Origin of the sequence: Rhodanobacter sp. FW102-FHT14D06, from assembly GCF_043950705.1 — a bacterium.
In the GTDB taxonomy this organism is placed as follows: domain Bacteria; phylum Pseudomonadota; class Gammaproteobacteria; order Xanthomonadales; family Rhodanobacteraceae; genus Rhodanobacter.
In genome coordinates, this window is the sequence record NZ_CP170722.1 from 3124474 (window position 1) to 3346529 (window position 222056).

General features: G+C 65.3%; 227 protein-coding genes and 1 tRNA gene (2 of these 228 only partly in view). 142 read left to right on the forward strand and 86 right to left on the reverse strand.

Translation table 11 applies throughout. From position 1 onward, the window contains the following. The 3 genes in view from ACFCQI_RS13945 to ACFCQI_RS13955 are tightly spaced (at most 10 nt apart) and all read left to right on the forward strand, a layout consistent with a single transcriptional unit that may run on beyond the window. On the forward strand, positions 1–302 hold the 3' end of the coding sequence (locus ACFCQI_RS13945; protein ID WP_395117631.1) for a TolC family protein. Its footprint begins 946 nt before the window's first position; the window shows 302 of its 1248 coding nt (coding positions 947–1248); the start codon falls outside the window, past its left edge; the stop codon is at positions 300–302. Then, positions 299–1549: an efflux RND transporter periplasmic adaptor subunit gene (locus ACFCQI_RS13950; protein ID WP_395117633.1), complete on the forward strand. Its 1251-nt coding sequence runs from the start codon at positions 299–301 to the stop codon at positions 1547–1549. Before ACFCQI_RS13945 ends, ACFCQI_RS13950 begins: the two co-directional genes overlap by 4 nt. Positions 1550–1559: 10 nt before the next feature. Then, entirely contained in the window at positions 1560–4706 is a 3147-nt protein-coding gene (locus tag ACFCQI_RS13955) for an efflux RND transporter permease subunit (protein ID WP_395117635.1), read from the forward strand. A gap of 109 nt (positions 4707–4815) precedes the next feature. On the opposite strand, the gene ACFCQI_RS13960 is transcribed toward ACFCQI_RS13955, so the two are convergent. Both ACFCQI_RS13960 and ACFCQI_RS13965 read right to left on the reverse strand, forming a co-directional pair. Then, a complete protein-coding gene (locus tag ACFCQI_RS13960) occupies positions 4816–5886 on the reverse strand; it encodes an EamA family transporter (RefSeq protein ID WP_395117637.1) in 1071 nt (356 codons plus the stop codon). A gap of 59 nt (positions 5887–5945) precedes the next feature. After that, the gene (locus ACFCQI_RS13965) at positions 5946–6875 is read right to left on the reverse strand and encodes a DMT family transporter (protein ID WP_395117639.1); all 930 of its coding nucleotides are present in this window, start codon (positions 6873–6875) and stop codon (positions 5946–5948) included. A gap of 214 nt (positions 6876–7089) precedes the next feature. On the opposite strand from ACFCQI_RS13965, the gene ACFCQI_RS13970 reads away from it, so the two are divergent. After that, positions 7090–7875, forward strand: a complete 786-nt coding sequence (locus ACFCQI_RS13970) for a DUF4349 domain-containing protein (protein ID WP_395117642.1) — start codon at positions 7090–7092, stop codon at positions 7873–7875. 53 nt (positions 7876–7928) lie between these two features. Here ACFCQI_RS13970 and ACFCQI_RS13975 read toward each other — a convergent pair whose 3' ends face one another. The 3 genes from ACFCQI_RS13975 to ACFCQI_RS13985 form a co-directional block, all read right to left on the reverse strand. Further along, complete coding sequence (locus ACFCQI_RS13975) at positions 7929–10052, reverse strand: AsmA family protein (RefSeq protein WP_395117644.1); 2124 nt, start codon at positions 10050–10052, stop codon at positions 7929–7931. 120 nt (positions 10053–10172) lie between these two features. Next, positions 10173–12401, reverse strand: a complete 2229-nt coding sequence (locus tag ACFCQI_RS13980) for a penicillin acylase family protein (RefSeq protein ID WP_395117647.1) — start codon at positions 12399–12401, stop codon at positions 10173–10175. A 70-nt stretch (positions 12402–12471) separates the two neighbouring features. After that, on the reverse strand, positions 12472–13323 hold the full coding sequence (locus tag ACFCQI_RS13985) for a LytTR family DNA-binding domain-containing protein (protein ID WP_395117649.1): 852 nt from the start codon (positions 13321–13323) through the stop codon (positions 12472–12474). 144 nt (positions 13324–13467) lie between these two features. On the opposite strand from ACFCQI_RS13985, the gene ACFCQI_RS13990 reads away from it, so the two are divergent. Then, positions 13468–15276 carry an FAD-binding protein gene (locus tag ACFCQI_RS13990; RefSeq protein ID WP_395117651.1) on the forward strand — a complete coding sequence of 603 codons (1809 nt, stop codon included), beginning with the start codon at positions 13468–13470 and terminating at the stop codon, positions 15274–15276. Positions 15277–15561: 285 nt separating this feature from the next. Here the strand turns inward: ACFCQI_RS13990 and ACFCQI_RS13995 are convergent, their stop codons facing one another. Further along, positions 15562–16224, reverse strand: a complete 663-nt coding sequence (locus tag ACFCQI_RS13995; protein ID WP_395117653.1) for a YajG family lipoprotein — start codon at positions 16222–16224, stop codon at positions 15562–15564. A gap of 124 nt (positions 16225–16348) precedes the next feature. Here ACFCQI_RS13995 and ACFCQI_RS14000 point away from each other — a divergent pair, with 124 nt between their 5' ends. The 7 genes from ACFCQI_RS14000 to ACFCQI_RS14030 all read left to right on the forward strand — a co-directional run bounded on the left by ACFCQI_RS14000 (position 16349) and on the right by ACFCQI_RS14030 (position 25027). Then, positions 16349–16774 carry a heavy metal-responsive transcriptional regulator gene (locus ACFCQI_RS14000; RefSeq protein WP_395117655.1) on the forward strand — a complete coding sequence of 142 codons (426 nt, stop codon included), beginning with the start codon at positions 16349–16351 and terminating at the stop codon, positions 16772–16774. Further along, the gene (locus ACFCQI_RS14005; protein WP_395117657.1) at positions 16771–19302 is read left to right on the forward strand and encodes a heavy metal translocating P-type ATPase; all 2532 of its coding nucleotides are present in this window, start codon (positions 16771–16773) and stop codon (positions 19300–19302) included. The genes ACFCQI_RS14000 and ACFCQI_RS14005 overlap by 4 nt, the downstream gene beginning before the upstream one ends. 90 nt (positions 19303–19392) lie before the next feature. Continuing rightward, positions 19393–20667, forward strand: coding sequence for a bifunctional tetrahydrofolate synthase/dihydrofolate synthase (gene folC / locus ACFCQI_RS14010; RefSeq protein WP_395117659.1), 1275 nt, complete (start codon positions 19393–19395; stop codon positions 20665–20667). Between the two features lie 76 nt (positions 20668–20743). After that, entirely contained in the window at positions 20744–21781 is a 1038-nt protein-coding gene (locus ACFCQI_RS14015; RefSeq protein ID WP_395117661.1) for an SPOR domain-containing protein, read from the forward strand. An 84-nt stretch (positions 21782–21865) separates the two neighbouring features. Further along, positions 21866–22573: a CvpA family protein gene (locus ACFCQI_RS14020; RefSeq protein WP_395117663.1), complete on the forward strand. Its 708-nt coding sequence runs from the start codon at positions 21866–21868 to the stop codon at positions 22571–22573. Between the two features lie 30 nt (positions 22574–22603). Beyond that, positions 22604–24079, forward strand: a complete 1476-nt coding sequence (gene purF / locus ACFCQI_RS14025; RefSeq protein WP_395117665.1) for an amidophosphoribosyltransferase — start codon at positions 22604–22606, stop codon at positions 24077–24079. Positions 24080–24166: 87 nt separating this feature from the next. Next, positions 24167–25027, forward strand: a complete 861-nt coding sequence (locus ACFCQI_RS14030; RefSeq protein WP_395117667.1) for a ferritin-like domain-containing protein — start codon at positions 24167–24169, stop codon at positions 25025–25027. Here ACFCQI_RS14030 and ACFCQI_RS14035 read toward each other — a convergent pair. The 25 genes from ACFCQI_RS14035 to ACFCQI_RS14155 form a co-directional block, all read right to left on the reverse strand. Then, positions 25024–25605 carry an XVIPCD domain-containing protein gene (locus ACFCQI_RS14035; RefSeq protein ID WP_395121366.1) on the reverse strand — a complete coding sequence of 194 codons (582 nt, stop codon included), beginning with the start codon at positions 25603–25605 and terminating at the stop codon, positions 25024–25026. The two genes, ACFCQI_RS14030 and ACFCQI_RS14035, sit on opposite strands and share 4 nt — an antisense overlap. 22 nt (positions 25606–25627) lie before the next feature. Then, positions 25628–26446 (reverse strand): IS3 family transposase, encoded by an 819-nt coding sequence (locus ACFCQI_RS14040; protein ID WP_395117669.1) that lies wholly within the window; start codon positions 26444–26446, stop codon positions 25628–25630. Further along, positions 26446–26760 (reverse strand): DUF1153 domain-containing protein, encoded by a 315-nt coding sequence (locus tag ACFCQI_RS14045; protein ID WP_395117671.1) that lies wholly within the window; start codon positions 26758–26760, stop codon positions 26446–26448. The genes ACFCQI_RS14040 and ACFCQI_RS14045 overlap by 1 nt, the downstream gene beginning before the upstream one ends. Positions 26761–26807: 47 nt before the next feature. Then, positions 26808–27647 (reverse strand): type IV secretion system protein, encoded by an 840-nt coding sequence (locus ACFCQI_RS14050; protein WP_395117673.1) that lies wholly within the window; start codon positions 27645–27647, stop codon positions 26808–26810. 12 nt (positions 27648–27659) lie between these two features. After that, positions 27660–28088: an XVIPCD domain-containing protein gene (locus ACFCQI_RS14055; protein ID WP_395117675.1), complete on the reverse strand. Its 429-nt coding sequence runs from the start codon at positions 28086–28088 to the stop codon at positions 27660–27662. Next, positions 28085–28729, reverse strand: a complete 645-nt coding sequence (locus tag ACFCQI_RS14060) for a hypothetical protein (RefSeq protein ID WP_395117677.1) — start codon at positions 28727–28729, stop codon at positions 28085–28087. Before ACFCQI_RS14060 ends, ACFCQI_RS14055 begins: the two co-directional genes overlap by 4 nt. 157 nt (positions 28730–28886) lie before the next feature. Continuing rightward, the gene (locus ACFCQI_RS14065) at positions 28887–29024 is read right to left on the reverse strand and encodes a hypothetical protein (protein WP_395117679.1); all 138 of its coding nucleotides are present in this window, start codon (positions 29022–29024) and stop codon (positions 28887–28889) included. A 40-nt stretch (positions 29025–29064) separates the two neighbouring features. After that, the gene (locus ACFCQI_RS14070; protein ID WP_395117681.1) at positions 29065–29628 is read right to left on the reverse strand and encodes a hypothetical protein; all 564 of its coding nucleotides are present in this window, start codon (positions 29626–29628) and stop codon (positions 29065–29067) included. A 2-nt stretch (positions 29629–29630) separates the two neighbouring features. Then, positions 29631–30134 (reverse strand): DUF4189 domain-containing protein, encoded by a 504-nt coding sequence (locus ACFCQI_RS14075; RefSeq protein WP_395117683.1) that lies wholly within the window; start codon positions 30132–30134, stop codon positions 29631–29633. Between the two features lie 2 nt (positions 30135–30136). Further along, positions 30137–31099 carry a type IV secretion system protein gene (locus tag ACFCQI_RS14080; protein WP_395117685.1) on the reverse strand — a complete coding sequence of 321 codons (963 nt, stop codon included), beginning with the start codon at positions 31097–31099 and terminating at the stop codon, positions 30137–30139. Between the two features lie 195 nt (positions 31100–31294). Further along, on the reverse strand, positions 31295–32911 hold the full coding sequence (locus ACFCQI_RS14085; RefSeq protein WP_395117687.1) for an XVIPCD domain-containing protein: 1617 nt from the start codon (positions 32909–32911) through the stop codon (positions 31295–31297). Continuing rightward, on the reverse strand, positions 32908–33498 hold the full coding sequence (locus tag ACFCQI_RS14090) for a hypothetical protein (RefSeq protein ID WP_395117689.1): 591 nt from the start codon (positions 33496–33498) through the stop codon (positions 32908–32910). The genes ACFCQI_RS14085 and ACFCQI_RS14090 overlap by 4 nt, the downstream gene beginning before the upstream one ends. A 79-nt stretch (positions 33499–33577) precedes the next feature. After that, positions 33578–33898 carry a hypothetical protein gene (locus ACFCQI_RS14095; protein ID WP_395117691.1) on the reverse strand — a complete coding sequence of 107 codons (321 nt, stop codon included), beginning with the start codon at positions 33896–33898 and terminating at the stop codon, positions 33578–33580. Between the two features lie 61 nt (positions 33899–33959). Further along, on the reverse strand, positions 33960–34478 hold the full coding sequence (locus ACFCQI_RS14100) for a DUF4189 domain-containing protein (protein WP_395117693.1): 519 nt from the start codon (positions 34476–34478) through the stop codon (positions 33960–33962). A 16-nt stretch (positions 34479–34494) separates the two neighbouring features. Beyond that, on the reverse strand, positions 34495–35556 hold the full coding sequence (locus ACFCQI_RS14105; RefSeq protein ID WP_395117695.1) for a type IV secretion system protein: 1062 nt from the start codon (positions 35554–35556) through the stop codon (positions 34495–34497). Positions 35557–35622: 66 nt separating this feature from the next. Beyond that, a complete protein-coding gene (locus tag ACFCQI_RS14110; RefSeq protein WP_395117697.1) occupies positions 35623–36423 on the reverse strand; it encodes a hypothetical protein in 801 nt (266 codons plus the stop codon). A gap of 33 nt (positions 36424–36456) precedes the next feature. Further along, on the reverse strand, positions 36457–38940 hold the full coding sequence (locus ACFCQI_RS14115) for a VirB4 family type IV secretion/conjugal transfer ATPase (protein WP_395117699.1): 2484 nt from the start codon (positions 38938–38940) through the stop codon (positions 36457–36459). A gap of 53 nt (positions 38941–38993) precedes the next feature. Further along, positions 38994–39302 carry a type IV secretion system protein VirB3 gene (locus ACFCQI_RS14120; RefSeq protein WP_395117701.1) on the reverse strand — a complete coding sequence of 103 codons (309 nt, stop codon included), beginning with the start codon at positions 39300–39302 and terminating at the stop codon, positions 38994–38996. Next, entirely contained in the window at positions 39295–39702 is a 408-nt protein-coding gene (locus ACFCQI_RS14125; protein WP_395121368.1) for a TrbC/VirB2 family protein, read from the reverse strand. Before ACFCQI_RS14125 ends, ACFCQI_RS14120 begins: the two co-directional genes overlap by 8 nt. Positions 39703–39897: 195 nt before the next feature. Next, complete coding sequence (locus ACFCQI_RS14130; RefSeq protein WP_395117703.1) at positions 39898–40848, reverse strand: transglycosylase SLT domain-containing protein; 951 nt, start codon at positions 40846–40848, stop codon at positions 39898–39900. 11 nt (positions 40849–40859) lie between these two features. Further along, entirely contained in the window at positions 40860–41891 is a 1032-nt protein-coding gene (virB11, locus tag ACFCQI_RS14135) for a P-type DNA transfer ATPase VirB11 (RefSeq protein WP_395117705.1), read from the reverse strand. A 28-nt stretch (positions 41892–41919) separates the two neighbouring features. Next, complete coding sequence (locus ACFCQI_RS14140) at positions 41920–43047, reverse strand: TrbI/VirB10 family protein (protein ID WP_395121369.1); 1128 nt, start codon at positions 43045–43047, stop codon at positions 41920–41922. A 53-nt stretch (positions 43048–43100) separates the two neighbouring features. Next, complete coding sequence (locus ACFCQI_RS14145; RefSeq protein ID WP_395117707.1) at positions 43101–43868, reverse strand: TrbG/VirB9 family P-type conjugative transfer protein; 768 nt, start codon at positions 43866–43868, stop codon at positions 43101–43103. After that, a complete protein-coding gene (locus tag ACFCQI_RS14150) occupies positions 43865–44722 on the reverse strand; it encodes a virB8 family protein (RefSeq protein ID WP_395117709.1) in 858 nt (285 codons plus the stop codon). The genes ACFCQI_RS14145 and ACFCQI_RS14150 overlap by 4 nt, the downstream gene beginning before the upstream one ends. A 43-nt stretch (positions 44723–44765) precedes the next feature. Further along, positions 44766–45233 carry a hypothetical protein gene (locus ACFCQI_RS14155; RefSeq protein WP_395117711.1) on the reverse strand — a complete coding sequence of 156 codons (468 nt, stop codon included), beginning with the start codon at positions 45231–45233 and terminating at the stop codon, positions 44766–44768. Positions 45234–46080: 847 nt separating this feature from the next. Between ACFCQI_RS14155 and ACFCQI_RS14160 the strand changes: the two genes are divergently transcribed. The 3 genes from ACFCQI_RS14160 to ACFCQI_RS14170 all read left to right on the forward strand — a co-directional run bounded on the left by ACFCQI_RS14160 (position 46081) and on the right by ACFCQI_RS14170 (position 49954). Then, a complete protein-coding gene (locus ACFCQI_RS14160; protein ID WP_395117713.1) occupies positions 46081–47982 on the forward strand; it encodes a type IV secretory system conjugative DNA transfer family protein in 1902 nt (633 codons plus the stop codon). 17 nt (positions 47983–47999) lie between these two features. Then, positions 48000–48218, forward strand: a complete 219-nt coding sequence (locus tag ACFCQI_RS14165; RefSeq protein WP_395117715.1) for a hypothetical protein — start codon at positions 48000–48002, stop codon at positions 48216–48218. 542 nt (positions 48219–48760) lie between these two features. Further along, positions 48761–49954, forward strand: a complete 1194-nt coding sequence (locus ACFCQI_RS14170) for a tyrosine-type recombinase/integrase (protein WP_395117717.1) — start codon at positions 48761–48763, stop codon at positions 49952–49954. Between the two features lie 91 nt (positions 49955–50045). Here the strand turns inward: ACFCQI_RS14170 and ACFCQI_RS14175 are convergent, their stop codons facing one another. Next, complete coding sequence (locus ACFCQI_RS14175; protein ID WP_395117719.1) at positions 50046–50669, reverse strand: hypothetical protein; 624 nt, start codon at positions 50667–50669, stop codon at positions 50046–50048. 116 nt (positions 50670–50785) lie between these two features. Between ACFCQI_RS14175 and ACFCQI_RS14180 the strand changes: the two genes are divergently transcribed. From ACFCQI_RS14180 to ACFCQI_RS14285, 22 genes are all read left to right on the forward strand, one after another. After that, positions 50786–50986 carry a helix-turn-helix domain-containing protein gene (locus tag ACFCQI_RS14180; protein WP_395117721.1) on the forward strand — a complete coding sequence of 67 codons (201 nt, stop codon included), beginning with the start codon at positions 50786–50788 and terminating at the stop codon, positions 50984–50986. After that, positions 50983–51429, forward strand: a complete 447-nt coding sequence (locus ACFCQI_RS14185) for a hypothetical protein (protein ID WP_395117723.1) — start codon at positions 50983–50985, stop codon at positions 51427–51429. Before ACFCQI_RS14180 ends, ACFCQI_RS14185 begins: the two co-directional genes overlap by 4 nt. Next, positions 51426–51656 (forward strand): hypothetical protein, encoded by a 231-nt coding sequence (locus ACFCQI_RS14190; protein WP_395117725.1) that lies wholly within the window; start codon positions 51426–51428, stop codon positions 51654–51656. The genes ACFCQI_RS14185 and ACFCQI_RS14190 overlap by 4 nt, the downstream gene beginning before the upstream one ends. Next, positions 51653–51964, forward strand: a complete 312-nt coding sequence (locus tag ACFCQI_RS14195; protein ID WP_395117727.1) for a hypothetical protein — start codon at positions 51653–51655, stop codon at positions 51962–51964. Before ACFCQI_RS14190 ends, ACFCQI_RS14195 begins: the two co-directional genes overlap by 4 nt. Then, entirely contained in the window at positions 51961–52143 is a 183-nt protein-coding gene (locus ACFCQI_RS14200) for a hypothetical protein (RefSeq protein ID WP_395117729.1), read from the forward strand. The genes ACFCQI_RS14195 and ACFCQI_RS14200 overlap by 4 nt, the downstream gene beginning before the upstream one ends. Next, the gene (locus ACFCQI_RS14205) at positions 52140–52385 is read left to right on the forward strand and encodes a hypothetical protein (protein WP_395117731.1); all 246 of its coding nucleotides are present in this window, start codon (positions 52140–52142) and stop codon (positions 52383–52385) included. Before ACFCQI_RS14200 ends, ACFCQI_RS14205 begins: the two co-directional genes overlap by 4 nt. Before the next feature lie 66 nt (positions 52386–52451). Beyond that, positions 52452–52934 (forward strand): hypothetical protein, encoded by a 483-nt coding sequence (locus tag ACFCQI_RS14210; RefSeq protein ID WP_395117733.1) that lies wholly within the window; start codon positions 52452–52454, stop codon positions 52932–52934. A 350-nt stretch (positions 52935–53284) separates the two neighbouring features. Next, complete coding sequence (locus ACFCQI_RS14215) at positions 53285–53482, forward strand: hypothetical protein (RefSeq protein ID WP_395117735.1); 198 nt, start codon at positions 53285–53287, stop codon at positions 53480–53482. Positions 53483–53485: 3 nt separating this feature from the next. Further along, positions 53486–54454, forward strand: a complete 969-nt coding sequence (locus tag ACFCQI_RS14220; RefSeq protein WP_395117737.1) for a hypothetical protein — start codon at positions 53486–53488, stop codon at positions 54452–54454. A 62-nt stretch (positions 54455–54516) separates the two neighbouring features. Next, positions 54517–54768 (forward strand): hypothetical protein, encoded by a 252-nt coding sequence (locus ACFCQI_RS14225; protein WP_395117739.1) that lies wholly within the window; start codon positions 54517–54519, stop codon positions 54766–54768. Positions 54769–54881: 113 nt separating this feature from the next. Next, complete coding sequence (locus ACFCQI_RS14230; RefSeq protein WP_395117741.1) at positions 54882–59198, forward strand: hypothetical protein; 4317 nt, start codon at positions 54882–54884, stop codon at positions 59196–59198. A gap of 128 nt (positions 59199–59326) precedes the next feature. Further along, on the forward strand, positions 59327–60310 hold the full coding sequence (locus tag ACFCQI_RS14235) for a phage major capsid protein (protein WP_395117743.1): 984 nt from the start codon (positions 59327–59329) through the stop codon (positions 60308–60310). A 10-nt stretch (positions 60311–60320) separates the two neighbouring features. After that, positions 60321–60638, forward strand: coding sequence for a hypothetical protein (locus ACFCQI_RS14240; protein WP_395117745.1), 318 nt, complete (start codon positions 60321–60323; stop codon positions 60636–60638). Next, the gene (locus ACFCQI_RS14245; protein ID WP_395117746.1) at positions 60635–60832 is read left to right on the forward strand and encodes a hypothetical protein; all 198 of its coding nucleotides are present in this window, start codon (positions 60635–60637) and stop codon (positions 60830–60832) included. Before ACFCQI_RS14240 ends, ACFCQI_RS14245 begins: the two co-directional genes overlap by 4 nt. An 83-nt stretch (positions 60833–60915) precedes the next feature. Next, a complete protein-coding gene (locus tag ACFCQI_RS14250) occupies positions 60916–61107 on the forward strand; it encodes a hypothetical protein (protein WP_395117748.1) in 192 nt (63 codons plus the stop codon). Positions 61108–61145: 38 nt separating this feature from the next. Further along, positions 61146–61523, forward strand: a complete 378-nt coding sequence (locus ACFCQI_RS14255) for a P27 family phage terminase small subunit (protein ID WP_395117750.1) — start codon at positions 61146–61148, stop codon at positions 61521–61523. Positions 61524–61526: 3 nt separating this feature from the next. Beyond that, on the forward strand, positions 61527–61763 hold the full coding sequence (locus tag ACFCQI_RS14260; protein ID WP_395117753.1) for a hypothetical protein: 237 nt from the start codon (positions 61527–61529) through the stop codon (positions 61761–61763). Further along, positions 61760–61993 carry a hypothetical protein gene (locus ACFCQI_RS14265; protein WP_395117755.1) on the forward strand — a complete coding sequence of 78 codons (234 nt, stop codon included), beginning with the start codon at positions 61760–61762 and terminating at the stop codon, positions 61991–61993. Before ACFCQI_RS14260 ends, ACFCQI_RS14265 begins: the two co-directional genes overlap by 4 nt. Before the next feature lie 301 nt (positions 61994–62294). Continuing rightward, the gene (locus ACFCQI_RS14270) at positions 62295–62804 is read left to right on the forward strand and encodes a Panacea domain-containing protein (RefSeq protein WP_395117756.1); all 510 of its coding nucleotides are present in this window, start codon (positions 62295–62297) and stop codon (positions 62802–62804) included. Further along, positions 62785–63201, forward strand: coding sequence for a hypothetical protein (locus tag ACFCQI_RS14275; RefSeq protein WP_395117758.1), 417 nt, complete (start codon positions 62785–62787; stop codon positions 63199–63201). Before ACFCQI_RS14270 ends, ACFCQI_RS14275 begins: the two co-directional genes overlap by 20 nt. 441 nt (positions 63202–63642) lie before the next feature. After that, positions 63643–63969 (forward strand): hypothetical protein, encoded by a 327-nt coding sequence (locus ACFCQI_RS14280; RefSeq protein WP_395117760.1) that lies wholly within the window; start codon positions 63643–63645, stop codon positions 63967–63969. Next, on the forward strand, positions 63970–64227 hold the full coding sequence (locus ACFCQI_RS14285) for a type II toxin-antitoxin system HicA family toxin (RefSeq protein WP_395117761.1): 258 nt from the start codon (positions 63970–63972) through the stop codon (positions 64225–64227). It abuts the gene before it with no gap. Between the two features lie 251 nt (positions 64228–64478). On the opposite strand, the gene ACFCQI_RS14290 is transcribed toward ACFCQI_RS14285, so the two are convergent. Together ACFCQI_RS14290 and rnd are read right to left on the reverse strand one after the other, a co-directional pair. Beyond that, positions 64479–64555, reverse strand: a tRNA-Pro gene (locus tag ACFCQI_RS14290). A gap of 16 nt (positions 64556–64571) precedes the next feature. Continuing rightward, positions 64572–65729, reverse strand: coding sequence for a ribonuclease D (rnd, locus tag ACFCQI_RS14295; protein ID WP_395117763.1), 1158 nt, complete (start codon positions 65727–65729; stop codon positions 64572–64574). Between the two features lie 249 nt (positions 65730–65978). On the opposite strand from rnd, the gene ACFCQI_RS14300 reads away from it, so the two are divergent. The 6 genes from ACFCQI_RS14300 (at position 65979) to ACFCQI_RS14325 (ending at position 72918) form a co-directional block, all read left to right on the forward strand. After that, positions 65979–67916 (forward strand): SUMF1/EgtB/PvdO family nonheme iron enzyme, encoded by a 1938-nt coding sequence (locus ACFCQI_RS14300; RefSeq protein ID WP_395117766.1) that lies wholly within the window; start codon positions 65979–65981, stop codon positions 67914–67916. A gap of 292 nt (positions 67917–68208) precedes the next feature. Next, a complete protein-coding gene (locus ACFCQI_RS14305; protein WP_395117768.1) occupies positions 68209–69561 on the forward strand; it encodes a tyrosine-type recombinase/integrase in 1353 nt (450 codons plus the stop codon). 76 nt (positions 69562–69637) lie between these two features. Next, on the forward strand, positions 69638–70000 hold the full coding sequence (locus tag ACFCQI_RS14310) for a type II toxin-antitoxin system RelE/ParE family toxin (protein WP_395117770.1): 363 nt from the start codon (positions 69638–69640) through the stop codon (positions 69998–70000). Further along, a complete protein-coding gene (locus ACFCQI_RS14315) occupies positions 70000–70320 on the forward strand; it encodes a helix-turn-helix domain-containing protein (protein WP_395117772.1) in 321 nt (106 codons plus the stop codon). Before ACFCQI_RS14310 ends, ACFCQI_RS14315 begins: the two co-directional genes overlap by 1 nt. Before the next feature lie 93 nt (positions 70321–70413). Next, positions 70414–71550 carry a hypothetical protein gene (locus ACFCQI_RS14320; protein ID WP_395117774.1) on the forward strand — a complete coding sequence of 379 codons (1137 nt, stop codon included), beginning with the start codon at positions 70414–70416 and terminating at the stop codon, positions 71548–71550. Positions 71551–71634: 84 nt separating this feature from the next. Beyond that, positions 71635–72918, forward strand: a complete 1284-nt coding sequence (locus ACFCQI_RS14325) for a hypothetical protein (RefSeq protein WP_395117776.1) — start codon at positions 71635–71637, stop codon at positions 72916–72918. Between the two features lie 660 nt (positions 72919–73578). On the opposite strand, the gene ACFCQI_RS14330 is transcribed toward ACFCQI_RS14325, so the two are convergent. The 5 genes from ACFCQI_RS14330 to ACFCQI_RS14350 all read right to left on the reverse strand — a co-directional run bounded on the left by ACFCQI_RS14330 (position 73579) and on the right by ACFCQI_RS14350 (position 80238). Beyond that, the gene (locus tag ACFCQI_RS14330) at positions 73579–75306 is read right to left on the reverse strand and encodes a UvrD-helicase domain-containing protein (protein ID WP_395117778.1); all 1728 of its coding nucleotides are present in this window, start codon (positions 75304–75306) and stop codon (positions 73579–73581) included. Continuing rightward, positions 75303–77051 (reverse strand): ATP-dependent endonuclease, encoded by a 1749-nt coding sequence (locus tag ACFCQI_RS14335; RefSeq protein WP_395117780.1) that lies wholly within the window; start codon positions 77049–77051, stop codon positions 75303–75305. Before ACFCQI_RS14335 ends, ACFCQI_RS14330 begins: the two co-directional genes overlap by 4 nt. A 1002-nt stretch (positions 77052–78053) precedes the next feature. Further along, positions 78054–79325 carry a hypothetical protein gene (locus ACFCQI_RS14340; RefSeq protein ID WP_395117782.1) on the reverse strand — a complete coding sequence of 424 codons (1272 nt, stop codon included), beginning with the start codon at positions 79323–79325 and terminating at the stop codon, positions 78054–78056. Beyond that, positions 79322–79672: a hypothetical protein gene (locus ACFCQI_RS14345; protein ID WP_395117783.1), complete on the reverse strand. Its 351-nt coding sequence runs from the start codon at positions 79670–79672 to the stop codon at positions 79322–79324. The genes ACFCQI_RS14340 and ACFCQI_RS14345 overlap by 4 nt, the downstream gene beginning before the upstream one ends. Beyond that, positions 79672–80238, reverse strand: a complete 567-nt coding sequence (locus tag ACFCQI_RS14350) for a hypothetical protein (protein ID WP_395117785.1) — start codon at positions 80236–80238, stop codon at positions 79672–79674. Before ACFCQI_RS14350 ends, ACFCQI_RS14345 begins: the two co-directional genes overlap by 1 nt. 775 nt (positions 80239–81013) lie before the next feature. On the opposite strand from ACFCQI_RS14350, the gene ACFCQI_RS14355 reads away from it, so the two are divergent. Then, the gene (locus tag ACFCQI_RS14355) at positions 81014–81499 is read left to right on the forward strand and encodes a RadC family protein (protein ID WP_395117787.1); all 486 of its coding nucleotides are present in this window, start codon (positions 81014–81016) and stop codon (positions 81497–81499) included. A 16-nt stretch (positions 81500–81515) separates the two neighbouring features. Here ACFCQI_RS14355 and ACFCQI_RS14360 read toward each other — a convergent pair whose 3' ends face one another. Next, a complete protein-coding gene (locus tag ACFCQI_RS14360; protein WP_395117789.1) occupies positions 81516–81926 on the reverse strand; it encodes an H-NS family nucleoid-associated regulatory protein in 411 nt (136 codons plus the stop codon). A gap of 608 nt (positions 81927–82534) precedes the next feature. Here ACFCQI_RS14360 and ACFCQI_RS14365 point away from each other — a divergent pair. The 5 genes from ACFCQI_RS14365 (at position 82535) to ACFCQI_RS14385 (ending at position 86897) form a co-directional block, all read left to right on the forward strand. Continuing rightward, on the forward strand, positions 82535–82768 hold the full coding sequence (locus tag ACFCQI_RS14365) for a hypothetical protein (protein WP_395117791.1): 234 nt from the start codon (positions 82535–82537) through the stop codon (positions 82766–82768). Positions 82769–82862: 94 nt separating this feature from the next. Then, positions 82863–83540: a DUF6988 family protein gene (locus tag ACFCQI_RS14370; RefSeq protein ID WP_395117793.1), complete on the forward strand. Its 678-nt coding sequence runs from the start codon at positions 82863–82865 to the stop codon at positions 83538–83540. A 3-nt stretch (positions 83541–83543) separates the two neighbouring features. Then, complete coding sequence (locus ACFCQI_RS14375; RefSeq protein WP_395117795.1) at positions 83544–84449, forward strand: competence protein CoiA family protein; 906 nt, start codon at positions 83544–83546, stop codon at positions 84447–84449. 474 nt (positions 84450–84923) lie between these two features. Continuing rightward, positions 84924–85760: a DUF932 domain-containing protein gene (locus ACFCQI_RS14380; RefSeq protein ID WP_395121370.1), complete on the forward strand. Its 837-nt coding sequence runs from the start codon at positions 84924–84926 to the stop codon at positions 85758–85760. A gap of 822 nt (positions 85761–86582) precedes the next feature. Further along, positions 86583–86897, forward strand: a complete 315-nt coding sequence (locus tag ACFCQI_RS14385; RefSeq protein ID WP_395117797.1) for a DUF736 domain-containing protein — start codon at positions 86583–86585, stop codon at positions 86895–86897. Positions 86898–86941: 44 nt separating this feature from the next. Here the strand turns inward: ACFCQI_RS14385 and ACFCQI_RS14390 are convergent, their stop codons facing one another. After that, positions 86942–87232, reverse strand: coding sequence for a helix-turn-helix domain-containing protein (locus ACFCQI_RS14390; protein WP_395117799.1), 291 nt, complete (start codon positions 87230–87232; stop codon positions 86942–86944). 378 nt (positions 87233–87610) lie between these two features. On the opposite strand from ACFCQI_RS14390, the gene ACFCQI_RS14395 reads away from it, so the two are divergent. From ACFCQI_RS14395 to ACFCQI_RS14500, 22 genes are all read left to right on the forward strand, one after another. Next, positions 87611–87958 (forward strand): DUF2958 domain-containing protein, encoded by a 348-nt coding sequence (locus tag ACFCQI_RS14395; protein ID WP_395117801.1) that lies wholly within the window; start codon positions 87611–87613, stop codon positions 87956–87958. A gap of 342 nt (positions 87959–88300) precedes the next feature. Then, the gene (locus tag ACFCQI_RS14400) at positions 88301–89068 is read left to right on the forward strand and encodes a DUF2285 domain-containing protein (RefSeq protein WP_395117803.1); all 768 of its coding nucleotides are present in this window, start codon (positions 88301–88303) and stop codon (positions 89066–89068) included. A gap of 83 nt (positions 89069–89151) precedes the next feature. Then, on the forward strand, positions 89152–89448 hold the full coding sequence (locus ACFCQI_RS14405; RefSeq protein ID WP_395117805.1) for a helix-turn-helix transcriptional regulator: 297 nt from the start codon (positions 89152–89154) through the stop codon (positions 89446–89448). 26 nt (positions 89449–89474) lie between these two features. Beyond that, positions 89475–90302, forward strand: coding sequence for a replication initiator protein A (locus tag ACFCQI_RS14410; protein ID WP_395117807.1), 828 nt, complete (start codon positions 89475–89477; stop codon positions 90300–90302). Positions 90303–90591: 289 nt separating this feature from the next. After that, complete coding sequence (gene parA / locus ACFCQI_RS14415) at positions 90592–91230, forward strand: ParA family partition ATPase (protein WP_395117809.1); 639 nt, start codon at positions 90592–90594, stop codon at positions 91228–91230. After that, positions 91227–91478 (forward strand): chromosome partitioning protein ParB, encoded by a 252-nt coding sequence (locus tag ACFCQI_RS14420; RefSeq protein ID WP_395117811.1) that lies wholly within the window; start codon positions 91227–91229, stop codon positions 91476–91478. Before parA ends, ACFCQI_RS14420 begins: the two co-directional genes overlap by 4 nt. Continuing rightward, complete coding sequence (locus ACFCQI_RS14425; protein WP_395117813.1) at positions 91475–91996, forward strand: DUF2840 domain-containing protein; 522 nt, start codon at positions 91475–91477, stop codon at positions 91994–91996. The genes ACFCQI_RS14420 and ACFCQI_RS14425 overlap by 4 nt, the downstream gene beginning before the upstream one ends. After that, on the forward strand, positions 91993–92580 hold the full coding sequence (locus ACFCQI_RS14430) for a S26 family signal peptidase (protein WP_395117815.1): 588 nt from the start codon (positions 91993–91995) through the stop codon (positions 92578–92580). The genes ACFCQI_RS14425 and ACFCQI_RS14430 overlap by 4 nt, the downstream gene beginning before the upstream one ends. Then, a complete protein-coding gene (locus ACFCQI_RS14435; RefSeq protein WP_395117817.1) occupies positions 92577–93020 on the forward strand; it encodes a hypothetical protein in 444 nt (147 codons plus the stop codon). The genes ACFCQI_RS14430 and ACFCQI_RS14435 overlap by 4 nt, the downstream gene beginning before the upstream one ends. Then, positions 93017–94978, forward strand: a complete 1962-nt coding sequence (locus tag ACFCQI_RS14440; protein ID WP_395117819.1) for a DUF3363 domain-containing protein — start codon at positions 93017–93019, stop codon at positions 94976–94978. The genes ACFCQI_RS14435 and ACFCQI_RS14440 overlap by 4 nt, the downstream gene beginning before the upstream one ends. A 222-nt stretch (positions 94979–95200) precedes the next feature. Continuing rightward, a complete protein-coding gene (locus ACFCQI_RS14445; RefSeq protein ID WP_395117821.1) occupies positions 95201–95356 on the forward strand; it encodes a hypothetical protein in 156 nt (51 codons plus the stop codon). Between the two features lie 576 nt (positions 95357–95932). Beyond that, on the forward strand, positions 95933–97702 hold the full coding sequence (locus ACFCQI_RS14450; protein ID WP_395117823.1) for a copper resistance system multicopper oxidase: 1770 nt from the start codon (positions 95933–95935) through the stop codon (positions 97700–97702). Then, positions 97699–98982 carry a copper resistance protein B gene (locus ACFCQI_RS14455; RefSeq protein ID WP_395117825.1) on the forward strand — a complete coding sequence of 428 codons (1284 nt, stop codon included), beginning with the start codon at positions 97699–97701 and terminating at the stop codon, positions 98980–98982. Before ACFCQI_RS14450 ends, ACFCQI_RS14455 begins: the two co-directional genes overlap by 4 nt. Positions 98983–98993: 11 nt before the next feature. Next, positions 98994–100109, forward strand: a complete 1116-nt coding sequence (locus ACFCQI_RS14460; RefSeq protein WP_395117827.1) for a c-type cytochrome — start codon at positions 98994–98996, stop codon at positions 100107–100109. A gap of 2 nt (positions 100110–100111) precedes the next feature. Continuing rightward, on the forward strand, positions 100112–100564 hold the full coding sequence (locus ACFCQI_RS14465; protein ID WP_015447598.1) for a DUF411 domain-containing protein: 453 nt from the start codon (positions 100112–100114) through the stop codon (positions 100562–100564). 94 nt (positions 100565–100658) lie between these two features. Next, a complete protein-coding gene (locus ACFCQI_RS14470; protein ID WP_015447599.1) occupies positions 100659–102707 on the forward strand; it encodes a DUF4396 domain-containing protein in 2049 nt (682 codons plus the stop codon). Positions 102708–103005: 298 nt separating this feature from the next. Next, positions 103006–105261: a heavy metal translocating P-type ATPase gene (locus ACFCQI_RS14475; RefSeq protein ID WP_208321653.1), complete on the forward strand. Its 2256-nt coding sequence runs from the start codon at positions 103006–103008 to the stop codon at positions 105259–105261. Then, positions 105254–105793: a hypothetical protein gene (locus tag ACFCQI_RS14480; protein WP_235645280.1), complete on the forward strand. Its 540-nt coding sequence runs from the start codon at positions 105254–105256 to the stop codon at positions 105791–105793. The genes ACFCQI_RS14475 and ACFCQI_RS14480 overlap by 8 nt, the downstream gene beginning before the upstream one ends. A gap of 82 nt (positions 105794–105875) precedes the next feature. Next, complete coding sequence (locus ACFCQI_RS14485; RefSeq protein WP_395117829.1) at positions 105876–107150, forward strand: TolC family protein; 1275 nt, start codon at positions 105876–105878, stop codon at positions 107148–107150. After that, positions 107147–108439 carry an efflux RND transporter periplasmic adaptor subunit gene (locus tag ACFCQI_RS14490; protein WP_395117831.1) on the forward strand — a complete coding sequence of 431 codons (1293 nt, stop codon included), beginning with the start codon at positions 107147–107149 and terminating at the stop codon, positions 108437–108439. Before ACFCQI_RS14485 ends, ACFCQI_RS14490 begins: the two co-directional genes overlap by 4 nt. Beyond that, positions 108436–111612, forward strand: coding sequence for an efflux RND transporter permease subunit (locus ACFCQI_RS14495; RefSeq protein ID WP_395117833.1), 3177 nt, complete (start codon positions 108436–108438; stop codon positions 111610–111612). Before ACFCQI_RS14490 ends, ACFCQI_RS14495 begins: the two co-directional genes overlap by 4 nt. Positions 111613–111615: 3 nt before the next feature. Beyond that, positions 111616–111969, forward strand: a complete 354-nt coding sequence (locus tag ACFCQI_RS14500; protein WP_015447605.1) for a copper-binding protein — start codon at positions 111616–111618, stop codon at positions 111967–111969. Between the two features lie 65 nt (positions 111970–112034). On the opposite strand, the gene ACFCQI_RS14505 is transcribed toward ACFCQI_RS14500, so the two are convergent. Next, positions 112035–112484, reverse strand: a complete 450-nt coding sequence (locus ACFCQI_RS14505; protein WP_235645841.1) for a DUF305 domain-containing protein — start codon at positions 112482–112484, stop codon at positions 112035–112037. Positions 112485–112764: 280 nt separating this feature from the next. On the opposite strand from ACFCQI_RS14505, the gene ACFCQI_RS14510 reads away from it, so the two are divergent. Then, positions 112765–115311, forward strand: coding sequence for an NAD-dependent epimerase/dehydratase family protein (locus ACFCQI_RS14510; protein ID WP_015447607.1), 2547 nt, complete (start codon positions 112765–112767; stop codon positions 115309–115311). 359 nt (positions 115312–115670) lie between these two features. On the opposite strand, the gene ACFCQI_RS14515 is transcribed toward ACFCQI_RS14510, so the two are convergent. Then, entirely contained in the window at positions 115671–116069 is a 399-nt protein-coding gene (locus ACFCQI_RS14515) for a MerR family DNA-binding protein (RefSeq protein ID WP_015447608.1), read from the reverse strand. A 76-nt stretch (positions 116070–116145) separates the two neighbouring features. Between ACFCQI_RS14515 and ACFCQI_RS14520 the strand changes: the two genes are divergently transcribed. The 3 genes from ACFCQI_RS14520 to ACFCQI_RS14530 are packed head-to-tail and all read left to right on the forward strand — an operon-like array spanning position 116146 to position 116978. Beyond that, the gene (locus ACFCQI_RS14520) at positions 116146–116466 is read left to right on the forward strand and encodes a mercuric transporter MerT family protein (RefSeq protein ID WP_235645411.1); all 321 of its coding nucleotides are present in this window, start codon (positions 116146–116148) and stop codon (positions 116464–116466) included. A 10-nt stretch (positions 116467–116476) separates the two neighbouring features. Then, complete coding sequence (locus ACFCQI_RS14525) at positions 116477–116764, forward strand: heavy-metal-associated domain-containing protein (RefSeq protein WP_015447610.1); 288 nt, start codon at positions 116477–116479, stop codon at positions 116762–116764. Then, positions 116754–116978 carry a GDCCVxC domain-containing (seleno)protein gene (locus ACFCQI_RS14530; RefSeq protein ID WP_015447611.1) on the forward strand — a complete coding sequence of 75 codons (225 nt, stop codon included), beginning with the start codon at positions 116754–116756 and terminating at the stop codon, positions 116976–116978. Before ACFCQI_RS14525 ends, ACFCQI_RS14530 begins: the two co-directional genes overlap by 11 nt. 10 nt (positions 116979–116988) lie before the next feature. On the opposite strand, the gene ACFCQI_RS14535 is transcribed toward ACFCQI_RS14530, so the two are convergent. The 4 genes from ACFCQI_RS14535 to ACFCQI_RS14550 all read right to left on the reverse strand — a co-directional run bounded on the left by ACFCQI_RS14535 (position 116989) and on the right by ACFCQI_RS14550 (position 119544). Continuing rightward, a complete protein-coding gene (locus tag ACFCQI_RS14535; RefSeq protein ID WP_015447612.1) occupies positions 116989–117351 on the reverse strand; it encodes a helix-turn-helix transcriptional regulator in 363 nt (120 codons plus the stop codon). Between the two features lie 72 nt (positions 117352–117423). Further along, on the reverse strand, positions 117424–117936 hold the full coding sequence (locus ACFCQI_RS14540; protein ID WP_015447613.1) for an arsenate reductase ArsC: 513 nt from the start codon (positions 117934–117936) through the stop codon (positions 117424–117426). Positions 117937–117949: 13 nt separating this feature from the next. Continuing rightward, a complete protein-coding gene (gene arsB / locus ACFCQI_RS14545; RefSeq protein ID WP_015447614.1) occupies positions 117950–119038 on the reverse strand; it encodes an ACR3 family arsenite efflux transporter in 1089 nt (362 codons plus the stop codon). Beyond that, a complete protein-coding gene (locus ACFCQI_RS14550) occupies positions 119035–119544 on the reverse strand; it encodes an arsenate reductase ArsC (protein WP_015447615.1) in 510 nt (169 codons plus the stop codon). Before ACFCQI_RS14550 ends, arsB begins: the two co-directional genes overlap by 4 nt. Before the next feature lie 72 nt (positions 119545–119616). On the opposite strand from ACFCQI_RS14550, the gene arsH reads away from it, so the two are divergent. Together arsH and arsC are read left to right on the forward strand one after the other, a co-directional pair. Continuing rightward, positions 119617–120402, forward strand: a complete 786-nt coding sequence (gene arsH, locus ACFCQI_RS14555) for an arsenical resistance protein ArsH (protein ID WP_015447616.1) — start codon at positions 119617–119619, stop codon at positions 120400–120402. A gap of 20 nt (positions 120403–120422) precedes the next feature. Next, positions 120423–120860, forward strand: coding sequence for an arsenate reductase (glutaredoxin) (gene arsC, locus ACFCQI_RS14560; RefSeq protein WP_051061200.1), 438 nt, complete (start codon positions 120423–120425; stop codon positions 120858–120860). A gap of 108 nt (positions 120861–120968) precedes the next feature. On the opposite strand, the gene ACFCQI_RS14565 is transcribed toward arsC, so the two are convergent. Beyond that, a complete protein-coding gene (locus tag ACFCQI_RS14565; RefSeq protein WP_157769708.1) occupies positions 120969–121469 on the reverse strand; it encodes a hypothetical protein in 501 nt (166 codons plus the stop codon). Positions 121470–121542: 73 nt separating this feature from the next. On the opposite strand from ACFCQI_RS14565, the gene ACFCQI_RS14570 reads away from it, so the two are divergent. From ACFCQI_RS14570 to ACFCQI_RS14590, 5 genes are read left to right on the forward strand one after another with little or no spacing between them, the layout of a single operon-like run. Continuing rightward, positions 121543–122706 (forward strand): TolC family protein, encoded by a 1164-nt coding sequence (locus ACFCQI_RS14570; protein WP_041676707.1) that lies wholly within the window; start codon positions 121543–121545, stop codon positions 122704–122706. After that, on the forward strand, positions 122703–123800 hold the full coding sequence (locus ACFCQI_RS14575; RefSeq protein WP_015447619.1) for an efflux RND transporter periplasmic adaptor subunit: 1098 nt from the start codon (positions 122703–122705) through the stop codon (positions 123798–123800). The genes ACFCQI_RS14570 and ACFCQI_RS14575 overlap by 4 nt, the downstream gene beginning before the upstream one ends. Then, entirely contained in the window at positions 123800–126934 is a 3135-nt protein-coding gene (locus tag ACFCQI_RS14580) for an efflux RND transporter permease subunit (RefSeq protein ID WP_015447620.1), read from the forward strand. Before ACFCQI_RS14575 ends, ACFCQI_RS14580 begins: the two co-directional genes overlap by 1 nt. Then, positions 126931–127254: a P-II family nitrogen regulator gene (locus ACFCQI_RS14585; RefSeq protein WP_015447621.1), complete on the forward strand. Its 324-nt coding sequence runs from the start codon at positions 126931–126933 to the stop codon at positions 127252–127254. The genes ACFCQI_RS14580 and ACFCQI_RS14585 overlap by 4 nt, the downstream gene beginning before the upstream one ends. Then, positions 127241–128311, forward strand: coding sequence for a cation diffusion facilitator family transporter (locus ACFCQI_RS14590; RefSeq protein WP_244868514.1), 1071 nt, complete (start codon positions 127241–127243; stop codon positions 128309–128311). The genes ACFCQI_RS14585 and ACFCQI_RS14590 overlap by 14 nt, the downstream gene beginning before the upstream one ends. A gap of 31 nt (positions 128312–128342) precedes the next feature. Here the strand turns inward: ACFCQI_RS14590 and ACFCQI_RS14595 are convergent, their stop codons facing one another. The 5 genes from ACFCQI_RS14595 to ACFCQI_RS14615 all read right to left on the reverse strand — a co-directional run bounded on the left by ACFCQI_RS14595 (position 128343) and on the right by ACFCQI_RS14615 (position 134578). Further along, positions 128343–128930, reverse strand: a complete 588-nt coding sequence (locus tag ACFCQI_RS14595; protein WP_015447623.1) for a phosphatase PAP2 family protein — start codon at positions 128928–128930, stop codon at positions 128343–128345. After that, on the reverse strand, positions 128927–129550 hold the full coding sequence (locus ACFCQI_RS14600) for a cation transporter (RefSeq protein ID WP_015447624.1): 624 nt from the start codon (positions 129548–129550) through the stop codon (positions 128927–128929). Before ACFCQI_RS14600 ends, ACFCQI_RS14595 begins: the two co-directional genes overlap by 4 nt. A gap of 12 nt (positions 129551–129562) precedes the next feature. Further along, positions 129563–131548 (reverse strand): FTR1 family protein, encoded by a 1986-nt coding sequence (locus tag ACFCQI_RS14605; protein WP_395117835.1) that lies wholly within the window; start codon positions 131546–131548, stop codon positions 129563–129565. Positions 131549–131665: 117 nt separating this feature from the next. Then, positions 131666–132127 carry a Cu(I)-responsive transcriptional regulator gene (gene cueR, locus ACFCQI_RS14610; protein WP_395117837.1) on the reverse strand — a complete coding sequence of 154 codons (462 nt, stop codon included), beginning with the start codon at positions 132125–132127 and terminating at the stop codon, positions 131666–131668. Between the two features lie 12 nt (positions 132128–132139). Further along, positions 132140–134578 carry a heavy metal translocating P-type ATPase gene (locus tag ACFCQI_RS14615; protein ID WP_395117838.1) on the reverse strand — a complete coding sequence of 813 codons (2439 nt, stop codon included), beginning with the start codon at positions 134576–134578 and terminating at the stop codon, positions 132140–132142. 97 nt (positions 134579–134675) lie between these two features. Here ACFCQI_RS14615 and ACFCQI_RS14620 point away from each other — a divergent pair, with 97 nt between their 5' ends. Continuing rightward, complete coding sequence (locus ACFCQI_RS14620; RefSeq protein WP_395117840.1) at positions 134676–134981, forward strand: heavy-metal-associated domain-containing protein; 306 nt, start codon at positions 134676–134678, stop codon at positions 134979–134981. Between the two features lie 162 nt (positions 134982–135143). After that, positions 135144–135506, forward strand: coding sequence for a response regulator (locus ACFCQI_RS14625; protein ID WP_395117842.1), 363 nt, complete (start codon positions 135144–135146; stop codon positions 135504–135506). 181 nt (positions 135507–135687) lie between these two features. On the opposite strand, the gene ACFCQI_RS14630 is transcribed toward ACFCQI_RS14625, so the two are convergent. Next, on the reverse strand, positions 135688–136395 hold the full coding sequence (locus ACFCQI_RS14630) for a VIT1/CCC1 transporter family protein (RefSeq protein WP_395117844.1): 708 nt from the start codon (positions 136393–136395) through the stop codon (positions 135688–135690). Between the two features lie 118 nt (positions 136396–136513). On the opposite strand from ACFCQI_RS14630, the gene ACFCQI_RS14635 reads away from it, so the two are divergent. The 18 genes from ACFCQI_RS14635 (at position 136514) to ACFCQI_RS14720 (ending at position 152948) form a co-directional block, all read left to right on the forward strand. Further along, entirely contained in the window at positions 136514–136792 is a 279-nt protein-coding gene (locus tag ACFCQI_RS14635; RefSeq protein WP_395117846.1) for a metal/formaldehyde-sensitive transcriptional repressor, read from the forward strand. A gap of 14 nt (positions 136793–136806) precedes the next feature. Further along, positions 136807–138774, forward strand: a complete 1968-nt coding sequence (locus tag ACFCQI_RS14640) for a heavy metal translocating P-type ATPase (RefSeq protein ID WP_395117848.1) — start codon at positions 136807–136809, stop codon at positions 138772–138774. 64 nt (positions 138775–138838) lie between these two features. Further along, complete coding sequence (locus tag ACFCQI_RS14645) at positions 138839–139189, forward strand: DUF3147 family protein (RefSeq protein WP_395117850.1); 351 nt, start codon at positions 138839–138841, stop codon at positions 139187–139189. A gap of 226 nt (positions 139190–139415) precedes the next feature. Beyond that, complete coding sequence (locus tag ACFCQI_RS14650) at positions 139416–140321, forward strand: LysR family transcriptional regulator (RefSeq protein WP_395117852.1); 906 nt, start codon at positions 139416–139418, stop codon at positions 140319–140321. A 43-nt stretch (positions 140322–140364) separates the two neighbouring features. Then, complete coding sequence (locus ACFCQI_RS14655; RefSeq protein ID WP_395117854.1) at positions 140365–140610, forward strand: EexN family lipoprotein; 246 nt, start codon at positions 140365–140367, stop codon at positions 140608–140610. Positions 140611–140829: 219 nt separating this feature from the next. Then, positions 140830–142827 carry a conjugal transfer protein TraG gene (locus tag ACFCQI_RS14660; protein WP_395117856.1) on the forward strand — a complete coding sequence of 666 codons (1998 nt, stop codon included), beginning with the start codon at positions 140830–140832 and terminating at the stop codon, positions 142825–142827. Continuing rightward, entirely contained in the window at positions 142824–143294 is a 471-nt protein-coding gene (locus ACFCQI_RS14665; protein ID WP_395117858.1) for a CopG family transcriptional regulator, read from the forward strand. Before ACFCQI_RS14660 ends, ACFCQI_RS14665 begins: the two co-directional genes overlap by 4 nt. Next, entirely contained in the window at positions 143291–144304 is a 1014-nt protein-coding gene (gene trbB / locus ACFCQI_RS14670; protein ID WP_395117860.1) for a P-type conjugative transfer ATPase TrbB, read from the forward strand. Before ACFCQI_RS14665 ends, trbB begins: the two co-directional genes overlap by 4 nt. Before the next feature lie 59 nt (positions 144305–144363). After that, complete coding sequence (locus ACFCQI_RS14675) at positions 144364–144636, forward strand: TrbC/VirB2 family protein (protein ID WP_395121371.1); 273 nt, start codon at positions 144364–144366, stop codon at positions 144634–144636. Next, complete coding sequence (locus tag ACFCQI_RS14680; protein WP_395117862.1) at positions 144633–144899, forward strand: VirB3 family type IV secretion system protein; 267 nt, start codon at positions 144633–144635, stop codon at positions 144897–144899. Before ACFCQI_RS14675 ends, ACFCQI_RS14680 begins: the two co-directional genes overlap by 4 nt. Positions 144900–144909: 10 nt before the next feature. Next, on the forward strand, positions 144910–147342 hold the full coding sequence (trbE, locus tag ACFCQI_RS14685; RefSeq protein ID WP_395117864.1) for a conjugal transfer protein TrbE: 2433 nt from the start codon (positions 144910–144912) through the stop codon (positions 147340–147342). After that, on the forward strand, positions 147339–148067 hold the full coding sequence (trbJ, locus tag ACFCQI_RS14690; RefSeq protein ID WP_395117866.1) for a P-type conjugative transfer protein TrbJ: 729 nt from the start codon (positions 147339–147341) through the stop codon (positions 148065–148067). The genes trbE and trbJ overlap by 4 nt, the downstream gene beginning before the upstream one ends. 2 nt (positions 148068–148069) lie before the next feature. After that, positions 148070–148378 (forward strand): hypothetical protein, encoded by a 309-nt coding sequence (locus ACFCQI_RS14695; protein WP_395117868.1) that lies wholly within the window; start codon positions 148070–148072, stop codon positions 148376–148378. Then, on the forward strand, positions 148375–149691 hold the full coding sequence (trbL, locus tag ACFCQI_RS14700) for a P-type conjugative transfer protein TrbL (protein ID WP_395117870.1): 1317 nt from the start codon (positions 148375–148377) through the stop codon (positions 149689–149691). The genes ACFCQI_RS14695 and trbL overlap by 4 nt, the downstream gene beginning before the upstream one ends. A gap of 12 nt (positions 149692–149703) precedes the next feature. Then, on the forward strand, positions 149704–150411 hold the full coding sequence (gene trbF, locus ACFCQI_RS14705; RefSeq protein WP_395117872.1) for a conjugal transfer protein TrbF: 708 nt from the start codon (positions 149704–149706) through the stop codon (positions 150409–150411). Then, positions 150408–151424, forward strand: coding sequence for a P-type conjugative transfer protein TrbG (trbG, locus tag ACFCQI_RS14710; RefSeq protein ID WP_395117874.1), 1017 nt, complete (start codon positions 150408–150410; stop codon positions 151422–151424). Before trbF ends, trbG begins: the two co-directional genes overlap by 4 nt. Continuing rightward, positions 151411–152694 (forward strand): TrbI/VirB10 family protein, encoded by a 1284-nt coding sequence (locus tag ACFCQI_RS14715; protein WP_395117876.1) that lies wholly within the window; start codon positions 151411–151413, stop codon positions 152692–152694. Before trbG ends, ACFCQI_RS14715 begins: the two co-directional genes overlap by 14 nt. Beyond that, positions 152691–152948: a DUF2274 domain-containing protein gene (locus tag ACFCQI_RS14720; RefSeq protein ID WP_395117878.1), complete on the forward strand. Its 258-nt coding sequence runs from the start codon at positions 152691–152693 to the stop codon at positions 152946–152948. The genes ACFCQI_RS14715 and ACFCQI_RS14720 overlap by 4 nt, the downstream gene beginning before the upstream one ends. A 600-nt stretch (positions 152949–153548) precedes the next feature. Here the strand turns inward: ACFCQI_RS14720 and ACFCQI_RS14725 are convergent. The 11 genes from ACFCQI_RS14725 to ccmA all read right to left on the reverse strand — a co-directional run bounded on the left by ACFCQI_RS14725 (position 153549) and on the right by ccmA (position 162336). Further along, the gene (locus ACFCQI_RS14725; RefSeq protein ID WP_395117880.1) at positions 153549–154130 is read right to left on the reverse strand and encodes a cysteine dioxygenase; all 582 of its coding nucleotides are present in this window, start codon (positions 154128–154130) and stop codon (positions 153549–153551) included. Positions 154131–154163: 33 nt separating this feature from the next. Beyond that, positions 154164–155288: a homoserine O-acetyltransferase gene (locus tag ACFCQI_RS14730; protein WP_395117882.1), complete on the reverse strand. Its 1125-nt coding sequence runs from the start codon at positions 155286–155288 to the stop codon at positions 154164–154166. A 2-nt stretch (positions 155289–155290) separates the two neighbouring features. Continuing rightward, positions 155291–156343 (reverse strand): tetratricopeptide repeat protein, encoded by a 1053-nt coding sequence (locus tag ACFCQI_RS14735; RefSeq protein ID WP_395117884.1) that lies wholly within the window; start codon positions 156341–156343, stop codon positions 155291–155293. Continuing rightward, positions 156340–156765 (reverse strand): cytochrome c-type biogenesis protein, encoded by a 426-nt coding sequence (locus ACFCQI_RS14740; RefSeq protein ID WP_395121372.1) that lies wholly within the window; start codon positions 156763–156765, stop codon positions 156340–156342. The genes ACFCQI_RS14735 and ACFCQI_RS14740 overlap by 4 nt, the downstream gene beginning before the upstream one ends. Before the next feature lie 56 nt (positions 156766–156821). Then, entirely contained in the window at positions 156822–157364 is a 543-nt protein-coding gene (locus tag ACFCQI_RS14745) for a DsbE family thiol:disulfide interchange protein (protein ID WP_395117886.1), read from the reverse strand. Beyond that, complete coding sequence (locus tag ACFCQI_RS14750; RefSeq protein WP_395117888.1) at positions 157361–159334, reverse strand: heme lyase CcmF/NrfE family subunit; 1974 nt, start codon at positions 159332–159334, stop codon at positions 157361–157363. The genes ACFCQI_RS14745 and ACFCQI_RS14750 overlap by 4 nt, the downstream gene beginning before the upstream one ends. A 132-nt stretch (positions 159335–159466) precedes the next feature. Further along, positions 159467–159919, reverse strand: a complete 453-nt coding sequence (gene ccmE, locus ACFCQI_RS14755; protein ID WP_395121373.1) for a cytochrome c maturation protein CcmE — start codon at positions 159917–159919, stop codon at positions 159467–159469. A 22-nt stretch (positions 159920–159941) separates the two neighbouring features. Next, complete coding sequence (gene ccmD, locus ACFCQI_RS14760; protein ID WP_395117890.1) at positions 159942–160178, reverse strand: heme exporter protein CcmD; 237 nt, start codon at positions 160176–160178, stop codon at positions 159942–159944. Further along, positions 160175–160933, reverse strand: a complete 759-nt coding sequence (locus ACFCQI_RS14765; RefSeq protein WP_395117892.1) for a heme ABC transporter permease — start codon at positions 160931–160933, stop codon at positions 160175–160177. Before ACFCQI_RS14765 ends, ccmD begins: the two co-directional genes overlap by 4 nt. Next, positions 160933–161619: a heme exporter protein CcmB gene (ccmB, locus tag ACFCQI_RS14770; protein ID WP_395117894.1), complete on the reverse strand. Its 687-nt coding sequence runs from the start codon at positions 161617–161619 to the stop codon at positions 160933–160935. Before ccmB ends, ACFCQI_RS14765 begins: the two co-directional genes overlap by 1 nt. Before the next feature lie 81 nt (positions 161620–161700). Beyond that, positions 161701–162336: a cytochrome c biogenesis heme-transporting ATPase CcmA gene (gene ccmA / locus ACFCQI_RS14775; protein ID WP_395117896.1), complete on the reverse strand. Its 636-nt coding sequence runs from the start codon at positions 162334–162336 to the stop codon at positions 161701–161703. 36 nt (positions 162337–162372) lie between these two features. Here ccmA and ACFCQI_RS14780 point away from each other — a divergent pair, with 36 nt between their 5' ends. Further along, the gene (locus tag ACFCQI_RS14780; RefSeq protein WP_395117898.1) at positions 162373–163323 is read left to right on the forward strand and encodes an RNA polymerase sigma factor; all 951 of its coding nucleotides are present in this window, start codon (positions 162373–162375) and stop codon (positions 163321–163323) included. Positions 163324–163590: 267 nt separating this feature from the next. On the opposite strand, the gene ACFCQI_RS14785 is transcribed toward ACFCQI_RS14780, so the two are convergent. Further along, positions 163591–165177: an Ig-like domain-containing protein gene (locus ACFCQI_RS14785; RefSeq protein WP_395117900.1), complete on the reverse strand. Its 1587-nt coding sequence runs from the start codon at positions 165175–165177 to the stop codon at positions 163591–163593. Here ACFCQI_RS14785 and ACFCQI_RS14790 point away from each other — a divergent pair. From ACFCQI_RS14790 to gspF, 13 genes are all read left to right on the forward strand, one after another. Continuing rightward, positions 165176–165415 (forward strand): hypothetical protein, encoded by a 240-nt coding sequence (locus tag ACFCQI_RS14790; RefSeq protein ID WP_395117902.1) that lies wholly within the window; start codon positions 165176–165178, stop codon positions 165413–165415. The genes ACFCQI_RS14785 and ACFCQI_RS14790 overlap by 2 nt on opposite strands. A gap of 268 nt (positions 165416–165683) precedes the next feature. Next, on the forward strand, positions 165684–166118 hold the full coding sequence (gene gspG, locus ACFCQI_RS14795; protein WP_395117904.1) for a type II secretion system major pseudopilin GspG: 435 nt from the start codon (positions 165684–165686) through the stop codon (positions 166116–166118). Positions 166119–166132: 14 nt separating this feature from the next. Further along, the gene (locus ACFCQI_RS14800) at positions 166133–166654 is read left to right on the forward strand and encodes a GspH/FimT family pseudopilin (RefSeq protein ID WP_395117906.1); all 522 of its coding nucleotides are present in this window, start codon (positions 166133–166135) and stop codon (positions 166652–166654) included. Next, the gene (gspI, locus tag ACFCQI_RS14805) at positions 166632–167027 is read left to right on the forward strand and encodes a type II secretion system minor pseudopilin GspI (RefSeq protein ID WP_395117908.1); all 396 of its coding nucleotides are present in this window, start codon (positions 166632–166634) and stop codon (positions 167025–167027) included. The genes ACFCQI_RS14800 and gspI overlap by 23 nt, the downstream gene beginning before the upstream one ends. Next, entirely contained in the window at positions 167024–167623 is a 600-nt protein-coding gene (locus ACFCQI_RS14810; RefSeq protein ID WP_395117910.1) for a type II secretion system protein GspJ, read from the forward strand. The genes gspI and ACFCQI_RS14810 overlap by 4 nt, the downstream gene beginning before the upstream one ends. Next, complete coding sequence (gspK, locus tag ACFCQI_RS14815) at positions 167620–168540, forward strand: type II secretion system minor pseudopilin GspK (protein ID WP_395117912.1); 921 nt, start codon at positions 167620–167622, stop codon at positions 168538–168540. The genes ACFCQI_RS14810 and gspK overlap by 4 nt, the downstream gene beginning before the upstream one ends. After that, positions 168537–169748, forward strand: coding sequence for a type II secretion system protein GspL (gene gspL, locus ACFCQI_RS14820; protein ID WP_395117914.1), 1212 nt, complete (start codon positions 168537–168539; stop codon positions 169746–169748). The genes gspK and gspL overlap by 4 nt, the downstream gene beginning before the upstream one ends. Further along, positions 169745–170233, forward strand: coding sequence for a type II secretion system protein GspM (gene gspM, locus ACFCQI_RS14825; RefSeq protein WP_395117916.1), 489 nt, complete (start codon positions 169745–169747; stop codon positions 170231–170233). Before gspL ends, gspM begins: the two co-directional genes overlap by 4 nt. A 47-nt stretch (positions 170234–170280) precedes the next feature. After that, entirely contained in the window at positions 170281–171030 is a 750-nt protein-coding gene (locus ACFCQI_RS14830; protein ID WP_395121374.1) for a type II secretion system protein N, read from the forward strand. A gap of 78 nt (positions 171031–171108) precedes the next feature. After that, entirely contained in the window at positions 171109–171576 is a 468-nt protein-coding gene (locus ACFCQI_RS14835; RefSeq protein WP_395117919.1) for a type II secretion system protein N, read from the forward strand. 34 nt (positions 171577–171610) lie between these two features. Beyond that, the gene (gspD, locus tag ACFCQI_RS14840) at positions 171611–173710 is read left to right on the forward strand and encodes a type II secretion system secretin GspD (protein ID WP_395117921.1); all 2100 of its coding nucleotides are present in this window, start codon (positions 171611–171613) and stop codon (positions 173708–173710) included. A 7-nt stretch (positions 173711–173717) separates the two neighbouring features. Then, complete coding sequence (gene gspE / locus ACFCQI_RS14845; protein ID WP_395117923.1) at positions 173718–175193, forward strand: type II secretion system ATPase GspE; 1476 nt, start codon at positions 173718–173720, stop codon at positions 175191–175193. A gap of 4 nt (positions 175194–175197) precedes the next feature. Beyond that, on the forward strand, positions 175198–176403 hold the full coding sequence (gene gspF / locus ACFCQI_RS14850) for a type II secretion system inner membrane protein GspF (RefSeq protein ID WP_395117925.1): 1206 nt from the start codon (positions 175198–175200) through the stop codon (positions 176401–176403). A gap of 66 nt (positions 176404–176469) precedes the next feature. Here gspF and ACFCQI_RS14855 read toward each other — a convergent pair whose 3' ends face one another. The 3 genes from ACFCQI_RS14855 to ACFCQI_RS14865 form a co-directional block, all read right to left on the reverse strand. After that, complete coding sequence (locus tag ACFCQI_RS14855) at positions 176470–176877, reverse strand: DUF3293 domain-containing protein (RefSeq protein ID WP_395117927.1); 408 nt, start codon at positions 176875–176877, stop codon at positions 176470–176472. Next, positions 176870–178273, reverse strand: coding sequence for an FAD-dependent oxidoreductase (locus ACFCQI_RS14860; RefSeq protein WP_395117929.1), 1404 nt, complete (start codon positions 178271–178273; stop codon positions 176870–176872). Before ACFCQI_RS14860 ends, ACFCQI_RS14855 begins: the two co-directional genes overlap by 8 nt. A gap of 165 nt (positions 178274–178438) precedes the next feature. Continuing rightward, the gene (locus tag ACFCQI_RS14865; RefSeq protein ID WP_395117931.1) at positions 178439–179992 is read right to left on the reverse strand and encodes a M4 family metallopeptidase; all 1554 of its coding nucleotides are present in this window, start codon (positions 179990–179992) and stop codon (positions 178439–178441) included. A gap of 344 nt (positions 179993–180336) precedes the next feature. Here ACFCQI_RS14865 and ACFCQI_RS14870 point away from each other — a divergent pair, with 344 nt between their 5' ends. Further along, complete coding sequence (locus ACFCQI_RS14870; RefSeq protein ID WP_395117933.1) at positions 180337–182304, forward strand: cytochrome c/FTR1 family iron permease; 1968 nt, start codon at positions 180337–180339, stop codon at positions 182302–182304. 10 nt (positions 182305–182314) lie between these two features. Here the strand turns inward: ACFCQI_RS14870 and phbB are convergent, their stop codons facing one another. The 7 genes from phbB to ACFCQI_RS14905 all read right to left on the reverse strand — a co-directional run bounded on the left by phbB (position 182315) and on the right by ACFCQI_RS14905 (position 189395). Further along, positions 182315–183076, reverse strand: a complete 762-nt coding sequence (gene phbB / locus ACFCQI_RS14875; RefSeq protein WP_395117935.1) for an acetoacetyl-CoA reductase — start codon at positions 183074–183076, stop codon at positions 182315–182317. Positions 183077–183188: 112 nt separating this feature from the next. Further along, entirely contained in the window at positions 183189–183689 is a 501-nt protein-coding gene (gene phaR, locus ACFCQI_RS14880) for a polyhydroxyalkanoate synthesis repressor PhaR (protein ID WP_395117937.1), read from the reverse strand. A gap of 89 nt (positions 183690–183778) precedes the next feature. Next, positions 183779–185332, reverse strand: coding sequence for a DHA2 family efflux MFS transporter permease subunit (locus tag ACFCQI_RS14885; RefSeq protein WP_395117939.1), 1554 nt, complete (start codon positions 185330–185332; stop codon positions 183779–183781). A gap of 9 nt (positions 185333–185341) precedes the next feature. Next, on the reverse strand, positions 185342–186544 hold the full coding sequence (locus ACFCQI_RS14890) for an efflux RND transporter periplasmic adaptor subunit (RefSeq protein WP_395117941.1): 1203 nt from the start codon (positions 186542–186544) through the stop codon (positions 185342–185344). Next, the gene (locus ACFCQI_RS14895) at positions 186541–188013 is read right to left on the reverse strand and encodes an efflux transporter outer membrane subunit (protein WP_395117943.1); all 1473 of its coding nucleotides are present in this window, start codon (positions 188011–188013) and stop codon (positions 186541–186543) included. Before ACFCQI_RS14895 ends, ACFCQI_RS14890 begins: the two co-directional genes overlap by 4 nt. Before the next feature lie 11 nt (positions 188014–188024). Beyond that, entirely contained in the window at positions 188025–188549 is a 525-nt protein-coding gene (locus tag ACFCQI_RS14900) for a MarR family winged helix-turn-helix transcriptional regulator (RefSeq protein ID WP_395117945.1), read from the reverse strand. Between the two features lie 69 nt (positions 188550–188618). Continuing rightward, on the reverse strand, positions 188619–189395 hold the full coding sequence (locus tag ACFCQI_RS14905; protein WP_395117947.1) for a TatD family hydrolase: 777 nt from the start codon (positions 189393–189395) through the stop codon (positions 188619–188621). A gap of 172 nt (positions 189396–189567) precedes the next feature. On the opposite strand from ACFCQI_RS14905, the gene ACFCQI_RS14910 reads away from it, so the two are divergent. Beyond that, complete coding sequence (locus ACFCQI_RS14910) at positions 189568–190146, forward strand: glycine zipper 2TM domain-containing protein (protein WP_395117948.1); 579 nt, start codon at positions 189568–189570, stop codon at positions 190144–190146. A gap of 26 nt (positions 190147–190172) precedes the next feature. Further along, complete coding sequence (locus ACFCQI_RS14915) at positions 190173–190661, forward strand: glycine zipper 2TM domain-containing protein (RefSeq protein WP_395117950.1); 489 nt, start codon at positions 190173–190175, stop codon at positions 190659–190661. Positions 190662–190745: 84 nt separating this feature from the next. Here ACFCQI_RS14915 and ACFCQI_RS14920 read toward each other — a convergent pair whose 3' ends face one another. Both ACFCQI_RS14920 and ACFCQI_RS14925 read right to left on the reverse strand, forming a co-directional pair. Further along, on the reverse strand, positions 190746–191180 hold the full coding sequence (locus tag ACFCQI_RS14920) for a cell wall hydrolase (protein ID WP_395117952.1): 435 nt from the start codon (positions 191178–191180) through the stop codon (positions 190746–190748). Between the two features lie 474 nt (positions 191181–191654). Further along, positions 191655–192458: a YgfZ/GcvT domain-containing protein gene (locus ACFCQI_RS14925; RefSeq protein ID WP_395117954.1), complete on the reverse strand. Its 804-nt coding sequence runs from the start codon at positions 192456–192458 to the stop codon at positions 191655–191657. A gap of 131 nt (positions 192459–192589) precedes the next feature. Between ACFCQI_RS14925 and ACFCQI_RS14930 the strand changes: the two genes are divergently transcribed. The 14 genes from ACFCQI_RS14930 to lpxK all read left to right on the forward strand — a co-directional run bounded on the left by ACFCQI_RS14930 (position 192590) and on the right by lpxK (position 205367). Further along, the gene (locus ACFCQI_RS14930; protein WP_395117956.1) at positions 192590–192757 is read left to right on the forward strand and encodes a DUF1674 domain-containing protein; all 168 of its coding nucleotides are present in this window, start codon (positions 192590–192592) and stop codon (positions 192755–192757) included. Between the two features lie 79 nt (positions 192758–192836). Then, entirely contained in the window at positions 192837–193232 is a 396-nt protein-coding gene (gene sdhC, locus ACFCQI_RS14935) for a succinate dehydrogenase, cytochrome b556 subunit (protein ID WP_395117958.1), read from the forward strand. Beyond that, positions 193229–193642, forward strand: a complete 414-nt coding sequence (sdhD, locus tag ACFCQI_RS14940; RefSeq protein ID WP_395117960.1) for a succinate dehydrogenase, hydrophobic membrane anchor protein — start codon at positions 193229–193231, stop codon at positions 193640–193642. Before sdhC ends, sdhD begins: the two co-directional genes overlap by 4 nt. A gap of 25 nt (positions 193643–193667) precedes the next feature. Next, positions 193668–195455, forward strand: a complete 1788-nt coding sequence (sdhA, locus tag ACFCQI_RS14945; RefSeq protein WP_395117962.1) for a succinate dehydrogenase flavoprotein subunit — start codon at positions 193668–193670, stop codon at positions 195453–195455. Positions 195456–195508: 53 nt separating this feature from the next. After that, positions 195509–196291 (forward strand): succinate dehydrogenase iron-sulfur subunit, encoded by a 783-nt coding sequence (locus ACFCQI_RS14950; RefSeq protein ID WP_395117964.1) that lies wholly within the window; start codon positions 195509–195511, stop codon positions 196289–196291. A gap of 63 nt (positions 196292–196354) precedes the next feature. Then, positions 196355–196537: a succinate dehydrogenase assembly factor 2 gene (locus tag ACFCQI_RS14955; protein ID WP_395121375.1), complete on the forward strand. Its 183-nt coding sequence runs from the start codon at positions 196355–196357 to the stop codon at positions 196535–196537. Beyond that, positions 196509–196946: a protein YgfX gene (locus tag ACFCQI_RS14960; RefSeq protein ID WP_395117966.1), complete on the forward strand. Its 438-nt coding sequence runs from the start codon at positions 196509–196511 to the stop codon at positions 196944–196946. The genes ACFCQI_RS14955 and ACFCQI_RS14960 overlap by 29 nt, the downstream gene beginning before the upstream one ends. A 93-nt stretch (positions 196947–197039) precedes the next feature. Further along, positions 197040–198281 (forward strand): lipoprotein-releasing ABC transporter permease subunit, encoded by a 1242-nt coding sequence (locus ACFCQI_RS14965; RefSeq protein WP_395117968.1) that lies wholly within the window; start codon positions 197040–197042, stop codon positions 198279–198281. A 7-nt stretch (positions 198282–198288) separates the two neighbouring features. Continuing rightward, on the forward strand, positions 198289–198987 hold the full coding sequence (gene lolD, locus ACFCQI_RS14970; RefSeq protein ID WP_395117970.1) for a lipoprotein-releasing ABC transporter ATP-binding protein LolD: 699 nt from the start codon (positions 198289–198291) through the stop codon (positions 198985–198987). Positions 198988–199096: 109 nt separating this feature from the next. Continuing rightward, the gene (locus ACFCQI_RS14975; RefSeq protein WP_395117972.1) at positions 199097–201397 is read left to right on the forward strand and encodes a DNA internalization-related competence protein ComEC/Rec2; all 2301 of its coding nucleotides are present in this window, start codon (positions 199097–199099) and stop codon (positions 201395–201397) included. Positions 201398–201511: 114 nt separating this feature from the next. Further along, complete coding sequence (locus ACFCQI_RS14980) at positions 201512–202159, forward strand: MotA/TolQ/ExbB proton channel family protein (protein WP_395121376.1); 648 nt, start codon at positions 201512–201514, stop codon at positions 202157–202159. A gap of 10 nt (positions 202160–202169) precedes the next feature. After that, positions 202170–202601, forward strand: coding sequence for an ExbD/TolR family protein (locus tag ACFCQI_RS14985; RefSeq protein ID WP_395117974.1), 432 nt, complete (start codon positions 202170–202172; stop codon positions 202599–202601). After that, positions 202598–204382 (forward strand): lipid A export permease/ATP-binding protein MsbA, encoded by a 1785-nt coding sequence (msbA, locus tag ACFCQI_RS14990; RefSeq protein WP_395117976.1) that lies wholly within the window; start codon positions 202598–202600, stop codon positions 204380–204382. The genes ACFCQI_RS14985 and msbA overlap by 4 nt, the downstream gene beginning before the upstream one ends. A gap of 10 nt (positions 204383–204392) precedes the next feature. Next, the gene (gene lpxK, locus ACFCQI_RS14995; RefSeq protein ID WP_395117978.1) at positions 204393–205367 is read left to right on the forward strand and encodes a tetraacyldisaccharide 4'-kinase; all 975 of its coding nucleotides are present in this window, start codon (positions 204393–204395) and stop codon (positions 205365–205367) included. A gap of 27 nt (positions 205368–205394) precedes the next feature. Here lpxK and hutI read toward each other — a convergent pair whose 3' ends face one another. The 3 genes from hutI to ACFCQI_RS15010 form a co-directional block, all read right to left on the reverse strand. Beyond that, entirely contained in the window at positions 205395–206660 is a 1266-nt protein-coding gene (gene hutI, locus ACFCQI_RS15000) for an imidazolonepropionase (protein WP_395117980.1), read from the reverse strand. A gap of 13 nt (positions 206661–206673) precedes the next feature. Further along, positions 206674–208131, reverse strand: a complete 1458-nt coding sequence (locus ACFCQI_RS15005; protein ID WP_395117982.1) for a chloride channel protein — start codon at positions 208129–208131, stop codon at positions 206674–206676. 93 nt (positions 208132–208224) lie between these two features. Beyond that, complete coding sequence (locus ACFCQI_RS15010; RefSeq protein ID WP_395117984.1) at positions 208225–209784, reverse strand: GNAT family N-acetyltransferase; 1560 nt, start codon at positions 209782–209784, stop codon at positions 208225–208227. A 90-nt stretch (positions 209785–209874) separates the two neighbouring features. Here ACFCQI_RS15010 and ACFCQI_RS15015 point away from each other — a divergent pair, with 90 nt between their 5' ends. The 4 genes from ACFCQI_RS15015 (at position 209875) to ACFCQI_RS15030 (ending at position 213381) form a co-directional block, all read left to right on the forward strand. Further along, positions 209875–211242, forward strand: a complete 1368-nt coding sequence (locus tag ACFCQI_RS15015; RefSeq protein WP_395117986.1) for a formimidoylglutamate deiminase — start codon at positions 209875–209877, stop codon at positions 211240–211242. 104 nt (positions 211243–211346) lie between these two features. Then, the gene (locus ACFCQI_RS15020; RefSeq protein ID WP_395117988.1) at positions 211347–211508 is read left to right on the forward strand and encodes a hypothetical protein; all 162 of its coding nucleotides are present in this window, start codon (positions 211347–211349) and stop codon (positions 211506–211508) included. Between the two features lie 101 nt (positions 211509–211609). Further along, positions 211610–212098, forward strand: a complete 489-nt coding sequence (locus ACFCQI_RS15025) for a hypothetical protein (protein ID WP_395117990.1) — start codon at positions 211610–211612, stop codon at positions 212096–212098. Further along, positions 212098–213381, forward strand: coding sequence for an MFS transporter (locus tag ACFCQI_RS15030; protein ID WP_395117992.1), 1284 nt, complete (start codon positions 212098–212100; stop codon positions 213379–213381). The genes ACFCQI_RS15025 and ACFCQI_RS15030 overlap by 1 nt, the downstream gene beginning before the upstream one ends. A 52-nt stretch (positions 213382–213433) precedes the next feature. On the opposite strand, the gene ACFCQI_RS15035 is transcribed toward ACFCQI_RS15030, so the two are convergent. Next, on the reverse strand, positions 213434–214717 hold the full coding sequence (locus ACFCQI_RS15035; protein ID WP_395117994.1) for an ectonucleotide pyrophosphatase/phosphodiesterase: 1284 nt from the start codon (positions 214715–214717) through the stop codon (positions 213434–213436). Positions 214718–214801: 84 nt separating this feature from the next. Between ACFCQI_RS15035 and ACFCQI_RS15040 the strand changes: the two genes are divergently transcribed. After that, on the forward strand, positions 214802–215185 hold the full coding sequence (locus ACFCQI_RS15040) for a hypothetical protein (RefSeq protein WP_395117996.1): 384 nt from the start codon (positions 214802–214804) through the stop codon (positions 215183–215185). On the opposite strand, the gene ACFCQI_RS15045 is transcribed toward ACFCQI_RS15040, so the two are convergent. The 4 genes from ACFCQI_RS15045 to ACFCQI_RS15060 form a co-directional block, all read right to left on the reverse strand. Then, positions 215186–215719: a methylated-DNA--[protein]-cysteine S-methyltransferase gene (locus ACFCQI_RS15045; RefSeq protein WP_395117998.1), complete on the reverse strand. Its 534-nt coding sequence runs from the start codon at positions 215717–215719 to the stop codon at positions 215186–215188. Next, positions 215716–217212 (reverse strand): AlkA N-terminal domain-containing protein, encoded by a 1497-nt coding sequence (locus ACFCQI_RS15050; protein WP_395118000.1) that lies wholly within the window; start codon positions 217210–217212, stop codon positions 215716–215718. Before ACFCQI_RS15050 ends, ACFCQI_RS15045 begins: the two co-directional genes overlap by 4 nt. Positions 217213–217261: 49 nt before the next feature. Further along, positions 217262–217819 carry a YybH family protein gene (locus tag ACFCQI_RS15055; protein WP_395118002.1) on the reverse strand — a complete coding sequence of 186 codons (558 nt, stop codon included), beginning with the start codon at positions 217817–217819 and terminating at the stop codon, positions 217262–217264. 262 nt (positions 217820–218081) lie between these two features. Then, a complete protein-coding gene (locus ACFCQI_RS15060; RefSeq protein ID WP_395118004.1) occupies positions 218082–218459 on the reverse strand; it encodes a response regulator in 378 nt (125 codons plus the stop codon). Positions 218460–218560: 101 nt separating this feature from the next. Between ACFCQI_RS15060 and ACFCQI_RS15065 the strand changes: the two genes are divergently transcribed. From ACFCQI_RS15065 to ACFCQI_RS15080, 4 genes are all read left to right on the forward strand, one after another. Next, positions 218561–219868, forward strand: coding sequence for a nitrogen regulation protein NR(II) (locus tag ACFCQI_RS15065; RefSeq protein WP_395118006.1), 1308 nt, complete (start codon positions 218561–218563; stop codon positions 219866–219868). 76 nt (positions 219869–219944) lie between these two features. Next, complete coding sequence (gene hutU, locus ACFCQI_RS15070) at positions 219945–221615, forward strand: urocanate hydratase (protein WP_395118008.1); 1671 nt, start codon at positions 219945–219947, stop codon at positions 221613–221615. 70 nt (positions 221616–221685) lie between these two features. Continuing rightward, the gene (locus ACFCQI_RS15075; RefSeq protein ID WP_395118010.1) at positions 221686–222009 is read left to right on the forward strand and encodes a transcriptional regulator; all 324 of its coding nucleotides are present in this window, start codon (positions 221686–221688) and stop codon (positions 222007–222009) included. Next, positions 221993–222056: the 5' portion of a helix-turn-helix domain-containing protein gene (locus ACFCQI_RS15080; protein ID WP_395118013.1), read on the forward strand. Its footprint extends 254 nt past the window's final position; only the first 64 of its 318 coding nucleotides appear in the window; it begins with the start codon at positions 221993–221995; its stop codon lies off the right edge, out of view. The genes ACFCQI_RS15075 and ACFCQI_RS15080 overlap by 17 nt, the downstream gene beginning before the upstream one ends.

The following is a 222056-nucleotide window of genomic DNA, read 5'->3' on the forward strand; positions in this document are numbered from 1 at the left end:
CACGTGCGCAGGCGCAGCAGATCGACGTGCGCCAGCGGCTGTTCACGGCGTACCAGGAGCTGGTCCACGCGCGCACCGCCTTCGAGGCGTACCGCGACCGCATGATCCCGAAAGCCGAGGCCGCGCTGGCGCTGACCCGCAAGGGCTTCGAGGCCGGGCGTTTCAGCTTCGTCGCGCTGTCGCAGGCCCGGCGCACGCTGCTCGAGCTGCGCAAGGCGCAGATCGACGCCGCTGTCCGCTACCTCACCTTGTTGACCGACATCGAACGGATGACGGTCGCTGCCGGAGTTTCGTCCCCATGAAGAACATCCATCTCAAGCGCGCCATGCTGGCGCTGCTGGTGCTCGCCACCGTCGCCCTCGGCGCCTGCGGCGATCGTGCCGCACGTGAACCGGCCGACGGCGAACACGCGGCCGCCGAGGCGTATGAGCGCGGCCCGCACAACGGCCGCCTGCTACGCGACGGTTCGTTCGCGCTCGAAGTCACCATCTACGAGGCCGGCGTACCGCCGGAGTTCCGCCTGTACGGCTATCGCGACGGCAAGCCGTTGCCGGCGGGCGCACTGCAGCCGGTGGTCGAGATCAGACGTCTGGACGGCGAAACCACCCGCTTCGCGTTCCGTCCCGAAGGCGACGCGCTGGTCGCCGACGGCACGGTGGCCGAGCCGCATTCGTTCGACGTCAAGGTCAGTGTCGTCCACGACGGCAAGCCGCATGCGTGGAGCTACGCCTCGCATGAAGGGCGCGTCACCATCCCCACCGCGACCGCGGCGGCCGCGGGCGTGATAACCGCCATCGCCGGTCCGGCCACGATCCGCGACGTGCTGCCGCTGATGGGGCGCGTGGCGATCGACCGCAGCCGCCAGGCCATGGTGCGCGCGCGTTTCCCGGGCATCGTGCGCAGTGTGCCGGTAAACCTGGGCGATCGCGTGCGCCGCGGGCAGACGCTGGCCACGTTGGAAGGCAACGACAGCATGCGCCGCTACGCCGTCACCGCGCCGCTGGACGGCGTGGTGCTGGCGCGCAACACGAATGTCGGCGACGTCGCTGGCGACGCGCCGCTGTTCGAGATCGCCGACCTGTCCTCGGTCTGGATCGAGCTGGACGCGGTCGGCCGCGATGCCGACCGCCTGCGGCCGGGGCAGACGGTGAGCGTGCGCCCGGCCAGCGGCGGCGAGGCGCTGGGCACCCGCATCGATACGCTGGTGCCGGTGACCCGGGCGGGCATGAGTGTGGTGGCCCGTGCGCGCATTCCCAACCCGGACGATGCCTGGCGCCCGGGCATGGCGGTGGTCGGCGAGGTTGCCGTCGCACAGCGTGAGGTGCCGCTGGCGGTGAAGGTCTCGGGTCTGCAGCGCTTTCGCGACTTCACCGTGGTGTTCGCCCAGGTCGGCGAAACCTACGAAGTGCGCATGCTCGAACTGGGCGATCACGACGACACCTCGGCCGAGGTGCTCGGCGGCCTCAAGCCCGGCACGGCCTACGTGAGCGAGCAGAGTTTCCTCATCCGCGCGGACATCGAGAAGTCCGGCGCCAGCCACGACCACTGAGGACGCCCGCATGCTTGAACGACTTGTACGCGCCGCGATCGCGCATCGCCTGCTGGTGCTCGTGCTGGCCCTGGGGCTGGGCGCGCTGGGCGTCTGGAACTATTCGAAGCTGCCGATCGACGCGGTGCCCGACATCACCAATGTCCAGGTGCAGATCAACACCGAGGCGCCCGGTTATTCGCCGCTGGAAGCGGAGCAGCGCCTGAGCTATCCGATCGAGACGGCGCTGGCCGGCCTGCCGCACCTGCAGCAGACGCGCTCGATCGCCCGTTACGGGTTGTCCCAGATCACGGCGGTGTTCGAGGACGGCACCGATGTGTATTTCGCGCGGCAGCAGGTGGCCGAGCGGCTGAAGGAGGTCGGCGCGCAACTGCCGGCGGGCATGCAGCCGACGCTGGGGCCGGTGACCACCGGCCTGGGCGAGATCTTCATGTACGTGGTCGAGGCCGCCCCCGAGGCGCGGCGCGCCGACGGCGAGCCGTGGACGCCGACGGACCTGCGCACGCTGCAGGACTGGGTGATCCGGCCGCAGCTGCGCAACCTGGCCGGGGTGACCGAGGTGAACACGATCGGCGGCTTCGTGCGCCAGTTCCACGTCACCCCCGACCCGGCCCGGCTGGCCGCCTACGGGGTGAGTCTGGTCGACGTGCAGCAGGCGCTGGAGCGCAACAATGCGAATGTCGGCGCCGGTTACATCGAGCGCTTCGGCGAGCAGTACCTGATCCGCGTGCCCGGGCAGATCGCCGATCTCGACGGCTTGCGCGAGGTCGTGGTCAAGCAGCAAAACGGCGTGGCGTTGCGCGTGCGCGACGTGGCCGAGGTCGCCGAGGGCGAGGAATTGCGTACCGGTGCGGCGACCGAGAACGGCCACGAGGCCGTGCTGGGTACCGTGTTCATGCTGATCGGCGAGAACAGCCGCGTCGTGGCCCGGCGGGTCGCGGCCGAGCTGCAGGAAATCAACCGAAGCCTGCCTGCCGGGGTCAGTGCACGCGCGGTCTACGACCGCACGCAGCTGGTCGACCGGGCCATCGCCACGGTGCAGAAGAACCTGGCCGAAGGCGCGCTGCTGGTGATCGTGGTGCTGTTCCTGCTGCTGGGCAACTTGCGTGCGGCGCTGATCACCGCGGCGGTCATTCCGTTGACCATGCTGATGACGATCAGCGGCATGGTCGGCAACGGCATTTCCGGCAACCTGATGAGCCTGGGCGCGCTCGACTTCGGCCTGATCGTCGATGGCGCGGTGATCATCGTGGAAAACTGCCTGCGCCGCTTCGGCGAGGCGCAGCATCGCCTGGGCCGCATGCTGAGCCGGGACGAGCGTTTCGCGCTGGCGGCCAGCGCCACCGCCGAGGTGATCAAGCCGAGCCTGTTCGGCCTGTTCATCATCGCCGCCGTGTACCTGCCGATCTTCAGCCTCTCGGGGGTCGAGGGAAAGATGTTCCATCCGATGGCGTTCACCGTGGTGATCGCGATCGCCGCAGCGATGATCCTGTCGCTGACTTTCGTGCCGGCGGCGGTGGCGATGTTCGTGACCGGCCGCGTGGCCGAGAAGGAGAACCGCGTGATGCTCGCTTTCCGCCGCGCCTACGCGCCGCTGTTGGAGCGGGTGATCGCGTGGCGGGTGGCGGTGGTCGCCGCGGCGGCCGTGCTGGTGGTCGCCGCCGGACTGCTGGCCGGCCGGCTCGGTGCCGAGTTCATTCCCGACCTGGACGAAGGCGACATCGCCCTGCATGCGCTGCGCATCCCCGGCACCGGCCTGACCCAGGCGATCGGCATGCAGCAGCAACTGGAAGCACGCATCAGGCAATTTCCCGAGGTCAGTCACGTGTTCGCCAAGCTGGGCACGGCCGAGGTGGCGACGGACCCGATGCCGCCGTCGGTCGCCGATACCTTCATCATGATGAAGGAGCGCAAGGACTGGCCCGACCCGCGCAAGCCCAAGGCCGGGCTGGTCCGCGAGATGGACGCGGCAGTACGCGCCATACCCGGCAACAACTACGAGTTCACCCAGCCGGTGCAGATGCGCATGAACGAGCTGATCGCCGGCGTGCGCGCGGAGGTGGCGATCAAGGTCTTCGGCGACGACCTCGACACGCTGGTGAAGCTGGGCGAGCGGGTGGAGAAAGTCGCCGCCGGCGTGGCCGGGGCGGCCGACGTCAAGCTGGAGCCATCCACCGGCCTGCCGTTGTTGACGATCCAGCCCGACCGCATCGCGCTGGCGCGCTACGGCCTGTCGGTCGCCGACGTGCAGGACACGGTGTCCATCGCGTTGGGCGGCGGCCCCGCCGGCCAGGTGTTCGAGGGCGACCGGCGCATCGACATCGTGGTGCGCCTGCCGGAGGCGCAACGCAGCCGGCTGGAGGGTCTGAGTGCTTTGCCGATCCCGTTGCCGGCGCGTGACAACCCGTCGGCCCCGACTACGGTACCGCTGGGTGAGGTGGCGCATGTCGAACTGTCCACCGGGCCGAACCAGATCAGCCGCGAAAGCGGCAAGCGGCGGGTGGTGGTCACCGCCAACGTACGCGGCCGCGACCTGGGTTCGTTCGTGGATGAGTTGCGCGACGCCGTGGCCGTCGAGGTCAGCCTGCCACAGGGCTACTGGATCAACTACGGTGGCACCTTCGAGCAGTTGATCTCGGCCGGCCAGCGCCTGCAGGTCGTGGTGCCGGTCGTGTTGCTGTTGATCTTCGGCCTGCTGTTCATGGCGTTCGGCTCGGCGAAGGACGCCGCGGTGATCTTCAGCGGCGTGCCGCTGGCGCTGACCGGCGGCGTGCTGGCGCTGTGGATGCGCGGCATCCCGTTCTCCATTTCCGCCGGCGTGGGCTTCATCGCCTTGTCGGGCGTGGCGGTGCTCAACGGCGTGGTGCTGGTGTCGTTCATCCGCCGGCTTCTCGACGACGGAATGGGCCTGGACAGCGCCATTCGCGAAGGTGCGCTGACCCGCCTGCGGCCGGTGCTGATGACCGCGCTGGTCGCCTCGCTGGGCTTCGTGCCGATGGCGCTGAACGTGGGCACCGGCGCCGAGGTGCAACGCCCGCTGGCCACGGTGGTGATCGGCGGCATCCTGTCCTCGACCTTGCTGACCCTGCTGGTGCTGCCGGCGCTGTACCGGTGGGTGCACGGGGGCAATGCGCGGCGTCGGGTATCGGCCAGCTGAGCGGCTGTTGGCCATTTGAGGAGATCGCGAACAGCCGCGTTCCTGGTCGCCATTCCCGCGAAAGCTCCTGTCGCCTTCGCGGGGATGGCGTCATCGGGGCGAGGTTCCTTCAGGCATGCCGATGGCGGTGGTGGATGTCCGGATAGTGCGGGTGGCTGTGCACCAGCGGTTCGTGCACATGCGGGTGGGTGTGGGGCTCCTTGCCGTCCCACGGGAAGTCGTGGGCGTGCTGGTGGTGCTCGTCGTGGTAGTGGCGATGGCTGTGCGCCAGCGCCTCATGCGCGTGTTCGTGCGCATGCCGCTCGCTGACGTGCAGCCATACGCCGAGCACCATGAGCGCGCCGGCCAGCCAGAATACGAGCGGCGGATGTTCGGCGATCAGCAACAGCGACAAGCCGGCACCGACGAACGGAGCGGTGGCGAAGTACGCGCCGGTGCGCGCCGTGCCCAGGCTGCGCAGGGCGAGCACGAACAGCACCAGGCTCAGGCCGTAGCCGACGAAGCCGAGCACTCCGGTGGCGAGCAGGGGCAGCACGGCAGGGAAGCGGTAGCCCATCATCAGCGCCAGGGTGAGCGTGATGATTCCGGCCACGCCGCCCTTGATCGCGGCGATCTGCACCGGATCGCCGCCGGCGACGGGGCGTGTCAGGTTGTTGTCGATCGCCCAGCACAGGCATGCGCCGGCGATCGCCAGCGCGCCCCACGGAACCTCGCTGCCGGCCTGGCGCTGCCAGGACAGCAGCACGCTGCCGGCAACGATCGCCAGCATGCCCAGGAACACGCGCCGATCCACATTCTCGCGAAACACCACCCAGGCGAGCACGGCGGTCAGCACGCTTTCCAGGTTGAGCAACAGCGAGGCCGTGGACGCGGGCGTCTGCGCCAGCCCCAGCATCAGCAGGATCGGACCGAGCACGCCGCCGAACAGCACCGCGCCGGCGAGCCATGGCGCGTCCCGTCGCGTCAGTGGTGCCTCAGCGGCGCGCTGGCGGCGCAGCTTGCGCAGCAGCAGCCATAGCGAAAGGCCCAGCCCCGAGCCGGCGTACAGCAGCCCGGCCAGCAGCAGCGGCGGCGTCGTGTCCAGCAGCAGCTTGGCCAGCGGCGTGCCGAGGCCGAACAAGGCTGCCGCGGCCAATGCCTGCAAGATGCCGCGGTGGTGCTGGTGGTTGGCGGTCGTCATGTGTTCGCCCCGATGAATCAACGCTGGCGCGCCGTGGCAGCGTAGTGCGCGAGGTTCGCTCAGTCGACCATGCTGTGGCTTTCGGTGGTGCCAAGCAGCTCCGGCTGGGTGGTGACGCGCTGCTTGCGATGCAGCAGCGGATGCACGAACACTGCAGCGAGGATCACCGCCACGCCGAGATAGAACCAGTGATCGAGTTCGTGCTGCTCGCCGAGCAGCACGATCGCCAGCACGATCGCGTAGACCGGTTCCAGGTTGGTCACCATCTGGGTGCCGAACGCCGTCATGTGGCGCAATGCCACCAGCGCCAGCGTGAACGGCAGCAGGGTGCAGCCGAACGCCAGCGCCAGCAGCAGCAGCGCGTCGTGCAGGCTCGGCAGCACGAACAGCGCGCCCTGGTGCGGCAGCAGCGGCGCCAGCAGGGTGAGGAACGCGGTACCGGTGCCCAGCTCGATGAAGGTCACCGTCAGCGGATCGCCCGATTCGACCATGCGCTTGTTGAGCGAGCCGAACAGCGCCACGAACAGCGCCGACAGCACGCCCACCGCGATGCCGATGCGCATGTCCACCGGCACGCCGCCGACCACCATCACCACGCCCGGCACTACCGCCACGCCGATCAGCAATTCGCGCGGATCGAATTTGCGCTTGGCGAGCCACGGCTCGATGAAGGCCAGGAACACCGGCCCCAGCGCGATGCAGGTGGCGCCAACCGAGGCATTGGACAGCTTGATCGCGGCATAGAAGGTCAGCCAGTGCAGCGACACCAGCACGCCGATGCCGGCATATGCGCCGATCAGCCGCCATGACATCGCCCGCAACTGGCGCCGCACCCTCGGCACCAGCAGCAGCGCACCGGTTACCAGCAGCATGCGCCACCACACCAGCGGCAGCGCCTGCAAGGTGATCAGCTTGCCCAGGATCGCGGTAAAGCCCCACAGCAACACGCAGAAATGAATCTGCAGACGAGCCTGATTGACGGGGTGCATGGACGTACGCGCAAGGGAAGTCGCGGCATTCTAGCGCCATGCCTGGCACGACTCGCATGCCCGTGCAGGAGCGCACCCTGTGCGCGATGCCTTTGGGTGTCGGGACGAAGCGTGGGGCACCGCGGTACGGTGCGCTCGCGCTTCGACGCCACGTGGTTTGAGTTTGTCTGCCGCTGTGGCAGATTGACCCGACCTGACTGCCTTGGGGAATCGCATGTCCAGCTTCCGCTCTGTCTGCATGGCGCTGTTGCTGCTGGGTGTGCTGCAGGCGATCTGCGGGTGCTCGAAGAAGCAGGAGGTCTCGCCAGCACCGGTCAGCGGAGAGCAGTCGAAGTCCGGGGCGATGCTGGCTTATGAGCACACGCTGCGGATCAAACTGCCGGAAGCGAAAATTGCCGATCGCCTGGCGGTGGCCCGGCAGGCTTGCGAGTCGGATCGATTCGGTGCCTGCAACGTTCTGCGCATCCGGCAGGATGAGCACTCGGCATCGCTGGTCGTGCGAATCGTGCCAGATGGCGTTGAGCCGATGGCGAAGCTGGCATCTCAAGACGGCACGGTCGGATACCGGCAGACCCGGGCCGAGGATCTCGCCGATGTGGTCACCGACAACCGGCGTCAGCGCGACTTGCTGGAAAAGCAAGCCCAACACCTGGCGGACCTCGCCGCGCGCAAGGACATGGCCGTTGCCGATCTGATCGCGCTCAGCCACGAGCAGGCCTCGGTGGAAAGCCAACTGCAATCGCTGCAGGCCGCTGGGGCAAATCAGCAGCGCCGGCTGGATACCAATCGGCTCGAACTGGATTTCGACAGTAGCGATGCCCGCAGCGGGCGTATCGGTATCGGCTTTTCCGGCTTGCCCGACGAGGTGGCGGACGGCGTGGTCGATGCGTTGGGGCTGCTCGGCTACGGCTTGCCCTTTCTGATTCTGGCCTTCCCGCTGGCGATGCTGTGGCGCCGGCTATGGCGCCGGTTCACCCGCTCCGGACGGCAGCTGCACTGAACGTTGCCGGTTGGCGGACGGTACGGTCGTGCGGTGAAACCGCCGACAGATGGTCATTTCCCGCTTGATTGAGTCTTCTGGCCCGAGCCACGCAGTTGCATCAGCACCGCGCGGCAGGTGTTCTCGCCGCTGTCCTCGTTTTCGTGGCTGGGCGCGATCAACGCGATCAGCGCGGCCGCCGGTGCGGCGACGGCGCCCAGGGCCACGGCGCCGGCGCCGCGCAGCAGCAGCGGACCCTTCTGCACGCCGACGTCGGGGTGCTTGAGCGTGCCGCGAACATACAGCGGCGAGCGCAGGGAGAGGATGCGCAGGCCCTTGGTGTGCGGTTTCACGTCGAGGTCGAGTTTCTCGCTGGCGAGATTCACCGTGCCATCCACCTTGATCAGCGCGTCGTCGGTGTCGAACACGAACAGGCGCATGTCGAACAGGCCGTGCTTCGCGACCATGTCGGTGGCGGCGCAGTTGATTTCCACCGTCTTGTCGCCGAACAGCTTGCCGATGATGATGTTGCCCACGTTGAGGCCGGCGGTTTCCAGCAGCGTCTTGCTGATCGCGCCGTCGTTCATCAGCAGCTTCAGCTCGCCGTCGGCGCTGCCGAGCAGGGCGGCGATGGAATTGCCTTCGGCGGTGAGGTTGGCGTCGCCGTTGATCTCGCCGAAGCTGGTGCGCATCGGCGAGAACTGCGGGAACAACTGTTTCAGCTTCAGGTGGCGCGCATGCAGCTCCAGCACGCCGGGCATCGGCGCGCGGCTGCCGTCGAGGGTGATGTTGCTGCGCACGGTGCCGCCGGCCACGCCGAAGGTCAGCGGGTCGAGGTAGAGCGCGCCGTTGCTCAGCACGAGGTGCGTGTGCAGCGAGTCGATCGGCAGCGCCTTGCCGTGCTCGATGCGGGTGGCACTGAAGTCCACGTCGGCGTCCATGGTTTGCCAGCGCCCGGTGCGGAACGGCGCTACCGGCAGCAGCTTGTCGGCCGGCTGCGAGCTGTCGGGACGGTCGACCCTGGCGGTGTCGGAGTCCGCGCCGATCAGTGGCGCCAGGTCGGCGAAGCGCAGCAGGTTCGAGTGCAGCTTGCCGCTCAGTTTCGGTCGTTCGCCGCCAGTGACGAACAACAGGTCGCCGGCGAGGTCGCTGCCACCGACGTGGCCGCGGAAGTCCTGGTAGTGATAGCGGCCGGAGCCCTCGCCCAGCCTGGCGCTCAGGTGGCCCTCGGTGGCGTAGGGCGGCGTATCGGGCAGGGTGATGCCGGTCAGCGGGTACAGCTTGGCCATGCTGCTGCCGGAGAACCACAGGCGCAGGTCGAGCGCGCCCAGTTGCAGCGGATCGGTCAGCGTGCCGACCAGGGCGATGTGGCTGTCGCCGATGTGCACGTCGGCCTGCACCGGAAAGGGCTGGCTGGCATCCTGCAACGCCAGCACGGCACCGGTCTTGCCTTCGCCGGTGAGCGCACCGCCCTGGTACGTGCCGCTGGCTTGCCAGGCGAACTGGTAGCTGGTCGCGCTGGCCGATTTGTCCCTGGGCACTTCCGGCGCCTTGGCGGCGGCCTTGCCGGTGGTCTTCTGCGCCTGCTTGCGGGCGTCGGCGCTCTGTTGCGCCACGATGTCGTCGTAGGGAATCGCCGCCTGCAACGGTTTCACGGCGACCTTGAGCCTGGTCTGCGTGACCGCGTCACCCAGCCGGATCACGCCGTGGTCGAAACCGACCGAGCCCACGTCCAGATGCCATGCCGACGGCCCGGATTTCTTCGGTGGATTGAAGCGCCAGGTGGCGCGGCCGTCCTTGTCGCGCTCCAGGTCGATGCTGGGGTTCACCAGTTGCACGCTGGGTACCTCGATGCGATGCATCAGCAGCGCCCACGGCGAGAGCCGGAAGCGCAGCGCATCCAGCTGTGCGAATGGCGTTTGCGCGGCCCAGTCGGGGTTGGCGATGCGGATGTCGCGCGCGGTGAACTCGGGCCACGGCATCCAGGCGGCGGGGCCGCTGCGGCTGCGGTCCCGGCGCCAGTCCAGCGTGAGGTCACCGTTGATGGAAAAGGGCCGGCCGATCGCCTGGCTGACCTTGTCGCCGATGAACGGCCGCAGCCGGTTCCAGTCGAACGTGGCGATCACGATCAGTGCCACCACGAGCAACGCCAGCACGACGCTGCCGATCACCACCAGTGACTGGGTGCCACGCTTCATGGGTTCGCTCCGCGGTCCGCGACCTGCGCACCGGGTTGGCGCACGCGCAGGTCATTCCACGGAAGTCATAACCAGGTCGATGACAAGGTTATGTGCTCGACCGTCGTTGCCGTTCAGCTTTTACCCGCCGGGGTGATAGCTGCGTTCGGTGTGGCCCTTCAATTGTTCCGGCCAGAAGTACACGGTGCGCAGGTTGCCGGTGGTGTAGCGCTCCGCCTCGTCGTTGAAGTGCGGAGAATCGGGGTGCCCGCTTTCGCCGCCGGCGGTGATCGCCCGCGCATGCACCTTCGGCCCGAACTCGACGGCAGCCACGAAGCTGTTGCCGCCGGTGCCGTAGTAGCGCTTGGTACCCGGCCAGCGATGCGCGCCGAACGAGGCCAGCGAACCCCAGCGCGAGGAGGTGAAAGGCACCGGGATGCTGGGCTTGGCGTCGTCGAATTTCTGCACGATGTCGCCGTTGATGCGCTGGAAGCGGTTGATCTCGCCCCACGGCACGCCCCAGCTGCCGAAGTCCTGGGTCAGCCGGTCGGAGGCTTCGACCAGCGCATGGAGGCGCGCCTTGGCGCCGGCCTTGGCGGCCATCCGGTCGTAGATCGACAGGCCTTCGGCGGTGTCGGCCTTGCTCACTTCGTCCCACAGCGTATCGCCCCAGAACACCGCCAGCGAGGTCGGCATCGAGGCGATGCCCCAGCGGTAGTCCCAGTCGCGCAGCAACTGGATCGGCCCGGCGAGTTTCGCGCGCAGGGGATCGTCGGCGGGCAGCGCGTCGTAGTCGGCGATCAGGATCGGCAACTGGCGCGCGAACGCGGGCAGGTAGGAGTCGAACGCGGCGGTGATCAGCGAGGGCAGGGTGACCTGCCTGATGTCGGTGAGCAGGCGGATCGCGTGCAGGCCGCGCGGGTTCTCGCCGAAGGTGTCCATGTAGCGCGGGTAGTCGGCCTGCTTCGGGCTGTACGCGCCGGCGGCGGAATACGGCCAATTGTTGGTGTTGAAGGTCCAGCCATTGGGCGGGTTCACCACCTGCGGCAGCTGGTCCAGCGGCGTCAGGCCCTGCCAGTCGGTGGCCGGATCGCTGCCGTCCACGGGTTTGGTGTAGTCGAAGCGGTTGTCGCGCCTGGGCACGAATTGCGGCAGCAGGAAGGCGATCTCGCCCTTGTCGTCGGCAAACAAGGTGTTGTTGGACGAGTTCGCCTTCAGCTCGGCGACCTTCATGTAGCTGGCGAGATCATGCGTCCTGGTGCGCAGCCAGCTCTGCTCCAGCGCGGGGATCGGCTTGTTCATCAGTGCTTCGGCGATCCACTTGCCGTCCGCCTCGCGCACGATCGGGCCGTGATGGGTGAAGTGCGCGGTGAACGTGCGCTGCGCCAGCGCGCCGCTCTTGTCGCGATACGACAAGGTGATCTGGCGTGACGTCACCGGCCGCAGTTCCTTGCCGTAGCGGTAGAACAGCTTGCCGTCCCGGTGCACGATGGTCTCGGCGAACTCGTCGACCACGTCCACGCCGGTCGAGGTATGCATCCAGCCCACGTGCGGGTTGAAGCCCTGGTAGATGAAGAATTGGCCCCAGGTCACCGCGCCGTAGGCATTCAGCCCCTCGTCGCTGGACATCTGCAGTTCGGAGCGGAAGAAGAACGAGGTGTGCGGGTTGATCAGCAGCAGCGCGTGACCATCGACCGTGAGCTTCGGCGCGATCGCGATGCCGTTGGAGCCGGTCGGCTCGATCCAGCTGGGCTGCGTGTGCACCTGTGCCAGCGGCGCGTCGGCCGGGCTGCCATAGAACGCCTTCAGCGGTGCCAGCTCCACCCGCTCGATGTCGCCGCCGATGCTGCCTTCGGTGAAGGACAGCGCCATCCACGGCTCGAAACGGGTGAGCACGCGCGGGTGCACGTCGGGATGAGTGGCGAGGTAGTAGTTGAGCCCGTCGGCCCAGCTGTCCATCAGCTGGCGCAGCCAGCGCGGGCTTTGCGCGTACAGCTTCTTCAACTCGGCCGGATCGATGAACAGGCGCTGGCGCAGGTCCTGCCACAGCGCAGAGTCGTCGGCGTCCTTCGCCTCGGCCAGCCGGCCCAGCGCGATCAGGTAGTTGGTCTCGACCCGGTTGAAGTCGTCCTCGGCCTGGGCGTAGGCCATGCCGAACACCGCGTCCGCATCGGTCTTGCCGTGCACGTGGGCGATGCCCCAGTCGTCGCGGGTGATCGTCACCGCCTGCGCCTGGCGCTCCCAGCGCGACTGCTCCGGGGTGGCCGCGGTGGCGGTTTGCAGCAGGCTCCATGCCAGCAGTGCGGCGATGACCAGCACGGTCGACGCCCTGTGCGCCCGCGCGATGCCGCCGAGGATGCGTGTATTCATCTGTTGCCCCTTGATGACCGACCGGTCTGCCCAGCGTAGCCCATTCCGCCCGCACCGCGCTGTCGCCCGCTCAGCCGCCGAAACGCTCGCGCAAGGCAGCACGGTGGCGTCGGCTGCAGGGGATGGTGGCACCGTCACGCATGGTCAGGCGGGCGTCGCCGGTATCCAAGGGCTCGATCTGGGCGAGGTAGTCGAGATTGACGAAATAGCCGCGGTGCACGCGCACGAAACGCGCCGGGTCCAGCCGCTCCTCGATCGCCGCCATGGTGCTGCGCAGCGGGTAGTCGCGACCGTGCACATGCAGGTTCACGTAATTGCCCGAGGCCTGCAGCCATTCGACCTCGCTGGCATTGAGCAGGAATTCCCGCCCCAGCTTGCGCACCAGGAAGCGTTCGGGCCGCTCGACCGGTTCGGCCGGCTGTCCCTCGTCGGGGGCGGCCAGCAAGCGCGCCTCGCCCTGCCAGCGGATCAGCCACAGGCGCGACAGGCACAGCAGGGCGATGATGACGAAATAGGTGCGGATGTCCTTCAGATACTCGTAGCCGTAGTGCGCGCCGAACTGGTCGTGGGAACCGACCAGCGCGTAACAGAGCCGACGCAGCGCCACCATGCCGGTGACATGGATGAGGCTGAACGGGACCGTGGCCAGCAGGTGGCGCGGCAGGCTGTGCCGCCAGGTATCGACGCGGAACGGCCAACGGCGTTCCAGCGCGATCACGAACGGGATCAGCGCCAGGATCAGGAGGGCGCTGCTGAACTCCCACACCCAGGGTTTCCAGGTGTCCACGTCGGGATGATCGGTCAGCGCAACCAGCGCATTGAATCCGGCGTTGAGGATGACCAGGGCCACCCAGAAGCCGACTTCGATGGGTCGCCGCCAGCGCTGGAAATCGTCGAAGCTGAGGCCGGGGCGTTCGTTCATCCGGCGATTCTACGCAAAGCCCCGCGACCCGTCCCCGCAGCCCTGCCGTCCGTCCCCGTGACGGGTCGATCCGTCACCTGGCGGGCGACAGCGCGGCCGGAGGCGCTGCAAGATGGAGCCCTCGACCCCACCATCGGAACGCCCATGAACCGCCGCGATCTGCTCAAGGCCGCTGTCGCCGCAACGCTCCTGCCCTTGGCGCTGTCGCCGGTCGCCCGGGCGCTGGCCGGTACCCGCAACCATCTTTCCCGACTGCTGCGCCGGGTGCGGCCGGGTGATCCGGCGTGGCCGGACGCCGACGCCTGGGAAACGCTGAGACAGCAGGTCGGCGGACGCCTGCTGAAACTGCAATCGCCATTCGCGCCGGGGGCGACTGCCGCCGCCCGGGCCGAGGCGCTGGCGCAGATCAAGAATCCGTTCTACGTCGGCGACAACCCCGCGCTGACCCAGACCAGCGGCTGGCTGGATGCCTGGGCCTCGCAGCCCAGCACGTACGCCGTGGCCGCCGAGAGCGCGGCCGATGTGGTCGCCGCGGTGAACTTTGCCCGTCGGCATCATCTGCGGCTCGTCGTGAAAGGCGGCGGCCACAGCTACCAGGGCACCTCGAACGCGCCCGACTCCTTGCTGGTGTGGACGCGGCACATGCACGACGTGACCCTGCACGACGCCTTCGTCGGCCACGGCTGCGCGGGCAAGCAGGCTGCACAGCCGGCGGTGAGCATCGGCGCCGGCGCGATGTGGATCGACGCCTACGACGCGGTAACCACCAGGGGCGGCCGCTACGTGCAGGGCGGCGGCTGCACCACGGTGGGCGTGGCCGGGCTGGTGCAGAGCGGCGGCTTCGGCAGCTTCTCCAAGCATTACGGCACCGCGGCGGCGGGCCTGCTGGAAGCCGAAGTCGTCACCGCCGACGGCCAGGTACGCATCGCCAACGCCTGCACCAACCCGGAGCTGTACTGGGGCCTCAAGGGTGGCGGCGGCGGCAGCCTTGGCGTGGTCACGCGCCTGACTCTGCGCACGCGCGAGCTGCCGGCGTTCTTCGGTGGCGTGTTCGGCACGATCGAGGCCACCACCGATGCCGCCTATCGCACGCTGATCGCCCGGGCGATCGCGTTCTATCGCAGCGACCTGTTCAATCCGCACTGGGGCGAGCAGATGGGCTTCAGCGGCCGCAAGCTGGAACTGAGCATGCTGTGCCATGGGCTGGACCAGGCGCAGATGGAAAAGGTCTGGGCGCCGTTCCTCGACTGGGTGAAGGCGCGCGCGGAATATCGCTACGCCGATCCGATGAAGATCTTCGCGATGCCGGCGCAGCACATGTGGGACGTGGATTTCATGCGCCAGAATGCGCCCGGCGTGATGGTGGCGGACAACCGGCCCGGCGCGCCGAAGCACCATGCCTACTGGGCGACCAATGTGGGGGAGGCGGCCTGGTTCCTGCACGCCTACCAGTCGGCGTGGTTGCCGGCCACGCTGCTGCACGAGGATCGCCAGGGTGCACTGGTCGATGCGCTGTTCGACGCCGCGCGCGAATGGAGCGTGGGCCTGCATTTCAACAAGGGCTTGGCCGGCGCGCCCGCGGCGGAAATCGCCGCAGCGAGAGACACCGCAACCAACCCGCAAGTGCTCGATGCGTTTGCGCTGGCGATCATCGCCGGCGGCGGTGCACCAGCCTTTCCGGGCATGCCGAAACCGGATATGGCGGAGGCGCAGCGCGCCGCCGCCAGCATCGGCACGGCGATGGCCGCCCTGCGCAAGGTCGCGCCGAACGCGGGCGCCTACGTCTCCGAGAGCGATTACTTCCAGCGCGACTGGCAGGCCGCGTTCTGGGGCACCCACTACCCGAAGCTGCTCGCCGTGAAGCGCCGCTACGATCCCGACGGCCTGTTCTTCGTCCACCACGGCGTGGGCAGCGAGGGTTGGAGCGGCGAGGGGTTCGTGCGCAAGGATTGACCGGATATCGAGTTCAGAAGGGAAGACGAGGATGTAGGCCGAGCAGCTGTCTTAGTGATCTGAGGACAGCTTGCTTCGGCGGGCAAGCACTTCACCTCCCTCCTGGGGAAGATGGCGCGAAGCGATGGATGAGGGTTCGGGGTTCCCAGCGCGCGCTTCGGCCGCCCCTCGCCCCTACCCCTCTCCCGAGCGGAGAGGGGTTCAACACCTTCACGCGGCGCGTATGCACGCCGCTTCCTGTCCTCCAGTGACGCAGATGGCGTTCTTATGGCTTTTACGCCTGACTCAGAGCCCGTTGTTGTTGGCGGCGTCGGCGAACTGTTTCAGGTAATCCTCGAATGCACGCTGGTAGGCCAGTTGCCAGTTGGCTTCGCGAGCGACCTGGATGGAGTTGTGGCCGTATCCCTTCACGGTCACCTGGCGATGCCCCTGCGGGCTGTCGATCTTGAGCAAGGTGTCCAGCTTCGCCTCGATGCTGGCGCTCCAGAACCCGGGCGTGAACCACGCCCAAAATTGGCGGATGTCGACGCTGACATGTGGCGCATTCGCCGGGGCGCTGGCTGCATCCACGACGCTGTAGCCGCGGCTGGCAAATGCATTGGTCAACAACTGCCGGGTCACCGACTCCACGTTCTGACCGGGCTTGAGCAGGATGTCGCCGAATGCCTTTCCGAAGCCGCCACGCTTGCGCGCGATGGCCTGCTTGCGTTGCGTTGCATCCAGCGCGTAGCTGGCGCCCTTCTTCAAGGATGGCGTGCTGGGGTCGTCCGGATCGGTTTCGAACACGCGCACGTCATGGATGGCGTCGATGACCACCGGTTTGCCGCCGCTGACTACCGCTGAACCCGGCGATGGCACGTCGAGCGACATCTGGGTGCGCGTGGTTGCGCAGCCTGAGATGAGGGCAAGGACAAAGACGGCGACGAGGCCGTGAACGAGATGCTTCATGCGTTTTCCCCTGTAGCGATGATGTCGTGGATCTGAATGGAACGGGAGAGTTGTCGCAAATGTCGCGACGAAAGGGAAGCTGATGCTTGACTCTAGACCTTGATCCAAGGTCTAGACTATGCCCATGAACACGCAAGCCTCCTCCCTGACCATCGGTGCCGTCGCCAGGCGCGTCGGCGTGGCGATCGACACGATCCGTTATTACGAGCGCGAAGGGTTGTTGCCCGAGCCGCAGCGGCGTGCCTCCGGCTATCGCAGTTACGGCGAGGGCGCGGTGACGCAGCTGCGCTTCATCCGCCGTGCCAAGGATCTGGGCTTCACGCTGGAAGAGATCCGCGAACTGCTCGCGCTGTCGGCAGATCGCCAGCGCGGGGTGAAAGCGGTGAAACAGCGCGCGCAGAAGCGGCTGGCGGCGATCGAGCAGCGCATCGTCGAGCTGCAGCGTGTGCGCGACGGCCTGGCGGAGCTGGTGGCATCGTGTCCGGGGCACGGCAAGCCGGAGCAATGTCCGATCCTGCGCGCGCTCAGCGGTGACGAGGTGTCGCCATGAACGCGCATGCCTGCTGCCACGGTGGCGACAACACGCCTTCGGCGGTGATTGACCCGGTTTGCGGCATGACGGTCGATCCGGCCACGTCGAAACATCAGTCGGTGCACGACGGGCAGGCCTTCCATTTCTGCTGCGGCGGCTGCAAGGCCAGGTTCGAGGCGGAACCGGCGCGTTACCTGGCCCAGCCTGCGGCGCACCATCATGACCACGCCTCACACGCGGCTGCGCATGGCGCACACCTGGCGAAGGACCCGGTCTGCGGCATGAGCGTGGACCCGCACACCGCGAAGCACCGCGCCGAACACGACAGCCACCCGTACTACTTCTGCTCCGCGCGCTGCCGCGAGAAATTCGTGGCCGACCCGGCCGCATACCTCGGTGAACGCAAACCCGCGCCGGCCACACCGGCCAGCACGATCTACACCTGCCCGATGCATCCGGAAGTGCAGCAGGTCGGCCCCGGCCATTGCCCGAAGTGCGGCATGGCGCTGGAGCCGATGATGCCTTCGCTGGGCGAGGACGACGGCGGCGAGCTGCTGGCGATGACGCGGCGTTTCCAGTGGCTGGTGGCGCTGACCTTGCCGGTGTTTCTGCTGGCGATGGGGCCGCATTTGTTCGGCTGGCATCTGCCTGCGCCGTGGGATGGCGTGGCCGTGTGGGTGGAGGCGGTGCTGGCCAGCGTGGTGGTGCTGTGGGGCGGCGCGCCGTTCTTCGTGCGCGGCTGGCGCTCGCTCAATCCGTGGCATCCCAATATGTACACGCTGATCGCGCTGGGCACCGGCGTGGCGTGGTTGTACAGCGCGGTGGCGTTCGTGCTGCCGGGGATCTTCCCCGACGGCTTCCGCGACATGCATGGCCGCGTCGCGGTGTACTTCGAATCGGCGGCGGTGATCGTCACCCTGGTCACGCTGGGCGATTTCCTGGAGCTGCGCGCGCGGCGGCGCACCGGCGCGGCACTCAAGGCGCTGCTGGGGCTGGCGCCGAAAACCGCGTGGCGGATTGCCGTCGATGGCAGCGAGGCCGATGTGCCGCTGGAGCAAGTGCAGGCCGGCGACGTGCTGCGCGTGCGCCCCGGCGAGAAGGTGCCGGTCGACGGCGTGGTGATCGAGGGCGAAAGCCATGTCGACGAATCGATGCTCACCGGCGAGCCGATGCCGCTGGCCAAGGCGAAGGATGATGCGCTCACCGGCGGCACCGTGAACCAGGATGGCGCGCTGACCATGCGCGCGCAGAAGGTCGGTGGCGAGACGATGCTGGCGCAGATCGTGGCCCTGGTGGCGGCCGCCCAGCGCAGCCGCGCGCCGCTGCAGCGCGTGGCCGACAAGGTGGCGGCGTGGTTCGTGCCGGCGGTGGTCGTGGTGGCCGTGCTGGCGTTCGCCGCGTGGGCGATGGTGGGGCCGGAACCGCGCCTCACGCATGCACTGATCGCGGCGGTGTCGGTGCTGATCATCGCCTGTCCGTGCGCGCTGGGCCTGGCCACGCCGATCTCGATCATGGTCGCCAGCGGGCGCGGTGCGCAGCACGGCGTGCTGTTCAGGGACGCCGGCGCGATCGAGTCCCTGCGCGACATCGACACCCTGGTGGTGGACAAGACCGGCACGCTGACCGAGGGCAAGCCGGCGCTGACCGAGCTGGTGATCCTCGGCAACCGGCCGCGCGAACGCCTGCTGGCGCTGGCCGCCGCGCTGGAGCGGCCGAGCGAGCATCCGCTGGCGCGGGCGATCGTGATGGCTGCGGACGCCGAAGGCGTGCCGAAGCTGGGGGCGACGGAGTTCCGCTCGCTGACCGGGCGCGGCGTCAGCGCGACGGTGGATGGCAGCACGGTGGCGCTGGGCAATGCCGGGCTGATGGCCGAGTCGCATGCCGCCATCGGCGACGATGCCAACGCTCGCGCGGAACAACTGCGCCAACACGGCGCCACGGTGATGTTCCTCGCCGTCGACGGCAGTCTCGCCGCGCTGCTGGCGGTAGCCGACCGCATCAAGCCGGACACGCCCGCCGCCATCCAGGCGCTGCATGCCGCCGGCCTGCGCATCGTGATGCTCACCGGCGACAACGCCACCACCGCGCAGTCGGTGGCGCGCACGCTGGGCATCGACGAGGTGCATGCCGACGTTTCGCCCGCCGACAAGGCCGCCGTGGTCAACGCGTTGCGCGCCGAAGGCCGTCGCGTGGCGATGGCCGGCGACGGCATCAACGACGCGCCGGCACTGGCCGCGTCCGATGTCGGCATCGCGATGGGCAGCGGCACCGACGTGGCGATGGAGAGCGCGCAGATAACGCTGGTGAAGGGCGAGCTCGGCGCCATCGTGCGCGCGCGCCGGTTGTCGCAGGCCACCGTGCGCAACATCCACCAGAACCTGTTCTTCGCCTTCGTCTACAACGCCGTCGGCGTGCCGCTGGCGGCCGGCGTGCTGTATCCGTGGTTCGGCATCACCTTGTCGCCGATGATCGCCGCGCTGGCGATGAGCCTGAGTTCGGTGTCGGTGGTGAGCAACGCGCTGCGGTTGCGTGGCGCGGGATTGTGAGGGCAGTGCCGGCTGTCTGATCGGTGCGTTCCTGCGCCGGGTTCGGCGACAATGGGCGACCCCTTCGCCTGTTCATCGAGTAACCCGTTCATGCCCCGCACCCTCGCCGAGTGGTTGAGCTATCAGGATCGCGTCAACCTGCACACCATCGAACTGGGGCTCGATCGCGTGCGCGAGGTATGGCAGCGCATGGGCGCGCCACGGCCGGCGCCGCGGGTGATCACCGTGGCCGGCACCAATGGCAAGGGTTCGACCGTGGCGCTGCTGGAGGCGATGCTGAAGGCGGCCGGTTGGCACGTCGGCGCCTTCACCTCGCCGCATCTGCTGGCCTACAACGAGCGCATCGGCATCGACGGCGTGCCGGTCACCGATGCCGCGCTGATCGAGTCGTTCGAACGCATCGAGGCGGCGCGCGCGGAGATTCCGCTGACCTATTTCGAGTTCGGCGCCTTGGCGGCGGTGGACTTGTTCGCCCGCGCAGGTGTCGACGTGGCGGTGCTCGAAGTGGGGCTGGGCGGCCGACTCGACGCAGTCAACATCATTGATGCGGACGTGGCCGTGATCACCACCGTGGATCTGGACCACATGGAATGGCTGGGCCCCGACCGTGACAGCATCGGCCGCGAGAAGGCCGGCATCGCGCGCGGCGGGCGGCCGGCGATCCTGGGCCAGCTCGACCCGCCCGACGGCCTGCTTGCGGCGCTGGCCGAACGCGGCGCGCAGGTCGAGCGCGCCGGCATCGACTTCAGCGTGGAGCGTCACGAGGACGGCTGGCGCTGGCGCCACCGCGACGGCAGTGCGATGGAGTTGCCCGATCCCTATCTCGCCGCGCCGGTGCAGCACGCCAACGCCGCCGCCGCGATCGCTGCGTTGCATGCGTTGGGCGACGAGGCGTTCTCGCCCAGCACCCTGTTCGCCGCGGCCAGCGCCGGCCTGCACGACGTGCGGATCGCGGCGCGACTGCAGGCGCTGGGCGGCGAGCCGCCGGTGTTCGTGGACGTGGGCCACAATCCGCAGGCCGCGCGGGCGCTGGCCGAGTGGCTGGACGCATCGGCGCACGGCGCAGTGCATGCCGTCTATGGTGCGCTGGCCGACAAGGACGTGGCCGGGGTGATCGGCGCGCTGGGTGCGCGCATCGCGCACTGGCATCTGGCCGGGCTGGAGCAGGTTTCGCCGCGTGGCATGGACGTGGCGGCGCTGTCCGAGAAGCTGAAAGCCACCTTGCCGCAAGCATCGTTCGACGCCCATCCCGACGTGGCTGCCGCACTGGCTGCGGCACGCCAGGCCACGCAGCCGGGCGACTGCATCCTGGCGTTCGGCTCGTTTTTCGTCGCCAGCGCGGTGATGGCTGAACATGCGCCGTGAGCCGCCGCATGGCGCCGGGCGCCGGCAGGTATAATCGCCATATTGCGCATCGCGTTCGCCGCCTGGGAGCGAAAACTTGAAAACACGCCTGCTGGGAGCTGCCGTCCTGATAGCGTTGGCGGTCATCTTTGTGCCGATGTTCTTCACCGACAGCCCGCCCACCCCCGGCGGTGACCGCTCAGTGAGCCTGGCCATTCCGCCTGCGCCCGACCGCGACCTGCAAACCAGGACGATGAGCCTCGACCCGTCCGCCGCCGCCAGCGTGCCGGCCGGCGCGGCGACCGCGGCGACCGCCGCAGCGTCGGGCGACCGCATCGCCACGGTCACCATCGACTCGAACCGCCCGCGCGACGTGGAACTCGACCCCCAGGCAGGCCGGACGCCCGCGCCGACCACGGTGACGACCGGCAGCGGCACCTCGCCGGCGCAACCGGTGATCCCGCAGCGCGACACGGGTGCCGCGCCGACGCCGAAAGCCACGGTCGCAGCGAAACCCGCGCCGGCCAGCGAGCCGACCCGGCCGGCGGCCAAACCGGCCGAGCCGACGCCCGCACCCGCGCTGGCACCGGTCACGGCGGCTGCGGCACACGGCAGCTACACGATCAACCTCAGCGCCTACGCCAGCGCCAGTGGCGCGGCAAAGTTGCAGAGCCGGGTGCGCGCATTGGGCTACCCGGTATCGGGCCGCGTGATCACGCGGGCCGGGCAGTCGCGCACGCTGGTTACCGCCGGTCCATTCGAAACGCGCACGACCGCCGAGGCGGCGCGCCTGAAGATCACCCAGGCGATTCCCGGCGTGCCGGCCAAGGTGGAGCAGGGCGGCGATACCGCGGGGACGTCCACGAGCACCACGCCGACGGCCACCCATGCCGCCAGGGCCGGCGGCTGGGCGGTGCAACTGGCGGCGGTGAGCAGCCAGGCCGACGCGACCGCCTTGCGCGACAAGTTGCGCGCGGCCGGCTTCGACGGTTTCGTCGACTCGGTGCAGTCCGGTGGCCGTACCCTGTGGCGCGTGCGCGCCGGCCCGCAGACCCAGCGTGCCGATGCCCAGCGCGTGCACGACCAGATCAAGGCCAAGCTGGGCATCGACGGCAATGTCGTTTCGGTGCCCTGAACGACACCGCGGCCGCGGTGATGAAGGTACGCCGGCGACGCAGTCATATGCCGGGCGCGGCGCCCGTGCGAGCCGGTTGAACGGATGAACTGGCTCGACGGAATCATTCTGGCCATCCTTGCGCTGTCGGTGCTGATCGGCCTGATGCGCGGACTGGTGGCGGAGGTGTTGTCGCTGGCCACCTGGATCGCCGCCTTCTGGATGGCGGCGGTGTTCGGGCCGGATGTGGCGGCCTTGTTCCAGAATTCGATCTCGCTGCCCATGGCGCGGATCGGACTCGGCTACGCGATCTGCTTCTTCGGCATCCTGTTGCTGGGCATGCTCGTGCGCTTTGCCGCCCGACGGCTGATCTGGAGCACCGGCCTGAGCGGTATCGATCGACTGCTGGGCGTGTTGTTCGGTTTCGTGCGTGGCGCACTGGTGGTCACCATCCTGGTTTTCCTGGTGGGACTTACTGCGGTGACGCGCGAATCGTGGTGGCAACAATCGGTGCTGCTGCCGCAGTTCCAGGGCGCCGCAGCGTGGCTGGGGCAGAACATCCCGGCCAGCGTGGGCGATCACCTGCATCCCGATGCAGTGCTGGACAAGCTCAAGTCGGCGCCGGTGCTGCCGCACGGGCCGGCCGGCTCGTCGACAGCGCCGAGCCTGCTCGATCGCGTGGCTCCGGCCGAACTGCTCAAGCGGGTGGACGGCTTGAGCGAGCGGCTGCACGCCCCCATTTCCGGACGGCAAGGCGCTCCCGCTGCGCCGGCCAGCGCCGCCAGCACGCCGCCGCCCGCGCGGCAACCATAGAATCAGCATTCCCGAAACAGGCCATCCATCATGTGCGGAATCATCGGCATCGTCGGTACCACGGAAGTGGCGTCGGCGCTTTATGACGGCTTGACGGTGCTGCAGCATCGCGGCCAGGACGCGGCCGGCATCGCCACGGTCGAGGGCTCGCGCCTGCGCCTGCACAAGGGCAACGGCCTGGTGCGCGACGTGTTCGGCCAGCGCGCGATGGGCGAGTTGCGCGGGCGCATCGGCATCGGCCATTGCCGCTATCCCACGGCCGGTTCGGAAGGTTCGGCCGAGGCGCAGCCGCTGTACGTCAATTCGCCGTATGGCATCGCCTTCGCGCACAACGGCAACCTGGTCAATACCGACGCACTGCGGCGCGAGATGTTCGAAGGCGACCGTCGCCACATCAACACCGATTCCGATTCCGAGGTGCTGCTCAACGTGCTCGCGCACGAGCTGCAGATCCAGGACCGCATGGAGCTGACTCCCGACCACATCTTCAAGGCCGTGGCCGGCGTGCATGCCCGCGCCCGCGGCGGCTACGCCTGCATCGCGCTGCTGCTGGGTTACGGCCTGGTGGCGTTCCGCGACCCGCACGGCATCCGCCCGCTGGTGCTGGGCGAGCGCGTTACCGCCGAAGGGCACGAGTACGCCGTGGCCTCCGAATCGGTGGCGCTGGACGTGCTGGGTTTCAAGCGGTTGCGCGACGTGATGCCGGGCGAGGCGGTGATCATCACCGACCAGGGCCAGTTGCACAGCCGCCGGTGCGCCGAGGGCGCGGTGCACACGCCGTGCATTTTCGAGTACGTCTACCTGGCGCGGCCGGACTCGATGATCGAGGACGTCTCGGTATACAAGGCGCGTCTGCGCATGGGCGAGAAGCTGGCCGCGAAGATTCTGCGCGAGCGCCCCGACCACGGCATCGATGCGGTAATCCCCATCCCCGACACCGCGCGCACCGCCGCCAGCGCGCTGGCCGGCGTGCTCGGCGTGCCGTTCCGCGAGGGCTTCGTCAAGAACCGCTACATCGGCCGCACCTTCATCATGCCGGGGCAGGGCGAGCGGGTGAAGTCGGTGCGCCGCAAGCTCAACGCGATCGACCTGGAGTTCAACAAGAAGAATGTGCTGCTGGTGGATGATTCCATCGTGCGTGGCACCACTTCGAAGCAGATCATCCAGATGGCGCGCGATGCCGGGGCGAAGAACGTCTACTTCGCCTCCGCCGCTCCGCCGGTGCGCTACCCGAACGTGTACGGCATCGACATGCCCTCGACCAGCGAGCTGGTCGCTGCCGGCCGCACCGAGCAGGAAGTGGAGAAGCTGCTCGGCGCCGACTGGCTGATCTACCAGGACCTCAAGGATCTCGAGTGGTCGGTGCGCGACGGCAACGCGAACCTCGAGCACTTCGATACCTCGTGTTTCTCCGGCGAATACGTCACCGGCCTGGACGACCAGTACCTGGAACAGATCCAGATGCTGCGCTCCGACGACGCCAAGGCTGCGCGGCGCGCCGTGTAAACCGCAGGAGCGCACTTGTGCGCGATGCTTTTCTGCCGGGATTCGGGAAAAGCGTCGCGCACAGGGTGCGCTCCTGCAGGGAAACCCATGTCCGATCTGCATGCCGCCGCCAAAGCCTGCCTTGACGCCAGCGAGCCCGACGAGAAGTTGCGTCTGACGCGTGAGACGTGGCGCGCCTTCGAGCGCGGCGAATTGCAGGCCGATGCGTCATCGCCTGCGCCCGAACCGATCGGTCCGCCCGGCCGTCCCGTGCGGCCTCGGCTGGTCAATGCGCGCCAGCTGCCGCAGCGTGGGCTGGGCAGTGTCGAAGGCCGCGTGGCCCTGGTGCACGCGGTGGCGCACATCGAGTTCAACGCGATCAACCTGGCCTGGGACGCGGTCTACCGCTTCCGCGGCAAACCGCACGCCTACTACCGCGACTGGGCCAGCTGCGCCCACGACGAGGCACGCCACTTCGCCATGCTGTCCGCGCGGCTGGCCGAGCTTGGCCACGTCTACGGCGATTTCGACGCCCACGACGGCCTGTGGCAGATGGCCGAGAAAACCGCCGGCAACGACACCGCACGCATGGCCCTGGTGCCGCGCGTGCTCGAAGCCCGGGGGCTGGATGTGACGCCGGGCATGATCGAGCGCCTGCGCCAGCTGGGCGACGAAGGCACCGTCGCCATCCTGGAGGTGATCCTGCGCGAGGAAGTCGCCCACGTCGCCGCCGGCACGCGCTGGTATCACCACTGCTGCGAACGCGACGGCATCGAGCCGGTGGAAACCTTCTTCGGCCTGATCCGCGAGTACATGGGTGTCGACCTGCGCGGGCCGTTCAATCACGCGGCACGGGGAAAGGCGGGGTTTTCAGCCGTGGAGCTGGACCGGCTCACCGCCCTTGCCGAAGGTGCGCGCCCGCCCGAAGCGATCGGGCCGCGGGCACGCAACCCGGCGGGAGCGGGTTAGCGCCCCATCGCCTGTGGCACGGGCTGAGGCACCGGCATCGGCTGCGCCACCGTCGTGTGACACATGTCCCGGTGGTTTGCTTCTGCCCACATGACGCTACTTTCGGAGGCCGATGTGCGTACCGCCTCCGCGGTTTGCACATGTGCCATCCGCGCAAAAGAACCATATTCCAACGCAAACGCGCGAGTGCCGTTCTCGCTCAGCATGACCTGGTCGATACGTTGCAAACCCTGCTCGCGCGCCGCCACAGCCAGCGCGGCGGCCAGATTCTCGCTGCGCGTGTCCGGGCGCCGCCCGATCGTTGCGTCGATGTGTTGCACGCCAGTCAGTGCCTGCTGATACAACGCGTGATCAGGGTGACGCAGGTCGTCCAACCGCACGGTTTCGTCGTGCGACTTCTGCTGAACGGCCTGCTCGAGTGCGTGCAACGTTCTCGGACCGACCTCGCCGTCGACTATCAGCTGATGATCGCGTTGGAATGCTTCGACGGCTGCTCGGGTATGGGGGCCGAAGCTGCCATCGGCCTCGAGTGAGTTGCCGTCGGCATCGTGGTAGCCAAGTTCCTTCAGTTTTGTAATGACCTAGCGGTTTCTGCTCAGGTCAGGCCGCTAAAGCATAAGCCTCAGCGGGTGTCTTCATGCCCAGCGCCTGATGCGGACGCCGGTGGTTGTAGAACTGGATCCAGTCGCCGATCACGAGGCTGGCGTGCTGCTGGCTTTCGAACCGATGGCGATGCGCACACTGCTCCTTCAAGGTGCGGATGACCCGCTCGACCATCCCGTTCTGCTGCGGGCAGTGCGGCGTGATGAACTCCTGCCGCAGCCCGTAGCTGCGCACGAGCCGGGTGTAATCGCGGCTGGTGAACACCAGGCCATTGTCGGAGCGCAGCAGAAACGGCGTCTGCACCTGGCCCAGAGTCCCGAACCGGGCGATCAAGGCCTGCTCCAGTGCCGCGGCAGCGGTGCTGGCCTTGCCGCTGCGCGAGAGCTGCCAGCCCAGCAGCTGCCGGGTATAGCAGTCGATCACCAGCGCCAGGGTCAGCCAGCCGTCGCGTCCGCCCCAGATCCGGCACAGATCGGTCGCCCAGCGTTCGTCCGGCACCTGCGCCACCGAAGGCAGTGCCTGGATTCGGGGGCGGCAGCCGACGGATCTCTTGCGTACCTGCCAGCCTTTCAGCTGGAAGATGCGCTGTACGGTGTTCTTGTTCATGCCCAACAGACCCGCCACCGTCCGGTAGCCGAACGACGGTTCCTCCTCGATCAGCGCCTTGATCGGCTCCGCCAGCTCCGACCGGACTTTCGGCGACGCCTTGGTCGGCTGGTAGTACACGGTCCGCCGTGCCACGCCGAACCAGCGGCACAGCTTCACCATCGAGACCTCGAAGCCATCGTCCCGCAGCCCCTGCTGGATCGAGACCATCAGGTCTCGTCCTTGCCCAACAGGGACTGCAATTTTTTTCGGGCGCGCAACTCCAGCATGGCCTCGCCGTACGCCTCCTGCAGGTCCTTAAGCTGGCGCTCGTATTGCTCCCGGACGTCCTCGGGCTTCGCCCGCAGGGCGTTCTCCATCCCCCGCTTGCTGTCCTCGACCCAGCTCTCGATCTCCGACGGCGTCAGGTCGAACTGCCGGCTGGCTTCGGCCACCGTCGTCTTGCCCTGGATGATTTCCAGCACCAGCGCCGACTTCCGTCGCGCCGTCCAACGCTTGATCTCTTCTTCCATCACTTGGCTCATCGTGCTCTCCGTAAAAGGTAGCACCTGAGCAGAAAATCACTGGGTCATTACATGAAGTTGCCCAGCGTCCCCTGGAAGAACATCGCCGCCATCGGCGGCACGGAAATAATAAGCACCGTCAGCAGCAGGCCGACGCCGCCTTGTTCAAGCGCCTGGGTCGAGAAACCTTCCGCACCTTGGCCGGTGATGGTGTTGATGATGTTGGCGCTCCATAGTGCCGCGGCTACGCGGAGGGACAGTTGCAGCACCAGCGAGCTGACGAAGGCGAGCACAGCCATGGAGAAGATGGTGCCGATGCCGTAAAGCAGCCAGCGCTGGAATAGCGACTTGGTCTGCTCGAAGATCAGGCAAAGAATGAACAATGGACCCAAGCCGATGAAGAGGGCGAGGGCGAACTTGTACAACAACAGCATGGCGGCGGCGGCCATTGGCGCGCTGGAGGTGCCGAGGCCGGCGATCAGTAACGCGTGGTTCTTCTGGTCGACGGCCTCGCTGTCGCCGGGGGAAACCTGCACAGTATCGATGGCGGCCAGTGCTAGCTGGGTCCAAGCGAGGTTGTCGTCAATGGTCTGTGCCACCGGGGTGTCGTCACCGGTGAACATCTGGTTAATGCCGGTGCTCAGTTCGGTGGTGAAAAACGAAAGCAGGTTGGTTCCGAAGATGCTCATGGTGGTAGCGACGGTCACGATGATGGCGACCTTGGTCATGCTCATGACCAGGGCCATCATCGAGGGACGCAACCACAGGAAGCTGCTTGCGGACGGCTGGCCGGTGATCACGCAGGCGGCGTAGGTCAGCCACCACCTCGTATTTGCCTTACGGCGCGGGCACGTCGAGAGCACGCCGAAGTTCCACGACGCTCCATCGCCCATCACGCTGGCCATCATTGCCGTCACTCGCTATCGGCCCATCGCCTGTTCCGCCTGCTGCGGAGGTTGCACTTCCTGCAGCGGGGCTTTCACAGCGACTGCCTGCTGAGCGGCCTGCGCCCACGCCGCACTGCTGTTCGCGATCGAGGTTTGCACCGCGTCGGCAGTTTGTACATGCGCCATGGGCGCATGCGCACCGTGCTGCATCGCAAAGGCACGCTCGCCGATCCCGCTCAGTGCAACCTGATCGATGCGTGTCAGACCGTTACGACGCGCCTCGACGGTGAGGGCGGCGGCGAGGTTGTCGCTGCGCTGGTCAGGTGTGCGGTGCATCTCTGCGTCAAGCCGGTGCACGCCGCTCCGCGCTTGCTGATACAGCGCGTGGTCGGGATGGTCGGGATGATCGAGGCGCGGGCGAGCGGCGACTGACGCGCCGCTGAACCATTTGCCTGAGGTCAAGGTGTCAAAGGCATGGGCCGCCCGGCTCGCCGCTTCATGCGCGGCACGTTCGGTAGCCTGGACGCCTTCTGACAGTGCGTGCTCGGTGGCATGTACGCCGTCGGCGAGGCTTTGACAGGTGGTCCCTGTGTATCGCGATAGCCCAGCGCGATCAGGTTGAACTGCACGGTTTGGACAGCGGTGCTGTAGTCACCCTGTTGCGCCAGGTGTTGGGATGAAGCTGCGTTGTGGGACCGCGATGACGATTGCGCGTGGTTGCTGGCAGTCACGTCTTTCCACGCTTCGGCCGGCGAAAGACCTCGGCCAATATCGTTCTGATACGAGGCGCGCATCTGGTTCAGGACGCTTTCGGATTGCGCCAGGGTGATACTGGCGTGGTTGGGCGGCGGGTAATGGCTGCGACCCGCGTTTTGCGGGTCGCCAAAGCTGGCCCACTCCTGCGACAGACTGTGCTGGGCCGCCTCCAGCGTGACGCCCGGCTGGCCGGTGATGTACCCCTGGACCTCGGGACGTTTGTCGACAATTAGATACTCGGAAAAGATCCTGTCCTGCAACGCGGGCGTGAATGCTTGTTTGCGATCCAGGTGCAAGGTGTCGATCGCTGCGTCCATCGTTGTCGGGATGATCTGGTATTTGCCCACGGCAAACAGGCAAACAGGCAAACAGGCAAACAGGCAAACAGGCAAACAGGCAAACAGGCAAACAGGCAAACAGGCAAACAGGCAAACAGGCGCTCAGGCGCTCAGGCGCCTGGGCGTTGGCATGCTGTTGTTCGTTGCCCTGACCCAAAGTCAACGTCTAGAAGTCGATGGCGCCGTCGGCACCCCGGATGTGCGGTTTGTGGTCTGCGCCCATGTAAGTACCGCGGTTGTAGGCGTTGTAGCCTGCAGCGCCGGATTCGCCTTGGGTCATCAGATCCAACAGGGGATTGGCCATGGGAAACTCCTTGTGCAGATCAGCGCGAGTGCATCACCGCTCAATGGGTGACGGCGGGCGTTACGGTCCAGCCGGTGACGAAAATCTGGGAATGGCCGCCGTGGACGTTCCAGTCGCCGATCTCGCCAAACGTGCCGACATCCAGGTTCTTGTTGCTGCCGGGATGGTGGAAGCGCATCAGGCAGACACCTCCTGACCCACAGCTACTCAATTCCGGCATCTGCTGGCATGCGTTGCACATCGCGTTAGGATGCGTCGCACAAAGCGTCTTGTAATTACCGCCCACGACGTTTGCCATGCACTGCTTGTCGACCACGGGGACCCAACCCTGGTTGAACAGTGCGCTGTGAAAGTCGGCATAGGCCATGCCTTCGGTCAGTCCGGGTCCGATGGCAGGGGATGTCGACGGGGAGGCCGTACCGGTTGATGCCGCAGGCGAGACCTTCGCCGTGATTGCGGCTGACTTTGTAGTCGACGCGACGGTCGCCGGTTGATCAACTGTGCTGGCTGGGGGCGTGACACTCGTGTTGGGTGACTGCGCGGATTGGCAGGCCGACGCGATGGCGCACAGGGCAAGCAGGCTGAATAGGTAGTTGCGCTTCATGATTATTGCACTCGCACGGGCGGACTGCAGGCTGTGTAGGTAACCTGGCAATGGGTATCGGACGCGTTGCACACCTTCATGGCGGCCTGCGTGGCGAGGTCGATGGTCAGGCCCGCTTTGGCGTTATGTCCGGTGTCGCCCCCGACCAGCGCGACACACTGATTGACATACCAGATTTCGATTGTGCAGGTCACGCCGCCGTTGGACTTGCAATTGGCAATCGCCGCCTGTTCCGCGCTGCTTCGATCCGCCTCGTTGACTGAAGCACCTCCAGTGTCGTGGGGTATATCCGTTGCAATTGCACCGAATTTGTCGACCCAGATTGGGTTCGGTCGAGATTGCCGCTGTGTGGGTTGCTGTTGACTGTCGTCTGGCCCGCACATATTTTGACCCTGTCCCGTACCGTAGGGAATCATGTCAGGAGGGCAAGCGGCCTGTGCATGCACGATTTCCGCGCACATCAACAAAAGAGCCAGCAAGAGCCCACATATGGAAGCGGATTTCATAGTCAAGCCCCAGAGCTTGGTGGAGGGGCAGGTCTTACGGCATCTGGTTGTTGACTATATGTTTGGCCCGTCCAATGGCGGGTGTTGACACTGTTTGTAAGAGCGGCTCTTTGAGCAGGTACGCTTTGTCCAGCATTGGCCTGCAAAGTTTGGTGTCCCCATCCCCCACCCCCCATCCCCGACTGCAGCTGCCCATTCGGCCCCTGCCGATTGCCGCCGCCGTAGGCAAAAGCCGAGTTGAAGTAGAAATTTCCTAACGTGCCTTGGAAGAACATGCCGGCCATGGGAGGCACGGAAATGATCAGCACGGTGAGCAACAGGCCAACACCGCCTTGCTCCAGCGCCTGGGTGGAGAAGCCTTCGGCGCCGTTGCCGGTGATGGTGTTGATGATGTTCGCGCTCCATAGTGCGGCCGCCACGCGCAAGGACAGTTGCAGGACTAGTGAGCTCACGAAGGCGAGCACAGCCATGGAGAAGATGGTGCCTATGCCGTAGAGCAGCCATCGTTGAAATAGTGATTTTGTCTGCTCGAAAATCAGGCACATGATGAACAACGGTCCGAGCCCGATGAAGAGGGCCAAGGCAAACTTGTAAAGCAACAGCATGGCGGCGGCGGCCATTGGCGCGCTGGAGGTGCCGAGGCCGGCGATCAGTAACGCGTGGTTCTTCTGATCGACGGTCCCGGTGTCGCCCGGGGCGACTTGCACCGTATCAATCGCAGCAAGCGCCAGTTGGGTCCACGCCAGGTTGTCGTCGATGGTTTGTGCCACGGGGGTGTTGTCACCGGTGAACATCTGGTTGATACCGTTGCTCAGGTCGGTGGTGAAAAACGAGAGCAGGTTGGTTCCGAAGATGCTCATGGTGGTGGCGACGGTCACGACTATCGCAACCCGGGTCATGCTCATGACCAGGGCCATCATGGAGTCGCGCGAGGGCAGCGAATCGTCTGCGGGCAACTGGCCCATCACGCCATGATGATGCGAAACAGGAATCCACCAAGCATGTACGGCGGCGAGGCGAGAATGGTGGGAGCGATTCAACACCCACGAGGCATGGACCAACCCTGTGCGGGCACGGCTGCACCGACGATGTCGCGTCCGATTACCGGACGCAAACAGCCGGATCGTTGGCGCGGCAACGGGCGATAGCAGCATCATGGCTCAGTGCAACCCCGGCGCAGGGCCGTGCATGGTTTGTTGCGGCTGCGGCGCTTCGGCATACGGGTTCTTCACCGCCGGTGCGGGCATCGCCAGTGCAGCGGCGCTGCTCTCTGCCAGCGGGGTATGGATCGCTGTCAAGGTGGCGACATCGGCATAGGTGCTGTAGCCGACGTGATGCTGTGCGGCGCTGGCTCGCTCACCGTCCGGCTGCACGCCCACCGCATCGATGCGCGACATGCCCTTGGCTTTTGCGGCCACCGTCAACGCACCGGCGAGGTTGTCGCTGTGCTGGTCGGGCGTGCGGCCGATGTGCGCATCGATCCGGTGTACGCAAGCCTGGGCCTGGCGGAACAGGGTGTGATCGGGGTGGGCCGGTTGATCCAGCGTGACCGGTGTCGCTGGTGACGTCGTGGCCGAGGCCGAAGCCGGTGCCGACACGGTGGGAATCGGCGGGGTCTCGTGCGCGAACCAGCTACCGAGGGCGTCGAATGCTTGGGATGCCCGACGGGCGGCAGCTTCGGCAGCGGCTTCCGCCGCGTGTTCAGTCACCTGCGCCGCTTGCGACAGGGCGCGTTCGGTGGCGTGCGCGCCCGCGACGAGACCATCTCGTGCCGCGTCATACGCCTGGTACGCCGCGTGCTCGCCGGCGTGGATGCCCTGCACGACGGTGGAGCGAGCGGCATCATAGGCTTGCACCGCTTCGCGCCCGGCGTATTCACCGGCGCGAATGGTCAGCGCGGCGCCTTCAATGAGCGGTTTCTGCGTTTGATAGCCAAGAAAGACGACATTGCGGGCGGTCCGGATCTCGCTGCGATATTGATCGATCATGGCGTGATGCGCCTGGGCAAGCTTCTCGTTTTCCGGCGAGATGATCGAATGGCCCAGGAGCTTGCTGTCCGGCACCAAATTGTCGATGGCATGAGCGTCGCCCTGGATTCTCCCCAGGACGGGCGCGTGCGGCGTGAGCGCGTTGAGTACGACGCTGTCGTGGTAGCCATGTCTGGCCAGCGCATCAATGTCTGCCTGCGTTGCATACTCGTGCACCGTACCGTAATGACGGCTGGCCGCACTCACCACATCGGTCGCTCGAACATAGTCGATCACGTCGCTACCACCCTCAGGAATACCCGGCATCAGACCGGCGGCGCCATAGGCGTTGAACGTGGCCCCGCGCAGCTTGTATTCGCACGCGGCAATCTCGGTAAGCGTGCCGCCCAGGGAGTGGCCGGTGACGGTAACGTTGAGGGGATAGTGGCCATAGTCAGCATTGCTCTTGGCCAGATCCACAACTTGTCTGGTGAAGGCCATCGCATCAGGAATCTGCGGATTGACGTTGTCGACCGCCATGGCCACATCAGCCTTCCCATCCTGTCGTGGTTCGCGATCGAATTCGGTGCCGCGATAGGCGATCACCACTTCGTGGGAGCTGTCCAGGCGTTCGTAAGCTGTGGCCTGGAAGCCGGTGCTCGGGTTGTCCGCGTGGGCAATGGGGCGGTACCACTTGCCGTCAAGCTCAATTCTCTTGTACTTCACGCCAGAAGGGCCACGAGCCTCCACTTCAGGATCGCTGTAGGACGCCTGGCTCAGGAGCGCGTAGTCAGTCGGCTGGAGACTCATGGTGAGTCCTCCTTGGCGGCGAGGGTGATCGAGAATGTTTGACTTGCTTCATCGCCAAAATCCGCGCGACTGGCATGGCCACTGTCAACCCGTTCAGAAAGGGATGAGGCGTATGAGCGATATGAAAAATATCGGGTGACTGGTTTTTGCGTCAGCACATCATCCAGAGCAAGAAATGGAGACATGGTGAGTCTTCGAATGTTGAGATCGGCAGAGACCGAGGTCATTTTCCAATGACAAACCCCCAGCCCGTAGTAGTCCTCGTCCTGCAACAGGTCGACGTAGACCATGCCCTTGTAGACGTTGTCGGCGGTGCGGGTCAACGCAATCGGAACGGATTTTTCCGGTGCAATGGTGGCTCCGCTGCCAGACGTCAACGGTACGCAGCGGGTGTTTGCAATGTCATAGCCCGCGGCAGCCTGGACCGAATCAAACGGTCTCGGCGCCCCGTCCACCGTCACGGTAATCTCGTAGCGCTTCGTCGGATGTGGGTTCTGCTTGATGTCGGGATTTTTCATGGATGCGCCACAGGCGGAAATGGTCAAGACCAGGGACAGGAGCAAGGCGGAAGGCAGGCGGGTCGGCATGATGGGAATGTCAGCTTGATGTGCGGACAGAGCAACCCGCCGTGGAGGGTTGCAGTGGGATGAAGAACCGGCGCACACCCTACGGCACATAACCCCACTGGGCGATGATCGCCTGCAGAACGGCGGCGTTGGTGGCGACCTGCGCGCCGGGGCAGGTCATCAGGTACTGCCGACGCAGTTGGGCGGTGGCGGGTGCGTCGAAGTAGGGATCGAACACGACCAGACTAAAGAAGTAGGAGGTGGCGGGCGCGCAGGCCGGGCCGCCGCTGGTTCCGGAGCCGGAGATGCCGGCCATGCAGGTGTAGACGGCGCAGGGGTCGACGCTCTGGGCGTGAGTGGGCGCGAGAGTCAGGCCGGCGACGCCGAGCGTGGCGGCGGTGAACAGGGGGCGCAGTTTCATGGCATACCTCCGGACTTGGGGTGATGGGCTCCGGCAAGGAGCTCTGGAATGCGACAGAGAGCTATTGAATCCGTACCGGTAAGCTGCATCCTGTGTAGTAGACGTGACATTGCGCATCCTTGGCGTCCGCGCACATTTTCAGACCCTTCTCAATCGCGTCATCCACCGTGATGCCGGCGTTCGTGTTGTAAACCCTGTTACCGACCATCATCGCTGCGCAGCCGTTGCTGTATGAAAGCTGGATTTTGCAGATTGATCCATGTTTCGCTTGGCAGCTAGCCAACGCTAAGTTCTCTGCACTGGATTGACTCGGCATGTCAGTTGCTGTTCCCAGACTGCCATTTTGCTCATAGGTCGCAATTGCTCCCCAGCGAGTCTCCCATTGAGGCGGTGGTGGCCTAAATTGCCTCTGCTGCTGGTTGTTGTTGTACCCCGGCATGGGTGCGCAACCCACAGGACCCTGTGTCCCGGGCGGATTGGTGGGAAACATGCCTGGCGGACACACTCCTTCGGCGTGCACGAAACCGGTCACAAGCATCAAGAGAGCGAGCAGCGGCCAACACGAAAGTGTCAGTTTCATATTTCAGCTCCACCCGTCAGCCGGGTCTTATCTTTTTGACATCGGCTTGGGCAGGGGTTGCTTGGCCTGCCATGCGCCCAACATTAAACCCCCCAGACGAGACCTGATTGGAGCTGGATTGAGCGATATTTAGCTGCGGCGATCCGCCATACCCATATGAGCCCGGCGGCTGCCCCTGCGGTCCGGGGCGTGAGGCGGCGCCGGCGCCGACGGCGGCATAGGGCATGAAGTTGCCCAGCGTCCCCTGGAAGAACATCGCCGCCATCGGCGGCACGGAAATAATAAGCACCGTCAGCAGCAGGCCGACGCCGCCTTGTTCAAGCGCCTGGGTCGAGAAACCTTCCGCACCTTGGCCGGTGATGGTGTTGATGATGTTGGCGCTCCATAGTGCTGCGGCTACGCGCAAGGACAGTTGCAGCGCCAGCGAGCTGACGAAGGCCAGCACAGCCATAGAGAAGATGGTGCCTATGCCGTAGAGCAGCCATCGTTGAAATAGCGACTTGGTCTGCTCGAAGATCAGGCAAAGAATGAACAATGGACCCAAGCCGATGAAGAGGGCGAGGGCGAACTTGTACAGCAACAGCATGGCGGCGGCGGCCATTGGCGCGCTGGAGGTGCCGAGGCCGGCGATCAGCAGCGCGTGGTTCTTCTGATCGACGGTCTCGGTGTCGCCCGGGGCGACTTGCACCGTATCAATCGCAGCAAGCGCCAGTTGGGTCCACGCCAGGTTGTCGTCGATGGTTTGTGCCACTGACGTGTTGTCGCCGGTAAACATTTGGTTGATGCCGTTACTCAGGTCGTTGGTAAAAAGCGAGAGCAGGTTGGTTCCGAAGATGCTCATGGTGGTAGCGACGGTCACGATGATGGCGATGCGGGTCATGCTCATGACCAAGGCCATCATGGAGTCGCGCGACTGGCCTGTGATCATACGGTAGCCCTGGATCATGATCCAAAGGGTGACGAGCACCAATGCAATAGCGCTGGCCCACGTCATGAATGTAGCCATCAGGGTCATCCCGAAGCCATCGATCTGATCGCTCAGCCATTTGTAGATCAGTGCGAAGTAGACGAAACCCATCGTGGCCGTTCCCTGTTCGATTTAGTGAGGCGCTCGCGCCTCGATTACCGGCTGTTTGCGTGCGACTCAGTGGAAGGCTGCTGCAAAGGTCGTGGCTTGGATGACATTTCCGAGTGGAGTGCTGCTTCCGTTCAACGCGACGTGACCGAGGATGCTTTGCTGGTTTTGCAGGGTTTCGATTACGGCATCGTCGGCTTTCATGCGGGCTTGCCAGTTGCTCATTTCAGTGGCAAGCCCATCGCTGTACTTCTGGGCTTGCGCGGTAACGCTGTCGGTGTCCCCCAGACTTTTGACCCGTTGGAACGAACTTTCAAGCTGCTGAAGATTATCGCCATATTTGTTGTGCAGCTGGTTCAGCATGTCGACGGTCTCGTTGTATTTTTTGATCTGGGTGGTGACGATTTGCCCACAGAGCACCTGTTGAGTCTGGGTAATGGACTGGCTCATCAACGAGGACATGCTATTCATCAGGGTGCTGACCAGCCCCCCAACGCCGGAAGTACCGGAGCATTTGCCCCGGATGAGCGCATCGGTATTGGTGACGTGCTCCAGTTGATTGGACGACAGCGACACGCTGTTGGGGATGTTCTGGATGCTGGTCAGCATTTGTTCGTATTGCTGAAGTTGGGTGGTGTACTGGTCGAGTTGTGTTTTGTATTGTTGGATTTGTTTTTCGTACTGGGAAATCGTTTTGGCTAGCTGGGACTTGAAGCCTTCCTGATTACTTGTAATAACGCCTTGGTCGTGGACCAGCACCTGTGCGCTTGCCCCGCTCGCATACGCCGCGCAAGCCAGCGACACGGCAACCAATGTTTTTGCGCCTCGTAGCATGCGGGACTTTGATTTGGCTGGGATTGTCTTTTGCATGACGGACTCCTCGGGGTGGTGGAGCTGGGTCGCTTAGCGAGCCGCCACGCGCGGGCTGCGCGGGGTCGGTTGGGTGGGCTTTTGCTTGCCGCTGCCCCTGCGGTTTTCGTAGAACTGGGTGAGCCACTGTTCGGGGCGCAGGGCGTCGACGCCGATGCCCTCGGCTTCTGCCCGCTGCTGAAGCACCTCGTGCATGATCTCGATGTTGTCGGTGGATGCGGAAATGACGGCGAGGGCATCGTCCATGCCGCGCAGGTTCAGCTGGCACACCGCGGTGGCGTGGCCCTGCTTGACCAGGAAGCAACGTGAACGCTCGTCCAGGCTCACGACGACCTGGTATTCGGCGTCGGTCAGTTTCAAGCCGTCGACGTAATCCTCGCGACTGGCGTTCGGGTTGGGCAGCAGGATCATCGTGGCGGTCTGCTCGATCAGCGCCGCGGCGATGTCGCTGGCCAGCGCGTCCTCGGGGCTTTGCGTGGCGAAGATGCCCAGGCCGTTCTGCTTGCGGATCGTCTTCTGCTTGTTTTTTGCGAACTCCTTGAGGCCGCCCTTGCCGTCGAGGATCTTCCAGAATTCGTCCATCACGTAGATCAGCGGGCGCCCGTCGATCAGCGCCTCCAGCCTGTGCAGCAGATAGTTGATGACCGGCACTCGTGCTTCGGGATTGTCGATCAGCGCGGTGTAGTCGAAGCCGATGATGTTGGCTTTCTCGAGGTCGATGGTGTCGACCGGGTTGTCGAATACCCAACCCAGCGAATTGCCTGCCGTCCACTTGCGCATGCGGATGAACAGGCCGTCGTCGCCCATGTTGGGCAGGCTCTTCTGGAAGTTGGTCAGCGTGCGAAGATGCATGGGCGTATCGAGCATGTTCTCCACGGCGCGGAAGATGTCCTCTTCCTCGCGCGAGCTGTAGACGCTCTTGCCGGCCATCACCTTGACCAGATCGGCCAGGAACTGCACGTTGGTTTCTTTGCGTTCGCAGTGGAAAGGATTGAAGCCGGTGGGCTTGCCGTTTTCGAGTGCGAGGTAGTTGCCGCCGCAGGCGCGAACGAAGATCTCGGCACCGCGATCCTTGTCGAAGAAGAAAATCGTGGGCGAAGGCTGCAATTTCTGCACCTGGCTCAGCAGGAAGTTGATCAACGCGGTCTTGCCCGTGCCGGACTTGCCGATGACCATGGTGTTGGCGATGGCCTTCTCGCCGAGGGAGTTCTCCGCCGGATGGGTGGCGTGGAAATTGAAGTGATACGCCTGCCCGTTGGTGGTCTGCAGGGTGGTGACGCAGTCGCCCCAGGGGTTGTTCTCCTTCTTGCCGGTGGCGAAGTTGTGCAGCGGCGACAGGCCGAGGAAATTGAGCGAGCTGACGTTGGCCAGGCGCGTGCGGTATTTCCAGTTGCCCGGGAACTGGGCGTAGAACGCCGCGGTGACGGCCAGATCCTCCTTGACCGAGACGAATCCCGCGTTCGACAACTCGGCACGGGTGCTGGCGATCTGCTGCGACAGCGCTTCCTGGCTGGCGGCATAGATGGCCATGGAGAAGTGGTACTCGCCCAGCACGAAATTGCCGGAGGCAAGCTGATCCATGGCTTGGTCGAGCTCGGCGATCTGGCTGAAGGCCTTGTCGCCGGAAGAGATCATCATGCCCTTGGTGCGATCCAGCGCCTTGAGTGCATCCTGCCGGCCCATGGGGCTGAAGGAATGGGTGATGACGTATTCGAAATCGAGGTACTTCAGGCTGTTGAGGATGCCCGGGTAGGTCCCGTCGGTGTATTCCTTGATGTTGAGGATGGCGCCGAAGTGATTGATGCCGTCGGGCGTGGTGATCACGTAGTCGCCGGTTTTGGCCGAGAAGCGCTGCTTGCTGACCGGCAGGTAGTCGAACACGGGGGCGCTGAGCACGGGCACCGGTTCGTCGATGCGGTTGAGCAGGTAGCCGTACAACTCCAGCGCCTCGGAGAACACGACGCCGTTGGCCGCTTCGTACATGCCCAGTCGGCTGGGTGCGTAATCCTTCAGCACGGCTTCCAGGTTTCCGGCCAGTTCGAGCACGGTGTTCACCGCGTCGCGCTGTTCGGACTCCAGGCGGGCGAGATCGGCCGACTTCTCCACGAAGCGCCTGCCGCTGACGATGGGACGGTACATCAGAGTCAGATACAGCTCGTTCTGCATCAGCTTTTGCGCGGACAAGCCCTTGTAATAGGTATCGGACAGATCCTGGTTGAAGGGCTGCACGAAGCGGCTACAGTCATCCAGGCGCCGGCGCCGGCGCACGTCGTGGACCCAGAACGCCACGTTGACGAAGTCGGGCGCGCGCAGGGTTTGCAGCAGCCGATTGAAGGTGTTGTGGCGGTGCTCGATCTCCCATTCCTCGCGCCCCACGAAGGGCAGCCCGCCCAGGCGCCACACCAGCAGGAAATCGCCGCCCGTGGTCTTGAGCACGGTCGGTGACACGTGCGTCGACAGGGGCAGGAACTCGGCGATGGGCGTGTCCGGCATGAATACGGGTTTTGGCTTGGGCATGAGTCCTGGTCCGGCGAACTCCGCGGCACGACGGCGGCGGCGTTCGCGTCACATCACTGTTTGTCGTTGTGTTGGCCGCGATGGTGGTTGGGAGTGAACACCCACATGCCATCGTTGCCGCCGATGTTCCTCATCCGGGCACGGAACTGCAGGCGCAGCCCCAGCAGACGAAAAATCATTTCGTCGCGCCGTGCCATCTGGCGCATCACGAAGATGATCAGCGGCAGCAGCAACAGGTAGAGGAAGTTGGTGTACACCGCCACGAGAAAGCACCCGCCCGCCGCCATGAAGAACGGCACGTAAGGCACGCCCATGAACATGGGCGGGCGGGTGCAACCGCGAAACAGCGCGTTTTTATGCATAGAAGTGGAGCGCGTGGACGAGCACGCTGGCGGTGCACTGCGTGGCGCCGGCGTCGGTCGTGCTGCCGGCGAGGAACATCTTTGCGATCTGGCCCGCCGCGCCGATCAGCACCGCACCGATCAGCACCGGGGCGACATCGCCGATGCGCTTGTGGGCAAAGGCGATCTGGTAACCGGAGAACACGATGGCGATCGTCACCACCACGACCGAGATCGCGTTGAGGATCATGTTGATGTTGGTGGCGAACTTGCAGGTGGTATCAATCGTGCCGGTGGCATCCTGCGCGAGCGCGAGGTTGGGCAGGACCAACGCCAGCAGCATGGCCACAGAGAGGAACGTGAACCAGCGCGTGCGCGAGGAGGTGAGGATGCTTTCGTTGCCGAGGGAGGTGTTGGCCATCACGGGGTTCCTTGTCGGGAGTTGCGGTGGAATGCGGTCATCGCGGGATGACTGCCGGGAGCTGGCCGCGGGATGCGGCCGGAAGAGTTGTGCGGTGGTGTTGGTGATGCGAAAGGGGGCGATGCGCCGTCGCCATTGCGGCGGGGCATGGTGTTAATGGCACGACTCGCTGCGGTGCTGCGCCTGCGGATGGCATCAGAAGACAAAGGCGGCATCGCGCTGCTCCATGCGCAAGTCGGCGCGGTCGTGCCGTGGGGCGGGTGTGCCTGCAGCCGGCACGGCTGACGCCACAGCCGGGTCACCGGGGCCGCGCACCTGCGGTTCGAACACGCCGCCGGTGGTCGTGCCGGCGAGCCCGGGCGGGGCAGGCTGGCGGGCAGGGGCGGTCGAGGGTGAAGAGGGCGCAACGCTGTGCTGCGGCAGGACGGCAGGGTCTGCGCTGGCGCCGGAGAAGCCCGCCGTGGAGACTGCCGCAGCGGACGCAGCTTCGCCGCCGATATCGCGTGGCGTGACCGGGTTCGGCCGTGATGCGGGTTCCTTCGTGACGGCTGCCATCGGCACGCTGCGCAGTGCGATCCGATAGTTGGCGTTGTCACCGGAATAGACCACAAGCGGCGGTACGGCGCTTCTGCCGGCGACGATTTCTGCGGGGGATGGCGCGCGTGTCGGCGCAATGGCCGCGACTTCGGGAACGGGTGTCGTGGTCGCCAGTCGGGCTTCGGCCACGCGGTTCATCGAGGCATATACCTTCTGCACGTAGCCGTCGCGGAAGCCGGTGGTGAAGTTGCCGGAGTAGTAACAGCTGAAGGCCTTGCCCCAGTCGCCATGGGCGCTGTCGTGGCAGCGGGCGAGGATCTGCGCGCCCGCGGCCAGGTTGTCGCACGCGCTGAAGGCCTTGCGGTAGGAATCCAGTCCGTAGCGGCCCAGGTTGGCGCGGTTGACCTGGGCAATGCCGACGGAGAAGTTGTAGCCACGGCTTTCCAGCATGCGTGCGGTCGCCAGGGCCTCTTCCATGCTGTGCGGCTGGCGCGCGAGCTTGCCGCCGACGACGCCGATCGCATAGGGATTGGCGCCGGACTCGACCTGCACGATGTGCTGCATCACCTGAGGCGACACGGCCAGGTTGGGGCAGGCCAGCATTTCCATCCCGGGCAGCATCAGGATTCCGCGGCTTCACGTTGCGGGTTGAAGTCGATGCCGGTGATGTGGCGGCTGCCGGCGTGCGCGCTGATGTGCACCACGATGTCGATGGTCATCTTCAGCAGGCGCTTGATGGTGTTGAACTCGAGACCCGCGCCTTCGGTGGATGCCTTGACCATCAGCGCGAGCTGATCCCAGGTTTGCCGGGTGCTGCCGGCGTGGCAGCTGGTGATCGAGCCGGGGTGGCCGGAGGCGCAGTTGCGGATGAAGTAGAACGACTCGTCGCCGCGCAGCTCGGCCAGGATGATGCGGTCGGGCTTCATGCGCAGGCATGCTTCCATGCAGCTCTTGGCGGTGACGTGGCTGGTGCTCTGGCCGCCCTTGGAGTACAGCAGGTGCACCACGTTGGGCTGGTCGATGAACAGCTCGCGCGCGTCCTCGATGGTGACCAGGCGCTCGTCGTCGGGGATGTGGTTGACCAGCGATTTCATGAACGTGGTCTTGCCGCTGCCGGTGGCGCCGGCGACGACGATGTTCTTCTTGTTCAGCACGGCCTTGCGGAAGAACTCCGCATAGTTGCGCGCGCTGCGCAGTTCCAGCAGTTCGCTGTCCTGCTCGTTGAGGCCGTGGTCCACTTCCACGACCTTGTCGAAGAAGCCGTCGCTTTCGTATTGCGCCAGGGTCCGGCGCTGCCGCGAGGGGAGGCGGATGGTGATCGAGACGCGGTCGGCCTCGCATGCGGGGGGTATCACGAGCTGTGCGCGCTGCCCGGTGGGAAAGGTCAGCGAGACGACCGGGTCGATGTCGGTGATGCGCTGGCCGGTGTTGCTCTCGTTGATCACCGCCGTGCAGAACTGCCGCGCGCGCTCGAACGTCAGCGAGGGCACCTCGATGCGCTGCCAGCCCTGGCGGTTTTCGACGTAGATCTCGCCCGGCCGGTTGATGCAGATCTCGGTGACCTCGGCGCTGGCCATGTGCTCACGCACACCCAGCACCTCGTACTGGTAGTCGAGGAAATCGCTGGAAACCTGTGCGTTCACGTCGTCCATGGCGTCGGTAGTCGTTGGATCAGGACATTCAGAAGCGGGCAACCACGCCGCTGAAATCCACGTCCTTGGCGACGTAGACGTAGATGACGGTGCCCTGGTTGATGGTGACCGTGGGGCGACGGTTGGCCGCTTCACGCACGGCCTGGTCGGCCAGTTGCTGCACGGTTTGCGCGGTATTGCTTTCGAATGGGGTCTGGGTGACGAAGCCGTTGCCGATGGTGCTGTTGCGCGGACCGTGTTCGGCGGCTTCGTACTTGAACGCGTCGCTGAGCAGGCTGATCAGCAGCGCCGAGCTGACACGCTGGCCCCAGTGGGCGTCGTAATGGCCGGGCAGGCCGGCGCCGCCCAGGTTGTCCATGCCGGGGCTCGCCATGTTCACGTCGATCCCGGTGGGCGTGATGATGCGATCCCACACCACTTCCATGCGGTTGCCGGTCGGCTTGTGGCTGTACGAACCGAGCAGCTTCGACCCCTTGGGCAGCAGCAGCGTGTGACCATTGAACGAGTACACCGGCTCGGTGACCAGGCAGGTGGAGAAGCCCGGCACGTCGGAAACGATGCGCGTTTCGAGCACGCAGCGAATATAGGTGCCGCGCTGCATCAGGGTGTCGGCGTGGGGCAGGGCCTGGGCGCTGGTCGGGCCCGTCCGCTCGCCGGTGGGCAGCCGCGCATCGGCACCACCCGGCAGACCTTGCGTATTGGCAGGCGGGTCCTCGCTCACCGCACCGCTGGCGGCGATGCGTCGTTGCAGCAGGGTGGGGCCGCGTGTCAGCGGTGGCTGCACGGTCGTGGTGGGGAGCGGCGGGGCCGGGCTGGTGGGCAATACCGGAATGGGCGGCGTCGGCGGCTGGCTGCGCACCGCAGGGGAAGGCGGCAATTGCGGTACGCGAAGCGTATTCGGGGCCTCGGCGACGGTGACTTTCTCTTCGTGCGGTTTCGGTTGCTCGCGGCGGCTGCCTGCGCTGGTGAACATCCAGTAGGCGACGAACATCAGCAGCAGGACCACCGCGCCCAGCAGCAGCAAGGCCCGCCGGTTCATCCGGCGCAGCTCGATCGCGCGCAGCTGCGGCACGTTGGCATCGAGGTCAGGCTCGTGGCCGCGCTGGATGTGGCTGGCGTAGGGATTGCCGACGAGCGGCTCGCGGCTTTCGTGCATGCCGCCGGCGTGCTCGCCGTCGGCGCCCTCGTCGCCGGGATGCTGGTGGTTGTTCACTGGGGCGTGTTCCTGCGCAGGCCCACGACGTCGTTGCCGTGGCGAATGACCAGATAGTTGTAGGTGCCGTGGACGATGATGGTGTCGCCCTCGACAGTGGTGTTCACCAGCGAGTCCTCACCGTGCGCCTGCTCGCGCATGTACACGGCGGGGAAATCGCCGCTGGGGAACTGTTTGAGGTCGCTCATCTTGAGATAGGTGAAGCGGCCGTCGTCGTAGGCGTTGACCGGCACCAGCCACGGGGCGGCCTTGCTCCTGGTGGCGTAGTCGTAGTCGAAGTTGTAGCTGCGGCCGGGCAGCAGGCTGCTGTTTTGTGCGAGTGTCCGCAGCTGCTGCTTCTTCTCGTGGGAGAAACTGGTGTCGGCCGGGTAGGTGAAAGTGACCTTGTACTGCACGCCGTCGCGCCGCGCCTCGGCGAGGGTTTTCCAGTCCGTTGCCACCACCTTCAGTTCGAAGATGTACGAATGCGTGGCAGTGCGCACCATCATGTTGGTGTCCACGTCCACGTTCCGCGGTTTCAGGTAGAACACGTTCTCCCGACGCGTGAGGTCCCAGCCGCTGCTGAAGCCGGTGCTGTAGTCGAGGATCTTCTCGCTCGGGCTCAACTCGATCTGGGTGGTGATGCCCAGGCCGGTGCGCACCGGATAGATTGCGTCGGCGGCGTACTCGTAATGGGTCAGCACCTGCTCCGCGCCTTGCGAGTGGGCGGCAGCAGCAGTGGTGCACAGGGCGGCGCCGAGCCACCAGATGCTTGTTCGGTTCATCGGGAACCTGCTCCAGGGAGAGTGTCGGTGGCAGCGGCAGCCGGTGGTGTCGGTGCAGGCGCGGGCGTGGCGGCCATGGCCGGTGCCGGCTGCGTCATCATCGGCGGTACGGACACCTCCGGCGGCGGCGCGGTGGCGTAGTCGTCGTCCACCCGGTAGCTGGTGACCCAGAAGCCCAGCGGGTTCTCGATCCGGCTCTGATCGTCCATCTCCAGGTTTTGCTTGTAGGTGAAGGCGATGGTGGCGATCTTGTTGTCCAGCGGACGGGTCGCCCCGTTCTGCTTGTTGTAGAGGCTGCGCTGGAACCGCACGGTGGCGCCGCGCGGCGTCTTGCCGGGGCCGCCGCCGACCAGCTGGATGCTCAGCAGCTTGATGCGGATCGCCTGGTCCTTGCCGAACTGCTTGATGAGGCTGTCTGGATTGCTGTTGGCGAACAGCTGCACGTAGGGCGCCTTGACGCCGGCTGCTGCCATCGTCTGCACCGTCTTCCAGTCGCGCAGGTTGACCAGCTCCAGGTCGTACGACTCGCGCGCCAGCACGAAATGCGCCACGTTGCTGCGGTTGACCGCTTCGCGCGTGGTGATCCCGCGCATGGCGAAGTCGCCGTCCAGCCGCGCTACCGTGGCGGTGCCGGTGTAGGCATCGGCCATTACCAGATAGGGAACTTTCTGCTTGAGCGGCAGCATGAAGTAGTAGCCGCCGGAGAGGACCAGCACCAGCGCAACGGCTGTCCAGGCCACCCACCACGCTCGACGCTCGCTGCGTTGCGCCAGCTCGGAAATGGTCAGTTCGAACCGGGTCGATTGCGCCACACTGCGTTCGATCGCGGTGCCGGATGTCTTCTTCCCTGCCATCAGCAAGGAACCCCATGCGGGGCGAGGGCGGGATGCCTGGGATTCATGGCAGGGCGCTTCCGGTCTTGGAGTTGTCGTTCGATGCTGTCGGCACGGAAGGCGACGGGCGGTTGGTCGAGCGCACGACGATCTCGCCCGGCCCGATGCTGACCTGGACGCCCTGCGCGGCGTAGATGCCGCTGAGCCTGGAGACGGCGGCTTCCAGGTCGGCGGTGCGAATCGTCGCCACGGGCGTGTACAACGTGACGTCGTAGTTCAGCTCGTAGCGCAGCGTGCGGTTCGTGTCGGTCGCCCAGCGCGTGAGCATCGCCTTCAGCGTGCCGTCGATGGGCGCGGCGAAAAAGGTGTACTGCGGATGCAACGGTATCTCGGTGGGCACGGAGCGATACCGGTTGACCGGGCGCCACGAGCCGCCGAAGTCCTTCGCAGGCGGGGTGCCACAGGCAACGAGGAGCGTGGTGGCGAGCAGCAGCCCGCCGAGCGCCGTTCGGTTGGAAATCTTTTCTTTCACTTCAACCCCGGAGATCAGTGCGGACGCTGGCCGGACATGGCCAGCGAGGTGTCGCCGATGTTTCGACGGGCAAGCCGGCGCCAGGCCCGGACCGTTGCCGGTCTGCGCGTTCAGTCGTCTTGAATCCGGAAAGGGATTGCTCCCGGTTCCCCTGCAAACCATGTCGAGTACACCAACAGTCCAATGTCGTGAGTCAGTTGCGTACCCGGTCCGATGCCGGGCGACGCAACACTTGTACTTCTCGGGTGCCAGGCGTGGATCGCGGCTGCGTGAAGCAGCTGCGCGCCTGGCGAGATCTCGATTTCCCTGATCGAACGGTCGCCATGATCGAGAGCAAGCCGCGAGTCGTCAACCGAATCCGCCTAGGAAAATTTCCTGCCTCATGTGATCTGACTCGCACTTGTTCCGAGGTAGTCACCCTCACTTTCACATCGATCGCGCCGTGGTGAACAAACAAATTTGGCGTTGTGGAAAAGTGCTTGAAACCCCATGATTCATGTTGTTTCCTGCGCCTCTCCGATCAACCTGATGCGGCACGCCGGCAATGCCCGTGCACTGGTTTGCGGCACCGGGAGCGGCGGCAGGACTCCTACGACGCGAGAGGTTCTTGCCGGTCTCGATTTCGGAATGCGCCTACACCCCGCTGTGGCGCGCAGACAGTCGAAGAGCTGCGGCGCCGCTTCGCGACGGGCGGCTTGAGAACGTTGTTGGCGGTACGCAGACGGATGGCCAAATGATGTGTGCCGTGACGATCTGCACCGACGCGGGTGAACATCAGCGGCCTTGACACCTTTGCCGCATGACGTCGAAGATCGTCGACCTCACGTATCCAGGGAAGGAGGGGGAGATGGGTGTCTTGCGAACCAGGGTTGCGGGAGTCGTCGCGCTGCTGCTGTTGGCGCTGACCGTTGGACTCTATCTCGGCGGCCTGCTCACGCTGTGGCTGCTCCGGCAGCCGGCGCCGCTGCACTTCACCACCTATGTCGAATACTGGCAGGCACTCGGCCAGCCGGACTGGCAACCGTTTGCCGGCAAGATCCGGTTGGCCGGTGGCCTCGGTTTCGGCTTGCCGTTGCTGTCGTGGGCGATCGTTGCGGTGTTGATCCTCAAGCCCCGCGCCAGGGCCTTCCATGGCGATGCGCGCTTTGCCAGTCGCGGCGACCTGGCTCGCGCCGGCCTGCTCAAGCCGTCGCCCGAAGGCGTCATCATCGGCAAGGCGGGCGGTGATTACCTTTATCTCGGCGGCACGCGGCACATCGTCATGACGGCGCCGACGCGCACCGGCAAGACCACCTCCATCGCGATTCCGGTGCTGCTGACTTACCGGCATTCCATCGTCTGCATGGATCTCAAGGGCGAGTTGTTCCAGCACACCAGCGGATACCGCGCCGGCATCGGCCAAACCATCTATCGCTTCGCGCCGTATGCCGAGGACGGCCGTACACATCGCTTCAATCCGCTGATGGCGATGTCCTCCGATCCGCGCGTGCGCGTGGGCGAACTGCAGACGCTCGGCGCGATCCTGTATCCGGATGAGCCTGGTCAGGACCCGTTCTGGACGTCGCAATCGCGCACTGCCTTCGTGGCGTTTGGCTCGTACCTGTTCGAGGCATGGGACGACAAGGTTCGCCAGAATCTTCACGGTTCCGACGGCCGTCCCATCGACCCCAACACGCACGACGCCTTCCCCAGCTTCGAGCGCATCTATCGCTTTTCCGCCGGCGACGACGGCGAGCTCAAGGCGTTCCTGCAGGCGCGGCTCAAGGAACCGTTCGTCAGCACGACCACCCGAGCCGCCCTCACCAGCCTGACCGGCATGGCCGAACAGACCTTCGCCTCGGTGATCGCCACCACCCAGGCGCCGCTGCAACAGTTCCTCAGCCCGATCCTGGCCGCAGCCACCAATGCCTGCGATTTCGACGTGGACGTCCTGCGTCGACGCCCCATTACCATCTATGTGGTGATTCCGCCGCAGAAGCTGGGCGAGGCGCGCCGGCTGCTCAACATCTTTTTCTCCACCGTGATCGGACAGAACCTGCGGCAAACCCCGCAGGATGATCCCGCGCTGAAATACCAGATGCTGCTGCTGATGGACGAGTTCACCGCGATGGGGCGGGTCAATGTGTTGTCCGAGCGGATTTCGCTCACCGCCGGTTACGGCATTCGTGACCTGTCGATCATCCAGAGCCTGTCGCAGCTGGACGCGACCTACGGTGCGGACGAGGCACGCACCTACATCACCAACCACGCCGCCAGCATCGTGTTCACTCCGCGCGAGCAGCGCGATGCCGAGGAGTACTCCAAGATGCTTGGTGACACCACGGTCAAGCGACGCACCCGCAGCACCGGCAAGCAAGGCACCAGCTACAGCCACACGGAAGAGCGACGCCCACTGATGCTGCCGCAGGAGTTGAAGGAGCTGCCAAACGACGAGGAGATCATCTTTCTCGAGGGTTGTCGCCCCATCAAGTGCCGCAAGAACTGGTACTTCAAGGATCGACGACTGAAGCAACGTATCGTTCCGCCCGTGGCCGTGCGGCCGATCTCCGCGGCTGGAGAACATCCCATGCCCGGCAAGACCCGGCAGGCCATTGCGGCTGCCGTCAGCTTGGCGTTGGCGGCGTGCGCTTCGCCATCCATTTCCAACGCCGCCGCTGCGGAAAGCAGCGCGGCGGTTCATGCCGCCCCCGCCATCGGCGTCAAGGCGCAGCACGTGCCAAGTACCCTTTCGAACGGCTGCCGACCTTGATCGGCCAGAGCCGGGGCATGGCCGACATGACGCCGGAACGTATCGGCAAGGTGTTCGGAGAGCGCCTGCGTCGTTGCGGGTCAGGCAACGTCGGGCGTGGCGAGGACATTTCCGGGGCCCGGCCGTGGAACATGGACCGTCGGGATGCGGTGGGCGGCAATCCGTTGCAGTGGGTTTCGGGCTCTTGCCCCGATCCAGGCGTTTCGTCGCCGATGGTGACCCGGCGGAGCGTATGACGATCAGGGAAAGACAGACGCGATTCGGCTGCCGCTGGCCAAGCTGGGGCTGGTGGATCGTCTGTTCGACCGCGACGACGTGATGTTCCTCTCCGCCCATGAACTCGGGCACGGCCCGAACTGCCAAGGAACGTCGGGATACTCGTGCGAACTTCGCTCGCGGCGTGCTCGACAGCCCGCAAGGTGTGCTTCCTGCCGGCCAGGTGCGGCCGCGGGGCTGACCTGGCCGGCGGGGCTGCCCGGTGGCGCTGAGGCGAGCGGAGCCGTCGACCGAGAATGGCGCCTGGTCCGGCGCAATAATGACGCGGCCTTCGATGCGCCACGGCCACGAAAAAGGCCGCCCTGAGGCGGCCTTGATCGTTGTTCTTGGTCGGGGAGACAGGATTTGAACCTGCGACTTATACGTCCCGAACGTAATTTTAGCCCCTTTCCGTTCAGCTACTTACACGCTAAGTCACTGATTTAACGTCCAGTTGTGTCCTGTCCCGTTTCGCCATATTCTGCAATTTGCACTTACGGTGCACTTACAGAGGCGATCGGCGATGAAACTGAAGCTCACCATGCGCAACGTGGCGGACGCAAAACCGGACGCCAAGCCCTACGAAATGCGCGACACCGACACGCGCGGCCTGCTGTTGCGCGTGCAGCCGTCTGGCGTGAAGGCATTCATCGTGGAGTGGTCGCGCGGCAAGCGCAGCACGCTGGGCCGGTTCCCCACGCTGACGCTGGAAGGCGCACGCAAGCGGGCACGCAAGGCCATGACCGAGGTGGACACGCTCGGCGCGCCCGCTGCTGTCATCGAAGCGGCCAAGCCCGTGGCCGGCAAGGTCGAAACCTTCGGCGACTTCATGGCGCTGTACCGCCCGCACCTGGAGGCAACCGCGAAGGCCGGCAAGGCGACGGCCGACTGCATCGAGAAACAGTTCGGCTATCTGTACGGCGACAAGCTGGACAGCATCGAGCGCGTCACCTTCGACCAATTCAAGGCGAAGCGTCTGAAAGCCGGTCTGCATCCGTCCACGGTGAACCGCGATCTGGATCGGATCAAGGCCGCACTAAGCAAGGCGGTCGAGTGGAAGCTGTTGACCGTGAATCCGCTGCTGGGTCTGAAGCGGATCAAGCGCGATATCGAGGAGCGGGTGCGTTACCTGTCACCAAGGGAAGAAAAGGCGCTCAGGAAGGCGCTGGAAAGCCGCGAGGCACGTTTCAAGGCTAGGCGGCTGTCTGGTATTGCATGGCGCAATGAACGCGGCAGGGAGCCGCTATCGCCGATTCAGGGCTATACGGACCATTTGATGCCCATGACGCTGCTGGCGGTCAATACCGGCATGCGTCGTGGCGAGATAACTCAACTGACCTGGGCCGACGTGGATCTAAGGGCGAAGCGCGTCACCGTGCGCGCCGGCTACGCGAAGTCGGGCAAGGCGCGGCACATCCCGCTGAACTCCGAAGCCGTGGCCGTGCTGAAGCAGTGGAAGAAGCAGGAACCCGAGGGCAGGCTGTTCAAGCTGGAATGCACCGCGAAGTCGTGGGGCAGGTTGATGGAGAAAGCCAAGCTGGAGGATTTCCGCTTCCACGATCTGCGGCACACCTTCGCCAGCAAGCTAGTCATGGCTGGGATCGACTTGAACACCGTGCGCGAGCTGCTGGGCCACGGCGATATCAAGATGACCCTTCGCTATGCCCACCTGGCGCCGGAACACAAGGCGGCGGCGGTCGAGGTGCTGGTGGGGTAAACCGGTTCCGATGTGGCACCGGTTGTGACCCGTCGCGTACGCGCCTGCGAGGTTCTGGCGGTCGTCGCGCACGACCACCGATACGTGACGATCAACCCCGCTTAGTGCGGGTTTTTTTGTGGGCTGGGGCAGCCTTTGGCTTCCCTTTCTGCCTTAGAGGAACGGGTGCCGATGGCATCTGTTTGGCCGCATCTTGGGCCGACAGCCCGAGTCTAAAGGCGTCTTTAATTTGCCTGACTTGCAGATCGAGATCCCCCTCTGCGTCAAGCGGATGATGTTCAATAACGGCCGCTATGAACGCTTCTTCGGGTGTTCGGAGGCGCTCCGGGATGGCGAGCATCATCAGTGGGGATTTGCCCGTTTGGAAGCGCTTCATCTCCTTAAAAAGATTGGAGGCTGACAAGTCGCTCGCGTCTGGCGGCTTCTGAATGCTGATCATCAGTTTCAGAAGGGGTCCATCCATAGTTTTGCCCGTATCTGGGTCGATGAACGTTGCATCTTTAGAAATATCCCACGCAGAGCGCCCGCCGATGCTGTAGTCGCGCAATACAGTCGCTAGCGCGTATTCCGCCGCTTGACTTAGCGATGTCTGCCTATCGCGCGCGATCAAGTCCAAGCCGAACATGATGCTTGGGCGCAGATTGAGCGTCACACGCTGCAGCCTCTCGCCTGGTGCGCGGCGCGGTCGCCCTCCCTTGTTCTTCTCTTCGGTCATGTAGCTGTCTGCCTGATATTCGGCTGTCAGTCTTGCACATCTGGATGATATGGGATATACATACGTTCACTAGGTTAATGCATACAAAACCTAGTTAACCAACTAGAGGCCACGACATGAACCCGAACGACTGCATCACCTACGGCATCGACGATGCCCACCGCCAGCTCGGCATCACCCGATCCGCGCTGTATCTGCTTCTGGGCACTGGCGAGATTGCCAGCATCAAGATCGGCCGGCGCCGGCTCATCACCCGCCGCTCGCTGGAGCAGTTCATCGCCAAGCAGGAACGGGAGCAGGGGAGTAAAGCCGCATGATCGTCTACCACTACACCATCCGCGACTGCGCCACCGCGATCATCAATAGTGGTTCGATCCTGCCGGCAACCGCTGGCGTACCCGTGGGCGAGAAGCCCGTGGTCTGGTTCTCCAGCAACAAGACATGGGAGCCGACCGCCAACAAGATGATCCTTCACCCGTCCGGGCTGCTGCGTTCGTTGACCTTCCCGGAGATGGTCAAGCTGGTGCTGGTGCGCTTCGCCATGCCGTCTGACACCTTGCTGACATGGCCGCAGATCATCGAAGCCACCGGCGTATCCGACGACATGGTGACGGGACTGAAACGCGCAGCTCGCAAACAGGGCGCGAAGCCGTCGGAGTGGTTCGGCTCGCTGTCGCCTGTGCCTGTCGAGGGCTTGGTCATGGACATGTATCAGGGCGGCGCATGGCAGCAAGTCGGCCAGCTTCAGGAGGCCGCATGAACATCGAACATGCCGAACAGGCGACCACCGCCATCTGCGCCAACGTCGAGTCCGCACTGGCCGCGCTCCAGCGTGACCGCACCGTCAACGGCTACGGCGTGTTCAGTGCCCCGTGGTGCGAGAAGACTGCCTTGCGGAACGCTTTCGAGGCGATCAGCGCGGCGCTGCAAACCCATGCGGCCACGTCCTGGCCGACCCTTTCCGATTACACGGAGACAAACGCATGAGCACGCAACCCGAATCCATCAAGGTGCAAGTGGTCGATGCACGCAAGCCGGCAAAGTTCTTCAAGCTCAACGCCGCTTACCAGATTTCGCCCGATGCCACCGACTGCGAGTTGCTGGACGATGCTGGCATCTTGTTGGACGTACTAAAGGCCACGGCGCAAACGTTGGCGTTTGAACTGAGTGTCGAGGGCAGTTATTTGGGAGTTTCACCCCAAGAGGTGTCAACGATGCTTCACGGGGCTGCGTATCAGTTGCAAATGGTGAGCAACCTGGTCGAAGCGGTGCAGTTGAAGGGGGTGCAGTCATGACGGACATCTCCGAACTCCGCGATCGTCTCTCAGGTGCTGAAGGCGTTCTCTCTGTCTTGAGCGAGAGGCTTAACGAGGACACGTCGGACTACCGAGCATTGGACGGGGCTTGGCGTCTTGTACGCGACTGCTACGAGATGGCCACCGATCTGGCCGAGGCAAAGGAGGCAGCCGAATGACCGGCGACCTTGACCTGGCCCGCCGCCTGTACGCCGAGCCTAACGCCGACGAGTTGCAGGCCGCGTTGCCAGCACTCGCCGAGCGTATCCACGCCGAGCTGGAAGCCCTTGCAGCCGATCCTAGCCGTAGCCGATGCGATGGCGTCGTGCTGTCTCTGTACGGGGCGACGACGCACGTTCAACGGTTGCGGATGGTGGCAAATCACGAGCATGAAAAAGCCCACGCGGCAAACGTGGGCTGATTCCGAACACACACAACGATGTACTGACGGGCCCATCTTACACGATGGCCATTTTGGAGGGAACGGATGGGAAGGAAGAAAACAGACAACCGATGGTCTGACTTCGGCGGCGGCATGACGTTCGTGGTGCCGCTGGACATGCTGCGCTGCCCGAACTTCACGCGGCTGACGCCCTACGGAACAAAGCTGATCCTTGACCTGGCTCGCCAGTACACCGGACTCAACAACGGCTACCTGTGCGCGTCGTGGTCATTGATGAAGGATGCGGGCTGGGGATCACCGACGACGCTCTGTAAAGCGGTCAACGAGTGCGAGCACTACGGGCTGATCGTCCGCACCCAGCAAGGTGGGCTAAACAAGCCGAACCTGCATGCTTTTACCTGGCGACGGATCGACGAGAAGAAAGACAAGCCGCCGCTGATGATCGCGCCGGGAATCGCGCCGCTGAATAGCTGGAAGGAGGACAAGGATCTGTTCAACTGGGCCGATGGCACGCGCAAATCCAGAAAGCGGATAAGGCGTCGTGAGTCAGCAAAAAGGGCAGCATGAAAACGCATCGTCTAATACACGACATGTACAAGGCAGCATTGCCCCGTGTATTAGTCGCCCGCCTTCTAGTACGCCCCGTGTACAAGAAATCGCTGACTTGTACGCCCCGTGTATTAGTCAGGGTCATTTTTGATCCTCTGCTAATACGCCCCGTGTACACCTTATAACTATTACCAAGGGGGCAGGCCGTTGCCGTGCTGTTGATCTTGGCTCTAGATCCACCGCTTTAAAGGCTCTAGAGCCTAACGACCCCTCGAAACCGTTACGTAACCCATACGTAACCCAGTGGGTTTTGTCCGCATTACGTCCGCATCGCAAGCGGACGCCCACCACGAACACCGGAGACACAGATGGCCACTGAACTGGAATCCATGCTGGCGCTAGCAGAACGCTCGCAAGGCTGGAACTTCCGCGAGTACCCGCCGCAGCGGATGCGACTGCGCGGCAACTGCGAGTTGATCGTGGTGCCGCCCTGGTTGTGGCGTCCGCGTGTCGGCCCGCGTCCGCGCCCTGTGTGCGCGCCGATCCCGTTCCGCAAAGCGGGCTGACCGATGACCCAAGCCTGGCGGGGCGAAGCAAAAGCAGTAGACGTGCCGGTATTTGGCGCGGGCCGTATCAGTGCGCTGGGTCTGGACGACCCGGACGCAGCCGACGCGGGCATGGACGTAGCCGACGAACTGACGTTTTCCGCAGGGAGTGATTCGGACAAACCGACGCAACTGGAATACCTGCCTGTCGAGCGCCGGGGCGATCTGTGGATTCGCGTTGACAAGGAAGGCAAGGTGCATGCGGGCGTAAAGGCGCCCCGGAAGGCGGGCATGGTGGCCCGCAGGTCAAGCGACCAATCCACGCGATGGATGGGATTCTCCATGATCGGGAGGGGCCGCCACGACATAAGGCCGGATCTGCTGGCCTTGGTATGGCAACGCAACCTGACGGGTCTGGAGCCCTGCATTCGATACGGCGCGAACCACCTGCTGGCCAGCGGGCACGATCTAAACATGGATCTGCTGCAAGCGGCGGCTGCCGACGCGCTGCTGATCCTGGTGTACGGGGAGACCCGTGGCGACGGAACCGGACGCAAGCGCGCCGATGGAAGCTTTACCGCAGGTGGGCAAGTGAAACGCCACCGGCCAACGCGCCCCACGCTTCGCGCCCGCGAGCGCCAGTTCAAGATGGAGAATGGATCTTGGGGAATATTGCGAGACGCGGCGGGGCGAGCCTACCGCCAGCGCTATCGGGAGGCCGTGGCGTTATTTGCCGACGTGGACAACTGGCGGCCGACACCGACCGGGCGCAGCTTCGCGCGCGCATTCGCTGAACCCGCCTGGTTGCCAGATTCCACCAAGGTGGAATTGTTCGGGCCGATGGCGCAATCGTTCCACGACCGCCATCCGACCGTGCCGCCCACAGATTGGATTACCGGGCACGGACGATTAACTTCCACCGATCGCTATAATGATATGCAGACGGATTCACACCGCCATGATGAATTTGTCTCGCGCAGCCGCTCCGCGTAATGAGCGGCAATTTATTCCGCCGTGATTGAATCCATCTCACGGTACAAGGGGGGAAAGCTTTCATGGACGCCACTCATTTATCGGTCCAGCCGCCAACGCTTGAAGAACTGCAGCAGGCATTGGCGACCGTTTCGATTCTGGAATCGCAGTGCGAGTCACTCACTGCCACCAATATCACTCGCATGGGTGACCTTCTGGTGAAGTGCTACCGGGAAAACCGCGCGCCATTGCTAGAGGAAATCGAGCAGGTAGGCCGCGAACTCCTCCCCCGGCCGCACTTGGTCGCCAGCGCCGTCCGTGACGCACTGAAGTAACGAAACAGACATCTCGTGAGAGATCCATGCCCCGCCAGGTGCGGGGCTTTTTTATGGGCGAATGAAACATGGCTAACTCAGTTGGCAGCGTCTCGATTGATCTAGAAGCGCGCATGGCCAAGTTCGAATCCGATATGGGCCGAGCTGCGCGCATTGCAGATCAACGCGCAAAGGAAGTGCAGAAGTCATGGGGTCAAGCGCTCGCCCTAATTGGCGGCGGAGTATCCGTGGCTGGCTTCACCTCCGCCATCAAAAGCGCCGTCAATCAGATGGATGAACTGAGCAAGGCAGCGCAGCGTGTTGGCGTATCGACGGAAGTCTTTTCGTCGCTCAACTATGCGGCAAAGCTTGCAGACGTCAGCACGCAGGACCTGCAATCCACCCTCGGCAAGCTCACGAAGAACATGAGCATGGCCCAGTACGCGACCAGCCAGCAATCGCAGGTATTCAAGGCGCTAGGCATCGCCACGACTGATGCAAACGGCAGCCTACGCAGCAGCGTTGAAGTGCTCAAGGAATTCTCGGACCGGTTCAAGCAACTCAAGGGTGACCCTGACGCGATAGCCGCCGGCATGCTGCTGTTCGGGAAGAGTTTCCAAAACGTCATACCGCTGCTGAAAGACGGCGCTCAAGGCTTGAGCGATGCGCAGGCTGAAGCCGACAAGCTCAATCAGACGATCAGCGGCGAAGCCGGGAAGGCTGCCGAGCAGTTTAACGACAACATCACTCGGCTTCAGTCGGTGTCCCTTGGCTTCTTCAACGTTCTGGCAACCAAGCTTCTGCCGGAGCTTGATGCGTGGTCCGATGAAGTTGTGGATCTCGCATCTGACCACGACAAGATGAACACTGCGGTCTCAGGCATCACCAACACCCTCGAAGGGATTGCGGCGGTTGGCCACACGGTAGCCGCATCGTTCAAGTTCATTTCAGCCGGCATCCAATCAGTAGCTGTGACAGCGGCATCGGTGACGATTCAGCTATCACTGCTCAAGGATTCCCTCTCCCATCCTTTTGATGCCGATGCCCTGAAAGCAGACAATGCCAAGGCATTAGCGGATGTGGAAAACCTCAAGTCGTCACTGACGGACATTTGGTCAAGCGCCGCTGACGGCATTGATGCCTCATTCGATGCGGCGGGGAAGAATCTCGCAAGAATACGTGGTGAGCTTGTCGATTTTCCGAAGCAGCAGGCCGCGTCCGGAGCGGGCAATTTCATTGACGACGTTTTCGGCACTGATGAAGAAGCGGATAAGAAAGCTGAAGCAATAAGGTCTGCGCTGCATAAAGCCTTTGCTGACCCAACTGGTACCGGTGCGGCGGCGGCAAAGAAGAGTATCGACGCGGCAACGAAAGCCCTTGATGCGTATCAGAAGAAGATGGAAGAGCTATCAGCCAAGTCTGCTGATGCGGTTTCTTCCTACATCGGCAAGGACGTAACACCAGACGTCAAGGCCTGGAATGACTACGCCGATGTAGTTCGGAAAGTAGCCGAAGCGGAAGGTGCGCGAATTCAGACAGCGATCGCCGCCCAGAAGCAGGGTCTTAAGGGCGCCAACGTGGCAGAGGTGGAGGCGTCGGCGCAGCGCGACATGGTTGCTGCGCTGGAAAAATTAGCCCCGGCTCGTGATGCAGCCGCTGCCGCCGCGCAGAAAGAAATGGATACCTCAGGCAAGCAGATCGCACAGCTTCAGCAGCAAGTCGCCATGGCCGGATTGAGCGCGCGCGACCAGTTCATTGTGACCAATGGCATCCAAGCCGAAACGGCGTATCGCGAAAAGAACGCGAACGCGACAGAGGCGCAGATCGCGGCGCAGCGGCAGCTTGTTGAAGTAGCGGCCGCCAACGCTTACGACATGACGCAGTATGCCCAGCAGCAGAACGCCATCGCGCAGGAATACGCCGGCTTCTGGGAAAACGCAGCATCCAGCATCAGCAAGTCGTTCGGCGACCTGATCACGGGCCAGACGCGGAGCTGGAAGGATTTCGGCCAGTCCCTGAAATCCGTCGCGCAGCAATTTGTGAGTGACATCATCAGCCAGTTCGTGCGCCTGAAGATTCTCGGCCCGCTGTTGTCCGGCGCGATGGGCAGCGTGGCTGGCTGGCTGGGCATCGCCGGAAGCCTTGGCGGCAGCAGCATTACGCAGGCGGCGCAGTATTACGGCGGCGGCAGCACGATCGGCGAGACGGCCGGAAGCGTGGGTGGCGCCAATAGCTACGGCGGCATGCTCTCCAACCTCAGCACGATGAAGAGCCTGTATAGCTACATGTTCGGCGGCTCCAGCACCGTCGGCGTGCCAGTGACCAGCGCGACGACCAGTCAGGTCGCCATCGGCGCGAATGCGTTCACGCCCGCGAGCTACTACGGCGGCATGTCGCCATCGATCGGCGGCTACGCGGCGCCCTATGCCAGCGTGGCGGGCGGATTGGCCGGCGCGTACTACGGGTCGCGGCAAGGTGACGGCAGTTGGGGCACGGCGGGCAGCACGGTGGCCTATGGTGCGCTGGGCGCGGGCATTGCCGGCACGGCGGCGGGCGTTGCTGGTGGCATGGGTGTGGGCGCAGCGGCGGGCGGTGCGTTCGGCGCGGCGGCGGGTATGTCGTGGATTCCGATCGTGGGCTGGATCGCGGCACTCGCTGCTGTGGTGGACAAGGTCTCGGGCGGTAAGGTATTCGGCACGAAGTACCGCACCGACGCCAGCGCGGTCGACCTCAACATCGGCGCCGACGGCGCCAGCGCCGACGCCAGCGTCCACCAGTGGAAATACCGCAGCCAGTTGAGCCAGGCGTTCGGCCGCTTCGGCGGCATCCTGCTGCCCAGTGACTGGGGCGACAAGGACAAGCGGCAGAAGAATGCCGAGGTCACGCCGGAGATGACGGCGGCCGCCAAGGCGCTCTACGACAACATCGAAAAGACGATGGTCACTGGCGCGCAGAGGCTGGCCGTCGACGTGCCGGCGATGATCGAGGCGACGCTGAGCGCGCAGTCAACCTACGACAAAAAGGGCAAGCTGAAGACCACCGATTACGTGGTGGAATACCTCGGCCGCACGTGGAAGGAAGCCACCGCCGACGCCGCTGCGCAACGCCTCGGCGCCGAAGCGCTGGTGAAAGTCGTGGAGGCATCGGCCGGCGCGGTGGCGCAGTCGATCGCCGAGCAGTTCCGCGACAGCGCCGAGACGCTGCTCGATGGCGCGCAGCTGATGGTTGCCGCGCAGGCTGACATTCAGCGCGGCAACAGCCTGCTCGCGCTCGGCGCGACGGCCACGCTGGGGCAAGTCGTCGCGTTCGCCCAGACGATGCAGGCGGACGGCGAAGCGCTGGCGGACACGTACAACCGGCTGGTGCAAGCCAGCGCGGCGTACCTGCAGTTCGTCGGCCAGTTCGCGCCGGCTAACAACACCTTCGGCGGCTCGCTGCAGGCGATCGCGAAACAGATGCAGGCCAATATCGATCAGGCCAACGCGCTGGCGCAGGCGGCGGGCTTGCAGCATGCCAAAGAAAGCGATCTGGCCAACATCCATCAGTTCGCCGCCCACGCCGCCGCCGAAGCGATCGCGCAGCTCAGCAGCGCCGCGCAAGACCTCGCCGCGAAGCTCTACGACGTCACCGGCAGCAGCCTCAACGCGGTCAACGCGCTGCTCGACAAGATGAGCGGCAAGGTGCAGACCGCCGCGCAGCTGGCCATCGGCGACAACAGCCCGCTCAACGACAAGCAAAAGCTGGACGTGGCTCTGCAGGGCCTGCGCAGCGGCGTCACCAGCGCCGACGACGTGCTCAACCTCGGCCGCAAGCTGTACAGCAGCAGCGCCGACTACACCGGCCTGTTCAACAAGGTGCAGGAGATCCTTGGCCTGCCCGGTGCTGGCGAGAGCGGCATTGGCGGCATCAGCGACGCGCTGAAGGAATACAACGCGCTGATCGGCAAGCGCGACCAGTACGCCTCGCAAGCTGAAGCGATGACGCGCTTCAACGACGCCAAAACCCTCGCGCAGTACGTCGCCGATATCAGCACAACCCACGGCATCGGCTACGGCGAAGCAGCCAGCGGCTTGGGCTTCTCGCTGCAGGATCTAGCGAAAGACCTCGGCGTCACCAACCTCGCCGGCTACCTCGACAACCTGAAACTCGCCGACATCCCCGGCACGACGATGGATGCCAGCGCCAGCATCGTCGACGCCATCCGCCAGCTCGGCCGCGACTTGATCCAGACGATCAGCGGCGGCCCGCTCGTCACGCCGGGCCCAGCCAACAAGACACAGGCCGCCGAGACCGATCCGGAGATCCGCGCACTGCTGTCATCCATCGACCAGCGCTTAGCGAACTTGGAAGACCCGATCTCGCAGACCGCCAAGACCAACACACAGATGGTCAAGCAAGGGGCGGGCGATTCGCTGAACAGGATCGCCAGCAGCGCGCGGAGCCTTGCATGACACAAGCGATAGAAATCGTTGAGAAGTTCCAAGACCCGCGTAGTGCGGGTTTCCTTTTGGTGAGGTGGGCACTCACTGAAATCGACCTCGCCCGTAACCCCGCATAACCCCACGTCAAAGAGGTTCACATGAAGAAATCACAACTCCCCGCCACTGAATTCAGCCAGTACGCCAAGTGCCTGATGCTTTCCAATGGCGACCTGTTCCAGGCAAAGCGCGTCGCCGAAGAACACTGCACATCAAACCGCGTGCCCAGCGTCATCAAGGCGGCCATTGCAGCCGGCTCGACCAACGATCCGGCATGGGCCGGCAATATCTATGACGTTCGATTCATCGCTGAGGCGTTCGCTGCCAGCCTCGTCGGGGTGTCGGCCTTCGATACCATCGCTGCGGATTCGCGTCGTGCGCCACTGGCAACGCGTGTCGGCGCCACCATCAGCGCTGGCTTTGGCAATGTGACCGCCGAAGGTGCGCCCATGCCCGTCACGCAGATGGGCTTTGCTGCAACAACTCTGGCGCCGCGTCGCATCACTGCGCTGTGCGCCGTCACGCAGGAACTTCTGCGCGGCCCGTTTGCTGAGCAGTTCTTGGACGAGGAGATGGTGAACGCGGTGGCGGTTGCGCAGGACACCGCCTTTGTGACCACGATCACCAGTGGTGCATCGTCAAGTGCATCATCCGGGACTGGATCGGCCAACGCGCTGAAGGACATCCGCACCCTGTTGGACAAGGTGAATTCACCGGGCGCGGTTCCGTACCTGATTCTTGGCAGCACGAACGCCAACGCACTGGCCACGAGTGACGGCACCCCTTTTGCCAAGTGCACACCTACTGGTGGCGAGGTAGCTGGCGTCCCATACGTCGTGAGCTCCGCAGCGCCAACCAAGGCGGTGGCGGTGGACGCGCGTTCGTTGCTGACGGGTGACGACGTGATCGTCCTGGAGTCGAGCAAGCAGGCAACGCTGGAAATGTCCTCAACCCCAGTAGGCGGCGCCACCGGGCAGGTAGCTCTTTGGCAGGCGAACTTGGTGGGCTTGCTGGCATCGCGCTTGATCGGCTATGAGGTCATCCGCTCCGCTGGCGTGGCGGTTGTCACTGGCGCGGCATGGTGAGGGCCAGACGATGACCACCGCTGAACAAATCGCACGGAACGCCGGTGCGACTGATGCTGACCTAGCCCGGCCTGTCACTTACCGCGACCTATTCCGCTATGTCGATTCGCTTGCTGGCGAGATCAAGAAGCTGAAGGCACGGGCTGCCGAGGTGGAGACGAAGGCAATGCGCTTTCGTGGCGTCCACCAACCCGCCGAGGATTACACGCGTGGCGATCTGGTCACGCATCAAGGTGCGCTGTGGCACTGCAACCGCCCGACCACGGACCGACCGGGCAGCGGCGGCACGGACTGGCAACTGGCCGTGAAGTCTGGAGGTGCGTCATGACCGACAACGCGGGCGAGCAGGAACTGGAGTCGCAGTTATGCGCACTGATTGCCAAGCATGGCGACTGGCTGAGCGGCCCGGCATGGATGGCGATCACCGAGCGTGTCGGGCGAGGTTACTTCGACGACGTGCCGGAGATGTTCGACGCTGATGCGTTCCTGTCTGGATTCAGCAACGCATTGAACGACGGCTGACACAAGCCGAATCACCCCGAGGGCTTCGGGCATTTGGGGCAGTTGCCATGCGCGGCACTGCCCCTCTTTTTTGGGAGACACACATGGGCTTTCGATACCGCGAACAACTGCCGGACGACTTCAAGGTGTTTGCCGACAAGGCACGCAAGATGGGTTATCGCCTGATCGGCACGGCATCCGATGCTGAGCGTTACCGGATGACGCTACCGCACGACGGGCGAATCCTTGCCACCTTCAGTGACCTGGCTGCCGTGCGCGACTGGCTGGCCGACTGACCCCATGGGGGGCCTTGTCCGTCTCGCCGATGAAGCCGATGGACACCGGACACACTCCTTTCATTTCACACAACCGGGTAAATCCTTTGAAAAATACCGCCACCAATCCCCCGCCGAAGGGGCTTTCACCAGCCGCCGTCGCGTGGTGGAAACGGCTGCATGCCGAGTTCGACCTAGCCGACGAGGCCGCATCATTCCTACTTGAATCGGCGCTGCGATCGTTTGACCGCATGACGCAAGCCGCCGCGCTGGTCGAGAAGCACGGCATCGTCGTTGAAGACAAGTTCGGCCAGCTCAAATCCAACCCCGCGACCACCGTTGAACGTGATTCACGCGCGGCGATGCATAGCGCATTCAAAGCGTTGAACCTGGACGTGCTACCACCGCAGAAGCCGGGCCGACCGGCAGGACGATAGCCCATGACGACGATTCGACGCCGAACCCGTAACCAGCAAGCCGGACGCATTACGCCGGAAGCTTTGGCCGCGTTTGTTGCCGGCGACCATGCCACGCTGAAACACGCGCTACGGCTTCCACCGTGGCAGGTTAGCCCGCTGGACGCTGAGGAGGTATGTCCCTATCCGCCGCTGACCGCTGGCGCTGTGACGTGGCTGGATTCGCTCACGTTGCGCAATCAATTGGAGGCCGCTGCATGAGCACCCTTCACCGCAAGTCACGCCGCCGCACTGAAGATCGCCGGCCGCTGTACGAGGCATGGCAGGCAGGAGATCCGCCGCCGCCGTGGGCCTACGAACCGGGCGACCACCACGACGAGGTTGCGGGCTTGTACTTTTTCAAGGATCACCCCGACCAGCGAGACTGGCGCACGCACCCGCACTTGAACGATTGGGCCGCTGCGATGAAGGCATCCGCGCCTAGCCTGTAAGCCGGGCGAACGCACACACCGGGGGGCGCTTTCCAACATCAAACGCGGCGCACTCCGCACCGGCGCCCAAGGTGTTTATTTGCGCCGTCAGTTCAGAAAACATGGTTTCGCGCGGGCCGCTGCAATGGAGTCATCCACGCCCGGCAAGGAGACAACACCATGACCACCGCAGCACTAACCGCGTCTGGCGATTGCACGCTAGTCGCTCGCCCGCATCCATTCGACCCTGACAAGCGTTCGCGCCGTGGCCGACCTGGAAGCGCCACCGCAAGCGCTGTCTCTCATAAAATGAGACGGGCACATGGCTAAACTGACTCAACTAGGCTGGCAAGGGGTTGCCATGACCACAGCTAAAGACGTCGCTGGTTACATCGTCAAGAAGTTTCAGGATCGCGGCGACCTGATCACCAATCTGAAGATCCAAAAGCTGCTGTACTACGTGCAGGGTTGGCACCTTGGCCTACACAAGGAGCGCGCTTTCGATGGTGAGTTTCGTGCGTGGATACACGGTCCCGTGAACCTCGACGTCTACCACGAGTACAAGCGCTACCGCTGGACCCCAATCTCCGACGAACAGCTTGATGTCGATCTGCCGAAAGACTTGCAAGAGCATGTTGACGAGGTACTTTCCGTCTACGGCGGCGATACCGCGTGGGCATTGGAACACAGCACGCACTTGGAACGGCCATGGTTGACTGCGCGGGCTGGACTGAATCCCGACGATGAGGGTCACGCCGTAATCCGCGATGAAATCATGCAGGAGTTTTTTGAGGAACAGGCCAAGGACGACGGTGGGGATCAAGAAGGCTAAAACTGCTCCCGTGGTCGGCGCAATTCACAAGCTGCGCGAGATACCTACCGACCTGGTGAGGTTCTCCTTCCGCCACCTGACCTTCAGCGACAAGTTTCATCTCCCACACGACGACGTTGGGCGCTACGTGCAAACGCTACTCGAGCGTCTGCGTGACGTGTCCACCATGAAGGTGTTCGAGATCAAGGGCGCAGGCAAGGGGCTGAGGTGTCACGCCATTGACTGGAATGGCACCACTGAGCCAGACGGCTACAAACACCTGTCTCCGCAGTTGCAGGATTGCGAACCAAGGCAATTCAGCCTCTCCGCCAACAGTTATGGCCGAGTGCACGGCATCCTGATCGACAACGTCTTCTATGTCGTTTGGCTCGACCCTGGGCACGCGCTTTACAGGTAGCCCCCTATCCAACAATCCGGCGCTGTGATTTAACGACCAAGAGAGGTGGCTCGCCATCTTCGCTTGGTTGAACGTGCAGCGCGGTGCGCCGTATGCGAGTCCACTCAGACCTGATGACTATCCCCGCACGCACAGATTATTTCTCCAATTGGGGAATCAATCAGCAAATGCCTACACCGTGTGGCGCTGCCCGCTGATGGCCCGCCGCCGTTTGCCACGTTGTTGGCAACCGGCTGGGTGATCTGCGGGCTGCGGCGACATGAACCCTTCCGCGCCTGGGTGAATAGTCCAATTGACGGCGCCGTCACTAAAGCGTTATACGAGAAGTGTCAAGCTTGACTTCGAGCCGATTTAACAATTCAACCATGGCGGGAGCCTAGAATAGGCGGTTACCAAGAGCTGTTCGGGCAACAGACGGGGGTCTGAGCAATGGCAAGGAACATGATGAAGGTGCGGTTTTTCGCTGAAAAAGTGGGTTCCCAATGGCAGGCATTCTGCATTGACATGAATCTCGCGGTTCAGGCCGACACACTGCAGGATGCGCAGAAGAAAATCATCGCCATGGTGAAGAGCTACGTGGAGCTGGCGAAAGAGCAGAACGATCCACGGCACCAGCGTGACATGCTGTTCCGTCCTGCACCGCTGTCGATCCAGTTGCGTTACTGGTATGTATGGTTGCGCTGCAACTTGGCCAGAAACAACCACCACAATCACCACCATGCTGATCGCTTCTCTGTGGGACTCAATGGGCAGGCTGGATACTGCTGAGTGAGTCGAAAGCCGCAACTGGACTGCAGCGACGTCAAACGACTATTGAAGCTGCTTGGATTCAGCCTGTCTCGACAGGTTGGGTCGCATGAGCATTTCCAGATGGTGGCCCGTGGTCGCATGCGCACCGTTACGGTGGACTGTCCCAAGGCGCCTTTTGGTCCTTACCTCGTGAAGTCCATGGCATCCCAAGCTGGACTCTCGAAGCGCGAATTCTACGCCGCTAACGCAGGGTTGATCCCTTCGCCCTGGCCATAGCGGCTACGCGCACGCTTTCCCGTTGACCCACCACGGTTCACGGCACACGGTCTGGGCAAGCTCCCCACCGCGTGCCATCGACCATGGCCAACCAGATTCGCAGTGCGTGGCACTCGATGACCGGGCAACCATTGAGCTAGATTCTGACGCCGCCGCATTGGTGGCGCTTCTCTTTGGAGAAGAACGCACTTACCAAGCACTTATAACGAAAAAGGCCACCCGGTGAAGGTGGCCTAAGTCGTTGTTTTTCTTGGTCGGGGAGACAGGATTCGAACCTGCGACTTCTACGTCCCGAACGTAGCGCTCTACCAGGCTGAGCTACACCCCGTGGGAAGCCGCGTATCTTAATCGCCGGCCGAGGGCTTGGCAACTGGTCGGCTTGTCGCGGGGCGGTCGGGCAGCAGGCTGGCGAGGCGCGGGTGCAGCAGGTCGTGGCGCCAGCCGTCGAGGGACTCGGGCCATTCGGCGGTGACCACGTATTCCTCCAGCACCTTGCGCGGGCACAGCAGGCCGGGCGGCAGGTCGAGTTCGGTGGCGAGCGTGTCGACCGACTGCTTCATCGCCGCCAGCGCCTGCTTGGCGGCGCCCTGCGGATGGCCGGGGATGCGGGCGGTGGCGTCGATCTCCGCCGGGGTGACGGCGGGCGCGAGCACCTCGAACAGCTCGCTGCGCTGGGCCGAGCGCAGTGCGCGCTGGCCACGGGCGCGTTGCTCCAGTTCGGCCAGCGTGGCCGGCGGTTGCTGCGCCAGGCTGAGGGCGAGCGTGTCGTCCAGCAGCCACGGGCGCGGTACGTCGAGGCGGCGGGCGCAGCTGTCGCGCCACAGCAGCAGCCGGCGCAGGCGGGCCTGCGCTTCCGGGCGCCAGTCGGCCGCCGCGCGCAGGGCGCGCTGGGGCTGCGGATCGCTCTCGCGGTGCACGCGGCGTTTCAGCCGCTCGCAATCCTGCGCGTGCCAGTCGCTGCGTCCGCGCTGCTGCAGACGCTCGGCGAGTTGTTCGTGGATGGCCTTGAGATACACCACGTCCAGGGCGGCGTAGCTGCATTGCGAGGCGGTCAGCGGGCGACGCATCCAGTCCGAGCGGGTTTCGCCCTTGTCCAGGTCCACGCCGACCAGCTCGGCCACCAGCGCGCGATAGCTGACGCCCAGGCCCATGCCCACGAAGGCGGCCGCGATCTGCGTGTCGAACAGTTGCTGCGGGCCGGCCGGCAGCAGCGGCGCCAGCACTTCGAGGTCCTCGCTGGCGCTGTGCATCACGGTCACCGCTTTGCCCGCACTCAGCAGCGGTTGCAGTGCGGCGCCGATCGGAAAGGCCAGCGGGTCGACCAGCGCGTGACGGCCGTTCCAGCCCAATTGCAGCAGGGCCAGCTGCGGATGAAACGTGTCGCGACGCATGAATTCGGTGTCGAGGCCGACGGCCGCGTCCGCGGGCAGGGCAGCAAGCCAGGATTGCAATGCGTCGGCCTGGTCGATCCAGTCGGCAGCGGCGGTTTGGGACAGCGACATCGGGACTCCTTCGGGGGTGCCGGCGCGGATTGCCCTGCCGGCGGTTTGTGCCTATGGTGAACGCAGAGCCCGGGCGGGACGGATCATCCGGCGGCGAGGCGCGGCGAGCGGCGCGCGCTTCCGCCGGCATATCGGCGAGAATGGAGTCACGCGTCGAACGTCGGCCCGCCGGGTACGATCTCCGCCGCGAAGGTTTCCATTGCCCGGACTCCTTGGCACGATAACAGGCCGCAACCGGGACGCCCATCCATGCCACGCAATGCCATCCTGCGCCGTCAGCGTTTCTTCGGTGGGGCGCTGGGCATGATCGTGCTGGGCGTCGCGCTGACGTATCACTTTTTTCCGCAGTGGTTCCACGTGGCGCCGGGGCAGATGCCGCAGCGGGCGATGAGCCTGGGTGACGTGTCGCCCACCGGCAACCTGCCGCCGCAACGCGTGGCGGCGATCAACGAACTGAACGCCGGTCCGCCGCTGACGCTGGCCCCGACCGCGGTGATCGTGGCGCGCAACCGCAACAATGCCAGCCTGCCCGAGCAGAAATCGGCCGAGTCGCCGCAGGTGAAGGAGCTGCTGGCGCGCGCCCTCAAGGCGTTCCATGCCGGCCAGCTGGCTGGCGATCCGGAGAGTGCCGCCGCGTTGTTCATGCAGGCGCTGAAGGAAAAGCCGGACAGTCGTCGCGCCGTGCAAGGCCTGTTCGACGTGCGCGCCCGGCTGGTGGCGGAGATCGACCAGGACATCGCCGTCGGCGACGTCGACGCGGCGAAGGAATTGCTCGATGCCCTGCGCACCCTGCCCAATGCGGAGCAGGAAGTCGCGCAACTGGAGGAGAACCTGAAGACGCTGGCCACGGTGCGCCCGATGCTGGCCGCGGCGGCGGCGCTGCTGCAGCAAGGCAAGGCCGACCAGCCCAAGGGCGACAACGCGCTGGAGTTGTACCACCAGGTGCAACAGCTCGATCCGCAGAATGCGGTAGCCGAGCAGGGGATTTTCCAGGTGCAGCGTGCGGTGCTCGATCGCGCCCTGGCGGCGGTCGCGCAAAACGATTTCGCCGGCGCCGAGAAGCAGCTGGCCCGCGCGCAGGCGATCCGTCCGGGCTCGCAGCAGATGCACGACGTGCAACTGCGCATCGACGACATGCGCCGCCAGCGCGCCGCGGGTGTGCTGGCGCAGGCGCGGCTGGCGCTGGATGGCGGCAACCTCGAGCTGGCGACCAAACTGGTCGCGCAGGCACGCGCGACCGATGCCGACCTGCCCGAGCTGGCGCAGGTGGACGAGCAACTGACCAACGCACGCCTGTACGCGAACTACAAGCCCGGTCAGGTGTTCACCGATCGCTACGTCGACCTGCCCGGCAAGGGGCCGGCGATGGTGGTGGTGCCCACCGGCTCGTTCCTGATGGGGGCGGCGGCTGACAACGAGGATCGCACCGACGCCCAGTTGCCGCAGCACCGGGTCACCCTGGCCAGGGGCTTCGCCATCGCGCGCACGGAAATCAGCGTGGGCGAGTTCCGCGAGTTCGTCCGCGCCAGCGGCTACGTACCCGATTCGACCCGGCTCGGCGGCGCCAGCGTGTACGACGAGCGCAGCGGCGCCCTGCGCGACGATGCCAACGCCAGCTGGCAGGACGACTACGCCGGCCGCAAGGCCGGCGACAACCTGCCGGTGGTCAACATCTCGTGGAACGATGCGGTGGCCTACGCCAAGTGGCTGAGCGAGCGCACCGGCAAGCAGTATCGGCTGCCCAGCGAGGCGGAGTTCGAGTACGCGCTGCGCGGCGGCGCCACCAGCCGCTACTGGTGGGGCGACGCCGCACCCGACCAGAAGGTGGAGAACCTGACCGGCTCCGGCGACCGCTCGCGCAGCGGGCGTCGCTGGAGCAACGCCTTTCGCGGCTACCGCGACGGCTACTGGGGCCCGGCGCCGGTGATGAGCTTCGCCGCCAACCCGTTCGGCCTGTACGACATGGACGGCAACGTCTCCGAATGGGTCGCCGACTGCTGGCACGACAACTACATCCGCGCCCCCGACGACGGCAGCGCCTGGATCAACCCCGGCTGCCGCGTGCACGTGTTGCGCGGCGGCTCATGGGGCAGCTCCCCCGACCAAGTGACCTCCGCCTACCGCCAGGGCGCCGACGGCGACGTGCGCAGTGGCCGCGTGGGCTTCCGCGTGGTGCGCGAGTTGTAGCAGCCCATGCGCGCCCTGCAGACGTGAAAAACCCCGCGTGAAGCGGGGTTTTCGATACCTGGTACCGGTGAGAGGACTCGAACCTCCACTGTGTCACCACAAGCGGATTTTGAGATTGTTCTTGAGGAATAGCATGGGACTACGCTGGAACCCGCTAAGCCTTGCTGGGCTTGGTTTTCCAAGGGGTTAGTCCCGTCTAACCTTACGCCTTGACCAGACCGATTGCGGCACACTTCCCGATGCCGTGGCTCCTGGCTGGTTCCTGCGTTCGATCTCGAACTAGGAGGGCGTCATGGCCAAGATCAAGCTCACCAAATCCGCTGTCGATGCGGCCGAAATCATCAGCAAAGACTACGAACTGCGGGACACCATTGTCCCTGGATTCCTCTGCAAAGTCACCGCCCACGGCCGCAAGGTCTTCATGCTCCAGTACCGCACGAACTGGGGCGAGCGCCGCAAGCCGAAAATCGGCCAGTTCGGTGAGCTGACCATCGAGCAGGCCCGCTCGATCGCGCAGGACTGGCTGGCCGACGTGCGCAAGGGCAGCGACCCCAGTGCCGCCAAGCTGGCCGCGCGCATGGCCCCCACGGTCAAGGAGTTGTGTGAGCAGTTCATCGAGGAATACTCGAAGCTGCGCAACAAGCCCCGCACGGTCGATACCTACCAAGGGTACATCGACCGTCACATCATCCCGGCGTTGGGCAAGATGAAGGTGCCCGACCTGACGCGCGCGGACATCACGACGCTGATGCGCGACAAGGCGCATATCGCCGTCACGGCCAACCGGCTTCTGGCTTGCCTGCGCAAGATGCTCAACATGGCCGAGGTGTGGGGCTACCGGCCGGACGGCTCTAACCCGTGCCGCCACGTTCCCAAGTATCGGGAAGATGGCGAGACGCGCTACATCGTCAACGACGAGCTGGCACGCCTCTATGCCTATCTCGACCGAGCGGATGCCGAAGGGCTGGAGCACCCGACCCTGACGCTGGCGATCCGCCTGCAATTCGAGTTTTCGGCACGCATGATAGAGATCCGCACGCTCGAATGGGCTTGGGTCGATTTCGAGGATCGCCGCGTCGTCTGGCCAGACAGCAAGACCGGCGACATATCCAAGCCGATGAGCGAAGCAGCCTACCAACTGTTGTTCAATGCCCCGCGCATCAACGATTCGCCTTACGTGTGCCCGGCCGTCTTCGACAGCAAGGAACCGCTGCCCGAAAGCACCTATTACAACTCCTGGCGGCGCATCTTGGAACGGGCCAAGGTGCCGCATGTCGGCACGCACGGCATTCGTCATCGCGCGGCCACTGACATCGCCAATTCCGGCGTTCCCATTAAGGTAGGCATGGCGCTGACCGCGCACAAGACCGTCACGCAGTTCATGACGTATGTGCATACCGAGGATGACCCGGTGCGGGCGGCTGCCGAGAAGGTCGCCAACCTGCGGCGGGACGCCATCGACAGCCGGGCGTCGGCTACGTCGACTGCGCAGCCGCTGGCCGCTTGCCTCGTCGCGGAAGGCGAGAAGACCCGCACCAGTCAGGGCAACTATCGACCCTATCGCCACCGAAAAAGCCCGAAGCGCGCAGTGCCGCCTGGCACAAAGCGCGCAGCGCCAGAAGCGCCGGCGGCGGCCGGCTCCTGAACGTGGCGCCTGAATTGTCGTATCAGCGATACGACAATTCAGGACTTGCCATCCATACCCGAACGGATATAATTTCATGGTACAGAAACGCAAGCTTCTCTATTGGGAAGGCTCGTCGAAAAAGGACTTCAAGGAGTTCCCGATCGACGTGCAGAAGGACATGGGTGTGGCGCTGTTTGTCGTCCAGTTGGGCGGCACGCCGGATTCGGCCAAGCTCTGGAAGGGGCTGGGTTCCGGCGTGTACGAACTGGTGGAAGACCACCGGGGTGACACCTTCCGCGCGGTCTATACCGTGCGGCTCGGCGACGCGGTGCATGTGCTACATGCGTTCCAGAAGAAATCCAAGTCCGGCATTGCTACGCCGCAGCCGGACGTGGAGTTGATCGAGAAGCGGCTGAAAGCAGTGCTTGCCCGCTATGGGGCGAGCGGGAGAACGTGATGGCTCGCAAAGACAATCCACAAGGCACCGACAACGTGCTGCTGGATCTTGGTTTCGACGACGCGGAAGAACTGTCGGCGAAGGCGGCGCTCGCGCTCAAGCTCAACGAGCTGATTGATCGACGAGGCTTGAGCCAGAACGAGGCGGCGGCAATCACCGGTATGACCCAACCCAAGGTGTCACAAGTGCGCCGCTACAAGCTCCAGAACATTTCGTTGGAGCGGTTGATGCAGGCGCTAGTGTCGTTGGATCAGCACGTTGAGATCGTGGTCCAGCCTGCGCGACGCACACATGCCCCCGGCATTACTGTTGCAGCCTAGCTTCAAGCGGTGTTGAGACATCCGGCGATCTACCTGATTCTATTCGATCAGCCATAGTCGGGATGCGGCAAAGTCTTTTTTTTGGATTTTTACATGTTCTATTCGCGCAAATTAAATAGAGAAACCGGCCGCGTAGAGGTCTGGGAATGTGAATGGTCGAATTCCGACGCAGGAGCGGCAAGAAAGGAGTTCATTCGCAAGCACGGCGATGAAGAGGATGTCGAGTTTGAGCATGAGCAATACTCCGCTGCGGCTGCTGTTTGCTGGGCTCCAGGGAGGACGATCGGCAATATTGCCGTTAGCTCCGAGGAAGTGTTTGGTCACTTCGAAGGGAAGTCTGGTACCAATGCAATACTCCCATGCCACATCGTTCCTTGCGGGAAATTCAGGCACGGTGCTCGACGCTGGTACTGCAAGACACACCAGATTCACTGGGGCACAAATGCCGACATTGCAGCCCTGCCTGAATCAGGAGATGTTCGATGCAGTAGTCATCTGATGGAAATGAGCTATGTCGTAGATCCCCTCGAAGTCGAGTTCAACGAATACGAGGAAATAGGGATCTGGTGCTCATTGCCACCGGCTATATCCAGTCGCCCGATTGAAAAACGTGCTCCGAAGATTCACGTGCATAAACGATTTTCTGGCGCTGAAAGAAAGGAGCTAGATCGGGATTTTGATGCAATTGTGTGTTCGTATAACCAAGACGCCGGCCTTTTCGCAAATACCGAAATCACATTGATTCAAGTAACACCACCCGCTGCGTTTGAGTTCGTTCGCTCCGTCGAACAAGGGTATGAAACTTCGTGTGTCACATGCAAGAAGTGCGGATACCCTCACTTGGACCTTGGAAGCTTTGCCCGGACGCCGCATGCCAAGCATTTCTGCGGGAACTGTGGCAACGATAGTGTTTGGAGCGATGGGAAGATCGTATCCACTCCGCTTAAGCCGTTGCATGACCAGTTCAATAATAGCAATACCTATGTGACGCCCGATCGACGGCTAAATCTCGATGACTATGTTGGCCACCACTTCGATATGTGGTCATCGACTCCGGCGGTCCTGTGGACTGCGGATCGGCCTCAAGAGAAGGGAATACATGTGCATGTTTATGACGGCAATGGACCGCGCCGCATCGAGGATGACACTTTCGGAGAAGTGATTTTGAACGGCGAGGTATTGGATCGAAAACACTTATGGCAACTCATGGCCGCTAACACCTTGTACTGAGACACCTTGTGTTCAACCAGTGTTTTTTGTAACTCGCGTAGCGGTACGTGCCTGATATCATGAAGATGGGGGATTGTTCCAAGCATGGATGAGGCGGTCGTTGTCTTCTCTCGAAAGGGGCTTTTCCAAGCTACGATCGCCGCGCGCGATGTTCGCAGCCGGGAACATGCACGCAAGCTGTGGCCTCTGGTTTCTCCTGGTGCTTCACGGCAGATGGTGACATGGGTCAGCCCCTCCTTTGAGAACAAGAAGCTGCGGCGGCGGTCCCATTTCCGACTGCTTCCAGCAGAGCGCACCTATAACCCCAAAGCGCACTTTGACGAAGAAGAAGCTAGCCGGCAGCGCGCCGTGCATGAAAGTCCCGAACACTGGCGCGCGAAGGAGCTTATCGTTGCGGAGCTTGCGCGGCGTCTGGATGTCGGGCTTGCGATGCCCTGGTCATTCAAAGATGCGGATGCGTCGGACTATCCGCTAGAAGGTAACTTGCTGCTCGGCGCCGACCGGGCGGCGGCAGAGCATCCTCTAGAGACGCCGTTCGGTAGCCGATTCCGACTCGACGTCGCCGTGCTCGGGCCGCCTGTCCAGACCGAACCGATGGTGCTAGGAGGCGTTGAAATCGAACTTGGGCACGCCTTTGATGGGCGCAAGGCGTTAATCGGAAAATCGCTCGGATTCCCGCTCATCTCCATCGACATTACTGAGATGACGCTTGCCGAACTCACGCCCAAATGGGCACAAAAGGTGTTGACCGCGACCACGCGGAACCACGAGCAGGGGCGCCGGCAAACGTACATCTATGTTCATGATCTCCTGTATCCCCTCTACGCCCAACTACCAGCATTTCTTGACAGCGAGCAGCGTCACCAGTTTCTCGTGTTTGCGGACGATGACACTCTGCGCAAGCTGGTGCGCTGGATGAATCGGCTAGCGGAGAAGTTGCAGTATCCGAAGAATGTGGTTGCTGTTGCCTTGGTCAATGCAAAAAACGAACAGTCGCGCAAGATGCTGGAGCGTGCGGGAGAGGTCGTGGGGCCTGACTGGAAGGATTTCAACAATCGACAATGCCTGCGACTAACGCTTCCGCGCCCCAAAGGCCCAGCGGATCTTCAGGCTCATCGCTTTCACATGACGATGGCGCGGCTGCTGCTTTCGCACACCGATGCACTTGTTGGATATAAGTATTGCAATGGCGTGGACAACAACCACCCCGAAGAAGATGTTTGGGTCGCGCACCGCTGGATCGCCGACCTAAATTCCCATACCCAACACCGCGTACTGCCGAAGCGGTTGGCCGAGCCGATCAATAGGCTGATCGCGGTTGTCTCGGGCTTGCACCGCAATCACGAAATCTCATCCCCGGGGGCGTGACCATCTGTTACCGAAAATCATCGTGCAGGTGAACGCCGCGACGGAGCAGGCAGCCAGGCTTGCTAACTTGGACACTGACGCTCCCAGCCGTTCATGGGGGTGAAAAAGTCAGCGCGCGGAGCGTTATGAGGTCGCGCATCTGCTTTCGACCCTGCCGGCCGCGAGGCTTCTCTCCTACTGATCCTTACTCATCGGGATCGCTGGACTTCGTGTTGGCGATGCCCGATGGTGAGGTCGGGATCGAGCATCCGGAAGCAGTCCTGTGACCCGTCGATCGTCCAGTCCAGACCTGAGTGTGTGTGAAATGACGTGTTTGGCTTGGATGACAATGGATCGGCTGCCGCTCGACGTGCAAACACTCTTTCGGGGGCGAGTTCACCGGGTCACCCAGCACGGCTTGATCGCCTGTGAGGAGCGAGTGGGACAAGAGATCACCTGATTCCCCATATCACGCATCCTCACTTACGGGAGCCCGCGCCAGACGGCCATTTGCAGCTATGGCTGGCCAGATTTGATTTGGCCCGCACCTCTCACAAACGGCCATCTCAAGCCCTTTCTCTAAGTGAGGATGTGACAGGTGGGGAATCAGGAGAGATCATTGACGGGAGGGTGGGACGTGGATGCCGTCGAACGGCGATGTTTCTGCCGGAGAATTGGGGACTAGGCGGCAGGGGCGGCCGGCATACCGATCTCTTGAAAACCATACGCAATCAATTGGGCGCGAAGCTCAGATATAGCGTTGGCCGGCACGCCCAGCCATAGGAGGTTCCTGGCGCGAGTAACGGCAACGTACCCTATGCGCCCGATCTCTGACGTGACTCCGCCCAACATGGCCGCAACATGCTCCTTATTCGCCATGTAGAGGACGGCATCCAGGCTCTCACCTTTTGCCTGATGCACCGTATCTACCCGGATTCGAACGGCGTTCAAGGCAGCCAAGTCTCCGGCTGCCGCAAGCGGCGCATTAGGTAGACACTTCTTGGCGAGCTTCATGCCCAGGTTCTCAGTAGGTTTCAACCCATGGTCACTTTCCAAGGTGGAGAGCAATGTTTTTACTCTGACGAGCAACTGCGGGTGCCATTCCGTGTCTGCCAAAAGGGCGGCAGAAGGCAAACCCGTACCCGGATTTCGTGTGAAGCGCCAAATAAGGCGTCGCAGCGGTTTGGCTTCAGGTTGGGTGATTGAAGCAACGAATCCCTTTGGCGGATCAGCGAGAAGATTTGCGATGCAAGTGGCCACGCCCTTGAAGGCACCCAGGTAGTCCTGCTTCTTATCGCGAGCGATGGCTGCTTGTGCAAAGCCCTTCACTGTTCCCTGGCCAACGGGAGAATCGTTGCCAGCTAGTTTGTCGGCAAGATCGCGGCCGCGACAAAGTACAGCCGAACGTTCGATCTTCAGTCCTGCTGTGAGTACCGTGGTTTGAAATGCTGTTACAAGCTTGTCGCGGTCCGCTGTCTTGTACGGGATGAAGAACGCGCCATGTGTAGTCCTGGGAGCATCACGGTCAGTCACATCGTTGCGTGCAGAAAGCTTGTTGGCCAAGTCGAGGATCGGTGGTGCAGACCGATAGTTTCGGGTCAGCCCTAAACTCACGACTCCGGGACGCTGACCATACTGCGACAGGAACGTCCCATTTGCCCCGGCAAACTCGTAGATGCCTTGGTTGGGATCGCCGATGAGTGATATCTGCACGCCGACGCCGATGAGCTGCTCAAGGATGGCCTGATGGAGCGTGCCGATGTCTTGCGCCTCGTCGATGAGAATGTGCGGATACCGACGGGCCAACGCGCGCAGAATGATCGGCTGCTCCGCCAATGTGCGATAGCACCAGTAACGACCAAGGTTGTGTGTGTAAGCACCGGTTTTCCCCAGCCTATGGACGATCTTGGATGCGTAGTGGTGGTCCAACTCAACAACTTGGTTGTTATTCGCGTAGTAGAAATAGATGCCGGCGTCCCGTACATCAGCCTGCATGCTCGTGATCCCAATGGGATAGTTGCCAGGCTTGAACGCGAACCCGTTTAGGAAAGATTCGTCCCCGGTCACGAGAAACGCTGCTTGTGTTGCCTGCATGGTTCGGTGAGCGTGTGGGCGAAGCACATTACGTGTGATAAATCCATCCAGCGTATCAATGTCAACGCGGTGGCCTCCGATGCCGACGGACATCTCCTGGATCAATGACTGGTAGCTCTGGCGAAAGGTATCCACGGCCACATTGGAGAAAGAAAGCAATGCAACCCGTCCCCGGTGATCGCCGAGCTGCCGACGTATCTCCGCGAGCCGACGGACTGCCGTCAGCGTCTTTCCGCTTCCTGCGCATGCGACGACCGACATCGGATCAAGCGATGCGGTGATGATCGCCGATTGTTCTGGTGAAGGTTCGATCATGAATGCGTTGGCGCCGCTTGGCAGGCATGCTCGATAGCCTTGCATATGTACTCAGGCACGACGCACGGCGCGCCATCGACGAGCACCTGTGCGAGTGTTTGGCCAAAACGTCCCTTCTGAACGTTGTTCTGCTTGCGTTCGAACATGCCGCTGAACAAGAACCGCGCCTTTTCAGCGTCTGTCGTGGCCGCGTTGACAGAGGCTTCAACGGCCTCGCCGATCTTCGGATGAAGCTCCTTAAGCGCTTTCAGCATGGCAGAGCGATTGTCTGCATGCAGAGCCAAGTCGTACTCCAAGGTCTTGACCCCATGAAAAACTTTGAGCAGGGCGTCCTCGCCTTCTTTCATCTTGGCTGTATTGTCGGATACTTTGACGATATCGCTAGCTGCCGGGTACAGCGCCTGTGGCTCGCTTCCATCAGCTGGCGTATCCACTGGGTCGGCGTCGGTAATGACTGAGACGGGGATCTTCAGTGCCTTCTCGCCGAACAAGGGAAGGAAGGAATCGAAGTTCAAGCCTTCGACACTGATCAGACTGATGCCATGTTCGCGCAGCTTGAATCCGGCTTTATCAGCCAACACGCTAACCAGCATCAATTCAGCAGCACCCTCCACGAAGATGACTCGCCGAGCAAAAAAAATCTCGGCCCGCGTCACGTCGAGGTAGCGCTCAAGCTTTTCTCTCTTCCCTTTTCCAAAGGTGATGTCGCGCGGGAAAAATGTTTCGACCACGTGGCCCGTGTCCACAAGGCAGGCCAGGCTGTCTATGTCGGCAATACTGGCAAAATTGGGCGAATGGCTGGTTACAAAGAGCTGAACCGGCTTCTCTCCTTCAGCAGCCTTGATTGTCTCTAGATAGCCAAGCAGGATTGCCTGGAGTTGAGGATGCAGGTGCGCTTCTGGCTCTTCGATAATCAAGCTGCGATAGCTCGAGTCCGGGTTCTTGGCTAACTCGCTGAGGACAACCGCCATGAAGATCAGATTGTTGAAGCCGAGCCCATTCTGTTCAATCTCGAAAGCATCAACCATCAGCGAAAGACGGGACGCCAATCGCTGAAAGTCGCTTCCGCTTAAACCCAGCTCCAGAAGCTGGGCGAGTTGGGGGCCGAGCATACTGTCATGTCGGCTCCTGATCGCCGTGTGGGTGTTGATGATCGGCTGGTTTTTTTTCAGCTCCTCGTCGACCTTCTTTAAGGCGTCGTTGATCCCATCTCGTCCGGCATCGTCTGCCAGAAGCTGGAACAGTCGGGCGAGTTGGCTGGTGCGGCCAGGTTTCAGGCTTTGGGAGGCATCGCGCAGTGGTGGCAAATAAACCCCGCGAAGGTTTTCCATCATGTCCGTGGTCAGGCCTACATCTTCGTGATCGCCACACCACCGTTTGGCACGAAGCCGCCCAATTTTGTCGGCCTCCGCGTAGCGAATGGCAATATGCGCCTCCGCCTTACCTGTCGCGGTTAGCTTGAGAGCAGGAAGAAAGTCGGCTTCGTCATCTTCGTCGAGATCACGAAAAACGAACTGGAACGTGATGTCTCCCGCAGGTGTCCCGCCGTGAGGGCGATGAACATCGTCAATGTCGAAGCGGGGATAGGGCTCGTCTTGTCCCGCGAGTAGGGCACGTAGGGCATCGACGACGGCTGTTTTTCCAACGTTGTTGGCCCCTACTAGGACGTTTAATCCCGGTTGAAATCGTAATTCCGCCTTGTGCAGTTTCCTGAAATTCGAAATTGTTAATTGCGCTAAATACACTTGTTTCCCCCGGTCACGATCCGTCACAGTTTCAGTTTTTGCGGCTATATGGTAACGCGTCCATTCGATGAGACAGGAGTGACTTGGCGTGACGGGATAGGCGAGACATCACAGCTTTTGGGCTTCCAAGTACCGGTCGAGATCAGTGAGCGAGGCACGACTTTTCATCACGTTTACGGCCACTCATACTGGACTTCCATCGGACGCATCCATCAGCAAGGCATATGGGACGATGGAAGCATCTATGCTTCGATGGCTTCAGCTGCGAGGCGCTGTTAGGGTTGCATGAGATCGCTAGGGTAAGCAGGAGGGAGCATGGTGCAACAGCCTGAAGCAAGGATTGAAGCAGGGTTTGACGTCATTGACGATCTGTTATGGCAAGCAACCAAGGGTCACCTTTCGGGTCGTGGCTCGATTCGCTTGTCTCGATCTGGTCGCATCGGACCTCTGGTTGAAATGATGTACGCACGCAGGTCAATGCCGAGTGCTTACCAATTTGTTGTTCCGGAAGTGCCTTTTGCCGCGCTCATTCATGATGCATTGGAGTCGGAACGGATCAGCGGCGCACGATCAGTCGACAGGGCTGGCGTATTCCCCTTGAGCCGGCATGTTCCCAATTCCAGTACGCAGGAGCAATGGGATCAATGGGCGCTCCATGCGGAAAACGCAGCGGCTACTCACGGCTTGGGGCGTGCGCTTGTAGCTGGGCTGATTGGTGCGCTTGGCGAACTGCAGGACAACGTCTATGAGCACAGCGAAAAGCCAGATTCGGGATTGGTCGCCTACGCCACTGCGTCCGGAGTATTCGAGTTTGTCGTAGCTGATGCCGGTATCGGCGTATTAGCGAGTCTCAGCAAGAATTTGGAATTTTCCGGACTGAGAGACTCCGGTGAAGCTCTGAGAGCGGCGGCTTCAGATGGTGCATCTCGCTATGGCCGCAGAACAGGCCATGGGTTCGGCATCGGTGCGCTATTCAAGGCCCTCGCGCATGATGCAGGTGAGCTACGTTTTCGCAGCGGAGATCATGCCATGACGATCCGTGGGGACAGGCCGAGCCTGACCGGGCACGTGGAGGTTGCCCAGAAGGCTTGGCTGGATGGATTGATTATCTCGGTACGCTGCACGCCGGGCAATTAGACGAGGGATGCGCAGCTTTGGAGCAGGATCGATGTGGGCTTCGTAGAACCTGCGAACGATCGCTGCGTTATGGGCGAGCAGCTCATCAACGGGAATACCTTCTGGGGTCGGGGATTTGGCCCATTTCAATTTTCCGGATGCTGAAATGTAGGCACGCTGGCGCCGAAGGGTTTTCGAGAAAGACTCTGTTTCAAGCAAGGTCACTCTTGAAAAGTGTTGGCGGAGAACGTTCAGCCTGCGTGTGCCGCCTCGAACGACGATTGCGAGTGGGCGCTTGATCTGGGTTGCCAGATGACCAAGTTGGTTGAGATGCCAATCAATGCGTTCGGGCTGCCCACATCCGGTGGCGAACTCGAAGGCCAGTGTCGTCACTTCCTGGCGCTTCGCGATGAAGTCGATCCAGTTCGCGTAGTCGCGTTCCGTGCGTGCATTGATGTGCAGTGCGGTCGGTAGCCCTGCATTCGAAGCTTCGGCCCAAGTCAAGGCAATCCGTTTGATGGCATATAGGTTGTCTGTTCGCGGTACGTCGGTCAGGACGCTGTAATTAGGTGTAGTAAACAGCCCTACGCCGAGCAGGTGGAGATCCCGCAATATTTTCTCTCTATTGGGGAGTTCCCACCAACGCTCGATGAAGCGATCTTTGTCGACACCGCTTAGTACGATGGTTGCATCCCCCGAGACATGGAAGCGATCTGCGAGTTCGTCTCTTGAATGAACATGGACCTTGGCCTTAGCCAAGTCGATCACCCGATAGAGCGGAAGTGCGACAACAGATGATTGGAACATTTCGATACGGCTGTATTTGTGATCGATGAAGGAGACGACCTCGGGCAGTATGGGACTGACGACAGGGGTCGTACGCGCTACATTGTGGAGGTCAAGTCCGCCAACTTCGCGTACGCGCTGCACGAAGTGAGTTGGCCTAGATCGGCAGACTAGATCGCACTTGCTCTTGTCTGTGCAATGGCATAGATCACTGCAGTCAAACACATTGGCACCTGTGTGGATGCCGCCGCATCGAGCGTATTCCGGACACTTTCGACAGCCTAGAGATGTTGGATGATGTGCAGGATCGTCCCAGAGCTGGTTGGGCTGGCGGAAAATACTGGCGGGTTGGATATCCGGAGGCGTATTCATCTCAGTTGAATCTCCGCGGTGTCGCCAAACAGACCTACTCGTTGAATCACGCCTTCGGCATAGCCGCCGCAATTCGCGATTGCGGTCAACGTTTCTTCCGGAGGCCTGGCGACATGGCCGATGAGACGCAGACCTTCGCTGATGGTCAGATTCTTGCCTTCGCATTCAACGATGTAGCTGTTGCCGGTCTTCACTTGGACATTTGGAGACAACTCAGCCGTTAGGAAACGCAGTGTTTCGGTGATCGTGAGGTCGAGAAGCGTCGGAGTTTTCAAGCGATCAAGACCGCCGTCCCAACGCCTTGACCAAGGCTTGCCGGTTTGACTGCGGATGTAGTCGAGTCCCATCAGGTGTCTCCCAGCAATGGGCGGAAAACTTTGACCTTGCCTTGTCGCATCTCAACGAGCAGGCCTTTCGCGACAAGCCCAGATAACCGGTTATTCCACGCGGTCGGGCCAATGGTTTCATCGGTAAAGCGCGTGGCGAGATCCGGGGCTGTAGCAGCTCCCATCGTGTTCACCATTGCGAATGTCTTGTGCTGGACAGGATCGAGATCACCAAGGATTCGATGCTCGGATACTTCGCCCTGCGTATTGAGCGAGCAACACCACAGAACATCGCCCCGTGCCTTGACGAATAGTTCAAGTTCCTCCAGCACAACAGGTGCCGCATTGGTAACGATCGGATAAATATTCTGTCGGGAGGATCGCGTGAAATCGCGAAAACCGATGACGCTCTCACGGAGGAACGAAGCGGTTGCTACTTCGATACCGGTGAAATCGAGGAATAGTTTTTCAGGTGCATTTCCCGGTGGCGTAGCATCAATCAGTGTTGCGAGCAGCTTCCGTCCGGCCGCGGAGCCCGAAAGGATGTGCGGCCGGTTACCCACAAGGGTTTGGATTTCAAGTTTCAACTCACTAACCTCACGTCTATGAAGTGAGGTTAGTGAGTAAATTGGGTGGTGTCAAGGCGTTGTACGGCGTAGTGGGGCGCACATGCGCACGGGGTGGGGGCGGCGCGAAGGCAGGATCACGTTATCGTTAGGGCAACGACACGTCATCGTTCGCCGAGCGACTGTTGTAAGCCACGTGGGCTGACCCCTTTTGCCGCGCCCTCCTGGTCAGCGATATCGGCCACCTGCGTCCTGGGCAGCCGCGGGCGGCATCGCTCCCGGCAGTGCCTGGCCTTGCCTGATCTGTTGCGGCGGCTTCCCTCGGCTGCACAAGCAATCCGAAGGGTTCGCGATCACCGTTGAACGCACCAATCCCCGAGCGAGCAATGACCTGCACACGCTCTCGAACATGCGAGCGAAAGCTCGCGCCGCAGCCCGGCAACCTCAACAGGCGACCTGCGCTCATCCGCATCCGTCCGCGCGGGTTTTACCAACACGAGCCGCCGCTTTCACAGCAGCGCAGGCATCAGCAGCCCACCGTCACACAGCGCGTTTGCTCATCGAGACGGATATGTGCCCCAAACCGACTGGTCGCTCACATCACCCTCGACGACTCGGTTGCGCTGGATGTGGGCAAGGTTTGCTTCGCGGTCGGCTGGCGCAAGGGATGAACCCTCGTCCACTGCGTTCCCGCCTTCCAGCGTCCGCACGGCGGCCGCTTCCAGGTGCTGCCAGCCTTTTCCCGCTTCGCGTCCCGAAGCCCACGGCGCAATCCGGCGTCGAGGGAGAACAAGACATGAGCATCATGCGCGACGTCCTGGGGCACTACACGATCACCGGCCCGCAAACGGAGAACGACATCCTTGAGGCCGCAGAGGATATTCTGCGCCGCAAGCTCGAACGCCTCGGCAGCGTGGGCAACCCGAAAGATAGCTCGGACTTCTTGCGGATGAGGCTGGGTGCCCTGAAAGCCGAGCAATTCCACGTCATGTGGCTCGACAACCGACATCGCATCCTGGACGTCCAGAAGCTCTTTGACGGCACCGTGGATGGCGCAAGCGTCCACCCGCGGGAGGTCGTACGGGCAGCGCTCAACGTCAACGCCAGCGCAGCCATCCTGGCCCACAATCATCCGAGCGGAGTCCCCGAGCCCAGCGCCGCCGATCGCGCCATCACCCACGAGTTGCGGGACGTTCTCCAGCTGATCGGCGTGCGGATCCTCGACCACATCGTGGTCGGCGCCACCGAGACAGTGAGCATGGCAAGCCGGGGCCTCATCTGAGGCCCCGCTACTCAGATCACTTGGCCGCCTTCCGGGCGGCCTTTTTTGCTGGCGATTTCTTCGCCGCCGCCTTTGCCGTCGACTTTTTGGTCGACGTCTTCGAGATCAAGAGCGATTCAGGCGTGACGCCCGATTTCTTGAGGGCTGCCTGGAACCATGCCGGAGACTTTCCGTACCCCGTCCACGTCTGCGATGCATCGGCAGGATTGCGATATTTCGGGACGCCGGCTCCAGCTCGCTTGCCGCGTTTGCCACCACGAGCGGAATAGACGTCTGAAAGTTGGAGTCCCGCGGCTTTCAGGATGCCGTCGATTTTCGCTTTGACGTTCTGAATGTGTTCCGCGCGGGCGGTTTCCATTTGTGATTGAGCTTGAGCGATCAGCGCCTGAAGTTCTTTCGGCGAGAGTCCATCGAGTTTGACAGCCATCAAATATCCTCATTCATGGTGATCTGCATCCGAGAGATTAGCGCGAAACCGGGTAGAGCTCGCGCGTCCCCTGTGGGCCAGGTGTCGGGTGCTCCGCACGCGCACGGCGTTGCGCCCGTTCCGGCCTGACCCCCTGACGCCTCCGTCGACCTGGAGTCGTCTGCGCGCGCTGCTTGCCGAAAGCCCGTTCACCTGATTCACAAAAACGGGCCCGTGGGCCGGGCAGGGTAGCGGTTACTCCTCGATCGGCTCGGCGCCAGTCGAAAACATCACCCATCGAGCACGCGCAGCACGAAGCGGGCTGGCCGCCGGGGCCACAGACGCCGACTCCATTGTTGTACGCCAGTGTTTGGTGAGCGAAACGATCTGGTCAGGAGCGATCGGCACGGAAGCGGGGGTGGCAAGAAGCGCTCAGAGGTTCCTGGCGTTGGGGCGATTGCTCAATCGAGCGACGGTAGCAGTCCGCGACCCGCGCAACCCGCGAGGGGTGCTCCACGATGTTTCGCCCTGCGTTCCTCACTGGCGTTCGTTCCTTCGGTGCTGCAGGTCTTCTCCGGCCTGCTGTCCTGGGCTCGCGCAACCGCGCTACCCAAACCAGGAGAAGCACCATGAGCAAGAACACCGCCCCCAAGACTGCCCCGAAGACCGCCGATCGTCTGGACGCCTTCACCGTCCGCGAGTTCACCGACAAGGCCACTGGCGAAATCCGCCACGACTGGAACCGCATCGGTGTCGCGTTCCCCAACAGCGACGGCAAGGGCTTCCGCGTCGTGCTGACGAGCCTCCCGATCGATGGTGTGATCGTCCTGCGCAACTACGAGCCGAAAGAGGCCACGGAGTAACCCGCTTCCACCGAACCGGCCCTGCGGGGCCGGTTTCGTTTTGTTCGTGGGGAGGGGCGATCCCTTTTAAGGCCCGGCCTCATAATATCGAGGGATGACACAACCAAACACAGAATCAGTCGGTGCCAGCCCCCTTCCTCTCGATCTACAACTTGAGCGCTCCAGGCAACTGGTCACGTGGCTACGCGCAGCTGTAGGTCGCATAGGGGTTCCAAAACAGACGCGGGCTATATTGGTCGCGCCATCGATTCAGCTCGCGCTTGCGCACCATGCAGCGCTTGTGACTTTAGCTGAAGGTAACCACAGAGCATCCTTGCTGGCGCTTGTTCGTCCCGTATACGAAGCTTATGTGTGGGCAGCGTGGACGCTTCGCATCGCGACCGATGATCAGTTGCGGCTACTGGCGGAGGGCAAGCTGACCACTGGGCTGGAAGCACGAGTTCGTGCGCTGGATCGTGCGGAATTCTTTGACCAGTCCATGCTCATCGACATGAAGCCCTTGATCAGGCGAATGGATGGATTCGTGCATGGAGGATTTGAACACATGCGATATCGCATCCATCGCGATGCCGTGATTGCGCGTTACCCGGATAGCCTGGTTGTTGATGCACTCCAGGTGGCCGACCTGTTTGCCGTCATGGCTTTATTGGAAGGGCCGGCCATGGCGCCGGATGTCGAGCTCGGAGATCGACTGGACGATGAGTCGAGAATTTTGCTTGGGCTGAGTTCCAGCGAAGGGCGCATCGTGCAAATAGATGACAGGCAGGGATAGGCGGTGGACGTCACCCTCATTCCCTTTGCGCTGCGCGAAGCCGATCAGCGGTTCGTTGGCGTAGGCGACGTGGTCGCCGGGCTCGCCTGCGGCTGCATCTGTCCCTCATGCAAGTCGCGCTTGATTGCGCGGAAGGGTGCCATCAAGGTCTGGCACTTCGCCCATGCCAGCCGCGCGGATGGTCAGCAGACCGAGACGGATTGCGATTACTCGTGGGCGGTTTCGGTGCGGCTCATGGCCCGACAGCTGGTCGGTGATGGACTCCATCTCGAACTGCCGCCCGTCACTGACAGCGTCGAAGCGGCTGATCCGTGGGGGCAGGTGATCCACCACGTTTACCCGGTGGCACCAGCGCAAACGGTCGCCATTGATCAACCTCGCATCGACGCCCCATTTGCGGGCGCACTCGTCGACGTGCTCGCATTCGTCGATGGCTGCCCGTTCGTCATCTATTTCACGTATCCGGGCCGGTCTGTGCCCGAGGCTCTGAAAGCACCAGCGACGCCATGCGCCGGCGTCGTGGCGATCAGCCTTGGACAACATGCCCTCTCACAGGACGGAGCCGCTGACCTGGATGATCGCCAACGGCTGACCGCCTTCCTCAGGGAGCACCTTGCATCCAAAGTGTGGGTTCACCATCCCGGGATGCCGGGCAGACGATTGGTAGAGCTTGAACAGCTGAAGGTGCGATTGAGCGCTCAGCGCTCCATGGCTCCGCCGCGCAACACAAGCTCGCGAGGCGAGCCAGCCGTGATTGCGCCACGAACGTATGCACCGATTCAAGCAACACCGGGCGAAACTCCGCGGTATGTGTGCGTCAATTGTGAGTTTCGATGGGGTGATTCAATGGGCGGGCGGAGTCCCTGCCCGCAATGTGGCTCGCTCTTCATGACGACCTTTATCCGGTAGTCGCCGCTGATCGGCAGGGTGCTTCACCGGTTACGCTGTCGGCTTCGCATCGAGCCACCTGCGGCGTCTCGCCCCTTCGGGCCTCCATCGCTGACGCCTACGGCCCGGATTCCATGATCCGGGCCTGCGCGCTTCGCTTGCGTGGGATCTGCGCCCACCGCGGCCGGTTGCCTGTCCAGCCGTCCTCCCTGACTTCATCCCCTTGTCCGCGACTGTAGCCCGCGGCCGTGCGCCGTCAAGGCGCGCCGGGCCGTGTCCTCGGCTGCGCCTGCGGGCCGCACCAACCTGTCGCTTGTTTCCTTGACGGCACTCGTCCTCGCGCTCCTGACCGTCGCGGGCGATGAACTCAGGAAAGACGGTGGCAACGAGGCCGGCCCAGGTCTCTGCGCCAACCCCATCGGAAGTCCAAAGCGGGCTCCGAATCTAGGAGTCCGGTGGGGGTTTCAACAACCAACCCTTGTCAGGAGAAAGACCATGCAACTCGCTTCCCGTTTCGCTTCCCGTTTCGCTTCGCGTTCCCCGGTGCTGCGTTCGGAATATCCCTTGTCGGATGACCAAATCCGCGCCGTGGCCCCGTCCATCTTCGCGGATGCCCCGCACGAAAGCCGCTCGCAGCGGTACAGCTACATCCCCACTGCCACCGTGTTGCAGGAACTGCGCGGGGAAGGCTTCGAGCCTTTCATGGTGTGCCAGACGCGCGTGCGGACCGACGACCGCCGCGACTACACCAAGCACATGATCCGGCTGCGCCATGCCAGCCAGATCAATGGCCGCGAGGCCAACGAAATCATCCTGCTGAACTCGCATGACGGCACCAGCAGCTATCAGATGCTCGCCGGCATGTTCCGCTTCGTGTGCCAGAACGGCCTCGTTTGCGGCGACACCGTGGCGGACGTGCGCGTGCCCCACAAGGGCGACGTAGCCGGGCACGTCATCGAAGGCGCTTACGAGGTCTTGCATGGCTTCGACCGGGCGCAGGAATCTCGCGATGCCATGCAGGCCATCACGCTGGACGGCGGGGAATCGGAAGTGTTCGCCCGCGCAGCGCTGGCGTTGAAGTACGACGAAGACAAGCCCGCGCCCATCACGGAATCGCAAATCCTGATGCCGCGCCGTCACGACGACAGCCGCCGCGACTTGTGGAGCGTGTTCAACCGCACGCAGGAAAACCTCATCAAAGGCGGGCTGTCCGCCCGCGCCGCCAACGGTCGCCGCCAGACCACGCGCCCGGTGCAGGGCATCGACAACGGCATCCGCCTGAATCGTGCCTTGTGGTTGCTGGCCGATGGCCTGCGCCAGTTGAAAGCCTGAACCCCATGCGGCAGGGGCAGGCAGCAGCCCTTGCCGCTTCTCTCACTGCTGCAGCCCAACCACCAAGTGTTGTATAGCCTCGGCGCAGTGCGCCGGGGCTTCCGCCCTAAGCCGGGCGCGACAAGTCTGCCGCGCCCGGCTTCAACGTCCAAAGCAAAATCGCCACGTCGCCGCCTTCGACCAGGCGGCGACGTGGCGAGCGCGCAAGCGCATTGCGCGCGGTACGACGATCAGTGCCCGCTGACGCTAGCAAGGTTTTGATGGCGCCCCGCCGCAAGGGGCGGGGCTTGCGGGGCTACGCCCCGACTTGCTGCGGCAGGTTGTGCAAAAGCGTGCCGTCCTCGACGCTGGTAGTCCGCCGCCTGGTCGTCGCGAAGGACGGTTCACCGACACGCGCCCAGCCTCGTCTTATGGAGCTTCCACGCCACGCCACAAGCACGTCGCCGCAAGCTGCGGCAAAGGGCGTTCTCGCCCGCCGTTGGGGTGTTGGCCTTGCTCGCGTCAGGGCACGAGCCGGTAAAGCGGTCACGCGGGGATGCCGAGTCAGCCATATCTCCATCCGGGACAGGCGGCCCGTGCGTCCTTGGCTTGTCGTGAATCCTGGCGGGGGCGCGGCTGCGCCTTGGGCTTCATGGCCGCAACCTTCCAGCGCAAACAATTTCCCCGCCGCTGCGCGGCTTCCTCGCGCAGCAAATTCTTTGCGCTTCCAGGTTCTCCACGCTGTTGCGACCGCTGCGCGGTGCGGCCAGCCCATCCCCCGCCGGCCGGCTCACAACAAGGACGCACTGGCGCGACCTTGCTCAACCCGAAAGGAGAAACATCATGGCTAACATCGGCACCTTCACCGCAGACAAAGGCGGCTTCACCGGCACGCTTCGCACCCTGACGCTCAACGTCAAGGTCAAGCTGGTTCCCAACGACAAGGGCGACCGTGAGAACGCCCCCGACTTCCGCCTTCAGGCGACCGGCGGCTACGACATCGGCGCGGCGTGGAAGAAAGTCAGCCAAGCCGAGCGACCGTACCTGTCCGTGACCCTCGACGACCCTTCGTTCCCGGCGACGATCTACGCTCGCTTGATCGAGGAAGACGACGGCACGCACAACCTGATCTGGTCGCGCAGCAAGCCGGCGGCCTGACGGCCACCCCAGCGCCCCGTCTCTTGCGACGGGGCGCCTTCGTTCTAGGAGTCGGAAGCCGCCAGGCGGCCTTCCGTCTCCGTCATCAAGTCAGCCGAGCTGCATCCGAGTGCACGGGCAATCTTGAGGATGAGCACCAGTGTCGGCATGTGCTCACCACGCTCGATCTTGCCCAGATGCGAGCGCTCGATGCCTGCCTGATTGGCCAGATCTTCCTGAGCGATGCCGCGCTCCGTGCGCCGCGCGCGCACAACCGCCCCGAACGCCTTGGCCGGCTCCGCCTCGAATGTCGTGGCACCGGCCGGGCGGCCGCGCTGGATGGAACGCTTCTGCATGGGCAGAAGCGTCGATTGACACGCCAATTAAAACCACGTTAAAGATAACTCAGTAATGAATTTTTGACTTACCATGTCAGCCGCTTTGGTATCGGCGTGCCCAGCCGGATCGACGCTTTTGTGGGTCCGAGGATTTTCGCGAATGCGTATCGGTGGCTTTGCTGACTTCCACAAATCCGCATTGGTACTTGTGTGCTTCGACGGATGTGCGGACATGCGCATTCGTGCTTCTGCACGAATGCGTGGAACCGGATCGGCGGATACCCGCATCCGTTCAAAAGCGCATGTACATCTGGGTAGTTGGGTGCGGTTTTGCACCGGCGTTGGCACAAGGGAAACCGGTACTCCGGTGGAGCGATCCTTGCTGGAGTAGTGACGATGAATCTCTTCATCACCGACGACGAACGTACCCAGCTGTTGGCCAACGGCCAGACCCGCGCCACCGTGCAGGACTTCGATCCTCTGCCGGTGGTCAAGCTGTTTACTCCGGACGCACACGCGACCTGGCTGCTGGCTGCGCTCGATCCAGCCGATGGCGATACGGCCTGGGGTCTGTGTGACGTCGGCATCGGCATGCCAGAGCTGGGCACGGTCCGGCTGTCGGACCTCGCGGCCATCGTCGGCCCGTTGAATCGGCCGGTCCTGCGCGATCAGCATTTCCAGCCCACGCGCACGCTGTCAGAATACACACGGCTGGCCCAACTCAACGGGTCGATCCTCGACTGACCGCCCTCGGTGCGCGATCCAATCCCCGCCAAACCGGGCGTATTGTGTCTATTTCGGTCTGGCTACAGATCGAGTCCGCATCAATCGGCATTCTGTACGCCGTTCCGTACCACTCGGACGCAATCAGTCGTTATCGCATCGCCGATGTTATGCACCGTGTCCGATGCGGTACGCGGAAAATGACGCGCGCCGCCGTCGCACCCGCACGAGCCACGCAATACGTCGGAGCCAAACGGTCTTGATCTTCCCAACGCCTCACCGATCGCCATGACGTTTTGACGATCGCGCGCCAGTTCGTGGACGCCCATAGCGACGCCCTGCGTTGCCACAGGAGTCCGCGCCATGACCGATTCCCGCCACGATCCCTGGCGTCCCAGCGCCGCTTACCTCTACGTGTTGCATCTGGACGGCCCCGCGCTCGCCTGGGAATACCTTCGCCGCCATCCCGACTACTACCGCGACTGGCGGCGCCACCATCGTCGACCGACCGGTGCTGTAGCGCAGCGCTGGGGTTTGCGCGGGCTTGAAATCCCAGGCTTGGATGCGCGCGACGCGCATCCGGTCTGGTGTCCCAAGCCGGCCGGTGTCGTGCAGCTCCACCCCGACTTGGCGCCGACGCCCGACACGGTGCTGTTCGATCTCTGGCGCATGGCCGGCCACAAACACCTGTTCCATGATGGTCAGCATCTGGCACTGACCACTTGGGTGCCGGGCCGCTGGCGGCGCTTCGCACTCGCCCCGGCGCTGACGCACGGCATGCCTTATGTGTGTGCCGCCCACCCTGATGATCCCGGGATGTCATTGCCTGCGGATGAGAGCGCGCTGTGGGCCTTGTGCGTGGCGCGGCCAAGCCGCGCCGCATTGCTGGAGGCGCACACCTTGCAGGCGCTGGACGGCACGCTGGCGGGTGCCAGGTTACGCGAAGTGGCCGAGGCGTTGTATGGGCCGGCGACCGTCGCGGCCGACTGGCATGCCGACAGCGCGCTGCGCGCCCGCGTGCGCCGGCTGGCGCAGCGCGGCACTGCGCTGATGCGTGGCGGCTACCGCCGCCTACTCCACGATGCATCCGCTGCACAGGGACGTTTGCATGTCCCCACAAAACGTCCCTGAGCAAGCGCCCCATCTTTCCCGAGACTGCCTCCATCCGGCGGCGATAGCGCCGACGGCGCTCTCAACCGATGGAGGCTCACCCCATGCGACCCGCTCCTGTGCGGCCCTATGCCGCCCACACCGCTGCACCACAACCCGCTGCGGTAGCCCAGCCGCCGCGCTACCTGACCAACGACGAAGCAGCCGACCACCTGCGGCTGTCGCCGCGCACGATGGAGAAGCGGCGCGTGATCGGCGACGGGCCGCGCTTTCGCAAGTTCGGCCGGCGCGTCATGTACGCCGTCGCCGACCTCGATGCCTGGGCCGATGCGCGAAGCTTCGAGGCCACGTCCGACCCCGAGTACGCCGAGCGGCACGCGGCCGACAGCCGTGCGCGCTGACCGGCGGCACGCGGACGCCCATCGCCATGTCCCGACCCGCACGCGAACAGCTCGCGCTGTTCCGCGCGTTGCCGGGCGACATGGCGCCGCGCGACAGCCAGGACCTGATGGCGTTTCCGTTCTTCTCGCTGGCGAAGTCACGGCGCACGGCGCCGATCGACTTCCGCGCCGGTGGTGTGACCGTGCGCGTGGAAGGCACGCAGGAGCATGGCATCGCCACGATCTGGGACGCCGACATCCTGATCTGGGCCGCGAGCCAGATCGTCGAAGCCCGCGACGCGGGAATCCCGACCTCGCGGCTGATGCAGGCCACGCCCTACGAGATCCTGCGCTTCATCGGACGCGGTACGTCGCTGCGCGATTACCAGCGCCTCAAGGCCGCGCTGGATCGCCTGCAGTCAACCACCGTGGCCACCTCGATCCGCGAGACCACCGGGCGGCGTCTGCATCGCTTCTCATGGATCAACGAGTGGAAAGAGCGCGCGAACGCCAAGGGTGTGTCGCTCGGCCTCCAACTGATCTTGCCGGATTGGTTCTACGCCGGTGTGCTCGACGCCGCCCTGGTACTGACCATCGACCCGGCGTATTTCCGGCTCACCGGCGGCATCGAACGCTGGCTGTATCGCCTCGTACGCAAGCACGGTGGACGCCAGGCTGGCGGCTGGCAGTTCGACTTCGTGTACCTGTATCGCAAGTCCGGCAGCATGGCCCGGTTCTACGACTTCGCCACCGACCTGCGTGCGCTGGTGGCGAAACAGTCGTTGCCCGGCTACGTGCTCGGCATCGAGTGGACGCCCGACCGCAAAGCGGAGCTGCTGACCTTCCGGCCCGTGCCGTACGCGGCACGGGGATAACTCGGGAACAAGCGGTGAATGGCCTCGTGCTATCAGGCAACCGAGGACTCGTGCTATCGGGCAACCCGTCCTCGTGCTATCAGGCAACAGAATCGGCCGAAAACCCAATCACCACGCGGATTTGTGCGGCCTCTAACTTACCTAACCTAAAAACACTAACAGGTAGTAGCGCCACGCCGTTGCAGTGGACAACTGCCGAAACGCAAAAGCAACAGCGACACCAACCACTCCAACCATCGCGTTTTCCAAGTCGATCAACGGGCCGTTTTCCGTCGTGGAGAACCGTCCCATGATCGTCGCTCTGCTCAACCAGAAAGGTGGCGTCGGCAAGACCACGCTTGCCACACACATCGCCGGTGAGCTGGCGCTGCGCGGCCAGCAGGTCATCCTGCTCGATGCCGATCCGCAAGGCTCGGCGCTGGATTGGACGCAACGCCGGAGCCAGCAGGGTCTGCCACGGCTGTTCAGCGCCGTGGGCCTCGCACGCGAGACGCTGCACCAGGAGGCGCCCGAGCTGGCACGCCGCAGCGATCACGTCGTCATCGACGGGCCGCCGCGCATCGCCGCGCTGGCGCGCTCGGCGCTGCTGGCCGCTGACCGTGTGCTGGTGCCGGTGCAACCCAGTCCCTACGACCTGTGGGCGAGTGCCGAGATGGTGGCGCTGGTCCGCGAGGCGCAGGTATTCCGGCCACGGCTCGCCGCCGCCTTCGTCATCAACCGGCGCGTCAGCACCACCGTCATCGGCCGCGAGGCACGCGGTGCGCTTGCCGAACAACCGCTGCCATCGCTGCAATCGGAAATCCGTCAGCGCATCGTCTTCGCCGACAGCGTGGCGGCCGGCCAGCTCGCGTGCGAACTGGCGCCCGACAGCGCCGCCGCGCGCGAAATCACGGCGCTGACCGATGAGCTGTTGCGGTGGTCGTCATGAGCCATGCACGCGGCAAGCGCATCGCCATCGGCGCACGTCCGCCGACGAATCCGCACGCCGAGGCGTGGATTCGCCAAGGCGACGGCGCTGACCTTCAGAAAGGTGACCTCTACACCGCGCGCCTGACACTCGACATCACGCCCGCGCTGCGCGCGCGCATCAAGGTTTCGGCCTTCACGCAGGGCGTGACGGTGGCCGAGCTGTTGCGCGCGTTGCTGGAGCGCGAGTTCCCGGAGCACACGCCATGAATGCGTCTTCTCAAGTGGCAGCGATCGCGCCGCCGCCCTTCGTAGCGCTCATCGATCACGAGCTGTTGACTCGGGTCTCGCTTGCTTACGTCGCGCATCGTTTCAACCTCTATCTGCGCTTCGGTGAACCGGCGTATCACGTGCAACGTGACCGTTGGCGGCGCGTGGCGGCGTTCTGGCCGGCATCAATCTTCTGTCGTATCCGCTGGGAGGCCAACGACTACGGCACGGTACGCTGGCAGCTTATGGTGATGCAGGCATGTACGTCGATGGATGCCGCGCAACGCATCCCCGGTGTGTGGCCGGGCGCATGCCTGCTGCTGCACGCCGAAGGCGAACGCATGGTTCGCCTCGTACTGCCGCTCATCGACGCCATCGAGGCATTGGGCATCGCGCCGGGCGACGTATCGCCCGCGTACTGGCGCATGCTGGGCAACCGGCTCGTTGCCCACGGGCTGTTGCCGGTTTACACCGCCGAGCGGCACGCCGCCTGGCTGGCGGGGAGGGCGTTGTCATGATGGTCATTACCATCACCGACACTGCGCCGCACCCTCGCCCGCGCAAGCGCACCCGCCTCGTGCTGGCTGTGCTGTCTGCCGGCGGCATTGCTTCGTTGGCCTGGACGTCCCTCGTGTCGCCACTGCCGCGTCTGGTGTACAACCCGTCCGACAGCGTGGCGGTTGGTTGGTATCGCGTTGATCCACTCGCACGCCATGCCGGCTCGCTGTCACCTGCGATGCACGTCGGCAGCATCGTGCTGGTGCCGTTGCCGGCCGCCGCCGTTGCACTGGCCGCGCGGCGCGGCTACCTGCCATCGCGCATCCCGCTGCTCAAGCCGGTCGCTGCCGTCGCGCCGCAGCAGGTGTGCATCACCGAGGGCAGCGTGCGCATCGACGGCGTGCCGGTGGCCGCCGTGCTGCGCACCGATGGGATGGGTCGGCAGCTGCACGCCTGGCCGTCCTGCCGGCGTCTTCGCCCTGGCGAACTGTTCCTGCTCAGTACGACCAATCCGGCGTCGTTCGACAGCCGGTATTTCGGGCCGGTGCGCGCCGATACCGTGCTCGGTGTGGCGCATCCGATCTGGCTGGAGCAGCGGCCATGACGCCGCTCGACGTCGTGCATGCGGACCGTCGTTATACCGTGTCGTCGCAGCGTTGTCGTGCATGCCGCGCGAGCGTATCCGCGCCGCGCTTCGCCTGGCATCCGCTGCGATATGCCGACGTGCTTTCCCCCGTGCGGACGGCTTGCCCCGGGCGCGCCATGCCGATGGCATGGCAGGCGCTCGCCGGCGTGCAGGCTGCGCATCGCGCAGCGCCGCCGGGGCATCGCATCCCCGTGCCGTCAGGCCGGGGAAAGATGCAGGGCAAGATTGAAGGGTGCGGCACCACGGTGCGCACCAAGCGTGTCTGCACATGGGGGTGGCGCGGCACGCGGCGGTACGCGGCACCGTGCCGCGAGTTGGAGCAAGGTCAGGCCGGCTCAGGAGATATCGCGTGCCTGATACCCACTGACGCGATGGTCTTGGATGGAGCTTGCCGATGAGCCGACGCAGCCGCTCGGACGGCGACGACCGTTTCCGCCTCCGCCCCGGCGCGCCGAGGCAACGCGGCGATACCTTTGTCGCTCAAGTCTTGCGCCAGACGAGCAAGGCGGCCAACGCCACCGGCGGCCGGCGCGGCAAGACCCCTGGCTCCAGACTGGGGCGCGGCCATGTGGCAGCGCGCTTCACCGGGCAGTCGCTGTCCGCCAACGCGCGGCGTGCCACCGTCAAGGTGCGGCTGGTGTACCTGAAGCAGGCCGGCGCACGCTCGACCGTCACGCACCTGCGCTACATCGAGCGCGAGGGCGTAGGCCGCGAGGGTGAGCCGGGCAGGGCATACAGCACGGCGGCGGACGAAGCCGACCTGGCCGCATTCGAGGAACGCGGACGCGGCGATCGGCACCAGTTCCGTTTCATCGTGTCGCCCGAAGACGGCGCCGAGCTGGGCGACCTGCACACCTATACGCGCCACCTGATGGCCCGCATGGAAGCCGACCTGGGTACGCGGCTGGACTGGGTGGCCGTCGATCACTGGAATACCGACAACCCGCACACGCATATCGTCCTGCGCGGCAAGGACGACACCGGCCGTGACCTCATCATTTCTCAGGCGTACCTTACGCGCGGCCTGCGCGAGCGCGCAGCCGAACTCGCGACCGAATGGCTGGGGCCGCGTACCGAACTGGAGATCCAGCGCGCGCTCGCGCGCGAAGTCAAACAGGAGCGCTGGACCAGCCTGGATCGCACCTTGCAGCGCGAAGCCGTCGATGGCCAAGTGCACGTCGAACGTCTCAACGAGCCGTGGCCACACCGCCGGCGGGAGATGTTGATCGGCCGCCTGCAACACTTGCAGCGCATGGGTCTGGCGAGCCAACCGCAAGCCGGCGCATGGGTGATCCACGTCGAGGCCGAGCCGACCCTGCGGGCGATGGGCGAGCGCGGCGACATCATCCGCTCCATGCAGCGGGCGATGGGTGGTACGCAACGTGAGCTGGCCGTATTCGAGTCGGGCGGGGATGGCCGCGCCTTCGTTGGCCGCGTCGCTGCCAAGGGGCTGGCCGACGAGTTGTACGAGAAGGGTTATCTGGTGGTGGATGGCACGGACGGCAAAGCGCACTACGTGACGCTGCCGCCCCGAACGGACCTGGAGCAATACCCAACCGATAGCGTCGTCGAGGTCAAAGGGGGTGTCGGCGCACGCGCCTCGGACAAGACCATCGTCGCGCTGGCCGTCGATGGTCTCTACCGCACCGACCAGCATTTGGCGGTCGCCCAAGGCCACGCCACGCCTGAGCGCGATCCACGCGAAGTGGTCGCCGCGCACGTGCGCCGACTCGAAGCCCTGCGCCGCGCCGGCATGGTAGAGCGTGTGGCCGAGGGGCTATGGAAGGTGCCGGACGATCTGCCCGAACGGGGCCGTCGATATGACGGCCAGCGACTGGGCGGTGGCGTCGCGGTGGAACTGAAGTCACACCTGCCCATTGAGCGACAGATCCGTATGATCGGTGCCACTTGGCTGGACCAGCAGTTGATTGGTGGCGGCAAGGGGTTGGGTGACATGGGCTTTGGTGGGGAGGTGAAGGACACGCTCCGCCAACGCATCGACTTCCTGGTGGAACAGGGGTTGGCTGAACGGCGCGGGCAGCGAGCGATTCTGGCGCGCAACCTACTGGCGACGCTGCGCAGCCGTGAGTTGGCGAAGACCGCGGGTGACATCGCAGCCGAAACCGGCCTGGAGCATCGGCCGGCGACCGACGGGCAACGCGTGACCGGTATCTACAGGCGCAGCGTGCTGCTGGCCAGTGGGCGCTACGCCATGCTGGACGACGGCATGGGATTCAGCCTGGTTCCGTGGAAGCCGGTCATCGAACAGCGGATGGGACAGCAGATTGCAGTAACGGTGCGCGGGTCGAACGTGAGTTGGGAGATTGGTCGAATTCGAGGTCCTACGGTTGGATAGCCTCATCATTGGCCGCTGGGCACATCAGCCAGCGGCCAATGGGCGGCATGTGACCGGCATTTATCGGTGCAGCGTCATGCTCGCCAGTTGACGCGATGCCGTAGTACTCATATGGATGGCATCGAATTCAGCCCGGCGCCTCGGGGTTCGATGATTGAGCAACGGTTGGGGCTGCCCATTTCGGCAACCATCTCTTCGCAGTGACAGCTCCGGGGACACGACATGTCCGCGACGGTGGCGTCGGCCGACACGAAGACCGGCGTGGTCGATGTGACCGCTGAAGGTATGGCCTTGAAGGTGCATTTCCCGCCGTCGGTCGCGGCCAACCTCAAGACAGGTGACAAGATCACGCTGCACATGGGCTACAGCAAACCGTGAATCACCTGAACCCACCTCCAGAGTTGAAGGTGTCAGGTCACACGGGTAAGCTCGCTTCATGACCGTCTCGCTGCGTCTGCTCGCTCGTTCACGTCGCCTCCGGGCGATGGGCGTGTTGGCGTGGCTGATGCTGGTCGTCAACTCATTGGCCGCTGCACCGATGGGTATGACGGGAGGTCCTCACTCCCATTCCATGCACACAACGGTTGCGGCGGTCAGTGAACTCTGTCATCACCACGTCGCCGCCAAGGGATCCCAATCCAGTTGTGACGATCAGTCCGGTTGCTGTGGTGGCACGGCGGGGCATGCCTGCACTTGTGCCGCGATGTGCAGTACCACGTTGGCCCCCGGGGCCACGACTGTTACCGTTTCGACCCCCATCACAGCCCGTTACGCCATGCCGCTGCCCCGCAGCGCGCCCGCATTGAATACCGCTCCTCCGTTGCGACCACCGGCGGTCTGACTCTCCCTCGTTTCTGATGAGCTTTGCTGGCGATCGTCGTGTGTCGATGATCGCAAGCAATCGGCTGTGATCGGTATCGGCATGATCGATACCGCCTGCCCTGGAGAGAGTCCATGAACCTGTTTCCCCCGCCCCCTGCAGATTTGTCGCGGCGACGCTTCGTCCAAGGTGTCGCCATCGGCGGCGCCGTGGCCGGCTTGGGCCTGCTGCGTCCCTCGAACGTCTGGGCGTTGACCAACCCCGGTCACCCCACGGTGCTGAGCGGCACCGACTTCGCCCTCGATATCGCCGAAACCCCGGTCAACTACACCGGTGCCACACGCCTAGCCACCACCGTCAACGGCGGCATTCCCGGCCCGATCCTGCGCTGGAAGGAAGGCACCACCGTGAACCTGCGCGTGTCTAACCGGTTGCGCGTGCCGACCTCGATCCACTGGCACGGCATCATCCTGCCGTTCCAGATGGACGGTGTACCGGGCATCAGTTTCGACGGCATTGCCCCCGGCGAAACCTTCCTCTACCAGTTCAAGGTGCGCCAGTCGGGAACCTACTGGTACCACTCGCATTCGGGTTTCCAGGAGCAGAACGCGTTGTACGGCCCACTGGTGATCGAGCCGGACGGCCCCGAGCGCTACCCCACGGATCGCGATTACGTGGTGATGCTCAACGACTGGACCGACGAGGATCCCGCACGCATCTACGCCAAGCTGAAGAAGCAGAGCGACTATTACAACTTCGCCCAGCCCACCGTGCCGGATTTTTTCCGCGACGTGCGAGAAAAGGGCCTGAGCCAGGCTTTGGCCATGCGCAAGATGTGGAACGAGATGCGCATGAACCCCACCGACCTGGGCGATGTTTCCGGCTACACCTACACCTACCTGATGAACGGCACCGCGCCGACGGGCAACTGGACCGGCATCTTCAAACCCGGCGAAAAGATCCGGCTGCGCTTCATCAACGGCTCGTCGTCCACCATTTTTGATGTACGCATTCCGGGCCTGAAGATGACGGTGATTTCCGCCGACGGTCAGGACGTCGAGCCGGTCTCGGTCGACGAGTTCCGCATTTCGGTGGCCGAAACCTACGACGTCATCGTCGAGCCGCAGGACGAGCGCGCCTATACGCTGTTCGCCCAGTCGATCGACCGCACGGGCTACGCCCGCGGCACCTTGGCGCCACGGCAAGGCATGCAGGCCGAGGTTCCGGCGATGGATCCCCGGGTATGGCTGGGGATGCAGGACATGATGGGCGCGATGTCGATGGGGGGGATGGATCACGGCAGCGGTCATGCCCCGACGCCCGGTATGGATCATGCCGGCAAGGATCACGGCAGCATGGCCGGCATGGCGGCCACGCCCGCACCCGTCGTGCGCCACGCCCGTACCGAATACGGCCCCGGCGTCGACATGCACGTGGACATGCCACGCACCAACCTCGACGATCCGGGCATCGGCCTGCGCGACAACAGCCGCCGCGTACTGACCTACGCCGACCTGCACACCATCGGCGGACCAATTGATGCGCGCGAGCCAAGCCGCGAGATCGAGCTGCACCTGACCGGCAACATGGAGCGCTTCATCTGGTCGTTCGACGGCGTGAAGTTCTCCGACGCCAAGCCGGTGCACTTCAACAGCGGCGAGCGACTGCGCATCGTGCTGGTCAACGACACCATGATGAACCACCCGATCCACCTGCACGGCATGTGGAGCGAGCTGGAGAATCCGGACGGGCAATTCCAGGTGCGCAAACACACCATCAACGTGCAACCGGCGCAGCGCGTCACCTATGCGGTGTCGGCCGACAACCCGGGCCGTTGGGCCTACCACTGCCATCTGCTGTATCACATGGAGGCGGGCATGTTCCGCGAGGTGGTGGTGTCATGAAAATGCATCGTCGTAACACCTCAACCGCTCCGCATCGTTCGGCGTTGCTAGCTGCACTGTTGCTGGCGCTGCCATTGGCGGCCACGGCGCAGAGCGCGCCCGCGGCCAGCAGCACATCGTCGATGGACATGAGCTCCATGCCAGGCATGGATCACGGCAGCATGCCCGGCATGCCGATGCCGGCTCCCGCAAGCAGCACCGCGAAACCGGCGCCGAAGCCGTCCGCCAAGAAGGCGCGGAAGACACCCACCCCGGCCCCGTCGACACCGGCTTCCCACGACATGGATGGCATGAAGGGCATGGATCACAGCGCCATGCCGGGCATGGATCACGGCGCCATGTCGGACATGTCGATGCCCGCCAAGCCGGCCACATCGGCGGCACTCACCGGCGACATGTCGGGGATGGATCATTCATCGATGCCCGGCATGAGTCCGGGAGCGATGCAAGGAATGGATCACAGCGGCATGGCCGGGATGGATCACGGGGCGATGCCCCAAAAGGGACAAGGTGAGATGACCGGCATGGGCGCGATGCCTGGCATGACGATGGGTCCCATGCAGGGCGGTAGTCCGCCACCCGACGCGCGCAATCCCGACTATTCCGACGGCGTCGCGGGTAGCCCCATACAAGGGTTGCACATGCACGGCAGCGTGCCGATCGGCATGCTGTTGATCGATCAGCTCGAAGCCTTCCATGGTCGCGATGCGAATGGCCAGAGTTGGGAAGCGCAAGCTTGGTACGGCAATGACGAGAACAAGCTGTGGATACGCACCGAAGGCGAGCGCAGCCGCGGCAAGCTCGAAGACGGTGACCTGGAAGCCTTCTGGAACCACAACATCGCCACGTTCTGGAGCACCCAATTGGGTGTGCGCCAAGAAATCGGCGAAGGTCCCAACCGCACATGGGCGGCCTTCGGTGTGCAGGGACTGGCACCGTACTGGTTCGAACTGGAGGCGACGGGTTACGTCGGGCCTTCCGGCCGCACCGCCGCCCGTGTGCGTGCGGAGTACGAGATGCTCTTCACCCAACGCCTGATCCTCCAGCCGGAAGCGGAGATCAACCTCTACGGCAAGAACGATCCGCAGCGCCGGATTGGCAGCGGCGTTTCCGACGTGCAGTTCGGCTTGCGTCTGCGCTACGAGATCCGCCGGCAGTTCGCGCCCTACATCGGGGTGAACTGGGTGCGCCGCATCGGCACCACGGCCGACTACGCACGACAAGATCATCAACCCGTTCTCGACCGGCAGATCGTGGCCGGCGTCCGACTCTGGTTCTAAGGGGAAATACCATGAAACAGCACATCAAGCATCACAGCATTACCGTTGCCGTTGTCCTGGGCGTTCTTGCCCTCGGCGCCGGTGCGTTTGTGTATTCCGGCCTCTACAACATCGGTGCTGACGACCACCACACCAAGCCGGTGTTCGCGGTAATGCAGACCCTGCGAGAGCAGTCCATCCATGCCCGCTCGAAAGACATCGTGGTACCCGACCTCAATGACGAGCAGTTGATCTTGAAAGGGGCCGGCCAGTACGCGGCGATGTGCACCCAGTGTCATCTCAAGCCTGGGATGAAAGACTCGGAGCTTCGCCAAGGCCTATACCCGCTACCGCCAAACCTGTCGCAGGTACGGGTCGATCCGAAGGATGCGTTCTGGATCATCAAGCACGGCATCAAGATGAGCGGGATGCCGGCTTGGGGCATGGTGCCCGGTCACGACGACCCCACTATCTGGAGCATGGTCGCGTTCATCGAAAAACTGCCGGGCATGACGCCCGCGCAATACAAAGCCATGGTTGCCAAGGCCCCGCCGGATGAGGACATGCATATGGGAGAGGACGGTGGCCATGGCCACGGTGAGGCCGCCGATGAGGACGCCCACGGTGCTGCCGACATGGAAGGCATGGACATGTCCGGTGAGGCCGGTCACAGCCATGGCGCAGCTGCGGGAGATGACCACGGTCATGCGGCGGCCGCCGCGCCCGCGGCTGAAGCCCCGCTTTCGCTGGAGGGCATGAAGCCGAAGGCGGCACCCGAGGCCGAGGCCGTGGCACAGGCGTTCCAGGCGGCCTTGCAGCACGGCGATCGGGCGGCCGTACTCGCTTTGCTGGCTCCCAATGTCACCATCAGCGAAGGCGGCCATGTCCAGACGCGTGACGCCTACGCGGCTGGTCACTTGGGCGAGGACATCGCGTTCCTGAATAGTGCCAAGATCACCCCGGTCTCGCTGGGTTCAATGCCGATGGGCGACACCGCCATGGTCGGTAGCGAGAGCGACATCCAGGCCACGGTCAAGGGCAAATCGACCACGCTGCGCAGCCGCGAGATGCTCAACCTCAGAAAAGATGGCGACAGCTGGAAGATCGTGTCCATCCAGTGGCAAACCACCCCGGTAGCAGGAGAATGACGATGAAGCGATGGTTTTCCCGCATGGGCATCAGTTTGCTGTTTGCCGTGCTGTTCGCGCCGGCGGCGATGGCCGCGAACGCGTTGGACGTGTACAGCGACCCGTCCTGCGGCTGCTGCGACGCGTGGGTCGATTACATGCGCGCGCAGGGCTACACCGTCACCGTGCACCAGGACCAGCCGATGGCGAGCGTAAAGGCACGGCTTGGTGTGCCGGCCGATGTCGTCTCCTGTCACACCGCGCTGATCGATGGTTATGTGATCGAGGGTCACGTGCCGGTGGAAGATGTTCAGCGCCTGCTCGCCGAGCGCCCTGACGCCCGGGGCCTGGCGGCACCGGGTATGCCGATGGGCTCGCCTGGCATGGAGATGGGTGCGCCGGAACGCTATGACGTGGTGTTGATCGGCCGGGATGGATCGTCCCGCGTCTTTGCCACCCACGGTCCGAAAGCGTGATCGCCGTGGCCGGTGGACGAACCGCCCGTTCGTGTGCCGGCCACGATCGCGCCATACCGATTCCTGACCTCTCTGTACGGTTCGGAGAGTGACGATGCTCCTGCAGCCGATCGATATTTTTGTCTACGCGTGGCTTGCCATTGCGGTGCTCTCGGCGATCTATGTGGCGTGGGATCAGTTCCGCGGCAATCCCGAACCCACGGTCATGAAGTGGGGCTTCGTACTGATCACGCTGTACATGGGGCCGATCGGCTTGTTGCTCTACGTGATGGCGGACAAGGAGCCGACACCGGGTACGCATGAAGCGTTTGTACAGCCGCTGTGGAAACAGGGCGCAGGCTCGGCCGTGCACTGTGTCGCTGGTGATGCGACCGGCATCATTCTCGCCGCGGTGGTGGTTTCGCTGATTGGCCTACCGATGTGGGCCGATCTGATCGTCGAATACGCCGCCGGCTTCCTGTTTGGCCTGCTGATTTTCCAGTCGCTGTTCATGCGCAAGATGATGGGCGGGTCGTATCTGGAAAATGTACGAAAGTCGTTCATGCCCGAATTCATCTCGATGAACGCGATGATGGCCGGTATGGCGCCGGTCATGGTGCTGTTGATGATGGGGCGCGACATGCGCGCGATGTGGCCGGGTGAGCCGCTGTTCTGGTTCGTGATGTCGCTGGGCGTTACGGCCGGCTATGCGGTGACCTATCCAGTCAACGTGTGGCTGGTGTCGCGCGGCATGAAGCACGGACTGATGACGGTGCGCGACGATGCCCCTCCCCAGCACGATGAACGGCCGCAGGCATCGACGAGCGCGTCGCACGATCATGGCGCGATGGCGTCGATGCCCGCCGATCACGTAATGTCGGCGGTCACGGGAAAGGATGACGGCAAGCATGGAATGCACGACGCGTCCTCCGGCCACGGCATGCACGGCGGCGGCAAGACGCCGACCCGCGCGCAGCTCATCGCGGTCACTGCCTTCACCAGCCTGATGCTGATCGCCGGCATGACGCTACCCTCCGCCTTCGTCAACATGCGGTTGTCCGCGCACGAGGTCGGCAAGCTGATCATGCCGCCGGGCATGATCACCACCCAGGAAACCCCGGCCGCGACCATGCGCGACATGGCAGGTATCGATCCGCGTACCAGCGTGTACACCGCACCGGTCGCTGCCCAAGGCGATCAACTGCTGCAGCCGCAGATCGTCGAGGGGGTGAAGGTGTTTCACTTCAACCTCGAAGTGATCCAGTGGAGCATCCTCGCCGATCGACCGGTGAACGCTTATGCGGTCAATCGCCAGGTGCCCGGCCCACGCATCGAGCTGGAGCAAGGCGATCACGTGCGCTTCGTGGTCACCAACCATCTGCCGGAATCAACCACGCTACATTGGCATGGATTGATCGTGCCCAACGCGATGGACGGCCCGGCCATGGTCACGCAGAAGCCTATCGCGCCCGGCGCCACGTTCACTTACGACTATGTGGTGCCACAGGTCGGCACCTACTTCTATCACTCACACGATCATCCGGATCGCCAGCAAAGCCTGGGCCTCTACGGCGCACTCATCGTGCGTCCCACGCACAACTTGGAGAACCTCAAGCGCCTCGCGGCGCTGCACCTGCCGCCGGAAGAGGTAACGGCGGCGGCCGATCCGGCGAAAGAAGTGAAAGCCGACCACGAGTACACCCTCCTGCTGCAGGAATGGCTGGCTCGTGACGGCATCACCTATCCGGCGATGAACATGGAAGGCGGTCTACCCAACTACTTCACCATCAACGGCAAGGCCTACCCGTCGACCGATACGGTAAAAATGCGCGTGGGCGAAACGATCAAGATCCGCTTCATCGGCAGCAACACCAATTTCGTGCATCCCATGCATATCCACGGCGGGCCGTTCACCGTGGTCGCACGCGATGGCGTTGACCTACCCAAGGATGCGCAGTTCCAGGCGGACACCGTGAATGTCGGCCCCGGACAGCGTTACGACGTGATCTGGACCGCGCGCAAACCGGGACGCTGGCTGGTGCACTGCCATATCCCGCACCATACGACCAACAACAACCAGGAGCAGCAAGGCGGCGGCGGCTTGATGATGGTGCTCGATGTGCTCGACGCCAACGGACATTCGTTGCCAATGCCGCCACAGTAAGAGCGACTTTTGGCCGTGACGCCCGAAGGCACGAGATCCTCGTTCCGGGCCTGCCGGCCGCATCCCTCGGGAATGGCGCCGCCTGTGACCGCGTTCCGCCCCATGTCGTCGAGCCGCCCACGATTGACACCACATCCACCTCGCCGCTTACACGTGCTTGCACATCAATCGACGTCAATCCATTGCCATCGTCATGGGAGGCTACATGAACACTCGCCATCACCACACGGGCGCCAACAAACACGGACACGGCGCCCATCCCGGCTCGGCGACAACCGCGCTTGATCCGGTCTGCGGCATGCGAGTCGATCCGAATCAAACGGCTTACCACGCCGAGTATCAAGGAGTAACGCGCCACTTTTGTTCGGCGCGCTGCCGGGAGCGCTTCGTGGCTGATCCGGCCAAATATCTGTCCGGGCAGCCCGATGACGCCTCCGCGGAGGCACCGGCGGGAACGATGTACATCTGCCCCATGCATCCGCAGGTACGCCAGGAAGATCCCGGCATTTGCCCCATTTGCGGCATGGCGCTGGAGCCGGAAATGCCGGGGCTGGACGACGAGGACCAACCCGAACTGCGTGATTTCAGCCGTCGCTTCTGGTGGACCTTGCCGGCGACGCTGGTGGTGCTCGTGCTGGCGATGTTCGGCCATTACTTACCCCGGTTGCCGGTGAACACCCGAACCTGGATCGAACTGGTACTGACCATGCCAGTCGTGTTGTGGGCAGGCTGGCCGTTCTTCGTTCGCTGCGTGCAGTCGATCCGCAACCTCAGTCCCAACATGTGGACCCTGATCGGCATCGGCGTTGGCGCGGCGTTCGGCTACAGCATCGTTGCCACCCTCGCACCGGACGTGTTCCCGGAGTCGTTTCACGAACATGGCCGCGTGGGTGTCTATTTCGAAGCCGCCGCGGTGATCGTCTCGCTGACCCTGCTTGGGCAGTTGCTCGAACTGCGTGCCCGCTCCAAGACCTCGACTGCCCTGAAAGCCCTGCTGGGGCTGGCGCCAAAGACTGCGCGTCGCCTGCGCGACGATGGCGGCGAGGAGGATGTCGAACTCGGCCACGTTCACGTCGGCGATCGCCTGCGGGTACGCCCCGGCGAAAAGGTGCCGGTGGACGGCGAAGTGATCGAGGGACGCTCCCATGTCGACGAGTCGATGCTGACCGGGGAACCCGTCCCGGTCGAGAAGTCCATCGGCTCCAGCGTGATCGGCGCGACCCTCAACGGCACTGGCAGCCTGGTGATCCGGGCGGAGAAAGTCGGTTCGGCGACGGTGCTGTCGCAAATCGTGCAACTGGTCGCCCAGGCGCAACGCTCACGCGCACCGATGCAGCGCATGGCTGACAAGGTGGCTTTCTGGTTCGTGCTGGCGGTCCTGGCGATTGCCGTCGCCACCTTTGTCGTGTGGGGGCTGTTTGGACCGGAACCGTCGTGGACGTTCGCGGTGCTCAACGCGATCTCGGTCTTGATCATCGCCTGTCCCTGCGCGCTGGGACTGGCCACGCCGATGTCGATCATGGTGGCGACCGGCCGTGCCGCCGGGGAAGGCGTGTTGTTCCGCGATGCCGAGGCGATCGAGAACCTGCGCAAGATCGATACCCTGATCGTGGACAAGACCGGAACCCTGACCGAGGGACGTCCGGCATTCCATACCGCACTCGCGGCCAAAGGGTTCACTGAGCAGGAGGTGCTGCGCCTGGCGGCCAGCCTCGACCAGGGCAGCGAGCACCCGCTGGCCGACGCGATCGTCGCGGAAGCCCGCCATCGTGGCCTGGCACTGGAGACGCCGGAGAGCTTCGAGTCGTCCACCGGCATCGGGGTGCGCGGCAAGGTGGGAGGCGCCACGCTGGCGATCGGCAACACCGCGCTGATGCACGAGGTCGGAGTCGATGCCACCGTTCTTTCCGTTCCGGCCGAGGAGCTGCGCCGAGCCGGTGCCAGCGTGATGTATTTGGCGGTCGATGGTGTCCTGGCTGGCCTGCTCGCGGTCGCCGACCCGATCAAGGCCAGCACTGCCAACGCCATCGCGGCGCTGCACGAGGCGGGCTTGAACATCGTGATGGCCACCGGCGACGGCGTTACCACGGCCCATGCGGTCGCACGCACCCTGGGCATCGACGAAGTCCATGGCGAGGTTCGCCCAAAGGACAAGATCGACCTCGTGCGAGAGCTGCAAGCCAAGGGACATCGGGTGGCGATGGCTGGCGACGGGATCAACGACGCACCTGCACTTGCCGGTGCCGATGTCGGTATCGCGATGGGCACCGGCACCGATGTGGCGATGTCCAGCGCGCAGGTGACACTGGTGAAAGGCGATTTGCGTGGCATCGTGCGGGCACGGTCGATTTCCAACGACACCGTCGCCAACATGAAGCAAAACCTGGGCTTCGCATTTCTCTACAACGCATTGGGTGTACCGGTCGCGGCCGGCGTGCTCTACCCCCTGACTGGCCTGCTGCTCAGCCCCATGATCGCCGCTTTGGCGATGAGTTTGAGCTCCGTGTCGGTGGTTGCCAACGCATTGCGGCTGGGCCGAAAGCGGCATGGCTGAAATGACCAACGCCGGCGAGCGGAGCGAACCCGGCGCAATGCCTTCGCCGGTCGACGGACAATCCGTAGTTGATTCAAGTCAAGGAAACCTTGATATTATCCGAGATAAAGTGGTGTCCATGGCCCGTCCTTTCCGCATGCATCGCACCACACGTCGCCGCCTGTTCTGGCTGGTGACGCTGCTGATGCTTTGGCAGCAGACGGCACTGGCTGCTTATATCTGTCCGACTGTGCCCGAAGCGGCGACGGCGACCGCGTTGGTAAACTCGATGCCGGGCATGGACGACGGCTGTGTGCAGCATCAGGATACCCCCGCCAGCCCGTTGTGCCAGAAACATTGCGTGCCCGAGCACGCCACGCAGGTTGAGGCGCACACGGCGTCGGTGCCGCTGAGCCCATTGCCGGCCATGCCGCCGATGCTGATATCGGTCGCGGCCGTTACGCTGCCATCGAATCGCGCGCTCCAACGGATCGGGCATTTGCGCGCGCCACCACCTCCGCCCATATTGTTGTTCTGCTCACTCCTGATCTGATCTGACACGTCGAGGCATTGACGTACGTGGCGTCGCGTCTGCGTGGCGCGCCGCAAACCGCAGATCGACGGAGTATTCAGCCATGTTGTCCATTCATTTCGCTCGGCACCTGATGGTGGCGGGCTTGGCCACGCTCCTGTGTGGGGTCGTGGCTGCGGCGGCGCAGGCCGCCGAACCGCCGCTGACGCTGGAAGCGGCCGTGCAGCACGGCCTGGCGCGGGCGCCGCAACTCGATGCGCGTACCGCCGACACGGTGGCAGCCCGCGAGGAAGCCGCGCGGGCCGGGCAGTTGCCGGATCCCACCCTGACGTTCGGGCTTTCCAATTTCCCGGTCACCAATCCGGGCGCTTTCAGCTTGCGTTCGGAGGGGATGACGGCGCGCACCGTCGGCGTGATGCAGGCTATCCCATCACGCACGGCGCGTCGCGCGGAGCGCGCCTTGGCCAGCGCCCGGATCGATGCGGCCCAGGCCGATCGCGTGGCCACCGTGCAGAGTGTGCGCGAGCGCATCGCCGATGCCTGGATCGACGTATGGGTGACCGAGCAGCAGCGATCATTGCTGGCTGCCTTGCATGATGAGGCGGGGTTGGCTGTGCGGATAGCGCAGGCACGCTTGCGCGGCGGCGAAGGCAACGCGACGGATGTGCTGGCCGTCCGAGCCGAGGCTGCCACGCTGGATAACCGTCTGGAAGCGATTGGCGCGGATCTCGTCGCCGCCCAAGCCGGCCTGCAGCGCTGGCTTGGTCCGGGCGTTTTCGATCTGGCCGAAGCGCCGGATTTTGGTCAACTGCCGGTCACCGCAGATCACTTGGAGCAGCGCATCGACCAACAGGCGCCGATGCAGGTGTGGCAGGCACGCGAGCAAGTTGCGCAAGCGGCGCTCAAGCAGGCGCGTGCGGCCAAGCACCCGGACTGGAGCGTGACTGCCAGCTATGGTCGGCGCGCCCCGGGCCTGTCGGACATGGTGATGCTGGAGGTGGGCGTCAGCCTGCCGCTGTTCACGCGCAACCGGCAGGACCGCGGCATCAGCGCTCGGCAGGCGCAATGGGATGCGGTGCAGGCCGATCACGAGGACGCGCGGCGCGCCCAGCGCGAGGCAGTCACACGCGCCGTAGCGACGTGGCAGGGATGGAATCAGCAAGTCCAGCGCTATCAGGACACCCTGCTGCTGCTGGCGCGTGACCGCGCGCAAACCGCGCTGGCCGGCTATCGCGGCGGCGGCTCGTTGCAGCCGTGGCTGGATGCCCGTCGCGCCGAGATTGAGTTGCGTCTGAATTATGCCGATGCGCTTGCCGCCCGCGCCCGGTTATGGGCCTCGCTGGCTTATCTGTTGCCGACCTCGGAGACGACGCCATGAAGCGTGTACCGATAATCCTAGCCAGTGTTTTGCTGGCAGCCCTTTTGCTTTTGGTGGGGTACTTCGGCGGTCGTCGGCATCCGCCAGCGTCGTCCGCTCAGACAGGGTCCGCTATGCCTGCTGCCCACGGCGGCGACAAGAAAATCCTGTACTGGTACGACACGATGATGCCGCAGCAGCATTTCGACAAACCGGGGCTGTCGCCGATGGGTATGCAGATGGTGCCCAAGTATGCCGACGAAGGTGCGGCCAAGGATGTCGTCAGGATTGACCCGGCGACCGTGCAGAATCTGGGGGTGCGCACCGCTCCGGTGGAGCGCCGTGTGCTGGCGTCGGCCATCCGGGTGCCGGGCACTATCACCTGGGATCTGCGCCAAGCCACCACCATAAGCGCACGCGTCGATGCGGTGGTGAGCAAGCTGGACGTGCGTGCACCTTACGCCACGGTCAAAGCCGGCGAACCGCTGGCGGAGTTGTTGGCGCCGCAATGGAGCAGCGCACTGGCCGAATATGCTGCGCTTCAACAGGCGCAATCGGCCGACGCGAAAGGCCTTCGCGCGGCTTCGCGGGAACGCCTGCAGGTGCTGGGCCTGACCTCCGAGGATATCCGGGCAGCTCGTCATGGTTCGGGGGCCGCGATCACGCTACACGCCCCGCAGGCGGGCGTCATCACCACCCTGGATGTGCGTGAAGGCCAACGCGTCACTGCCGGTCAGACCTTGATGACCGTAAATGGCCTGTCCACCGTGTGGATCGAGGCCGCCCTGCCGCAGGCGGCGGCAGGTGCAGTGCACAGCGGCACGCCCGTCACCGTCACGGTCGATGCACTCCCAGGTCGATCGTTCCACGGCATCGTCGAAACCTTGTTGCCGGACGTCGATGCCATGACGCGCACCCAGCGCGCCCGCGTCGTACTCGACAATCCCGACGAGGCCTTGAGTCCAGGCATGTTCGCCACCGTGCAACTCAGCCCCGCACGGGGCGAAGCCGTGCCCGTGGTTCCGGACGACGCGCTGATCGCGACGGGGACCCACACACGCGTCATTCTCGCCGAGGGGGACGGGCACTTTCGTGCCGTATCGGTTCGTGCCGGACGCGCAGCCGGCGGTTATACGGAGATTCTCGATGGCCTCACGGGCGGTGAAAAGGTCGTGGTCTCCGGCCAGTTCCTGATCGATTCGGAGGCGAGCCTGTCCGGTGCGCTGGAACGTCTGAATGACACTTCGGCGCATCCGGCACGGGCGGCGAGTACGCCCATGCCGGGCATGCCGATGGGAGGCAAACCATGATCGCCGCCCTGATTCGCGCGGCGATCGCACATCGGGTGTTCGTGCTGTTGGCTGCACTGGCCTTGGCCATGATGGGCATGTTCTCGGTGACGCGCACGCCGGTCGATGCGCTGCCCGATCTGTCCGACACCCAGGTGATCATTCGCACCAGCTATCCGGGGCAGTCGCCGCAGGTAGTCGAGGATCAAGTCACCTATCCGCTGGCCACCACCATGCTGTCGGTGCCGGGCGCGACGACCGTACGTGCGTTTTCGTTTTTCGGTGACTCCTACGTCGACGTGCTGTTCGATGACAGCACCGACCTGTACTGGGCGCGCTCACGGGTACTGGAGTACCTGAGCCAGGCACGCGATCGCCTGCCGGCGGGCGTTACGCCCGCCCTCGGCCCCGATGCCACGGGACTGGGCTGGATCTACGAATACGCCCTGATCGACCGCACCGGCCAGCACGACCTCGGCCAGCTACGCGCGCTGCAGGATTGGTTTTTGCGCTATCAGCTCAAGACCGTGCCGAATGTCGCCGAGGTGGCCACCCTGGGTGGCATGGAGCGCGCGTGGCAGATCGTGCCCGATCCGCAAGCGCTGGCGGCGCGCGGGATCACGGTGGCGCAGCTGGTCGATGCGGTGCGCAGCGCGAACGGTGCCAACGGCGGCTCGGTGATCGAACAGGGCGAAGCGGAACTGATGGTGCGCAGCGAAGGCTACCTGAAGAGCCGCACGGACTTCGAAAACGTCCCCATCACGACCAACGCCGGCGGCGTACCGGTGCTATTGCACGATGTGGCGACGGTGCGGCGGGGTCCGACGTTCCGCCGCGGCCTCGCCGAGCTGGATGGCCAGGGCGAAGTGGTCGGCGGCATCATCGTGATGCGCACGGGCAAGAACGCCAAGGCCACCATCGCCGCCGTGAAATCGCGATTGGCGGAACTGCAGCGCAGTCTGCCGGCCGGCGTCGAGATCGTGCCTACCTATGACCGCTCGCGGCTGATCGACGCCGCGGTGGAGAACCTGTGGGGCAAGTTGCTGGAAGAGTTCCTGATCGTGGCGCTGGTCTGTGTGCTGTTTCTCGGCCATCTGCGCTCGGCGCTGGTTGCGGTGATCACCTTGCCGCTGGGCGTGCTGACCGCGTTTATCGTGATGAATCTGCAAGGGGTATCGGCGAATCTGATGTCGCTGGGCGGCATCGCGATCGCGATCGGCGCGATGGTCGACGCGGCGATCGTGATGATCGAGAACACGCACAAGCATCTGGAACATTGGCGTAGTGCGAACGACGGACGTGAACCGCAAGGCGCGCAGCGATGGTCGTTGATCGCCGATGCCGCCGCCGAGGTGGGGCCCGCACTGTTTGTGAGCCTGTTGATCATCGCGCTGTCGTTCGTGCCGGTGTTTGCGCTGCAGGGCCAGGAAGGCAAACTGTTCAAGCCGCTGGCTTTCACCAAGACCTACGCGATGGCGGCGGCGGCCGGGCTGGCGGTGACGCTGGTGCCGGTGCTGATGGGCTATCTGATCCGCGGGCGCATCCGTGCCGAGCGCGACAATCCGCTCAACCGCGGATTGATCCGCGGCTATCGGCCCCTCCTCGAAGCCGTGCTGCGCCATCCGAAAGCGACCCTGGTGCTGGCCGGTGTGTTGCTGCTCACCGCGATCATTCCGATGACCAGGCTCGGCAGCGAGTTCATGCCCGCGATGGACGAAGGCACGTTGTTGTACATGCCCACCGCATTGCCGGGACTGTCCGCCGGCAAGGCCTCGCAGTTGCTGCAATTGACCGATCGCATGATCAAGACCGTGCCCGAGGTCGATCATGTGTTCGGCAAGGCGGGGCGCGCCGACACGGCCACCGATCCGGCGCCGCTGGAGATGTTCGAGACCACGATCACCTTCAAGCCGAAGGACCAGTGGCGGCCGGGCATGACCATGGACAAGATCAAGGCGGAGCTGGACAAGGCCGTGCACGTGCCGGGACTGACGAACTTGTTCGTGCCGCCGATCCGCAATCGCATCGACATGCTCTCCACCGGCATCAAGAGCCCGATCGGCATCAAGGTGCTGGGCACCGATCTGGCCGCGCTGCAGACCGTGGCCGATCGGATCGAGACGGTGGCGAAGACCGTACCCGGTGTCAGTTCGGCGATTGCCGAGCGTCCAACCAGTGGCCGCTACGTCGATGTGGCCATCCGCCGTGATGCCGCCGCACGTTACGGGCTGACCCAGGAGCGCGTGCAGCAACTGATTGCGACCGTGGTCGGCGGCGACCCGATCGGTCAGACCGTCGAAGGGCGCGAACGCTATCCCATCGTGGTGCGCTATCCGCGCGCTGAGCGTGACTCGGTCGAGGCCTTGCGACGGCTACCGATCGTCGCCGCCAACGGCGCCCAACTCGCGCTGAGTCAGGTGGCCGATATTGCCGTGGTTGCAGGACCGTCCATGCTGAAAAGCGAGGGCGGCCAGTTGGCCACGTATGTCTACGTCGATACGGCCGGCAGCGATTTGGGCACGGTGGTGGCCAACCTGCAACGCGCAGTGGCGCAGCAGGTCACCTTGCCGCCGGGTACGACCGTGGCGTGGTCCGGTCAGTTCGAATACCTAGCCAGTGCCATGGAAAGACTCAAGGTGGTAGTGCCGATTGCGCTGGTGATCATCTTCCTTCTGATTTACGCCGTGTTCCGACGCATGAGCGAAGCGGCACTGATCATGGCCAGCGTGCCGCTGGCCCTGGTCGGTGGGCTGTGGCTGATCTGGCTGCTCGGTCATGCGGTATCGGTCGCCACGATCATCGGCTTCATCGCGCTGGCCGGTGTCGCCGCCGAGTTCGGGGTGGTGATGCTGCTGTATCTGCGCCAAGCCTGGGACCGGCAGCTCGTGCGCGATCCGCAGGCCGGTCTCAACGCACTGGATGAAGCCATTCGCGAAGGTGCCGTGCAGCGCGTGCGCCCGAAGGCGATGACCGTGGCGGTCATTCTCGCCGGTCTGTTTCCGATCCTGCTCGGCCATGGTGCTGGCTCGGAAGTGATGCAACGTATCGCCGCCCCGATGATCGGCGGCATGGTCACTGCGCCCTTGCTATCCATGCTTGTCATACCCGCGGCGTACCGCCTGCTGGTTCGTCATCGGCTGCGTAAAGCCAGCAAGGCAAACGCCACACTTCATCCCAACCCACAAGGAAACTGACCCATGAAAAAGCCATGCATCACCCTCGCAATTACCGCTGCGCTGTTCACCGCTCCGGCGTTTGCCAACCCTCAGCAGATGGATCCCAACATGCCGGGCATGGCCGGGATGCACGAAGCCACACCTGCCGATGTGCAGGGCGTGGGCGTGGTCAAGGCGGTCGACACCGCCAAGGGCACCATCACGCTGCAGCATGAGGCGATTGCCGCGATCGGCTGGCCGGCCATGACGATGACCTTCAAGCTGGCGTCACCGGATCTGCTCAAGGGCGTCAAGGTCGGCGACAAAGTGCGTTTCAGCTTGCATCCGGCCGGCATCGCGAGCACGGTCACGGCGATCGCGCCGGCGCAACCGTAAGCGGATCGCGTGCATCTGTCGCCATAAGCCAGCGGCCGTCACAGTGACGGCCGCCAAACGGGTTCTTAGGGCTGCGCCTGCTTCGATTCCAGATCCTTGATCAGTCCCTTCATCTCGCCGATCTCGCGCTTTTGCGACGTGATAATTTCATCGGCGAGCTTGCGCACACGCGGATCCGAAATGTGGGCGCGTTCGCTGGTGAGAATGGCGATCGAGTGATGCGGAATCATCGCTTTCATGTAGGAAACATCGCCCACGGTGGCCTGGCTGCGCACGAGATAGAGCGCCGCGGCAAACACCACCACGGCGCCGCCAACGATGGCGAGGTTCATCGTGCGGCTGCCGTACATGTGCAGCATGAAGCCAAGCATGATCACCGCCATGGTCGCGCCCATCACCAGCGCCATCCAGGCGCGGGTCTGGCTCCAGAACACGTGATCCAGCCGGTAAGTGTTGAGGTACATCACGCCGAACATGACCACCGTGGCGGTGGCAATCATGGCGAGGAAGCGCACGTAGGAATTCTTCATCGGGGATCTCCGTAGGAAACGGCAACAAGGTAGGCGATAGCCTGTCGGAAGTTCGTGACCGAGTGGAACGGCTATGCCGACGCGCCGTCTCGCGCTTCCGCGCAGCCCGCCCGCGCTCGGGCGGCGATCGAAACGACTGCACCTGACGCTCGGATACTGAATGCACAGCAGCACACACGCGAACTCGACACGCCATGCGAAAAGATGAAGGATCGGCGCGGCGGTCACGTACGTCGGAGGGTCGGAAACGGTCGAGGACAACGTCATGGAAACATCCAAACCCATGGTCATCGTGACCGGCAGCAGCGGCTACATCGGCTCGGCGGTAGTGCGTGCCTTCGCTGAGCACTTCGATCTGGTCGGGCTCGATCGCGAAACCTCGCCGCATCCTCCTATCGATGCCGAATGCGTGTGCGTCGACCTGACCTCGGATGAGAGCGTGGCGACCGCGCTCCAGCGCGTGCGGCATGCGCACGGCGCGCGCATTGCCTCGGTCATCCATCTGGCCGCCTATTTCGACCTGACCGGCAAGCCCGATCCGCGATACGAAGCGATCACGGTGCAGGGAACCGCGCGCTTGTTGCACGCGTTGCAGGCGTTCGAGGTCGAGCAGTTCGTGTTTCTCAGCACGATGCTGGTGCATGCGCCCACGCAACCGGGGCACCCAATTAATGAAGACTCGCCGCTGGATCTGCAGCCGCTGCCGTATCGCGAATCGAAGATCCGCACCGAGCAGTTGATCCGCGAACAGCACGACGGCATGCCCGTGGTGATCGTGCGCCCGGGCGGCGTGTACGACGACGGCGGCCATTCGGCGTTTCTCGCCCAGCAGATCGCGCGCATCTACGAGCGGCAGCTAGTCGGCCACGTCTATCCCGGTGCGCTCGAAACCGGACAGCCGTTCCTGCACCTGGCCGATCTGGTGGCCGCGCTGCTGGCGATCGTGTTGCGTCGCGCGGAGCTGCCCGGCCAGCTGACCCTGCTGCTGGCCGAACCCGAGGCGATCGGCACCGGCGACATGCAGCAAACCCTGGGCCGGCTGCTTCACGGCGAGGACTGGGTGACGCGCCAGATTCCCAAGCCGGTGGCCAAGGCTGGCGCCTGGTTGCAGAACGACGTGCTGGACGAGCACACCTTCGTGCGCGACTGGATGATCGATAGCGCCGACGACCATTACGAGATCGACACGGCGCGCGCCCGGCACTGGCTCGATTGGCGACCGGGCCATGCACTACGCGATGCGTTGCCGAGTATCGTCGCGAAGCTCAAAGCCGATCCTGTCGGCTGGTATCGCAGCAACAAGCTGGACGCCGCACGGGTCGCCACGCTCGCGGTGAAGCCCGCGCCGCCCGCGCCGCCGCCAACCAACGACGACATGGCGCAGCATGCCGCGATGATGCGCAAGCATGTCGAGGACATGCGCGCGATGCATTTCGACATGCTGTGGGTGCACTATGTGGCGATGATGCTGGGCGCGTGGCTGGCGTTCTCGCCCTTCGTGTTCGGCAGTTTCGAGAGCACCGGCTTCAGCGATGCGGTCATGCGCGTCACCGCCGCGCGCGGCTTGCCCGATCCGGCACTGCGCAGCGCGATGTTGGGTTACAGCGACGTGGTCAGCGGCTTGCTGGTGATGCTGTTCGGCGCGCTGTCGTTGTCGCCGCGATTTGCCTGGGCGCAATGGGCGAATGCGGTGACCGGCGCGTGGCTGCTGCTCGCGCCGCTGGTGTTCTGGGCGACCAGCGCGGCGGCTTACGCCAACGACACGCTGGTCGGCGCACTGGTGATCGCGTTCGCAATCCTGGTGCCGATGATGCCAGGCATGAGCATGGCCGGCATGATGGACAACTCCGACCTGCCGCCAGGCTGGACCTATTGTCCGTCCACCTACCTGCAGCGTCTGCCGATAGTGGCGCTGGCCGTGGTGGGCCTGCTGATTTCGCGCCATCTGGCGGCGTACCAGCTGGGCCACATTCCGACGGCAATCGAGCCGTTCTTCTCTGGCAGCCATGGTCTCAACGGCACCGAAACGATCATCACCTCGACGGTGTCCAAGGCGTGGCCGATCGCCGACGGCGGCCTGGGCGCGGTCAGCTACATGGCCGAGATCCTGATGGGCGTGATGGGCGACCGCCGGCGTTGGCGCACGATGCCGTGGATGGTGGCGATGTTCGGCATCGTGGTGGTGCCGCTAGGCGTGGTGAGCATCTACTTCATCATCATCCAGCCGATCGTCATCGGCACCTGGTGCAGCCTGTGCCTGCTGGCCGGACTGGCGATGCTGGTGATGATTCCGTACAGCCTCGACGAGCTCGTCGCGACCGGGCAGTTCCTGGTGCAGGACCATCGGCGCGGCGGCAAGTTCTGGCGCACGTTCTTCCGCGGCGGCGCACAACCCGATGGTGCCTGCGACCATCATCCCGGTTTCGATGCACCGCTGACCGCGGCCACGAGGTCAGCCATGCGCGGCGTCGGCATGCCGTGGACTTTGCTGGCCAGCGCCGCCCTGGGTCTGTGGCTGATGTTCACTCGGTTGAGCCTGGGAACACATCCGCCACTGGCCGACAGCGATCACCTGATGGGCGCGTTGATCGTCACCGTCGCGGTGATTGCGATGGCCGAAGTGGCCCGGGCGTTGCGCTTCGTCAATATCATTTTTGGCTTATGGCTGATCGCTGCGCCGTGGTGGATTGCCGGTAGCAGCATGCTCGCTTCCTGGCTGGGTGTGCTGGTCGGCCTGCTGGTGATCGGCCTCAGCTTGCCACGCGGTACGCGCAGCCACGACCACTACGGAAGCTGGGATCGCTTCGTGTGATGACCCGCGTATCCATTGCACCGCCCAAGCACGGCATGGTCGACTGGCTGCCGCTCTGTCGCAGCGTCATCTTCGTGCACATGCGGAAGCCGGCTCACCGATCGCTACTTCAATCACCACCCAACAGATGGGCGATGGATGCGACCAAGGGACCCTTACGTTGCAGCATGAAGCGATTGCCGCGACCGGCCGACCGTCCATGACCATGCAAGGTGGCGTCGCCCGAGTTGCTGAAGGACGTGAAAGTCGACGCCAAGGTGCAGTTCTCCCCGCGGCCGAGATGGCCGGCCCAGTGATGGCGAACACGCCGGTGCTGCCCGTAAGTGGATGCACGTGTGCCTGTGCGAGCAGACGCGCGACTATGCCTGCCGAAGGAAATCCAGTGTCGGACAGTGACCGTCACGAGGTGTCTGTGCGCAGTCACCGGCGAGTTGTACGAGTTCCGCCTCCAGTCGTCGCAGTTCCTCCAACTTGCGGCGCACATCGAAAAGCTTGTGCTCGATCAGTCGGCGTGTCTGCGCACAGGCCCGTTTACCTTTGAGCTGCAGCAGTCCGGCGATCTCCTCCAGCGTGAAGCCCATGGTCTTGGCGCGGCGGATGAATTGCAGGCGCGCCAGATCATGATGTTCATAGCGGCGCACGCCGCCTAGGGGCCGCTCGGGCTCATGCAACAGGCCCACACGCTGGTAGTAGCGCACAGTTTCGACGTGCACGTCAGCGGCCAAAGCCAACCGACCGATAGTGAGAGCAGAATTCATGCTTGACTCCGTAGTGGGGTACGGAAGTTAGTATGCACGCATGAGCTCGATACCTGCCAAGTCGTCCTTGCCCGCCGTGATCGTTGCGTTGCTCGCGGCGATCGGCGCGTCGGTGTGCTGCGTGGTGCCGCTGGTGCTGGTGTTGTTGGGCGTCAGCGGCGCGTGGATCGCCCATCTCACCGCACTCGATCCCTGGCGGCCGTGGTTCATCGCGGCCACCTTGCTTTGCCTGGCGCTCGCGTTCTGGACGCTGTATGGGCCCTCGTCACGCTGCCGTACGGAAGGTGTTTGCGTTGATCCGCCGGTCTTGCGCCGGCGCCGGCGCTGGTTATGGCTGGCTACGGCATTGATCATGCTTTTGTTGCTGTTTCCCTATGTCGTGGGCTGGTTTCTGTAGGAGTTGATTGATGTGCATCAAGACAGCTGGAATGGTGGCGACCCTTTGGCTCGGCCTGGCACATGCGGCGACGCCCACCACAACGGTGTTGCATGCCGCGAACATGACCTGTCCCGCCTGCAACGTAACGATCGAGAAGGCATTGAGTCGCGTACCCGGGGTGACGAGCACGAAGGTCGATCTGAAAGCCGAGACAGTCACGGTGATTTTCGATGCGGATCGCACCACGGTGCCGGTGTTGGCGCGTACGGTCACCGATGCCGGTTTCCCGGCTACGGCGAAAGCCCATGGCGGTTGAGCCCATCTTGCAGAGCACGTTGACCTGTCCGCATTGCGGCCACCAGGCCAACGAGACCATGCCGACCGATGCCTGCCAGTTCTTCTACGACTGCAAGGGGTGCGGCGAATTGCTCCGGCCCAAGGCGGGCGACTGCTGCGTGTTCTGCTCGTACGGCAGCGTGCCGTGTCCGCCGATCCAGCAGCAGAAGCCGTGCTGCGAAAGCGGTCGCTGAATTTCACTCATCAGGCTGTTCGGATTTTGCTTCGCAATTTATCCGTTGACGGCTTGCACGAAGTCTCGCCAACTTGGCAACTGCCGTCGGACTGACTGCAGCAATGATCTGTGAGGTAGCCGATGAGGTCGTTCATGGCCTCGATCACGGGGGCGTAATAGATGAAACGTCCACTTTGCTGGCTGGTCACAAGGCCGGCGTGCGACAGCTCTTTCAAATGAAACGAAAGCGTGGCGTTGGCCAGTCCCAGCTTCTCGGCAATCGCACTGGCGGCAAGACCGTCCGGCGCGTGCTCGATCAACAGCCGATAGACCGCCAACCGCGACTCCTGAGCGAGCGCGGAAAGGATCGTGAGGACTTGTTTGGTCTGCATAGTGCGAATAGCCGTCTCAGAACGCTGCGTATTGTCCGCTTTTGCAGTGTAGTGCTTGCGCTCACCACCGGATCAACCGGCTGCGCCGTTACTGGGCGCTTTACCGATGGTATCAAGCCGACTGGACAGCGCGAGCCGATCCAAGGCCGTCAAGTTTAAATTGAGCAGCAAGCTGATCCGTTGCTGCAGAAGGTTCCTGGCCAGCACGAAGGCTTTGTAAACGCTGGCCTGATCGCCTTGCGCCTTCGCTGGATCAGGGATGTCCCAGTGCGCGGTGATAGGCGCACCGGGCCACGCGGGGCAAACCTCGCCGGCCACCTGGTCACACACGGTGATCACGAAATCCATCACCGGCGCTTCCGGTGCCATGAACTCCGCCCAGCTCTTGCTGCGAAGCCCATCGATGGGAAGATCCACGGCCTTGAGCACCTCCAGCGTCTGGGGGTAGATGAAACCTTTGGGCTGGCTTCCGGCGCTGTAGCCATGAAAACGATCGCGGCCAAAGTGATGCACGGTCGCTTCGGCCAAAATGCTACGCGCCGAGTTGCCGGTGCAGACGAACAACACGTTGTAGTGACCCTGCATGACGATGCTCCGCTCAAGCCTGCTTTAATTCGTACCAACGCTTGCTGCCGTTGACGATGCGAACCACCGACAACATCACCGGCACTTCAATCAACACGCCAACCACGGTGGCCAGCGCGGCGCCGGAGTGCACGCCGAACAGACCCACCGCGGTGGCGACGGCTAGCTCGAAAAAGTTGCTGGCCCCGATCAGCGCCGAGGGCCCGGCCACGCAATGGGGCACCCCGAACCGACGGTTGAGCACGTAGGCCAGTCCGGAGTTGAAATACACCTGGATCAGGATCGGCACGGCCAGCATCGCGATTACCGCCGGCTGGGCCAGGATCTGCTGCCCCTGAAAACCGAACAGCAGCACGAGGGTGGCCAGCAGCGCGAACAAGGACGCCGGTCCCAGGCGCTGTAGCAGTTTCTGCAGCTGTGGCTCGCCGCCTCGCGAGAGCACCCAACGACGAAGCACCACGCTGATAGCCACCGGCACAACGATGTAGAGCAGCACCGACAACAGCAACGTGTTCCAGGGCACCGTGATCGAAGAGATGCCCAGCAGCAGCGCCACGATGGGCGCAAACGCCACGACCATGATCGTGTCGTTCAAGGCGACCTGGCTCAGCGTGAAGTTCGGCTCGCCGTGGCAGAGATTGCTCCACACGAACACCATCGCCGTGCACGGTGCCGCGGCCAGCAGGATCAGGCCGGCAATGTAGGAGTCGAGCTGGTCAGCAGGAAGGTAGCCGGCGAAGACGTGGCGGATGAATATCCAACCCAGCAGCGCCATCGAAAACGGCTTCACCGCCCAATTGATGAAAAGCGTGACGCCAATGCCTTTCCACTGACGGCGCACGCCACCAAGCGCGCTGAAATCAATCTTCAACAGCATCGGGATGATCATCAACCAGATGAGCACGGCCACTGGCAGATTGACTTGCGCGACCTGCATGCCCCCCAAGGCCTCAAAAGTGTCCGGCAGCCAGTGACCCAGAAGCGTGCCCACCACGATACACAGCAAGACCCAGACTGTGAGGTAGCGCTCGAAGAAGCCGATGCGGCTGCCACTGGCCGTATCCGGATCGGCGTCGACCACTTCAGCTGACAACTGGTTCATGCGTGTTCCTCATCGGCGTCGGTGATGGTGCCGATGTGATCAAGGGCCAACTTCAACTCGTCCCGGCTCATCGTTTCCACCGGCAGGTTCAGCAACGCGTTGACTCGATAAAGCACGAGCGTGTGGGCAAGCCGGAAGGCTTCGATCACGGCACCTTCACCGTGGGCTGCCGCCGGATCGGGCTGACCCCAGTGGGTTTTCACAAAATCGCCGAACAGCACCGGGCACGTCTCATTCGCTGCGTTGTCGCAGACCGTGATGACGATATCCAGCGGCGGCGCACCCTCCCCCGTGAAGCGATCCCAGGACTTGCTGCTGAGTCCTTCGGTGGGTATGCCGAGGGCCTTGAGCTCGCCGATCGCATAGGGGTTGACGCGGCCGGTCGGCTGGCTGCCCGCGCTGAAGGCTTCGAAGCGGCCTTTGCCCAAATGGTTGAGGGTCGCTTCGGACAGGATGCTGCGGGCGGAATTGCCCGTGCAGATGAATAGAACGCGGCACGGATGCATGACGGTCTCGAATTGGCTTCTATATTTCCATAATGATAGAATCATTTAGTCAAAGCAACAGGAAACATACCCATGACGATGCCGGATCTGCCCCACATTGCCGCCGATGTGCTGGATACCCCAACCCTGGCCAAACTGGCGCTGCCGGCGGACTCTAGCCATCCGCCGCGCATCCTGATCCTTTATGGATCACTGCGTCCGCAGTCGTTCAGTCGCAAGTTGGCCCTGGAAGCCGAGCGCATCTTGCGCCAGTTCGGCGCCGAGACCCGCGTGTTCGATCCACATGAGTTGCCCATTCTGGACAGCGTGCCCAACACGCATCCCAAAGTGCAGGAGTTGCGGGCGCTGTCCTTGTGGTCGGAAGGCCAGGTCTGGGTCAGCCCCGAGCGCCACGGTTCGGTGACAGCCGTCTTCAAGAATCAGATCGACTGGTTGCCACTGGAAGAGGGCAGCGTGCGACCGACCCAAGGGCGCACCCTGGCGGTCATGCAGGTCAGCGGTGGCTCGCAATCGTTCAACGTCGTCAATGCACTGCGCGTGCTGGGCCGCTGGATGCGCATGGTGGTCATACCGAATCAATCATCGGTCGCCAAGGCTTGGCAGGAGTTCGACGATGCGGGTCGGATGAAGCCATCACCGTTCTACGATCGCGTTGTGGACGTCATGGAGGAACTGTTCAAGTTCACCCTGATGGTGCGCGATCGCAGCGACTATCTGGTGGACCGCTATAGCGAGCGCAAAGGTGCGGCTGAGGCACATGCCTTGTTGGTGGCTGCCGGCGTGACCGAAGAAGCGGCGCCGGCTCCGGTCGTGGTGGAACCGGCCAAGACCAGCTGTTGTTTCAGTGGAGCCTGCTGACGATGAATACGACGACACCGATGACCGCCACGATCTATCACAACCCGGACTGCGGAACCTCGCGCAATACGTTGGCCTTGATTCGCCACGCTGGCATCGAGCCCACGGTGATCGAATATCTCAGAACGCCGCCCAGTCGTAAACAGCTAACCAAGCTTATCGACGAAGCCATGCTCAAGCCCCGTGAGGCGTTGCGTGAAAAGGGAACGCCCTTCGCCGAGCTGGGGTTGGACGAGGCCGGCATCACCGACGACGTCATCATCGACGCCATGTTGCAGCATCCGATCCTCATCAATCGCCCCTTTGTGGTGACACCACGTGGCACACGTCTGTGTCGTCCCTCCGAAGTCGTACTGAACATCCTTCCGCCAAACCTCCAACCGTTCACCAAGGAAGATGGGGAAGTTGTCGTAGGCCGCGAGCCCTTGGCGATCTTCCCGGATGCTGACCCGCGTTGATGTTTTTGCGTGAGTCGTCAAACCGTTCGGAGAGCAAATGAAATTGTCTAACACCTACGAGGCTGGGTAACATGGCTAGATGCCATGCGCCCGATCATCACTGCTGAGTCACCTGCGCCGCCATCGCGGCCTATGGGTGTTGGCTGTGGCTGTATTGCTGATCAAGCTGGTCAGCGGATCAATCTGCGTTGCCGATGGACCGCGGGCGCAATTCGTTTTGGCGACTGCTGCTGCTCCGGCCACCTTATTGGCGGATACCGCCGTCAGCACGGTATCGGCTGACGATGTGAACACCTGTCTTCTGGGTGAAGGTGCCGGTTGCCATTGTGCCTGTGCGCACTCGGTGACGTTGCCGGCCACTGCGCCGATGTCCATCGCCAGAATGGAGCCGCGCTTCGCGCCGCTCACCATCCATTCGGGATTCACGCCGGCCATGACCGGCTCGCTGCTGCGCCCTCCCATCGCCTGAGAACAATCCCGTTCTGCGATGAAACCGCCTGTGCGGTTCCTCGCTTCGTGATCGTTTTGAGGAGATAGCTTCATGTCTGTTTTACGTTCGGTGCCCTTTGGCGCCGTGTGTCTGCTGTACGCGGCAATACTCAGTGCCACCCCCGTAACCCATCCTTCCCCACCGGTAGTGGCCCCCGCGCCATCGTTGGCATCGTCCTCGCTGCAAGAGGCGATGCGCCGCATTTGGCAAGCCAGCCCCGAGGTGCAGGCGGCTCGTGCGGATCTCGACGCCGCCCGGGCCCGTGCGCGTGCCGCCGCGCAACCGCTGTACAACCCCTCGCTGTCGCTCGATGCGGAGAACGCCGATGTCAATCGGCGCACGGCCGGCATCAGTCTGCCACTGGATCTGTCCGGCAAGCGTCGCGCTCGCACCAGCCAGGGTGAGGCCGACCTGCTCGCCGCCGAGGCGAGCTACAACGTGCGGCGTCGTGACGTCGCCGCCCGCTGGTTGACGGCGTGGTCGACAGCGGTGCTCGCGGCTCGACAAAGTGAACTGGGTCGCCGTCGTCTCGCGTTGATGCAGCGCTTCGACGATTTGGCCGCCCAGCGACTCAAGGTCGGTGACATCAGCAGCCCCGAACGCGATCTGGCCGGTCTGGCACTCGGCGAGGCGCAGGTGCAACAAGCCACGCTCGCCGGTAACGAAGCGGCAGCCCGTGCGGCATTGCTGGCCATCAGTGGCGATCAACCCATGGCCCTGCCACCACTGCCCAACGGGCTGTCACCAGCGACGGACAGTGTGATGCCATTGCCCGTCGACGAGTTGCCTGAACTGCGTCAGGCCCGCGCTCAGCAAGCAAGCGCCGAGGCGGGCGTGCAGGTCGCACGTCGCGCGCGCATTCCCGATCCGACACTCAGCCTGACCGGTGGCCAGGTGCGCAGTGGGCCACGCACCGATCAGGTGATCGGCGTGAGTGTGTCCATTCCGTTGCCGGTGCTCAACACCGGACGCGCCGAAGTGGATGCCGCCCGGGCGGAAGCCGACGCAGCCGCGGCCGGCGTGCGTTCGCGCCAGTTTGTATTGCGCGCGGGATTACAGGAAGCGCAAGCCCGTTACGCCGCTCTGCGCGGTGCGACTGAAGCGTTCCGCAGCGGCCGTGCCGCGGCGTTCGAGGATCGCACCACGCTACTGGAAAAGCTCTGGCGTGCTGGTGAAATCAGCACCTCCGATTACCTCGTGCAACTCAAGCAAAGCCTGGATACCGCGTTGTCCGGCCAGGAACTGGAAAGCCAAACCTGGCAGACCTGGTTCGACTACCTCACCGCTGCGGGCCGTCTAACCGACTGGCTCGATGGCCGTACTCAGGACGGCCACAATCAGGACATGACCCGATGACTATTTCTCTTTTGAAACGCAGCCTGCTGGGATTGGCGCTGCTCGCTGCGCTGGCCGGCCCCGTCCTGGCACAGGAACCGGCGCCCGCCAATCCGCTCGCACTGGACGCCAAGGCGATCAAGGACGCCGGTATTGTCCTCGACAAGGCTGCTCCCCGTGCACTGACGGATGAACTCAAAGCCCCTGGTGAAGTGAAAGCCGACGCGTACTCCACCGTACTGGTGTCGCCGCGCGTGGAATCGCAGGTGCTCGCCCGCAAAGCCAAGCTGGGTGACGTCGTGAAGGCCGGCGATGCGCTGGTCGTGCTCTCCAGCGTCGAGGTGGCCACCACGCAAGGTGCGTTGATCGTAGCCGAACAGGACTGGCAACGGATCGCGTCGCTCGGGCCCCAGGCGGTGTCGGCCCGGCGCTACAACGAGGCGAAAGTGCAACGCGACCAGGCACGCGCCAAGTTGCGCGCCTACGGCTTGTCCGACGGTCAGATCGGTGGGTTGCTGCGCAAGGGATCGGCCGGTGCGGATGGCAGCTTCGAGCTGCTTGCGCCCGCCGCCGGTCGCGTCACCACCGATGAATTTTTGGTCGGTGAGCGGGTGGAACCCGGCCGCACCTTGTTCACCCTGGTCAAGGAAGATTCGGTCTGGGTCGTCGCGCAGATGGCACCGGCCGATGCCGAACGGGTCAAGCCCGATGCCGATGCCCGCATCCTCGTGCATGACACCGAGATACCCGGCAAGGTCGTCCAGCGCTCGCATCAGACCGATGAGCGCACCCGCACGGTGCCGGTGCGCATCGAAGTCGACAACCGCAAGGATCTGTTGCACCCGGGTGAGCTGGTCGAAGCGCGCATCGCCGCCGGTAGCGCCGTGCAGAAGCTCGCGGTGCCGGCTGAAGCAATCGTATTGCTGCAGAACCAGCCGACCGTGTTCCTCGCCAAAGGCAATGGCCCGTTCGAGCCGGCATCAGTCATGGTTGGCGATACGCGTGATGGCTGGACGGTGATCACGCAGGGCCTGAAATCCGGCGACACCTACGTGCGCAAGGGCGCGTTCGCCTTAAAGGCCCGCTTGCTGCGCTCGCAGCTGGGAGAAGAATGATGCTGGAACGTCTGGTTGAATTCTCTCTGCGCTACAAGGTGCTGGTACTGATCATCTTCGTGGTGATCGGTTTTCTCGGCTTTCAGGCCGTGCGTCAGCTACCCATCGATGCCTTCCCGGACGTGACGCCGGTACAGGTCAACGTCTACACCGAAGCCTCGGGACTCGCAGCGGAGGATGTGGAGCAATTGCTCACCACTCCGGTGGAGTCGGCACTCGCCGGCTTGCCCAAGGTGGAACAGATCCGCTCGGTGAGCCTGTTCGGCTTGTCGTATGTGTCGGTGTACTTCGACGACAGCATGGACATCTACTTCGCCCGTCAGCTGGTCAACGAGCGGCTGCAACAGGTCGGCGATCGTTTGCCGGCGGGTTATGGCAAACCGGAAATGGGACCGAACACCTCCGGTCTCGGCCAGGTGTTCTGGTACACGGTCGAACGCGCCGACGACACGCTGAGAGGCACCACAGCCGGTACGGCACCGAACGACATGGATCTGCGCACACTGCAGGACTGGACCATCCGTTTGATCCTGCGCACCGCGCCGGGCGTCGATGACGTCAGCTCATGGGGCGGGCAGGAAAAACAGTTCCAGGTGCGCATCGATCCCATGAAATTGATCGCGCACAAACTCGGCTTCAAGAACGTGATTGAGGCGCTGCAGGCGAACAACGCGCAAGTCGGCGGCAACTTCGTCGACGTGGGGCGCGAGCAGTATCTCGTGCGCGGACTGGGCTTGATCCAGAACGCCAAGGATCTGGGCAACATCGTGCTCAAGACCGAAGACGGCACGCCGGTCTACGTGCGGGACGTGGCCACCATTACCGAGGCCGGGGCACCGCGCACCGGGGCGGTGACGCGCGACGGCAAGGAAGTCGTGCTGGGCATGGCGCTGGCGCGTATTGGTGAGAACGCCAAGAGCGTGGTCGATGCGGTCAAAGCCAAGCTCGATACGGTGAAGCAATCCTTGCCGCCGGGCGTGGTCGTGAAACCGGTGTACGAGCGTACCGAACTGGTCAACGCGGCGGTGGGTACTGCCGTGCGCGCGCTGGTGGAAGGTTCGATCCTGGTGGCGCTGGTGCTGTTCCTGTTCCTGGGCGAGTTCCGCAGCGCGTTGGTGGTGGTTGTGGCGTTGCCGTTGGCGATGCTGATCGCCTTCATCTGCATGAACCAGGTGGGGCTGTCGGCCAACTTGATGTCGCTGGCGGGGCTGGCTATCGGTATCGGCATGATGGTGGATGGCGCGGTGGTGATGGTGGAGAACGCCTATCGCATCATGGCCGAACGCAAGGCGCACGGCGGTCCGGTGGATCGTACCGCTGCCGTGTTGGCAGCCGCCCGCGAGGTGGCTAACCCGATGGCGTTCGCGATCCTGATCATCATCGTGGTGTTCCTGCCGCTGTTCAGCCTGCAGGGGCTGGAAGGCAAGATGTTCAAGCCGATGGCGTTCAACATCAGCTTCGCGATGGCCGGCTCGCTGATCCTCGCGCTGACGCTGATTCCGGTGCTGGCCGCATTGGTGTTGAAGCCCAAGGAAGAGAAAGACACCTGGCTGGTCGCGTTCCTGAAACGCCATTACGCCACGGTGCTCGCCTGGGCGCTGGCGCGGCGCAAGCTGGTGCTGGGCATCGCTGCCGGTGCCTTGATCGGCAGCCTGGCGTTGTTCCCGTTCCTGGGCAAGGAGTTCATGCCCAACCTGAAAGAGGGTGCCATCATGTGGCGCATCACGTCGATTCCGTCGGCCTCGCTGGATGAATCGATCAACATCTCCAGACAGGTGTCGGCGCTGATCAAGCAGAAGTTTCCGGAGGTGGACACTACCCTGGCGATGATTGGCCGCGCTGAAAAAGGCGAGACCGCCGACGTGAACTACATGGAGGTCTACACACCGCTCAAGCCCAAGGACCAATGGCGCAAGGGCGAGACGCTGGAAAGCATCGAGGAGGCAATGCAGAAGGAGTTGTCGGCCGCCTTGCCCACCGCCGTGGTGAGCTATACCCAGCCGATCCAGATGCGCATCGAGGAACTGATCTCCGGCGTGCGGGCCACGTTGGCGTTGAAGATTTACGGCGATGATCTGGGCGAGCTCGATCGTCTCAGCGGCCGCATCAAGAATGTGCTGGCCGGCGTGCCGGGCGTGGCCGATCTCGCGCTGGAGGCGAACATCGGCAAGCCGCAGATCCGCATCAAGGTGGATCGCGATGCGCTGGCCCGTTACGGCCTCAACGCCGACGACGTGCTGACCGTGGTGAAGAACGGCATCGGCGGCGAACCCGTGACGACGCTGCTCGATGGCGTGAAGCGCTTCGACATCGCGGTACGGCTGGACGATGCCGACAAGGCGTCCCTGCCGGCGATCCAGCGCATACCGATCCGCACCGCCAGCGGTGCGCTGGTGCAGCTGTCGCAGGTGGCCGAGGTCAGTGATGCGGAAGGCTATTCGTTCATCCGTCGCGAGCAGTTGCAACGCTATGCGGTGATCCAGATGGACGTGCGCGGTCGTGACATCGACGGCTTCGTCAAGGATGCCAACGCGGCCATCGCGCAACAGGTGAGGCTGCCGACTGGCTATTACAGCGAGTGGGGCGGCGCGTTCGAGAACCAGCAGCGGGCGTTGAAGCGGTTGTCGCTGATCGTGCCGGCGACGATCTTCTTCATCTTCGTCTTGCTCTACACCGCGTTCAACTCGGTAAAGCACGCCACGCTGATCCTGGCCAACGTGCCGTTCGCCACTATTGGCGGCATCGTCGGGTTGGCGATCACCGGGCAATACCTGTCGGTGCCCTCGGCGATCGGCTTCATCGCGGTGTTCGGCGTGGCGATGTTGAACGGCATCGTGCTGGTGAGTTTTTTGAACGAGCAACGTGAGAAAGGCTTGCCCGTGCGGGAGGCGGTGATCCGCGGCACCGCGCTGCGCATGCGGCCGGTGATGATGACCGCCAGCGTGGCGATCCTGGGCCTGGTGCCGATGCTGCTCTCCAGCGGCGTCGGTGCGGAAACCCAGCGTCCGCTCGCTACCGTGGTGGTCGGCGGCCTGATCACCTCGACGTTGCTGACGCTGGTACTGCTGCCGGTGCTCTACGACTGGATCGAAGAACGCGCCGCAAGGCGCCTGGCCAAGGAAAACACCCCATGAAAGAAGTGAAGGCATTCATCCACCGCGGTCGCGTGGTCGACGTCATCCACGCCTTGGAGGACGGTGGATTTCGTTACCTGTCCGTCAGCGACGTCAAAGGTCTGCTCACCGCGCTCAGCGCCCAGGAACAGATCTATTCAATGGAGCTGGGCGAACGGGTTACCCGGCAGATCAAGCTCGAAGTGTTCTGCGAGGACGATCAGGCTGATCGCGCGGTACAACTGATTCGCCTGCACGGACGCACCGGTCAGAGCGTGGCCGGTTGGGTCTATCAGAGCACGGTGGATCGGGCATGGCCCATCGACGGTGCCGTGGACTGAAGGCGATGGGCGGGTTACGCCCGCCCATCCTTCCGGGTGTCATTACATAACGCTGCAGCGGTCGCGTAAGGTGACCGCCGCACGGGAGACTTCGATGAGCACGTCAGAGCCACACAAACACGATCACGATCATCACCACGACCACAGCCACGGCGTGGCACCGGATGCGAACAAGAAATACCTGACCATCGCGCTGCTGTTGCTGCTCGGTTTCATGGCGGTCGAGGTGGTGGTCGGCATGCTGGCCAAGTCGCTGGCCTTGATTTCCGACGCCGGCCACATGCTTACCGACGTCGGCTCGATCGGGCTCGCCCTGGTGGCGATGCGCCTGGCCAAACGACCGGCCAGCGGTAGCTACACGTTCGGGCTCAAGCGCGTGGAAATCCTGAGTGCGCAGGCGAACGGGCTGACGTTGTTGTTGCTGTCGGTGTGGTTCATCGTCGAGGCGATTCGTCGCCTGATCGATCCGCCGGTGGTGGAAGGCTTGCTGGTCACGGTAATTGCGGTGATCGGCATCGGTGTCAACCTGCTCGCCGTGTGGGCGATGAGCAAGGCCAACCGACAGAGCCTCAACGTGGAAGGCAGCTTTCAGCACATCCTCACCGATCTGTATGCCTTTATTGCTACCGCGATTGCCGGTGGCATCATTTGGTGGACCGGCTGGAATCGCGTGGATTCGATCGCCGCGCTGGTCGTGGCCGGATTGATGCTGAAAGCCGGCATCGGGCTGGTGCGCGAATCGGGACGTATCTTTCTGGAGGCAGCACCGCGCGGCCTCGATCCAGTCACGATTGCCGAGGCGATCCGTGCTTTGCCCGCCGTGACCCGACTGGACGACCTGCACGTATGGGAAGTGACCTCGGGCATGCCGGCACTGTCGGGGCACATCTATGTGAACCACGACATCGACTGCCACGACGTGCGCCGGGCGGTCGAAGCGATGCTGCACGATCGTTTCAAGATCACGCACACGACATTGCAAACCGATCATGGAGCCACCGACGAATCGGCCAGCGCCGCAGGTTGCAGCTTTGCCTCAACTGGCGGGGCGCACTAAGGGCGTCGCTGTGCTGGCGATGAACGGCACCTCACGTCGGTGACGATGAGGACACGATGGCAGGCGTCGTCGCAGGGCGGCGAAGCCACCCCCAGCCAATCCACATAGCCAGAGCCCCCATCGCCAGAGCGCCGAGCATGTCGCCGGGATAATGCACTCCCAAGTAGATGCGTGCCCATGCCATGGGCAGGCCGAGCAGCGCAATCGCGAGGCTCCAGGCTCGGGTACGTCGATCCAGCAACAGCATGCCGGCGATGACCCACTGCGCGGTCAGATGATCACTGGGAAAACTGCCGGTCGCCGCATGAGATACCCACGCCTGACCGGCACCGGCCACGAAGGGGCGTGCGCGATCCCAAATCAAGCCAATGATCAGATTCGCGAGCAATGTCGCTGCGGCGGCAACCGATGCTTTCAGGGCGGTAGAGCGCATCGACCACCGAGGAACCATCAGCATCGTCCCAAGAAAAGCGGCGGTCAGGATCAATGGCCCATCGGCCAAGCCGCGCGCCACCTGCAGCATCGCGGACGATGGCGGTGTAGACGGATGGATGGCGTGGAACAGTCGCAGGTCAACGGCGTACGCCAAGGTGCCGAACCCCGAGATCGGCGATGTCATGGTTTGCCGATCGGTGCAAGGGCAGCGGCCCGTGCTTCCTTCGCTTCGCGCAGGATGCCGAACGCCTCCTTCAGCACATAGCAGGCGATGGCCGCACCGATGACCAGATCGGGGACCGCACTGTGTAGAAGCAGCACCAGCACACCGGAGACGATCACCGCCAGGTTGGCGATGACGTCGACTCGCGTGAACAGCCACGTGGCGCGCAGATGCACTTCGCCGTGACGGAACCGCTCCAACAACCGTAGCACGGTGGCATTCACGATCAAGGCGATGAAGGCAATACCCATCATCCAGCCACCCTCGGGATGACTGCCCGCGACGAGTCGCCACACTACGCCGGCGAGGACACCCGCGCCCAGGATCAGCAGCAACGTGCCACTCAGAGTGGCGGCCGATGCCTTGAAGCTTGCGGTGCGCTGCCAAGCGACGAGCGCGATGCCGTACGCACTCGCGTCGGCGAGCATGTCCAGCGAATCGGCGACCAGCCCCATCGATTGCGCGATCAGACCGGCGATCACACCGACCACAAACATCGTGGCGTTGAGAACCAGCGCGAAGCGCAGGATGCGTCGCTCCGCTTCGTTGCTGCCTTCAGCATGGCAACCACATTCACTCATGTCCTATCGCCTTCATTTTGCATCGGGAACCACTTCCTGGGCTCCCTGGGGTGACGGCAAGGGCTGGCGGCCACGACGGATGTTGAACACGAACCCGACAGCCAGTAGCACCAGAATTGCCAACTGGGCCAGCAAGGATTGCCAGGTCGGATAGATGCCCAGCAGTTCGATATGCGGCACCGGGGCGACGCTCACCGCCACCCAGCCGGCCTCCTGCAGGGCGGCGACGCCCTTGCCGGTCAGTACGACAGCAAGCACAGCGATCAGCACGGAACTGGCGGAGAAGAACGTACCGATCGGCAGCCGATGACTGGTGCGCAACAGCACCCAGGCGATCAACCCCAGCGCCGCCGCACCGGCGGCGATACCGCCGAGCAGCCACACTTCCTGGCCGTCATTCCAAAGGGCGGCATAGAACAGGATGCTCTCGAACACCTCGCGATACACCGAGATGAAGGCCAGCCCGAACAAGAACCAGGCGGAACGTCGGTTGAGCGCGGCAGCCATCTTTTCCTTCAGATACGCCTGCCAGCGACCGCCGATACTTTTCTGGTGCATCCACAGACCGACCCCAAGGAGCACGAACGCCGCAAACAGCGACGACAGCCCCTCGGTCAACTCACGGCCAGCGCCACTGATGGAAATGGCATAGCTGGCAATGGCCCAGGTAACGCCGCCGGCGACCAACGCAAGGCTCCAGCCGGCATGCACGTAGCGCCGTGCTTCGGGTCGCGCAGCCTTGCGCAGGAAGGCGAGTAACGCGACCACGACCAGCAGGGCTTCCAGACCCTCTCGTACCAAGATGGTGAAAGCCCCCAGGAAAGTGGCGGCGGCATCGCCAGCAGCATCGCTAGTGACTTCTTGCGCACGCAGCAGCAGGCCATCGACCTCATCGGACTGTTTCGCCACCGATGCCACCGAGGTGCTGCTCGTCAGTGCGGTGCGATAGGCACCCATCGCCGTTTCAAGCTGAGCGCGCAGCGCGCCGTCCCGTGCGTTGAGTTGCGGTTCGACCGGCTCCACGCCATCGAGGTAGGCGGACAGTGCCAGTTGGGTGGCTTGCGTCTTCGCTCCGGCACGATAAGCCGTCAGGCTCGCCGCCAGTCGCGCGCGCGCCAACGGGATGCCCGCCAACGCCTGCTGATGAATGACGTCGGGGTGTGCCCGCAAATAGCCCACGATCGCCCGGGCACGCTCCGCACCGAGGGTAGGTGTCAGCTGCGCGACGCGCACACGCGACAATTCCTTCAAGTCGGCGATCTGTGCACGGGCGGCGGTGTCGTGTTGCCAGGTATCAGCGCCAGTGGCGGATTCCTGGGTGTAAGCCAGCGAACCCACGTAGTAAGCCAGTGCCCAGCGGTCGTCGGACGACAGCTGCTGCGCGTAGCTCGCCATCGGCGTGCCTTCCACACCTTGGCTGATCACCTCGTACAACGACAACGCGCTGCGCTGATCCGCCCGCGTCTGGTCGGTGAAGTTCACCGGGTGGGGCGACAGTTGCAGGCCGGCCGGACCATCGCCATGGCCGGTCGCTCCATGACAGGCGGCGCACCGGTTCTGATAGAGCGTCGCCCCACGCGCCAGATCGGGGGCGTGTTCTGGAGCGGTCGGCACCGGATACGCTTGCAGCAACGCATCGGCCAGCGCGTGCGCTTGCGTCGCCACTTGGGCTGGCGCCGCCTTGGCATCGACCGAGGCCACCAATGTATCGGCCTGCTTCATGAGTGCGGGCGTGGTCGCGGTCGGTGGCAACGCGTCGATGCGCGATCGAGTCGTCGACGTGAATTCCCGCATCTCAGCATACTCGGATGCGCTGATCACCGCGCCATCCTTCACCGCGCCAGCGTAGTCGGTCGCCAGGTAATCCAGTATCTGCCACGTTTGCGGAACGGTCGCAATGGCATCCTGAGCCACCACTGTAAAGGTCGTCACACTGCATAGGAGTAGCGCCGCGACGGACAGTTTGCGCAAAATTCTGCGAATAAGAGTCGTTATCATTAATGCATGGTACTCGCCCTTCGACCGTTCGTCAGCCGTTGCTCGCCAGACCATGATCTCGTTACCAAACGTGCCCTCACGTCGGAACACTCCAAAGGTCGAACTCAACCCTGACGGTTAATTCGTTGCTTTCCGGCTCGTCCCCGCCAAATCTTCCAGAATTGGACAGTCCGGATGGTGATCGCCATGGCAGCGCCGGGCCAGATCCGTGAGCGTGGCGCGCATGGATTCCATTTCGCGGATTTTCTGTTCCAGTGCCCTGGCGTGTTGAAACGCCAATTGCTTCACCTCGCTGCTCGCCCGTTGTCGATCGTCCCACAGACTTAGCAGTTGTTCGATTTCCTTGATCGAGAACCCCAAGGTTCGCGCACGTTTGATGAAGCGCAGGCGATGCAGATCGCTCTCGGCGTACAGGCGATAGCCGGCGAACGTGCGACCTGCGGTCGGCATGAGTCCGATCGACTCGTAGTGACGAATCATCTTGGCGGTGACCGCGCTGGCGAGCGCGGCTTCGCCAATGGTGTGCAGTCCCAGAGCACGTGCATCGGCGGCTTCGGGGCGTAGCGCAGGACGTGGCATCGGTGTCTCCAGTCATTCCTCGTGGGTATGGGGACGCCAGCGGCGCAGCAACAAGGTGTTGCCCACCACACTGACGCTGGACAGCGCCATCGCGGCCCCAGCGATCATCGGATTGAGCATGCCCAGGGCAGCCAAAGGTATGCCGATTGCGTTGTAGATGAAGGCCCAGAATAGATTCTGACGGATCTTGCGCGTGGTACGCCTCGAAATCTCGATTGCATCAGCAATCAGGCGCGGGTCGCTGCGCATCAGGGTCACCCCGGCGGTTTCCATCGCCACATCGGTGCCGGACCCCATCGCAAAGCCGACGGCGGCTGCGGCAAGCGCCGGCGCATCGTTGATGCCATCACCGACCATCGCGACATGGTCGCCGGCATCGGTAAGCGCTGTGACAGCCTGCGCCTTCTGTTCGGGCAGCGTATCGGCAATCACAGTGTCGATACCCAGTTCGGTGGCGATGGCCTCGGCGGCGGCGCGGCGGTCACCGGAGATCATGACCGTGCGCAAGCCGAGTGCATGCAGCTGGTCGACGGCCTCGCGCGCTGTCGTGCGCGGCGCATCGCGAAAGGTGAGAACGCCGCGCACCACGGTGCCTGTCGCACTGCGCTCGGCCAGCCACGCGGTAGTTTGCGCGCTGGCGTCTAGCCCAAGGCCGATGCGTTCCATCACGCTGCGATCCACACCCAACTCGTCCATCCAGCGTTCGCTACCCAGAACGAGTTCGCGCCCTGCCACGTCACCACGCACACCACGACCGACCACGGCCGCCACCTTCGTCGCTGGCACGATGCGGCGCTGACCGTCCGTCGCTGCCTGCAGCACGGCCTTTGACAGCGGATGCTCGCTGCCGGCCTGCAAACTGGCGGCATCGTCCAGCAACGCGTTGTCGTCGCCACTGACCGCAAGGCGCTGCACTAGCGTCGGGCGACCTTCAGTCAGAGTGCCGGTCTTGTCGAAGGCGACCACGGTGACCGACCGCGCGACCTCAAGCACCTCGGCGTCCTTGATCAGGATGCCTGCGCGGGCGGCCACCCCGGTGCCGGTCATGATCGCGGTGGGCGTGGCCAAACCCAGGGCACAAGGACAGGCGATGACCAGCACGGCCACCGCGTTGAGAATCGCGCGACTCCAATCGCCGGTACTCACACCCCATGCGAGCAGAGTGATGAGTGCCAAGACGATGACGACGGGTACGAAGACCGCGCTCACCCGATCCACGATTCGTTGAATTGGCGCCTTCTTGGCTTGGGCGTCCTCCACGGCACGAATGATCCGCGCCAGTCGGCTCTGTGCACCAACTGCCTCCGTGGCCAACACGAGTCGGCCTTCACCGTTGATCGCACCACCGATGACGGCATCGCCTGTGTGTTTGGCCACCGGCACGCTTTCCCCGGTGATGAGGGACTCGTCGACTTGGGAGATGCCTTCGAGCACAAGACCGTCGACCGGGATGCTTTCACCGGGAAGCACGACGACCACATCGTCCACGCGAATCTTTTCCAACGGCACCCAGATTTCCTGATCGCCCTCGCGCCGACGCGCCTGCTCGGGGCGCAAGGCCTGCAGGGCGCGAATCGCTTCGGTGGTTTGTCGCTTGGCGCGTGCCTCCAGCCATTTGCCCAGCAGGATCAGGGTAACCAGTACGGCGGAGGCCTCGAAATACAGCGGCGCATGACTGACGCCGACACCATCGCGCAGCAAATGAAAGACGCTAAGACCGTAGGCAGCCGACGTGCCCAAGGCCACCAGCAGGTCCATGTTGCCGGTGCGTGCCCGCACTGCCTTGTACGCCGCCCGGTAAAACCGGGCACCCAACCAGAATTGCACGGGCGTGGCCAACAGCCATTCCAGCCAGCCGGGCAGCATCAGGTGGATGCCCATTGGCATGACCAGCATCGGTGCCATCAATGGCAGCGATAGCACCGCGGCCCACATTAGATGACGACGCTCCTTGGCGGCGCCGGCGGTCTTCGTCGGAGTCGGTACGGAAGATGATTCCGCATCCGCGATACTGGCCTGGTAACCGGCGTCCACGACCGCCTTGATCAACAAGGCGGCATCGGTCCCCGCGTTGATCGTGACGGCAGCCCGCTCGGTGGCCAGGTTGACGCTGCTCGCGATGACCCCCGGCACTGCGCGCAGGGCGCGTTCGACGCGTCCCACACAGGACGCGCAAGTCATGCCTTCAAGCCGCAGCGCCACCGTGTCGATGGCAACCTCGTAGCCGGCGGCTGCCACGGCTGCGTGGAGGGCCGGCAACGCCTGCAGCGTCGATGTCCGCACCGTCGCCTGCTCGGTGGAGAGGTTCACTGTCGCATCGACCGTCCCGGCCACCGCCTTCAGGGCACGCTCGACGCGCCCGACGCAAGAGGCGCAGGTCATTCCGACAATACCGAAGCGGACAACAGATGGCGTGTCTGGAGAGGAAAGTGTTGTGGCGTGAGTGTTCATGAGGAGGGATTCCCGAAAGGGAGCGCCATCATGATGTCTCCCATCATGGGAAGGTCAAGCATGCCGGCTGAGAGCGCTGCGGCTTGACCTTCCCACCGTGGCAAGCCTCATTTTTTTCCTCACTGGCAGCCTGCCTGACGATGGAGAGATCACCATGCAATTTTCAGTCGACAACATAACCTGCGGGCACTGTGTCCGCGCCATCACCGCCGCCTTGCAAGACCTCGATGCCGACGCCAAGGTCGATGTTGATCTGCTGAGCGGAAGGGTTAAGGTAGAAGGTAGTTTTACTTCGACGGCCGCCGTCGCAGCTATGGAGGCGGCGGGATATCACGCAACGTCTGAGATCAGCAGTCAGGCTCCGTCGCCCTCCGAATCGTGCTGCGGGCACTGTCATACATGACCGTGGAAGCAAGCTAGTGTTGGATGGGGCGATACCAGCTGACGGACTCCGCAGCCTTTGCGTGATAGACCCGCTCCCGCTGGCTGACCATAAAAATGCCTTTCGCGTTGCGGCATATCATATTGAAATTGACGATTTCGAGAGAGCGCCGCTATGGAGTCGATGCGCCTTGTCATTGTGGAAGACGATACCGCGATCAGCACACTCCTCGCCGACGTATTGACCCAACGAGGTGATGCGATCGTCGGTACCGCCAAAAGCGTGGCCAGTGGCATGACCTTGGTCGAAAGCACGCCGTGCGACTGTGCGATCATCGATATCGACCTCCTCGACGCACAAGCGTTGCCGCTGATCGAACACCTGGAAGCACGACGGATTCCGTGTGTCCCGATCACGGGTCTGCTATTGACGGATATCGACTCGCCGAAATTGCGCGCGATGCCTTTACTCCTGAAGCCGTTCGATTGCCACGCCTTGGTAGACGCCATCGATCGCGCATGCGGGATGCCGTCTAGCCTGACCTGATCGTTACGGCGCTTCGTTGCCTTCCGACGGCACGCCGGTATTTGCCGTATTGCAGATAGTCGATCAAACCCAGAATCTGAACCAGGCGTTCCGGTGCCCGCTCGGACAACATCTTTGGTGAGCTTGGTTACGGATGAAGCTAAATACACCGCGTAAAGACAGCGCGTACGCTTGGTTTCAGCTATCCGCCGACCCCAAACACCGAGCCGACGATTTTGCCGACACCCGCGGTAACGCCCATCGCAAGCATCCCCAAAAAACTAATGCGCCATGCACCCCGGGCTATATTCGCCCCGCCGGCATACGCTGCCAAAGCGCCTAGTAGCGTAAGCAAGATCAGCGAAGTAGCCGCCACCAGTACGATCAACATTTTCGTGGGCGCGAGGGCGACCACCAGCAGCGGCAATGCAGCGCCCGCAAAGAAGCTGAGCCCCGAGGCCAAAGCGGCCTGCAATGGGCGTGCCTTGAGCGTCTCGGTGATACCCAACTCATCGCGCGCATGGGCATCCAATGCGTTGTGACTCATCAATTGAGCGGCAACTTGGCTGGCCAAGGCGGGATCAAGCCCGCGCTCGGCATAGATCGCGGCCAGCTCCCTATGCTCACCAGCATCGTCATTACGCAGATGTTGACGTTCGCGCTTCAATTCCGCCTTTTCCGTATCGGCTTGCGAGTGGACCGATACGTATTCACCGGCGGCCATAGACATTGAACCGGCCACCAGTCCGGCGACGCCGGCAATCAGAACCGCACCGTGCGTGGCTTGCGCCGTGGCTACGCCCAGCACCAGGCTGGCGGTGGAAAGAATGCCGTCATCGGCACCCAGTACTGCCGCGCGCAGCCAACCGCTGCGATGGATCCGATGTGTATCCGAGTTCGGCGTTGGCATAAGGCATCCTCAAGACGAAACAAGTGATCCATCGCAGCAAGCTGCCGCATTGACGCTTAGAAATACCATAGAGGGGTATACTACGGGTCAACGGCTATGCAGCCGGCGAGGAACGTTCATGGGACATTTGGCGAAAGACAACAGCAAGTTGCTCGGCCGCGTGCGGCGTATCAAGGGCCAAGTTGAAGGCATCGAGCGTGCGTTGAATAGTGATAAGGATTGCGCCGAAGTGCTGCGGCAGATCGCTGCGGTGCGGGGTGCGATCAATGGGCTCATGGCCAAGGTGGTCGAAGACCATATCAACATGCACGTGGCCCATCCGGACATCACCGACCCGAAAGCACGCAAGCAAGGCGCGCAAGAACTGATCGACGTGATCCGCACCTATCTGAAGTAACCGAAGGAATTTTTATGGAGTCACCCAAACCACGCGCTGCTACGGATCTGCCGACACAAACCGAACAGCGCACGATCGCGCCGGCGGCCGATCAACACGATCACAGCGACCACGAGCATGCTTTCGATGTTGCTGAAGCGCTGCGCATTGGTGCCGTGGCCTTGGCCGCTGTCGCCGTGTGGTTTCACTGGTGGGAGCCGTGGTCCCAATTTAGCGTGATCGGCTTGGTCGGCCTGCTGATCGGCGGCTGGCCGATCTTCAAAGAGGCGATAGAGAACCTGCTCGCGCGGCGCATGACAATGGAATTGTCGATGACCATCGCGATTGTCGCGGCGGCCGCCATCTCGGAGTTCTTCACCGCGCTCGTGATCACCGTGTTCGTGCTGGTGGCCGAGGTGCTGGAGGGTATGACCGTGTCGCGCGGGCGACGCGCCATTCGCGATCTGCTGGATTTCCTGCCGCGCGAGGTCTCTGTTCGCCGCGATGGCGCGATCCGCGAAGTCGACAGCGGCTCGCTCGCCGTGGGCGATACCGTGCTGGTCAATCCAGGCGGCCGCATTCCCGTCGACGGTCGCGTCGTCGATGGGCATTCATTTGTCGATCAGGCGCGGATTACCGGCGAATCCATGCCGGTGGAAAAGACCGCCGGCACCGAGGTGTATGCCGGTTCCATCAACCAGTCCGGCGCGCTGGAAATTCTGGCGCAACGAATCGGCCGCGACACCAGCTACGGCAAGATCATCGACGCCGTGGAAGAGGCGGAGCGTTCGCGCGCTCCGGTGCAAGGGCTGGCCGATCGCATGGCCGGCTATCTGGTCTATTTCGCGCTGGCCGCGGCGCTGCTGACCTACCTGATCACGCGGGACATTCGCGCCACCATTTCCGTGATCATCGTCGCCGGGGCCTGCGGCATCGCCGCCGGTACACCGCTGGCGATCCTGGGTGCGATCGGTCGCGCGGCGCGAGGCGGTGCCATCATCAAAGGTGGCCTGTATCTGGAGCAGCTTGGCCGGGTCGATACCGTCGTTCTGGACAAGACCGGCACGCTGACTTACGGCGAACCGGAAGTGCAGTCGCTGGTGGTCGCCCCGGGCGCCGTCGTTGGCGATGTTCTGCGGCTGATGGCATCCGCCGAGCTGCGCTCAGAGCACCCGTTGGGCAAGACGCTGGTGCGCTATGCGCGTGCGCAGGGCGTGACGCCAGTCGAGCCAGAGGCCTTTCACTACACGCCGGGCCTCGGCATTTCCGCCACCGTCAACGGCGAGCGCATCCTGGTGGGAAATGAAGCGCTCTTGCGCAAGCGTGGCATCGCGCTGCCCGAGGAGGTGCTGACGCAGCGGCCGGCGGCTGCCAAGGTATGGCTGGCCCGTGGCGAAGCGTGGCTGGGCATGGCCATCGTCGCCGATACCGTTCGCAGCGAATCGCGAAATGCGCTGCAGGCGATGCACGCCATGGGACTTCGCACCGTGCTGTTGACCGGCGACACCAAGGCCGTCGCCCAAGCCGTGGGTGCCGAGCTGGGTATCGACACCATCGTGGCCGACGTGCTGCCGGATGCCAAACTCGCCTACATTGAACAACTGACTGCCGGCAAGGCCGTGGTGGCCATGGTCGGCGACGGCATCAACGATGCGCCCTCCCTGATGAAGGCGCATGTCGGGGTGGCGATGGGCTCGGGCACCGATGTCGCCCGCGAGAGCGCGGACGTGGTGCTGTTGGGCAATGACTTGGTCAAGTTCGTGCAGACATTGCAGCTGGCACGGCGCACGCGCCGCATCATCTGGGCCAACTTCGTGGGCACGGTGGCAGTGGATCTCGTCGGCATCGCGCTGGCCGCCGCCGGCTTGCTCAACCCCTTGCTGGCCGCGTTTATCCACGTCGCCTCGGAGATGACCTTCATCCTCAACTCGGCGCGGTTGCTGCCGTCGATTGATCCCCGCGGGGCCACTACGCGCCCACCGGTGGCACTGTCGGAGCACTGACCTGAGTGCAGCACGCTGACTCACCTCGCTACGTATTCCAGAGCCTTTCGCTTGAGTTACTACCATGCCATGGATCATCACCAAATATCTCATCACTGCGGCCATCGTGGTGGCGGTGTCGGAATTGGCCAAGCGCAGTGATCGGTTGGGTGCACTGCTCGCGTCCCTCCCGCTGGTAACGTTGCTCGCTTTGATCTGGCTCTATCTGGAAAAGCAGCCGGCGGAGAAGATTGCGAATCACGCCTGGTATACGTTCTGGTATGTCGTACCGACGCTGCCGATGTTCCTGATCTTTCCACGCCTGTTTGCCCGCTTTGGCTTCTGGCCCGCATTGGCGCTGAGCGGGGTCATCACGGTGGCGTGCTTTGGCGTCTTTGCAATAGCCATCAAGCCCTTTGGGGTCAAGTTACTCTGAATTTGGTCTTTTGGGCTGCGGCAGGCATGTTGCATTGCTGATTTGCATGAGCACGATTCAGGATACTGCCTATCCCCAATTGGAGAAGGATCTTAACGCCGTGAACTGGTGGCTATATACACGCCAACGGTCGACGGGTGCGAGTTGCCGTCGATGTCTCCGCACGCATGTTGGGCGCAGCCTTCGGCGGACGGCCATTCGGCACTACCAATTAGGAGATTGTTCGATGGAACTTCGTCATATGCGTCGCTTTCTAGCCGTCGCCGAAGAGCTCCACTTTGCTCGCGCGGCGGAACGACTTCATATCGAGCAGTCGCCGCTGTCGCGCGCGATCAAGGAACTTGAATCCGATCTGGGCGCGCAATTGTTCGAGCGCACCACGCGCAGCACGCGCCTGACTTGGGCCGGTCAGGTTTTTCTCGAAGATGTGCACCGCGTCTTCGCCGCGCTCGACCAGGCCCGGGTCAACGTGAAGGCTGCGGCAAACGGCTACCACGGCACGCTACGCATCGCAGTGTCCGATGGTATCGTCCCGTCACGCCTGGCGGCGCTACTGGCCCAATGCCGTGCGGAGGAGCCGGAAGTGGAGACCCGTTTGTTCCAGACGCCGTTTGCGCAGCAGGTCAAGGGACTGCGCAGCGATCTTTACGATGTGGGCTTTGCCCAATCCGATGAGGTGGTCGATGGCATCCTCGCCGAGCCGGTGTGGCAGGATCCGTTGGTAGCCGCCGTGCCGGCGCGCCATCCGCTGCTGATACACAAGCGCATTCCGCTGGAGGATGTACTGCGCTATCCGCTGGTGCTCTGTCATCCCGAAGCCTGTGAAGGCTGTGCGCGGCAGATCGAGCGCGTGCTGCGCACCGTGGATGCCGAGCCGATCGTGATCGATCGCGTAACGACGCGCGACATGCTGATTACACTGGTTGCGGCCGGCTATGGCATCGGCCTCACCAACGCGACCCATATTGAGGATTATCGCCATCCCGAGGTCGTCGTGCGACCGTTGGCCGGCCGTGCCGTCATGCTGACGACTTATTTGTTGCGGCCGGACGGTGAGCCGTCAGAGCCATTGCGTCATTTCATCGACCGGGTTAGTTCCGATCAAGCCCCTCTGCCAGGCAACAAACCGTAAAGCGCCTCCGATGGCCTGGCCTCATGTCGCAGGAGAAAGCCCTATGAACAAGATCGGCGTGGTGTTGATGACTGCCACGCTCACGGCGTGCAGCAGGGCCGCGCCCACCGACACGGTGGATTCGTTGGTGGCGCATCCCGATCGATTGCGTGCAGTTGAACAACAGTGCGCGAACGACTACGCGAAGATGGGCGCGGGCAAATGCAATGCCGCTTCTGAAGCGCGGCATCGCTTGTTCATGGGCAACGGCCCGCAGTACACCCCACCCAAGAAGGCGCCGAAGTTCTGAATTGTTGGCAAAGCAACACATGATGTCGATGTGTTACTTGCTACGCCGTCGTGCGCGCGCAAATCCTGTGACGCGCTGTACATTGCTCCTGCAGGAAATATTGTTTTTTCGATCATTTTTATCGCCATAACGGTCTTTGACCGGCACTGACCACGGCACCCAAGCTCCCGGTCATGCGGCGCGTTTGCCGCATACGTAGGGAGCAAGTCGGAGGCCGGCATGAACGGAGCCAGTGTGCTGTTCGGCCAGATACTGGCGGTGATCGGTATCGTGGTCGCGGGAACATGGGCTGCCACCCAATGGACCGCTGCACACCTGGGTTATCAGCTACGCCTCGGCGCGCCCTGGTTCGACCTGTTCGGCATTCCTTTCTATCACCCGTGGCGGCTGTTCGAATGGTGGTACTGGTACGACGCTTATGCGCCGCGCCTGTTCCTCAAGGGCGGCGCCATCGCCGCGACGAGCGGCTTTTCTGCCGCGTTCGTCGCCATCGGTATGTCGGTGTGGCGCGCGCGGCAGTCGCGGCGCGTCACCACCTACGGCTCGGCGCGCTGGGCCGATGCGAAGGAAATCCGCAACGCTGGATTGATCGGCACCGCTGGCGTCTTTCTCGGCCTCCATCATGATCGCTACCTGCGGCATGACGGCCCCGAGCATGTCCTGACCTTCGCGCCGACACGCTCGGGCAAGGGCGTGGGTCTCGTGGTGCCGACTCTGCTCTCTTGGCCGGCTTCGGTCGTGGTTCACGACATCAAGGGCGAGAACTGGCAGCTCACCGCCGGGTGGCGCGCGCGCTTCTCGCACTGCCTGCTGTTCAACCCTACCGATGCGCGCTCCGCTGCCTACAACCCGCTGCTGGAAGTCCGGCGCGGCGTACATGAAGTGCGCGACGTGCAGAACATCGCCGACATCCTTGTCGACCCCGAAGGTGCGCTGGAGCGGCGCAACCACTGGGAGAAGACTTCGCACGCGTTGCTGGTCGGCGCGATCCTGCATGTGCTCTACGCCGGCACCGACAAGACGCTGCGCGGCGTCGCCAACTTCCTCTCCGATCCGGCGTGTCCGTTCGAATTGACGCTGCACCGGATGATGACGACGAAGCACCTGGGCGAGGCGCCGCATCCGGTCGTCGCCTCCGCGGCACGCGAGGTGCTCAACAAGAGCGACAACGAGCGTTCGGGCGTGCTATCCACCGCTATGAGCTTCCTCGGCCTGTACCGTGATCCCACGGTGGCCGAAGTCACCGCGCGCTGCGACTGGCGCATCGCCGACCTGATCTCGGCCGAGCACCCGGTGTCGCTGTATCTGGTCGTGCCGCCGTCCGATATCAGCCGCACGAAGCCACTGATCCGGCTCATCCTCAACCAGATCGGCCGGCGACTGACCGAATCGCTGGACGGCTCCGACGGTATCGCACGCCGGCATCGCCTGCTGCTGATGCTCGATGAGTTCCCGGCGCTCGGCCGGCTCGACTTCTTCGAGTCGGCGTTGGCGTTCATGGCCGGCTACGGCATTCGCAGCTTCCTGATTGCGCAGAGCCTCAACCAGATCGACAAGGCGTATGGCGTCAATCACTCGATCCTGGACAACTGCCATGTGCGCGTGACGTTCGCCACCAACGACGAACGTACCGCCAAGCGCATCTCCGAGACGCTGGGCACCGCAACCGAGCTGCGCGCACAACGCAACTATGCCGGCCATCGCTTGGCACCTTGGCTTGGGCATCTGATGGTGTCGCGCCAGGAGACCGCACGCCCGTTGTTGACACCCGGCGAGGTGATGCAGCTCCCGCCCGACGATGCCGTAGTGATGGTCTCGGGCCAGGCGCCGATCCGTGCAAAGAAGCTGCGCTACTACGCCGATGCCAACTTCAAGCGCCGCGTGCTTGCGCCGCCGGTGTTGGCGAGCGGCCCTTATGTCGATGTACCGACGCGGCGCGCTGACGACTGGAGCGCACTGCCCATTCCCGTGATGCCGAGTGCGCCTGCCGCAACGATCACGCTGCCTGAAGGCGCGACCGACGACGGCGGCTTGCGGCGCCAACCCGAGCTGGCCGACGAGATGATCTATGTCCCGACGTCCGACAGGGTGGCCGACGACCTGACGATGCTCGATGACGATGATCTGGCATTGCCGATTCCCGCCCAGCTCGATCCACGCCTGCAACGTACGGCGCGGCTGGCCACGCTCGATCCGGCGGACGGGATACCGCTATGAGCCAATACCGTCTCAATCTCTTCATCCCACCCGAGCACGCCCGGCGGCTCGATGAGCTGGCCACCAAGAAGGGCGTCTCGAAGTCGTCCATCGTCGCGGCGGCGCTGGCATCCTGGCTATCGCCCGATGCTGGCGACCAGCGCGAGGCCGCGATCGCCAAGCGGCTGGACCGGCTCACGCGCCAGTTCGAGCGCCTGGAACGCGACCAGTCCATCCAGATCGAAACGCTGGCGCTGTTCATCCGCTACTTCCTGACCGTCAGCACTCCGGTGCCGGAGGCACACCAGGATGCGGCGCGTGCGCAGGGCAAGGCGCGTTTCGCGCAGTTCATCGAACAGTTGGGTCGCCACCTGCTGCGCGGACACAGCCTTGTGCGCGAGCTGGTGGAGGAAATCCAGCCCGACACGGTGCGACGTGACGCTGCCGCCGGCTATGCGGACGCGCCGGCACCGGGAGAGGCGCCATGAGCGCGCAACCGCACGACCTGCTGACGCCGGCTGCCCGGTCGCTGGACCGGCGTGTGCGCATGCTGCGCACGGCGATGGGGCCATTGATCGCTGGCGCGCTGGATGACCCGGACGTGGTGGAGATCCTGCTCAACCCGGACGGTTCGTTGTGGATCGACCGGCTGTCCAATGGACGCACGCCGACAGACGTACGGCTTTCCGCTGCCGATGGCGAACGCATCATTCGCTTGGTCGCCGCCCATGTGCGCGCCGAAGTGCATGCCAGCAAGCCGCTGCTGTCGGCGGAGCTGCCCGAGACCGGCGAACGCTTCGAGGGCATCCTGCCGCCGGCGGCGCCAGGGCCAGCCTTCGCGCTGCGCAAGCGTGCGGTCGGCGTGATCCCGCTCGAACGCTACGTCACCGACGGGATGATGACGACCGCGCAAGTGGGTTTCCTGCTGGGCGCCGTGCGCGAACGCCAGAACATCCTGATCGCCGGCGGTACTAGCACCGGCAAGACCACGCTCGCCAATGCCTTGCTCGCGGAGATTGCTGCCACCGGTGACCGCGTACTGGTGCTTGAAGATACGGTGGAACTGCAATGCGCGGCACGCGATCACGTGCCGCTGCGCACGTTGCCGGGCGTCGTGTCGATGACGGAACTCGTGCGCGCCACGATGCGGCTGCGCCCCGACCGCGTGATTGTCGGCGAGGTACGCGGCGGCGAAGCGCTCGATCTGGTCAAGGTCTGGGGTACCGGTCATCCGGGTGGCATCGCCACCGTCCACGCCGGCTCCGCGCACGGCGCGCTGCTGCGCCTGGAGCAACTGATTCTCGAAGTCGCCGTGACCGCGCCGCGCGCGCTGATCGCCGAGGCAGTCGACGTCGTCATCTTCATCGCCGGGCGCGGCCGTGCCCGCCGTATCCAGGACATCGCCCGCGTCGCCGGTTTCGACGAGCGCGGCTACCGGCTCGATGCCGCGCCCGGTGCGTTGTTTTCCGCGTCCGCCCCTCCAGGAGTCCCGTCATGACACGAACACGCTTTTACGACGATCCGCATTTCCGTAACGCGCGGCCTTGGCTGCTGCTGATGTGTCTGGTGGCGACGGCCGCCCATGCTGCCGGCTCCAACATGCCGTGGGAAGCGCCGCTGCAATCCATTCTCGATTCGATCCAGGGACCGGTCGCCAAGATCATCGCGGTCATCGTCATCATCGTGACGGGCCTCACGCTCGCGTTCGGCGACAGCAGCGGCGGCTTCCGGCGTCTGATCCAGATCGTATTCGGGCTGTCGATCGCGTTCGCCGCATCGAGCTTCTTCCTGTCGTTCTTCAGCTTCTCTGGCGGGGCGGTGGTGGCATGAACGAATTCGCCGCCACCGGCTTCGAGGTGCCGCTGCATCGCTCGCTGACCGAACCGATCCTGATGGGCGGCGCACCGCGCTCCGTGGCGATCGCCAACGGCACGCTGGCTGCCGCCGTGGGCCTCGGCCTGCAACTGTGGATTCCTGGCATCGCGCTGTGGCTGATCGGCCATTCGCTCGCCGTGTGGGGAGCACGCGTCGATCCGCAGTTCATGTCGGTTTTCGCGCGCCATCTCAAGCACAAGCCGTTGCTGGACGTGTGAGGCCGACGCCATGCTGCATCTTGCCGAATACCGCCCGCGCTCCGCGTTGCTTGCCGACTGGCTACCGTGGGCGGGCCTGGTCGCGCCCGGCGTGGTGCTCAACAAGGATGGCAGTTTCCAACGCACGGCACGTTTCCGCGGACCCGACCTAGACAGCGCGACGCCGGGCGAGCTGGTCGCCACGACCGCGCGCCTGAACAACGCGCTGCGCCGGCTGGGTTCAGGCTGGGCACTCTTTATTGAAGCCGAGCGCCGGCCGGCGGCGGGCTATCCGCACTCGGACTTTCCCGAGTCGCTGTCCTGGTTGGTGGACGAGGAGCGCCGCGCGGCGTTCGAGGCGGCCGGCAGCCACTATGAGAGTGGCTATCACCTGACGCTGGTGTACCTGCCGCCCGAAGAGGCTCGGGCGCGGGCGGCGAAGCTGCTGTACGAGAACACGCCCACGTCCGGCGTGGACTGGCGCGAACGGCTGACCGCTTTCGTCGCCGAGACGGATCGGGTGTTCGACCTGCTCGATGGCGTGATGCCGGAGATCGACTGGCTCGACGATAGCCAGACGCTGACCTACCTGCACGCAACCATTTCGACACGGCGCTATCGCATCAGCGTGCCGGAAGTGCCGTTCCATCTCGACGCGTTGCTGGCCGACACGGCGCTGGTCGGCGGCCTCGCGCCCATACTGGGCGATCGGCACCTGCGCATCGTGACGGTGCGCGGTTTCCCGACGTCGACGTGGCCGGGCCTGCTCGATGATCTAAACCGCCTGGGTTTCGCCTATCGCTGGTGCACGCGTTTCCTCTGCCTGGACAAGGCCGAAGCAGAGAAGGAACTGACACGGCTGCGGCGGCAGTGGTTCGCCAAGCGCAAGAATGTCGTCGCGTTGCTGCGCGAAACCATCTTCCAGCAGGAATCGCCGCTGGTCGATACCGATGCCAGCAACAAGGCGAGCGACGCGGACGCTGCCCTGCAGGAATTGGGCAGCGACCAGGTGGCCTTCGGCTATGTGACGACAACCGTCGTCGTGATGGATGCTGACGCGGCAGCCGCCGACGAAAAGCTGCGCATGGTCGAGCGCGCAATCCAGGGCCGCGGCTTCGTGACGATTCCCGAAACGCTCAATGCGGTGGAAGCGTGGCTGTCCTCGATTCCGGGCCATGCCTATGCCAACGTGCGTCAGCCGAGTATTTCCACGCTGAATCTTGCGCATCTGATGCCGGTCTCTGCCGTGTGGGCCGGCCAGGAGAAGAACCCCCATCTCGATGGTCCAGCGCTGATTGTCACGCGCACGGATGGGGCCACGCCGTTCCGGTTGGTGACACACATCGGTGACGTGGGGCATACGCTGGTGGTCGGCCCCACCGGCATGGGCAAGTCCGTGCTGCTGGCCGTGTTGGCGATGCAGTTTCGGCGCTATCCACGCTCGCGCATCTTCGCCTTCGACATGGGGCGCTCGATGCGCGCCACCATCCTTGGCTTGGGTGGCGAGCACTACGACCTCGGCGCCGATGGCGCCATCGCATTCCAGCCGCTCGCACGCATCGATCGGGATGGCTACCGCACCTGGGCTGCCGAATGGGTGGAAGGCCGGTTGTCGCACGAAGGCATCACGGTCGGGCCTGACGAGAAGGCGGCAGTCTGGTCGGCACTCGGCAGTCTGGCCGGTGCACCGCTCGAACAGCGCACGCTGACCGGTCTGTCGGTGCTGCTCCAGTCGAACACGTTGCGCCAGGCGCTCGCGCCCTACGTGCTGGGCGGCGCGCACGGTCGCCTGTTGGATGCCGATCACGACCGGCTGGGTTCGGCCGACGTACAAGGCTTCGAGATGGAAGAACTCATGCACAGTAAGGCCGCCGTGCTGGCCGTACTGCATTACCTCTTCGCGCGCTTCGACGAACGCTTCGACGGCGTACCAACGCTCCTGATTCTTGATGAGTCATGGCTGTTCCTGGATGACCCGGTGTTCGCGGCGCGCATCCGCCAGTGGTTGAAGACGCTGCGCAAGAAGAACGTCAGCGTCATCTTCGCCACGCAGTCGCTCGCCGACATCAAGGATTCAAGCATTGCACCCGCGATCATCGAGAGCTGCGCGAGCCGCATCTTCCTGCCGAACCCGCAAGCGACCGAGCCGCAGATTCGCACCATCTACGAAGGCTTTGGCCTCAACAGCCGGCAGATCGAGATCGTCGCCACCGCCCAGCCCAAGCGTGACTACTACTACCAGTCGCGGCTGGGCAATCGCCTGTTCGACCTTGACCTGGGACCGGTGGCGCTGGCGTTCGCTGGCGCCTCGACGCCGCAGGATCAGCGCGACATGGATCGCGTGCTCGACGCCGGCGCGCCGGAGTTCACCGGTGCCTGGTTGCGCCATACCGGCCTCGATTGGGCCGCCGATCTCATCCCCTCGTTTCCCTCGGTTCCTTCACCATCGGAGATTCGGCCATGAAGAAGACCTGGCTGGCCGCCGCTGCGGCCGTGTTGTTCACCTGTTCATCCGCGAGCTTCGCGCAGTGGGCGGTGTTCGACGTCGCGAACTACTCGCAGAACCTGCTGACCGCCGCGCGCGAGCTGCAACAGATCGACAACCAGATCCAGCAGTTGCAGAACGAAGCAACGATGCTGGTCAACCAGGGACGCAATCTCACCAGCCTCAACTACAACTCGCTGTCGCAGTTGCTGTCCACCTTGGCGACGACGAATCAGTTGATCTCACAGGCGCAGGGATTGACCTTCAACGTCGCGCAGTCGCAGGCGACGTTCAATCGACTGTATCCCGGCTCCTACGCTGCCGACACCCCGAACGCGCAAATGGTGCAGGACGCGCAAACGCGCTGGCAGACCTCGGTGCAGGCATTGCAGACCTCGACGCAGATGCAGTCGCAGGCCGCGCAAAACCTGCTGTCGGATCAGGGCGTATTGAGCGGGCTGGTCACGCAGAGCCAGGGCGCGGTCGGCGCGTTGCAGGCCAGCCAGGCGACCAACCAGTTGCTCGCCCTGATCGCGCGCCAGGCGATCCAGGCCCAACAGCTCACCGTGTCGCAGGATCGCGCGACGGCGCTGGACCAAGCGCGTGCGGCGGCCGATGAGGCGCAGGCCGAGCAGGTGCGTTCGCGCTTCATCGGCAGCGGCCCGCAGTACACGCCGCAACCGGTGAAATTTTACGGGAACTGACGATGATGCGCCACGCACTCGTCCTCGTCCTCGTCCTCGTCGCCATCGTCATGCTGACCGCTTGCGGTCGGTACGAACCCGCGTTGACGGTCGATGCACTCGCACACGATCCGCAGCGGCTTTACGTGCTTCGCCATCGCTGTGCCGTTGCACATCCGCAGATGGACGGCGCGACGTGCCGCCTCGTGGACGCGGCGTATGCGCGGCGCTTCTTCCTCGGGCTGGGTGGCCCCGGCGAATACCAGACGTTGGCCTCGTTGCCGCCGATCCCGGCGAGCTTCGATACGCCTGACGACGGAGCATGGCCATGAACGACCTGTCCGTCATCGACCAGTTCCTGGCGGTCTTCTCGCAGTACATCGATTCCGGCTTCGGATTGCTGCATGGCGAAGTCGCGTACCTCTCCGCCACGCTGATCGTCATCGACATGACGCTGGCCGGCCTGTTCTGGGCGATGGGCGGCGAGGACGTGCTGGCCAAGCTCATCCGCAAGACCCTCTACATCGGTGCCTTCGCCTACATCATCGGCAACTTCAACACGCTGGCCGGCATCGTGTTCCGCTCGTTCACGGGGCTTGGGCTGCTCGCCGCCGGCTCGACGTTGAGCATCGGCAACTTCCTGCAACCGGGGCGGCTCGCCGCGATTGGCGTCCAGGCCGGTCAGCCGATCCTGCAACAAGTCGGCACGATGTCGCACGGGTTCACGGCGGTTTTCAGCAACCTCGACATGATCGTGGTGCTACTGCTCGCGTGGATCGTGGTCGTCATCAGCTTTTTCATCCTGGCCGTGCAGCTTTTCGTGACGCTGATCGAGTTCAAGCTGACCACGCTCGCCGGTTTCGTGCTGGTGCCATTCGCGCTGTGGAACAAGACGGCGTTTCTTGCCGAGAAGGTGCTCGGCAATGTGGTGTCCTCGGGCATCAAGGTGCTGGTGTTGGCGGTGATCGTTGGCATCGGCTCGACGATCTTCGGGCAGTTCCAGACGCCGGCCGGTGCCGATCCGTCGCTGAACCATGCGCTCGCCGTCATGCTGGCCTCGCTCACGATGCTGGGCCTGGGCATCTTCGGACCGGGCATTGCCACGGGCCTCGTGTCCGGTGCACCACAGCTTGGTGCCGGGACGGCGGCTGGTACGGCGCTCGGTGCGGCGGGTCTCGCGGTGGCTGGCGGAGCAGCCGTGGCGACGGGTGGTGCTGCAGTCGCGGCCGGAACACGCCTGGCGGCTCGCGGTGCGGTAGGCACCGCACGTGCAGCCGGTGGTGCGGCGTCGGCCTATCGCGCCGGCGCGGCCGCCTCGGGCGCGGCCGGCGCACGGGCCGTCGGCGCGGGCATGGCCAACGTGGCGCGTAGCGGTGCGCAAGCGGCGGGTGAGCGCGTCGCGGCCGGCGCCCGTGCCGTGCGGAATCGTGTGGCCTCGGCCGCTGGCGTCGGATCGACCTCGAACACCTCGTCGAGCGCGGCGGCACCTGCCGGATCCGCTGACAAGGCACCCGATTGGGCGCAGCGCCTGCAACGCCGCCAGCGCGTGGCACACGGTGCCTCGACGGCCGCCCATGTCGTGCGCTCGGCTGATCACGGCGGCGGCGGTGCCGCGCCGGAACTACGCGATTCCTCGAACGAGTAAGGGAGGCGAACGATGCGCTTCACACGACCCGGCGTGCGCTACAGCGAGTCACCTGTACCCGCCACACCGTATCAAGCCGCTGCCCAAGTGTGGGACGAACGCCTGGGCAGCGCCCGCGTGCAGGCGAAGAACTGGCGGCTGATGACCTTCGGTTGTCTCGGGCTCGCGTTGTTGATGGCCGCTGGACTCGTATGGCAGTCCGGCCAGTCGCGCGTCACGCCTTACGTGGTCGAAGTCGATCACGCCGGCCAGGTGCGTGCCGTCGGCGCCGCAGTCACGCCGTACCAGCCGACCGAGGCACAGATCGCCTATCACCTGGCGCGCTTCATCGCCGATGTGCGCGCGCTGTCGATCGACCCGGTGGTGGTGCGGCAGGACTGGCTCGAAGCCTACGGTTACACCACGGACCGGGGCGCGACCACCTTGAACGATTACGCCCGTGCCCATAATCCATTCGCGCATGTCGGCCGAGACTCCATCTCGGTGGACGTGACCAGCGTGGTGCGTGTGAGCGACACCTCGTTCCAGGTGCGCTGGACTGAGCAGCACTACAACGAGGGCACACCCACCGGCATCGAGCACTGGACCGCGATGCTCACCCTCGTCATGCAGACGCCGCGCACCGAACAGCAGGTGCGCCGTAACCCCCTCGGTATCTACATCAACGGGCTGTCCTGGAGCCGCGACCTGGATGCGCCGGAAGGAGCGAAGAAGCCATGAAACACGTCATCACCACGTTTGCTTTCCTCGGCCTGCTCGGCGCGCTCTCCGGTTGCGCCACCCAGGGCAAGCCACCGCCGGTCATCTCGCTGGATGAGTCGGTCAAAGCGCAACCGCTGCCCGAGCCGGCAAAGCCGGTCGCGGTGGTGGAAGTGCCCAAGCCCCTGCCGTTGCCGGACCAGATGAAGCCGCTACCGGGCGGCGCCGATACGAAGCCGACGCCCGAACCTGCCGATGCGAAGACGCGCGTTGAGCAGGCCAATGCCGAGGCGAGCGTGGCACCCACGCGCGAGGGCTACATCAACGCGATCCAGGTCTGGCCGTTTTCCGATGGTGCGCTGTATCAGGTCTATGCGAGCCCCGGCCGGGTGACGGTCATCAGCTTGCAGCCGGGCGAGGAACTGGTGACGGTCGCGGCCGGCGACACCGTGCAGTGGATCGTAGGCGATACGGCCAGCGGCAGCGGCACGGATCGGCGAGTGGCCGTCATGGTCAAACCGGTGCGCGTGGGAATCACGACGAACCTCGTCATCACGACGAGCCGGCGCACTTATCTGCTGGAACTCACATCCACCGCGAAGGCGTGGATGGCGTCCGTGTCGTGGCAGTACCCGAAGGATCAGATGCTGGCGTTGCAGGCCCAGGCGCAGGCAGCCGATACGCAAGCGCCCGCCGCCTCGGGCCTGTCGCTCGACCAGTTGCACTTCCGCTACGCGATCACGGGCGACAGCCCGCCATGGAAGCCGGTACGTGCCTTCGATGATGGGCAGCATGTGTATATCCAGTTTCCCGCCGGCATCGCGCAGGGCGAATTGCCACCGCTATTCGTGGTTGGCCCGGACGGCAAGGGCGAGTTGGTGAACTACCGTTTCCACGCGCCTTACGACATCGTGGATCGACTGTTCGGCGCGGCCGAGCTGCGGCTCGGTGGCAAGGATGGGAGTAGGGCGGCCGTCGTGCGCATCGAGCGCACCGACGGCATCGCCGCGGGAGCGGGTCATGGACACGACTGACCACGAAGCCCAGCCCGCGCCGAAGGTGGCTCCCGAGGGCATTGCGTTGCGCGCTTCGCCGCGTCCAGTGACGCGGCTCAATCGCCGCACGCTGGCCATTTCGGCGACGTTGCTCGCGGTGGCCGTCGCCGGCGCATCCATGTGGGCGCTGCAATCGAAGGGCCGGCGCGGTTCGGGCGACCAGACGGAGCTATACAACGTCGATCGGATCGCCAAGTCCGACGACCTGGACCAGTTGCCGGCCGACTATTCGAAGCTGCCGGCGAAGCCGGCGCCGACGGCCAGCGTACCGCAGCTCGGACCGCCGCTGCCCGGCGACTGGGGTGCGGCGTCCGTCGCGCCATTACCGGCTGGTAACGCTAATCCGGGGCCATCAGCCGAGAACATTGACCGGCAGCGCCAGGCTGAGGAAGTCGCCCGGTCGTCGGTGTTCTTCCGCACCAGCAACGCCACGGGAAAAGCGGACGCAGCGGCGACGACAGCGCCGTTGCCGACCATGCCGAACACTTCGGCCGGACCGTTCAATCCGATGGGTGCCGGGCCGGCGTCTACGGCGGCGCAACCCAACGATCCGACGGCGCTCCAGAACCGACAGGATCAGAAGGAAGCGTTCCTGACCAAAGGCGGCGATGTGGCAACCAGCAACACCGGTACCTTGCAGGCGCCGACCTCACCGTACACGGCGATGGCGGGCACCATCATTCCGGCGGCGCTGGTGACGGGCATCAATTCCGACCTGCCGGGGCAGATCATTGCCGAGGTGACACAGCCGGTGTACGACACCGCGAGCGGTCACTATCTGCTGATTCCGCAAGGCTCGCGCCTGATCGGCCGCTACGACAGCCAAGTGGCCTTCGGGCAGCGGCGCGTGCTGCTGGTCTGGCTGCGGCTGGTGCTGCCGGATACCTCGTCGATTGCGCTGGACAAGCTGCCCGGCATCGACCCGGCCGGCTACGCCGGTCTGGAGGACGGCGTGGATTGGCACTGGGGCCGCATCCTGTCAGGCGCGGCGCTGTCCACGCTGCTCGGCGTCAGCTCCGAGCTAGCTGTCTCGAATGAGGGCAACGTCAACGGCAACACGGTCGTCGCCTTGCGCAACAGTGCGCAGGACACGGCCAATCAGGTGGGTCAGGAGATCACGCGCCGTAACCTCAGCATCCAGCCGACGCTGACGGTGCAGCCGGGGTTCCAAGTCAACGTAATGGTGAACAAGGATCTGCTGCTGCGACCATACCAGCCGCTCTTTATTCAGCGAGGGGCGATGCCATGAGTTCGTCCCCGAAAAAGCTGCGGCTCGGGCCACTGCCCGATACCCATACGGTCAAGTTGACATTCTCATGCTCGGCTCAACTCAAGGCTGACCTCGATCGTTACGCTGCATTGCATGCGCAGACCTATGGCGAGGCGGTCGATGCAGCGAGGTTGATCCCGCATATGCTTGAAGCTTTTGTGGCGGGAGATCGAGGCTTCCGACGATCGAATGGCAGTAGCGCACGGCGCAATGAAAAAGCCGCCCCTGCGTGAGCAGGGACGGCTTCTGAATTGGTGCCCGAGGTCGGACTCGAACCGACAAGCCTTGCGGCGGAGGATTTTCTTACCACTTCGGCTTTCGCCGCCGTCCTGCACGAGGCAGGGCGTTCGTGGTCTGGAGCACGCCTTCACCGTAGCGCCGCGTGTGACCGCTTTGCCGTAGGTGCCCGCCGTCTGCTCTCTACACCTTCCCATACCTTTCGGCCTGGGCTTGGCTCGGCATTAGCTCGGACTTGCGTCCAGGGCCTTCACCGAGTTTGACGGGCTTCACCTCAAGGATTTCTCCAAGAGGGCTCAAATTTGGTCTGAGTCCTCTGCGTCTACCAATTCCACCACTCGGGCGTGACGCAACTTTACAACACTACCTTCTACTACCAGCTTGGAACCAGTCTGCGCCGTCCTGGCTCCTGTTTGGCTCCTGATACGAAAAGTGTGTTTCTCGATCAAGAGTCGGTACTTCGCTCAATCTCTGGCCTGATGCGGATTGGCGAACGATGAACCCAAGCTGACCATAGGTACAAGCACCTATTTTTGAGTCCGCCGCGTCTACCATTCCGCCACACCGGCATGCGTGAGCGGGGAATTATGCCGGGTTCAGTGCACGCGGTCGAGACCCAGCTGGCGCACGTCGCGGCCGTACCAGCGGTCTTCGGGCAGTGGCTGGAATACCGAGCAGCGAACCATCGGGCCGGAGTAGACGTGCAGGCTCACGGTGACGGCGTCGTCGCTGGGGTTGCGGATGCTGTGGTATTCGTGCGGCGGGATCAGGCTGCCGGCGGAGCCGGTGCCGGCCTGGATCGAGCCGACTGCCTGGAAGCAGTAGCGTTGCGCATCGTGCTCCAGCAGTTCGTACTGCACGATCTCCAACGCGCCGTTCCAGACGCCCTCGACGCACCACATGCCATCGTGGTCGTGGATCGGCGTGCCCTGGCCCGGCCCCCAGGTCATCGCCACCACGCAGTAGCCGTGGTCTTCGCTGCGGTACAGCTCGCGGCGCGCGTAGTGCTCCGGGTTGGCCTCGAACACGCATTCGGGCAGGCGCACTGCCTGCTCGCGGATCAGCCGGCAGAGGCTCTGGCGCAGGCTGTCGGTGAGTTCGTGGGTGGTGGGTTTGGCCACGGCGGCGTCGATCGCGTCGATCAGGGTGCGGCTGCCGGGGAAATCCAGGGTGAGCATGGCGGTCTCGGATGGGCGAGTGGCGGCCAGAGTCTACCAGTGCGGCGATGGCGCGGCCGCCAGGCGGTTCAGAAATCCGCCGATGGCGGGGCTGTAGTGCTCGATGTCGACCAGGAAGGCATCGTGGCCCTGGGGCGAATCCAGCGCCACGAATTCCACCCTGGCGCCGGCAGCCTGCAGACCTTCGGCGATCTGCTCCTGCTGCTGCAGCGGAAACAGGATGTCGGTGCTCACGCCGATCACCATGGCCTGTTCGATGCAGATGCGCTTGAGCCCGTCGTGCACGCTGCCGTGGCCGTACTCGGCGATGTCGAACCAGTCGCTGGCGCGCGACAGGTACAGGTAGCAGTTCGGATCGAAGGTACGCACGAAACGCCTGGCGTGGCCTTCGAGATAGGACTCCACCTGGAACTCGCGGCCGAACGGTTCGTCCTCGCGCTGCTCCGGATCGAGCCGGATGCGCGCGAAGCGGCCGTTCCATTCCATCGCGGAGCGGTAGGTGATCACGCCGAGCTTGCGTGCGATGCTCATGCCGATGTCGGGGTAGTTGGCGTCGTCGTAGACGCCTTCGTTCCAGTGCCGGTCGAGGCGGATGGCCTCGCGCTGCAGGGAGCGGATCGCGATGGCGAACGGCTGCGCCTGCGGCGCGGTATCCACGCTGATGTGCGCGCGCACGCTGCCCGGGTGCAACAGCATGTAGGCCAGCGCGCTCATGCCGCCCATCGAGCAGCCGATCAGGCAGGCCAGCTGCGTGATGCCGAGGCTGGCGACCACGGCGTGCGCGGCATTGGCCACGTCTTCCAGCGCCAGCTCGGGAAAGCTCAGCCGATAGGGCTCGCCCGTGGCAGGGTCGAGCGACGCCGGACAGGTGGAGCCCTTGTCGCTGCCCAGCGAGTTCACGCAGATCGCGAACCAGCGATCCGTGTCGATCGCCTTGCCGGGGCCGGCCATGTCCTGCCACCAGCCGGGCGACGGGTCTTCATCGCACGAGGTCATGTGTGCACTGGGCGACAACCCGGTGAGCACCAGCACTGCGTTGTCGCGCGCTGCATTCAGCGTGCCCCAGGTTTCGTAGGCGACGTGCGCGCCGTGCAGTTCCCCGCCGCGCTTCATCGGAAACGGCGAGGGCAGGTTCAGATAGCGGCGCGCGTCGCCCATCGTCAGTGCACCTTGTCGATGGTGATGGCGACCGGCGTCTTGCGTGCGACGTCGACCACGCCCGCATCGCCTTCGAGGTCGCCGGGCGCGGCGGTGGGCTGGCCGTCATGGCTGATCCGTGCGCCCACGAAAACCTGGGCGACCGACGACAGCTTGAACGCGGGCGTCATCGCCATGGCGTCGTTGAGGGCGACCGTGGCGGGAAGCGTGACCGGCTCGATCCGGGCCACGGCCAGCGGCATCGGCGGGCCATCCAGGGCGCGAGCGTAGACGTAGAGCACATCGCCTTTGGCCAGCTTGCCCTGCAGCGCCGGCGCCAGGGTGACGGTGACCCGCAACGAAGCACCTGCCGGCACAGCCGCTGCGGCGCTGCTGGAGGTCCCGGCCGGTGCGCCGCCGGCACGGGCGTCGGCGATGGCGATCTGTTCGGCGACGGACTTCGCCACGCTGGAGCCGGGTTCGAGCTGCGGTTGCAGCAGGCGCCAGGTGGCGGCAGCGTTGCGGTAGTCGCCGCGCTGGAAGTCGCTGATGCCGAGCAGCCACAGCCCGCGCTGGTTGTCCGGGTGCTGCTTCACCGCACGCTGCAGCAGCTCGCGGGCGCGGCCTTCGATCTGGTGGTCGGCGCGCAGCATCGAATCGCTTTCGGCCCAGCCCACCATCGCCTCGGCGTTGTTGGCATCGAGCTTCAGCACGTGGTCCCACGCATCGCGCGCGTCGCCTGGCTGGCGCATCATCGCGCTGGTCTGTGCCAGCAGCATCCAGCCTTGCTGATCGTCGGGCTGCTGCGCCAGGTGCTCGCGCAGCTGGGCGATCGCCTGCGGCAGGCTGATCGGCGTCTGCGCCTGCGCAGAGACCCCGTTGAGTGCCGCCGGCGTGCCGACCTTCAGGTAGAGCACGCCGGCACCCAGCGGCAGCAGCAGGGCGATGGACAGGCTGAGCACGAACACGCTGCGAGCGCGGCCGGAGCGGCGTCCCTCGCGCACCAGGGGCACGAGCAGGACAGCCAGCGCCAGCGCGACCATCAGCGCGGCCACCACGATAAAGGCGATTTTCACCAATCTTCCCCGTTGTCGGCGCTGTCGCCGACGGTCTTTGTGTCAACGCCTTCGCGCCTGCGTTTGCGGATCGCCACCAGCACCACGCCGGCGCCGGCCAGCAGAATCGCCAGCGGCCCGAACCAGAGCAGCACGGTGCCCGGCTTCAGCGGCGGGTCGTACAGGATGTAATTCGAATAGCGCGCGACCAGGTACTGCTTGATCTCGTCGTCGCTCTTGCCTTGTTGCATCAGCTTGAAGATCTGGTTGCGCAGGTCGCGGGCGATCGGCGCATTGGAATCGGCCAGCGTCTCGTTCTGGCACATCGGGCAACGCAGCTGGTGGGTGAGATGCTGGAAACGCAGTTCCTGCGCGTGATCCGTGAACGGCATCGGCTCGATCGCCTGCGCGTGGGCGATGCCCGCGCACGTCAGCAGCGCGATGAAGAACGCGAACAGCAACCCGCGGGCTGGCGATGCCCGATTCCCGATGCCCGGTTTCACGGCGTCTCCTTCAGCATCGCGGCGATCGCCGGCTTGACCTTGGTCGCCAGCACGTCCGGGGTGATCGGCCCGATGTGCTTGAAGCGGATCACGCCCTTCGCGTCGACCAGGAAGCTTTCCGGCGCGCCGTAGACGCCGAAGTCGATCGCGGTCTGGCCGGACTCGTCGGTGATCAGCAACGCGTATGGGCTGCCGTGCGCCGCCAGCCAGGCCTTGGCGTCGGCCGGCGCATCCTTGTAGTTGTAGCCGACCAGCTTCACCCCAAGGCTCGGCGCTGCGGCGGTCAGCACGGGGTGTTCCACGCCGCACTCGATGCACCAGCTGGCGAACACGTTGAGCAGGTAGGGCTGGCCGAGCAGGTCGGCCTTGCTCACCGTCTGCGTCGGCTCGTACAGCTTGGGCAGGTTGAACGCGGGCGCGGGCTTGTTCAGCAGCGGCGTGGGGATCGCGTTCGGATCGTGGCGCGTGTTCCACCAGATGCCGAACCCGAACAGGCCCACCAGCAGCATGAAACCGATGAACGGCAGCAGGCGATTCATGCGCGGGTTTCCTGTGGCTGCAGGTCCAGCGAAGCGGTGGCATCAGCCGTGCGCTTGAGACGGAAGCGCTTGTCTGCGGCGCAGACGAAGCCACCCAGCATCATCAGCAAGCCGCCACCCCAGATCCAGCGCACGAATGGCTTGTAGTAGAGGCGCAGCGCCCACGCGCCTTCGATGTTGCCGGCGTCCATCGGCTCGCCCAGCGCCACGTACAGGTCGCGGAACACGCCGGCGTCGACCGCCGACTCGGTCTGCACCTGACCGCGCGGGTAGGTGCGCTTCTGCGGGTGCATGACCGCAATCTGCTTGTCTTCGCGGGTCACCGTGATCACGCCCTGGTCGGCTTTCCAGTTCGGGCCGGTGGTGCGGTGCACGCCATCGAAGCGGAAATCGTAACCGCTGATGTGCTGCGTTTCGCCCGGCGCCATGCGCACGTCGCGGGTCACGCTGAGCGATTCGGTCAGCAGCACGCCGGCGACGAACACCCCCACGCCAAGATGCGCCAGCAGCATGCCGGCCATCTCGCCCGGATAACGGCGGCCGCGCGGCACGTCGCGCCAGCGCTTGTAGGCATACAGCAGCACGCCCACGCCCAGCCACACCAGCGCCGCGACGCCGACGACCGCCTTGAGCTTGCCGTCGACGAAGAACGCCGCCACGATCGCGCAGGCCGCCGCGGCGACGCCGACGCGCAGCAGGATCTGCTTCAGCAGCGGCGATTCGCCCTTGCCCCAGCGCAGGAACGGCCCGAACGGCATCAGCAGCACGACCGGCAACATCAGCAGGGGGAACAGGAAGCCGAAATACGGCGGGCCGACCGAGATCCGGCCCAGGTTCAGCGCGTCGCCGATCAGAGGGAACAGCGTGCCCAGCAACACCATCGCCGCAGCCACCGCGAACATCAGGTTGCCGATCAACAGCACGGTTTCGCGCGACAGCAGCTGGAACGCCTTGCCGCCGGCCACCTTGGGCGCCCGCAACGCGTACAGCAACAGCGAGCCGCCGACCACGATGGTGAGGAAGATCAGGATGAACACGCCGCGGCGCGGATCGGAGGCGAACGCGTGCACCGAGGTCAGCACGCCCGAGCGCACCAGGAAGGTGCCCAGCAGGGACAGCGAGAACGCGAAGATCGAGAGCAGGATCGTCCACGCGCGCAGCGAGCCGCGCTTCTCGGTCACCGCCTGCGCATGGATCAATGCCGCGCCGACCAGCCACGGCATGAAGCTGGCGTTTTCCACCGGGTCCCAGAACCACCAGCCGCCCCAGCCCAGCTCCGCATACGCCCACCAGCTGCCGGCGACGATGCCCAGGGTGAGGAAGGCCCAGGCCACGTTGGTCCACGGTCGCGCCCAGCGCACCCACGCCTGTTCCAGCTCGCCGCCGAGCAGGCCGGCGATGGCAAACGCGAAGGCCACGGAGAAGCCGACGTAGCCGGTGTAGAGCACCGGCGGGTGGAAGGCCATGCCGGGGTCCTGCAGCACCGGGTTGAGATCCGCGCCGTCGCCGGGCATCGGCAGCAGCCGGCCGAACGGGTCGGAGGTAAACACGATGAAGGCGAGAAAGCCCACCGCGATCAATCCCATCACCGCGAGCACGCGCGAGGCGAACACTTCGGGCAGCTTGTAACTGAACGCGGCCAGCGCCACCGTCCACACGTTGAGGATGAAGATCCACAACAGCAGCGAACCCTCGTGCGCGCCCCACACCGCGGCGATGCGGTAGTACCACGGCAGCTCCAGGTTGGAGTTGTCGGCCACGTACTGCACCGAGAAATCGAAATGCAGGAACGCCCAAACCAGGATGCCGAAGGCGAACGCCACGAACACCGCCTGGCCCGCCGCCGCGGGCCGTGCCACCGCCATCAGCGCGCGATTGCCGCGCCACGCTCCGATCAGCGGCAGGACGCCCTGTGCCAGGGCGAGCAGCAGGGCGAGAATCAGTGCAAGTTGGCCGAGTTCGGGGGTCATGGTCGGGTGCCGGATTGGGGAATTCGAGATGCGAGGGTCGACAGGTGCGCGCTACGCCGTGCGAAGGTGGCGCTGCAATGTCGAAAGTACCCGTCGTGTGTGGTGCGCATGGCTTTTCCGGATCCCTGATCCCTAGTCCTGCTTCTCCAGCCCCGGCTTGTTTTTGTGCGCCTTCGCCATCGCGTCCTTCAGTTCCTTGGGCATGTAGGTTTCGTCGTGCTTGGCCAGCACTTCGGTGGCGACGAAGCGGGCGCCGGCCATGTGGCCGGTGGCAATCACCGACTGGTTGTCGCGGAACAGGTCCGGGAGGATGCCGGTGTACTCCACCGGCATCGCGCCGCCGGCGTCGACCACGGTGAAGGTGACCTTGAGCGAATCACTGGAGCGCTGGATCGAGCCGGCCTTGACCATGCCGCCGAGGCGAAAGGTCTTGTAGCCGCTGGCCTGGCCGGACTGCACCTGGCTCGGCGTGAGCAGGTAGTTCATGTTGTTCTGCAGCGCCACCACCACCAGCACGGTGGCTAGCGTGGCCGCGGCGAGGATCAGCAAGACGATGACGAGGCGGCGCTTGCGGGTGGGGTTCATGGGCATGGCAGGTCTGTGCCGGTCAGGCGGACGGCGTGGAAGGAGGCGAATGACGTTGCTGACGGGCACTCTGACGGGCCAGTCGCGCGCGAAGTTCCCGCAGCACGCGGTGGCGGCGCAGTCCCGGCGCGAGGCTGTCCGCAACGAGCACGATGAAGAACACCGCGTAGGCTGGCCACACATAGGCGGCGTAGCCGCCCATCCTGAAGAAGGCGGCGGCCTCGCCGCCCGCGGCGAAAAATTGCTGCAGCGCGCTCATCGGTCGGCCTCGTCTTCGGCAATCTTGCGTACCCAGTCCTTGCCGCCTTCCATGTCCAGCAGGTCGGTGCGCGCACGGCGGAACAGGCTGCCGGCGTAGTAGAACTTGGTCGCCAGGGTCATCGTCAGCAGCGGCCACAGCATGTCCCACGCCATCTTCGACTGGCCGAACACGTTGACCGTGCTGCCCTGGTGCAAGGTGTTCCACCAGTTCACCGAGAAGTGCACGATCGGCACGTTGATGACGCCGATGATGGCCAGGAAGCCGGCGGCGCGCGCGCCCTGGCGGCGATCCTCGAACGCGTGGTACAGGCCGATGACGCCGAGATACAGGAACAGCAGCACCAGCTCGGAGGTCAGCCGCGCGTCCCAGGTCCACCAGGTGCCCCACATCGGCTTGCCCCACAACGAGCCGGTGACCAGGGTGATGAAGGTGAACGCCGCGCCGATCGGCGCCGATTGCATCGCCACCACCTCGGCCAGCTTGATCCGCCAAACCAGCGCGACGAACGAGGCCACGCCCATCACCGCGTAGATGAACATGCTCATCCACGCACTGGGCACGTGGATGAAGATGATCCGGTAGGCGTCGCCCTGCTGGTAGTCGGCGGGCGCCAGCACCAGGCCGCCGTACAGCGCGACCGCGCCCAGCAGCAGCGCCAGCGCCATCGCCCACGGCTGCAGCGCGCCGGCGAAGCGGTAGAACGTCGGCGGCGAGCCGAGCTTGTGCAACCAGAGCGGAATCCAGTCAGACATCATGCGTCCAGGGCAATGCGAAGGGCGGCCGCGCAGGCCAGCGGCGCCAGCACCACGGCGAGCACCAGGGCGGCAGCCAGCCAGGCGATCGGTGCCAGCCACGGCAGCCCCTGTTGGGCGGCAGCCACCGCGCCGGCGGCGAAGATCACGGCCGGCACGCACAAAGGCAGCAGCATCAAGGCGAGCATCATACCAGAGCGCCGCGTGCCGGCCGTCAGCGCCACCAGCACGGCACCGAGCAGGCTGAGCAGCGGCGTGGCCAGCAGCAGCGCCAGCAGCAGTACCGGAATCACCGCGCCGGGCAGGTGCAGCATCGCCGCCAGCAGCGGCGCGATCACGATCAGCGGCAGCGCGGTGGCCAGCCAGTGGGCGAGGATCTTCATGCCCAGCAGCAGCGCCAGCGGCTGCGGCGACAGCACCAGTTGTTCCAGCGAACCGTCCTCGATGTCGCTGGCGAACATCGCATCCAGCGCCAGCAGCATCGCCAGCAACACGGTGACCAGCACCACCCCGCCGGCAATCCGCTGCAGCAGGGTGTCTTCCGGGCCCAGCGCGAACGGAAACAGCGTGGCCACGATCACCGCGTACAGCACCGGCATGGCGATGTCGCCGCGGCGACGCCAGGCGAGCGCGAGATCGCGCCGCAGCATCGCGGCGCAGGCGGTGCCGAGGCCCGGCCGGTTCATCGTCGTGCTCCTCCCTCTGCTTGTCCCAAAGGGACTTCCTTCGGTCGCAGGGGAGCGAGTTCACGCATGGGGTTCCCGGCCTCAATCATGCATGCGAATCCGTCGCGGTTCGCCGCCGTGGAAACTCACGGTGCCGTGGCTGGTGACCATCGCCGCGCCACCGGCGTCGGTGTGGCCTTCCAGCAACTCGTTGACCAGCGCGATGCCGATGCGGTCGAGGTTGGCGTAGGGCTCGTCGAGCAGCCACAGCGTGGCCGGCAGCAGCAGCAGGCGCGCCAGCGCGGCGCGCTTCTTCTGGCCGGCGGACAAGCGCCGCACCGGCTCGTCCTCGTAGCCGCGCAGGCCGATCCGGGCCAGCACGGAGGCAGCGTTGGCGCCCTCGCGGCAGCCATGCAGGCTGGCCGCCACGCGCAGGTTCTCGCGCGGGCTGAAGTCCGCCTTCAATCCCAACTGGTGGCCAAGAAACAGGATGTCGCCGGCGGTGGCGTCGCGCTGCAGCGGCGCGCCGCGCCAGCGCAGTTCCCCTTCGCCGACATGCAGCAGGCCGGCCAGCATGCGCAGCAAGGTGGTCTTGCCGCTGCCGTTGTCGCCCTCGACCAGGGCCAGCTCGCCCGCGTGCAACCGGAAATCCAGCGGTGCGAACACCGGTTCGTCCTGGCGACGAAAACTCAAGCCCCGTGCTTCGAGCAGGGGCGCGGCGGCGGGCGTGGCGGTCATCTCCGTGATTGTCCGCAATGGCGATGGCGCTTGTCCATGCGGCGCACTGCCGCTGTCGCGCGAGTGCCGCAGGCGCGCGTACACCGGGCCGTACCCCGGGCCATGCCGGCGCATGTGCTGCCCGGCCCGGCGGCCCGGAGCGTCGGGCACGCCGGTAGCCGGATCGTGCCGGGCAGGCAGGGGCCCGCGTTCGTGAGCGCCGATGCCGGCCGCCGGTCGATGCCGGAACCCGCAAGCCGCATCTGCATCCAAATAGCCATGCAAGGGTCCTCATCTTCGTCCGCGGATGTCACGCGGATCGACTACGCCGCGCTGAACGACGCCGCGCTGGTCCTGCTTGTGACGCATGGCGACCATGAAGCGTTCCGGTACATCATGCAGCGCTTCGGCCCGCACTTGTACCGGATCGCGCGCGGCGTGCTCAAGGAGGAGACCGAAGCCGAGGACATCGTGCAGGAAGCTTTCGCCAGGGCCTACGACAAATTCGACACGTTCCGCGGCGATGCGCCCCTGCGAACCTGGCTGATCAGCATCCTGCTCAACGAGGCGCGCAGCCGCTTGCGCAGGCGGCGCGCGACGGTCGGGCTTGAGCACGTCGACATGTCGTCGCCGGATCCTTTCTGGGTCAGCCGATCCGGGCTTGGGCGCCATGGTGGCGACCCGGTATCGTTCGCTGCCCGCGCAGAGATCCGTCTCCTGCTGCGGGATGCGATCGACGAGTTGCCCGAGCCCTATCGCACCGTCTTCAGGTTGCGCGAGATCGAAGCGTGCAGCGTCGAGGAAACCGCTGCCCGACTGGCCATCAAGCCGCAGACCGTGAAGACCCGGCTGCACCGCGCGCGCCGGCTGCTGCGCAAGTCGCTGGGCACCACGCTCGGCAACATGCTGGCCGACAGTTTTCCGTTTCTCGGCGTGCGCTGCGCGTGCATGACCGCCGTCGTGATGGCGTGGCTCTCGGCGGAACCAGCTTCCGGCGAGGGCGATTAGCTCCCCCGTGGCCCGGTTGCCGCTGCTTGGTCGCCAGATGCCGGTGCGATCCGCCATCGGCATCACGCCGGTGCAGGGCGCCGACGGGTCACCGCCGGCTTGCCTTGCCCGAATGGCGATCGGGATTGCCTGAGGCGGGCATCCCCCGGCGGCGTCGGGGGATGTCCTCGGGTATCTGGCCAAACCGCGCCGCGGGGCCGGCTTGAACTGCCGGGTCGCGCCCTGCGGATCGTGTCGCATCCGTCCGGTCGGGCGCTCCCGCACGAGCTACAGCGACTTCACGTACTGCGCGACGTCGGCTACCTCCGCGCTGCTCAGGCCGAGCGCCTGCTTCGCGTTGTATTTCGCCACGACGTCGTCGAGCGTGGCCGCCGAGCCGTTGTGGAAGTACGGTGGATGCTGCCAGACACCCTTCAGCGGTGCCGTGCGGTACTGCTTGGTCGCCGTGCGCGATGCGTAGCTGGGCACCCCGGGGGCCTCGGGTTCGCTTGCCACGTCGCTTGCCGGGTGCAGGCGTTCGTTGGCGTCGGTGAACTCGGGGCCGCTGTGGCAGGTGATGCATCCTGCCTTGCCCTCGAAAAGGACCTTGCCGCGCGCTGCGGCCGCGGCGTCGAAGCTGCCGGCCGGTGCGGGCGGCGCCGCGATCGACAGCTGATATGCCTGCAGCGCGGGCAGCTTGGCGGTGACCAGGTCGTCGGTGCCGTTGGTGATGTTGATGCCCGTGCCGACGCGCGCATCGGTGAAGTTGCCGTGCCCGCCCATCTGCGTGACGGCGACATACCGGTTCCAGTAAGCCAGATCGTCGCCATCGCCGGTCGCGATGATCTTGTGGATGTCCTGCAGGCCGAAGGCCGGCGAGATCACCTGCGGGCCGTTGATGCCATCGATGTTGTAGCGGGGGTCGTACATGCCCGGCCCCCACGAACTGTAGACGGCCTTTTGCGCCTGGGTCAGCGCCGGCGACAGCGAGATGATCAGCCCGGGATTGAGGTCGCGATTGGGCCAGCCATCCAGGCGCTTGCCGATACCCGGCGCAAACGAGTTGTCGACCGTGGAATGGCACAACGCACAGGTGATTCCGACGCGGGTCAGCGTGCTCTTGCCGTTGACGGTTTCCACGGTGCCCTTGATGCCCACCACCGCATCGAGGCTGATCAGCGCAAGCGTGGTGTCGGGACTGGTCAGGCTGATGCTGCCGTCCTGGATGCCTGCCACGACGGACGAAGGAAGCGCCTCTGCGTCCACTTTCAGGCCGACGGCCAACGCCGTCTTCGGATCGACGGCTGCAGCGATGACGTCGTTCATGTGCAGTGTGTCGGTCCACGTCGTCTCGTCGCCGAACGTGTCGAAGCGGAAGATCTGTTTGCCCTGGTCCAGGAACGCCGTGTCGGTCACGGTCGAGAATGTCCACACGTAATTCGTCGCCAACGCGGCGCCGTTGGTGCCCTTGACGCCGGTCGTGATGGTCGCGGTGCAGGTGACGTTCGCCGCCATGGGTTCGGCCACCTCCGACTGCGGCGGGTTGGTCGGCGATTCGGTGATGCGCACGAACGTGGCTTTCCTCGTCGCCGCATCGTAGGTGACGGACCCGAAGGCAGCCGCGCCGGCCGGGCAGTTCACGTTGAAGGTGGCGTTCTTCAGCGTTGCCGGGTCGATCGCCTGGTCGAACGTGGCGCTGACTTCCGCCGTGTTCAGCACGCCCGTCGCTGCATTGGCCGGGGTGGTGGACACCACGGTCGGGGCCGGGACCGGAGGCGGCGTGGCCGCCTGGCCGTGGGGACTGGAGCCGCCGCATCCGGTGAGGCCGACGACAAGTGCGACAGGCAGCGCCGTCGGCAACCATTTCTTGTGCATGAATCTGCTCATCTGCATTCCCTCTTCATTGGATGCACCCAGTCAGGACAAAAACACTCCGCGTAGCGGTTTCCAGCGGCCGCAGCAACCCATGCCGACCGCATCGGCCGGCACCATGGAACTGTCTCTGCGTATCGACGAATCCGCGCAGATCCATCGCTGCGCGGTACCCGCATTGCATCGCGTCGACGCCGGGGAACCAGTCCCCGCTCACCAACCGACGCAGCGGCACGAATAAGGTTCCCGTCGACGCACGGGACGACCACAGAGGCATTGCGATCGGCGAACGGGTTTGCCTGCCGCACCGACGATGCGCATGCGCGTCATGCGGAACCTGCGGGCCGCTGCTTGCATCACAACGGAGACTTCAGCGCATCTTCGGGCCGATGTGCCCGCCGAACGCGTCGCGCCTGTGCTGGAGCCGTCTTGCCTTGCCGCCGTGCGCACGCGCAGTGCGGCCGGACATTCGAGCCGCAAGCTCTCTGCACATCCGAGGTGGCGCCACCATGCCGATACGTGTTTCGTCCCAACGCGGTTTCACCCTGCTTGAACTGATGGTGGTCGTGGTGATCCTCGGCATCCTCGCTGCGCTGGTCGTGCCGAAGGTGATGAGCCGGCCGGACGAGGCGCGCGTGACCGCTTCGCGGCAGGACATCGCCAGCCTGATGCAGGCCCTGCAGCTCTATCGTCTGGACAACCGGCGCTACCCGACCACCGAACAGGGACTGCAGGCGCTGGTGTCCCGGCCAGACTCCGGCCCGATCCCGCCGAACTGGAAGCCCGAGGGATACGTCGGGCGCCTGCCGAAGGACCCCTGGGGCCATCCCTACCAGTACCTGAACCCGGGCCTGCACGGGGAGGTGGATGTCTACGGTTTGGGGGCCGACGGTGCACCCGGCGGCGAGGGCAACGATGCCGACATCGGTTCGTGGACGCTGTGACGGAAGCCCGTGCCGTGCATGAAGCGATCGTTCGCCAGGGCAAACGCGGCTTCACGCTGCTGGAGATGTTGGTCGTGGTGCTGATCATGGGCATCCTGGCGGGAACCATCGGGGCACGGATGCAACCGGGCGATCGCGACCTGTTGCGGGTCGAGGCCGAGCGACTCGCGCAGCTGCTGGAGCTTGCCGCCCAGGAAGCGCGCATCTCCGGCGCCGCCATCGTGTGGACTTCCGACGGCAGCCACTACCGCTTCTGGCGCCAGGGTGGCGATGACGGGTGGTCCGAGATCCGTGACGACGATGTGTTGCGTGCGCGCAGCCTGCCGCACGGCATGCTGGTATCGCAGCTGCGCAACGAAGCCGCCGTGGCGCAGTCGACCATGCGTCTGCAGTTTCCGTCCGACGGCTCGATGTCGGCGTTTTCGATGGACCTGGCGCTCGGTGCCGACCATTACGGCATCGCGGCCTCTCCGGTCGGCGACTTGCGCATCGCACCCGGGCAGGGGAAGACCTATGGCGACATGGCAGCGCAATGACGCGCCGGGATTCACGCTGGTCGAAGTGCTGGTCGCCATGACGATCGTCGCGGTGTCGCTGCTTGCCGCGCTGCGCGTGGCCACGCAGGGCGTCAGCCATGCCGACGAACTGCGTGGGCGACTGCTGGCCGGGTGGGTCGCGGCCGATCGCCTCGCCGAGCATCGTGCACGCGGCGACTGGTTGCCGGTCGGCGTGCGAACCGGTGTGCGGCGCCAGGGCAATCTTGAACTCGGCTGGCGCGAGGAAGTATCCGCGACGCCGAATGCGGCATTCCATCGCGTCGACGTCTTCGTCTTCGTGCCGGCGCAGCCAGCGCACTTCCTTGCACATTCCACGGGTTTTGTCGTGGATCCCGCGGAGAGCGGCCGATGAACGCCCACCGGTTTCGCGCTGCCCCCGGATTCACCTTGATCGAGCTGCTGTCGGCGCTGCTCGTTCTGTCGCTGCTCACGCTGATGGCCTATCGCGGACTTGGCGTGGTCATGGCGTCGCGCGACCGCATTCAGGCGGAATCCGCGCAATGGCGGCAGGCGGAGTCGTTCTTCGTCCGCTTTGCGCGCGATGTACGGCTGGCCGCGCCGCGCCCGGTGCGCAGCGATGCCGGCACCTCGCCAGCGTGGCTTGGTCGGCCCGATGCAGCACAGGCGCCACTGTTGGAGTTCACTCGGTTCGCCGGGACGGACGGCGTCGACGTACCGCGGCGCATCGGCTACGGAGTGAACGGCGCGCACCAGATCGAATTGTGGATCTGGCCGGGGCTCGACCTTGCCGCAACCACGCCGCCGACCCGCTACGTGGTACTCGATGACGTGACCCGCCTGAGCCTGCAATACCTCGGCCCCGCGTTGACCTGGAACAATACGTGGCCGACGACGCCGGCCGACCCCCCGCTGCCGCTGGCCGTACGCATGCAAGTGGTGCTCGGTTCGGGCGAAACCGTGGTGCGCGTGTTCGCGCTGCGCTCATGAACGCCGGGCAGCGCGGTGCGGCCTTGCTGATGGCGATGGCGATCATGGCGGTGGCTGCAGTGGCGGCAACGGCCATGCTGGTCGCGCTGAGCACGTGGTCGCGCCAGGCCGGGTTGGCCGCCGACCATGTCCAGGCCGAGGAACTGGTCACGGCGGGAGGCGACTGGGCTCGCGCAATGCTGTTCGACGACCGTCGCGCCAGCGGCGACGTCGACCACGCCGGAGAACCGTGGGCGCTGCGCCTGCCGCCGATCCCGTTCGAGAATGGCGAACTGGCCGGCCACATCGAGGACCAGCAAGGCCGGTTCAATCTCGACAACCTGGTCCGGAACGGCAAGCTCGATGTCACGCAGTACGCGCGTTTCCAGCGCCTTCTGGCCATCCTCGGCTTGCCGGCGGAGTTGGCCGATGCGCTCGCCGACTGGGTCGACGCCGACAGCGTGGCGCAGCCCGCCGGCGGGGCGGAGGATGCGTACTACCGCGGGCTCGGCCATCCTCGTCTGGCCGCCAACCGGCCGCTCGTCGATCTGGACGAACTGGGTCTTGTACGTGGCTTCGACGCCAGTGTCCGCGCGCGCCTCGCGCCTTTCGTGACGGCGCTGCCGGCGACCACCGCGCTCAACGTGAACACGGCGTCCGCCGAGGTTCTCGCTGCCGTGGTCGATGGCCTGGACCTGGATTCGGCGCGGGCACTGGTCGCCCGCCGCAACGGGACGTTCTATCGCAACAACGCCGATTTCCTTGGCCAGCTCGGCAAGGACGCCACGGTACCCGGGCAGGACATCCGCGTCGGCAGCGATTACTTCCTGGTCACGCTGCGGGTGACTTACGGCAAGACGCAGGCCCGCAGCCAGCTGCTGTTGGCGCGGACGGACGCGGCGCGCTGGCCCGGCGTCGTATGGCGGAAGCTCCGATGAGTCTGCTGCGCATATTCTGTCCGCTGTCGGCGGCGCCCACGTCATGCCGATGGGTGCTGCTGGACGAGCACGCCGGTGTGCATCCCGGAAGTGGGGCACTGGCACAGTTGCCGAACACGGCATCGCGGGTCGAACTGGTGCTTGCCGCCAGCCAGGTCTTGATCACCCGAACGCGATTGCCTCGAGTGGGCAGGCGCAGGTCCGCGGCGTTGCTGGCCTATGCAGCCGAGGAACAACTGGCATCCGACCCGGACGCCAACCAGGTGAGCATGCTGGGGCGGGTCGGGGACGACGACGTGCTCGCGGTGGTCGACCGGCAGCGGCTGCAAGGCTGGCGCGACGCGCTTGGCGCGGTCGGTATCCGCGTCGACGTCGTGTATTGCGAGACGCTGATGTTGCCGATGCAGCAAGGGGAGTGGAGTCTTGCCTGGAGCGGGCAGGAAGGCTATGTGCGCATCGGCGAACTCGAGGGCGCCGCCACCGATTGCGGCGATCGGCAGACGCCGCCGCTGGTGCTGCAGTTGCTGCTTGAGCAGGCGCGGGCGCGCGATGCCGTCCCCGCGTCGATCGCGCTGCATGTGACGACGCCGGCGGCGCGGCCCGATCCGGAGGCATGGCAGCAGGGCCTGGGCGTCAGCGTCCGGTTCGCATCGGAACCGGATTGGCGCATGGCGCCGGCGTTGGCCGGCATCCGGATCGATCAGGAACGCGGGCACTGGCGCCCGTCCGTCGCCATGCTCGCTCGCTGGCGACACATCGGCTGGATTCTGCTCGCGGCGCTGCTGCTGCATTCGGCAGCCTTGCTGGCCGATCGCGTGCGGCTGGCGAGCGAACAGCATGATCTTCGCCAGCAGATGGAGGCGCGCTTCCGCGCGCTGTTCCCCGACGCCGTCGCGGTGGCCGACCCGGCATTGCAGATGCGGCGGCAACTGGCCCAGGCACGGCGCACCGCGAACCAGCCGGATGCCGGCGATTTCCCGGCCATGCTCGGCAAGGTGGCAGCAGCGTTGGCGGAGGTGCCGGCCGCGGAGTTGCGCGCGCTGTCGTATGAGGACGGACGCATGGTGCTGGAGTTCGCCGCTGCGGACGGCACGCTCACGCGTCGCGTCGAGGCTCGCCTGGCGCAGGCCGGGTTGGATGTCGACGCGCCGCAGGAGGCGCGTCGTGCCGGGCGCGGCACCGTCACGCTGACCCTGAGGTCGCCATGAAGCATGCCTTGAACCGACTGTGGGCGGCGCGATCCCCGCGGGAACGTGGGCTGGTTGCCGTCGTGGCGATCTGCCTTGGGCTGGTGGCGTATGCGTGGCTGCTGTACGCGACGACACAGGCGCGCTTGCGGCTGCTGCCGGCGGTCGCCCAGCTGCGTGCAGACGCGATGCGTCAGAGCGGGCAGGCGGACGAGATCGTGCGCCTGCGCGCGATGCCACCGCTGCCTGCGTCGACGACGGACCTGCGCCAGCTGGTGCAACGCCAGGTCGACGCCAGCGGACTGACCCGTTCGCTGGCGAGCATCGAGCTGCCGGATGCGCGCCACGTGAAGCTGGTATTCGCCAATGTGGCCTTCGCCGACTGGCTGGGTTGGGCAGACACCATGCGCGCGCAGCAGCTGCGCCCTGTCGCGGTGCGGATCGAATCCGGTTCCGCGCCCGGCCAGGTGGGCGTGACCGTCACCATGGAGCGCCCTGGCCGATGACGCGCCGACTGACATGGCGAGACCCGATCGCCAGCGCCTGCGTGGCGATGTTGGCCTATGCGGCGTTTCTGGTCGTGCTGGCGCCAGCTACGCTGCTCGATGCGGGCCTGCGGCGCGCCAGCGCCGGGAAGCTGCGTCTTGCGCAGGCGCACGGCAGCCTGTGGTCCGGCAGCGGGCGGCTGGAGATCCGCGATGGTGCCGGGTCGGGCGGCGTCGGCAAGGATCTTTCCTGGACGCTGCAACCGCGGGCCCTGTGGCGCGGGCGCCTCGACTTCGAGGTCGCCATCGATCACGCCGACCGGGGCTTCCCCGTGCGCATCTCGGCGCACAGTATCGAGGTATCAAGCGTCGACTTCTCCTTGCCGGCCAGTGCGCTTGGCCTCGCCGTGCCTCGCATGGCGCCGCTCGGCCCGCGCGGCGATCTCGCCCTCCATGTCACGCAGTTCTCGCGTTCCGGCGACACCGTTTCGGCCGATGCTGTCGTTACGTGGAAGGATGCCGGTTCCGCCCTGACCCGGGTCGCACCGCTCGGCACCTACGAACTTCGTGTCCACGGCAATGCGGGATTGTTGAAGGCGACATTGCGTACCGGCAGCGGGCCGCTCCATCTCGACGGCAGCGGGTCCTGGCGCGGCGACGGCCCCGCGACGTTTTCCGCCACCGCGCGGGTCGATGCGCAGCAGCGCCCGCAACTGGCGCCGCTGTTGCGGCTGATCGCCGTCGAGCGCGACAACGGCGATTTCGACCTGCAACTCGGCCCGCCGCTCGGCGGCGCACCCGCCGGCGCGCGGCCATGAGTTTCCGGCGGGCCATCGACATGGGAACCCTGTTGTCCCCGCGACCATCCAACCCGTGCAGGCAGAGGGAACAAAGGCATGTTGTCCGGACGATCGAATCTTGCGCGAACGGCGCTCGGCGCTGCATCGAAAGCCGGCGCGCTGTCGTTGCTCGGTCTCGTGCTGGCGTACTGGACCTGGGCGTGGTGCGCGCCGGCACCGCTGCCGCGGGCCATGGAGATTTCCGGGCCGGCCGATCGCCTCGCTGCTGCCGGCAACCTGTTTGGCCGGCTGCCCGCCGATGCGCAGGCCGAGGTGCCGTCTGGGCTGGCGATCAGGCTGCTGGGCGTCATGGCTGCCGAGCCGCAGGGCGCCGGCTACGCGCTGCTGCAACTCGATGCGAAGAAAACCCGACTGGCCCGTGCCGGCGAGTATCTCGCGCCGGGCATCCGGCTCGAGAAGGTACTTCCCCAGCAGGTGATCCTGCAGCGCAACGGATCGCGCGAAACGCTGGCCTGGCCACACCCCTCCCAAGCCCCTGCCACCACCACGAGCACTTCCCGATGAAACGCCATGGGTCAACTTCCGCCTGCGGGCAGCCATGAACCAGCACACGCTGCAAGCGGCCATCGTGGCCGTGGCCTTGTCCTGCGCGTACGTTCCGGCGTTGCGCGCGATGGCACAGGCGGCGGAAAGTCCGGCGCCGGTCAAGACCGTCACGCTCAATTTCGTCGATGCGGACATCGAGGGTGTGGTGAAGGCGATGGCGGAAGTCACCGGCAAGAACTTCGTGCTTGATCCGCGCGTCAAGGGCACCGTCAACATCATCTCGGCGCGGCCGGTGGCACGCGATACCGTGTACGAGGTATTCCTGTCGGCCTTGCGCCTGCAAGGTTTCGCGGCGGTGGAGGACCACGGCCTGGTCAAGATCCTGCCGGAGGCGGACGCCAAGCAGCACAGCAACGTCCAGTCGAGCCGACACCCCGGCAGCGACGGACTGCAGACGCGGGTGTTTGCCCTGGCGCATCAGTCGGCGGTGCAACTGGTGCCTACGCTGCGTCCCCTGGTGGCGCCGAACAACACCATCACCGCGCTGCAGGACAGCAACTCGCTGGTCATCACCGACTACGCCAGCAACCTCGAACGGCTGGCGGGCATCATTGCCGCCGTCGACCAGCCGGACGAGGCCGGCGCGACGATGATTGTCCTGCAGCATGCTTCCGCGCTGGACGCAGCGCGGACCATCAACAATCTGTTTGCGGCAGCGCCGCAGGCGTTGCAGACGCTGCAGGGAACGGACCCGACCCAGCGCGTGGCAGTCATCGCCGATGCCCGCTCCAACAGCCTGCTGGTGCGCGCGGCCGATCCGGCGCGACTTGCCCAGGTCCGGAAATTCGCCGCACTGCTCGACTCGCCGACCAGCGCCGCCGGCAACGTTCACGTCGTCTACCTGAAGAACGCCGAAGCCGTGCAGCTCGCGGAGACCTTGCGCGGCATCTACTCCGGCAGCGCATCATCGCCGGGACAGGTATCCGGCGCGGCGGCGCCAGCCGAGGCGGTGTCGCCGAATGCGACTGCCGGTGTTGCCATCGGCGGCGGCGCGCAGGCGGCATCGGGCGGCGGCGGCATGCCGGCGACGGGAGACGCCATGCCGCAAGCTGCAACCGTGCCAGGCATCATCCAGGCGGACGCCGCCACCAACTCGATCATCATCACGGCGCCCGATGCGGTCTACAACAACCTGCGCGCGGTGGTGGAAAAACTCGATGCGCGGCGGCTGCAGGTCTATGTCGAGGCGCTCGTGGTCGAGCTTACGGCGAACAAGGCCGGCGAGTTCGGCATCCAGTGGCAGGACCTCGGCGGCATCGGCGAGTCGGGTACGCAAGTGTTCGGCGGCACCAACTTCGGCGGGGCGGGGCGGAACATCATCGGCATCGCGCAGAACCCGGCCAGCGCCGGCCCCGGGCTGAACATCGGCACGGTGCACGGCAGCGTGACGGTGGGTGGCGTTCAGGTCCTCAACCTCGGCCTGCTCGCGCGTGCACTGGAAACGGACAGCAACGCCAACATCCTGTCGACGCCGACCCTGCTCACCCTCGACAACGAGGAGGCGAAGATCGTGGTTGGCCAGAACGTCCCGTTCATCACCGGCCAGTACGCAGTTTCGGGTGCGGCAACCACGCCGTCGCCGTTCCAGACCATCGAGCGCAAGGATGTCGGGCTGACCCTGAGGATTCGCCCGCAGATATCCGAAGGCGGAGTCGTGCGCCTGCAGATCTACCAGGAGGTTTCGAGCATTGCCGACACCGCCAATCCCGCCGGGGTCATCACCAACACGCGCTCGATCGAGTCGACTGTTCTGGTCGACGACGGACAGATCATCGTGCTCGGCGGGCTGATGCAGGATTCCGTCAACGGCGGCGTAGCCAAGGTTCCGCTGCTGGGCAGTCTGCCGTTGCTCGGCGGCCTGTTCCGCTACAACAACCACTCGCGTACCAAGACCAATCTGATGGTATTCCTGCGCCCGACCGTCCTGCGTGACGCACAGGGGGCGGGTGCCTTGACCGGCGAACGCTACGACTACATCCGTGGTCAGCAGATCCACGCCGAGCCGACTCGCGGCGCAGTGCGCGGCAACGATCCTTCGCCACTGTTGCCACCCCTGCCGCCGGCATCGGCCGGCCAGGACAATCGGCGGTGATCGCGGGATGCTGACGAAGCCGCCCGTGCCGTATGCCTTCGCCAAGGCCAACGGCATCGCCGTCACCGGACTTGGCGACGGTGTCGCCGAAGTCGTCGTGCGCCATGGCGCGTCGGCTGGCGCGCTGGCCGAGCTGCGCCGCGCACTCGGCGTGCCCATTCGTGCGCAGCGCGTCGGCACAGGCGAGTTCGACGAGCGCATCGCCACCTTGTACAACGGCGCCGACGAAGGCGCGGCTGCGCTGGCGGACGACCTCGCACAAGACATGGATCTGTCCCGGTTGCTGCAGGAAATACCGCGCGTCGAGGACCTGCTGGACAGCCAGAACGACGCGCCGCTGATCCGCCTGATCAACGCCTTGCTGACCCAGGCGTTGCGCGAAGGCGCTTCGGACATCCACATCGAACCGTTCGAGTCGCGCTCGGTGGTTCGGCTGCGCATCGACGGTACGTTGCGCGATCTGATCGAGCCTGCACGCGCGCTGCATACGGCCATCGTGTCGCGCGTGAAGATCATGGCGCAGCTCGATATCGCCGAGAAACGCCTGCCGCAGGACGGCCGCATCGCGCTGCGCGCCGCCGGCAAGCCGATCGACGTGCGGGTGTCGACGATCCCGACCGGCCACGGCGAGCGTGTCGTGCTGCGCCTGCTGGACAAGCAGGCCGGCCGGCTCGAACTGTCCCGGCTGGGCATGGACCCGCCCACCCTCGCGCAAGTGGACGCGCTGATCCGCGAGCCGCACGGCATCATCCTGGTGACCGGTCCCACGGGTTCCGGCAAGACCACCACGCTGTATGCCGCGCTGTCGCGGCTGGATCCCAAGGCGCTCAACATCATGACCGTCGAGGATCCGATCGAGTACGACCTCGACGGCATCAACCAGACGCAGACCAACAGCCGCGTCGACATGAGCTTCGCGCGTGCCCTGCGCACCATCCTTCGCCAGGACCCGGACGTGATCATGATCGGCGAAATCCGCGACCTGGAGAGCGCGCAGATCGCGATCCAGGCCAGCCTCACCGGGCATCTGGTGCTCACCACGCTGCATACGAACGACGCGGTGAGCGCCGTCACCAGGCTGGTCGACATGGGCGTCGAGCCCTTTCTGCTTGCGTCCAGCCTGATCGGCATCGGCGCCCAGCGCCTGGTGCGCAAGCTCTGCGTGGAATGTCGTGTGCCACTGGCAGCCGATGCCATGCAGTTGCGCAGCCTCGGTCTGGCGTCTGCACCGGGCAATTTCCATGCGGCGGTCGGTTGCCCTGCGTGCAACCGCTCCGGCTACAAGGGCCGTACCGGCATCTACGAATGGCTCACGGTCGATGACGAGCTCCGCAAGCTCATCCACGACCGGGTGGACGAGCAGACGCTGCGCGAACACGCCGGCGCGCATGGCATGGGTTCGCTGCGCGACGACGGCATGCGACTGGCCGCCGAAGGCACGGTGAGCCTGGAGGAAGTGCTGCGCGTCACCCGCGAGCGGTAGCACCATGGAGGCGTTCCGTTACCGGGCACTCGATGCCGCCGGTCATCCCAGGTCCGGCCTGGTGCAGGCGGATTCACCGCGTCAGGCCCGCACCCAGTTGCGCACCCGGGGCTTGTATCCGGAGCGCGTCGAGCGTGTTCGCAACCGGGAGCGCGCGGCGCCGCCCTGGTCACGCGGCATCCCTGCGGCCGAACTGAGCCTGCTCACCCGCCAGCTGGCCACGCTGCTCGCTTCCGGCCTCACGATGGAGCATGCATTGGCCGCGCTGATCGAGGAGGTTGCGGCGCCGAAGACGCGGGAAGTACTTGGTGGCGTCAAGGCCGAGGTCACCGCTGGCCTGTCGCTCGCCGGCGCCATGGGCAGCTACGGGCGGGATTTCCCCGGTTATTACCGCGCGCTGGTGCGCGGTGGCGAGGAATCGGGCGCGTTGCCGGACGTGCTGCAACACCTTGCCGACTACCTGGAGGCGCGTCAGGCGCTGCGCCAGAAGACCAGTCTCGCCCTGCTGTATCCGGCGCTGGTCACCTTCGTGGCGATCTGCGTGGTTGCCGGATTGCTGGTCTACGTCGTGCCGCAGATCGTGCAGGTTTTCCAGCAGTCCCGACAGAGCCTGCCGCTGCTCACCCGGGGGCTGATTGCGGTCTCGGATTTCCTGCGCGGAGCGGGGCCTTGCCTCGTCGTCATCGGCCTCTGCGCCGCGGTCGGCGTGCGGGCCGTTCTCCAGCGCGAGCGTCACCGGCGCCGCTGGCATGCTCTGGCGTTGCGCTTGCCCTGGCTCGGATCGGTCATTCGGAGTCTGAATGCCTCGCGCTTCGCCAGTACGCTGGCCATCCTCGTCGGCGGTGGCGTGCCCTTGCTCGCGGCACTCGACTACGGTGCGCGGGCCATGTCCAACCTGGTCATGCAAGGCGGCATCAAGGCTGCCATTGAGCGCGTGCGCGAAGGCGATACGCTGACACGCGCGCTGGATGCCGCGCATGTCTTTCCGCCGCTGATGATCCACCTGGTCGGCAGCGGCGAAGCCAGCGGCAAACTGGAACACATGCTCGAACGCGCCGCACAGCTCGAAATGCAGGCTCTCGAACGACGTCTGGCGGTTCTGCTGACGTTGCTCGAACCGATGATGATCCTGGTCATGGGCGGCGTCGTGCTGATGATCGTGCTGGCTATCCTCCTGCCGATCATGGAAATCAACCAGCTGGTGCATTGAAATGCATGTGGTCCCTGATCCCGCCCACCTCTCCTGGTGTCGGGTCGACGGGTGCGTGCGGACGCGTCATTCCATTACGCGCAAGCGGGCCGTACCGTCGGCGCGGCCGTGAAGGTAGGCCAGTTGCTCGTGGCGACGGGCCAGCGCGTCCAGCGTCGCCCGGTCGGGTCCGGTCACGAACAGGCTGGGCTCATGCCAGCCGCTGGTGCCGATGCCGATCCCCGGACGGATCGCCGCCCCCGGCCATTCGCGCAATGCGGCGAACAGCTGCTCCTGCGCAGCGAGGTTGTCCGCCAGGTCGCGCGGTTCGCCGCGCGGGTTCCACGCCGTGATGAACCCCCAGGCCTGGGCACCGACCAGCGCGTGCAGCGCAACCGGCAACGGCTGGTCGATGCGGATATCGGCCCATTCCACAGGGTCGAGGCAGACCAGGTAACGAGTGGCGCGGAAGGCGGCAAGCAGCGATTCATCCATGGCGCAGTGGCGGCAGCGGCGGCAGGCGGGAGCGCAACAGACTCGCCGCGGCGTCCAGGTCGATGTCCGCAACCCGGGGCGTGTCGCGCAGCAATTGTTCCAGCAGTTCATCCTGTGCGCGGCCGCGTGCAAGCGCGTAGGCGTAGGGCACGTGGGTGAACGTCACCAGGCGATAGCGCGCCATGTAGTGGCCGGGAATGCGCTCGGCCAGCTTCGCGCCGAGTTCGCGCTTGGCCAGGTAGTGCGGATCGGCCACCGAGTCGCGCATCTCGATGTAGTTCTCCACCGCCATCGCGGCGATCGCGTCGGCGTTCGGCTGGCGCACGCGCTGGAATTCGGCGAACACGTCGGCGCTGTCGTCCGGCGCCCCGGCCAGCAGGTCCGCCATCACCACGGTGTCCTCGAAGCCGCAGTTCATGCCCTGGCCGTGGAACGGCACGATCGCGTGCGCCGCGTCGCCGAGCAGCAGCGCGCGGCCGTCCAGGTGCCAGCGCTCGAGGTACAGCGTGGACAGCGTGCCGACCGGGTGGCTGTCGAAATCCTCTCCGAAGCGCGGGATCAGCGGCAGCAGGCCCGGGAACTGCTCGCGGAAGAATGCGCCCGCGGCCGTGGCGTCGGGCAGGGTGGCGAAGCTCGGCGCGGCGCCCTGCGCCGGCAGGAACAGGGTGACGGTGAAGCTGCCCTCGGTATTCGGCAGCGCGATGCACATGTAGCCGCCGCGCGGCCAGATGTGCAGCGCGTGCGGCTCCAGCGCGAACTGGTCGCGGCCGCCGCTGTGCTGCAGCACCGCGGCCGGCAACTCGCCGGCTGGCGGGATCTCCAGTTCCTTGTAGCCGTGGCCGAGCGACTCGATCCGCTCGCCCAGCGGCGCCTGCGCGTTCATCGCCGCGCGCACCGCGGAGCCGGCGCCGTCGGCGCCGACCAGCAGCCCGGCATCCAGTTCACGCTGCACGCCCGCCTCGTCGGCGAGCCGGATGCGCTGACGCCCGAAGTCGACGCCGACCAGCGACTGGCCGAAATGAAAGCGCACGCCGGCCGCCTCAGCCGCATCCAGCAGCAGCATGTTCAGCGCGCCGCGCGAGACCGACCAGATCACCTCGCTGTCGTCCACGCCGTAGCGCTGCAGGCCGCTGTTGCCGTCGCGGTCGTGCACCATGCGCCCGCGCATCATCACTGCGCGCTGCAGCACGTCGTCGGCCAAGCCGGCCGTGCGCAGCGCCTGCAGGCCGCGCTCGGCCAGCGCCAGGTTGATCGAGCGGCCGCCCAGGAAACCGCTCAGTCGCGGATCGGGGCGCTTTTCGAAAACGTCGACGGCGAAACCGCGCCGGGCCAGCTGCTGCGCCAGCAAGGCGCCGACCAGGCCGCCGCCGATGAGGGTGATGGGTTGCTGCGCCATGCTGCGGTCCGGAGAAGGAATCCGCACACTGTTCCGCAAGCGCCGCGCGACTGCAATCCCGGATCGCCCGCTTCGCGCCGGCATGCTTCCGGCAGGCTGTCGCGGCAACGAGAAGGGCCGGCCCTTGCGGACCGGCCCTCGTTCAACGGCAGGCTTGCCGGTTGCCTACTGGCAGGTCACGCCGACGGCATTGAATGCCGCCACCACGTCGCTGCGCGAGTAGCCGTAGTCGTCCGCCGCGTTCTCCACGCCGCAGGCACCGGCGTTGAACGTGGAGGTGGCCGACCAGTACATCGCGTTGGCGTGCGCGAAGACTTCGAAGGCCTTCCTGGTGTTCCAGTTGGACGACTTGGCCAGCGTGCAGAACGCCTTGTTGTAGACACCGCTGGAATAGTGCACGTCCAGCGAGCTGGTGTAGTTCGCCGCGTTGTCGATCGAGGCGCCGTCCAGCTTCGGCGTGCACATCCAGCGCAGCGCGGTGCCGTTCTTGATGATCTCCGCGCCCACCAGCCAGTCGTTGTGGCCGCGGTCGAAGTACTCGGCCGCTTCGCCTGCCATGTCCGAGAACGCCTCGTTCATGCCGCCGGACTGGCCGGAATACTGCAGGCCGGAGTTCTGCTCAGTGAAGCCGTGGCTGATTTCGTGGCTGGTGACGTCCAGCGAGGTCAGCGGATAGAAGTAGCTGGCGCCGTCGCCGAAGTTCATCGACGAGCCGTTCCAGAACGCGTTCTCGTAGTTGCGGCCGTAGTGCACGTTCATCACCAGCGAGAAGCTCAGCGGCGGCGCGCCGAGCCAGTTGTTGTACATGTCGTGCACGACGCTGCCGAAATGGTGTGCGTCGTTGATCGGCGAATAGGCCCCGTTCACGGCATCGCCGCTGCTGTTCGGGCAGATGAAGCTCCACAGCGTGCCCGTGCGCGTGCTTTTCGCCATGTTGTTGGTCTTCACGTCCGGGTTCTGCATGTAGCAAGTGGAACCGGACTGGGTGACGGCAAGCGCCGCATAGTCGGTGCCGTAGAAATACTGGCCGGTCTTCTGGTTGCCGCCGGCGCCGGTGGCCAGTGCCGGCGTGCCGGTGCTGCCGCCACCGCCGCCGCCCGGCTTGCCCTTGGTGGTGAGGCCGTCCCAGGACTCGATCACTTCCCCGGTGTTGGCGTCGATGATCGCCATCGGGCGCGTCGGCTGACCGCTGCGATCGACGAAGAACGAGGTGAGATAGGCGAGACGGGCGCGGTTGCCCTCGGCGTAGACGTACAGATCGCTCTTCGCGTTCTGGATGTCGCTGTCGCGAATGCCGTTGACGCCGATGCCGAGCGGCAACAGGCCGGCGTGCGCGCGCAGCAGGCCGATGGCGCGAGTGCCGTTGATGGCGGGGGCGACCGAGGCGATGTCGTGGCCGATGCCGCGGGAAATCTCGCCGCTGACGCCGAGCACGTTGCCGCTGCCGTCACGTTCCACCACGACCTGGCGACCGTATACCGGTATGCCGCGGAACGTCTGCTGTTCGCGGGTTTTCACGGTGCCGTGGGTGGTGCGTGCCTGCAGTCGCGGCGACAGCGCGGCGTCGGCATCCAGGCCGATGCGGTTGGCCAGGGCGGCGGGCGCGAGCTTGCCCATGGATGGCGCCTGCACGCGTGCGTGCGTTGCTGCGCCGGCATCGGACATGACGGCCAGGCCGATGGCGCCCAGCAGCGCCGCGGCAAGTGGTTTTTGCATCATCAGTGGTTCCCCTCCTCGTGATTTGAAAAGACGCCCGGCAGGTTTCCCTGCCGGTGCGTCTTGCAGTCCGGTGCGCGAGGAGTCCCCCCCAGGACAGACGGCGACCGGATCGCAGGAAACTACGACTTCTTGCCATTTCCGGTCAATGACCGGGTTCCAGGGCCGCACGGACGCGGCGTCGCGACGCAGGAAGTTTCGGCCGGGTCAGCGCGGCCGCCGAGGTGCAAGGGATACGGCATCTGCGTGAATCATTCTCATTTGCAGTTGATGCGCTCATTCGCGACAATGGTGCCTTCCGTTTTTCCGTCGCCCCTGGCCGGGCGCTGCCTGGAATCCGCTTCGCCATGCATACGCATTGTCGTCGTCCATCTTCGTTCTGCCTTGTCTGGTTGCTGGGCCTGGGCATGCTCGTCGTCGCGGCCACGGCGACGGCAGCCGCACCCGCGCCTGCCGCGGACAAGGCGCAGACGATCGTGCACATGCTCGATTACATCAGCGTGGACTACCCCCAGTTCGTGCGCGACGGCAAGGTGCTCGACCAGAGCGAGTACGCCGAGCAGCTCGAATTCGCCACGCAGTCGCTGGCGTTGCTGCAGCAGTTGCCGGCACAGACGGGGCAGGCGGAACTGGTGGGCAAGGCGCAGGCCCTGCGCGCGGCGATCGCGACGAAGACCGATGGCAAGGCGGTGGCCGCGGCGGCCAATGCGTTGCGTTGGGACATCATCCGCGTCTGGCAGCTGAGCGTGGCGCCTCGGCAGGCGCCGGACCTTGCCGCGGGTGCGCGCCTGTATGCCGCCGATTGCGCCGCCTGCCACGGCGTCAGCGGCCATGGCGACGGCGTGCTGGCAGCCGGGCTCGATCCGGTGCCCAGCAATTTCCACGATGCGGCAAGGATGGATGCGCGCAGCATCTACGGGCTGTACAACACCATCACGCTGGGCGTGGCCGGCACGCCGATGCGGCCGTTCCCGGAACTGTCCGAGGCCGAGCGCTGGTCACTCGCGTTCTACGTCGCCGGCCTGCGCGCCACGCCCGCGCAGTTGCAGGCCGGGGCCACGGCTTGGCAGCAAGGCATCGGCAAGGCGCAGTTCAAGGACTTCGGCGACCTGGTGACGCGGGCGCCGAATGACGTGGCGCAGCGCGAAGGCGCGCAACTGGTGGCAGTGCAGGCTTACCTGGCCGCCCATCCGGCGTCGATCCAGGCCGCGGCACCCACGCCGATGGCAACCACCCGCGACAAGCTCGACGCCAGCCTCGACGCCTATCGCCGCGGCGATCGCGACATGGCGCGGCAACTGGCCATCGGTGCCTACCTGGAAGGTTTCGAACTGGTCGAGGCCAGCCTGGACAACGTCGACGCCCCGCTGCGGCGCGAGGTGGAGACCCGGATGATGGCCTTGCGCACGACCATCGCCCAGGGGCCGCCGGTGGCTGAGGTCGCCGCGCAGGTCAAGCGCATCGACGGCCTGCTCGACCGTGCCGAACAGGAGCTTGCGGCGGGCGAGCTGTCGCCGCTGACGGCCTTCCTCAGCGCGCTGCTGATCCTGCTGCGCGAGGGTCTGGAGGCCATCCTGGTGCTGGCGGCGATCATCGCGTTCGTGCACAAGACCGGGCGCCGCGATGCGATGCCGTACATCCACTTCGGCTGGATGGCGGCGGTGCTGCTGGGCACGGCGACGTGGGTGGTATCGAGCTATCTGCTGGCGATCTCCGGCGCCAATCGCGAGGTCACCGAGGGCGTCACCGCGCTGATCGCCGCGGCGATGCTGCTGTACGTCGGCTACTGGCTGCACAGCAAATCGTACGCGCAGGCATGGAGCGCGTTCATCCGCACGCGGGTGAATGCCGCGCTGGGCAAGGGCACCTTGTGGGCGATGGCCGGCGTGGCGTTCCTGGCCGTGTACCGCGAGCTGTTCGAGATCGTGCTGTTCTACCAGACCCTGTGGGTGCAGGTGGGCAGCGAGGGGCAGCACTACGTGATCGCCGGCATGCTCACGGCGGCGCTGCTGCTGGCGCTGGTGGCCTGGGCGATCCTGAAGTACAGCGTGCGCCTGCCGATCGGGCCGTTCTTCACTGCGACCTCGGCCTTGCTGGCGCTGCTGGCGGTGGTGTTTGCCGGCAACGGCATTGCCGCCTTGCAGGAGGCCGGCGTGGTCGGCGCCGACGCCGTGTCGTTCGTCTCGATCCCGTTGCTGGGCATTCACCCGACGCTGCAGGGCCTGCTGGCCCAGGCGTTGGCGCTGGCGCTGACCGCCGGCGGCGTGTGGCTGGCGCGGCGGCAGGCACTTGCTGCCGCCCGCAACGCGGGTTGAGCCGGGACGCTCAGAAGCTCATGAAGTAACCGCCGTTCACCGGCAGGTTGGCGCCGGTGATGTAGCCGGCGTCGTCGGCGGCGAGGAAAGCCACGGCGCGGGCGATGTCCGCCGGCGAGCCGAGCCGGCCGACCGGAATGCCGGCGATGATCTGGGCGCGGATGTCGTCGGGCACGGCCGCCACCATCGGCGTGTCGCAGTAGCCGGGCGAGACGGTGTTGACGGTGATGCCCTTGCGCGCGGTCTCGCGCGCCAGCGCCATGCTGAAGCCATGCACGCCGGCCTTGGCTGCCGAGTAGTTGGTCTGGCCGAACTGGCCGGTCTGTCCGTTGACCGAGCTGATGTTGACGATGCGACCGAAGCCGCGCGCGCTCATGCCGTCGACCACGTGGCGGCAGATGTTGAACACGCCGTCCAGATTCACCTGCATCAGCTCGTGCCATTGCTGCGGGCTCATCTTGCGCAGGCTGGCGTCGCGGGTGATGCCGGCGGCGTTGACCACGATGTCGACGCTGCCGTGGCGGTTTTCGACCTGCGCGAGCGCCTGCCGGCAACTTTCGAAATCGCTGACGTCGAGCGGTGCGAACTCGACCGCGCCACCGAATTCGGAGAGTTCGTGGTGGAAGGCGGCGACCCGTTCGGTGCGCGCAGCCAGATCGAGCGCCACCACCTGGCGCCCGGCGCGGGCAAGGTGGCGGCAGATTTCGGTGCCCAATCCGCCGATGCCGCCGGTGACGATGGCAACGCGTCGTGGAGTGTCGGTCTGATTCATCGGGATCGCTTCGCTGGCCGGCTCACGCTGCGTGGCAGCACATGTTGTGCTGCAGCGTCCGGGAAAGGTTGGGGCGCCGGCGACGGAGCGGGGCCGTCGCGGCGCGCGGGATTCAGCCGGGCTTCTTGCCGCTGCGCGTGCCGGCCGGCGGCGGGGTCGGCATCACCTTGGCGGCGGTGTCCATCAGCCCGCGCTGCATTGCCTGGAACGCCGCCATGTTGCGCTCGGTCAGGTCGTTCAGCGTGTTCCAGGGGGTTTGCCCCATGAGGTTGTTGAGCTGGCTGCGGAACTGGGTCTGCTGGTCGAGGAACACCTGCAGGCTGCGCTCCAGATAGGGGCCCATGAAGCCCTGCAGCGAGTCGCCGTAGAAGCGGATGATCTGGCTGAGCAACTGCGGCGACAGCATCGGCTGCCCCTTGTCCTCGTGCTCGGAGATGATCTGCAGCAGCACCGAACGGGTCAGATCCTCGCCGCTCTTGGCGTCGCGGACCTCGAAATCCTCGTTGTCCAGCACCAGCTGGCGGACTTCCTCCAGCGTGATGTAGCTGGAGATCTCGGTGTCGTAGAGACGCCGGTTCGGGTACTTCTTGATGATGCGTTTGTTTTGTGCCATGCGCCACAAGCTAGCAGAAGATATTGCGGCGCACCAGTCGGCGCCGCCGTTTCATGCTGCGGCATCCGGGCGCAGCAAATCCGCCTGTTTCAGTGCCCCGGGGCACCGCCGGCATTGCCGAACGGCGGGCGCGCCAGCCACAGCAGCGGGATCATGGCGAGGAACAGCACGGCGCAAACGAGGTAGACGTCATTGACCGACAAGGTCAGCGCCTCGCGGGTGATCAACTGGTCGACCACATCCAGCCCCTGCCGCATGGAAAAGCCGCCGTGCTCCAGGTGCTGCAGGAAACTGGTCGCGGCGGGCGCCGCCGGCGTGATGTGTTCGGTCAGCACGGCATGGTGGTATTCGCCGCGATGCTGCCACAGCGTCACCGTGGCCGCGGTCGAGACGCTCGACGCCAGCGTGCGGCAGAAGTTGGCCAGGCCCGAGGCGCTGGCGACCTGGTCCGGGTTCAGGCCGGACAGGTACATCTGGTTGAGCGGGATGAAGAAGCAGGCGATGCCGATGCCCATCACGAAGCGCGGCAGCACCAGGGTGCCGAACGAGGCGGAGCTGTCGAAGCTGGCGAACCAGAACGAGGTCACCGCGAACACGATGAAGGCGAACGTCACCACCGCGCGCAGCTCCAGCCGCTGGATGTTGGCGCCGATCACCGGTGCCATCAGGAACGCCAGCACGCCCACCGGCGCGCTGGCCAGGCCGGCCCAGGTGGCGGTGTAGCCGAGGTCGATCTGCAGCCACAGCGGAAACACCACATTGATGCCGAAGAACGCCATCATGCCCAGCGACAGCGCCACCACGGCCACGGTGAAGTTGCGCCGCTTGAACAGCGCCAGTTCGACCACCGGATGTCTGGCGTGCAGCTCCCACACGATCAGGAAGGTGAGGCAGACCAGCGCGATGATGCCCAGGGTCAGGATCATCGGCGAGGCGAACCAGTCGTGGTCGTTGCCGTTGTCCAGCATGAACTGCAGCGCGCCCACGCCGACCACCAGCAGCACCAGCCCGATCACGTCGATCGGCATCTTGAAGGTTTTCGTCTCGCGTTTGTGTAGCAGCGCCCAGGTAATCAACGCGGCCAGCGCACCCACCGGCACGTTGATGTAGAAGATCCACGGCCACGAGAAATTGTCGGTCAGCCAGCCGCCGAGGATCGGGCCGAAGATCGGCGCCACCACTACCGTCATTGCCCACAGCGCCAGCGCCATGCCCTGTTTCGCCTTCGGGTAGCTCGACAGCAGCAGGGCCAGCGACAGCGCCACCATCGGGCCGGAGCCCGCGCCCTGCAGCAGGCGGCAGATCACCAGCATCGGCATGCTGGTAGCCATGCCGCAGAGCATCGAGAACAGCACGAACAGCGTCACCGAGCTGATGAAGGTGCGCACCTCGCCGAAGCGTCGCGCCAGCCACCCGGTCAGCGGCTGCATGATCGCGCTGGCCAGCGCGTAGGAGCTGATCGTCCAGGTGCCCTCGCTGGGACTCACGCCGAGGCTGCCGGCGATGTGCGGCACCGAGACGTTGACGATGGTCATGTCCAGCACTTCCATGAAGGTGCTGAAGGCGACCGCGATGGTCAGCAGGACCAGGGCGCCGCCTTGCAGCGGCTTCAGGGGCGTGGTGTCGTCGGGCGTGGCGGCCATCGGCTCGACTCAGCGGGCGTCGCGCGGCAGGTTGGCGCGGATGACCTGCTCGGCCTCGGCGTCGGCCTTGGCGGCCATCTGGGTATAGACGTCGGTCTGCGCCACCGGCTGCTGCGCCGGGGTGGCGGCCAGCACGCTGCCCTTGTCGTCGGTGATGTCGATGGTGACCTCGCTGGACAGGCCCACCCGCAGCGGATGCTTGTCCAGCTCGGCGTTGTCCAGCGAGATGCGCACCGGCACGCGCTGCACCACCTTGATCCAGTTGCCGGTGGCGTTCTGCGCCGGCAACAGCGAGAACACGCTGCCGGTGCCGGCGCCCAGGCCGATCACCTTGCCGTGGAACACCGCGTCGTCGCCGTAGAGATCGGAGACGACCGTCGCCGGCTGGCCGATGCGGATGTGGCGCAACTGGCTTTCCTTGAAGTTGGCCTCCACCCACAGATCGTGCAGTGGCACCACCGTCATCAATTGCTGCCCGGGCTGCACACTGTTGCCCAACTGCACGCTGCGCTGCGCCACGTAGCCGGAGACCGGTGCGTAGATCGCGTTGCGCTGGGCGGCGATCCACGCGGCGCTGAAATTCGCGCGGGCCTGCATGACGCCCGGGTTGCGCGCCACGTCGGTGCCTTCGATTGCCGCATGCGCCGCGGCTGCCTGGGCCTGCGCGCCGGCCAGCGCGGCGCGCGCCTGCGCCACGCCGTCGCGCAGGTGCTGCACGATTTCCGGCGATTCGGCGTGCGCTGCCAGCAGCGGCAGGTGGCGTTTGAGGTCGGCGTCGGCCTTCTGCAGCGCGAGCCTGGCTGCGTCGACCTGGGCGTCGGCGCTGCTGGCCGAACTGGTTTGCTGGCGCACGCCGCGCACGGCCTGGGCCAGTGCGCTGCGTGCCTGTTCCAGGCGCACCTTGGCGTCGGTGGGGTCCAGCCGTACCAGCACCTGGCCGGCTTCGACGCGCTGGGTGTCGTCGGCGAGGATCGCCACCACCGTGCCGGGCACCTGGGCCGAGATGGCCACCTGGTTGCCGCCGACGTAGGCGTTGTCGGTCTTGACCCGGGTGGAGAACACGAAGAACCACAGCGCGAACCAGGCGAGCCCGGCGAGGATGAACGCGGCGGCCACGATCAGCAGCGCGCGCCGACGCTTGGCCGGGTCCTTCGCGGCCATGCCGCTGTCGTTGGCGTCGACAGACGACCGGTCGGTTTCAGTGGTGCTCATGGGCGGGCTCCAGCGGTAACGGAAGAGGTGGCATCGGCGTTGCGGTCGGCGACGGAGGCGTCGCGATAGCCGCCACCCAGCGCCTTGACCAGCGCGAGGTCGGTCGCCACGGCTTGCGCCTGCAACTGCACGGCCGCGTCGCGCTGCTGCAGCCATTGCGCCTTGGCCACCAGGCTCTCGCGGGCGTCGCGCACGCCCTGGGCGGCGCGCGCCTGCGCGTTGGCCAGCAGTTGCCGCTGCGCATCCACGCGGGTGCGCTGGACCACGCGCCGCGCGGCGATCTGTTGTGCGCCGAGCGCCTGCGTGGCGACTTCACGGGCGGCACCCAGCACCGTGCTGTCGTACTGCGCGATTGCCGCGTCGAGCTGGGCCTGGCTCACACCGTAGTTCGCCTTCAGCGCGCCGCCATTGAAGATCGGCAAGTGCAGCGCCGGGGCCAGCGAGAACGTGCGGCTGCCGGCGGTGAACAGCTTGCCCAGGTCGATGCTCGACAACCCGGCCATCGCGCTGATGCTGAAATCCGGGAAGAACTCGGCGCGGGCGGCGTCGGTCTGGCGCAGCGCGGCTTCGACCTGCCAGCGGCTGGCGGCGATGTCCGGGCGGCGCGCGATCAGGTCCAGCGCGGCGTTGGCGGGAATGCCCTCGTCGATGCGCGGCAGCGGTCGCGGCTGCAGCTCGGGCAGCTGTTCCGGTGCCACGCCGAGCAGCGAGGCGAGCGACACGCGGCGGATCTTCGCCGAGCCTTCCAGCGCCACGCGCATTTCCTGCACGGCGGCCAGTTGCGCGCGCGCCTTCTGCGCTTCGTCCGGCAAGTCCACGCCCTGCTTGACGCGCAGATCGGCGATGCGGCTGAACTGCTGCTGCGTGGCGAGCGCTTGATCGGCCAACTGCAGGCGCGCCTGGTCGGCCTGCCAGCCGAAGTAGGTATCGGCCACGGCGTATTGCAGTGCCAGCGCCGCAGCGCTGCGCTGCGCTTCGGCCGCGTGCGCCTGGTCGAGCGCTGCTTCCAGCGTGGCGCGCTTCTTGCCCCACCAGTCGAAGTCGTACTTGAGCTGCGCACCGAGGTCGGCCTGGTTGTACCAGCTGAAGCCGAGGAACTGGCTCGGGATCAGCCCGTGGTCGCTCAGCCGTTGCCGCGCCACCTGCGCGCTGCCGTTCACCGACAGCCCGAGCTGCGCCGCTGCCAGCCTCGCCGACTGCTCCGCCTGGGCCACTCGGCTCTGCGCCACCGCGAGGTCCGGCGACTGGCGGGTGGCGCTATCCATCAGGTTGTCCAGCTGCGGATCGTGGTATTGCCGCCACCACTGCGCCGCGGGCCAGCCGGCGCGCTCGGGCGCCTGCAGCCCGGCCAGCGGCACGTCGGCACGCAGGTCGGGTGAGAGCAGCCTGGCCGGTGCAGTGCAGGCGGCCAGGGTCAGGGCAATCAGGGCGGCGAGCATCGCGCGTCCGCCCGGCAAGGCGTGCTTCATGCGGGAATCCTTCATGGCAGGCGCTGTTCGCCCAACTGGTCGAGATTGGCGGCGAGCTTGCGCAGCAGCCGGTCGAACTGACGCATGTCGCCGGCGCTGAAGCCGCCGAACATGGCGCCCACCTGCGGGAACATCGGCGGCAGCATCTTCTGCACGAAGCGCCGGCCGGCAGGGGTGATGCGGATCAGCACGCGGCGGCGATCCTCCTTGCTGCTGCCGCGGGTGATCAGGGCGCGCTTGACCAGCGCATTGGCGATGCGCGTCATGTTGGTGGCGCCCTGGGTGGTGAACTCGCACAGCTCGCCCGGCGTGGAACTGCCGTCCGGCCGGCTGTACAGGATCATCAGGGTCAGGAACTCGCTGTGGTTGAGCTTGTTCGGCTTGAGCTTCCCCTCCAGCTCGCGGTCGATGGTGGCGCCGAGCATCAGCATGAGCCGGCACATCCGCGCTTCCGCCACGGGCATCTGCGGGACGAGCTGGCCGACCCGGTCGATGCCTTCGTCCATCATCGCGATGCAGTTTGCGAGAGTCGCCATTTCACTGATTTATAATTCACCAGTGAAGTAAATTAGCAGGCGCCGATGGCCCGAGGCAAGAGACAATTGTCACGGGTTCCGGTCGAGGCCGAACAGGCGGCGGGCATTGGCGGAGGTGGCTTGCGCCACGTGCTGCTCGCTCTCGCCGCGCAGCTCGGCCACGCAGCGCAGGATCTCGACCAGTCGCGCCGGTTCGTTGCGTTGGCCGCGGTGGCCGGCGTCGGGCTGGTCCGGCGCGTCGCTTTCCAGCAGCAGGAACTGGATCGGCATGGCGGCAACGATGCGCCGCAGGCGCTGCGCGCGTTCGTAGGTCACCGGGCCACCGATGCCCAGGTGGAAGCCGATGTCCCACAGCTTTGCTGCCTGTTGTTCGCTGCCGGAGAAGCTGTGCACCACGCCGCGCGCGCCGGGGCAGCGGCGCAGGCTCAGGCTCACCTCTTCCAGTGCCTGGCGTGCGTGCACGATGACCGGCAGATCGAGTTCGCGCGCCAGCCGCAGCTGGATTTCGAAGAAGCGTTGCTGCAGGTCGCGATCGGACCCCGCGCCGTGGTAGTCCAGGCCGATCTCGCCCACGGCGACCGCGGGGTGATCGCCCAGCCAGTCGCCGAGGCGCTCCAGGTGCTCGGGCCGATGGCGGTCCATGAACAGCGGATGCAGGCCATAGGCGGGATGGATGCCGGGTCGGTCGTCGCACAGGGCATGGATGCGCGGCCAGCTTTCGGCGTCGGTGGCCGGGACCACCAGTTGGCCAACGCCGGCCGCTTCGGCACGCGCGATGACCGCGGCGCGGTCGGCCTCGAACGCCTCCAGGTCGAGATGCACGTGGCTGTCGATGAGCAGTTGCATGGGGAAGATCCGTGAATGTGGGCGCGACTGCACGGCAAGTGCGTGAAAACCATGTCATAACTTCGAGCTAGCTGCGATTCAGTCTGGCATCGGTTCAATTGACTGCGCAGGTTGTTACGTCCGCTGCACATCCCGGGCGGTAGGCTGCGCTCAAACAGAGGAGTAGGAAGTGATGAACACGTTGATGGTCAATGTACTCAAGGCGGCGATCGCCGCGGCGCTGGTGACGGGAGTATCTGCCTGCAACCGCAGTGCGGACGCCGGCTCGACCGGTGCGGACGGCATGGCCGCGAGCGCCGATGCCGGGGTGAAGTACGGCAAGGTCGTCTCCGTCGACCCGGTGCGCACGACGGTGAACAACCCCAAGCAGGTCTGCCATGACGAGACCGTCACGCACACCGCACCGCCGAAGGACCAGCATCGCATCGCTGGCACGGCGATCGGCGCGGTGGTCGGCGGCCTGGTCGGCAACCAGGTCGGCGGCGGCAAGGGCAAGACACTGGCCACCGTGGCCGGCGCGGTCGGCGGCGGCTACGCCGGCAACCGGATCGAGGCGGCGCACCAGAAGGGGCAGGTCACCACCAGCGTCGAACGCCGCTGCGACACGGTCAACAACACCAGCAGCAAGATCGTGGGCTACGACGTCCGCTACGTCTACGACGGCGTCACCCGTACGGTCCGCATGGATCACGACCCCGGTGATCGCGTTGAGGTGAAGGAAGGCGTGACCGTGGTATCCGACGCTCATTGAGCTCATTCACCCCACAGGAGCACCTGATGACTGCACGCATTGCAAAACTTGCACTGGCCGCATCGATGACGACGGGCCTCGCCCTCGCCGGTTGCGCGACCCAGCCTTACGGCAACAGCAACAACGGCTACTACGGAGGCCAGTCGTCGGCTTACGGCAACCAGCCGGTTCGCTGCAACACCTGCGGCGTGGTGCAGGAGGTTCAGCAGGTGTATCTGGAGAACAGCGGCAACGGTGGCACGCTGGGTGCGATCATCGGCGCGGTGGCCGGCGGCGTGCTCGGCAACCAGGTCGGCAAGGGCGATGGCCGCAAGGCCGCGACCGTGGCCGGCGCGGTGGCCGGCGGCGTGGTCGGCAACCAGGTCGGCAAGCGCAGCGGTGGCGACAAGGTGGCCTGGCGCATCGTTGTCCGTCTGGACGACGGACGCTACGCCACCGTGACCCAGCGCGAGAACCCCGGCCTGCGCCAGGGCGACTACGTCGAGGTGCGCGGCGATCACGTCTACCCGCGCTGATCGTCCTTGACATACGGACGTCTGGACGTCCAAAAGAAAAGGCCACCGGAAGGTGGCCTTTTCTGTGTCTGCGATATCTTTCGCTCAGTTCACTGCGTAGAAGGCGTGGTCGCCGATCGTCACGCTGGGGCGGTTGTGCGACCACGAGGGGGAGATCGTGGTGGTCGCGAAGTGATCGGCGTGCGGCACCAGCATGCGACGCTGCGCCAGCGGCAGCTGCCAGTTGTGGATCGAGTTTCCGGCGACGTCCCACGCCTTCACGAAGGCAGGGAGGTTGCTGATCTCGAATGATCCGGACGTGGTGGTGGTGGCGAACTGGTGCGGTGCCGTGACCACCTTGCACACGGTATCGCCGTAATGCCCGCGATCGCGCCGGCGCAGCGCCACCTCGGCCACCGCCAGCTGGCCGTCGGTAGGCTGGCTGCGTGCTTCGAGATAGACGGTCGTGGCCAGGCAGGCCTGGTCAGCTACCGGCTGGGGCATCAGTGTCGTCAGCCACAACAGCAGGGAAAGTTTCATGTTCTGCCTCCAACGTGCTGTACGCGCGAAGCCGTCTCGGCTTCTTGCGCCGTTGCGGTGGACGGGCGGGCAGGCCGTTCCACCTGGATCTGTCGCCCGGGCCGAAACTTGTGGCCAGGGCGCTGTGCCACGGGATTGTGGCGATTCGAGCGGCTCTGCGAAGCCGGCCGGAAGGGTTGTGCCGGGAACGGTGCCGTCATGCGGGCGTCGCGTTGCTTCCGGCGGCTTTGCCTCGAAGGATGGCAAGGCCTGTTCTCATCCGGCATTGCTGCTGCCGGGTCGCGCCGATACGGATTCATCCGGTTCGTCGCGTCAATCGACACCCCGTGTACCGGGTGCCGCGATATTCGATCGGCGGAGCCTAGTGGCGGGAAGCGCTGCTGGCAAGTGCCGCGATGGGCGGATTTAACTTGCACTCACGTGTCGTTGACAAGTGCCATCGCGAAAAAATCCCCGCGTGTCTGCACGTCATGTTCATGCGGACCATGACGTCTGCAGCGTCAATGCAAGTGCACGCTGGAATGACGGCGTAGCGCCTGCGCGAAGTTGTGCGGCAATGTCGTCGTCCAGCACCAGCAGCACGTCGGACGCGCCGTCGCCGTCGACGACATCCAGCACGCAACCGACCTCGCGATCGTCGATGCGCAACGCGTCGCCGGCCTGCACCGGCTGCGACGTCGTGCCGCGGTGCAGGTGGCGCTTGTGGCCACCGCGAAAATGCAGTCGCGCCACGATTTCCTGGCCGGGATAACAGCCCTTGTCGACAGCCACCGCGTCGAGCCGCTGCAGCGACAGCGCAGCGGGCAACGACGTTCCGAGCATCGGCGCCGGCAGCCACGGCCAACCGTCGCGCAACTGCAGCGCGCGCCATGCGTCGTCCGTGGAAGCGGTCGCGGAAACGAGCAGCGCATGCGAGCCGCAACCCAGCGAAACGGCGTCGCCTTCCATCGTCATCACATGCAACGGTTGCGCGGGGCCGGTACTCAAACCGCGCGCCGGCAGCGCGGTCAGCCGGACCCGGGAGCGGAACACGAATCGCTGCAGCGCCTCCACCATCGCCGCGGCGTCGCCGCCGCGCAACAGCAACAGGTAGCGTTGTTCTTCCAGCCGCGCCAGGTGGAACAGCGCACGCACGCGACCTTTCGCATCCAGCCAGGCGCTGAATTGCCAGCGGCCCACGGCGAGGCCATCCACCTTGCTGCTGAATTGCGCGTGCGCGAATGCGCCTGCATCGGGACCTTCGAGCAACAGTGTTTCGGCGATCGGGGATGCGTGCATGGTGTGAGAAGTTTGGGGCGGTCGCGCCGTTGCGCAAGTGAGTAGCATGGCCGCCATGCGGTGCGGCGCCTGCGGGCCGATGGTTGTGCTGTCCGGGGGCAAGTATTAATCTTCAGCGGCTGACAAACACCATGTCCAATACCTCAGTCCCCATCGAAACCACGCCTGCCCCCGTCAAGCCGGAGACGACCGCCAAGCCGGCCGATCCGCCGCCCGACAAGGCAGCCTTGGAGCGTCCGGCTCCGGACCCCACGCGCTACGGCGACTGGGAAAAGAACGGGCGCTGCATCGACTTCTGAGCGGGGCGCCCGGCACGGGGCGCGGCATCAAGGGGCGAATGCAGCAGGGATATCAGCGATTCCACAGAGGATAGCCGCCATGGCAGAGAAGCAACGACCGCTTTCCCCGCATCTGCAGATCTACCGCAAGCAGGTGCAGATGATGACCTCCATCACGCATCGCGCCACCGGCATCGCCCTCGCGGTCGGCGGCTTGCTGGTGGTCTGCGGCCTGCTGCAGCTTGCCGCCGGCGAAGATAGCTTCAACCGCTTCAAGGGCATCATCGGCAGCCCGGTCGGGATGGTGCTGCTGTTCGGCTGGAGCTGGGCGCTGTTCTATCACCTCTGCAACGGCATCCGGCACCTGATCCAGGATGCCGGACTCGGTTACGAGATTCCCCAGTTCGTGCGTTCGAGCTGGCTGTCGGTTGCCGGCAGCATCGTGCTGACCGCTGCGACCTGGGCCTGGGTAATGATGGCCGGAGGTGCGGCATGAACCTGCGTGTGGGAACCGACGACGTCCGCAGCCAGCTGCGCAATCCGATGAAACTCGCCCGCGGACTGGGTTCGGCGAAATCCGGCGTGGAGCACTGGTGGGTGCAGCGGTTGACTGCGGCCGCGCTGGTGGTGCTGGGCATCTGGTTCGTGATCACCGTGCTCGGCCTGCTGCACGCGGATTACGCGGCGGCGCGCGCGACGGTGGCCAAGCCGTGGAATGCGCTGCTGCTGATCGTGTTCGTGCTGACCATGTTCTGGCATGCCGTGCTGGGCTTGCAGGTGGTGGTCGAGGATTACGTGCACACCCGCTGGAAGGAGGTCGTGCTGCTCGTGGCGATCAAGTTCCTCGCGGTGCTGGGCGCACTGGCTGGCGTGCTGGCCGTGTTGCGCGTGGCGCTGACCCCCTGAGACGAAAACGCGAGGCCGGGATTCCATGGAAAGCTACAAGGTTCAGCAGCATCTTTATGACGTGATCGTGGTCGGCGCCGGCGGCGCCGGCTTGCGCGCCACCTTCGGTCTCGCCGAGAAGGGTCTCAAGGCGGCGTGCATCACCAAGGTCTTCCCGACGCGTTCGCACACCGTGGCGGCGCAGGGCGGCATCGCCGCCGCGCTCGGCAACATGAGCGAGGACAACTGGCGCTTCCACTTCTACGACACCGTGAAGGGCGGCGACTGGCTCGGCGACCAGGACGCGATCGAGTACATGTGCAAGCACGCGCCCGAAGCGGTGATCGAGCTCGAGCATTACGGCGTGCCGTTCTCGCGCACCGAGGACGGCCGGATCTACCAGCGTCCGTTCGGCGGCATGACCACGCACTACGGCAAGGGCACGGCGCAGCGCACCTGCGCGGCTGCCGACCGCACCGGTCACGCGATCCTGCACACCCTGTACCAGCAGGCGCTTGCGCACGATGCGACCTTCTTCGTGGAGTACTTCGCGATCGACCTGGTGTTCGACGCCGAGGGCGTGTGCCGCGGCGTGCTGGCGCTGGACATGAACGAAGGCACCATGCATTTCTTCCGTGGCCACGCGGTGGTGCTGGCCACCGGCGGTTACGGTCGGGCCTACCTGAGCGCCACCTCGGCCCACACCTGCACCGGAGACGGCGGCGGCATGGTGCTGCGCGCGGGCCTGGCGCTGCAGGACATGGAGTTCGTGCAATTCCATCCCACCGGCATCTACGGTGCCGGCTGCCTGATCACCGAGGGCGTGCGCGGCGAGGGCGGCTACCTCACCAACTCCGAGGGCGAGCGCTTCATGGAGCGCTACGCGCCGCATGCGAAGGATCTCGCCTCGCGCGACGTGGTCAGTCGCGCGATGACGGTCGAGATCAACGAAGGCCGCGGCGTCGGCGAGCACAAGGACCACATCTTCCTCAACCTGATGCATCTCGGCCCCGAGGTGATCCACGAGCGGCTGCCCGGCATCGCCGAGTCGGCGCGCATCTTCGCCGGCGTCGATGTCAGCAAGCAGCCGATCCCGGTGTTGCCGACCGTCCACTACAACATGGGCGGCATCCCCACCAACTACCACGGCGAAGTCGTGCAGAAGCGCGGAGACGACGTGGATGCCGTGGTGCCCGGGCTGTTCGCGATCGGCGAAGCGGCGTGCGTGTCGGTGCACGGCGGCAACCGGCTGGGCTCCAACTCGCTGCTCGACCTGGTCGTGTTCGGTCGTGCCGTGGCGCATCGTTGCGCCGAGATCATCCAGCCCGGCACGCCGCACAAGGATCTGCCCGCCACCGCGCTGGACAAGGCGCTGGAGCGCTTCGACCGCCTGCGCAACGCCAACGGCAGCACGCCCACGGCGGCGATCAGGCTGAACATGCAGCGCACGATGCAGCGCTACGGTGCGGTGTTCCGCACGGGCGAGACGCTGGATGAAGGCAGCCAGAAGATCTCCGAGGTGTTCAAGACGTTCGAGGACGTCAAGGTCAGCGATCGTTCGCTGGTGTGGAACACCGATCTGATCGAGACGCTGGAACTCGCCAATCTGCTCGAGCAGGCGGTGGCGACCATGCACTCGGCCGCGCAGCGGCCGGAGAGCCGTGGCGCACACGCCCGCGAGGATTTCCCGGAGCGCGATGACGAGCACTGGCTCAAGCACACGCTGGTGTGGGTCGACCGCGAAGGCGCCACCCGCTTCGACTATCGTCCGGTGCACCTGGACACCTTGACCGACGAGGTGGCTTCGGTCCCGTTGGCCAAGCGCGTCTACTGAGTCGTTGCGTTCGATGTCACGTCCCGTTTTCGAGAATATGGAAGGGCAATGCCATGGGTGAATTCACGCTGCCACGGAACTCCAAGATCCAGCCCGGCAAGCATTACCCGGCCAAGGATGCGAAGAAGCCGCGCACCTTCCGCATCTATCGCTGGTCACCGGACGACGACAAGAATCCGCGCATCGATACCTACGAGATCGACCTGGCCGCATGCGGTCCGATGGTTCTCGACGCCCTGCTGAAGATCAAGAACGAGATCGACCCGACGCTATCGTTGCGCCGTTCCTGTCGCGAGGGCATCTGCGGCTCGTGCGCGATGAACATCGACGGCACCAACACGCTGGCGTGCATCTGCGCGATCGACAGCGTCGCCAGCGGCGACGTGAAGATCTACCCGTTGCCGCACATGCCCGTGGTCAAGGACATCATCCCGGACCTCACCCATTTCTACGCGCAGTACGCCTCGATCAAGCCGTGGATTCGCACGCAGAGCCCGGCGCCGGGCAAGGAGCGCCTGCAGTCGCCGGAAGACCGCAAGAAGCTCGATGGCCTGTACGAGTGCATCCTGTGCGCCTGCTGCTCCACCAGCTGCCCCAGCTACTGGTGGAATGGCGACAAGTACCTCGGTCCGGCAATCCTGCTGCAGGCCTACCGCTGGATCGTCGACTCGCGCGATGAAACCACCGGCGAGCGCCTGGACGACCTGGAAGACCCGTTCAAGCTGTACCGCTGCCACACCATCATGAACTGCACCCGCACCTGCCCCAAGGGGCTGAACCCGGCCAAGGCGATCGCCGAGATCAAGAAGCTGATGGTGGAGCGGCGCAGCGCATGATGCGTCGTGGATAAGGGCCGCCTGCGCTGGCGTGCCCGCCGCGGCACGCGCGAACTGGATGCCATGCTGGGCGGCTGGCTCGACGAGCGTTTCGAGCAGGCCGACGAGGCACAGCGGCAGGCGTTCGACGAATTGCTCGACACGCAGGACCCGGAGCTGTGGGACTGGATGATGGGCCACGCCCGTCCCGACAGAGCCGACTGGCAGATCATCATCGATGACATCCGCGCCCGCCATCGGCTTTGATTATTCCCCGTCGCGGCTGCTGCCGCGCAGCCTGCTGCTGGTGGCGACGCTCGCCGCGATCGCCGTGCTGGTCAGCGCCTTGCCGCCCTGGCTGCGCGCGGTGACGGTGGTTGCGCTGGCACTGGCGGCCTGGCAGGCGTGTCGCCGATTGGCGATGACTGTCGTGGCTGCCGCCGGCTGGAGCGCAGAGTCGGGCTGGACCCTGCATACCGTGGACGGCGAGGATCATCCCGCCAGCCTGGCTTCGTTCCGCGTGCTGGGCGATCTGGTCTGGCTGCGCATGCAATCGGCGCAGCACGGCATCTGCGTGCTGCTGCTGGCGCCGGACAACAGCGACGCCGACATCCGCCGTCGCCTGCGCATGCGCCTGGCGACGATGCAGCCGGGTGAGGCGCTGCCGCGCTGGTAAGGCAACTTCGTCGAATCGGCGCGGTCTTGTCGAATGACCGATAATGCCGGTCCGGGCGGCCCGCCCCGTGCCATCACCACAAGCGAATCGCCCATGTTCCGACCGCTCGAACTCTTCATCGGCCTGCGCTACACGCGCGCCAAACGTCGCAACCAGTTCATCTCCTTCATCTCCACCGTGTCGATCGTGTGCATTGCGATCAGCGTGATCGCGTTGATCACGGTGATGTCGGTGATGAACGGCTTCGACTACCAGATGCGCTCGCGCATCCTGGGTGCGGTGTCGCAGGCGACGATCACCAGCGTCGACGGCCCGATCAAGGACGTGCCGCGCGCGCTGCAGGTCGCCCAGGCCAATCCGCACGTGCTGGGCGCGGCGCCGTTCGTCGAATCCGAGGCCATGCTGATCGGCCAGCGCTCGGCCGGCGTGCGGGTGCGCGGCATCGACCCGGCGCAGGAGCCGAAGGTTGTCGACATCGGCCAGCACATGATCGAAGGCTCGCTCGACGACCTGCGTTCGGGCGACTGGAACATCGTGCTGGGCCGCGATCTGGCGATGCAGCTCGGGGTGGGGGTGGGCGACCGCGTGACCATGGCGGTGCAGGAGTTGCGCGCCACGCCGATGGGCGGCATCCCGCGCATGCGCAGCTTCCACGTCACCGGCACGTTCCAGCTCGGCATGGAGCAGTTCGATTCCGGCTTGGCCCTGGTCAACATGCGCGATGCCGAGAAACTCAATGATCTCACTGGTCCGACCGGCATCCGGCTTCGCCTGGACGATCTGTTCAGCGCGCGCCCGGTGGCGCGCGAACTGGCCAGTCAGTTGGGGCAGTACTACGGCGTGCGCACCTGGATGGACGAGAACGCCAACCTGTTCCATGCGCTGTCGATGGAAAAGCTGGTGATGTTCATCATCCTGTCGCTGATCGTGCTGGTGGCGGTGATCAACCTGATCTCGATGCTGATGATGCTGGTCACCGACAAGCAGGCGGACATCGCGATCCTGCGCACGCTCGGCGCCACGCCGCGCAGCATCATGGGCACCTTCATGGTGCAGGGGTTGCTGGTGGGCTTCGTCGGCATCGGCTTCGGCGTGGGTTTCGGCGCGCTGCTGTCGTGGAAACTGCCGGGCATCGTCAAGTGGATCGAGCACACCTTCCACGTCACCTTCCTGTCGCCGGACGTCTATTACATCAGCGAGGTGCCGAGCCGGCTGGACTGGCAGGACGTGGGCTGGACCGCGCTGCTGACCTTCGTGTTCGCGCTGCTGGCCACCCTCTATCCCGCCTGGCGCGCCTCGCGCACGCAGCCGGCGCAGGCCTTGCGTTATGAGTGAGAAATCCATGTCTCCCACCCGCGAAAACGTGCTGCGCGCCAGCCATGTGGCCAAGACCTACGCCGAAGGCGGCCTGCGCACCGACGTGCTGAGCGACGTCAGTTTCACCCTGAAACGCGGCGAGACGATGGCGATCGTCGGCGCCTCCGGCTCCGGCAAGAGCACCCTGCTGCACATCATCGGCGGATTGGACACGCTGACCGCCGGCGAAGTGGAGGTGGATGGCCGCGTACTGTCGAAGCTCTCCGACGCCGAGCGCGGCCGCGTGCGCAACCGGTCGCTCGGCTTCATCTACCAGTTCCACCACCTGCTGCCCGAGTTCACCGCGCTGGAGAACGTGTGCATGCCGTTGCTGATCCGCGGCACCGCGATCGCCGAGGCGCAGCGGCAGGCGGTCGGCTTGCTGGAGCGGGTCGGCCTGGGCGCGCGCACCCACCACAAGCCATCGGAACTCTCCGGTGGCGAGCGCCAGCGCTGTGCGGTGGCGCGTGCGCTGGTGACGCGGCCGGCCTGCGTGCTCGGCGACGAGCCCACCGGCAACCTCGACGAGGCGAACGCGGCCCAGGTCTACGAGCTGATGCTGGAACTCAACCGCGAAATCGGCACCAGCTTCATCCTGGTCACGCATGACCCGCACCTGGCCGCGAAGATGGATCGCACCCTGGTGCTGCACAACGGCGTGCTGCGGGAAGGTCCGGGCGCCTGACGTCAACGGCAGGAGCGCACCCCGGCGCACGCCTACAGCACTTTCAGCATCAGCGTCGCCGCTTGCACGCTAGGCTCGACGGTCTCCAGGACGGAACGGGCGACGCGGCATGGCGCGACAGGGGGCGATCACGGTGGCGCTGGCCTTGCTGGCAGGCGTGTTGCTGGTGCAGGCGTGGCCGCGCCTGCCGTCGGTGTGGATCTGCCTGCCGCTCATCGTGCTGGCGTTGGCCTGGGCGTGGCGTTGTCCGCGCTGGCGCTGGCTGTGCGCCCTGCCTCTGGGTGTCGCCTGGGCGCTGTGGTGCGGCACGCAGGCGATGCAGGCCCGGCTGCCGCGCGCGCTGGAAGGCCGCGACGTGCTCGTCGTCGGCAGTCTCGACGGATTGCCGCTGGCGCGTACCGATGCCAGCCGCTTCACCCTGCGGGTCGAAAGCGCCCAACTGGACGGCCGGCCGCTGGCCTTGCACGGCCTGCTCACCGTGTCGTGGTACGAGGGCGCGCCGCCGCTCGCGCCGTGCACGCGTTGGCGCCTGCTGCTGCGCCTGAAGCGCCCGCGCGCGCTGCTCGACCCCGGCAGCACCGACAGCGAGCGCTCGGCGCTGGAGCGCGGCATCGTCGCCACCGGCTACGTACGCGAGGATGAAGGCAATCGCCGCCTCCCGGGTCCGCGCTGGTGCGTGGACGGCACGCGCGCGGCGATCGCCCGCGGCATCGCCGCGCGCGTGCATGACCCGCACGATGCCGCGCTGTTGCGCGCCTTCGCGGTCGGCGACACGCGTGGCCTCGACCAGCAGGACTGGGCGGTGGCACGGGCGAACGGCGTCTCGCACCTGATCGCGATCTCCGGTTTCCACGTCGGCGTGGCGGCGGTGTTCGGCGTGTGGCTGGCCTGGCTGGTCTACGCGTTGTGGCCGCCAGCGGCGCTGCGTCTGCCGCGTCCGCAGGCGCAGGCCGCCGCGGCGCTGCTGTTCGCCGTGGTCTACAGCGCGCTGGCCGGCTTCGGCCTGCCTACCGTGCGCACGCTGTTGATGATCGCGGTGGTGGCGCTGGCGCGTTGCAGTCGGCGCGGCAGCAGCGGGGCGCAATCGCTGGCGCTGGCGATGATCGCGATCCTGCTGGCCGATCCGTTGGCGGTGCTGGCGCCGGGATTCTGGTTGTCCTTCGTCGGCGTGGCGTTCCTGATTCTCTGCCTGCAGGCGCAAGGTCGCGGTTGGCGTGCCTTCCTGCACGAACTCTCCGCCGGCCAGTTGCTGATGACCGTGGCGCTGCTGCCGCTGACCCTGTGGTTCTTCGGCCAGGCGTCGCTGGTCGGTGCGCTGTCCAACCTGGTCGCGGTGCCGGTGGTGAGTTTCGTGATCGTGCCGTGCGCGCTGTTCGGGATGCTGCTGTTGCTGCTGTGCCCGCCGCTGGCCGCGCCGGTGCTGTGGCTGGCCGCGCGGATCGTCCACGCGCAATGGTGGCTGTTCGAGCGCATGGCCACCTGGCCGGGGGCTCACTGGTATCTGCCGGCGGTGCAGCTCCACGCGCTGCTGCTGGCGGTGGTCGGTGCGCTGTGGATGTTCATGCCGCGCGGGGTGCCGCTGCGCTGGCTCGGGGCGGCGCTGTTCCTGCCGCTGCTGTTGCCGCCGCGCAGTACGCCGGCCGACGGAGCGTTCCGGTTGTGGGTGCTCGACGTGGGGCAGGGGCTGGCGGTGCTGGTGCGCACGCACGATCACCTGCTGGTCTATGACACCGGTGCGCGCTATCCCTCCGGTTTCGACCTCGGCGAGGCCGTGGTGCTGCCGTCCATCCATGCGCTGGGCCTGTCGCGCGTGGATATGTTGATGATCAGCCATGGCGACAATGATCACGCCGGTGGCGCGCAGACGGTTGCCGAGGCGTTTCCGCAGGCACGCCGGCTGGCCGGCGAACCCGCCCGCATGCGCGTGCCCATGCAGCAATGCGCGGCCGGACAGGCGTGGCAGTGGGATGGCGTGCGCTTCCGCGTGCTGAGCCCGGCGCCCGGCGGCGGGGACCGCGACAACGACAGCTCCTGCGTGCTGCTGGTGGAGGGACGCGGCGGGCGGGTGCTGCTGCCAGGCGACATCAGTTCGAAGGTGGAACCGGCGGTGGCTGCGGCGGTGGGGGCGGGCCTGCCGCCGGTGCTGGTGGTGCCGCATCATGGCAGCAAGACTTCCTCCGGTGCGGCCTTCATCGCGGCGTTGAGGCCGTCGCTGGCGCTGGTTTCCGCCGGTTGGCGCAATCGCTTCGGGCACCCGCGTGCGGAGGTCCTGGCGCGCTATGCCGAGGCGGGCGTGCCGTTGTTCAACACTGCCGTGGAGGGGGCCGTGGAGGTGGAGTTTCCCGCCGACGGGACGCCGCGACGGCAGCCGGGCTGGCGCCGGCAGCAGCCCCGCTACTGGCGCGAGTAGCATGGTGCGACGCCGGGATTGCCACGCCTGCCGCAGTACGCGCGAACGACGCTGCTATCATGCGCGCTTCCCCGGAGCGTGGTGCGGCGAGGACTGAAGGTGCTTGATATCCTGATGGCGGGCGGCTGGGCGATGGTGCCCATCCTGATCTGTTCGGCGGTCGCCCTGGCGATCGTGCTGGAGCGTTGCTGGACGCTGCGCCGCAGCTCGGTGCTGCCGCCCGGGCTGGGCGACGAGGTACGCCAGTGGGCGCGCTCGGGCCAGCTCGATCCCGGTCATCTGGAAGCCCTTGCCAACGGCTCGCCGCTGGGCGAGCTGCTGGCAGCCGCGCTCGCGGTGCGGCGGCAGCCGCGCGAGATCATCAAGGAGCGCATCGAGGACACCGGTCGCCACGTGGTGCACCGGATGGAGCGCTATCTCAACACGCTGGGCACGATCGCCCTGATCGGCCCGCTGCTGGGCCTGTTCGGCACCGTGATCGGCCTGATCCGCATGTTCATGGAGGTGATGGGCGGCGGCATCGGCGATCCCGCGCGGATGGCCGGCGGCATCGGCGAGGCGCTGATCTGCACCGCGTCCGGCCTGACCGTGGCGATCCCCGCCTACGTGCTGCACCGCTACTTCCGCTCGCGCGTGGCCGGTTACTGCGTGCTGATGGAAAAGCAGGCCACAGCCTTGCTGGACGATCTCACCCTGACCGCGCCGGCACCCGTCGCGCGTGCGCGTCGCGCGCCGGCACCCGCCGCGCCGAGCGCGAGCTGAGGCACCGTCGATGCGCATCGGCAACGACCGCCGCGGAGACGATTTCGAGATCAACGTGATCCCGTTGATCGACGTGCTGCTGACCCTGCTGATGTTCTTCGTGCTCACCAGCACCTTCGTGCAGCATTCGCGGCTGAAGGTGACGCTGCCGCAGGCGAGCGTGCAGGAGCGCGACATGAACGCGCCGGCGCTGACCATCATGATCGACCGCGACGGCCGCTTCTTCGTCGGCAGCGACGAGGTGATGGGCGAGGGCATCGAGGCGCTCAAGCAGAGCCTCGCGCGCCATGCCGGCGACAGCCGCGACCAGGCGGTGACGATCCGTGCCGATGCCATGACGCCGAACCAGAACGTGGTGACCGCGATGGATGCACTGGGCCAGCTTGGCTTCACCCGCCTGTCGATCGCCACGACACCGAGCAAACCGGGCGCCGCGCAATGAACGCGGACCAGGCGACCGCGGCAGACGCGGGCAGCTGGCCGACCTACAAACGCCTGCTCGGCTACACGCGACGCTACTGGGCGATCGGCCTGGTGGCCTTCGTCGGCATGCTGGCCGACGGCGGCGGGTTGGCGCTGTTCACCGGGCTGATCAAGCCGATGATCGACAACCTGTTCGCGCAGAAAGACCCGTACCTGATCTTCTGGATGCCGATCTGGATCATCGCGATCTTTCTGGTGCGCTCGCTGGGCACCTTCGTCAGCGATTACGGCATCTCCTACATCGGCCGGCACGTGGTGCAGGCGCTGCAGCTGGAGGTGTTCGCCGCGTACCTGAAGCTGCCGGCGCCGTATTTCGGCAGCGAGCCGTCGGGCCAGCAGATCTCGCGCATCACCTACACCAGCGAACAGGTCGCCGCGGCGTCCAGCAGTGCGGCGAAGATCGCCATCACCGACGGCTTCACCGTGATCGCGATGCTGTTCGTGATGCTCTATTACAGCCCCTACCTCACGCTGTCGCTGCTGGTGATGGTGCCGGCGATCGCGCTGGTGGCCACGGTGGTGGCGCGCCGCTACCGGCAGATCAGCCGGCGCATCCAGGGCAGCATGGGTTCGGTCACCGGCACGGTGGAGGAATCCGTGGGCGCACATCGCGAGGTGCGCGTGTACGGTGGCCAGGCGCACGAGGCCGAGCGTTTCGACCAGATCACCCGGCATACGCGGCGGCTCAACCTGAAGATCGCCGCCACCAACGCGGCGTCGAGCTCCACCGTGCAACTGGTGGCGGCCAGCGCGCTGGCGGCACTGGTGTTTCTCGGCACGCGGCCGCAGGTATTGGTCAACATGACGCCCGGCGTGTTCTTCGCCGTGCTCACCGCGATGGGCACCATGCTGCCGTCACTGAAGCGCCTCACCAACGTGCAGGCGAACATCCAGCGCGGACTGTCGGCGGCCGAGGACATCTTCGACGTGATCGACCTGCCGCCGGAGCGCGATGCCGGCACGCTGGAGCTCGAGCGCAGCCGCGGCGAGCTGCATTTCGTCGACGTCGGCCTGACGTACCCGCGCAGCCATGTTCCCGCCCTGCAGGAAGTCAATCTCGATTGCGCGCCCGGCACGGTCACCGCCCTGGTCGGACGCTCGGGCAGCGGCAAGAGCAGCCTGGTCAGCCTGCTGCCGCGCTTCAACGTGCCCGGCGCCGGGCGCATCGTGCTCGATGGCGAGGATTGCCGCAGCTACACGCTGGCTTCGCTGCGCAGGCAGATTGCCTGGGTCGGCCAGAGCGTGGTGCTGTTCAACGACACCGTGGCCAACAACATCGCCTACGGCGAACTGGCCGGCGCCAGCGAGGCGGAGATCGTCGCCGCGGCCGAGGCGGCCAATGCGATGGAGTTCATCTCGCGCATGCCGCTCGGCATCCACACGCCGATCGGGCAGAGCGGCAACCTGCTCTCCGGCGGCCAGCGCCAGCGCATCGCGATCGCCCGGGCGATCCTCAAGAACGCGCCGATCCTGGTGCTGGACGAGGCCACCAGCGCACTGGATACCGAGTCCGAACGGCTGATCCAGCAGGCGCTGACACGGCTGATGAAGGATCGCACCACGCTGGTGATCGCCCATCGCCTGTCTACCGTGGAAGGCGCCGACCAGATCGCGGTGATGGATCAGGGCCGCATCGTCGAGCGCGGCACCCACGCCGAACTGCTCGCGCTGAACGGGCAGTACGCCGCGCTGCACCGCATGCAGTTCCACGACGCCGCGGCCGTAACGGCCGGCGGCTGAGACGCCCGTCATGGCGCTGCCCGACACGCTCGCATCGGCCTGGTACGGCGGCGGTCGCGCGCCGTGGTGGACGTGGCCGCTGGCTGCACTCTACGGCGGCGTGATCCGGCTTCGTCGCGCGTTGTACCGCATCGGCTGGCTGCGCCGCGAGCGCCTGCCGGTGCCGGTGGTGGTCATCGGCAACCTCACCGCCGGCGGCACCGGCAAGACGCCGCTGACGATCGCGGTGGCCGCCAGCCTGCGCGAGCACGGGTTCCGGCCCGGCGTCGTGAGTCGCGGCCACGGCGGCACGCAACGCGAGCCGCTGCTGCTCGGCGGCTCGCCGGACCCGCGACAGGTCGGCGACGAACCCTGTCTGATCCGCGCCAGCGGCGTGCCGGTCGCGGTCGGGCGCGATCGTCCCGCGGCGGCAAGGCTGCTGCTCGACGCCGGCTGCGACGTGGTGGTGGCCGATGACGGCCTGCAGCATTACGCGCTGGCGCGCGACGTGGAGATCTGCGTGATCGACGGCGTCCGTCGCTTCGGCAACGGCAAGCTGCTGCCGCTCGGCCCGCTGCGCGAGCCGCTGGGCCGGCTGCGCAGCGTGGACCTGCGCGTATGCAACGGCGGCACCGCCGAGGTCGGCGAATATCCGATGAGGTTGTGCGGCGACGAGGCGGTGGCGCTGGAAGGCGGCGAGCGTCGCCCGCTGGCCAGCTTCGCCACCGGGCCGGCACATGCGGTGGCGGCCATCGGCAACCCGCAGCGATTCTTCGAAAGCCTGCGCGCCGCCGGCATCGAGGTGATCGGGCACGCCTTTGCCGACCACCATGCGTTCAGCGCGGACGAGCTGGATTTCGCGGACGGCTTGCCGCTGTTGATGACCGACAAGGATGCGGTCAAGTGCCGGTCGTTCGCACGGCCGCACTGGTGGCGCGTGCCGGTGCGGGCGGAATTGCCGCCGGCCTTCCATGCCGCCTTGCGCGAACGCCTCGCGCGGTGGTGATCCGAAGAGTCCTGGCGCGGCGACTCCCTACGGCTGGGTGCCCGCCGCGCGCTGCGCAGGCTTGCGCCGCGATACTGCCTCGCCGGCCACGTAGACCCGCCGCGCCAGGTTGCCGCCGATCCAGTAGCACAGTTCCGCCGGCTGGCGCGCATTCCAGATCACCACGTCGGCGCGCTGGCCAGCCGCCAGCGTGCCGCGATCGGACAGACCCAGCGCGCGCGCGGCGTTGACGGTCACGCCGCGCAGCGCTTCTTCCGGGGTCAGCCGGAACAGCGTGCAGGCCATGCCCGCCGCCATGCGCAGCGACAGCAGCGGCGAGGTGCCGGGGTTGCAATCGGTGGCCACCGCCAGCGGCACGCGTTGTTCGCGCAGCAGGTCGATCGGCGGCAAGCGGGTTTCGCGCAACGCGTAGAACGCCCCCGGCAGCAGCACCGCGACGGTGCCCGCGGCGGCCATGGCGCGCACGCCTGCCTCGCCCAGATGCTCCAGGTGATCGGCTGACAGCCCGCCGAACTCGGCCACCAGGGCGGCGCCGTGCTGGTCGGACAACTGCTCGGCGTGCAGCTTCACCGGCAAGTCGAGTTCGCGTGCCCGCTCGAACAGACGACGAACTTCCGCGACGCTGAAGCCGATGCTCTCGCAGAAGCCGTCGACCGCATCGACCAGGCCTTCGCGCGCCAGCGCCGGCAGCATCTCGTCGCAGACCAGCGCCAGGTAGTCGGCCCGGCGATCCTTGAACTCCGCCGGCAGCGCGTGCAGGCCAAGGAAACTGGTGCGTACGCTGATGCCCAGCTCGCGGCCGAGCCGGCGCGCCACGCGCAGCATGCGGCGTTCGCTGTCCAGTTCCAGGCCGTAGCCGGATTTGATCTCCAGCGTGGTCACGCCGTCGGTCAGCAGCGCGCGGGCGCGCGGCAGCGCCTGCGCGTAGAGAAACTCTTCGCTGGCCGCACGGGTGGCCTTGACGGTGGAGGCGATGCCGCCGCCGGCGCGGGCGATCTCCTCGTAGCTGGCGCCATTCAGGCGCAGGTCGAACTCGTCGGCGCGGTCGCCGCCGAACACCAGATGGGTGTGGCAATCGATCAGCCCGGGGGTGACCAGGGCGCCGTCCAGCGATTCCACTTCGTCGGCCAGCGCCACCGGCGCGTCCGGCAGTTCGTTCATCCGCCCCAGCCAGGCAATGCGCCCGTGCTGCATGGCGATGGCCGCGTGCTCGACCAGGCCATACGGCGTTTCGCCGGCGAACGTCGCCAGGGTGGCGTTCAACAGCAGGCGGTCCCAGCGTGGTTGGGTCATCGGTATCGCTCCGTCATGGTTTGCCGGGATGCTGCGGTTGGCCGGACTCGGCGGAGTCGGGGTAAGCCGTGGTCTCGGCGGCTGCGGGCAACGGTCTGGCGGGCTGGTGGTGGGCCCGCTCGGCCTGCTGCTGTCGCTCGGCGTCGCGCACCATGCGTTCGGCGAAGTCCCGATATACCGGGGTCGGGCAGAACAGCGATGCGGCCGCGCGAGCAAGCAGACAGGCTGCCATGATCGGAATCACCATGTCCTGGTTGTCGGTCAGCTCCATCGCGATCACCGCCGAGGTCAGCGGCGAACCGGTGACACCGGCGAGGTAGGCGCTCATGCCTAGCAGCACCACCGCACCGGCGGGCGCGCCCGGCAGCAGATGCGCGATGTTCTGGCCCAGGCCGGCGCCTACCGCCAGCGCCGGCGAAAAGATGCCACCGGGGATGCCGGCCCAGTACGAGACCACATTGGCCAGCAGCTTGGCGATGCCGAAGTCCTGGCCCGGCATGGCGGCCGTGCCCTGCACGATCGCGCGGGCCTGGTCGTAGCCGGTGCCGTAGATGCTGTTGTGCGTACACACGCCGAGCACCGCCAGTGCCAGGCCGCAGCCGGCGGCGAACAACACCGGCCAGCGCGCGCGAAGGCGACCGACCTGCGCCAGCGGGCCGCGTCGACTGAGCAGGATCAGGCGCGCAAACAGGCCGCCGAGCAGGCCGCAACCGACCCCGGTCAACAGCACGGCCAACCAAGCGCTGCCCAGCGGCAGGCTCGCGTCCACTTCGCCGAAGTATGAGTAGTTGCCCATGACGCCCAGCGACACCACGCCGCCGATGATCACCGCGGTCAGCAGCAGGCCGCTGAAGCGGTGCTCGAACGTCCCGGCCAGCTCCTCGATTGCGAATACCACGCCGGCCAACGGCGTGTTGAACGCCGCCGCGATGCCGGCTGCGCCGCCGGCGAGGATGAAGCGCGATGCAGCCTTGGGATCGCTGAAGCCGAAACGCCTGCCGATGGAGTAGAACAGCGCTGCGCCGACATGCACGGTCGGGCCTTCGCGCCCGATCGAGGCGCCCACCGCCAGCGACGCCAGGGTCAGCACCATCTTGCCGGCGGCGACCGGCAGCGACAGCATGCGCGTGCGAAAGCCGCCGTCCTCGATGTGCAGCGAGGCGATCACCTGCGGAATGCCGCTGCCGCGGGTCGCGCGCAGGCGCCCCTCCGTTGCCTGAGCGAGCAGCCCGAACACCAGCGGAGTGAGGATGAGCGGTATCCAGATGCCGTGATCCAGGATGCGCAGGAACAACTGGTAGGACCAGACGCTGGCCTTGGCGAACAGGATCGCGGCCAGCGCCACCAGCACGGCGCCCGCCCACAACACCAACCGGCGTTTCCAGTGGTGCGGCGCAAAGAACTCATGCCCGAGCAGCGCCTGCAGGCGGGGATTGGAGGATGCTGGAGCGGACTTGGGCGGTTCTGGCATGGCGCGATTATCGCAGACGGCCGCGGCAGGATTGATGCCGCCAGCCCTGGCCGTCCGATACCGGTGCGAACGCTGTCGCACCGCGAGTCGCCATCAGCGTGGCCGCCAGCGGGTTTCGTAGAGATCGAAACGGCGGTCCTTGAGGTTGGTCACCGCGCCGGCGTTGCGCGCGCGGGCCAGGGTTGCCAGGTGCAGGTCGGCGAACAGCACGGTCTCGATGTTCGGCGTGGAGTCGGCGGCGATGCCGTCGCGGGCGAAGCCGAAGTCGCTGGGCGTGAGGATGCAGCTTTGCCCGTACTGGATGTCGAAGTTGTTGACCCCGGGCAGGTTGCCCACGTTGCCGGACAGCACCACGTAGCACTGGTTCTCGATCGCCCGCGCCTGCGCGCAGTAGCGCACGCGCAGGTAGCCCTCGCGCACGTCGGTGCAGAACGGCACGAACAGGATCAGCGCACCCTGGTCGACGAGGTGGCGCGCCACCTCGGGAAACTCCGAGTCGTAGCAGATCATCACCCCGATCGGGCCGCAGTCGGTGAGCACAGTGGCCGCGCTGTCGCCGCCGGCGATGTTCCACACGTTGCGCTCGCTGGGCGTGGGGTGCAGCTTCTCGCGCTCGTGCAGCGAGCCGTCGCGCAGGCACACGTAGCAGACGTTGTGGATGTCGCCGTTGGCCTGCTCGGTGGGATGCGTGCCGGCGATGATGTTGATGTTGTAATGGACGGCCAGACGGCTGAACAGCTCCTTCACCTGCGGCGTGTAGTGGCTGAGCTTGCGGATCGAATCCACCGGCGACAGCTCGGTGTTCTCGATCGACAGCAACTGCAGCGTGATCAGTTCGGGGAAGGTGACGAAGTCGGCGTTGTAGTCGGCGGCGATGTCGGTGAAATACTCGACCTGGGTGGCGAACTCCTCGAACGAGGCGATGCGCCGCTGCTGGTACTGCACTGACGCCACCCGCACCGCGTCGGGCAGGCGCTGCGGCGAGGGGATCGAGGGCGTGTCGGGCTGGTCGAGCAGTTGCGGGTTGCGCCAGACCAGGTGCACGGCGTAGCCCAGCGACTCGTGGTCGGAGGGCACGTAGCCGCGCAGCAGGCCGATCACCTCGAAATCGTTGGACAGCTGGAAGCTCAGCGTGAGGTCGCGCCGCCGGCCTTCGGTCACCGCCTGCACGTAGGACTCGGCACTGCCGTAGCGCGCGATGTTCTTCGCCAGCCCCGGAATGCGCCCACCGAACACGATGCCGCGCAGCTTGAGATTCATGCACAACCGCTTGCGCGCGCGATACAGCCGCTGGCCGATGCGCATGCCGCGGTAGTCGGGGTGCACCACGACTTCCATGCCGTACAGCCAGTTGCCGTCCGGCTTGTGGCGCGAGGCCATGCCGCCGCCGGTGATCTCCATCCAGGTGTGCGGCGCCAACGCGGTGGCTTCGTCGATGCGGAAGGTGGCGCAGTAGCCGACGATGCGATCGTCGTACTCGACCACGAACTGGCCTTCCGGGAAGTGCGTCTGCTGTGAGCGCAGCATCTCGGCCGAATGGCCCCATTCCGGGCCGTAGACCCGCCCGGTGAGTTCCACCAATTGCGGCACGTCGACCGGCCGCGCCTGGCGCAACAACAACCGCGGGGTGTTTTCACTGGATTTGCCTGCCATGCGGGCCATTATGCATGGGCGTGTCGAGGCTCGGGTGAAGGCGCGGCGCAGGCACGGTTACACTGGCGACCATCGCAACGGAGACCATCGATGAACGAAACCAGCCGCAGCACCAGCTACCGGGCCGGACGGTTGTGGCGAGACGGCGAATGGCAGCGCGATGCCAGCTTCGCGGTGGACGCCGGTGGTGCGCTGGTCGACGCGAGCGACGGCATCGAGACGATCGGCCAGTGGGTGTTGCCCGGCATGCCGAACCTCCATTCCCATGCGTTCCAGCGCGCGATGGCAGGCCTGGCCGAACGCCGGGGAAGGGCGGACGACAGCTTCTGGAGCTGGCGCGAGGCGATGTACGGCTTTGCCGCGGTGATCGACCCGGAGTCGCTGCAGGCGATCGCCGCGCAGCTCTACGTCGAGATGCTCAAGGCCGGCTACACCCGCGTGTGCGAATTCCAGTACCTGCACCACCGGCCCGACGGTACGCCGTACGCGCAGGCCGAGGCCATGTCGCTGGCGCTGGTCGAGGCCGCGCGCGAGGCCGGCATCGGCCTGACCCTGCTGCCGGTGCTGTACATCAGCGGCGGTTTCGACGGCCGCGCGCTGGGCGAACGACAGCGGCGCTTCGGCCACGACGTGGATGGCTACCTGCGCCTGCTCGACACGCTGCAGGCGCACGCCGATCACGACCTGCGCGTCGGCACCGCGCTGCATTCGCTGCGCGCCGTGCCGGAGGCGGCGTTGCGCGAAGTGCTCGCCGACTCGCGGGTGCGTCGCGGGCCGATCCACATCCACATCGCCGAGCAGATCGGCGAGGTGCAGGATTGCCTGGCCATCCGCGGCGCCCGCCCGGTCGAGTGGCTGTTCGACCACGCCGAGGTCGATGCCCGCTGGTGCCTGGTACACGCCACGCACCTGACCGAGGCGGAGACCGCACGGATCGCCGCCAGCGGCGCGGTGGCCGGGTTGTGTCCGACCACCGAGGCGAATCTCGGCGACGGCCTGTTTCCGCTGGCGGCCTACCTCGATGCCGGGGGCACGTTCGGCATCGGCTCGGATTCGCACATTTCCATTTCGCCGGTGGAAGAACTGCGCTGGCTCGAATACGGCCAGCGGCTGCTCACCCGTCGCCGCAACATCGCCGCCCGCCAGCCCGGGGCCAGCGTGGGCGAGACGCTGTGGCGCGGCGCTCTGGCCGGCGGCGCGCGCGCCAGCGGCCTGCCGGGCGGCGAGTTGCATGCCGGCGCGCCCGCCGACCTGATCGTGCTGGACGAAAACTCGCCGCTGCTCGCCGCGCGCGATGAGACCTCCGTGCTCGACAGCTGGCTGTTCGCCGGCAACACGCCGCTGGTGCGCGACGTGATGCGGGCCGGTCGCTGGGTGGTGCGCGATTTCCGCCACCATGACGAGGAACGCATTGCAGCGCGGTATCGCACCGCCGTGCAGCGGATCGCCGCCGGCTGAGTCGACGGCGGCCGGCTGAACGGTTGCCATCGTGCGCCACACCCTTGTCATCGCCCGCGCGCGAATGCCGTTGATGGGGGCACTTCCCTCATCTGGAGCGTGCCATGCGTCGATTCCTGCATCGTGTTTCCGCCGCCGCCCTGCTGTTGCTGTTTGGCGCGACGCTGGCCGGCTGCGTGGTGGTGCCCGCGCGCGGGCGCGCGTGGGTGCCGGGCCACTGGGTGGCACCGCATGTCTGGGTGGGCGGGCACTGGCGTTATCGCTGAGCGTGCCAGCCGGCGGCGTGACCATCGGCAGGGGTGACGGCGCTGGCGCGGGAGTATGTTGCCCGCTCGCATGCGGCATGCCGCCGCAGTCGGGAACGCGCATGAATCAGGCACGCCGCTCGGCGGGCGCCGCCATCCTGCGGGGTGGCCTGGTGGCCGGTACCATCGACATCGGCGCGGCGTCGCTGATCAACATGGTCGACCCGCTGATCATCCTGCGCGCGATCGCCAGCGGCCTGCTCGGCCGTGCGGCGTTCGCCGGCGGGTTGCCGGTGTCGCTGCTGGGCCTGGTGCTGCAATGGGCGATGTCGTTGCTGATCGCGGCGATCTTCGTGCTGGCCGCGCAGCGCCTGGCGTGGATGGGCCGCAGCTGGATCACTGCGGGACTTGCCTACGGCGTGGTGGTCTTCGTGGTGATGGAGTTCGTGGTGGTGCCGCTGTCGGCCGCGAAGAATCCGCACTTCACGGTGCTGTCGCTGCTGGAGAACGTGCTGGCAATGCTGCTGTACGGCCTGATCATCGCGTTCTTCGCGCGGCGGGTGCGCCAGGCTATCCGACCCTTCCGGTTCGTGCCGCAGCGCAGGCAGTGATGACGACAGCCCCCAAGCCTGCGGCAGCACTTCCGTCCACGGATGCCGCCGCGCGCTACATCCATCACGGCACGCCAGACTTCCGCCGCACCAATCTCGCCCTGTTCGCCGCCGGCTTCGCCACGTTCGGCCTGCTGTACTGCGTGCAACCGCTGATGCCGGAGTTCAGCCGCCACTACGGGGTGAGCGAGGCGGGCGCGGCGCTGTCCTTGTCGCTGACCACCGGGGTGCTGGCGTTCGCGATGCTGTTTGCCGGCGCGCTGTCGGACGCGTGGGGACGCAAGTCGCTGATGGTGACTTCGCTGCTCAGCTCGGCGGTGCTGGTGCTGGTGACTGCGATGATGCCGGACTGGTACGCACTGCTGGTGGTGCGCACGCTGCTGGGGCTGACCCTGAGCGGGCTGCCCGCGGTGGCGATGACCTACCTCAGCGAGGAGATGCACGTCGAGTCGATCGGGCTGGGCATGGGCCTGTACATCAGCGGCAGTGCCGTGGGCGGCATGGGCGGGCGGCTGATCACCGGCGTGCTGGCGGACTTCTTCGGCTGGCGCATCGGGGTGGCCGTGGTCGCGCTGATCGGCATCGTGGCCGCGCTGGTCTTCTGGCGCATGCTGCCTGCCTCGCGGCATTTCACGGCGCAGCCGCTGCGCTGGCGCACGGTCGCGGGTCGCTTCAACGGCATCTTCCACGACCGCGGCCTGCCGTGGCTGTTCATCGAGGGCTTCCTGCTGCTGGGCGCGTTCGTCACGGTCTACAACTACCTCGGCTACCGCCTGCTGGCGCCGCCGTACAACCTCAGCCAGGCGGTGGTGGGCCTGATCTTCGGCATCTATCTGGTGGGCACCTTCAGCTCGGCGTGGATGGGCCACCTGGCCGGCAAGCTGGGCCGGCGCAAGGTGCTGTGGACGGCGCTCGCGCTGATGCTGGCCGGAGTGGCGCTGACCGTGGCGCAACCGCTGTGGCTGGTGATGGCCGGCCTCGTGGCGGTGACGTTCGGTTTCTTCGGCGGCCACTCGATCGTCAGCAGCTGGGTCGGCCGCCGCGCCGGCGCGGCGAAGGCGCAGGCCGCGTCGGTGTACCTGTTCTGCTACTACATGGGCTCCAGCATCGCCGGTGCCAGCGGCGGCCTGTTCTACGCCGCGCACGGCTGGGCCGGGGTGGCGCTGTTCGTCGGCGCGCTGGTGCTGCTCGGACTGCTGGTCGCGCTGTGGCTGTTCCGGCTGCCGCCGCTGGTCAATGTGGCGACCGCGCCGACGCCGATGAGCAAGGGCGCGATGGGGTAGGCGGGCGGTGCCCACCCCAGGGGTGCAGTGCGTCGCTGCCGGCGCTTTCGCTCTACCGAGTCCCCTTCACAAGCATCCCCTTCACCGCGTCGTAATCGCCGTCGTTCGCGGCGGCGGGCAGTCCGAGCAGGTGGGTCATCAGCGGATAGACGTCCACATTCGGGAAGGCGGGGATCTTCGCGCCGACGCGAAACGCCGGGCCGTGCGCGATGAAGATCGCCTGCATGGCAGGCTCGGCGTTGTCGTAGCCGTGGTTGCCCAGGCTGGGCGGGTCCTTCTTCGCGGCCAGCTTGGCGCGGCTGGCGATGCGCCAGTGCACGTTGGCCAGGCAGATCAGCTGCGGCACCCGCGGATTGCTTCCGTAGTCGAAGCGCGCCGGTATGCGGCGCTTGTCCCAGCAGCGCATGTGTCGTTGCGGCCGTTCCAGCTTGCGTTCGATCGCCGCGAACCGGGCGCGGTCTTCCGCGCTGTCGGAGCGCGGATTGAAGCCGGCGACGATGCCCTCGCTCACCAGTTGCACCTGGTCCAGCGGCAGCAGGTCGTCCAGCAGCACGGTGTTGCCGGCCGGCACCGTGGCCATGCCGTGGTCGGACAGCACGATCAGGTTGATCCGCTGGAACAGCCCGCGCCGCTTCAGGCCCTGCAGCAGTCGGCCCAGCGCGGCATCCGTGGCGCGCAGCGCGGCGTCGACCTGCGGCGAGTCCGGGCCGTGCTCGTGGCCGGCGTGATCGACGGCATCGAAATACAAGGTGAGAAAACGAGGCCGCAAGGCGGGCGGCAAGTCGAGCCAGGCCAGCACCTGGTCGACCCGCGCATCGGCGCCGACACTGCCGTCGAACGGGTGCCAGTAGTCGGGATGGCGGCCGTGGATCGCCGCTTCCGAACCCGGCCAGAACATCGTCGCGGTGCGCATGCCGTGTTCGTCGGCGGTCACCCAGATCGGCGTGGCCTCGTCCCACCAGCGGCCGTCACTGACCGCCTTGCGGTTGCCCAGCGAGAACTTGCCCAGCTGCGGGTCGAACATGGTGTTGTCGACGACGCCGTGATGGTCCGGGCGCAGTCCGGTGACCAGGGTGTAGTGGTTCGGAAACGTCAGCGAGGGAAACGAGGGTTGCATCGAGGCAGCCTGCACGCCGTGCCTGGCCAGCTTCTCCAGGTTGGGGCTGAGGCCGCGATCGATGTAGTCGTGGCGATAGCCGTCGATCGAGATCAGCAGCAACGGTGAGGGTTCGCTTGTCGCGGCGCGGACGAGCGCGCGATCGGTGCCGGAAAGATGCGCGCAACCGGCGCACGCGGCGATGGCTGCGCAAAGCAGCAGGCGGAACACTGTGTTCATGCGGGTCGTTGCACACTCTGGCCAAACCAACGCCCATGGTCGCGCAGAGTCATGACGATTGCAGCCCACGCATCTCCAACCCGCATGCTCGCCTGTACGGCGATGCTGCTGGCGCTCGGCTCTTCCGCTGTCGCGGGCGCCGGGCAGGTCACGCCGCCGACGCCGGTGCTCGCGTACGCGCCGGTGCAGGGCGACGCGTCCCGCCATGCCGTGCGCCAGCAGCAGCTGCGCGATCAGGTGCGCCAGAGCGAACTGCAGCAGCAACTGCAACAGAACGTGTCCGACAACGCGAAGCGTCCGGGCGCGAAGAACAAGCTGCTGCAACGCCAGCTCGAGCAGGCCGACCAGGCGCGGCACGAGCGCGACCGCGTTGCGCTCAGGGACCTGCTCGACCGGCAGCAGGCCCACTCCGTGCTGCCGCGGGTGATCCCGCCGGATGCGCCGGCGTCGTCGCGCAGCGGCGGTTGATCAGCGCGCCGCGCGGCGCCCGTCGTCAGCGCCGAACAGGTCGCCGTGCGCGATGCGGCGTTCCCACCCCAGCAGGAATCGCTTCGCCGGCAGGCCGCCGCCGAAGCCGGTGAGGCTGCCGTTGCTGCCGATCACGCGATGGCAGGGCACCACGATCGGCAGCGGGTTGCGCCCGTTCGCCGCGCCGACCGCGCGCATCGCCTGCGGCTGGCCGATACGGCGCGCCAGCTCGCCGTAGCTGATGGTCTCGGCGTAGGGGATGCGCGCCAGTTCCTCCCACACCGTCAACTGGAACGCCGTGCCTTGCGGATGCAGCGGCAGGTCGAACCCGGTTCGCGTGCCCGCGAAGTATTCCTCCAGTTGCTCGCGCGCGAATGCGAGCGCCGACGACGAGCGCACCCAGTGCGGTGAAACCGGTCGCGGGTGCCGCTCGGTCTCGAAGCGGATCTCGCGCAGCCCCTGCGCGTCGGCCAGCAACAGCAGGCGGCCGACCGGGCTCGGCATCCCGTCGACGTGGATCGTTTCGGCGTTCATGGTTTGCTCCGTTGGGCGGTCGCGGCGTCGCCGACGCTGCGCCACAAATGCATCACCGCGTAGGCGCGCCACGGTCGCCATGCCTCGGCCAGCGCGGCGAGCGCCTTCGTGCCCAGTTCGGCGCCGTCGCCGGCCGCCGCTCGGCGCAGGATCAGGTCGGCGGCGGGGAATGCATCGGGGTGGCTCAGCGCGCGCATCGCCATGTAATGCGCGGTCCACTCGCCGATGCCGGGCAGCGCCACCCAGCGCCCGACGAATTCGTGCAGCGGTTGCTCCACGCGAAAATCCACGCGGCCGTCGAGCAGCGCCTGCGCGATGCCGCGGATCGCGGCGGCGCGTGCGGTGGTGACGCCGAGCTCGCGCAGGTCCGCGTCGGCCAGTTGCGCCGGGGTCGGAAACAGCCGTTCCAGGCCGTCCGGCAGCGGCAGCGCGAGCACCGAGCCGTGGCGCTGCACGATGCGCGAGGCCAGCGTGCGTGCGGCCGCCACGCTGACCTGCTGGCCGAGCACCGCGCGCACCGCGATCTCGAAACCATCCCAGCCGCCCGGCAGGCGCTGGCCCGGGTGCCGGCGCAGCATCGGTTTCAGCACCGCGCTGGCGCCCAGCGTCGCCGCGATCACGCGCGGGTCCGCGTCGAGGTCGAACATCCGCCGCGCTCGCGTGACCAGCGGCAGCAGTTGCGCGGGCCGTGCGCCGTGCAGTTCGAGTTGCAGCGCGTGATCACCGCCCGGCGCCGCGGACAGACGCAGCCAGCCGGCATCATCCGCGTCGCCGAACACGCGCGCGTAGGCGTGCTCGTCCACCCGTTCCACGCCGGGCAGCGCGCGCGTGCGCAGGAATGCCAGCAAGGCCGGGAAGTCGTATGGCGGGCGATAACCCAGGCGCAGCACCAGCGTGGCGCCGGCCGCAGCGCGCGGTTGCCGGCGCAGCTCGCGCGGCGGCATCCGGTTCGCCGCCGCAAACGCGGCATTGAAACGGCGCAGGCTGCCGAAGCCCGACGCCAGCGCCACCTCGGTCACGGGCAGCGCAGTCTCGGTCAGCAGTTGCTTGGCGAACAGCAGGCGGCGGGTGGTGTGCACGTCGATCGGCGGTGCGCCCAGATGCGCCACGAACAGGCGGCGCAGTTGCCGCGCGCCGACGCCCACGCGCGTGGCCAGCTCCGCCAGCGGACGCTCGCTCAGCGCGCCGGCATCGATCAGTTTCAGCGCACGCGCCACCACGTGCTCGCCGCGATGCCAGCTCGCATTGCCCGGCGCCAGTTCCGGCCGGCAGCGCAGGCAGGGCCGGAACCCGGCCGCTTCCGCGGCCGCGGCGCTGGCGTAGTAGCGGATGTTTGCCGGTTTCGGCGGCGGCGCCGGGCAGACCGGGCGGCAATAGATCCGCGTGCTGGTGACGGCGGTGAAGAACAATCCGTCGAAGCGGGCGTCGCGGCTCAGCCGCGCCTGTTCGCAGACGGCCAGCGCGGGCAGGATGGCGGCGGGTGATTCGGACATGGGCGCAGGCTAGCACTGCGGCGGCCGCGGAACTGGCCGTTTTCGGACCTCAATGCCGGATCGTCGGCAGCACCACCGCGGTGGGTCGCTGGCAGGCGTGCTGGCGGCTGCGGCGGAAGTCCCCCGCCTCCTTGTCGCTGGCGGGGCGGCCGCTGTCGCCACCATCGAACGCGACCCGCCACGAACCGTCCGGCGCGCGCCGCCATGTCGTCGAGAAATGTCCGATCGCGTAACGCGATGCCGCGTTCGCGCCCATGTTCTCGAACAGGTACGGGCCGCTGGACGTCGCCAGCGTGCCGTCCGCGCTCGCGACCACGTGCTGCGGATACCAGTCCAGCCGCACGGACTTGCCGGCAAGGATCGCCGCCCAGTGCCGCACGATTGCCTGCGGTCCGCGCACGGGCGTGTCCGCATTTGCGTCGAACACGCTGTCGTCGGCGAGGAACGCGGCGAATGCCGCGGCATCGTGCCGCTGCACGCTGCGGGCAAACGCCAGTTCGCGTTGCCATACCTCGCAGGCGGCGCGATCGGCCGCAGCCATCGCGGCGGACGCCGGCGCGGCGGGCAGGGCGGCAAGCAGCAGGATCAACCCCATCGAGCGTGACATCGGCGACTCCGGCGGTCGGGTTGCCGCGCAGCTTCCATCCGCCCCAGGCGTGGCGCCAGTGCCGGAACGCACGGGCCATCGACGCAGCGCCGCGGGCATGGCCAGGTCAGCCTGGAGACCTGCGCGAGCGGGGCGCTGCGCAAGCACACCGGCATCGACGCCGCCCGCAGCCCGCCCTCAGCCATGCCGACGGCCGCTCAGCGCCAGCGTTCGACGGGCACCCGGCGAAACGCGCGCTCCACGCCCTTCGCCCACCGGACGTTCAGGCGGAGGTGATGCCGAGCAGCCCGCCCACTGCGCCGAGCAGGGCGCGGCGATCGTAGGGCTTGGCCAGGAAGGTCGTGTTTTCGGGAAAACAGGTGAAGCTGTTGCGTGGATCCGCCGAGATCAGCATGACCTGGATGGACCGATGCCGTCGGGCGCGCAGCGCCAGTTCGATACCGTCGATGCCGCCGGGCATGTGGATGTCGCTCACCAGCAGGTCGATGGTGGAATCCTGCATCAGCATGTTCAGCGCGCTGGTGCCGTTGCCGGCGGTCACGACGTGGTAGCCCTCGGCCTCCAGCACCATCGCGGTGGCGTCGCGGGCGCTGCGGTCATCCTCTGCCAGCAGGATGGTGTAGTTCTGCGCATGGGTCATGGCGATCTTCCGCAGACGGGGACCGACCATGATCTGTCCGGTGTAAAAGCCCGGTGAGGGTGGAATCTGTGTAGGCTGTAGCTCCCCGGGGGCGGCGACGCATGAACCGACTTGAGCGCTATCGACAGCTGGTCGGGTTCTTCCCCGATGGCATACATGAGCTCGACGTGTCCGGTCACATCGTCGGCATGAACGACAGCGGCCGCGCCGCGCTGTGCATTGCCGACCCGGTCAGCGCGATCGGGCAACCGCTGGCCGCGTTCTGGCCCGAGGGAGCGCGTGCCGCGATCGATGCAGCGCTGGCGAGCGCGCGCGAGGGGCGCTCGGTCGAGTTCACCCAGGTGCTGCCGTCGGCCGACGGCGAAGATGGCTGGTGGGAGATCAGCGTGCATCCGTATCTGGATGCGCGACAGCGGGTGGACGGCATCGTCGTGATCAGCCATGACGTCACCGAGCCGGTGCAGGCAACGCTGGCCCTGGACACGGTGATCCACGGCCTGCACCGGCGGCTCAGCCTCAGCGAACTGGCCGGCGAAAGCGATGCCGCCCGCTATGAGGCGCTGGCCCGGCAGCTGGCGCGCGCACGGGTGTTCCAGCGGGAGGGAGCCGGCCGGGAGGCGTCGCTGAAGCTGCAACTGGGCCTGGCAAGCGCCGCCCAGGCGGTGGCCGAGCACGCCTCGCAGCAGGCGCAGAAAAACGAGGCGATTGGCCAACTGGTGGCGGGCCTCTCGCACGACTTCGCCAACATGCTGCAGATCGCCATGGTGGCGCTCAGCAGCATCGAGGACGATCCGGCCAACCTCGACGAGCGGCAGCGCCGCATGCTTGGCTACAGCATGGAGGGCGTACAGCACGCCGCGCTGCTCGCCAAGCGGCTTCTCGCGTTTGCCCGTGTGCACCGTTATGCGGCAGCGCCGGTGGAACTGACCGCGATCGTTCGCGACATCGAGGGTTTCGCCAGGCAGAGCCTGGGCGCCGGCATGGATTTCCAGGTCGGGCCCGTCGATGACGAGCTGCCTACCCTGGGCGACTGCCATTCCATCGAACAGGCCTTCATCAACCTGTGCATCAATGCACGCGACGCATGTCGCGGGCAGGGCAGCATCCGGGTCGACCTGGGCGAGCTGATCGTGGGCGAGGCCGAGAGCAGCACGCTGCGCCAGGCGGGTGACTACGTCACATTGGCCGTCACCGACAATGGCAGCGGCATGGAGGAAGCCGTGCGCGAGCGCCTGTTCGAGCCGTACTTCACCACCAAGCCCGAAGGCAGCGGCACCGGCCTGGGTCTGGCCCAGGTGTACGGCGTGATGCGGCAGGCCGGCGGTTTTGTCGACGTGGAATCCGCACCGGGCCAGGGCACCACGATGACCCTGGCGTTCCCGCGCCTGCGCCTGCCCGCAGCGGGCTGACCCGGCAGACCACCGCATTCGGGCCGTGTGGCCGCTGACCTATACTCGGCGGTCTGACTCACCGGAGCGCATCGCCATGAACGCACCCACCCGCATCGACACCACCCGCACCATCCGCGCGCCCCGCGGCAGCGAGCTTTCCTGCAAGAGCTGGCTCAGCGAGGCGCCGTTCCGCATGATCCAGAACAACCTCGATCCCGAGGTGGCGGAGAACCCGGCGGAGCTGGTGGTGTACGGCGGCATCGGCCGCGCCGCGCGCAACTGGGAGTGCTTCGACGCGATCTTGCGCAGCCTGCGCGAGTTGAACGACGACGAGACCCTGCTGGTGCAGTCCGGCAAGCCGGTCGGCGTGTTCCGCACGCATGCCGATGCGCCGCGCGTGCTGATCGCCAACTCCAACCTGGTGCCGCACTGGGCCACCTGGGAGCACTTCAACGAGCTCGATAAAAAGGGCCTGATGATGTACGGCCAGATGACCGCAGGCAGCTGGATCTACATCGGCTCGCAGGGCATCATCCAGGGCACCTACGAAACCTTCGTCGAGATGGGCCGCCAGCATCACGGCGGCAACCTCAAGGGCAAGTGGCTGCTCACCGCCGGCCTCGGCGGCATGGGCGCGGCGCAGCCGCTGGCCGCCTCGCTGGCCGGCATGTGCAGCCTCAACATCGAATGCCAGCAGAGCCGCATCGACTTCCGCCTGAAGACCCGCTACGTCGACGAGCAGGCCAGCAGCCTCGACGACGCGCTGGCGCGCATCGAGAAGTACACGAAAGCCGGCGAGGCGAAATCCGTCGCGCTGCTCGGCAACGCCGCCGACATCCTGCCGGAACTGGTCAAGCGGGGCGTGCGCCCCGACGCCGTCACCGACCAGACCAGCGCGCACGACCCGGTCAACGGCTACCTGCCGCAGGGCTGGACGCTGGAGCAGTGGTTCGAGCGCCGCAAGGCCGACCCGGTCGGCACCGCGCGCGCCGCCAAGCTGTCGATGAAGACCCACGTGGAGGCGATGCTCGCGTTCCACGCGCAGGGCGTCCCCACCTTCGACTACGGCAACAACATCCGCCAGATGGCCAAGGACGTCGGCTGCGAAAACGCGTTCGCGTTTCCGGGCTTCGTACCCGCCTACGTGCGCCCGCTGTTCTGCCGCGGCATCGGGCCGTTCCGCTGGGTGGCGCTTTCCGGCGATCCGGAAGACATCTACAAGACCGACCAGAAGGTCAAGGAACTCATCCCTGACGACAAGCACCTGCACCACTGGCTGGACATGGCGAAAGAGCGCATCAGCTTCCAGGGCCTGCCGGCGCGCATCTGCTGGGTCGGCCTGGGCCTGCGCGACAAGCTCGGCCTCGCGTTCAACGAGATGGTGCGCAACGGCGAGCTGAAGGCGCCGGTGGTGATCGGCCGCGACCACCTCGACTCCGGCAGCGTCGCCTCACCGAACCGTGAAACCGAAGCGATGAAAGACGGCAGCGACGCCGTCAGCGATTGGCCGCTGCTCAACGCGATGTTGAACGTGGCTGGTGGCGCGACGTGGGTGTCGTTGCATCATGGCGGCGGGGTGGGGATGGGGTACTCGCAGCACTCGGGCGTGGTGATCGTGTGCGACGGCACGGCCGAGGCGGACAAGCGGATTGCGCGCGTGCTGTGGAACGATCCGGGGACTGGGGTGATGCGGCATGCGGATGCGGGGTATGAGATTGCTGTCGAGTGCGCGAGGGAGCAGGGGTTGAAGTTGCCGATGGCTTGAGTGCCAGCTACGGCATTGCCGTACATACGGCAATGCCGTATGATCGAGCGAGACGGAAAGGAGTCTGTCCATGTTCGAGTTCATCGAGTCGCCGCTCTTCGAGCGATTGATCTATGACTATCTCGACGATGAAGGCTATGGCGCGTTGCAAGCCGCGTTGTCGCAATGGCCGGAAGCGGGCGATCTGATCCCGGGTTCGGGCGGATGCCGGAAGTTGCGCTGGCATCTGCCTGGCAAGGGCAAACGCGGCGGCCTTCGCGTCGTTTACTACGTCAAGTTGCGCGATGGACGCATCTGGTTACTGGCTGTTTACGGCAAGAGCATGCAGGAGAATGTCCCCGCGCATGTCCTCAAGGCCCTGAAAGAGGAATTCGTTCATGGCGAAAATGACTGAAGCTCAATTGGCGGAGCGTGACAGCAAGCGCAATCTCGGCGAAGAAC

Bases quoted from the DNA above. Each gene is read 5' to 3' on its own strand.
- ACFCQI_RS13950 (WP_395117633.1), top strand. From the start codon at position 299: ATGAAGAACATCCATCTCAAGCGCGCCATGCTGGCGCTGCTGGTGCTC.
- ACFCQI_RS13955 (WP_395117635.1), top strand. From the start codon at position 1,560: ATGCTTGAACGACTTGTACGCGCCGCGATCGCGCATCGCCTGCTGGTG.
- ACFCQI_RS13960 (WP_395117637.1), bottom strand. From the start codon at position 5,886: ATGACGACCGCCAACCACCAGCACCACCGCGGCATCTTGCAGGCATTG.
- ACFCQI_RS13965 (WP_395117639.1), bottom strand. From the start codon at position 6,875: ATGCACCCCGTCAATCAGGCTCGTCTGCAGATTCATTTCTGCGTGTTG.
- ACFCQI_RS13970 (WP_395117642.1), top strand. From the start codon at position 7,090: ATGTCCAGCTTCCGCTCTGTCTGCATGGCGCTGTTGCTGCTGGGTGTG.
- ACFCQI_RS13975 (WP_395117644.1), bottom strand. From the start codon at position 10,052: ATGAAGCGTGGCACCCAGTCACTGGTGGTGATCGGCAGCGTCGTGCTG.
- ACFCQI_RS13980 (WP_395117647.1), bottom strand. From the start codon at position 12,401: ATGAATACACGCATCCTCGGCGGCATCGCGCGGGCGCACAGGGCGTCG.
- ACFCQI_RS13985 (WP_395117649.1), bottom strand. From the start codon at position 13,323: ATGAACGAACGCCCCGGCCTCAGCTTCGACGATTTCCAGCGCTGGCGG.
- ACFCQI_RS13990 (WP_395117651.1), top strand. From the start codon at position 13,468: ATGAACCGCCGCGATCTGCTCAAGGCCGCTGTCGCCGCAACGCTCCTG.
- ACFCQI_RS13995 (WP_395117653.1), bottom strand. From the start codon at position 16,224: ATGAAGCATCTCGTTCACGGCCTCGTCGCCGTCTTTGTCCTTGCCCTC.
- ACFCQI_RS14000 (WP_395117655.1), top strand. From the start codon at position 16,349: ATGAACACGCAAGCCTCCTCCCTGACCATCGGTGCCGTCGCCAGGCGC.
- ACFCQI_RS14005 (WP_395117657.1), top strand. From the start codon at position 16,771: ATGAACGCGCATGCCTGCTGCCACGGTGGCGACAACACGCCTTCGGCG.
- folC (WP_395117659.1), top strand. From the start codon at position 19,393: ATGCCCCGCACCCTCGCCGAGTGGTTGAGCTATCAGGATCGCGTCAAC.
- ACFCQI_RS14020 (WP_395117663.1), top strand. From the start codon at position 21,866: ATGAACTGGCTCGACGGAATCATTCTGGCCATCCTTGCGCTGTCGGTG.
- purF (WP_395117665.1), top strand. From the start codon at position 22,604: ATGTGCGGAATCATCGGCATCGTCGGTACCACGGAAGTGGCGTCGGCG.
- ACFCQI_RS14030 (WP_395117667.1), top strand. From the start codon at position 24,167: ATGTCCGATCTGCATGCCGCCGCCAAAGCCTGCCTTGACGCCAGCGAG.
- ACFCQI_RS14040 (WP_395117669.1), bottom strand. From the start codon at position 26,446: ATGGTCTCGATCCAGCAGGGGCTGCGGGACGATGGCTTCGAGGTCTCG.
- ACFCQI_RS14045 (WP_395117671.1), bottom strand. From the start codon at position 26,760: ATGAGCCAAGTGATGGAAGAAGAGATCAAGCGTTGGACGGCGCGACGG.
- ACFCQI_RS14050 (WP_395117673.1), bottom strand. From the start codon at position 27,647: ATGATGGCCAGCGTGATGGGCGATGGAGCGTCGTGGAACTTCGGCGTG.
- ACFCQI_RS14065 (WP_395117679.1), bottom strand. From the start codon at position 29,024: ATGGCCAATCCCCTGTTGGATCTGATGACCCAAGGCGAATCCGGCGCT.
- ACFCQI_RS14070 (WP_395117681.1), bottom strand. From the start codon at position 29,628: ATGAAGCGCAACTACCTATTCAGCCTGCTTGCCCTGTGCGCCATCGCG.
- ACFCQI_RS14075 (WP_395117683.1), bottom strand. From the start codon at position 30,134: ATGAAATCCGCTTCCATATGTGGGCTCTTGCTGGCTCTTTTGTTGATG.
- ACFCQI_RS14080 (WP_395117685.1), bottom strand. From the start codon at position 31,099: ATGGGCCAGTTGCCCGCAGACGATTCGCTGCCCTCGCGCGACTCCATG.
- ACFCQI_RS14085 (WP_395117687.1), bottom strand. From the start codon at position 32,911: ATGAGTCTCCAGCCGACTGACTACGCGCTCCTGAGCCAGGCGTCCTAC.
- ACFCQI_RS14090 (WP_395117689.1), bottom strand. From the start codon at position 33,498: ATGCCGACCCGCCTGCCTTCCGCCTTGCTCCTGTCCCTGGTCTTGACC.
- ACFCQI_RS14095 (WP_395117691.1), bottom strand. From the start codon at position 33,898: ATGAAACTGCGCCCCCTGTTCACCGCCGCCACGCTCGGCGTCGCCGGC.
- ACFCQI_RS14100 (WP_395117693.1), bottom strand. From the start codon at position 34,478: ATGAAACTGACACTTTCGTGTTGGCCGCTGCTCGCTCTCTTGATGCTT.
- ACFCQI_RS14105 (WP_395117695.1), bottom strand. From the start codon at position 35,556: ATGGGTTTCGTCTACTTCGCACTGATCTACAAATGGCTGAGCGATCAG.
- ACFCQI_RS14110 (WP_395117697.1), bottom strand. From the start codon at position 36,423: ATGCAAAAGACAATCCCAGCCAAATCAAAGTCCCGCATGCTACGAGGC.
- ACFCQI_RS14115 (WP_395117699.1), bottom strand. From the start codon at position 38,940: ATGCCCAAGCCAAAACCCGTATTCATGCCGGACACGCCCATCGCCGAG.
- ACFCQI_RS14120 (WP_395117701.1), bottom strand. From the start codon at position 39,302: ATGCATAAAAACGCGCTGTTTCGCGGTTGCACCCGCCCGCCCATGTTC.
- ACFCQI_RS14125 (WP_395121368.1), bottom strand. From the start codon at position 39,702: ATGGCCAACACCTCCCTCGGCAACGAAAGCATCCTCACCTCCTCGCGC.
- ACFCQI_RS14130 (WP_395117703.1), bottom strand. From the start codon at position 40,848: ATGGAAATGCTGGCCTGCCCCAACCTGGCCGTGTCGCCTCAGGTGATG.
- virB11 (WP_395117705.1), bottom strand. From the start codon at position 41,891: ATGGACGACGTGAACGCACAGGTTTCCAGCGATTTCCTCGACTACCAG.
- ACFCQI_RS14140 (WP_395121369.1), bottom strand. From the start codon at position 43,047: ATGCACGAAAGCCGCGAGCCGCTCGTCGGCAATCCCTACGCCAGCCAC.
- ACFCQI_RS14145 (WP_395117707.1), bottom strand. From the start codon at position 43,868: ATGAACCGAACAAGCATCTGGTGGCTCGGCGCCGCCCTGTGCACCACT.
- ACFCQI_RS14150 (WP_395117709.1), bottom strand. From the start codon at position 44,722: ATGGCAGGGAAGAAGACATCCGGCACCGCGATCGAACGCAGTGTGGCG.
- ACFCQI_RS14160 (WP_395117713.1), top strand. From the start codon at position 46,081: ATGGGTGTCTTGCGAACCAGGGTTGCGGGAGTCGTCGCGCTGCTGCTG.
- ACFCQI_RS14165 (WP_395117715.1), top strand. From the start codon at position 48,000: ATGGCCGACATGACGCCGGAACGTATCGGCAAGGTGTTCGGAGAGCGC.
- ACFCQI_RS14170 (WP_395117717.1), top strand. From the start codon at position 48,761: ATGAAACTGAAGCTCACCATGCGCAACGTGGCGGACGCAAAACCGGAC.
- ACFCQI_RS14175 (WP_395117719.1), bottom strand. From the start codon at position 50,669: ATGACCGAAGAGAAGAACAAGGGAGGGCGACCGCGCCGCGCACCAGGC.
- ACFCQI_RS14180 (WP_395117721.1), top strand. From the start codon at position 50,786: ATGAACCCGAACGACTGCATCACCTACGGCATCGACGATGCCCACCGC.
- ACFCQI_RS14185 (WP_395117723.1), top strand. From the start codon at position 50,983: ATGATCGTCTACCACTACACCATCCGCGACTGCGCCACCGCGATCATC.
- ACFCQI_RS14190 (WP_395117725.1), top strand. From the start codon at position 51,426: ATGAACATCGAACATGCCGAACAGGCGACCACCGCCATCTGCGCCAAC.
- ACFCQI_RS14195 (WP_395117727.1), top strand. From the start codon at position 51,653: ATGAGCACGCAACCCGAATCCATCAAGGTGCAAGTGGTCGATGCACGC.
- ACFCQI_RS14200 (WP_395117729.1), top strand. From the start codon at position 51,961: ATGACGGACATCTCCGAACTCCGCGATCGTCTCTCAGGTGCTGAAGGC.
- ACFCQI_RS14205 (WP_395117731.1), top strand. From the start codon at position 52,140: ATGACCGGCGACCTTGACCTGGCCCGCCGCCTGTACGCCGAGCCTAAC.
- ACFCQI_RS14210 (WP_395117733.1), top strand. From the start codon at position 52,452: ATGGGAAGGAAGAAAACAGACAACCGATGGTCTGACTTCGGCGGCGGC.
- ACFCQI_RS14215 (WP_395117735.1), top strand. From the start codon at position 53,285: ATGGCCACTGAACTGGAATCCATGCTGGCGCTAGCAGAACGCTCGCAA.
- ACFCQI_RS14220 (WP_395117737.1), top strand. From the start codon at position 53,486: ATGACCCAAGCCTGGCGGGGCGAAGCAAAAGCAGTAGACGTGCCGGTA.
- ACFCQI_RS14225 (WP_395117739.1), top strand. From the start codon at position 54,517: ATGGACGCCACTCATTTATCGGTCCAGCCGCCAACGCTTGAAGAACTG.
- ACFCQI_RS14230 (WP_395117741.1), top strand. From the start codon at position 54,882: ATGGCCAAGTTCGAATCCGATATGGGCCGAGCTGCGCGCATTGCAGAT.
- ACFCQI_RS14235 (WP_395117743.1), top strand. From the start codon at position 59,327: ATGAAGAAATCACAACTCCCCGCCACTGAATTCAGCCAGTACGCCAAG.
- ACFCQI_RS14240 (WP_395117745.1), top strand. From the start codon at position 60,321: ATGACCACCGCTGAACAAATCGCACGGAACGCCGGTGCGACTGATGCT.
- ACFCQI_RS14245 (WP_395117746.1), top strand. From the start codon at position 60,635: ATGACCGACAACGCGGGCGAGCAGGAACTGGAGTCGCAGTTATGCGCA.
- ACFCQI_RS14250 (WP_395117748.1), top strand. From the start codon at position 60,916: ATGGGCTTTCGATACCGCGAACAACTGCCGGACGACTTCAAGGTGTTT.
- ACFCQI_RS14255 (WP_395117750.1), top strand. From the start codon at position 61,146: ATGGACACCGGACACACTCCTTTCATTTCACACAACCGGGTAAATCCT.
- ACFCQI_RS14260 (WP_395117753.1), top strand. From the start codon at position 61,527: ATGACGACGATTCGACGCCGAACCCGTAACCAGCAAGCCGGACGCATT.
- ACFCQI_RS14265 (WP_395117755.1), top strand. From the start codon at position 61,760: ATGAGCACCCTTCACCGCAAGTCACGCCGCCGCACTGAAGATCGCCGG.
- ACFCQI_RS14270 (WP_395117756.1), top strand. From the start codon at position 62,295: ATGGCTAAACTGACTCAACTAGGCTGGCAAGGGGTTGCCATGACCACA.
- ACFCQI_RS14280 (WP_395117760.1), top strand. From the start codon at position 63,643: ATGATGAAGGTGCGGTTTTTCGCTGAAAAAGTGGGTTCCCAATGGCAG.
- rnd (WP_395117763.1), bottom strand. From the start codon at position 65,729: ATGTCGCTGTCCCAAACCGCCGCTGCCGACTGGATCGACCAGGCCGAC.
- ACFCQI_RS14300 (WP_395117766.1), top strand. From the start codon at position 65,979: ATGCCACGCAATGCCATCCTGCGCCGTCAGCGTTTCTTCGGTGGGGCG.
- ACFCQI_RS14305 (WP_395117768.1), top strand. From the start codon at position 68,209: ATGGCCAAGATCAAGCTCACCAAATCCGCTGTCGATGCGGCCGAAATC.
- ACFCQI_RS14310 (WP_395117770.1), top strand. From the start codon at position 69,638: ATGGTACAGAAACGCAAGCTTCTCTATTGGGAAGGCTCGTCGAAAAAG.
- ACFCQI_RS14315 (WP_395117772.1), top strand. From the start codon at position 70,000: ATGGCTCGCAAAGACAATCCACAAGGCACCGACAACGTGCTGCTGGAT.
- ACFCQI_RS14320 (WP_395117774.1), top strand. From the start codon at position 70,414: ATGTTCTATTCGCGCAAATTAAATAGAGAAACCGGCCGCGTAGAGGTC.
- ACFCQI_RS14325 (WP_395117776.1), top strand. From the start codon at position 71,635: ATGGATGAGGCGGTCGTTGTCTTCTCTCGAAAGGGGCTTTTCCAAGCT.
- ACFCQI_RS14330 (WP_395117778.1), bottom strand. From the start codon at position 75,306: ATGATCGAACCTTCACCAGAACAATCGGCGATCATCACCGCATCGCTT.
- ACFCQI_RS14340 (WP_395117782.1), bottom strand. From the start codon at position 79,325: ATGAATACGCCTCCGGATATCCAACCCGCCAGTATTTTCCGCCAGCCC.
- ACFCQI_RS14345 (WP_395117783.1), bottom strand. From the start codon at position 79,672: ATGGGACTCGACTACATCCGCAGTCAAACCGGCAAGCCTTGGTCAAGG.
- ACFCQI_RS14355 (WP_395117787.1), top strand. From the start codon at position 81,014: ATGAGCATCATGCGCGACGTCCTGGGGCACTACACGATCACCGGCCCG.
- ACFCQI_RS14360 (WP_395117789.1), bottom strand. From the start codon at position 81,926: ATGGCTGTCAAACTCGATGGACTCTCGCCGAAAGAACTTCAGGCGCTG.
- ACFCQI_RS14365 (WP_395117791.1), top strand. From the start codon at position 82,535: ATGAGCAAGAACACCGCCCCCAAGACTGCCCCGAAGACCGCCGATCGT.
- ACFCQI_RS14370 (WP_395117793.1), top strand. From the start codon at position 82,863: ATGACACAACCAAACACAGAATCAGTCGGTGCCAGCCCCCTTCCTCTC.
- ACFCQI_RS14380 (WP_395121370.1), top strand. From the start codon at position 84,924: ATGCAACTCGCTTCCCGTTTCGCTTCCCGTTTCGCTTCGCGTTCCCCG.
- ACFCQI_RS14385 (WP_395117797.1), top strand. From the start codon at position 86,583: ATGGCTAACATCGGCACCTTCACCGCAGACAAAGGCGGCTTCACCGGC.
- ACFCQI_RS14390 (WP_395117799.1), bottom strand. From the start codon at position 87,232: ATGCAGAAGCGTTCCATCCAGCGCGGCCGCCCGGCCGGTGCCACGACA.
- ACFCQI_RS14395 (WP_395117801.1), top strand. From the start codon at position 87,611: ATGAATCTCTTCATCACCGACGACGAACGTACCCAGCTGTTGGCCAAC.
- ACFCQI_RS14400 (WP_395117803.1), top strand. From the start codon at position 88,301: ATGACCGATTCCCGCCACGATCCCTGGCGTCCCAGCGCCGCTTACCTC.
- ACFCQI_RS14405 (WP_395117805.1), top strand. From the start codon at position 89,152: ATGCGACCCGCTCCTGTGCGGCCCTATGCCGCCCACACCGCTGCACCA.
- ACFCQI_RS14410 (WP_395117807.1), top strand. From the start codon at position 89,475: ATGTCCCGACCCGCACGCGAACAGCTCGCGCTGTTCCGCGCGTTGCCG.
- parA (WP_395117809.1), top strand. From the start codon at position 90,592: ATGATCGTCGCTCTGCTCAACCAGAAAGGTGGCGTCGGCAAGACCACG.
- ACFCQI_RS14420 (WP_395117811.1), top strand. From the start codon at position 91,227: ATGAGCCATGCACGCGGCAAGCGCATCGCCATCGGCGCACGTCCGCCG.
- ACFCQI_RS14425 (WP_395117813.1), top strand. From the start codon at position 91,475: ATGAATGCGTCTTCTCAAGTGGCAGCGATCGCGCCGCCGCCCTTCGTA.
- ACFCQI_RS14430 (WP_395117815.1), top strand. From the start codon at position 91,993: ATGATGGTCATTACCATCACCGACACTGCGCCGCACCCTCGCCCGCGC.
- ACFCQI_RS14435 (WP_395117817.1), top strand. From the start codon at position 92,577: ATGACGCCGCTCGACGTCGTGCATGCGGACCGTCGTTATACCGTGTCG.
- ACFCQI_RS14440 (WP_395117819.1), top strand. From the start codon at position 93,017: ATGAGCCGACGCAGCCGCTCGGACGGCGACGACCGTTTCCGCCTCCGC.
- ACFCQI_RS14445 (WP_395117821.1), top strand. From the start codon at position 95,201: ATGTCCGCGACGGTGGCGTCGGCCGACACGAAGACCGGCGTGGTCGAT.
- ACFCQI_RS14450 (WP_395117823.1), top strand. From the start codon at position 95,933: ATGAACCTGTTTCCCCCGCCCCCTGCAGATTTGTCGCGGCGACGCTTC.
- ACFCQI_RS14455 (WP_395117825.1), top strand. From the start codon at position 97,699: ATGAAAATGCATCGTCGTAACACCTCAACCGCTCCGCATCGTTCGGCG.
- ACFCQI_RS14460 (WP_395117827.1), top strand. From the start codon at position 98,994: ATGAAACAGCACATCAAGCATCACAGCATTACCGTTGCCGTTGTCCTG.
- ACFCQI_RS14465 (WP_015447598.1), top strand. From the start codon at position 100,112: ATGAAGCGATGGTTTTCCCGCATGGGCATCAGTTTGCTGTTTGCCGTG.
- ACFCQI_RS14470 (WP_015447599.1), top strand. From the start codon at position 100,659: ATGCTCCTGCAGCCGATCGATATTTTTGTCTACGCGTGGCTTGCCATT.
- ACFCQI_RS14475 (WP_208321653.1), top strand. From the start codon at position 103,006: ATGCGAGTCGATCCGAATCAAACGGCTTACCACGCCGAGTATCAAGGA.
- ACFCQI_RS14480 (WP_235645280.1), top strand. From the start codon at position 105,254: ATGGCTGAAATGACCAACGCCGGCGAGCGGAGCGAACCCGGCGCAATG.
- ACFCQI_RS14485 (WP_395117829.1), top strand. From the start codon at position 105,876: ATGTTGTCCATTCATTTCGCTCGGCACCTGATGGTGGCGGGCTTGGCC.
- ACFCQI_RS14490 (WP_395117831.1), top strand. From the start codon at position 107,147: ATGAAGCGTGTACCGATAATCCTAGCCAGTGTTTTGCTGGCAGCCCTT.
- ACFCQI_RS14495 (WP_395117833.1), top strand. From the start codon at position 108,436: ATGATCGCCGCCCTGATTCGCGCGGCGATCGCACATCGGGTGTTCGTG.
- ACFCQI_RS14500 (WP_015447605.1), top strand. From the start codon at position 111,616: ATGAAAAAGCCATGCATCACCCTCGCAATTACCGCTGCGCTGTTCACC.
- ACFCQI_RS14510 (WP_015447607.1), top strand. From the start codon at position 112,765: ATGGAAACATCCAAACCCATGGTCATCGTGACCGGCAGCAGCGGCTAC.
- ACFCQI_RS14515 (WP_015447608.1), bottom strand. From the start codon at position 116,069: ATGAATTCTGCTCTCACTATCGGTCGGTTGGCTTTGGCCGCTGACGTG.
- ACFCQI_RS14525 (WP_015447610.1), top strand. From the start codon at position 116,477: ATGTGCATCAAGACAGCTGGAATGGTGGCGACCCTTTGGCTCGGCCTG.
- ACFCQI_RS14530 (WP_015447611.1), top strand. From the start codon at position 116,754: ATGGCGGTTGAGCCCATCTTGCAGAGCACGTTGACCTGTCCGCATTGC.
- ACFCQI_RS14535 (WP_015447612.1), bottom strand. From the start codon at position 117,351: ATGCAGACCAAACAAGTCCTCACGATCCTTTCCGCGCTCGCTCAGGAG.
- ACFCQI_RS14540 (WP_015447613.1), bottom strand. From the start codon at position 117,936: ATGCAGGGTCACTACAACGTGTTGTTCGTCTGCACCGGCAACTCGGCG.
- arsB (WP_015447614.1), bottom strand. From the start codon at position 119,038: ATGAACCAGTTGTCAGCTGAAGTGGTCGACGCCGATCCGGATACGGCC.
- ACFCQI_RS14550 (WP_015447615.1), bottom strand. From the start codon at position 119,544: ATGCATCCGTGCCGCGTTCTATTCATCTGCACGGGCAATTCCGCCCGC.
- arsH (WP_015447616.1), top strand. From the start codon at position 119,617: ATGACGATGCCGGATCTGCCCCACATTGCCGCCGATGTGCTGGATACC.
- arsC (WP_051061200.1), top strand. From the start codon at position 120,423: ATGACCGCCACGATCTATCACAACCCGGACTGCGGAACCTCGCGCAAT.
- ACFCQI_RS14570 (WP_041676707.1), top strand. From the start codon at position 121,543: ATGCGCCGCATTTGGCAAGCCAGCCCCGAGGTGCAGGCGGCTCGTGCG.
- ACFCQI_RS14575 (WP_015447619.1), top strand. From the start codon at position 122,703: ATGACTATTTCTCTTTTGAAACGCAGCCTGCTGGGATTGGCGCTGCTC.
- ACFCQI_RS14580 (WP_015447620.1), top strand. From the start codon at position 123,800: ATGCTGGAACGTCTGGTTGAATTCTCTCTGCGCTACAAGGTGCTGGTA.
- ACFCQI_RS14585 (WP_015447621.1), top strand. From the start codon at position 126,931: ATGAAAGAAGTGAAGGCATTCATCCACCGCGGTCGCGTGGTCGACGTC.
- ACFCQI_RS14595 (WP_015447623.1), bottom strand. From the start codon at position 128,930: ATGACATCGCCGATCTCGGGGTTCGGCACCTTGGCGTACGCCGTTGAC.
- ACFCQI_RS14600 (WP_015447624.1), bottom strand. From the start codon at position 129,550: ATGAGTGAATGTGGTTGCCATGCTGAAGGCAGCAACGAAGCGGAGCGA.
- ACFCQI_RS14605 (WP_395117835.1), bottom strand. From the start codon at position 131,548: ATGATAACGACTCTTATTCGCAGAATTTTGCGCAAACTGTCCGTCGCG.
- cueR (WP_395117837.1), bottom strand. From the start codon at position 132,127: ATGCCACGTCCTGCGCTACGCCCCGAAGCCGCCGATGCACGTGCTCTG.
- ACFCQI_RS14615 (WP_395117838.1), bottom strand. From the start codon at position 134,578: ATGAACACTCACGCCACAACACTTTCCTCTCCAGACACGCCATCTGTT.
- ACFCQI_RS14625 (WP_395117842.1), top strand. From the start codon at position 135,144: ATGCGCCTTGTCATTGTGGAAGACGATACCGCGATCAGCACACTCCTC.
- ACFCQI_RS14630 (WP_395117844.1), bottom strand. From the start codon at position 136,395: ATGCCAACGCCGAACTCGGATACACATCGGATCCATCGCAGCGGTTGG.
- ACFCQI_RS14635 (WP_395117846.1), top strand. From the start codon at position 136,514: ATGGGACATTTGGCGAAAGACAACAGCAAGTTGCTCGGCCGCGTGCGG.
- ACFCQI_RS14640 (WP_395117848.1), top strand. From the start codon at position 136,807: ATGGAGTCACCCAAACCACGCGCTGCTACGGATCTGCCGACACAAACC.
- ACFCQI_RS14645 (WP_395117850.1), top strand. From the start codon at position 138,839: ATGCCATGGATCATCACCAAATATCTCATCACTGCGGCCATCGTGGTG.
- ACFCQI_RS14650 (WP_395117852.1), top strand. From the start codon at position 139,416: ATGGAACTTCGTCATATGCGTCGCTTTCTAGCCGTCGCCGAAGAGCTC.
- ACFCQI_RS14655 (WP_395117854.1), top strand. From the start codon at position 140,365: ATGAACAAGATCGGCGTGGTGTTGATGACTGCCACGCTCACGGCGTGC.
- ACFCQI_RS14660 (WP_395117856.1), top strand. From the start codon at position 140,830: ATGAACGGAGCCAGTGTGCTGTTCGGCCAGATACTGGCGGTGATCGGT.
- ACFCQI_RS14665 (WP_395117858.1), top strand. From the start codon at position 142,824: ATGAGCCAATACCGTCTCAATCTCTTCATCCCACCCGAGCACGCCCGG.
- trbB (WP_395117860.1), top strand. From the start codon at position 143,291: ATGAGCGCGCAACCGCACGACCTGCTGACGCCGGCTGCCCGGTCGCTG.
- ACFCQI_RS14675 (WP_395121371.1), top strand. From the start codon at position 144,364: ATGTGTCTGGTGGCGACGGCCGCCCATGCTGCCGGCTCCAACATGCCG.
- ACFCQI_RS14680 (WP_395117862.1), top strand. From the start codon at position 144,633: ATGAACGAATTCGCCGCCACCGGCTTCGAGGTGCCGCTGCATCGCTCG.
- trbE (WP_395117864.1), top strand. From the start codon at position 144,910: ATGCTGCATCTTGCCGAATACCGCCCGCGCTCCGCGTTGCTTGCCGAC.
- trbJ (WP_395117866.1), top strand. From the start codon at position 147,339: ATGAAGAAGACCTGGCTGGCCGCCGCTGCGGCCGTGTTGTTCACCTGT.
- ACFCQI_RS14695 (WP_395117868.1), top strand. From the start codon at position 148,070: ATGATGCGCCACGCACTCGTCCTCGTCCTCGTCCTCGTCGCCATCGTC.
- trbL (WP_395117870.1), top strand. From the start codon at position 148,375: ATGAACGACCTGTCCGTCATCGACCAGTTCCTGGCGGTCTTCTCGCAG.
- trbF (WP_395117872.1), top strand. From the start codon at position 149,704: ATGCGCTTCACACGACCCGGCGTGCGCTACAGCGAGTCACCTGTACCC.
- trbG (WP_395117874.1), top strand. From the start codon at position 150,408: ATGAAACACGTCATCACCACGTTTGCTTTCCTCGGCCTGCTCGGCGCG.
- ACFCQI_RS14715 (WP_395117876.1), top strand. From the start codon at position 151,411: ATGGACACGACTGACCACGAAGCCCAGCCCGCGCCGAAGGTGGCTCCC.
- ACFCQI_RS14720 (WP_395117878.1), top strand. From the start codon at position 152,691: ATGAGTTCGTCCCCGAAAAAGCTGCGGCTCGGGCCACTGCCCGATACC.
- ACFCQI_RS14725 (WP_395117880.1), bottom strand. From the start codon at position 154,130: ATGCTCACCCTGGATTTCCCCGGCAGCCGCACCCTGATCGACGCGATC.
- ACFCQI_RS14730 (WP_395117882.1), bottom strand. From the start codon at position 155,288: ATGGGCGACGCGCGCCGCTATCTGAACCTGCCCTCGCCGTTTCCGATG.
- ACFCQI_RS14745 (WP_395117886.1), bottom strand. From the start codon at position 157,364: ATGAATCGCCTGCTGCCGTTCATCGGTTTCATGCTGCTGGTGGGCCTG.
- ACFCQI_RS14750 (WP_395117888.1), bottom strand. From the start codon at position 159,334: ATGACCCCCGAACTCGGCCAACTTGCACTGATTCTCGCCCTGCTGCTC.
- ccmE (WP_395121373.1), bottom strand. From the start codon at position 159,919: ATGAACCCCACCCGCAAGCGCCGCCTCGTCATCGTCTTGCTGATCCTC.
- ccmD (WP_395117890.1), bottom strand. From the start codon at position 160,178: ATGAGCGCGCTGCAGCAATTTTTCGCCGCGGGCGGCGAGGCCGCCGCC.
- ACFCQI_RS14765 (WP_395117892.1), bottom strand. From the start codon at position 160,933: ATGTCTGACTGGATTCCGCTCTGGTTGCACAAGCTCGGCTCGCCGCCG.
- ccmB (WP_395117894.1), bottom strand. From the start codon at position 161,619: ATGAACCGGCCGGGCCTCGGCACCGCCTGCGCCGCGATGCTGCGGCGC.
- ccmA (WP_395117896.1), bottom strand. From the start codon at position 162,336: ATGACCGCCACGCCCGCCGCCGCGCCCCTGCTCGAAGCACGGGGCTTG.
- ACFCQI_RS14780 (WP_395117898.1), top strand. From the start codon at position 162,373: ATGCGGCGCACTGCCGCTGTCGCGCGAGTGCCGCAGGCGCGCGTACAC.
- ACFCQI_RS14790 (WP_395117902.1), top strand. From the start codon at position 165,176: ATGAATCTGCTCATCTGCATTCCCTCTTCATTGGATGCACCCAGTCAG.
- ACFCQI_RS14785 (WP_395117900.1), bottom strand. From the start codon at position 165,177: ATGCACAAGAAATGGTTGCCGACGGCGCTGCCTGTCGCACTTGTCGTC.
- gspG (WP_395117904.1), top strand. From the start codon at position 165,684: ATGCCGATACGTGTTTCGTCCCAACGCGGTTTCACCCTGCTTGAACTG.
- gspI (WP_395117908.1), top strand. From the start codon at position 166,632: ATGGCGACATGGCAGCGCAATGACGCGCCGGGATTCACGCTGGTCGAA.
- ACFCQI_RS14810 (WP_395117910.1), top strand. From the start codon at position 167,024: ATGAACGCCCACCGGTTTCGCGCTGCCCCCGGATTCACCTTGATCGAG.
- gspK (WP_395117912.1), top strand. From the start codon at position 167,620: ATGAACGCCGGGCAGCGCGGTGCGGCCTTGCTGATGGCGATGGCGATC.
- gspL (WP_395117914.1), top strand. From the start codon at position 168,537: ATGAGTCTGCTGCGCATATTCTGTCCGCTGTCGGCGGCGCCCACGTCA.
- gspM (WP_395117916.1), top strand. From the start codon at position 169,745: ATGAAGCATGCCTTGAACCGACTGTGGGCGGCGCGATCCCCGCGGGAA.
- ACFCQI_RS14830 (WP_395121374.1), top strand. From the start codon at position 170,281: ATGTTGGCCTATGCGGCGTTTCTGGTCGTGCTGGCGCCAGCTACGCTG.
- ACFCQI_RS14835 (WP_395117919.1), top strand. From the start codon at position 171,109: ATGTTGTCCGGACGATCGAATCTTGCGCGAACGGCGCTCGGCGCTGCA.
- gspD (WP_395117921.1), top strand. From the start codon at position 171,611: ATGAACCAGCACACGCTGCAAGCGGCCATCGTGGCCGTGGCCTTGTCC.
- gspE (WP_395117923.1), top strand. From the start codon at position 173,718: ATGCTGACGAAGCCGCCCGTGCCGTATGCCTTCGCCAAGGCCAACGGC.
- gspF (WP_395117925.1), top strand. From the start codon at position 175,198: ATGGAGGCGTTCCGTTACCGGGCACTCGATGCCGCCGGTCATCCCAGG.
- ACFCQI_RS14855 (WP_395117927.1), bottom strand. From the start codon at position 176,877: ATGGATGAATCGCTGCTTGCCGCCTTCCGCGCCACTCGTTACCTGGTC.
- ACFCQI_RS14860 (WP_395117929.1), bottom strand. From the start codon at position 178,273: ATGGCGCAGCAACCCATCACCCTCATCGGCGGCGGCCTGGTCGGCGCC.
- ACFCQI_RS14865 (WP_395117931.1), bottom strand. From the start codon at position 179,992: ATGATGCAAAAACCACTTGCCGCGGCGCTGCTGGGCGCCATCGGCCTG.
- ACFCQI_RS14870 (WP_395117933.1), top strand. From the start codon at position 180,337: ATGCATACGCATTGTCGTCGTCCATCTTCGTTCTGCCTTGTCTGGTTG.
- phbB (WP_395117935.1), bottom strand. From the start codon at position 183,076: ATGAATCAGACCGACACTCCACGACGCGTTGCCATCGTCACCGGCGGC.
- phaR (WP_395117937.1), bottom strand. From the start codon at position 183,689: ATGGCACAAAACAAACGCATCATCAAGAAGTACCCGAACCGGCGTCTC.
- ACFCQI_RS14885 (WP_395117939.1), bottom strand. From the start codon at position 185,332: ATGGCCGCCACGCCCGACGACACCACGCCCCTGAAGCCGCTGCAAGGC.
- ACFCQI_RS14890 (WP_395117941.1), bottom strand. From the start codon at position 186,544: ATGAGCACCACTGAAACCGACCGGTCGTCTGTCGACGCCAACGACAGC.
- ACFCQI_RS14895 (WP_395117943.1), bottom strand. From the start codon at position 188,013: ATGAAGCACGCCTTGCCGGGCGGACGCGCGATGCTCGCCGCCCTGATT.
- ACFCQI_RS14900 (WP_395117945.1), bottom strand. From the start codon at position 188,549: ATGGCGACTCTCGCAAACTGCATCGCGATGATGGACGAAGGCATCGAC.
- ACFCQI_RS14905 (WP_395117947.1), bottom strand. From the start codon at position 189,395: ATGCAACTGCTCATCGACAGCCACGTGCATCTCGACCTGGAGGCGTTC.
- ACFCQI_RS14910 (WP_395117948.1), top strand. From the start codon at position 189,568: ATGAACACGTTGATGGTCAATGTACTCAAGGCGGCGATCGCCGCGGCG.
- ACFCQI_RS14915 (WP_395117950.1), top strand. From the start codon at position 190,173: ATGACTGCACGCATTGCAAAACTTGCACTGGCCGCATCGATGACGACG.
- ACFCQI_RS14920 (WP_395117952.1), bottom strand. From the start codon at position 191,180: ATGAAACTTTCCCTGCTGTTGTGGCTGACGACACTGATGCCCCAGCCG.
- ACFCQI_RS14925 (WP_395117954.1), bottom strand. From the start codon at position 192,458: ATGCACGCATCCCCGATCGCCGAAACACTGTTGCTCGAAGGTCCCGAT.
- ACFCQI_RS14930 (WP_395117956.1), top strand. From the start codon at position 192,590: ATGTCCAATACCTCAGTCCCCATCGAAACCACGCCTGCCCCCGTCAAG.
- sdhC (WP_395117958.1), top strand. From the start codon at position 192,837: ATGGCAGAGAAGCAACGACCGCTTTCCCCGCATCTGCAGATCTACCGC.
- sdhD (WP_395117960.1), top strand. From the start codon at position 193,229: ATGAACCTGCGTGTGGGAACCGACGACGTCCGCAGCCAGCTGCGCAAT.
- sdhA (WP_395117962.1), top strand. From the start codon at position 193,668: ATGGAAAGCTACAAGGTTCAGCAGCATCTTTATGACGTGATCGTGGTC.
- ACFCQI_RS14950 (WP_395117964.1), top strand. From the start codon at position 195,509: ATGGGTGAATTCACGCTGCCACGGAACTCCAAGATCCAGCCCGGCAAG.
- ACFCQI_RS14955 (WP_395121375.1), top strand. From the start codon at position 196,355: ATGCTGGGCGGCTGGCTCGACGAGCGTTTCGAGCAGGCCGACGAGGCA.
- ACFCQI_RS14960 (WP_395117966.1), top strand. From the start codon at position 196,509: ATGACATCCGCGCCCGCCATCGGCTTTGATTATTCCCCGTCGCGGCTG.
- ACFCQI_RS14965 (WP_395117968.1), top strand. From the start codon at position 197,040: ATGTTCCGACCGCTCGAACTCTTCATCGGCCTGCGCTACACGCGCGCC.
- lolD (WP_395117970.1), top strand. From the start codon at position 198,289: ATGTCTCCCACCCGCGAAAACGTGCTGCGCGCCAGCCATGTGGCCAAG.
- ACFCQI_RS14975 (WP_395117972.1), top strand. From the start codon at position 199,097: ATGGCGCGACAGGGGGCGATCACGGTGGCGCTGGCCTTGCTGGCAGGC.
- ACFCQI_RS14980 (WP_395121376.1), top strand. From the start codon at position 201,512: ATGGCGGGCGGCTGGGCGATGGTGCCCATCCTGATCTGTTCGGCGGTC.
- ACFCQI_RS14985 (WP_395117974.1), top strand. From the start codon at position 202,170: ATGCGCATCGGCAACGACCGCCGCGGAGACGATTTCGAGATCAACGTG.
- msbA (WP_395117976.1), top strand. From the start codon at position 202,598: ATGAACGCGGACCAGGCGACCGCGGCAGACGCGGGCAGCTGGCCGACC.
- lpxK (WP_395117978.1), top strand. From the start codon at position 204,393: ATGGCGCTGCCCGACACGCTCGCATCGGCCTGGTACGGCGGCGGTCGC.
- hutI (WP_395117980.1), bottom strand. From the start codon at position 206,660: ATGACCCAACCACGCTGGGACCGCCTGCTGTTGAACGCCACCCTGGCG.
- ACFCQI_RS15005 (WP_395117982.1), bottom strand. From the start codon at position 208,131: ATGCCAGAACCGCCCAAGTCCGCTCCAGCATCCTCCAATCCCCGCCTG.
- ACFCQI_RS15010 (WP_395117984.1), bottom strand. From the start codon at position 209,784: ATGGCAGGCAAATCCAGTGAAAACACCCCGCGGTTGTTGTTGCGCCAG.
- ACFCQI_RS15015 (WP_395117986.1), top strand. From the start codon at position 209,875: ATGAACGAAACCAGCCGCAGCACCAGCTACCGGGCCGGACGGTTGTGG.
- ACFCQI_RS15020 (WP_395117988.1), top strand. From the start codon at position 211,347: ATGCGTCGATTCCTGCATCGTGTTTCCGCCGCCGCCCTGCTGTTGCTG.
- ACFCQI_RS15025 (WP_395117990.1), top strand. From the start codon at position 211,610: ATGAATCAGGCACGCCGCTCGGCGGGCGCCGCCATCCTGCGGGGTGGC.
- ACFCQI_RS15030 (WP_395117992.1), top strand. From the start codon at position 212,098: ATGACGACAGCCCCCAAGCCTGCGGCAGCACTTCCGTCCACGGATGCC.
- ACFCQI_RS15035 (WP_395117994.1), bottom strand. From the start codon at position 214,717: ATGAACACAGTGTTCCGCCTGCTGCTTTGCGCAGCCATCGCCGCGTGC.
- ACFCQI_RS15040 (WP_395117996.1), top strand. From the start codon at position 214,802: ATGCTCGCCTGTACGGCGATGCTGCTGGCGCTCGGCTCTTCCGCTGTC.
- ACFCQI_RS15045 (WP_395117998.1), bottom strand. From the start codon at position 215,719: ATGAACGCCGAAACGATCCACGTCGACGGGATGCCGAGCCCGGTCGGC.
- ACFCQI_RS15050 (WP_395118000.1), bottom strand. From the start codon at position 217,212: ATGTCCGAATCACCCGCCGCCATCCTGCCCGCGCTGGCCGTCTGCGAA.
- ACFCQI_RS15055 (WP_395118002.1), bottom strand. From the start codon at position 217,819: ATGTCACGCTCGATGGGGTTGATCCTGCTGCTTGCCGCCCTGCCCGCC.
- ACFCQI_RS15060 (WP_395118004.1), bottom strand. From the start codon at position 218,459: ATGACCCATGCGCAGAACTACACCATCCTGCTGGCAGAGGATGACCGC.
- ACFCQI_RS15065 (WP_395118006.1), top strand. From the start codon at position 218,561: ATGAACCGACTTGAGCGCTATCGACAGCTGGTCGGGTTCTTCCCCGAT.
- hutU (WP_395118008.1), top strand. From the start codon at position 219,945: ATGAACGCACCCACCCGCATCGACACCACCCGCACCATCCGCGCGCCC.
- ACFCQI_RS15075 (WP_395118010.1), top strand. From the start codon at position 221,686: ATGTTCGAGTTCATCGAGTCGCCGCTCTTCGAGCGATTGATCTATGAC.